A 230686-nucleotide genomic window follows, 5' to 3' on the forward strand; every position below is an offset into this window, starting at 1 on the left:
AACTTTTAGGGGTCACTTCACTCTTTTTCTTTTGGAAAACATCTCCCAGAATGGCTGTATTTACTTGTCTTTAAGTGTAATAGAATATGATACAGTGAAATGGAGGAGTGAGAATATAATGAAAGAATTACAAGAAAAAATAGAAGATTATACTCGTTTCGGACAAGTTCTTCTCGCTGTAAGTACATTGTTAATGGTTGGCTTATTGATTCCGAATGGAGCAAAAGAAGCAATACAACCTTTTGTTATGATGGGGAGCATCGTTATATTTTTAAGTTTATCTTTCTTTTTCTTTCAGCGTGTGAAAGTGATGCGAGACGAGTTAGAGGGAAACGAATGTGAATAATATTGATAAATAGAACGTTACAAAAAGAAGGAATCTTTTTTTGTAACGTTTTTTGTTTTTTCTAGAAAATGTATGCGGTTTATATTGACAATGATAATCCTTATCAATTAAAGTAGAATAGTAGTTAATGATTATCATTATCAATTAGAGGTGGAAGAATGAAAAAATCTATTACGCTATTCACAGCGATTTTATCTATTTTTTTCTTATTAATAGGTTGCAGTGCGAAAGGAGACGAAAAAGCATCTGCAACAAAAACAAAAACAGAAAAAGGAAAAGAGAAAATAGAAGTTACCGACCTGTCAGGAAGAAAGGTCACGTTCGATAAAGTACCAGAGACTTTTGCAACATTAAGTATGGGCGACATGAATATTATCCACGCTTTAGGCGGGAAAATAGTAGGTCGTCCGGATGCAAAAATAACTCTTCCAGAGGATGTAAAGAAAGTACAAGTAATTGGGAATGCACATCAGCCAAATTTTGAGCAGATTGCTAGCTTAAATCCGGATGTACTTATTGCTAACAATGGATTCCAAAAGAACATCCCAACAGTTGAAGGGCAAGGGACGAAAGTAATGATTTCTTCTGCGAATTCCGTACAAGATATTCAAAAGAATATTGAACTGTATGGAACGATAATGAAGAAAGAAGATAAAGCGAAAGAACTTAACCAAAAAATTACGGAACAAATGAAGACATATGAGAAAAAAAGTGATGTGAAAGCATTGCTAGTGTATGGAGCACCGGGTACTTATTTAGCAGCATTACCAACATCTTTATCAGGTGATATTTTAGAAAAAATAGGTGGGAAAAATATCGCAGCTGATTTTCCAGAAATGAAGGAATATCCGCAATATGCACAGCTAAGTGTGGAACGTATTATTGAGGCGAATCCAGATGTGATTTATTTAATTACACATGGAGATCCAAATAGCGTTAAAAAAGCATTTGAAGGCGAAATGATGAAAAATGAAGCGTGGAAAAATTTAGATGCAGTAAAACAAAATCGTGTCGTTATTTTGCCACCAGACTTATTTGGATCAAATCCTGGAACAAAAGTTACAGAAGCGATGGACTTTATGTATAAAAGTATACAAGATGTAAGGAAATGATAAGTATGGAAAGTAGCGAAGTAGTAAGGGAAAAGGAACACCCTTTTGCGAAAAAAAGATGGATAATAGCAGTTACTTTAGTTATATTAACGGTTTTAGGTCTTTGTTACGGTCTTTTCGCAGGAAGCCTATCCTTTTCTTTACGAGATATTCTAACGGGGATACAAGATGAAGATTCGACAGTTCATCGAATTGTATGGGACCTTCGTATACCGAGAGTGCTCGTTGGATTTATAGTAGGAACATGTTTAGCTGCATCTGGCGCACTGCTGCAAGGGGTTATGAGAAATCCTCTTGCAGACCCTGGTATTATCGGCGTTTCATCTGGAGCAGGCCTTGTAGCAATTGTAATTATGATATTATTCCCTCAACATATGGCATTTTTACCGCTCGGGGCATTTTTAGGAGCTTTCATAACGGCAATGGTCATTTATGCTTTATCGTGGCAAAAAGGGGCACCGCCTTCAAGAATTGTCTTAGTAGGTGTATCAATCAATGCTTTAATTGGTGCAGCAACGTCAGCGCTAATGTTATTACATAGTGACAAAGTACAATCCGTGTTACCGTGGTTAGCGGGCGGCATTGGTGGCGTAAGTTGGGCACATTTAAACATGATTATTTATTATGCAATATTTGCTATTATATTAGCTTTCTTCGGAATTAAGCATATTCGAGTGTTAATGCTAGGAGATGAAATGGCGAAGTTATTAGGCCATAACGTGGAGAGAAGCCGGTTTTATTTAATAGTAGTAAGTACGTTACTAGCTGGAATTGCAGTTAGTGTCTCTGGTCTTATTGGATTTGTCGGTCTTGTCGTACCACATATGTTACGTTTATTAGTTGGAAATGAGTATAAATATTTACTGCCATTATCATGTCTTGGCGGAGGGATATTACTTGTTTTCGCGGATGCGATAGCTCGAAGTTGGTTCGATCCAATTGAATTGCCTGTTGGTATTCTATTATCCTTCTTAGGCGGTCCATTCTTCTTATATTTAATTCATAGAGGAGGGAAACAGAGTGATTTCCGTTAACAAAGTGTTTTATGCACATTCTGAAAGGTTTCAAATGCAAAATATGAATGTACATATTAAAGCTGGAGAGGTCGTTAGTTTAATTGGGCCAAATGGATCGGGGAAATCTACTTTGCTTCGTTTAATGGCAAGACTACTTAAACAAAGCGAAGGGGATATCATTTTAGATGGAAAAAGTATTCATACGATGAAAAGTGGTGATGTAGCGAAGCAATTAGCGATGTTACCACAAATGCATGATCATCAATTAGATTTAACAGTGAAAGAATTAATTGAATTTGGAAGAGGCCCTCATAAATCATGGAGAGGTCACTTAAATAAAGAAGATGAAGAAATTGTTGATTGGGCATTGTCTGTTACAAATCTTGAAGGGTATGAATATCGTCTTTTACAATCTTTATCAGGAGGAGAAAGACAACGTGCCTGGATTGCAATGACGTTAGCACAACGTACAAATGTCTTATTATTGGATGAGCCAACAACCTTTTTAGATATCGTGCATCAGTTGGAAGTAATGGAACTTGTGAAACGGTTAAACGAGGAGTTTGGTATGACAATTATAATGGTTTTACATGATATTAACCAAGCGGCTCAATATAGTGATCGTTTACTCGTATTAAAGCGAGGGAAGCTTCAGTATGACGGTGTACCAGAAAAAGTGTTATGTCATGCAATGTTTCAACGTGTGTTCGGCATAGAGGTAGATATTTTTCAAGGAAGCGACAAGCCATTTTTCACACCGAAACGAATTTCTAAAAAAGGAGGAGCAGGATGCGAACAGAAGAACGTATTACCACTGAATTAGTAAGAGAATTTGTTATGGCAGCTCACGGAGATTTAGAAAAAGTACAAGAACTGTTGGCGGAATCGCCAAGCTTACTTCAAGCCTCTTACAATTGGGGCGGATTAGATTGGGAAAGTGCATTAGGAGCAGCAGCACATGTAGGTCGTAAAGATATTGCTCTTTATTTACTAGAAAAAGGTGCTCGAATGGATATTTTCGTGGCTGCTATGCTTGGAGAATTAGAAGTTGTACAAGCTATTTTAGTAGCGCAACCAGAAGCATTACGTGCATCGGGGCCACATGGTATTTCCCTTCTTCAGCATGCACGAATGGGTGGAGAGAAAGCACAGCGTGTATTTGAGTATTTAACAGTGCTCTCTTAATGACCGCAAAAGTTCTTATGTGCGGTAAACTTTTCACTTTTACATAATTGAAAAGTTTACCGCCCGTTAGAACGGGATAAGTATCTAGTATATTTGAAAATCCTACACCCCCCTCAATTGTAGTTTTCTTTATGCTAGTTATGATATGGATGCAGTAGACAACATTTGTCTACTGTCTTTTTTTAATTCTTTTGAGATTGAATATTCTGTATTTAGTCTTTGGTTCCTTTATAATAGATAGTAACATTTAGTATATATCCAAAACATGATCGTGTAGGTAAGTACAAATTCTTGGGAAGGAGTGTAGAGATGTTTCATACAGATCGTTTACAAGTTCGCAAATATAAGATGGATGATTTACAGTTCTACGCCTCACTATGGGGAAATGAGAAGGTAATGCGATATATTGGAAATGGGACGTTAAAAACATATATGCAATGTAAAAAAAGTTTGGAGGAATGGGTGATTCCTAGCTATAAAAACGGTCTCGGTTTATTTGTATTGATTGAAAAGGAAACGGGGATACGAATTGGTCATGCAGGATTAGTAAAGCAGCAAATAGATGGAAAAGAGGAAATTGAAATTGGTTATTGGTTATTACCTCGGTATTGGGGAAAAGGGTATGCGAAAGAAGCAGCGGCAGCATTTCGAGATTATGGATTTCAAGCGTTACGAATGAATAAATTAATTTCTCTAATTAATCCAGACCACCCAGCATCAATATTTGTTGCTAGAAAAACAGGACTTAGTTATGAGAAAACAACTTCATTTCATGGGATGGACGTTCTCGTTTATTCCATTAAGCGTGTTGGATGAAAAAAGGTAAATTACATCTTTTGAAGAATGGTATATAAAAATAAAGGGGGGATTACATGTATATTTATCATAATGGACTTATTATTCGCGAGGGAACGAATGGTGTACCTGCATATGCAATTAAAACCTTATTCGAAGATGCCGGTTGGAGCAATGATAATATCCCTTCTTGGCAAATTGAAAAATTTACGATAGCATTTGAAAATTCAACATGGGCATTCACAATTTGGGATGAAGAAGAGATGGTTGCGATGGTTAGAGTCATTTCTGATGGAATCATGGTCGCGAACATAGTAAATTTAGTTGTGAAATATGAATATAGAGGAAGGGGACTAGGTAAGAAACTTGTCGCTCTTTGTTTGCAAAAGCTACCACATGGCGACTGGTTTGCACATACATCTGCGAGTAATTTTGATTTTTATAGAAGTTGTGGTTTTGAGGTGAGAGAGCTATCAAGAAATGGAACATGTGCGTATTATGGATATCAAATAGCAAAAAAAGATGGGCATCGATAAAGAGAAAAAGTAGCATGGAAAAAGCTCGATATTTTAATAAAATAAACTGAACTAAGCCTCACTTTATGATAAAATGAAAGAAAATTCTGTTTATTATTAGGGGGATAAAAATGAGTATAAAAATTGGGGATGTATTTAAATACGAAAGAAGGTTTACTGAAGAAGAAGTTTTTGAATTTGCAAATATTACAGGAGATAAAGGTAGACATCATATGGAATATGATGAAAATGGACGTTTAATGGTTCATGGTTTATTGACTGCTAGCATTGGAACGAAATTAGGAGAAGAATTACATTACATAGCAAGAGAATTAGTAAGTGAGTTTATTAGACCAGTTTTTACAGGAGATACGATCACTTGTGAATTAACGTTAACAAATATTGAACAGATGGAAGGATACAAAAAGGTTTCAATCGAGTCAGTTTATTGCAATCAAGACGAAAAGACTGTATTAGTTGGGACAAGTTATGGAGTTATAAGGGGATAAAAAAAGAAGCCTGATTTGCAGGCTTCTTTTTTATTTAATAAACACGTTTTCGATTTTCTGCATGACTAGAGATGAGTAATAATGCAGTTTCTTCCCCTATATTACGAACGATATGAGGAACACATGCATTCCAGGAGAAAGAATCACCTTCTTCTACAATTGCAATATCTTCTCCATGTTGAACTTCTAGTTTTCCGCGTAATACAAGATGACACTCTTCTCCTTCATGGGCATTTGGTGTGTTTTCTTTCGGGAACCCAGCAGGAATTTCTACGAGATTCAGGCGAAGGCCACCTTGCTCTGCAACATGCTCAATTCTTTGTTCATCTTTTCCATATACACTGTATTTACGCTCTACCTTTTTAACAACTTTCAACCGATCTTTTTGTTCTAATAATAAATAGGGAAGGGGAACGTTTAAGAAATTGGAGATTGTTTCTAAGGTTGAGATAGATGGTGATGTTTTATTATTTTCAACTTGACTCATAAATCCTTTAGAAAGACCTGTTCCCTCACAAATTTGTGCGATTGTTATGCCTCTACGTTGACGAATTTCACGTATTGCAGAACCAATATTCATAAAATCAAGCTCCTTTTTGTAAACAACTATTTGTATCATAGCAAAAAAAATATATTTTTTCCCAGTGAAAATGAATTGACGAATAAAAAAAATTAGTGTATGTTTTGTAATGTAAATAAAAGTTTTGTATAAGAAAACTATAAAGGAGAGAAAGAAATGAATCAACATATCGGTAACTTAATTATTCGTATCGTGTTAGGGGTAACGTTCTTTATGCACGGTTTAACAAAATTCCAATCGGGGATTGACAATATTGCAGGGTGGTTCACAAGCATTGGTTTACCAGGAGGACTTGCATACGGTGTAGCAACAGCAGAAGTCGTTGGTGGTATATTGTTAATTCTAGGTTTAGGTGTAAGATATATTGGATTATTATTTGCACTTGTTATGGTTGGAGCAATTATAAAAGTAAAATGGTCAGCTGGTTTATTAGGGGATGGAAAAAATCCTGGCTTCGAATTAGAGCTTGCATTGTTAGCAATGGGTGCGTACTTATTTGTTGCGAAAGCAGACGGTTTTGTAGATAATTTCTTAAAAGAGAAAATGTCAAAGAAGAACTAAATGAAATGGGGGCTAACAAGATGAGTTTTCAACTTCATCCCGAGACAACACTTGATGTTGTTCATTTATATGTATCAAATGTAAAGAAATCACTAGAGTTTTATACAGAAGTACTAAGCATGAAAGTACTAAAAAAAGATGAAATGGTCATCACATTTGGGAATGAAAATAACGAACCACTCCTTATTATTGAAGAAAAGAAAGAAGCCTTACCAAAGCAAAGAGGGAGAACGGGGTTATATCATTACGCAATTTTATTACCGAGCAGACAAGATTTAGCGAATATTCTTCGTCATCTTGTAGAAATGGTATATCCACTGCACGGCGGAGCCGACCATTACTTTAGTGAAGCCCTTTATTTAGCTGATCCAGATGGAAACGGGATTGAAATTTATCATGATCGTCAAAAAGAAGTTTGGCGTGATGAGAATGGAGAACTACCATTTGTTAGTAACCCTCTAGCTGGTGAAGAATTATTACAGCAAGGAAGTGCGTGGAATGGTTTTCCAACGGGCACTGTGATGGGGCATGTTCATTTCCATGTTGCTGATTTAGAAGAAGCGAAACGTTTCTATGTAAATGGTCTTGGTTTTGAAGTAACAATCCCAGCTCGTAACGGTGCGTTGTTCGTATCGGCAGGCGGCTATCATCACCATATCGGTTTAAATACGTGGCAAGGTGAAGGAATACCACCTCAAATGCCAAATTCCGTTGGGTTGAAATATTTCACAATTGTACTAGCAGATGAAAAACAAAAAGAGCAAGTATGTGAAAGCTTAAAAAGTATTGGCAAGATTGCTACGTACAAAGATGGAATATTACAGGTCGAGGATCCATTTGGACATTGTATTCATTTCAAAATAAAAGGAGAAGCCTAATAAAGGCTTCTCCTTTTTACTTTCTTATAATAGCTTTTTCATTTTGGACAAATAGTTTATCAAATTGCTTCGCAAGCTCAAAATCGAGTTTCGTTAAACCTTTTGCATTCCAAGAGGACAAAGTAATAATGACTGCTTTATACTGGATAAGGATAAATGGATGGTGATTATGTTCTTCTGATAGTTTGGCGACTTCAGAAACAAATTCGACTCCTTTTAAGTAGTCGGAAAACATATATTTTCGTTCAATCCATTTTTCATCTTTTATCATCCATTTATCTACTGTCAATAACTCCTCTTGAACTTCTTCCTCAGTTAATCGTAGCATCATTTTTCACATCCTTTACAGGTAATAGTGCAAGACCATTGTTAATAAGACGTGTTACAGCTTCATCGGTTGTAAAAGTAGAAAGTTGTTGTAATAATGCTGCGGATGTTTTATGCCCTTTGTTATGATCTAAAAGCAATTCTAATATTTCAAGGCGAAGCAGCCATTCTTTCGCATAAAATTTATTTAATACTTCTTGAATTGCCACTAGCTGTTCGATATGAGCTTCGTGTAAAATACCTTCATTTCGAATATCACGAACTGTTTGATACATACGATCTAGCTCAGTTAATGTAAGAGGTGTTGGAGTTGCTTCTATTTCTTCATTAGCAGGGAAAAATGATGCAGCATCTGCAGCTCCTGGGAATACAGAAGTGATTTTTGAGCCAACAGCCATATCAAAAACACCCCATGAAGCATCAAATAATAAACGTTCTTTATAAGTAACGGTACAATCGATAAAGGAGATAAGAGCAATCTTTTTATCATTTTTTTGAATTGCTGTTACCGTTCCATTTACATGGATGCCACTTGCAAAAGTAAATGATGTTTTATTTCCAATTGTAATTCCTAATGATTGTAATTGTTCATCTGTACAATTTTCTAATGCAATATTTTCAGTAAGTAACCCAATCGGTGTTCCAAAACCATCACTGTGTACAGAGGTAGAATGATCCGCTAGTTGTTTATTATGAATGGCTAATGCAGTTGGCGAATTTGTACGCATGTAAATCACTTCACCTGCATCGTTTTCAATTGTCTCATTGAATATACCAGTAATTTGTAGCCCACTACTTAGCTCAGCAGTTGCATAGTTTTCAGAACGAATTGCTTTTTCTAATCCTTCTTTACCACCTGTTTTAAAGGCCATCGTTTCAGAGAATTTCTCAAGTGCTTCTGTTAACTCTTCAAAGGACTCACAAACAAATAGTTGAGGTTGCATTTTTGTTACATCATAAGTTGTTCCAGTACATGCTTCTATAGAAAATGGAACCTTTTCTACAGCGTCAGTTAAGCAATGTTTGCTTTCGCCTACAGAGGAAAGGAGACCAGCGCCATATATCTTTGGATCGTCTATACTTCCGATTAAGCCATATTCTACTGTCCACCAGAAAAGCCTTGAAATCTTTTCCGCTTCTGATAAGCCAGAAACTAAGTTTTGTTTTTCAATTACAGCATTTTCAGCAGCTGCAACTTCTTCAGGTGTAGAAGTTGGACTTTCTTTTACGATTGTTAATGTACGAACAGCTTCAAACGCATCATGTTCTTCTTTTGTAGAGAAAGCTTTTGCTCCAATTTGTCCAAAGCGTTTTACATACTTTGCATATGTAGGATCAAGTAAAATTGGTGCGTGTCCTGCAGCCTCATGAACGATATCAGGAGCCGGTGTATACTCGATATTTTCTATTTTACGAATATCTGTTGCAATTGGTAATAATCCATGCCCCTGAAAATCAAAGAACGCTACGCCTGGAATAAGTCCGTCAATCGTTACAGCTCCCCACCCACTCGGTGCTAAACATTCATTCATTTCTTCTACCTTAGGAATTGCATCTATATTTATACCAGATGATTGTAAGCCATTCACGTAGGCTGGATGAGCAACGTCTTTTAAGAAACTATGATTTTGTCTCATAATGTAACGCCATACAGCGTGGTTCACCGGTGTATATTGATCATAATGTTGTGTAGATACGAATGGTTTTAAATGCGATGGAATTTCTGTTTTCTTTGTCATTTAAACATCCTCCTTTTTCTCTATAAAGCTGAATATCAATTCTGTATAGCTTGTATCACCTCTCTTTAATATTGAAAGCGCTTATAAAAATTGTATCATAACATTCAGAATTATTTAACATTTGTTTCTGTGAGAAATAGAAAAAGCCCCTACTGAAACATTTGATAGGGGCGAAAAATTGTAGTGTGATTTTATTTTACTTCTAAATCAACGTTTGAATTAGTTGTATTTCCAGCTGCATCTGTTGCAACAATATGAATTGTATTCTTTCCTTGTTGTAATTGATTGCGGTCGAAATAAATTTCGTAGTTTTTCTCCCACGTGTTTAAGAATGCACTCTCCCATACACCATTCCCGTTAATCTCATATTGCATTCTCACTGGAATACCAGGTGCAATCCAACCAGATTCAGTCATCCAATCTAGTAGAATATCATCAACATTTCCTCTAATAATAAGATTTTCTTGATCAATTTCGTGAGTTAATTTAGGTGCTGTTCGATCGATAAATACAGCTCCTGTTTGCTTTGTTTCTCCACCAGAGTTAGAAGCAACGGCTTCGATTTGGTATAAGCCATCAGGCAACTGAGATCCGTCTGCTCTTATACCATTCCATTTGAAAGATTTATAACCTGGTGTTTCGTTTTTACCTTGATATACCGCACCTTGATATGTTACCCGGTCTTTCGTAATTAAATTGGCATGAAACGCGATGTCCTCAACTGGTGTAACTAAATAGTAATGGATTAGGTTATCATCAAGTGTTTTGTCATTATTTGGACTGAAAGTAGAATTAACGATTTCAAGGCCGTCAATACGCTTGTATTCTTTTGGATCGATGCTAAATGTAAAGGGAATACGCATTTCTTCCGTTTTCCCTTGTTCTTTTACATACAGATTTCCTGTATATACGCCTTGTGGTAAGGAGCTATCTACAGTAATAGTAAAAGGTTTTTCGATGTTACTATTTGCTTTTAAACTAATTGAAGAAGGGAAAGAAGTCTGGATTTTTGTTTTTGTATCTAGTAATTCAATACGGGTTGAAAAGTTTTTCTTTTTGCTAGAAAGATTTTGTAACGTAATATTATGTGTTAGTTTTACTTTGCCACTATTCAGTTTAATAAGACCGAAACTTACGTTGTTCGGTTTCACTAACGCATCCGTTTGAGCGGCTTTCGGAATGTTAATTAAACCAGATCCTTGTGCCATAACAGGATATGTATTTTCATTGACATCCTTTAATGTTTTTGCAGTGTTGGCAAGAGCAGATTTCAATTGTTCTGTCGTCTAATCAGGATGCATCTGACGTAGCAATGCAACGGCTCCCGCTACTTGTGGCGCAGCCATACTTGTTCCATTATGAGATTCATACCCGCCTCTTGGTACAGTACTAGTAATTTGTACGCCAGGTGCAATAACATCAGGTTTTATGAGCCAACTACCTTGTGATGGTCCTCTGGAACTGAAGTTACCAATAAGTTCGGTTTTATTTGGTTGTCCAATCTTTATATTTTTCTTTCGTTTTGTAATTAAATTTTTCAACTCTTCACCGTTTATATTTGATAGTTGCATAACTGGAAGAGCTATATCTTCACGTCCAAAGTATTCGGGCATAATATTAATTTCTTTTTCGTTAGAAATTAGTAGTACGCCGAGAGCTCCAGCTTGTTTTGCTTGTTCTGCTTTTACTAATGTGCTTGAAGTTCCTTGTAAAACAAGGGCGAATTTACCTTTCACATCTTGTTTAGCGTAATCGCTTGAATTACCGTAGCCAACATAGACAAGCTGAGCATCGTTCCCTACTTGGAAATCTGATTTTGATAACGGTAATCCTTGGTAAGATTTATTAGAACCAGCTACTTGGAATGTTGGGAATGGAATAGAAACAGTAGATGCACCAACAGAGATGACGCTACTTGCATTACCAGGAGCATCAACAGACCAAGGTTTTGGTCCATCATTTCCATTTGAAACGACTGCAGTAACACCAAGTTTTGCTGCACGTTCTAACGTCATTGTCACAGGTTGATCAGGGACATTTAAATCTTGACCGAGTGATAGATTTAAAACATCTGCACCATCTTGAATAGCGCGCTCAATACCTTGAATAATATCATCAGTCGTTCCAGTGCCACCATCATTCATTACACGATAGGCTATAATAGATGCATTTGGAGCAACGCCTTTAATTTTTCCGTTACCAGCAATTATGCCAGCTACATGAGTGCCGTGTACATTGCCGTCCATCGGATCGTTATCCTCATCGACTGTATCATATCCGCCGATATAGTTTGCTTGTAAGTCAGGGTGTGTATAGTCTACGCCAGAATCAATAATAGCGACTTTCATACCTTTTCCATCAAGAGGTTTGCCAGATGGATCTTTTAAATTCCAAGCTTCATGTGCACCGATTGTCGGTCCACCGACATTTGGCACTTCTTCATTAGCAGTGCTTTTTGCTGTTTCATGCAATTTATATGTTAAGTTCGGATAAATAGTTTTTACTTCAGGTAAAGAAGCTAAAGCGGCAACTTGATCTCCGGGGATAGAAATAGAGAATCCAGAAAATAACGTGCTATACGTTTCTTTAATTTTTGCTTTCGGTGCTTTTTCTTTCATTTTCTTTTTTGTATCCTCTTGTGCTTTTTTTAGTTGTGCATGGTATGATTGCACACTGCCATTTTTTAAATCTGGAGCATGCTGAATGTTACTTTGTGAAGTGAGCGGAGCATGTTGCAATTCTACAATGACTGAAATTTCTTTTGATGTTTTTGTTTCAACATTTTGCGCAATTTTACTTTCTCCCCATTGTTCAATATTTGCTTTTAACTGTGGGCTAAATTGCTTTTCCTTTTGTAGCGATTCAGCATGTGCGCTTAAAGCTCCAAAACTAGAAAAGACGAGCGCCATACTTAGTAGTGCAGATGCAGTTTTTTTCATTGAAACTCCCCCTAATAAAAAGTGCCAATATTCCGAAGAGTTATCTTACATTTTTATCACAAAATATAAAAATGAATGTTGACTAAACTATATTTTCGACATAATTCATACTAATCCTCTTTGAATTGAAAGTTTCTTGGGAAATTTTTTGGGATTATGTCGAATGATTAATATTCAGCGAGGAAGGCCCATTCTTATTGGGGATAAATCCATAACAATTCTGCAATTAATAAGGAGTGAAATTCGCATATAGTAAGCGGAATATGAGGAATGCTATAAGGAGAATGGAGGAACGTATGAAAAAAATTATCGTGAGTAGTAGTGTGGGTTTATTCATTTTTATATCTTCAATTTTTAGTGCTAGTGCGGAACATAATGGGGCAAAAGTTGCTTTTATTTGTCATCATGACCTTTGGATTAAAGTTGATGAAAAAGAAAAACAAATAACAAAAGGTGAGTACATAACAGGACCGAAGTGGTCTCATGATGGGAAATGGATTGCCTATGCTAAAGGAAAGAAGCAAAACACTTTGGAATTGTACCGACTGGAAGATGGAAAGAAAGTTAGACCATTTCAATCTGAAGTATCAAATTATCAATGGTCACCGACAGAGAATACTATTGCATTTATATTTATGAACACATTAAATACGTTTGATGTCCAAAAAAAGAATGCAGATTTTGAAAATGTATCAGCTGGTGTAGGTGATTATGCATGGTACCCTGATGGAAAGAAGTTTCTTGTATCCTCTGAAGCACACTTACTTCCAACAGGATGGACAGGAGCCCAGCTATATGAAGTGCAAAAAGATGCACATATGAACCCTCATAAAATGAAACATTTATATGCATTACCAAATGAACATGATGATTTTCTAGCTTTAGTTGCAAGTGGGTTTAAGTGGTCACCAGATCAAAAATGGATTTCATTTTTAGCAGTACCGACAGCTTCATGGTCAGCTGATAGTAATACGCTTTGTTTAGTTCGAGCAGATGGTAGTCGGTTTGAAAAAGTAGATCAAATGTTACTAAACACACAATGGTTCAAATGGGCGCCATCTAGCAACATATTAGCCTACATTGAAGGAAGCGGGAGAGTTGCGTTAGAGAATAAACATTTAAAAGTAAAAGAATTGCCAGTACTTCAGCAGAACACATTTACGCCGAAAGGATATGTCGATTGGGATTTTGCATGGAAGAACGATAGAGTAATGATCGTTTCAAGGGCAAAAGAGGCAGGGATAGAAACTCCGCCGGAAAAAAGGCCACTGCCATCTTTATATGAAATCGATCGTACAAGCGATAAACAACATCAAATCACAAAGCCACCTCATAAGAAAGGTGATTATCATCCGATCTTTATGAAGAAGAGCAATCAATTAATATGGATACGTTCAGACCGTGAGAAAGCCAATGTATGGATTGCCAATAGTGATGGAAAGCAAGAAAAGAAGTGGATTGAAAATATAGATGTACCAGAGTGGTATTATGAGAAATGGAATTGGGAAAATGTTATCTCGGTGAAAGAAGAATAAAAAACGTGCCTAAAAGATAATTTTAGGCACGTTTTATTATTATTTATGTGTTTTATTTGGCTTTTTTTTCGCTGGGTTTCCGTTTCCCTGACGCTTTCTGTTTTGTTCATCTTTTGCTTGTTTTTCATGCAGTGTATCTAAAAACTCATTTGAATTACTCATTTTTCTATCGCTCCTTTCATCTTGTCCTAATTACTATAACCATTTAGGAGGATAATCATGAATAAAAAGTTAAGCACTTAGTTTTCTTCGATAGTATACGTAAAATATGCCATACGTAATAAATAGCATAAATAAAATTTGTAACTCTACATTTTCTTTTAAAATAGTTGCGACAGAAGATGGTAAGTAAGGCGATGTATCGTTTGTTCCTACACCTAACCATTTGTTTAAGAGATTAATGGTACAAAACATAAAAACACCAGACCAGCTTGCAATAATTGCTTTCTGCTTAATTTTTGTTTCCCGTTCATCATCTGTAATCCAAGGGTTAGCAGTTTTATCACTACTAAAAAATCCGTTTATATATCCCCATATAATCATTCCAATTAAGATGGTTATCCATTTCATATTGGTGATTCCCCTCTCTATTGTAAAAAACATTTGACATATAAAATTGTAATGTTTTCCAACATGTTGTGTCAAATATTTTTTACACATTAGTTTTTTTATAGCAGGAATAATGGATGAAATAGGGAAGGAATTATGTTGAAGGATTTCATAGGGAGAGGAGGATTGATATGAAACTCGTTTTCGTTCGGCATGGAGAAGGTGAACATACAAAAGATTTGCCGTCAACTTTACAAGTATTGCATCCATCATTAACGGATGAAGGAAGGAATCAGGCTAAATTACTTCAATGCAATGTGCCATTGCAAGAGACGGATATATTAGTCGCCAGTCCTACAATTAGAACTTTACAAACGGCGACAATATGGAGTGCGAAAGTAGCTTGTCAAAAAATTGTTCATCCATCTGTATCCCCACGTATTTTTCCTTATCGATTAGGAGCGAAAACATTACCATGTGATTACATAGTAGATCAGGGAATGATAGCAGATTTATTGCCACATTTTTCAATAGAGAAAAGTACAAATAAGCAGTTATGGACGGCAGGCATAAATACTATTTCAGAGAAAAGCTTTCAGCAAGTAGTAGATGAATTTCTTCTTTGGTGTTATGAACTGGGAGCTGAAAGGATTTGCATTGTATCTCACGACGGGACAATTACAGCATATAGGCAATATTTACAGAAAGTCGTTTTAACTAGAACTGATTTTTTGAAAGAAACGGGTATATATGAAATGGATGTATCGCTTGAAAGTTTGATGGATGAGATCTAATACTAGGATGGAGGGTGTATGTTGAATGTTGCACTAGTAGTTGGTTTTAATTCTGATTTAGAGGCGCAATCAATCCGTGCATCGCTTGAATATTTTGGGGCAAAAGTTGTCACATATTGGATTGGTAGACCGAAAGAGTTCATCGATATTCTTTCTGGAAAGGGTTTATATAATGATATCGATTATGTTGTCTTTTGCTTTCATGGTGAGGAAGGAAAGTTTGTCATGGAAGAGTTAGGTGAAGATATATATGAACAAGATGAACCGAGGGGATACTTTGGTACAGCAGAAATTTATCCCGCGTTAACGGACAGTAAAACGCCCACCTCAAAATTCAGTTGGAGCAAAGAAGTTAGGTGGGAGATCAATTGTCCGTAAACGTCCGATTGGTTCAACTAATAATCAGTGGGGGATGAACAAAACCCCCACTGATTAAAGTTTCACTTTATAAATATGCAAAATTGCATAATACACATATTGTAAATAGCGGGTGTACGTTAGGGGAGCGAAAACTAGCAGAATCTTTCTTACGTAGTGGCGCGAAATCGTATATTGGATCGATAGATTATGTAGATGGGAATGCAGCACTTATGTTTACAATACGCTTATTTTACGGGCTTATTAACCATGAAAAAACGTTAGGAGGGGCTTTTGAAGAAGCACGGTTAATTGATAAAGAGACATATACATTTCGATTATATAAGTAGTGTGAAACACGTTTATTCTATATTCGAATAAACGTGTTTCACATTTAACTCACATTTTTTTTACATTTTCTTCAATGAAAACCATTATCACTTATGGTATGATATGTTCAAGTTTTTACAGGTAATAAAAGTTACTATATAAACGTTAGTTTTTGATGTTTCATACACATGTCACGAATTATTCATAATTAACGTTTGAAAAATAAGTAACTAATGTTATTATATTATCTGTAACTAACTTAATTACAACTTTAGGAGGAAGATATGGTTATTCAATTTTTAAGAGAAAACAAAGCAGTTTCTTTTGTGTTAGCAGTAATTCGAGTGTATCTTGGTTACACATGGTTAATGGCTGGAATCGGTAAACTACAAGGAAAAGGATTCGATGCAACTGGTTATTTACAAGGTGCAATTGAAAAATCTAAAGGAGCACAACCGGCTGTTCAATCTTGGTGGGCATCATTTTTACAAGATTTCGCAATTCCAAACGTTGATCTATTTAATACGCTTGTAACGTGGGGAGAAATTTTAGTTGGAATTGGTTTAATTGTAGGTTGTTTAACAAAAACAGCGGTCTTTTTCGGTCTTGTAATGAACTTTTCCTATATGTTTAGTGGGTCAATTGGTGTGAATCCTGAAATGGTTATTCTATCAATGTTCGTTCTAGTTTCTGGTATGAATGCTGGTAAATTTGGAATAGATGGTTTCGTTATTCCGAAAGTATTAGGTTCAAAAACTCAAAAACGCCAAAAGCAAGCTGCTTAATATATGAAAGCGGGTATCTCAAAATGAGATACCCGCTTATGTTATTTTTCAACTTTTATCCCGCATTTAACGGGCAGTAAGCCCCCCACCNNTAATCAGTGGGGGATGAACAAAACCCCCACTGATTAAAGTTTCACTTTATTGGATTGTCCTTAAAGAATTCTTTTACATACCCTACAAATTCTTGTGGTTCTTGACGAAATGGTGCATGATAACCTTTTTCGATAATATGGAAAGTACTATTTTTTAAGAATTGATGATACGTTTCTCCTTCTTTCCAAGAAACGCTACTATCGTTTCTTCCCCATATAATTAAGGTTGGTTGTTGTATTTCATTTGCATTGATTTGAAGACGTCTCGGCCATAATTTCATTTTATTGTAATGCTCTTCATCGTTACGTTTAAATTTCACTTTGCTCTCATCATAATCTGTAATAGCAGAAACGGTATTTAAATCGGTCGACAATTGTGGTTTTGGTGACCCTTGTTTATTAACGAGTGTATGAGGACCACCTGTAGCATCAGTTAAAATAAGGTGGGTAACGGCTTCAGGATATAAATATGTTAAATTAAGGGAGATTTCTCCGCCCATTGAGTGTCCTAGTATCGCAAACGAATCATAACCTAGTTTTTTCATTAATTTATAATACAAATTTGCATGGGTTGGGAAAGAATAATAAAAATCCATCGGTTTAGATGAGCGCCCGAATCCTAAAGCATCTACAGAAATAATTGTATGATCTTTTGCTAAGTCTGAGTAAATCTTTTGAAAACCATCTGATGATCCTCCAAATCCATGGATCATAAGTAAAGGTGGCTTTTCGTTACCGATCTGCTTAAAGTAAATGGTTTGACCATCTATTTCCACCATCTTTTCCTCGGTAGCTAGTTTCGCTGTAAGTGTATTTTTAACTTGTTTTACTTGTTCTACTGGCTTTTCTGCTGCACTACATCCTACTAATAGTGTAAGAGTAAGACAACCTACCATAAAATAGCTAAATCGCTTCAATGAGGTGTCCCCTTTCTAACATAACGCTGTATCTATCATAGCAAATAGCATATTACGATTTCCAGGAAGTTGGCTACCATTTTTTATCATAAGAGGTGAAAGGAGCGTTTCTTGGAAATTTTCTGTTTGAAGAAATTTACGAAATGAAAATTGTGAATGTGGGACATCAATCCTTACTGTGCCACTCCAGCTTTCACAGATTTGCTTGAATAATTGAATGGCATCCATCTCTTGCTTTGCAATAAGTGGATTGACGCATAATATATTTCCTTTTTGTATACATAAGGAAAAAGCTTCTATACAGTTATTTCTCTCAATTTTAAAAGAGTGGCTCGTTCTTGGTAATAGCGATGAGTAAAGTAAGGAACGATTAGCACCAGTTGTAATTTGATCGAGAGAAATAAGTGAGACAAGATCTTGTTCTTTCACTTGTTGCGTATGAGTAATATGTGTTTTAGTAGTTTGTTTCTCAAAACGATGAATCCTTGTTACTGTTTTAAATTCGCATGATGTATAAAGAGGCTCGCCAGCTTTTGTTGCAATAAGTGCAATTGGTTGTTTTGGGTGAGTGTGTGCTAAGCAATGATTTAGCAAAGTTCGTCCGATGCCCTGGCCTTGAAAATCAGGATGGACGATTAACATGCCAATAGTAGAAAAACTATCTTTAAAAGGAAATACTCCTCCAGTTGCAATCAGTTTATTGTCATGCATATAACCGATAAGTGTGCCAAGAGAAAGGTACATTTCGAATTGTTTTCTCATAAATGCTTTATTTTGTAACCATCCAATAGATTTGCAAAGGTCGAGTAAATCAAAAATAAAAGTTTCATCTAGCTTTATTATTTTCATAAATGTTCACCACATTTCTATTAATTTTCATAAAAGTAGATTGAAAATGTTAAATAAGAGATTTACGTTAAATGAAATCCAACTTGTTTATATTTTGATTGTAAAGGAGAAGATGGTTGATACGAAAAGACAAAGTTATACAAATTATAACTGATATTTACATAAGTTAACAAAAAATTTACATATAACTAATTTTCTCTTAACAGTATTCTATTAAATTTGATAGTGGGAAATGAATAACCTAATTAGGGGGACAAGACAGTGAAAAAGTTTGTGAAAAAAGCATGGCCATTTGCAGTTGTGGCGTCGTTAGCAGTTACTTCGGTGGCAACATGGAATTTTACACGTTCTAGTGAAGTGAGTGCAGATGAGAGCGGAAGCAATGCAAAGATTAAAAATGTCATTGTATTAATTGGGGATGGTATGGGCCCTTCATATATGACGGCTCACCGTTATATGAAAGATAATCCAAAAACTTTTGAGATGGAATCTACAGAGTTTGATAAACATCTTGTAGGAACACAAAAGACATATCCGGAAGATGAACATGAAAATATCACAGACTCTGCATCAGCAGCAACAGCTATGTCAGCAGGAATTAAAACATATAATGCGGCAATTGCAGTTGATAACGATAAAGCAGAAGTGAAAACTGTTCTTGAACAAGCGAAAGAAAAGGGGAAATCAACGGGACTCGTTGCTACTTCTGAAATTACACATGCAACACCAGCTGCTTTCGGTGCACATGACATTAGTCGTAAAAATATGGACGCAATTGCAAATGATTATTTTGATGAGAAAGTAAAAGGGAAGCATAAAGTAGACGTTATGCTTGGCGGCGGCGTAAAAAACTTTGTTAGAAAAGATCGCAATCTTACAGAAGAATTTAAGAAATCTGGTTATAGCTACGTAACAGATCGAGATCAATTGTTAAATGATAAAAATGATCAAATCCTTGGTTTATTTGCACCAGGCGGTTTAGATAAAATGATTGATCGCACTGATAAAACACCTTCATTAGAAGAAATGACAAATGCAGCAATTGAGCGTTTGAACAAAAATAAAAAAGGTTTCTTCTTAATGGTTGAAGGAAGTCAAATTGACTGGGCAGGACATGATAATGATATCGTTGGTGCAATGAGTGAAATGGAAGACTTTGAAAAAGCATTTAAAGCTGCGATTGAATTTGCGAAAAAAGATAAAAATACGTTAGTTATTGCAACGGCAGACCATGCTACTGGCGGATTATCTTTAGGTGCAAATGGCGAGTATAACTTTAAAGTAGATCCAATTAAAGCTGCAAAACGCACACCAGACTTTATGGCAAATGAGATTGCAAACGGTGCAAATGTAGAAGAAACATTGAAAAAATATATTGATTTACAATTAACACCGGAAGAAATTAAAGCGGTAAATGATATTGCTCCTTCAAAAGATGTAACAAAGATTGATAATGCGATTGAAGATATTTTCAATAAGCGTTCGGTTACAGGATGGACAACAGGTGGACATACAGGAGAAGATGTAAACGTATATGCATTTGGCCCTGGTAAATACTTGTTCTCTGGCGTTCAAGAGAATACAAATATCGCTAAACGTGTCTTTGATATCGTTGGCGGTGGCGACCCGAATAAAGGAAGACGCTAATTATAAATGAAAGTGAGGCGAAATGCCTCACTTTTCTTTTTAGGAGATGGGAAAATGAGGGCTTTTTTCAGAGGGATAGGATCCCTTCTAATAGGTGTATTATTGCTAGTTGGATGTCAATCCAAAGAGAATAAGATAGAACAAAAAGCTACTACTACAAAAGCTGAAGAAAAGATACAAATAACGAAAGAAGAAGAGAAAGCGATTCAAGGTGTGATAGAGAAATTTGTACGGACCACAAATGAAAAAAATCTTACTGAACATATGGAGTTATTTTCAAAGAACATGCCTAGTGCTGAAGACTTAAAAACGCAAAAAGAAGCAGCTTTTCAAAAGGGAAATAAAAAAATTGAATTGGAACATATAGACATGAAAGCTAGTAAAGCAGGGTATGTTGTTGTTGAAGCAAAGGAAAAGGAAATAGAGGGAGAAGTCAATCTTCAGAAGAAAGTACGGTATGCACTTGGAAAAGAAGAGGATGGATGGAAAATTGAAGAGGTTCGCACGATAGAGAAGAAATAAAGTGAAACTTTCCGTAAATAGCACAAAAAAGGTTCTCATTGGCGAGAACCTTTTTTTATCCCGCGTTAACGGACAGTAAAACTCCCACCTCAAAATTCAGTTGGAGCAAAGAAGTTGGGTGGGAGTCGGGCTGTCCGTTAACGTCCGATTGGTGAGGGCTGATAATCAGTGGGGAATAAACAAAACCCCCACTGATTAAAGTTTCACTTTATAGTGGTAACATAATTTGATTTGAGCATGCTTCGATATCATCAATATCCTGGCGAATGGTTGCCATTTTATTATCAAGATCTTCAGCTTTCATTGCGGCATCATGTAGTTCATCTTTTAAATACTCAGGTATTTTCCCTTCATATTTATAATAAAGTTTATGTTCTAAACTTGCCCAGAAGTCCATTGCTAGCGTGCGTAATTGAATCTCGGCAAAGACTTCTTTTGTACCAGAGTTTAGCGATAAAGGATATTTAATAATCATGTGTAAACTTTTATATCCATTTTGTTTTGGATTAGCGATATAATCTTTTACTTCTATGATTTCCATATCTTCACGTTTTTGAATGACATTTTTCAAATGATAGATATCTTCTACGAAGCAACATGTAATACGAATGCCGATGATGTCTTGTAAATGCGTTTGTGCATTTTCAACTGTCGGTAATAAATTTTTACGCTCAAGCTTTTTAATAATACTTTCGGGCTGTTTTAATCTTGTTTTTATATGTTCAAACGGGTTGTAATCCTCTAAAAATTGAGCTTCCCGGTTCATAATTTCAAATTTAGTTTTTAACTCTTCTAAAGCAAATGTATATGGTAGTACAAAAGCTTTCCAGTAGTTAACTGTTGATTGATTATATTCCATTTATATACACACCTTTTCCTATTTACAAGTGAGGTTGTTATTACACTAAATACCAAAGCATATAAGCGCAAGCAGCAAATGATGAGATCATAAAACGATATTTAGTTTTCATAATTTCAGCTCCTTTCGATTAAAATTCTATATAAATAAACGTGATTGTTAATAAGTTCACTATGTACAATTCCTATAGTAATAGATTCGTGTGAATTTCGTATGAACTAATTGTTTCAGCTTTTTGTCTTTTTTTGCAATTGACAAATAGAATGAAGTTATATAATATTTAAATCGTAATCATTACGTTTTAGTTTGCGATCTTTAAAAGAAAGGAGAATTATATATGCGTGTAAATATTACATTAGCTTGTACAGAGTGCGGTGATCGTAATTATATTTCTAAAAAAATAAACGAAATAATCCAGAGCGCATCGAACTAAAAAAATATTGTCCACGATTAAAGCGAGTAACGCTACATCGTGAGACGAAGTAGAAGACTAGAGATATCTCTAGTCTTTTTTGTTTGTTATAATCACCTTAAATTGTAATAAAGGGAGCGGTATGATGAATCAAAAAGATAAAGAAAGAAAAGAGCAAGTGGCTCATATGATTGACATTTCAGATGATTATAGGCTTGTAGTAGACGATCAAGAAGGCGTAGACGACCCGTATCATCTATTATGGTGGGAGCATAAAGAGGATGAGGAGAGAACGATACAAATTACGTTGAATAGACATACTGGTAATTTAATAGAGTTTAGGATAGATGATAAAAATTATTTTTCGAGTGATAAGGAAGCGATAGAGGAAAAGAAAGCAAGAGAGATTGCAAATGTATTTTTAAAAAAATATACAAAAGAAGGTTATGAATGTTATACATACGTAACGGTTAAGGACGACAGAAGTGGTTGGAAAGAAGTAAATTATATGCAAGAAGTGAATAGCTATCCACTGCCGAATACAGGATGTGTCGTGCAAGTTTGTCCTTCAGGTAATGTTGTGCATTTTCGTTATAATGGACAAAAAGCTATTGAGAAAAAAACGGTATGGCCAAGTGAAATTGTTGAGGAGAACGTCGTCTTAGAAAATTTGAAAGCTAGACAAGAATAAAAAGAGTTATTTTTCAAAGAAAATAACTCTTTTTATTTTTATAATTTGCCTGTTCGTTTTTCAAATGTAAATGTGATAGGAAGGTTGCAAGGAGAACTATCACTTTTAAATGTTACTTTCCATTCTTTAGAATGAGCTTTAATTTCGAAATCAAGAAGGTTCATTGCTCTACGTTTATCTATTTCTAAAAACATATTATGAATTTCTGGTTCTTGCTGTAAATTAAGAGCCTTTAGTGTGACTGTTAATGTGAAAAAATTTCGCCCTTCATATACTATTTTTGATATTTTTGTTTTTTGTGTATTTAACAGTATATAAAAACGGTCTGATGGAGTTAATTGTACAGAGTCATCAGTAATTTCATCCTCCATATTATGAAGTTCAACTAAGAAAGATGTACTATGGGAAGAATCTTTTTTGCTTGTAATCTGTAATTCAGTGGGAATCATCGGTATTTCATAAAAATCATTCCTTATTATATTGTTGTAATCCTCGGAAAATTTACGGACTTCTTTTGGGAAAGAGTCTTCTTCTTTTGTACTTAAAAAAGTTTTATGTTGCTTTGGAATTTTTTCACTAAACTTTAATGTTTCTTTAAAGTAATAATTGGATCCAGTTAAAAATAAAAAACTACAAATTAATAAAAAAATTCGATAGTGATTTTGAAAGTGAAAGAACAATAGTATACATGTAATAAATCCAATTACATAGAAAATAAAGATAAGTAGTTCTAGTTTTGAGTGAAAGGAGAAACCATAGTTATGAAGAAATTTCATTCCAATTATAATTTGAGCTCCAAAAAACAAAGAAATTCCAAATTGAAAAAATAATAAATCAGGCCCTCTCTTAATAACAAAAGTAATGAACGAAATGAAAAGTAAAAATACCCCTAAATAAATTGTTACATTTAATAATCGATCTAATGTAAGCATGAATAGTGTCCCCTTTAATAGCATATTCATATATAACTAATAATTTATATAATTATAATATAATGATAAATTATTTTAAATATTGGAAGTGTTGAGTTTTATAAAAAAACTGTACAGACACAAACAACCTCATGCCCACATACACTTAGTAAAGACCACTATTTTGGCGGGGGTGAAAGGTTTGAGTCTATTCGCCGCAATTGGATATATGGTTCGAGAAGTGTTTGTCTTTGTTTCTTATGTGAAGAATAATGCGTTTCCGCAGCCGTTATCATCAGATGATGAGAGGAAGTACTTAGAGTTAATGGAGCAAGGTGATGCTCAAGCGAGGAATTTGTTAATTGAACATAATTTACGGCTTGTAGCTCATATCGTTAAGAAATTTGAAAATACAGGGGAAGATGCAGAAGATTTAATTTCAATTGGTACAATCGGGCTTATTAAAGCGATCGAGAGCTATTCGGCAGGGAAAGGCACAAAACTTGCGACGTATGCAGCACGTTGTATTGAAAATGAAATTTTGATGCATTTACGTGTACTAAAGAAGACGAAAAAGGACGTTTCACTTCATGACCCGATTGGGCAAGATAAAGAGGGGAATGAGATATCGCTTATTGATATATTAAAATCAGAGTCTGAAGATGTAATTGATATGATCCAGCTTAGTATGGAGTTAGAAAAGATTAAAGAGTATATCGATATTTTAGACGAACGAGAGAAAGAAGTGATCGTGAAGCGTTTTGGACTAGGACTTGATAAGGAGAAAACGCAACGAGAGATTGCAAAGGCACTCGGTATTTCCAGAAGCTACGTATCAAGAATTGAAAAGCGTGCTTTAATGAAAATGTTCCATGAATTTGTAAGAGCAGAGAAAGAGAAAAAAGCGAAAGAATAATGTACATTGCAAGCAGCCGTATTTTAAAATGGGCTGCTTTTCTTTTTGGAAATAAGGAAAGAAAAAGAGTTCTGTTCAGAAGAAATACATGTTCACTGTTGAAAATGACGGATTCTATCTGTAATATTAGAGGGTGCTAAACAATTTAAGAATAATACCATACTTAGTTTTCCGCATGTATAATATGGTGGTTCTATATGATATGTGGGAATAAGAACCAATTTTACATATGATATAGAAGGAAAAGAAGGGGAAGCTAAAGTTATAGACTGATTAGGAGGTTTCGCAATTTGCGACGTACATTATATCGACTTATGATCGAACTTACAAATGGTCGTTTTACTTCTTATATATTACGTAAATTTGCACAATCTCGTTTGAGCTCTATCATTATTCCATCGTATGCGAAAGTTTTTCAAATTAATCAAGATGAGATGGAAAAGGGCTTGAAGGAATATAGAACATTGCATGAATTATTTACGCGTAAGCTAAAAGAAGGAAAGCGTAGTATCGATACAGATGCATCGAGTATCGTTAGTCCTGTTGATGGTGTTTTTGCTGATCACGGTCCTATTGAGGACACAAAAACATTTGATATTAAAGGAAAGCGTTATTCAATTGTGGATATGCTAGGTAATGAAGAGCGTGCACAGCGATATGCAGGTGGTACATACATGGTTATTTATTTAAGCCCAAGTCATTATCATCGTATTCATAGTCCGCTTTCTGGTTCTGTGACTGAAAGATTTGTACTCGGTAGAAAATCATATCCGGTAAATGCAGCTGGTATGGAATATGGGAAAGAACCGTTGTCAAAAAATTATCGCTCTGTTACAGAAGTGAATAGTGACGGTGAACATATGGCGCTTGTAAAAGTAGGAGCTATGTTTGTTAATAGTATTGAGCTGCTACATGAAAGAGACGTTGTTCAAAAAGGTGAAGAAATGGCATACTTTACATTCGGTTCAACAGTTGTGTTATTGTTTGAAAAAGATATGATAAGAGTAGTGCAGGAGTTGAAGAGTGGACAAGAGCTTCGCCTTGGTGAAACAATTGCTACTCGATTGGCTCATAAGTAAAAAAGATTTTATAACTGTAAGCAAGAGTTATGGACAAAGATGCTTAATGATGAAATTCCCTAGATGGGAGTACTTGTTTATTCGAGAGCCATCGCAGGATGGCTCTTTTTACAAGTTAGCTAATTAAAGTTTCACTTTATATGTAATCAAGACGATTTGACAAGCTTGTCCTCTAATGAGCGTCTAATAATTTCTTGTTTTATAAGTAAAATGAAGTCGGGATTTAATTTTAGTTCTTTTGCTTTATAATAAGACTCAGTGAGTAACTCAGTAGATAACTGTTCCATATGTTTTGTTTTCAAGGTGAGTCACCTCCTAATAATATAAGGATTGATTCGTTGTTGCATTTAATGTACCAAAAAAATATGACAGTCACAAACGAGTGGTTATCCACATACCTAGGTGGATAAAATGTGTATAGATTGTTAGTAAATTCCAAATTAGCTGAAAAATTAATGTGGAAAATGTGTACAATTTTATCCACAGGTCATATATCGAAATATGTTGTCGAAAAATTTTTATGAAAACTCCTCAAAGAGGTGAAAGAAATTGAAACTATTTTTACCAAATGAATACGTGAAAAATGTATATCATGTTCAACCAGAAGATTTGAAAAAGCGTGGTATTAAAGGCGTTATTACTGATTTAGATAACACTTTAATTGAATGGGATCGTCCAAATGCAACGCCACAACTTGAAGAATGGTTTTTGAAAATGAAAGAGCAAGGCATTCAAGTAACGGTCGTTTCAAATAATAATGAGCAACGAGTGAAAGACTTTGCTGATCCATTAGGTATTCCATTTATTCATAGTGCGCGTAAGCCATTTGTTCGTGCGTTTAAGCGTGCGATACAAGAGATGCAGTTGCAGCCAGATGAAGTTGTAGTAATTGGGGATCAGTTACTAACGGATGTGCTAGGTGGAAATCGAGTAGGACTTCATACAATTTTAGTTGTACCGGTAGCACAAACGGACGGATTAGTAACGCGCTTTAATCGAAAAATTGAACGAAGAATTATGAGAAACATGAAGAAAAAAGGTTTAATTAACTGGGAGGAATAAAGTTTGACTGAAACAATTAAATGTATTGGTTGCGGTGTAGAAATTCAAACAGAAGATAAAAATGAAGTGGGATATGCTCCTGCCTCATCTTTAGAAAAAGAACAAGTCATTTGCCAACGCTGTTTTCGTTTAAAACATTATAACGAAATTCAGGATGTATCATTAACAGACGATGATTTCCTACGTATTCTAAACGGAATTGGAAAATCGGATGCATTAGTAGTTAAGATTGTAGATATTTTTGACTTTAATGGTAGCTGGTTACCTGGCTTACATCGTTTCGTAGGAAATAATAAAGTATTACTTGTTGGAAATAAAGCGGATTTAATTCCTAAGTCAGTAAAACATGATAAAGTAAAGCATTGGATGCGCTATAGTGCAAAGCAGCTAGGATTAAAGCCAGAGGATGTCTTTTTAATCAGTGCAGCGAAGGGACAAGGAATTGCTGAGCTGGCAGATGCAATTGAGTATTACCGCGGTGGAAAAGATGTTTACGTTGTTGGATGTACAAATGTAGGGAAATCAACATTTATTAATCGTATGATTAAAGAATTTAGTGATGAGACTGAAAATGTAATTACAACATCTCATTTCCCAGGAACAACGCTTGATTTAATTGATATTCCATTAGATGAAGAATCTTCTTTATATGATACACCAGGTATTATTAACCACCATCAAATGGCTCACTATGTTGGAAAACAAAGCTTAAAGCTTATTACACCAACAAAAGAAATTAAGCCGATGGTGTTCCAATTAAATGAAGAACAAACATTGTTCTTTAGTGGACTGGCACGTTTTGATTATGTAAGTGGCGGTCGTCGTGCATTTACTTGTCATTTCTCAAATCGTTTAACAATCCATCGTACAAAGCTTGAGAAAGCAGATGAATTGTATAAAAATCATGCTGGAGATTTACTAAGCCCACCAACACCAGAAGAATTAGAAAATATGCCAGAGCTAGTGAAATACGAGTTTAATATTCGCGAACCAAAAACGGATGTTGTATTCTCTGGATTAGGATGGGTTACTGTAAACGAACCGGGAGCAAAAATTGTTGCACACGTACCAAAAGGAGTAAGTGTTTCATTGCGTAAATCTTTAATTTAATATGGAGAGGGATTTATGAAACAATTATATGGCGTAATCGGAAATCCAATTGGACATTCATTATCACCCGTTATGCATAACAATGCATTTGAACACTTGAATATGGATGCCCATTATCATGCCTTTCTTGTTAAAGAGGAAGAGCTAGGGGAAGCAGTAAGAGGTTTAAAAGCATTAGGTATTTCAGGATTTAATGTAACAACTCCGCACAAAGTTGCGATTATGGATTGTTTGGATGAGATTGATCCGCTAGCAAAACAAATTGGTGCAGTAAATACAGTGGTTCATAAGGATGGAAAGTTGATTGGCTACAATACAGACGGAATTGGTTTTGTCCGAGCACTGCAGTCCATTAGTAGCGAACCACTTCAAGAGAAACGTATTTTATTACTTGGCGCAGGTGGTGCTAGTCGAGCGATTTATTTTTCTCTAGCTGACGTAGGTGTGAAGGAGATTGATGTAGCTAATCGTACAGTAGATAAGGCGAAAGAACTTATTGCTGCATGTACGGCTACTGTTCATTCTGTTGCTTTATCGTTAGAAAAAGCAACAGAAGAACAAGGGAATTATGATATTATCATTCAGACGACAACAATAGGTATGCATCCACGTGTCGAACATACGCCTTTACAAATTTCTTCGTTAAAAAAAGGAACGATTGTATCAGATATAATTTATAATCCATTTGAAACGAAAATTTTATGTGAGGCGAAAGAGCAAGGTGCAATCATTCAAAATGGTATTGATATGTTTGTTTATCAAGGTGCACTTGCGTTTGAAATGTGGACGGGACGCGCGCCAAATATCGAACGAATGAAACAATTAGTTATAAGAAAGCTTGGAGGCTAACATATATGTTAACAGGAAAACAAAAAAGATTTTTACGTGCACAAGCACATCATTTAACACCGATTTTTCAAGTAGGAAAAGGCGGAGTAAATGAAAATATGATTAAACAAATCGCAGATACTTTAGAAGCTCGTGAGCTATTTAAAGTAAGTGTGCTACAAAACTGTGAATTCGATCGCCGTGAAGTTGCAGAAGAACTTGCAAAAGGTGCACGTGCTGAAATCGTTCAAGTAATTGGAAGCACAATCGTTTTATACAAAGAGTCAAGAGAAAATAAACAAATTAAGCTTCCTCGATAAAAAGATTAGCATACGCTATTTTTATTGTTGATGCGTAATGATGTAGAGAGCGAAACCAATTGAACTTTTATTAATAGCAACTCTCTTCATTCCTAACCGAAGAGAGTTGCTGTACGTAAAAGGAAGGGGCGTTTCTTTTGAGAAAAATTGGCATCATTGGCGGTACATTTGATCCGCCACATTATGGACATTTGCTCATTGCAAATGAAGTATATCACGCTTTGAATTTAGAAGAAGTGTGGTTCTTACCAAACCAAATTCCGCCGCATAAACAAGGGCGAAATATTACAAGTGTAGAAAGTCGCTTACAAATGTTAGAGCTTGCGACTGAGGCAGAGGAACATTTTTCCATTTGTTTAGAAGAGCTAAGCAGGAAGGGCCCATCTTATACGTATGACACTATGCTACAATTGACGAAGAAACATCCGGATGTGCAGTTTCACTTTATTATTGGTGGAGATATGGTTGAGTATTTACCGAAGTGGTATAACATTGAGGCGTTACTTAATCTTGTAACGTTTGTTGGGGTTGCAAGACCTGGTTATACATTGCATACACCTTATCCTATCACCACAGTGGAAATTCCGGAGTTTGCAGTTTCTTCATCTTTATTACGTGAGAGATATAAAGAGAAGAAAACATGCAAATATTTACTTCCTGAAAAAGTACAGGTATATATTGAGAGGAATGGGTTGTATGAATCGTGAGAAAGCACTTCATATTGTCAAACAACAAATGCATGAAAAGCGTTATATACACACAATTGGTGTAATGGAAACAGCAATTGAACTTGCTAAGTTATACGGTGTGGATGAAAAAAAGGCTGAAGTTGCAGCTATATTCCATGATTATGCGAAGTGTAGAGCGATTTCAGAGATGGAAGAGATCATTAACAATGAAGATTTGCCGAAAGATTTACTTTGTTACAACAAAGAGTTATGGCATGCACCTGTTGGGGCATACTTAGTAGAAAAAGAAGTAGGCATTACGGATCCTGAAATCCTGCAAGCTATTACATATCATACAAGTGGTCATGAAAAAATGACGATGTTAGATAAAGTAATTTATGTAGCGGATTACATTGAGCCTGGTCGAAAGTTTCCAGGAGTGGAGGAAGCTCGTAAACTCGCATATACGGATATAAATCAAGCTTTATTATTTGCGTTAAAGAGAACAATTCAATTTTTAATGGAAAAAGATCAAACGATTTATCCATTAACATTCCAAACATACAACGCAGTTATCAAGGAGGAAATGAGTAAATGAAAGATAAAGATTTATTAGTATTAGCGGCAAAAGCAGCTGATGATAAGAGAGCAGAAGATATGGTTGTCCTAAATATGCAAGGTATTTCACCAATTGCAGATTATTTCATTATTTGTCACGGTAACTCAGATAAGCAAGTGCAAGCAATTGCACGTGAAATTAAAGCAAAAGCACACGAATTCCAAATCGACGTACAACGTATGGAAGGTTTTGACGAAGCGCGCTGGGTATTAGTTGACCTTGGAGATGTAGTTGCTCATGTATTCCATAAAGATGAGCGTAATCACTATAATTTAGAGCGTCTATGGGGCGATGTGCCGCGTGAAGATATTACAGAAGAGCTAGGCCAATGAATTACGAACAATTTGCATTGCTGTACGACGAACTAATGAATGATGTTCCTTATGATAAATGGGTAGAATTCACAGAGGAAAGCTTGCAGCAAGCGGATATGAAAGAGGCTAAGATTCTTGATGTAGCATGCGGTACTGGTAATGTAACGCTTCCGCTTGTACAAAAAGGTTACGATGTAATCGGTGTCGATCTTTCAGAAGAAATGTTAGCAGTTGCTCAGCAAAAACTAGGCGGAGAAGGATATTTTATTCCTTTTTACCAACAAGACATGCGAGAGCTTGATGTTCCGGGTGAGTTTGACTGTGTAACGATCTTTTGTGATTCATTAAATTATGTATTGCAAGAAGATGGAGTGCAAGAAACATTCCGGAGAGTGTTTCACCATTTACGTCAAGATGGTTTGTTTTTATTTGATGTACATTCTTTATATAAAATACATCATGTATTTCAAAATGAAACATATACAGTGAATGGAGAAGAAATATCTCTTATTTGGAATTGCTTCCCTGGTGAAGAATCAAATAGTGTAGAACATGATCTAACATTCTTTGTTCAAGATCCGGAGGAAGATGTGTACCATCGTTTTGACGAATGTCACGTGCAACGTGCATATCCGGTTGAAGAGTTAACGAAATGGCTTGAAGAAGCTGGTTTTACAGTGCTTCGCGTAACTGGTGACTTTGAACGACTTGAAGTTACAGAGCAAACAGAGCGTATTTTCTTCATGGCGAAGAAAAACGGATAAAGTAAAACTTTAATCAGCGGGCTACTACTGCCCGGCAAATAGAGGGATAAAACAAAAGCAACCGAGAAGGTTGCTTTTGTTTTGTAAAGAAGATGTACTTTTCGTTCTAGCATAATTAGAAGGTGTTATACGTGAATTGTGAAAATGCTAGTTTAAGTGAAGTTGTAATGTGAAAAAATTAAGTATTTATAAAAAGGATTTGGAATGACGATGACGTATTTATTATGTGTGTTTATTGAATTGCTGATCAACGCATTTTAAATCTTCATCAAATTTTTCGTGTGTCCGCTCGATTAATTTGTGAAACATATCCCCAACATGTTCTTCTAAAACACGAATACCTTCTCCTGTAACGCCGCCTTTAACACATACTTTTTCTTGTAAAGTAGGCAATGTGAAAATCTCTTTTTCGAGTAGTTTACCCATTCCGACGACCATTTCACTTACTAAAGTAGTGGCTTCTTCATGTGTAATATTTGTTTTATCTACAGCAGCGTTAATGAAACATTGTAATAAATAACTAAAGAATGCAGGGCCGCAGCTTGCTATATCAGATGAAACGCGCGTTATATCTTCTTCTATTACAAGGGGAGTGGAAATGTTTTTGAATAGGCGAAATAGTTTTTGTTGCCACTCTTCAGAGCATTTACTTCCGAATGTAAATAGTGATGCGCCAGATAGGGCGCGGTTTGTAATGCTCGGAATAATACGGGCAACATGGCAAGGTACAAGTGTCTCTAATTGTGATGGAGATATTGGACTTGTGATAGAAACTAAGCACTTTTCATCAGAAAAATGTTCAGCGTATTTTTGTAGGATCGGGTATATATCTATCGGCTTTACGCAAATAAAAATAAGATGTGATCGTTCAATTACCTCATCAATAGTTTTGGCTATATGAACAGAAGGGTATTTTTCCTTTATATGATATGCTTTGGCGGGTGTTCGATTAATGATTGTAAGGCACGAAGGTTTGACAGCACGGGTTTCTAAAAATGCATCGATTAGTATATTCCCCATGTTTCCTGTCCCTATAATTCCTATGTTCAATGTTTCATCCCTCCTTCGTAACAGCTTTCTCCTAAACAATATGAATGATGTTATAAATTTATGATTAGAGGTGAAAAATGATGTGGGATTTTCCAAAGAAATGGTTAGGATTAGTAGCTATTATGGGAACTTTACTTTTTTTTCTTTTTTGGAAAGCGAACGAGCATACAGAGCGGTCAGTCATTGCAACGGATGTGCAAGTGAAAGAGATAGAGAAAAAAAGTAAACCGAAAATATCGGATACAAAGCAGCAGAAAAAAATAATTGTAATTGATATGAAAGGAGCTGTTGTTAAAGAGGGAGTGTATGAAATGAAAGAAGGAGACCGGGTCAAGGATGCCATTGAAAAGGCAGGTGGTTTTTTGCCCGAGGCAGATAGGATGAAGGTGAATTTAGCACAAATGGTACAAGACCAAATGATTCTTTACGTACCGAATAAAAACGAACCAACGCAAGAAGTAGCTGCTGTTTCAAAGGGAGAGGGCAAAGTTCAAATAAATACAGCTTCTAAAGAACAAATTGAAAAAATTACAGGTATCGGTTCTCGGAAAGCGGAAAGTATTTTGAAATATCGAGAGGAACATGGTCCGTTTCAGAAAATAGAAGATTTGTTAGAGATTGACGGAATTGGTGTGAAGTCTTTGGAAAAAATAAAAGATCAAATTATTATTCCGTAAAAGATTGACGAAGTTTTTCTTCATTCGCTACACTACAAGTAGACAAAAAAGTAGGTGAAGAATATGGAACGAATTTCATGGGATCAATATTTTATGACGCAAAGCCATTTGCTATCTTTACGTAGTACATGTACAAGGCTTGCAGTAGGGGCGACAATCGTTCGTGATAAACGAATTATTGCTGGTGGATATAATGGTTCAATTAAAGGTGGCGTACATTGTATAGATGATGGATGCTATGTTATTGATAATCATTGTGTTCGTACAATTCATGCAGAAATGAATGCTTTATTACAATGTGCAAAGTTTGGTGTGAAAACAGAGGAAGCAGAAATTTATGTTACGCATTTTCCTTGTTTACAATGCTGTAAGGCAATTATTCAAAGTGGGATTACGGCAGTTTATTATGCGCAGGATTATAAAAATCATCCATATGCCATAGAGTTATTTGAAAAAGCGAATGTAACAGTGAAACATGTTCCGCTAGAATATGATATTGCAGCATTAGAGGATCAAAAGCGCCATATGGAGTTAAAAGAACTATTCGCATCTTTAGAAAAAGAGAACTTATCAATGGAAGAATTACAGCATGTATTCACGAAAGCAAAAATGATGCTATAAGGAGTGAGTATGAGTTGCAAGGACAATGGGGCTATGTTGCAATCTCATTTATAATAGGGATTGCAATTGCCTTCTCCTCTTCGGTTTTATTGCTGACTTGTTGTCTCGTTCTATATGTTTTCTTTTGTTTGTATCGTACTTCGCGTAAAACCTTTTTTTATTGTATGGTAGCGTGTTTTAGCGGCGCTATGTACACTACGTATGTTCAAGGGCAAAACAAGCCTCTAGGAGAATCCTACGAAGCTACAAGAGGAGTGATACACAATACACCTCTTATTAACGGGGATCGTCTATCATTTCAAGTTGAAGATCAGAATGAAAATATAGTGCAGTTAAGTTACAAAATTAAATCAGCCTCAGAAAAGAAACAACTACGAAAATTACATGCAGGAGTATCATGTGTATTCGAAGGTGAGAGGAAAGTCCCGCCAATAGCTCGGAATTTTCATGGTTTTAATTATCATGATTATTTGTATAAGCAAAATATTCATTTCATATTGGAAGCTACATATATTTCTGAATGCCATAAAACATCGTTGTCACTCGTGCAATGGATTCTTCTGTTGAGACAGCAAGCAATCTCGGGCGTTACAGAAATGTTTCCAGAACAATCAGGTGCTTTTATGAATGCGTTAGTATTTGGTGATAGACAACAAATGACATTTGAAGTTGAAGAGCAATATCAACAATTTGGTCTTGTGCATTTGTTGGCGATTTCAGGTTCACATATCGTATTGTTAATGGCGATCGTGTATTTCATTTTGCTGAGAAGTGGTGTGACGAGGGAGGTAGCAACAGTATGTCTTATCTTCTGTATTCCTCTATATATGATTTTAGCAGGAGCGTCACCGTCTGTTATAAGAGCTTCTATAACAGGAGTGTTAATGTTAATCGCTTTTATGTACTCTATTCGTTTATCTAGCTTAGATGCTTTAAGTATAACAGCTATATGTATGCTTATATTTGATCCGTATCTTCTGTTTAATATTGGTTTTCAGTTTTCTTTCGTTGGTAGTTTTGCTTTACTGTTATCTGCCCCGCTTTTACTAGAGAGTAGTAATGGATTGATTCGAAATTCTATTTACATTTCTCTTATTTCACAACTTGTTAGTACCCCAATTTTGTTATATCACTTCGGTTATTTTTCTCCATATAGTATTTTTCTTAATATCCTATACGTTCCGTTTCTATCCCTCATTGTATTGCCGTGTAGTATCGTTATTTTAATATGTATACCGATTATCCCGTTTTTTGCAAAAGGACTTGCGAATGTACTATCAATAGGTTTGAATCTTTCTAATGATGTTTTAAGTTATTGTGAAAGTTTACCATTTACCAGTCTTAATTTTGGGCAAACACCTATACTTCTTGTAGCCCTATATTGCGTTAGTATGATTAGTATATTGATAGTTTGGGAAAGGCGAATGCCGAAAGGAATTATGTGTGTAGCTTCGGGGATATTTCTTTTTATTAGTACATGTCATTATATATATCCGTATTTTCGGGAAAGTGGAAGTGTTACATTTCTTGATGTTGGACAGGGAGATGCGATATTAATTCGTCTCCCATACGATAAAGAGATTTACCTCATTGATACTGGTGGAACAATTCGTGTAAACAAGGAAGAGTGGCAACGGAAAAAGCATGAATTTTCTGTCGGAAATGATATTTTGATTCCTTATTTACAAAAGGAAGGTATTAAAAAAATCGATAAATTAATCGTAACGCATGGAGATGCGGATCATATAGGTGCTGCGCAAGAGTTATTATCAAATATAACCGTAAAAGAAGTTGTATTTGGCCGAAAGGAACAAGATGCGGAATTAGAAAAAGTAGTAAAGAAACAGGCGTTAGAAAAGGAAGTGAAAATAAGAGAGGTAGGAGAAGGAGAAAGCTGGAGCATAAATGGAGCAGAATTTTTCGTATTAGCGCCAGTAGGAAAGGAGAGCAGTGAAAATAACGCTTCAATTGTAATGTGGGCAAAAGTAGGAGGACTAACGTGGTTGTTTACAGGTGATTTAGAAGAAGAAGGAGAGAAGTTTTTAGTAGCTACGTATCCAGAGTTACGGGCGGATGTTTTAAAGGTTGCTCATCATGGGAGTAAAACGTCATCTGTAACGCCTTTTCTAAGTGCTGTACAGCCTGATATAGCGATTATTTCTGTCGGTGAGCGTAATAGGTATGGGCACCCCCATAAGGAAGTTATAGAGCGTTTTGAGAAGATGGGGATTGAAATATGGCGCACGGATAAGCAAGGTGCTATTTCCTATGTTTTTAAAGGGGAAAACGGAACCTTTCGTAGCAAAATCACATATGATGAAACACATAATCGATAAAAAAGAAGACTGCCAGTAAGCAGCAGTCTTTAAGAACCAATAAATTTAATAACAGTTGCAATGATGAAAAGTGTTGCGAAAAAACCAAATGAGACGATAAATCCTACCCCTGAATCAATAGCGTCATTGCGTTTGCTTTGAACATTTTGTTCAAAATCATTCATTTAGAATCCCTCCCCAACATTCCACTTTAGTATAAAATATTGTCAGAAAAAAATCTACAATTTCCATATGAAGAGAAATATAGCGTTTTTACTATTTTTAGATTATGAAGTAACGTTAATTTTTTGTTTCCAAGCATGTTAACAGTTGGCACTTATACTCGAATTTTTATTGTGAATAATAAAGGGAAGGTGATTACCGCACACCAATAAGAAACCCGGGGCTTATTGCGTGGCGTTTAATATAAATAAAGGGACGGGTTATACAGCCTGTTCCTTTGTACTTGTAAAACAATAGCTAGGGCATTAGTATAAATATATATTGCCAAGTTAGGGAGTAGGAAAAAGTATGAGTGATATACATAAAAAGATTAAAAAGAAGCAGTTTGCTCCGTTGTATTTACTGTATGGAACGGAAGCGTTTTTTATAAATGAAACGATAAAGCTTATTACAACAGAAGCGCTAGAAGAGGAAGATCGCGAGTTTAATGTCGTGACATATGATTTAGAAGAAGCGTATTTAGAAGATGTGGTTGAGGATGCACGTACACTGCCTTTTTTCGGAGAGCGTAAAGTACTATTAATAAAATCACCACTATTTTTAACTTCACAAAAAGAAAAGTTAGAACAAAATATAAAAATTTTAGAAGAATATATTGGGGAGCCTTCTCCGTTTTCTATTCTTGTTTTTGTTGCATCTTACGAAAAGCTTGATGAACGAAAAAAAATTACAAAACTATTAAAGAAAACAGCGGATGTAATAGAAGCGAATGCAATGCAAGTGCAAGATGTTCAGAAGTGGATTGTTGCTCGTGCAGATGAAGTGCATGTACATATTGATCATGCAGCTGTTAGTTTGTTGTTAGAGCTTGTGGGAAGCAATGTAACGATGTTGGCGAAAGAAATGGACAAGTTAACGTTATATGTCGGTATGGGCGGAGAGATTACACCGAAACTCGTTGCAGAGCTTGTGCCAAAATCAGTTGAACAAAATGTGTTTGCTTTGACAGAAAAAGTGGTGAAAAAGGATATCGCGGGTGCGATGCAAATTTTGGATGGATTATTTACGCAGCAGGAGGAACCTATTAAATTGCTTGCATTATTAGTAAGTCAATTCCGTTTGCTGCATCAAGTGAAAGAGTTACAGCAACGTGGTTATGGGCAGAATCAAATTGCGTCTCATATTGGTGTGCATCCATATCGTGTAAAGTTAGCGATGAATCAAACGAAGTTTTTTTCTTTTGAAGAATTAAAAAAAGTAATTATAGAATTAGCGGAAGCTGATTATAGTATGAAAACTGGAAAAATGGATAAGAAACTTGTACTTGAGTTTTTCTTAATGCGGTTAAATCATATGTGATGGAACAAAAAAGTTCACGTGCTTAGCAAGTGAACTTTTTTGTATATAAAAAAACGATCCAAATGGATCGTTTTTTAAACGCCTTACGCGTTTACTTGTTTCGCTAAGCGAGATTTTTGACGAGCTGCAGCGTTTTGGTGGATAAGACCTTTACGAGCTGCTTTGTCAAGTTTTTTAGAAGCAGTTTTGAAAGCTTCTTTAGCATTTTCAAGATCGTTATTAGTAACTAAAGCTTCAACAGTTTTAACAGCAGAACGCATGTCAGACTTGATAGAAGCGTTATGTGCACGACGCTCTTCGCTAAGTTTAGCGCGTTTGATAGCAGATTTGATGTTTGCCATACTTTTCACCTCCCTGGTGCAATCGAATGACTCGATTCATAACATAGAACAAGTGATATTCTATCAAACGGTGAAGAGAATTGCAATAGTATATCCATGAAATTTCACGTAAAGGAAAGAATGACCTTATATAACTTTGGGAAATCTAACGATATTTACTATGAATTACGGAGGAGATACGATGAAAGAACCATTAGATTTAAGTAAATATAGTGTTAGAACGGACCTTGCTGTAGAGGCACATCAAATGTTGCAAGAGCGTCAAGAAGAGCAACAAGGAATACAAGGAGTTATTGTAAAAGAGAGGGAAGAAGAAGGTATTACCATTACGAAAGTAACGATTGATGAAGTTGCCTCTGAATCGATGGGGAAAAAACCTGGAAATTATTTAACGCTTGAAGTACAAGGGATACGTCAACAAGATACAGAATTGCAACAAAAAGTAGAGCGTATTTTTGCAAAAGAATTTTCGTATTTCTTAGAAGAGGTTGGCGTTACGAAAGAAGCGAGTTGTTTAATTGTTGGTCTGGGAAATTGGAATGTAACGCCCGATGCGCTTGGACCAATAGTTGTAGAAAATGTATTAGTAACGAGACATTTGTTTCAATTGCAGCCTGAAAGCGTAGAAGAAGGGTTTAGGCCTGTTAGTGCGATTCGGCCGGGGGTAATGGGGATTACAGGAATTGAAACGAGCGATGTCATTTATGGAATCATTGAGAAGACAAAGCCAGACTTTGTCATTGCAATTGATGCATTAGCTGCTCGTTCTATTGAAAGGGTAAATAGTACGATACAAATTTCTGATACAGGAATTCATCCTGGGTCGGGTGTTGGGAATAAACGTAAGGAACTCAGTAAAGAAACATTAGGAATTCCTGTTATCGCAATTGGCGTTCCGACTGTGGTGGATGCCGTTTCGATTACAAGCGATACGATTGATTTTATTTTGAAACATTTTGGCAGGGAGATGAAAGAAGGTAACAAACCTTCCCGATCTTTGTTACCGGCTGGTTTTACATTTGGAGAAAAGAAAAAATTAACAGAAGAAGATATGCCGGATGAAAAGAGCCGAAATATGTTTTTAGGTGCTGTAGGTACACTGGAAGATGAAGAGAAGAGGAAATTAATTTATGAAGTGTTATCTCCTCTAGGTCATAATTTAATGGTGACTCCGAAAGAAGTGGATGCTTTTATAGAGGATATGGCAAATGTAATAGCAAGTGGTTTAAATGCAGCACTGCATCATCAAATTGACCAAGATAATACAGGAGCATACACACATTGAGGGGGAGAGAGGATAATCATTTAAGCCGCTTTTCGCTTTTATGTATATGTAGTGCGGCCATATGCTTACTTATGGTGATAGCGGGGGTGGCACTTGCTAATCATGGTTTGAAAAGTATGAAAGGTTATCAGCAAATGTCGTATGAACAAATTGCACATATGACAGGAACAAAAGGCGAGGCTACTGAGTCAGAGATTTTGGAGGGTTCGTTTTCCGCTACTGAAAAACAAAAACAATTAGAAAGCTTAAGAAGTTTTAATGTTGTAGAAGGAATGGGTATGGCGATAGCAAGTGTTGCCTATGAAATAACAAAGTTTGGAACAGACATAGTTGTCGGGAAAGTAAAAGAAATTTTTAGTTAAGAGTCAAACGGGGATGGCTGTTTTACAGATTTGTAAGACAGCCGTTTTTTAATTTGAAAAAGGTTTGTCTCTTATGGTTTGTTCGCATAAGATATAGATAGAATGATTTGTATTGTAAGCAGCACGAGTTTTCATTGAATCTTTGCTGCTCTATTGATATAATCAGTGCTAGTGTATATTGGCGAGACTATTAGGAGTTGAGAACATAGATGAACAAAGAAGAAAGAGCAAAAAGACAGTCCAAAATTCGTAACTTCTCTATCATTGCTCATATTGACCACGGAAAGTCAACGTTAGCAGACCGTATTTTAGAGAAAACAAACGCGTTAACACAACGTGAAATGAAAGCTCAGTTGCTTGACTCTATGGATTTAGAGCGTGAGCGTGGTATTACAATTAAATTAAACGCAGTACAGTTAAACTATAAAGCGAAAGACGGTGAAGAATATATTCTTCACTTAATTGATACACCAGGACACGTCGACTTTACGTACGAAGTATCTCGCAGTTTAGCGGCTTGTGAAGGTGCGATTCTTGTAGTAGATGCAGCGCAAGGTATTGAAGCGCAAACGTTAGCGAACGTATACTTAGCGCTTGATAACAATTTAGAGATTTTACCAGTTATTAATAAAATCGATTTACCAAGTGCAGACCCAGAGCGTGTACGCCAAGAGGTAGAAGATGTAATCGGTTTAGATGCATCAGAAGCTGTACTTGCTTCTGCAAAAGCTGGGATTGGTATTGAAGAGATTTTAGAACAAATCGTTGAAAAAGTACCAGCACCAACAGGAGATTCAGAAGAGCCGTTACAATGTATGATTTTTGACTCTTTATATGATCCATACCGCGGTGTAATTGCATATATTCGTGTTGTTAACGGAACGGTAAAAGTTGGCGATAAAGTACGTATGATGGCAACTGGAAAAGAGTTTGAAGTAACAGAAGTAGGTGTATTCACACCGAAAACTACGCAACGTGATGAGTTAACAGTAGGTGATGTAGGTTTCTTAGCAGCATCGATTAAAAATGTTGGTGACACACGCGTTGGTGATACGATTACACATGCGAAACGTCCAGCTGCAGAGCCGTTAGCAGGTTACCGTAAATTAAATCCAATGGTATTCTGTGGTTTATATCCGATTGATTCTGCACGTTACAATGATTTACGTGATGCGTTAGAAAAATTAGAGTTAAATGATTCTGCTCTTGAGTTTGAACCAGAAACATCTCAAGCGCTAGGATTTGGTTTCCGTTGTGGTTTCTTAGGACTTCTTCACATGGAAATCATTCAAGAGCGTATTGAACGTGAATTTAAAATTGACTTAATTACAACGGCGCCAAGCGTTATTTATAAAGTTTATTTAACAAATGGTGAAGATGTTATTGTTGATAACCCATCTAATATGCCAGATCCACAGTCTATCGATCGTGTAGAAGAGCCGTTTGTGAAGGCTTCAATTATGGTTCCAAATGACTACGTTGGAGCTGTAATGGAAATTTGCCAAGGTAAACGTGGAACGTTTATTGATATGCAATATTTAGATGAAACACGTGTTACATTAACATATGAAATCCCGTTATCAGAAATCGTATATGATTTCTTCGATCAATTGAAATCAAACACAAAAGGATATGCATCATTTGATTACGAGTTAATTGGCTACAAACCATCTAAACTTGTGAAAATGGATATTCTTTTAAATAATGAACAAGTCGATGCCCTATCATTTATCGTACACCGTGATTCAGCGTATGACCGTGGTAAAGTGATTGTAGAAAAGTTAAAAGATTTAATTCCAAGACAGCAGTTCGAAGTACCAATTCAAGCGACGATCGGAAACAAAGTTGTAGCGCGTTCTACAATTAAAGCGATGCGTAAAAACGTACTTGCGAAATGTTACGGTGGTGACATTTCTCGTAAACGTAAACTTCTTGATAAGCAAAAAGAAGGTAAAAAACGTATGAAGTCTGTTGGTTCTGTAGAAGTACCACAAGAAGCATTCATGGCTGTATTGAAAATGGATGACAACTAATAATTGATTGTTATTTCATGTGAATTGATATAAAAAAAAGAAGTCGTTTTATACGGCTTCTTTTTTATATCATTACTTTTTAGACAACGTAGCTTCTCTCAATTACAATAGTGAGAGAGCTTTTTAGTTCATATAGAGTTAGGAGTTTGTTAATGTCCGAAAATATTCGAAAAGATATTCAAGAAAAAATACAAAATGGCAATTTTAATTGTGAAAAGGAATTGACGCTTTCTATTATTAGTGGAAAGTGGAAAGTTGTAATATTGTGGCATCTTGGTGTGGAAGGGCCTCATCGTTTTAGTGAATTACAACGATTATTTCCAAGTATTTCTCATAAAGTTTTGTCAAACCAATTAAAAGAGTTAATGGAAGATGGGATTGTTGATCGAACGGTATACCCAGAAATTCCTCCGCGAGTGGAATATTATATGACGGAATTAGGCATGTCGCTTTTACCAATCGTTGAAATGATGTATGATTGGGGAAAAATGCGAATGGAACAAATTCGTAATACGTTAGAGAAGTAAAGGAAGCCTCCCGAGCGCGAAGGTTTTCTTTTTAGAAAGGTAGGAGTTATTTTTGGTACAAGCTGCATATATTCATATTCCGTTTTGTCAGCATATTTGTCACTATTGTGATTTTAATAAAGTGTTTATTGAACGCCAGCCAGTCGATCAATATTTAGAGTATTTAGAGAAAGAAATTATAAATACAGTTCAAAAGGTACCGTTTGATAGTATAAAAACGATTTTTGTTGGTGGAGGAACTCCGACAGCATTAAATATGGAGCAGACAAAGAAATTATTAGATATTATAAATCGTCGTTTACGTCCGTTTGCCCCGAATTGTGAATTAACATTTGAAGCGAATCCGGGTGATTTGCCGAAAGAGAAGTTAAATCTGTTACTAGAAGGTGGAGTGAACCGAATTAGTTTTGGTGTGCAAACATTTCGAGATGAATTGCTTGAGAAAATTGGACGTAAGCATACGAGGGAAGATGCATTTGTAGCAATTAGAGAAGCGCAGGAAGTAGGCTTTAAAAATATAAATGTAGATATTATTTACGCTCTGCCAGGGCAGACGATAGAAGACGTAAAAGAAACATTAGACATTGCTTTTACGCTTGGTGTACAACATTTCTCGGCATATTCATTAATCGTGGAACCAAAAACGGTATTTTATAACTTAATGAATAAAGGGAAATTAAGACTTCCAGGTGAAGACCATGAAGCGAAAATGTACGAAATGGTAATGGATGAAATGGAGAAACATGGCTATAGCCAGTATGAAATTAGTAATTTCTCAAAAGGTGATAATGAAAGTAGACATAATCTCACATACTGGAATAATGAAGAGTATTATGGATTTGGAGCTGGGGCACATAGTTATGTAAATGGGGAACGTATTCAAAATGTAGGACCGCTCAAGCAATACTTCAATAAAATTGATGAAACTGGATTTCCGTATTTAGATGTTCACATGGTGACGGAGAAAGAAAAAATGGAAGAAGAGTTATTCTTAGGGCTTCGAAAAACAAAAGGTGTATCTAAAATAGCGTTTCAAAAGAAATTTAGTATGGAGATGGATCAAGTTTTCGCGAAGCAGTTACAAAACAACCAAGAACAAGGATTGCTTGAAGAGAGCGATGGATATGTTCGTTTAACGCGAAAGGGAAAATTATTGGGGAATGAAGTATTCCAATCATTTTTGATTGACTAATTAAATGTTTCATTAACGTGAAAAAGTTTCATTATTTCGTGACGTTTCCGTTGACAATTGAATGTCAATTTTGGTAAGTTATTAATAGATTTAGCACTCGAAGACAAAGAGTGCTAACAGAGGTGATGATGAGATGCTTACGGAACGTCAGCTCTTAATTTTACAAACAATTATTGATGACTTTATTGGATCAGCGCAACCTGTTGGGTCAAGGACGCTGGCTAAGAAAGATGAAATTACATTTAGTTCAGCTACTATTCGAAATGAAATGGCTGATTTAGAGGAACTAGGATTTATTGAAAAAACGCACAGTTCTTCTGGACGTGTTCCTTCTGAAAAAGGATACCGATTTTATGTAGATCATCTTTTAGCGCCGCAAAACTTACCGAACGATGAAATTGTACAAATTAAAGATTTATTTGCTGAAAGAATTTTTGAAGCAGAAAAGATTGCGCAGCAATCGGCTCAAATTTTATCAGAGCTTACGAATTATACAGCCATTGTTCTTGGACCGAAGTTAAGCACAAATAAACTTAAAAACGTACAAATTGTACCGCTTGATCGTCAAACTGCAGTCGCTATTATTGTAACGGATACAGGGCATGTACAAAGCAAAACGATTACCGTTCCGGAATCTGTTGATTTATCAGATTTAGAAAAAATGGTTAATATTTTAAATGAAAAGCTATCAGGCGTACCAATGTCGGAACTCCATAATAAAATCTTTAAAGAGATTGTTACGGTATTGCGCGGGTATGTTCATAACTACGATAGTGCAATAAAAATGCTAGATGGTACATTTCAAGTTCCTTTATCGGAAAAGATATACTTTGGGGGAAAAGCAAATATGCTTTCGCAACCAGAGTTCCATGACATTCACAAAGTAAGATCCTTGCTGACGATGATTGATAACGAAGCTGAGTTTTATGACATTTTGCGTCATAAACAAGTAGGTATTCAAGTGAAAATTGGTAGGGAAAACTCTGCGACAGCCATGGAAGATTGTAGTTTGATTTCTGCAACATATTCGATTGGAGAAGAACAGCTTGGAACAATTGCAATTTTAGGTCCAACGAGAATGCAATACTCTCGTGTAATTAGTTTGTTGCAGTTATTTACAAGGCAAATTACAGATGGACTAAAAAAATAAAGAAGAATACATGCGCTCAAGTGATGAACAATACATCGCTGTGTGTAATATATAACTATGCTTAGGTAATCATGCTATGCATGATACCTAATACCTTTTAAGGAGGTGAAAATTGTGGAAGAGCGTAACGAACAAGTTGTAGAAGAAATGAAAGAAGAAGTAAAAGAAGCAAAAGTTGAAGAAGCCGTAACATCTGAAAACAGCGAAGAAACTGTTGAAGAAAAAAGTGAGGCTGCTCTTTTACAAGAAAAGGTAGATGAATTGCAAGCGAAACTCACGGAAACGGAAGGCCGTATGCTACGTCTACAAGCAGATTTTGAAAATTATAAGCGCCGTGTTCAAATGGATAAACAGGCTGCTGAAAAATATAGAGCACAAAGTCTTGTTTCAGATATTTTGCCAGCTCTTGATAATTTTGAAAGAGCGATGCAAGTGGAAGCAACTGATGAGCAAATGAAGTCCTTATTACAAGGGATGGAAATGGTATATCGTCAATTGTTAGAAGCGATGACAAAAGAAGGTGTAGAAGCGATTGAAGCTGTTGGTAAACAGTTTGATCCTCATGAACACCAAGCTGTTATGCAAGTAGAAGACAGCGAATTTGAATCAAACGCGGTTGTGGAAGAATTCCAAAAAGGTTATAAATTAAAAGACCGTGTAATTCGCCCATCGATGGTAAAAGTAAATCAATAATTTACATAAAAGTAGGAGGATTCGCCATGAGTAAAATTATCGGTATTGACTTAGGTACAACAAACTCTTGTGTAGCTGTTATGGAAGGTGGAGAACCAAAGGTTATCCCAAATCCAGAAGGAAACCGTACAACACCTTCTGTTGTAGCTTTCAAAAATGAAGAACGTCAAGTTGGGGAAGTAGCAAAGCGTCAAGCAATTACAAACCCAAATACAATCATGTCTGTTAAACGTCATATGGGTACAGACTACAAAGTAGAAATCGAAGGTAAAGAATATACACCTCAAGAAATTTCTGCAATCATTTTACAAAACTTAAAAGCTTCTGCTGAAGCATACTTAGGTGAAACAGTAACGAAAGCTGTTATTACAGTACCTGCATACTTCAACGATGCAGAACGTCAAGCAACAAAAGATGCTGGTCGTATCGCTGGTTTAGAAGTTGAGCGTATCATTAACGAACCAACAGCAGCAGCCCTTGCTTACGGTTTAGAAAAACAAGATGAAGAGCAAAAAATCTTAGTATATGACTTAGGTGGCGGTACATTTGACGTATCTATCCTTGAGTTAGCAGATGGAACGTTCGAAGTTATTTCAACTGCTGGTGACAACCGTCTTGGTGGAGATGACTTTGACCAAGTTATCATCGATCACTTAGTGGCTGAGTTCAAAAAAGAAAATAACATTGATTTAAGCCAAGATAAAATGGCACTTCAACGTTTGAAAGATGCAGCTGAAAAAGCGAAAAAAGATCTTTCAGGTGTAACACAAACACAAATTTCATTACCATTCATTAGTGCTGGAGCTGCTGGTCCATTACATTTAGAATTAACATTAACAAGAGCGAAATTCGAAGAGCTTTCAGCAAACCTTGTTGAAAGAACATTAGAGCCAACTCGTCGTGCTTTAAAAGATGCTGGTCTATCTGCAAGTGAATTAGATCGCGTTATCCTTGTTGGTGGTTCTACTCGTATCCCAGCTGTACAAGAAGCTATTAAACGTGAAACTGGTAAAGAACCATATAAAGGTGTAAACCCTGATGAAGTTGTAGCATTAGGTGCTGCAGTTCAAGGTGGCGTACTTACTGGTGATGTAGAAGGCGTACTATTATTAGACGTAACTCCACTTTCTTTAGGTATTGAAACTATGGGTGGCGTGTTCACGAAATTAATCGAGCGTAACACTACAATTCCAACAAGTAAGTCACAAGTATTCTCAACAGCTGCTGATAACCAACCAGCAGTAGATATTCATGTATTACAAGGTGAGCGTCCAATGTCAGCTGACAACAAAACGTTAGGACGTTTCCAATTAACAGATATCCCACCAGCACCACGTGGTATTCCACAAATCGAAGTAACATTCGATATTGATGCGAACGGTATCGTTAACGTACGTGCGAAAGATCTAGGAACAAGCAAAGAACAAGCTATTACAATCCAATCTTCTTCAGGTCTTTCTGATGAAGAAGTAGATCGTATGGTAAAAGAAGCAGAAGCAAACGCTGACGCTGATCAAAAACGTAAGGAAGAAGTTGAACTTCGTAACGAAGCTGACCAACTTGTATTCCAAACAGATAAAGTTGTAAAAGACTTAGAAGGTAAAGTGGATGCTGCTGAAGTTGCGAAAGCAACAGAAGCGAAAGAAGCATTACAAGCTGCGATCGAAAAGAACGAGCTTGAGGAAATCCGTGCGAAAAAAGACGCTTTACAAGAAATCGTACAACAATTAACTGTTAAATTATACGAGCAAGCTCAAGCTGCTGCAGGGCAAGCAGAAGGTGCGCAAGGAGCACAAGATGCTGGCGCTAAGAAAGACAATGTAGTTGACGCTGAGTTTGAAGAAGTAAAAGAAGACAAGTAATTCAACTGTAAACATAATAAGTAAGATGACAAAAAGTCAAAGTCAAGCGTGCCTTGACTTTGGCTTTTTTCACGAATGAGAAGAAAAGTGTGAGGTTCTTAAGTTTTTTGCTTTGCATACTGTAAGTGAGGAAACTTTGTTGCAAAGCACTTTCTTTCGATGTTAAAATTACGTTTATGTGAAAGATTCGGGGGTTGTAAATTTATGAGTAAACGAGACTATTATGAGGTCCTTGGACTTAGCAAGGGTGCTTCAAAAGATGAAATAAAAAAAGCGTATCGTCGTTTGGCTAAAAAATACCATCCAGACGTAAGTAAAGAAGAAAATGCAATTGAAAAGTTTAAAGAAGTACAAGAAGCATACGAAGTGTTAAGCGACGATCAAAAGCGCGCGCAATATGATCAGTTTGGTCATGCTGGTGCTAATCAAGGCTTCGGTGGCTTTGGCGGCGGAGGAGACTTCGGCGGTGGTTTCGGTTTTGAAGATATCTTTAGTTCATTCTTTGGCGGCGGTGGCGGCAGACGTCGTGATCCAAATGCTCCGCGCCAAGGTGCTGACTTACAATATCAAGTCACTTTAGATTTTGAAGAAGCTATTTTTGGTAAAGAATTAAATGTCGAGATTCCAGTAGAAGATCCATGTGATACTTGTAAAGGTAGCGGGGCAAAACCAGGAACTTCAAAAGAAACATGTAAACATTGCTCAGGATCAGGGCAAGTAAGTGTAGAACAAAATACACCATTTGGTCGTATCGTAAACCGTCAAGCTTGTGGTCATTGTTCAGGAACTGGTCAAATGATTAAAGAAAAATGTACGACATGCCACGGTTCTGGTAAAGTACGTAAACGTAAAAAAATCAACGTTAAAATTCCAGCAGGTATCGATAATGGTCAGCAAATCCGTGTATCTGGAAAAGGTGAAGCGGGCGTAAATGGCGGACCGGCAGGAGATTTATATGTTGTTGTTCATGTAAGAGATCATGAATTCTTTGAACGTGAAGGAGATCACATTATTTGCGAAATGCCATTAACATTCGCGCAAATGGCACTTGGTGCTGAAGTGGAAGTTCCTACTGTTCATGGGAAAGTGAAGCTGAAAATTCCAGCAGGTACACAAACAGGAACAGAATTCCGCTTAAAAGGGAAAGGTGCTCCGAACGTACGTGGATATGGTCAAGGAGATCAATATGTAGTCGTTCGTGTTGTTGTACCGACGAAATTAACTTCACATCAAAAAGATTTATTGCGTGAATTCGCGGGACAAGAAGAGCAGGATGATAGTTTATTTGGAAAGCTTAAACGTGCTTTCAAAGGGGAATAATGGAAATAAAAAATGGAGTTGGTAAATTGTGAAATGGTCAGAAATTAGTATTCATACAACAGAAGAAGCAGTAGAAGCTGTCTCTCATATTTTACATGAAGCTGGTGCTAGTGGAGTTGCGATTGAGGATCCAGCGGAGTTGACGAAAGAGCGCGAGCAACAATACGGTGAAATTTATGCATTGAACCCAGATGAATATCCGGCGGAAGGTGTATTAATAAAAGCATATTTCCCGCAAACGGATTCTTTACATGAAACGATTGCAGGTGTAAAATCATCTATTGATGTGCTTCCATCTTACGACATCGAAATTGGTACTGGAAATATTACCGTTAACGAAGTCAATGAAGAGGATTGGGCTACTGCTTGGAAAAAATATTACCATCCAGTACAAATTTCTGATACATTCACAATTGTGCCGACGTGGGAAGAATATACAACGTCTTCTCCGGAAGAAAAAATTATTGAATTAGATCCAGGTATGGCGTTTGGAACAGGAACTCATCCAACAACAACGATGTGTATTCGTGCTTTAGAGAAAACAGTTCAGCCGGGTGACACTGTCATTGATGTAGGAACAGGTTCTGGTGTACTTAGTATTGCAGCAGCAAAATTAGGTGCGTCTTCTGTTCAAGCGTATGATTTAGATCCGGTTGCAGTTGAAAGTGCAGAAATGAATGTACGTTTAAATAAAACAGATGATATCGTGTCTGTTGGACAAAATAGTCTTTTAGAAGGCATTGAAGGTCCTGTTGATTTAATCGTAGCTAACTTATTAGCAGAAATTATTCTATTATTCCCTGAAGATGCAGCGAGAGTTGTGAAGTCAGGTGGATTATTTATTACATCGGGCATTATTGCTGCGAAAGAAAAAGTAATTTCTGAAGCGTTAGAAAAGGCCGGATTTACAATTGAAGAAGTGTTACGAATGGAAGATTGGGTAGCAATTATTGCACGAAATGCGTAATATAGATTTTAGTCTATAATGAAAAGGGGAGTCTCTCACTATAAGGTGAGGGACTTGCCGTTTGTTATATGAAAAATGATAACGTTTCGTTCTTTTCGTAAGTGTTGACTTACGAAAGGAACGAAACTCTACTAAGGTGATTATATGCAACGTTATTTTGTAGAAGAGAAATATGTAAATGAGACAAGTATTCGCATTGTAGGTGATGACGTACATCATATCGCAAGAGTGATGCGTATGTCAGCTGGTGATCACATTTATTGCTGTGTAAACGGAAAAACAGCAATATGTTCAATTGATGAAATTACCAGTGAATTTATTAATACGGCTATTGTAGAATGGGTAGAGACGTCAAGTGAACTTCCTGTTTTCGTGACGATTGCAAGTGGACTGCCGAAAGGAGACAAGCTCGAGTTAATTTTCCAAAAAGGAACTGAGCTTGGGGCGGCTGCATTCCTACCATTTCAAGCATCTCGCTCTATCGTAAAATGGGATGCGAAAAAAGCTGATAAAAAAGTTGAGCGTTTAAGAAAAATTGTGAAAGAAGCTGCGGAACAATCACATAGAAGTGAAGTTCCAGAAGTACATGCTCCAGCATCATTTAAACAATTGCTTTCGATGAGTGGTGAGTATGATGTTTGTCTTGTTGCTTACGAAGAGGAAGCAAAACAAGGCGAGAAATCTAACTTTGCGAAAGCTTTAACGACGATGAAACCAGGTCAAAAGCTATTGATTGTATTTGGCCCAGAAGGCGGTTTAGCTGAGGAAGAGATTACAGCACTTCGTGAACATAAATTTGTACCATGTAGTTTAGGACCAAGAATTTTAAGAACAGAAACGGCGCCGTTATACGCGTTAAGTGCTGCTTCGTATCATTTTGAATTGATGGGGTGATGATCAATGTCAACTGTTGCGTTCCATACGTTAGGTTGTAAAGTAAACCACTATGAAACAGAAGCCATTTGGCAATTGTTTAAACAAGGTGGATATGAAAGAACTGAATATGAAAAGAAAGCTGATGTATACGTTATCAATACGTGTACAGTAACGAATACGGGAGATAAGAAAAGTCGTCAAGTTATTAGACGTGCTGTTCGTCAAAACCCGGATGCGGTTATTTGTGTAACTGGATGTTATGCGCAAACATCTCCAGCGGAAATTATGGCGATTCCAGGCGTAGATATTGTAGTTGGTACACAAGATCGTGAAAAGATGTTAGGATACATCGAAGAATTCCGCAAAGAGCGTCAGCCAATTAATGCTGTCCGCAACATTATGAAAACACGTGTATACGAAGAACTAGATGTACCTTACTTCACGGATCGTACACGTGCATCTTTAAAAATACAAGAAGGTTGTAATAACTTCTGTACATTCTGTATTATTCCTTGGGCGCGTGGTTTAATGCGTTCTCGTGATGGGAAAGAAGTTATTAAACAAGCACAGCAACTAGTAGATGCAGGCTATAAAGAAATCGTATTAACAGGTATTCATACAGGTGGGTACGGTGAAGATATTAAAGATTATAACTTAGCTGGATTACTTCGTGATATGGAAGCGGAAGTCAGCGGATTAAAACGTCTTCGTATTTCTTCTATTGAAGCGAGTCAGATTTCAGATGAAGTAATTGAAGTGTTAGATAAGTCTGAAGTAGTTGTACGTCACTTACACATTCCGTTGCAATCTGGATCTAATACAGTATTAAAACGTATGCGTCGTAAGTATACGATGGAATTTTTCCAAGAGCGTTTAGATCGTTTGAAAGAAGCGTTACCAGGTCTTGCGATTACATCGGACGTAATCGTTGGTTTCCCAGGTGAAACAGAAGAAGAATTCATGGAAACATACAATTTCATTAAAGACAATCGCTTCTCTGAGTTACATGTATTCCCTTACTCAAAACGCACAGGAACACCTGCAGCGCGCATGGAAGATCAAGTTCCTGAAGATGTAAAGAACGATCGTGTTCACCGTTTAATTGAACTATCTAATCAATTAGCGAAAGAGTATGCGTCACAGTTTGAAGGCGAAGTACTTGAAATCATTCCGGAAGAGCAATTTAAAGAGGGCGACCGCGAAGGGTTATATGTAGGTTATACAGATAACTACTTGAAAATTGTATTTGAAGGATCAGAAGAATTAATTGGTAAACTAGTGAAAGTAAAAATTACGAAAGCTGGTTATCCATATAATGAAGCGCAATTTGTTCGTGTTCTTGAAGATGATGTAAAAAAAGAATCAGCAAGCGCATAAAGTGAAACTTTAATCAGTGGGGTATCCCTCGCTGATTATCAGTCCTCACCAATCGGGTGGCAGGGCAAATAGCGTGATAAAAAAGCATGCAAATGGAAACGATTTGCATGCTTTCTTTTTTAGTGGAGAAGTTAAGTACTGAAAATGTACGAAAAGAATAGTTGTTTCGTACGTTCCTGCATGAAAAAAGGTGTAATGACAAAAATATAGTTGTCTTCAGGGAAAAGGATAACAGCTATCTACATAGTTTTTAAAAAAGGAAGAGCATCTATTCTTCTTTTATTCTGCCAAATAGTTGACCTGAAGTGATAAAATGTATTATAATCGTAAAAGACATGCTGAAGAAATGTTTCTTTTTGCATGCTGGAGTTAGTATGTAAGTGTGATGTTTCGGAGGGAGGGAAAGAGAATGTCAAAAACAGTCGTTCGTAAAAACGAGTCTTTGGAGGATGCACTTCGCCGTTTTAAAAGATCGGTTTCTAAAACTGGTACACTTGCTGAAGCAAGAAAGCGCGAGTTTTATGAAAAACCAAGTGTAAAACGTAAGAAGAAATCTGAAGCGGCAAGAAAGCGTAAATTCTAAGAGAGGGTGTAAGTTATGAGTCTTCTCGGTCGTTTAAACGATGATATGAAACAAGCGATGAAGAATAAACAAAAAGAAAAATTAACCGTCATTCGTATGGTTAAGGCTGCTTTACAAAATGAAGGTATTAAACTACAGCATACTCTTACTGAAGAAGAGGAACTAACAGTTTTAGCTCGTGAAGTAAAACAGCATAAGGACTCCCTCCTTGAATTTAAAAAAGCTGGTCGTGAAGACCTTGTTAATAAACTGCAAAGTGAAATTCAGATTTTAAGCGCATATTTGCCGGAGCAATTAACTGAAGAAGAACTAGTTGATGTAATCAAGCAAGTTATTTCTGAAGTTGGTGCGACTTCTAAAGCAGATATGGGTAAGGTGATGACTGCTGTTATGCCGAAAGTAAAAGGTAAAACAGACGGATCGCTTGTGAATAAGCTGGTTATCCAGCTATTAGCATAAAAAAACGTCTCATTTCTTATGAGACGTTTTTTTATGCTTTTTTTCAGTTTGGACGTGATATTACAAGCTCTTTTTTCATACATATGGGATGAGAGGGGGTCTTTTGGGATGAAAAAATTAGAACAAATGAAGAATTGGTTAACGAAGCAAATAGACCTGCCAGTGGATGTGCTAATGGATCTACCTCGGATCACGCTTGTTGGGCAAGTGCATATCTATATAGAAAATCATCGAGGTTTATTAGTGTTTTCAGATAAAGAAGTAAGATTATTGCTAAAGCATGGTCAGTTATTAATTAAGGGGCAGTCCTTTGTTATTAAAACAATCCTTCCAGAAGAACTTTTGCTTGAAGGGATAATTGAGCAAGTGACATTTTTAGAAGACGAAAAGAAAGAGAAGTAAGGGAAACTTCCGTATGTGAAGTTTTTCTTCTTTATTCTAATGATTTGACCCTACTAGTTAGTTTATCCCGCTATTTATGGAAAATAAAACTCTTTATTTCATTTTCGTACGAGCTATTTTGCTAATTAAAGTGAAAAGTAGAGTGTCTACTTTTGGAAAGGTAGTGAAGGTGGTAGATGAAAAATAAATGGTTTATAAAGTGGCTTGGATATGTAAAGGTACGAATTGAAGGTAGAGGAGCGGAACGATTTGTTAATGAATGTGTGCGTAGGAAATTATTAGTTTGGGACGTTAAGAAAATTGCTGAAGAAACGTTAGTTTTTTGTATGCTATTGCGAGATGTGAAAAAAATAAAGCCAATTTATAGAAAAAATGAATGTAAACTATATTTTATTGGGCGTTACGGTTTCCCTTTTTGGAATAAGCGTCTAATTAAGAATAGTGGATTCTTAATTGGTTTTTTAATTTTCTTTTTTGGTATGATCGCATTATCGAATATGGTTTGGAAGATTGAAATTTCAGGAGCGAAACCTGAAACAGAATATATATTAATGAAAGAATTGGACAAAATGGGTATTAAAAAAGGAAAATTGCAATTTCAAATGCCTAGTGTAGAAGATGTACAACGTCATTTGACAGACAATATTAATGCGATTACTTGGGCAGGATTAGAAATAAGAGGAACGACGTACCATTTTAAAATTGTTGAAAAAAACGAGCCGAAAAAAGAAAAAGAACAAAAACCACAAAATTTAGTGGCAAAAAAAGAAGCGATTGTTACAAAAACATTTGTTGAAGTAGGAAAACCAGTCGTTCTAAAAAATGATCATGTAGAAAAAGGGCAGCTTCTCGTATCAGGGATATACGGTAATGAGGAGAGTCCGACGATTGTTTCGGCGAAAGGTATTGTATATGGAGAAACTTGGTATACATCTAATGTGAATGTGCCGCTAAAGACACAATTCCAAGTATATACTGGCAATGCATATAATGAGCATTACCTTACGTTTGGGAGTGCAAAAATAAAAATATGGGGATTTCAACATGATAAGTATAAACGCTCTCGTACGGAAAGTGTAAAGCATGATGTGAAATTATTTGGTTTTACACTACCGATTGCATACGAAAAAGATATAGTGCGGGAAGAGGAAGAGGCAAATCGAGAATATACAGAAAAACAGGCAATGAAAGTAGCAAAAGAAATGGCTGAAAAAGAACTAAAGAAAAAATTGGATGAACATGCTATGATTGTAAGTGATAAGATTTTGAGTAAAAAGGTTGAGGCGGATCAACTAAAAGTCACATTGCATTATACTGTGATTGAAAATATTGCAGAGCCACAACCAATATCCGAATCCGATATTCAAGGAGACTGAGTAATGGCAGAACAATTAGTAGAAATGAACCAACAATTGGAAAATACTAACGAAGCAATCGCTCTTTTTGGAGTCAATGATGCTCATTTGAAAGTAATTGAACGGGAACTGAATGTATCGATTGTAACTAGAGGTGAAACTGTTCATGCATCTGGAGCAGTTGAAACTGTGACACTTGTAGAAAAAATCTTACAGCAATTACTTGTTGTTATTCGAAAAGGTGTATCAATTACAGAAAGAGATGTTGCGTATGCAATTCAGCTCGCACAACAAGGGAAAATTGCTCAATTTGAAGAGTTATATGAAGAAGAAATCTTTAAAACGGCAAAAGGTAAATCCATTCGTGTAAAAACAATGGGGCAAAGAAGATATATTCATGCAATGAAGAAAAATGATATTGTATTTGGAATAGGACCTGCTGGGACTGGGAAAACATACTTAGCTGTAGTAATGGCTGTAAGAGCTTTAAAACAAGGATATGTAAAGAAAATTATTTTAACGAGACCAGCTGTAGAAGCTGGAGAAAGTTTAGGGTTTTTACCAGGTGATTTGAAAGAGAAGGTAGATCCATACTTACGTCCGTTGTATGATGCTCTGCATGATATTCTTGGACAAGAATATACACAGCGTATGATGGAGCGAGGGGTAATTGAAATCGCGCCTCTTGCTTATATGAGAGGGCGTACACTCGATGATTCATTTGTTATTTTAGATGAAGCGCAAAATACAACGGGTGCACAAATAAAAATGTTTTTAACAAGATTGGGTTTTAGTTCTAAAATGGTTATTACGGGGGATCCTTCACAAGTAGATTTACCAAAAGGGGTAAAATCAGGGCTTACGCTAGCTTCTAACATTTTATCTGGTGTATCAGGTCTTTCATTCATTACATTAGAACAAACGGACGTTGTAAGGCATCCACTGGTGCAACGTATTATTGAGGCATATGATAAAATGGAATGATCCTATTTGTCAGGATCATTTCTTTTTGTATTAAGGTTGGCGAACAGCATATTTTTTACTATCATAAAAGATAAGAGAAATAAACTATAGGTACTGGTGTATAAAATGTTACCTAAAAGAAATGAAAGCTATAAATAGTTTCACTTTATTTCTGGAGAGGAGAAGGTATTGAAATCATGTTAAGATCTCAAGAAATTTCTAAGTGGTTTCGTAATTTACAACATTCGAAAAAACTAAGTTGGATTTCTTACGTTTTATTAGGAGCAGTGCTGTTTTTTGCACTTTTGAATAATGTGAAACCAGAGCAATTAGATGTTGATATGTATTCTATTGCGAAAAAAACAATTCACTCTCCTATTAAAATTGAAGATAAGGTTATAACGGACAGAAAAAAACAAGAGGCCGCTCAAAAAGTCGGGGATCAATATACATATAGAAGTGAATATAAACAAAATAGAGTAGATATTGTAAATGATGTTTTTGCTAAGGTGAATGAAGTAATTCAGGAGATGAAAGCTGCTGGACCTGAAGAGCAAAAAAAGATGACCGATGCTAATAAATTAGAAAAATTGAAGAAGAAGTTGCCATCTAATTTAACGAAGGAATTATCGGATGAGAATTTATTATACTTTATTAATGCAGAACCAGATCAATTAGAATTAGCAAAGAATGCGGCTTTAACGTCTGTTAGCGTTATCATGGGTGGAAATATTAAAATGTCCGAAGAAATGGCAGCGAAAGAGCGATTTGTTAATGAAATGAAAAGCCTGAATGTGAATAGCGGATTGAAAGAAGCTGTGAATGCGCTAGGATCATATGCGATTACAGCAAATTATTTCTATGATCCGGCTGTAACGAAAGAGAAGAAGAAAGCAGAAGAAGATTTAGTTCCACCTGTTTATATTCTTCAAGGACAAGTTATTGTTAGAGAAGGTGAAACAATTTCAAGTGATATGTATAATCAGTTGAAATTAGTCGGTTTATTAGAGAAAGGTAATAGTTTTCAGCCTTATGTTGGATTAGCGGTGCTCATTGGTGTGTTACTATACTTTATGCATAAACAGTTTGAAGTATTTTTACAGCGGAAAAGAGAGGACAAACCGTACATTTTAGCGTATATTACAATTTTGTCTATCACGATTGTATTAATGAAAATTATTAGTTTGTTTCAAAAGCTTGAATATGCAGGAATTGCGTATGTCGTCCCTGTTGCGATGGGAACCATACTTGTAAAACTAATGATTGGTGATCGCTTTGTATTTTTAACAAGTATGATTTTTTCTGTGTGCGGAAGTATTATGTTTAATGAAGGAGTAACAAGTACACTGAATTATAGTGTAGGTATTTATGTGTTATTAAGTTCATTATCAGTGAGTATTTTCTTACGAGAAAAAAATCGCCGTACGATGATTTTGCAAGCTGGTATACTCGTATCTATCTTAAATGTAGTCGTCTTGGCGGCGTTATTATTATTACGTAATGGGAATTTTTCACCTCTTGAAATTGGTACGCAATTATTAATGGCTTCCCTTTCAGGAATTATCTCATCCGTTCTGGCTATGGGAATATTACCATATTTAGAAAGTGGACTTGGAATTGTATCAAGCATGAAACTTATGGAGCTATCAAGTCCGAATCATCCACTTTTGCGCAGAATTTTGTTAGAAGCGCCAGGAACATATCATCATAGTGTAATGGTAGCGAATCTCTCTGAGGCGGCTTGTGAAGCTGTTGGAGCAAATGGTGTATTAGCACGTGTAGGGGCATATTATCATGACGTAGGAAAAACAGTACAACCGCAATTCTTTATTGAAAACCAGATGGGAATTGAAAATCCGCATGATAAATTAGATCCTGTGACGAGTAAAGATATTATCATTGCTCATGTAACAGATGGAGTGAAAATGCTCGAAGAATACCATATACCGCAAGAAATTATTGATATTGCTGGACAACACCATGGTACAACGCTCCTTAAATATTTTTATTATAAAGCGATTAAAGAAGATAAAGAAAAATATACAGAAGAGATGTTCCGATATCCGGGATCAAAAGCAACTTCTAAAGAATCGGCAATCGTTGGTATTGCTGATAGTGTTGAAGCGGCGGTACGTTCTATGAATCACCCAACGCCAGACCAAATTAATAATTTAGTACAAAGTATTATTAAAGATCGCCTGCAAGATGGGCAATTTAGTGAATGTGATTTGACATTTAAGGAACTACAAATCGTTGGAAAAACGTTATGTGAAACGTTAAATGGTATTTTCCATTCGCGTATTACATATCCGGAACCACCGGAAGAAAAGGAGAAAGAATGAGTTTATTAATTGATTTCATTGATGAAACAGAAGAAGTGAAAGAAGAATATGTGAATTTAATTCGTGAGATATTAGGAAAAGCAGCTCAAATGGAAAAAATAGAGGATGGTGCGGAGGTATCAGTGACATTTGTAGATAATGAACGGATTCGCGAGATTAATCGTGATTACCGAGATAAAGATCAGCCTACTGATGTCATTTCCTTTGCTATGGAAGAAATGGGAGAAGGGGAAATGGAAATTGTGGGCGCAGAAATGCCGCGTATGTTAGGTGACCTTATTATTTCTATTCCGAGAGCGAAAGAACAAGCTGAAGAGTATGGACATTCTTTTGATCGTGAACTTGGCTTTTTAGCGTTACATGGCTTTTTACATTTGCTTGGTTATGACCACATGACAGAAGAGGATGAAAAAGAAATGTTTGGAAGACAAAAAGAAATTTTAGAAGCATTTGGATTAGGACGATGAAAAAAGGAAAACTTATAGATAGTTTTGGATATGCTATAGCAGGTGTATTCTTTTGTCTTCGTCATGAACGAAATATGAAAATTCATTATGTAGCCGCAGTCATTGTTATATGCTGCGGCTTTTATTTCCATATTACGAAGGTAGAGTGGATGGTACTACTTATTGTAATAGGAATTGTAATGAGTTTAGAGATGGTAAATACGGCTGTGGAAAAAACAGTAGATTTAGCGACTACCGATATACATCCGTTTGCGGAAATTGCAAAGGATGTCGCAGCGGGAGCGGTTTTATTGTTTGCGATAATAGCTGTTATAATTGGTGCTATTATCTTTTTACCGTATGTGGTATAGTTGCATTCCAAAGCTTTTATTAAGCTTTGGAAGTGCCGTAAAGGCCTTTTATGAGAGAGTGTATCTATTCACAGTTGTGAACAGGAAGGATGCGGGAATATGAATAGTAAACAATTAATTCAAGAAGCAATCGAAGCGCGTAAACAAGCGTACGTACCATATTCTAAATTTCAAGTAGGTGCAGCATTATTAACGCAGGATGGAAAAGTATATCGTGGATGTAATGTTGAGAATGCATCATATGGTTTATGTAACTGTGCAGAAAGAACAGCTTTATTTAAGGCGGTTTCTGAAGGAGATAAAGAGTTTGTAGCTATCGCAATTGTGGCGGATACAAAGCGTCCAGTACCTCCTTGTGGAGCATGTCGACAAGTTATGGTAGAATTATGTAAACAGGATACGAAAGTATACCTATCAAATTTACATGGTGACGTTCAAGAGACAACAGTCGGAGAATTGTTACCAGGAGCATTTTTAGCGGAGGATTTACATGAATAGAAAAGGTTATAAATCAGGTTTTGTCTCTATTATTGGCAGACCGAATGTTGGGAAATCTACATTTTTAAATCGTATTATCGGCCAAAAGATTGCTATTATGAGTGATAAGCCACAAACAACTCGTAATAAAATTCAAGGCGTATATACAGAAAATGATTCACAAGTAATTTTCATTGATACACCAGGAATACATAAACCGAAACATAAACTAGGCGACTTTATGGTGAAGATGGCGCAAACGACATTAAAAGAAGTTGATATCGTTCTGTTTATGGTGAATGCGGTCGAAGGATTTGGTCGTGGTGAGGAATTCATCATTGAGAAGTTAAAAGAAACGAAACAACCAGTATTTTTAGTTATTAATAAAATTGACCAAGTTCACCCAGAACAATTATTAGAGTTAATCGATCAATATCGCAAATTACATGATTTTGCAGAGATTGTACCAATTTCTGCATTAGACGGTAATAACGTGGAAGCTCTAATTGGAACAATTAAAAAGTATTTACCAGAAGGACCACAATACTACCCAGATAATCAAGTAACGGATCATCCGGAGAGATTTATTATTGCAGAGCTTATTCGTGAGAAAGTACTACATTTAACACGTGAAGAAGTGCCGCATTCTGTGGCTGTTGTTATCGATGCAATTCAAAAACGCGAAGGCGGGGCAGTTTATATCAATGCAACGATTGTTGTGGAACGTCCGTCGCAAAAAGGGATTATTATCGGAAAACAAGGGAAGATGTTAAAAGAAGTCGGTAAGCGAGCGCGTTTTGATATTGAAGCATTACTTGGTTCTAAAGTATTTTTAGAAGTATGGGTAAAAGTGCAAAAAGATTGGCGTAATAAAATGTCTCAGCTTCGTGACCTTGGTTTCCGCGAAGACGAGTATTAAAATAGAGTAAAGCTGTAATCAGCGGATGTTTTGTTCATCCGCTGATTATTGGTTTTTATGAGTTTTGATAAATTAGGAAAAATTTTTCTCACATGAAAATGGACAAAATGGGTCAATTTAATAACAACAAAGGAAATTGGTTTATAGGCTACGCTTATTGAGAAAGGTGGATTCTTATGCTAGATTTTACCTGGAAGTTTTTCTCCAAAACAGGAAGCATTGAGACGTACTTGCTTTTAAAAGAAATGGAAAAAGACGTAAACGATGAGATGGATCAACATGACGAGGAGCTAGCGCATCTAGACTCTCCAATTTCTTGACCCGTTTTGTTCAAACCTTGGATGGTGACGAACATGTTTCAAAAAGTTGAGGGCATCGTTATCCGTACGACAGATTACGGAGAAACGAACAAGATTGTTACAATATTCTCAAGAGAATTGGGTAAGGTAAGTGCGATGGCAAGAGGGGCGAAAAAACCGAAAAGCCGGTTAGCATCTGTTTCGCAACTTATGACACATGGGCATTTTCTTATTCAAATGGGATCTGGACTTGGAACTTTGCAACAAGGCGAGATTATTTCAACTATGAAAGAAATTCGCGAGGATATATTTTTAACTGCTTATGCATCATTTATTGTTGAGTTAACTGATAAAGCAACAGAAGATAAAAAACATAATCCATATTTATTTGAAATGTTATATCAAACGTTGCATTATATGTGTGAGGGTGTTGATCCAGAAGTATTATCATTAATTTATCAAACGAAAATGCTTCCAGTATTAGGGATGCGCCCGTACTTTGATACATGTGCGATTTGTCATCAAGAAACAGATTTTGTCGCCTTCTCTGTCAGAGAAGGCGGTTTTCTGTGCTCGCGTCATGCTGAGCAAGACCAGTATCGTATACCAGTGGGGGAAGCCGTTCATAAATTATTACGTCTTTTCTACCACTTCGATTTACATAGACTTGGCAATGTATCAGTGAAGGATAGTACAAAAAAACAAATGCGTTTAGTATTGAATACATATTATGATGAATATTGCGGAATTTATTTGAAATCAAGACGTTTCTTAGAACAACTTGATAAGTTTCAAATATAATTTGGGACCGTATACGGTCCTTTTTACATCCTTTCTTTTTCGAATAGCATATTTAGTATATAATATTTAAGAGATAGTATAACTTTTTTCGTTGTGCATTAAAGGTGGTGATTATCATAGAGCTGAATAAACGACAAGAACATATCATTCAGATTGTAAAAGATCACGGTCCTATTACAGGGGAGTCAATTGCTGCGCAATTGGGATTAACACGTGCCACGCTAAGACCGGACTTAGCAATTTTAACGATGGCTGGTTATTTAGAAGCACGTCCACGCGTAGGTTATTTTTATACGGGTAAAACTGGGGGACAGCTATTATCTGAAGCTGTTAAGAAAATTAAAGTACAAGATTATCAATCTAGACCAGTTGTAATTGATAAAAATGTATCAGTATACGATGCGATTTGTACTATGTTTTTAGAGGATGTAGGTACATTATTCGTTGTAGATCAATCGACTCTATTAGTTGGCGTTGTATCTCGTAAAGATTTATTACGAGCTAGCTTAGGAAAGCAGGATTTAACCTCTCTTCCGGTTAATATTATCATGACAAGGATGCCAAACATTGCAATGTGTCGTAGAGAAGATTCTTTATATGATATTGCGATGGAATTAATAGAAAGACAGATTGATGCGATGCCAGTTGTAAAAGATACGAAACAAGGTTTAGAAGTGGTTGGACGAATTACAAAAACAAATATTACACGTGCGTTTGTAAACTTAGTAAATAACGAATAAGTGTAATTTGTTTAAAGTGAGGTAATGTAATGGATAATAAAATCGTATATGTCGTATCTGACTCTGTAGGAGAAACGGCTGATTTGGTTGTTCGAGCAGCAATGGGTCAATTCCCATTTGCTCCTGATATTAGACGTGTACCATATGTAGAAGATACAGGGACGTTAAAAGAAGTGATTTCGATTGCTAAGAGCAATCAAGCGCTTATTTGTTTTACGTTAGTAAAACCTGACATGCGCCAGTATTTAGTGACAGAGGCTGCAAAAGAAGGTGTAGAGGCATATGATATTATCGGGCCTCTGATCGATCAAATTGAAGAAATTACAGGGCAAGTGCCAAGATATGAGCCAGGTGTTGTTCGTAGATTAGATGAAGAATACTTTAAAAAGATTGAAGCGATTGAGTTTGCGGTAAAATATGATGATGGTAGAGATGCACGTGGTATTTTGAAAGCAGATATCGTGCTGATTGGGATTTCGCGCACATCAAAAACGCCACTTTCTCAATATTTAGCTCATAACAAACGTTTGAAAGTTGCCAATGTACCACTCGTACCAGAAGTAGATCCGCCTGAAGAATTATATCAAGTGGCTAAAGAAAAATGCTTCGGTTTGAAAATTACACCAGAAAAGTTGAATCATATTCGAAAAGAGCGATTGAAATCACTTGGACTAAGTGACGGTGCAACATATGCCAATATTAATCGTATTAAAGAAGAAATTGATCACTTTGAGAATGTAGTTAGTAAAATAAATTGTCAAGTAATTGATGTATCGAACAAAGCGATTGAAGAAACAGCTAACATTATTGTGAATGCAGTGCAAAACCAAAAAATGTTTTAGCACATTTACCAAAGGTGAATGTGCTTTTTTCGCTCGTGAGAAAAGCGGTGCCTGCTGATTTCGTAATAGATGATAGCGGAGTGGTTATACTTATATTCTTCCCTCTTTTTATTATGTTACAGGCAGGGTTTCATTATCCTAAAATAGAAGATGAAAAAATAAAGGGATATGTAGCGTAGTTGAAGAAAATATATTATAATAAAAAATTGTGATAAAAACCTATATTTTACGTTTAGACTTTAATTTTTCAGAATAAACTAGGGATAGGATTTACGAAAAGACATGTAATTACGTTAAATCGACAAAATCTATACAAGAAAACGCACATTATGGAAGGATTCGCAGAAGGGATGTAGAATACAGAAATATGCAAAACATCAATATGGTATTAGTTGATGCAAATGCACATACTGTGAATGCTGAAAATTGTGCAAGTTGGGACGAAATTTCATGTCGAAATTTTGTTTGTCACATCGTATGCTCATCGTTTAAGGAAGCGGCAAGGGAATTTGGATCTATGTAGATGCTGAAAAAGTGCAAGATGACATTTATAAATGTATCAACTTGTAAAAGGAACAGATCTCGTGATCACATAGGATAAGGCGCTTGCTAGTCTTCTTGTGAAAAAGTGCATATGTATTGTCTCAAAGAAGATGCATTTGTAACAGATGAGTAAATGGATACAATTTTATATAGTAGGTACGTATCTGCGAAGTTACGCAGAAAAGGTCTGCAAAATCGCTTGATAACGTGATCGACAATACTTTCTAATAAGTTTAGAAAAAATATTGTCGAATTATAAAGGAATTTTTTAATTTATATCGAATACAAAATACGACACGGAGATGGAGTTATGGGGAACAGAATTCCCGAAGAAGTTGTTGAACAGATTCGGACGTCATCCGATATTGTCGAAGTGATTGGTGAATACGTTCAACTTAGAAAACAGGGGCGTAACTATTTCGGCCTTTGTCCGTTTCATGGTGAGAATTCTCCTTCATTTTCTGTTTCATCTGATAAGCAAATTTTTCATTGCTTTGGATGTGGAGAAGGTGGAAATATATTTTCCTTTCTAATGAAAATGGAAGGACTGGCTTTTACCGAGGCTGTTCAAAAGCTAGGTGAAAGAAATGGAATTGCGGTTGCAGAGTATACATCAGGGCAAGGACAACAAGAAGACATATCTGATGACACTGTCATCATGCAACAGGCTCATGAACTTTTGAAAAAGTATTATCACCATTTATTAGTAAATACAGAAGAAGGAAATGAAGCACTTTCGTATTTGTTAAAACGTGGTATTACAAAAGAGATGATTGAGAAGTTTGAAATTGGTTATGCATCACCTGCTTGGGATGCAGCGACGAAAATTTTACAAAAAAGAGGTTTATCGCTGTCTAGTATGGAACAAGCTGGTCTTCTCATAAGAAGCGAGAAAGATGGTAGTCATTATGATCGCTTCCGTGGAAGAGTTATGTTTCCAATCTATACGTTACAAGGTAAAGTGATAGCGTTTAGTGGAAGGGCATTAGGAGACGATACTCCGAAATATTTAAATAGCCCAGAAACACCAATTTTTCACAAAAGTAAATTGTTGTATAACTTCCACCAAGCAAGGCCGTTTATTAGAAAACGTGGACAAGTGGTTCTTTTTGAAGGATATGCTGACGTACTAGCTGCGGTGAAAAGTGGTGTGGAAGAAGCTGTTGCGACAATGGGGACAGCTTTAACTGAAGAACAAGCAAAACTTCTGCGACGTAACGTTGAAACTGTTGTTCTTTGCTATGATGGTGATAAAGCAGGGCGAGAAGCAACGATGAAAGCCGGGCAATTATTGTTGCAAGTTGGTTGCCAAGTGAAAGTTACATCCTTGCCAGATAAGCTTGATCCTGATGAATATGTGCAACAATATGGGACAACTGCTTTTGAAAATCTTGTGAAATCAAGTATAAGTTTTGTTGGTTTTAAAATAAATTATTTGCGTTTAGGGAAAAATTTGCAAGATGAGTCTGGCAAAGAAGAGTATGTGAAAAGTGTTTTAAAAGAGTTATCGTTGTTACAAGATGCGATGCAGGCAGAATCATATTTGAAGTCATTATCGCAAGAATTTTCGTATTCAATGGAAACACTTTTGAATCAATTGCACCAATATCGCAAAGAACAAAAGGTACAGCAAAAACAAGTAAAGCAGGTTTCTAAGCCGTCTCAAATTGTTCAAACAAAACCGAAGTTAACAGGTTTTGAAAGGGCAGAAAGAGAAATTATTTACCATATGTTGCAAAGTCCAGAAGTGGCCGTTCGTATGGAATCACACATAGAAGATTTTCATACAGAAGAACATAAAGGGATTTTATATGAACTATACGCATATTATGAAAAGGGAAATGAACCTTCAGTCGGAACATTTTTAAGTTGGCTCTCTGATGAAAAGTTGAAAAATATTATTACTGATATTTCGACGGATGAATTTATTAATCCAGAATACACAGAAGAAGTGTTACAAGGCCATTTGGAGACGCTTAGACGTCATCAAGAAAAACTTGAAAAGATGGAAATCATCTTCAAGATAAAACAAATGGAAAAAACAGATCCTGTAGAGGCTGCTAAATATTATGTAGCATATTTACAAAATCAAAAAGCGAGAAAATAGCTTTTTTGATAAATTTTTAGTATAATGAATGTTTGTATCTCGCGTAAGGAGGGGAACAGATGGCTGACAAACCAGCTCGTTCTAAACAAATTGAAACTGAAATGACCCTTGAGCAAGTGAAAGAACAACTCACTGAGCTCGGAAAAAAACGTGGCGTTCTTACATATGAAGAGATTGCAGAACGCATGAATGGATTTGAAATTGAATCCGATCAAATGGATGAATACTATGAATATTTAGGTGAACAAGGGATTGACTTAGTTGGCGACAATGACAACGACGAAGGCCCTAATAATCGCCAAATAGCAAAATCGGAAGAAGAATTCGACCTCAATGATTTAAGTGTACCACCAGGGGTTAAAATCAACGATCCTGTTCGTATGTATTTAAAAGAAATTGGTCGTGTAGATTTACTATCTGCAGAAGAAGAAATTCGACTTGCAACGCGTATTGAAGAAGGCGATGAAGAAGCGAAACGTCGTCTTGCAGAAGCAAACTTACGTCTTGTAGTAAGTATTGCAAAGCGCTACGTGGGCCGTGGTATGCTTTTCTTAGACTTAATTCAAGAAGGGAATATGGGTCTAATTAAAGCGGTTGAAAAGTTCGACTATCGTAAAGGTTTCAAATTTAGTACGTATGCAACTTGGTGGATTCGCCAAGCAATTACACGTGCGATTGCAGACCAAGCAAGAACAATTCGTATCCCAGTTCATATGGTTGAAACGATTAATAAGTTAATTCGTGTACAACGTCAATTATTACAAGATTTAGGACGCGAACCATCTCCTGAAGAGATTGGTGAAGAAATGGATCTTGCTCCAGAAAAAGTACGCGAAATCTTAAAAATTGCACAGGAGCCAGTTTCTCTTGAAACACCAATTGGTGAAGAAGATGACTCCCATTTAGGTGATTTCATTGAAGACCAAGAAGCAACATCGCCTGCGGACCATGCAGCGTATGAATTGCTAAAAGAACAGTTAGAAGATGTGTTAGATACACTAACAGATCGTGAAGAAAATGTTCTACGTCTTCGTTTTGGTTTAGATGATGGACGAACTCGTACGCTTGAAGAAGTTGGGAAAGTATTCGGCGTAACGAGAGAACGTATCCGTCAAATTGAAGCAAAAGCACTTCGTAAATTAAGACATCCAAGCCGTAGTAAGCGTCTTAAGGATTTCTTAGAATAGGCTACCTTTAAGTTTACTTCACCTTTGTGAAGTAAACTTTTTTATTTTGTTAATTTTTATTAAACTTTAGCTGTCGGCAACGATTACAATTTCTTGTAATTTATTTTACAGAATTGTCTTTTGATTTGCAAATGCTCATTTTTCGATTTTTCGATTAATTTTGTTTATTCTATACAAAAATATATGTAGAAAAGTGAAAAATATGATGAGAAACGTTAATAATTATCGAAATAATAAGCGATATGACAATAAAAAACAATAAACTGAATTTATGGAATATTTTTAACGATTAGTAGTTTACTCTTTTCTGATAGAGCGTTTTCAAGTACAATGGAAATAACTGAATCATCTAACTATTTAGGGGTATAGAGGGGGGAGAAGAGATATGAAACGTAATCCGCTGATTCCGTTCGCTCTTATTGCAGCATTAGGTATTATCGTTATGTTTGTATTTTCATTTCAGGGGCTAAATAAATCTAAAGAGTTAGCTGATGCAAAAAATGGCGGGAAGCCAGCACAAACAGCATCCAAGCCAGAGGATATTGTGAAGCAAAGCTGTACGAGCTGCCACGGTGATCAATTACAAGGGGCAGTAGGACCTAATTTGCAAAAAATTGGTGGGAAACTTTCAAAAGATGAAATTAAAGAAATTCTTTCGAAAGGTAAAGGCAATATGCCTGCCAACATTGTTCCAGCTGATCAAGCTGCTAAAGTAGCTGATTGGTTATCGAAGAAAAAATAAAGTTCCGTATGACAAGCCTTTTGCTTAAGCAAAAGGCTTGTTTTTCTATATTTTCTAAAATACGATAAATGATAGAGAAGTGAATTGTTGTTATGGGCTTGCAACAACTACTATAAATTCATTATCATGGAGACAGACTGACAAGAGAAGGAGTAATGGAAATACATGAATGAAGTAAAGCTTTCAAAACGATTAGAAGAAGTTGTGCGTGAAATACCAGTAGGATCTACAGTTGCTGATATTGGATCAGATCATGCGTATTTACCGTGTTATACAATTATAAATAATATTGCTACAAAAGCAGTTGCAGGAGAGGTTGTAGAGGGGCCGTTTCGCTCTGCACAAGCAACTGTAGCTGAAAGTGGCTTACAAGATAAAGTAGATGTGCGTAAAGGGAATGGATTAGCTGTTATCACGCCAGGAGAAGTAGATGTAATTACGGTTGCCGGAATGGGCGGAGCGTTAATTCGTGACATTTTAGAAAGTGGTAAAGAAAAGTTAGAAGGTGTAACGCGTTTAATTTTACAGCCGAATATTGCAGCACATCACATTCGTGAATGGTTTATTGAGAATGGATGGGAGCTTATCCATGAAAAAATCGTAAAAGAAGATGGGAAAATTTACGAGATTTTAGTAGGAGAGCGAGGAAACATCGCGTCGCCTTATTCTGAAAATAAACAAGCTGAATTGTTTATGGGACCATTTTTAATAAAAGAAAAAAGTGAAGCTTTCGTTGAAAAATGGGAAGGAGAATTGAAAAACTTCCAAAATATTTTAAAGCAGTTAGAACGTGCGACTGATTCTGAAGAAACAAAAGCGAAGCGTGCAGAAGTAGAAGCGAAAATGAAAATGATAGGGGAGGTTTTATCATGAGTAAAATTCCAAATGGCCATGAAATTATTTCTTTATTTGAAAGTATGTATCCAAAGCATTTGGCGATGGAAGGAGATAAGATTGGCCTGCAGATTGGGGCGCTTAATAAACCCGTGCAGCACGTATTAATTGCGTTGGATGTAACGGAAGAAGTGGTAGAGGAAGCAATTCAATTAGGAGCGAATGTCATTATTGCACATCACCCTTTAATTTTTAATCCGTTAAAAGCGATTCATACAGACAAGGCGTATGGAAAAATTATTGAAAAGTGTATTAAAAATGATATTGCAATTTATGCAGCGCATACAAATGTGGATGTTGCTAAGGGCGGGGTAAATGATTTACTTGCTGAGGCGCTAGGATTGCAAAATACAGAAGTTTTGGCACCAACATATGCAGAAGAAATGAAAAAGGTTGTTGTGTTTGTGCCAAAAACGCATGCAGAAGAAGTACGAAAAGCATTAGGAGACGCAGGTGCTGGTCATATCGGCAATTATAGCCACTGTACGTTTAGTAGCGAGGGTACAGGTACGTTTGTACCTCAAGAGGGGACAAATCCTTATATCGGGGAAACTGGACAGTTAGAGCGCGTAGAAGAAGTGCGAATCGAAACGATTATTCCAGCTTCACTACAACGAAAAGTGATTAAAGCAATGGTAACAGCACATCCATATGAAGAAGTAGCCTATGATGTGTATCCACTTGATAACAAAGGTGAAACGTTAGGGCTTGGAAAAATAGGGTATTTACAAGAAGAAATGACACTTGGACAGTTTGCAGAACATGTAAAGCAATCATTAGATGTAAAGGGTGCGCGAGTTGTTGGGAAATTAGATGATAAAGTGCGCAAAGTAGCTGTACTTGGTGGCGATGGTAACAAATACATCAATCAAGCTAAATTTAAAGGTGCGGATGTATATGTAACAGGTGACATGTATTATCATGTTGCCCATGATGCGATGATGCTCGGTTTAAATATAGTTGACCCAGGACATAACGTTGAAAAGGTAATGAAGCAAGGTGTACAAAAGCAATTACAAGAAAAAGCAGATGCAAAGAAACTGAATGTACATATTCATGCTTCGCAATTACATACAGATCCATTTACATTTGTATAAGAAAAATAAAAACCGTTGCTCATGAAGGCAACGGTTTTTATTATTGTTCTTTTTTCACTTTTACACGAGGTAATATTTTTTGTAACGGTACTTTTCGAACTCTTTCCCATGTAGCAGGATTCATTGGGTCATATTGCTCTAAGAAAGCGATAACCTCTTTTGTAATTGGAGTTGGAGTAGAAGCACCTGCTGTAACAGCTACGTTTTCTACACCTTGTAGCCATTCTAATTTGATTTCACTTACGTCTGCAACGCGGTATGCTTTCGTACCAGCGATTTCTTGTGATACTTGTGCTAAACGGTTTGAGTTGTTACTTTTCGGATCACCGACAACAATTGTTAAGTCTGCAACATCAGCTTGCTTAGCAACGGCTTCTTGGCGAACTTGAGTTGCTAAACAAATTTCCTTATGGAATTCTGCTGTTGGGAATTTTTTCTGAATGTCCTCCATTAAATGTTGAACATCCCATTGGCTCATCGTTGTTTGATTTGTAACTAAAATTTTATCCGTTGGAATTTCTAATGTTTTTAAATCATCAGCTCTTTCAATTAGATGAACGATATCAGGTGCAATACCAACTGCGCCTTCTGGTTCTGGATGATTTTTTTTGCCGATATAAATGACATGGTAACCTTCAGCTTTCTTTGCCTCAATAAGGTCATGTGTTTTTGTGACATCTGGGCAAGTGGCATCGATTGTTGTTAAACCTTTTTCTTTTGCACGTTGTTTAACTTCTGGAGAAACACCGTGTGCAGTGAAAATAACAGTACCAGAATCGATTTTATCTAAAATGTCTAATCGACTTGGGCCGTCTAATGTGATGATACCATCTTCTTCGAATGCATCTGTTACATGTTTGTTGTGAACAATCATACCTAAAATATAAATAGGTCTTGGTAATGATGTATCTAATGCGGCGTTACGTGCAATAACCATCGCGTCCACAACACCGTAGCAATAACCACGAGGGGAAATTTTAACAATTTTCATATGAGTAATCCTCTCCTTCTAAACAAGGGATACTTTTGTGCATAGTCTTTTACATTATAAAGGAGGAGTGAATAGAAAACAAAGGATTGTTACACATATAGTTTTGGTTTTGTTGCTATTTTTTGAACGGGCCCCTCTTGCACCTCTTTTTCTATGACCGGCTCAATCATTATTTTTTTTCTTTTTCTTTTTTTCGGAGAAGGAGGTGGAGTTGCTACCTCAACCTTCTCTGTTACGTCTTCAGTTTGATCTTCGGTTTGATCTTCTTCCGTGCTTTTTCCAGAGGTGAGGATTTTAACAATGCTTGGTAGGTTACGCATAATGGGACCGTATTGTTCGACGACAGGGCTTACAGATTGAACGACTTGGGATACTTTTTCGATATTGTTTATCATATTAGTTGGATTCGAAATTAAATTTGAAATAAAGCTACCGATGCCGCTGCTTGATGCGGCTGTAGTTTCTGCACCACCTCGTGTTTCATTTGATTCATACATTTGAAGGGGGAACATTCGCTCTGGATGCTGCTGCATATAAGGTTGATATTGTAGTGAGTATTGTGGTGAGTATTGTGGTGAGTATTGTGGTGAGTATTGCTGTGAGTATTGTTGTTGGTATTGTGGTTGATATTGCTGTCGATATTGGGGCGGCGGTTGCTGGTGCATCATTGGCGGTCCTTCCATTTGTCGATAAGGTGGAACCATTTGCATGTAAGGTTCGGTTGGATCGTGTTTTTTAAAGAGTTTAGCAAGGAATCCTTTCTTTTTTTGTGCCATCGGTGGTAGTTGTGGAATTGGATATGGTGTATAAGGTTGCTGCCCTGGATTCGGATACATTTGCCTTGTAGGGGATTTTGGAAACATGTGACAAATCCTCCTTTCTTCAATTAGGTATATACACATACACTATGCAATAAGAGGCAAGAAGGTTAGTTTTTGAAGTAAAAACCTAAACTAAAGATGGATTTTACTTGTAGATTTCGATATAATGTAGACTTGACTGATTTGTGCGCGCAGTAGAAATTTAGAAAGAAGGTGTAACTTATGACACAACAAACTTTTACACAGTATGATTTTAAACCATTTTTAATAGATGCAGTTCGTGAACTACGCTTTACAGAGCCGACAGGAATTCAACAGAAAATTTTCCCGGTCGTGAAAAAAGGTGTAAGTGTAATTGGACAATCCCAAACAGGTTCTGGGAAAACACATGCATACTTACTTCCTACATTGAACAGAATTAATGCAAGTCGTGAAGAAGTACAACTTGTTATTACAGCGCCTACTCGTGAGTTAGCACAACAAATTTACGAAGAAATCGTGAAATTAACAAAGTTCTGTGCGGAAGATCAAATGATCACAGCACGTTGTTTAATTGGTGGAACTGATAAACAACGATCAATTGAAAAGTTGAAAAAACAACCTCATATTGTAGTTGGAACACCAGGACGTATTAAAGATTTAGTGGAAGAGCAAGCACTATTTGTTCATAAAGCAAATACTATTATTGTCGATGAAGCAGACTTAATGCTTGATATGGGATTCATTCATGATGTAGACAAAATTGCAGCACGCATGCCTAAAAACTTGCAAATGTTAGTTTTCTCTGCAACAATTCCTCAAAAACTAAAGCCGTTTCTGAAGAAATATATGGAGAATCCAGAGCATATTCATATCAATCCAAAACAAGTTGCGGCTGGAAATATTGAGCATTATTTAGTGCCTTCTAAACACCGTAACAAAATCGATTTAGTGAACAAAATGTTGCTACAATTTAAACCGTATTTAGCAGTTGTTTTCACGAATACGAAGAAGATGGCGGATCAGGTTGCTGACGGATTAATGGAACGTGGCTTAAAAGTTGGACGAATTCATGGAGATTTATCACCGCGTGACCGTAAAAAAATGATGAAACAAATTCGTGACCTTGAATTCCAATATATTGTTGCAACTGATTTAGCAGCACGTGGTATTGATATTGAAGGGATTAGTCATGTTATTAACTACGAACTTCCATCAGATTTAGATTTCTTCGTTCACCGCGTTGGAAGAACAGCACGTGCAGGGCATTCAGGTATTGCAGTGACGATTTATGATCCAGCGAACGAAGAAGCGTTAGATAGTTTAGAAAAACAACGTCATATTGAGTTCAAGCATGTAGATTTACGCGGAGATGAGTGGGCGGATTTAGGTGAACGCCGTCGTCGTAAGAGTCGTAAAAAACCAAATGATGAAATGGATGTTATGGCAACAAAAGTTGTTAAAAAGCCGAAAAAGGTAAAACCAAATTATAAACGTAAACTTGCAACAGAACGTGACAAAGTGAAAAGAAAATATAGCAATAAAAAAAGATAAGGGATTTCCCTTATCTTTTTTTATCCCGCTATTTATGGAGATAATAATCAGTGGAGAATGGAAAAAAACAATGCACTACATATTTCTACAAATTATGCTATCATTATATCTATTGTATATTGAAGAGGTGATTGTATGTTAAAGATTGGATCTCATGTTTCTATGAGTGGTAAGAAAATGTTATTAGCAGCAAGTGAAGAGGCTGTTTCATACGGTGCAACAACGTTTATGATTTATACAGGTGCACCGCAAAATACAAGAAGAAAACCAATTGAAGAATTGAACATAGAAGCAGGAAGAAAACATATGGAACTAAACGGTATTGAGGAAATTATTGTACATGCGCCATATATTATTAATGTCGGAAATACGACGAAACCAGAAACATTCCAATTAGGTGTAGACTTCCTTCGCATGGAAATCGAAAGGACATCGGCATTAGGTGTAGCGAAACAAATCGTTCTTCACCCAGGTGCGCACGTTGGTGCAGGAGCGGATGCTGGTATTCAACAAATTATTAAAGGGCTGAATGAAGTATTAACGCCAGACCAGACGGTTAACATCGCGTTAGAAACGATGGCAGGTAAAGGGACAGAATGCGGCCGTAGCTTTGAAGAAATTGCAAAGATAATTGACGGTGTAACATATAATGAAAAACTATCCGTATGCTTTGACACGTGTCATACGCACGATGCAGGATACGATATCGTAAATGACTTTGACGGTGTATTAAATGAGTTTGATAAGACTGTTGGTATTGATCGCTTACAAGTACTTCATATTAATGATAGTAAAAATGTACGCGGCGCAGGAAAGGACCGTCATGAAAATATCGGTTTCGGTCATATTGGTTATAAAGCGTTGCATTATATTGTGCATCATCCGCAATTAATGCACGTACCAAAAATTCTGGAAACGCCATATGTAGGTGAAGATAAAAAGGACAAGAAGCCGCCATATAAATTAGAAATCGAAATGCTGAAAAATGGTACTTTTGATGAAGGACTTCTTGAGAAAATTAAAGCGCAATAAGCAATAAGGAGGGGGAAATCCCCTCCTTATTTTAGTAGTTGCTGAAATAAAGTATTTACTTGTTGAGCAGTAGCGGGCGAGGTTACCTGGGCTATTTGTTTTAAGAGCGCTAGTCGTTCGTCATTATCGTAAATGTTAATATTCTTTCCTTTCATAAGTCCAACAATTTGATCAGCTTGTGCAGTCGTAATTGGAACGTCATATTCTTTACTATATTTCAATAATTCCTTTGTAGAAATATGATTTAACTTTTTATTTACAAGTTGTTTAATGAGGTTCATCGAGTTATCCTCCTTCACACGTTCTTCTATCGAAATATATGAGTACGTAGCTTGTACATATTCGTATAGAGCTTCTTTTTTCATGAGAAAAAGAAGCGTATGTTATAATATAAGGACAAAACTATAGAAAAAGAGTATAAGGGAGGACTTATGGAGCAGAAGCAACATCGAAAAGAAAGTGTTATCCATCTTATTTATCGTTTAGTTATGATTATTTTTGGGGCAGCATGCGCAGCGGTAGCAATTGAACTATTCTTAATGCCAAATAAAATTATTGATGGTGGAATTATTGGTATTTCTCTTATATTAGATTATCTTACTCCTAATATTTGGTGGTTAAGTTTTTCTACTTTAGTCGTTATCCTCAATATCCCATTTATGTATTCGGGTTATAAGCAAATCGGAAAAACATTCATGTTATCTTCGGCATTCGGTATTGTAGCTTTAGCGTTTATTGAATCAACGTTACATGCTGTTCCGCCATTTACAACAGAGCCGATTTTAGCGACAGTGTTTGGTGGTCTTATTTTAGGTCTTGGTGTAGGGCTCGTTATTCGTCACGGTGGATCAATGGACGGAACAGAAATTATGGGTATTTTATTAACGAAGAAATTACCTTTCTCCGTTGGCGAATTTGTAATGTTTGTGAACTTATTTATTTTTGCATGGGCAGCATTTGTATTTGGTGTGGAACAAGCTATGTATTCTGTCATGACGTACTATATCGCATTCAAAACCATTGATACAGTCATTCAAGGTTTAGATGAAACGAAAGCAGTTTTAATTGTATCAGATCAATATGAAGAAGTATCAAATGCGATTTTGCATCGTCTTGGTCGTGGAACTACAAAACTTGTAGCGAAAGGCGGTTACACGGATAAGGAAAAAGAAGTGATTTATGCAGTTGTAACGCGTCTGGAAGTGACAAAGTTAAAATCAATTGTGTATGAAATTGATGCGAATGCGTTTGTTACAATTATGAGTACACAAGAGACAAATGGTGGTAAGTTTAAATCGGCTATTCACTAAAAATATATCGAGTAATAGCTCTAGCCAATTGGAAATGGGATGGACTCATTTAATTAAACTTCCACTTTATAGAGATATTTTTTGAAAGCAGAGAATTTTTCTCTGCTTTTTGTTATAATAATAAGGTTTCTTGAAAAAGTAGATATATTTTAGGCAGATTGGTTTACAACTATAATAAGCTATACTATAATTCAAATAGATATAAATCGGAATCATTCTGAATTAAAATAGGTGAGATGCTATGAATAATATATTAGAAATAGAAGGACTGTCATTTCGATATGAAGATCGAAATGTGTTAGAAGATATTAATTTGCAAGTTCCGAAGGGAGCTTTTTTAGGTTTAGTTGGACCAAATGGTTCTGGGAAATCAACGTTGCTAAAATGTTTATTAGGCGTTTTAAAGCCAAAACAGGGAAGTATTCGTTTGTTTGGTGTTGATAGTAAGAAGTTTAAAGAATGGAACAAAGTTGGTTATGTGTCGCAAAAGGCAAATAGCTTTAATTCTGGTTTTCCGGCAACTGTGTTTGAAGTTGTGTCAATGGGACTCGTTTCGAAAAAAGGGCTATTTCGCTTTTTCACGAAAAGCGATAAGGAAAAGGTAGAAAAAGCGATTGCTGATGTAGGAATGAGTGAGTTTCAAGGGCGCAATATCGGAGAACTTTCTGGTGGACAACAACAGCGTGTATTTATTGCTCGTGCGCTCGTTAGTGATCCTGAATTACTTATTTTGGACGAGCCTACTGTTGGAATCGATGTGAAGAATGTAGAAAGTTTTTATGAGATATTAGAGGATTTAAACAAGAGGTTAGGAATCACATTAATTCTCGTTACGCATGATATGGGAGCTGTTACCGAGAAAGTAACACATGTTGCATGCCTAAACCAACATTTACATTTCCATGGAAATGTAGAGAAGTTCCGAGAGTTAGAAGATGCGGAAATGTCCGTCTTATATGGACATCATGTTCATCGTTTAGAACACGAGCATGAGCATCACGGGAGGATATAATGATACAAGATTTTTTACAATATGACTTTTTACGTAACTCTTTATATGCAGGGATTTTAATAGGACTTGTTGCGCCACTTATCGGTGTATTTGTTGTCATTCGCCGTATGTCGCTTATTGCAGATGCATTAAGCCACGTAACATTATCGGGTATTGCTGCAAGTTTACTACTAGAAAAAACAATTTTCACAGGGGGATTTTTAAATCCGTTATATATGGGAATGATTTTTTCTATTGGTGGAGCGTTACTTATTGAAAAATTACGTACTGTATATAAACATTATCAAGAATTAGCAATTCCGATTATTCTTTCAGCAGGAATGGGGATTGGCGTTATTTTTATTTCACTTGCAAATGGATTTAACACAGATTTATTTAGTTACTTATTTGGTAGTGTAAGTGCTGTAACAAGTACGGATTTAATAATCATTGGTATTGTAGCAATTGCTGTTATTGTAACGATTACTTTATTATACAAAGAGTTATTTTTACTATCGTTTGATGAGGAGTACGCTGTATCAACTGGTTTGAGTGCAAAGTGGATTCACTTTATTTTCATTATATTGGTTGCGCTTGTCATTGCGGTATCAATGCGTGTGGTAGGGGTTCTTCTCGTATCATCATTAATGACGTTACCAGTTGCAGCAAGTATTCGTATTGCGAATGGATTTAAACAAACAATTTTCTTTTCCATTTTATTTGGTGAAATTGCAGTAATTGGTGGAATGTTTGCTTCGTATCAACTTGATTTAGCACCAGGTGGTACAATTGTTATGATAGCGGTTCTTATTTTAATTGGTGCGATTTTATGGAAAAAGAAAAAAACTGCATAAAGTAGGGATAGATATGAATCTAACAGAAGCTTTACGCCTAATGAAAGATAAAGGATACAAACATACTGGGAAAAGAGAAGAGATGCTTAGGTTATTTGCAGCTCACAATCGTTATTTAACGGCGAAAGACGTTTTAGAGCATATGAAGGATGATTATCCAGGTCTTAGCTTTGACACGATTTATCGTAACTTAACGGTGTTTGCTGAAATCGGTGTTTTAGAACAGACGGAATTAAACGGTGAAAAACATTTTCGTTTTACATGTTCTATTATGGAACATCATCATCATTTTATTTGTTTAGATTGCGGAGGGACGAAAGAGATTACTTCTTGCCCGATGGATTTTATGAATAAAGATTTTAACGGTTATGAAGTAACTGGTCATAAGTTTGAAATATACGGCCGTTGTCCAAAATGTGCAAAGTAAAAGCTCGTCAGTTATGTAACTGACGAGCTTTTTTACGTAGAAAAGAAGGTTGCTCACAAATATTGTGGCAACCTTCTTTTTATTGTTCTTGTGTTTCTTTTTCTTTTTCTTTTTCTCGTTCAGCAGCCATTTCAGCAGCAATTACGTCGATTTCTTTTTTTAGTTCTTCTACCATTATTTCTTCTGGGACTTTACGAACGACTTGCCCTTTACGGAATAATAGTCCTTCTCCACGTGCGCCGGCAATGCCGATATCAGCTTCACGAGCTTCACCAGGACCATTTACAGCGCAGCCAAGTACTGCAACTTTAATTGGTACTTGTAGTGTAGAGATATATTCTTCCACTTCATTAGCGATACTAATTAAATCAATTTCAATACGACCGCAAGTTGGACAAGAAATAAGTGTTGCTGCATTAGATGCAAGACCGAATGACTTTAATAGTTCACGCGCAACTTTTACTTCTTCAACTGGATCAGCACTTAATGAAATACGTAGTGTATTTCCGATGCCTTTACTTAAGATTGCTCCAAGACCAGCGGCACTTTTTACAGTTCCAGCAAATAACGTTCCAGATTCTGTAATACCTAAATGTAATGGGTAATCAAAAGCACGTGCAGCTTTTTCGTATGCTTCAATTGCTAAGTTAACATCAGAGGCTTTCATAGATACGATAATATCATGGAAATCTAAGTCCTCTAAAATTTTAATGTGATGTAGGGCGCTCTCAACCATACCATCTGCAGTTGGGTATCCGTACTTTTCTAAAATGTGACGCTCTAATGAACCTGCGTTTACACCGATACGGATTGGAATACCGCGTTCTTTTGCTGCATTTACAACAGCTTCTACTTTATGGCGACGACCAATGTTACCTGGATTGATACGTACTTTATCAATGCCACCTTCAATTGCTTTTAAAGCAAGGCGATAATCAAAATGAATATCAGCAACAAGTGGAATGTTGATTTGTTTTTTAATATCAGCAATAGCATTTGCTGCGCGTTCGTCTGGAACAGCAACACGCACGACTTGACAGCCAGCTTCTTCTAAACGTTTAATTTCAGCAACTGTTGCCTCAACATCATGTGTTTTTGTTGTTGTCATACTTTGTATAATTAATTCATTATTACCGCCAATTGTTAAATTACCGACTTTAACTGGACGTGTTTTTGTACGATGAGTCATTTCGTTCACGAATAGATCGCTCTCCTTATAAAAGAAGTTTCTTATTTAGTCCCTTATATCAATGAAAGTATACGTGATACAGGGCTATAGAAACCGAAGTGCTCGGTTTCACTTTTACTATTGTATCAGCGCCTTTATGTAATTGACAAGGATTAAGTGATTGCTTATTGATATAACGGGAATTTATAAGACTTTCCAAGTTGTATTTTTGTAGCAGATGTATTTTTATTTAATTGTTTAAAATCATCAATTACTTTTTCGATAGAAGGAATTTTCTTCTTATTAATCGCTTCTGTAATGGAAAGAACCGTATCACCTGTTTTGACTTCGATTGTTTTATAAGTGACATCTGTTTCTTTTTCCGCTTTGTTCTCTTTCTTTTGTTTCGTATCTGTACTTTCTTTTTTTATCGTTTCGGCCGCATTTGTCTTTTTATATGAACTTAACATCGGTAAAGTGCCGATTTTTATATCGTAATAAAATATATAACCAAGAACAAGCACGAATAAGAATATACCTAATCTTTTCATATTCTTCACTCCTTTGCTAGGAATATATGCTTGTCCAAAAAAAAAATGCCTATTTAGGCATTTTTTTCGTTCGGTTTTGGAACTTCTTTAATAGTTAAGTATAGGACAATTAAAACAACTGCGATATAAATGAATGTTGAACCAGGTACAACGATTTTGAATAAATCCATAATCATAAAGAAGATTGTTGGAATTGTGTAGCTGTAAGCAGTTAACGTCCATACTTGCTTATAAGATAATTTACGTTGACCACTCATAGCAGAACCGATAAACGCAAGTAAAGTAATTCCTAAGAAAGTAATAAACAGTTGGAATAGGTATACTAACACGCCAATAACTGCTAATAAAATTGGATAAATACTATCGAATACAGAAATAAAATCTTGCAAATCTTTCTTCTCAAGAGATGTCCCTAATAAATCATTGTAGGAGTATGTTTGTGTTTGACCATTTCCCATAGAAACTACTTTATCTTTTAAAATAAATAAACCAGTTTTATTCTGATATTTTTCTATATCTGTTGTGTTTGGGTCAAATACGAAAAGGGCATCTCCCTCTTCTTTTTGAACAGGTTGCTCAATATCAGCTTTTAGTTCACCATTTTCGATTTTAAAATCAGGTAAATCTTTTTCAATTGCTTGATTTACCATAGTAACACTATCTTGGATAAAGCTACCGTAAAAGAATGTTCTTGGAATAGTAGTGATTAGACAAAGTAGCATAATATACAAAATGGTTTTTCCGATTTTTTGAAAACGGAATAACGCCATATCTTTAGGCGAATATACGCTTTTGGCTAATTGGGTAAATATGGACATAGATTCACTTCCTTTATGTATGTATAAAATCATTGTAACGTAGGAATCTAAGGAATCTCAAGATATATTATATTTACATATAGTGGAGATAACTAAATTTCTTTTTATTAATTTTCTTCTTTTAAACGAGAAAAATACAATTGACACTTTTCTTTTTTATATGGTAAATTTATCTTACATTTCTTAAAGAATATATCCGATAGGAATTCCTTTATTTGATGTATTGTTACATACATAATTGTGGACCCTTAGCTCAGCTGGTTAGAGCAGACGGCTCATAACCGTCCGGTCGTAGGTTCGAGTCCTACAGGGTCCATATCCATTTCACATGTTTATTATGTCAGCAGGAAGCTTCCTTGTAGAAGGGAGCTTTTTTTACGGAATATATGAGCATTTTAATTGAAAAGAAGTGGGAATTTTGCTACTTTAATGATAGCAAGACAATGTGATTTATTTGTTTGCACCCTATGGCAATTAGGGTAGAATGAAGTTGTATGTCACTTAAGTGGCAATACATAAACTGGGAGGAATATAACAATGGCAAAACACGAATTACCAAATTTATCTTATGCGTATGATGCTTTAGAGCCTCACTTTGACAAAGAAACAATGAACATCCATCATACAAAACATCATAACACGTACATCACAAACTTAAACGCTGCTTTAGAAGGTCATGCAGAATTAGCTGACAAAAGCGTAGAAGAATTAGTTGCAAACTTAAACGAAGTACCAGAAGCAATCCGTACAGCAGTACGTAACAATGGTGGCGGACATGCTAACCATACATTCTTCTGGACAATCTTATCTCCAAACGGCGGCGGACAACCAGTAGGCGAACTTGCAACTGCAATTGAAGCGAAATTCGGTAGCTTCGATGCATTCAAAGAAGAATTCGCAAAAGCTGGCGCAACTCGTTTCGGTTCTGGTTGGGCTTGGTTAGTAGTAAATAATGGTGAGTTAGAAGTAACAAGCACACCAAACCAAGATTCTCCTCTAACTGAAGGTAAAACTCCAGTTATCGGTTTAGATGTTTGGGAGCATGCTTACTACTTAAATTACCAAAACCGACGTCCAGACTACATCGGTGCATTCTGGAACGTTGTAGATTGGAACGCTGCTGAAAAACGTTACCAAGAAGCAAAATAATTGTAATAACGATAGAAAAAGCTAGGAGAATGCTCCTAGCTTTTTTCTGTACTTTCCTTTTACATAATTGGGCTTGTCTTTGGAAGACTAGAACATGAAGTAAAGGAGAGTTGTGTATGAAGTGGAAACATGTAATTGGTGACGTTGAAGTGAATCGGGATTTAGTGTTATTACTCCTTATCGGAGGTTTATACACGCTCGCAATTTCTTTATCGAATACGTTTGTTAACATTTATTTATGGAAACAAACACAAAATTATGTGAATCTTGGCTTGTATAATTTGGCCAGCGTTGTATTGCAGCCCCTCACATTTCTTGTAGGTGGGAAATTAGCGAAGCGTATTGATCGCTCAATCTTGTTACGAATAGGTGTAGGCACGCTCGCGATTTTTTTTATCGTTGTTTTAGTAGCGGGGAAAAGCGCTTCTCACTATATTTTATTGATGGGGGCTCTTTTAGGAGTCGGATATGGTTTTTACTGGCTCGCGTTTAACTTATTAACATTTGAGATTACAGAACCAGAAACAAGAGATTTCTTTAACGGATTTCTTGGGCTTCTTACATCCTTCTCTGGCATGATTGGACCGATAGCAGCTGGATACACAATTTCACGTATGGAAAAGTGGAGTGGTTATACGGTCATATTCTTTCTTTCGTTACTGTTATTTGCAATTGCTGTCATTTTAAGCTTTTTTGTATCTAAGAGAGAATGTGAAGGACGATATGAAATTGTACAAGTATTGAAAGAGCGGCAAATTGATAAAAATTGGGGAAGAATTACACGTGCTCATTTTTTCCAAGGGTTGCGAGAGGGAACGTTTATTTTTGTTATTTCAGTGTACGTGTATTTAGCAACTGATAGCGAGCTTGCATTAGGTAAATATAGCTTAGTAAATTCTGCAGTATCATTTGTATGTTACTACTTAGTCACTCGTATGTTAAAGAAGGAATGGCGGAAAAAAGCAATTTTGCTTGGAGGCATTATTTTATATGCTGTCGTATTTTTAGTCATATTCAACGTTACATACACAAAATTACTTATTTATGCAGCGTGTATCGCGATTGCATACCCCATTTTACTCGTTCCGTACGGATCCATGACATATGATGTAATTGGTAGAGCGAAAAATGCGAGAGAGTGGCGAGTTGAGTATGTAGTTGTTCGGGAATTATGGTTAAATGCAGGAAGAATTTGCTCGATTTTAAGTTTTTTATGTGCTGTACTATTCTTCCCGCCTGAAAAAAGTTTGCCTTACTTATTATGTATTTTAGGTGCAGGACATTTTCTTATTTATTTTGCAGTTAAAAATGTCAAATATAATGAGGGAAATGCGAGTAATACAACCATTGTAACGCAAGGGACCACGCAGAATCAAACAGAACCAGAAGGTTAACTTCTCGGTTGTTTTATGCTAGAATAGAAAAAGATGTAAGACAGCAGTGAGGACACCTGTATGAAGGTGTCCCTTTCACATTACATAGCTGTTGGTAGAGGGGGTTTGTATGGGCAAGAAGCAGAAACAACAAAAGAAAAAGACTCACGTTCCTTTTCGGTTAAACGTGCTGTTTTTCTGCGTGTTTTTAATGTTCTCCGCGGTTATTGTAAGGCTTGGTTATGTACAAATTGTTCGCGGTGAGGAATATAAGAATGAAGTGGAGAGGAAAGAAAACTCGACGATAAGTAATCCTGTACCACGTGGGAAAATATTTGACCGTTTTGGGCGACCTGTAGTAGATAATGCAGCTGTACGTACGATTACATTTACAAAAATGAAAGGATCAACTGCAGAGGCTCGCTTAGAAACAGCGAAAAGGCTAGCAGATTTGATTGAAGTACCGACAGATAAATTAACAGATCGCGATAAAAAAGATTATTGGCTTGCTATTCATAAAGAGGAAGCGAAAGAAAAAATTACGAATAAAGATCGTCAAGATTTTAAAGATAAAAAAATTGACGATAAAGAATTAGATGAGCGTCAACGAAATCGCGTGACAGAAGAAGAAGTGAGTCAATTATCCGCAAAAGATTTAGAAGTACTAGCGATTAAAAGCAAAATGGACGGCGGATATGCAATGACACCACAAGTCATTAAGAAGGATGCTACAGAACAGGAATATGCGATTATTAGTGAAAATCTAGCAACATTACCGGGTGTAGATACGAATGTTGATTGGGATCGAAAATACGTTTATGATGATTTGTTCCGAAGTGTACTTGGCGGGGTGTCAACGTCTGATGAAGGTTTACCGAGAGAAAGACTAGATTACTATCTTGTTCGTGATTATAATCGAAATGACCGCGTAGGGAAAAGTTATCTTGAGCAGCAATATGAAGATAGTTTGCACGGTAATAAAGCGGAAGTGAGAAATATTACAGATAAAAACGGTAATATTTTAGAAACGATTAATGTATCAAAAGGGCAAAGTGGTAACGATCTAAATTTAACAATTGATATGGAATTACAAAAGCGTGTAGAAGAAATTATCACGAAAAATTTATTGAGATATAAAGGGGGACAACCTCTTTTAGATCGTGCATTCGTTGTAATGATGAATCCAAAAAATGGTGAAGTTTTATCTATGGCAGGGAAACAGTTAGTGGAAGAAAATGGCGAAACGAAAGTGCAAGATTTCGCATTAGGAACGATGACAAGCTCTTATCCGATGGGATCAACTGTAAAAGGTGCGACAGTACTTACAGGATATCAAACAGGTGCAATTCAACCGGGTTCAGTGCAACTTGATGAACCAATCAGATTAAAGGGAACGCCACAAAAATCTTCGTGGAAGACGATGGGATATATTAATGATTTAACAGCATTAAAAATGTCTTCTAACGTATATATGTTTAAAACAGCGATGAATCTCGCAGGTGTTCAATACGTAAGAGGTGGTACGTTAGATATACCACAAAAAGCATTTGATACGATGCGTTATTATTTCGGACAGTTTGGACTTGGCGTAAAAACAGGTATTGATTTACCAAATGAATCTGCGGGTCAAACAGGTAGAGGGAATCAGCCAGGTTTCCTATTAGATTTATCAATTGGACAGTATGACACGTATACACCACTTCAATTAGCACAGTATGTTTCAACAATTGCAAATGGTGGTTACCGTATGCAGCCGCAAGTTGTAAAGGAAATTCGTCAACCGTCAGTGAAACCAGAAGAAACTGGAAAAGTTGTTCATTCAATGGAACCGAAAGTACTAAACCGTATCGATATGCCTGAATCACAAATTAAACGTGTTCAGGAAGGGTTTAGACAAGTATTTAATGAGTCTGGTGGTACAGCTGCGAAATACTTTACAGGCGCACAATATAAAGCTGCTGGTAAGACAGGTACAGCTCAAACTGTGTATGGCGGAGATAAAGAGATTGGTAGAAAAGCAAACGGTGAGCGTAAAGAAACATATAACTTAACATTAGTAGGTTATGCGCCACTTGAAGACCCTGAAGTAGCATTTTCTGTTGTTGTACCTTGGGTAGATGATAAATCAGGTATTAACGGATATATTAGCCGTGACATTATGGACGCGTACTTTGATTTGAAAAAAATAGAAAATGGTGAAGCTACAAAAGAAGAAATAGATAATAAAAAGAAAAATAAAGAGCAAGATGATGAATAAAAAAGTTGTAAAAAAAGCACACTATCTGAAAAGATAGTGTGCTTTTTTTTATGGTTCATGCATACGTTTTAATAAAGTGGACAAGCATATTATATCGGGAAATTAAGGGGCCTCGTAAGTGATACGTATGCATTTCTCTATGGGAGATAACGATTTTATGGACCAATTATTAGTGAAGATGAATGGTGGTTACGGATTAGAATTTTACCTAATGTTGATTCTTGTGGAACTTTACAAAACTTTTACAAACAATTAAAACCGAATTAATAGTTTAGCAGTATTCTTATATCTGTAATCCTGTTATTTCCGGTTACTTCTAGGAGGAAGAACACGTGAAATGGATAAGTGCATCAATTAAAGTTTTCATACTGTCGACATGTTTCCTTTATGTTGGCACGTCTACTGCATTTGCTGTGAATGAAATGGGAGAAGTGAGAGTTGATGGATCCTCAACGGTTTTTCCTATTATAGAAGCGGTAGCGGAGGAATATACAAAGGTGCATCCAAACGTGAAAATTTCCATCAGTGTTTCTGGAACAGGAGGAGGATTTAATCGTTTCAGTAAAGGAGAAGTGGATATAAATAATGCTTCGAGAGTAATGAAACAAGTGGAAGAAAATGAAATGAAGAAAAACTCCATTCAGTTTACACCGTTTGAAGTTGCTTACGATGGTCTTACGATCGTTGTGAATCGCCAAAATACTTGGGTAGACAATATGACAGTAGACGAGTTACGTCTATTATGGAGTGAAGATGGAAACGAAAAGCGATGGTCACAAATTCATTCTTCATGGCCACGTAAACAGGTGAAGTTTTATGCGCCAGGTGTAGACTCTGGCACGTATGATTATTTTCAAAACGTCATCTTACAAAATAATCGCATTGTAAAAAAAGTCTCTTTGTCTGAAGATGATCAAGTTATTATGCAAGGGGTAATGAATGATAAAAATGCTATTGCTTTTGTAGGATATGCTTATTATATGGCCAATCAAGATAAGGTGAGAGCAATAAAAGTGAATGATGTACTTCCAACGAAAGATACGATTCAATCAGGTAAATATAAGCCATTATCTAGGTCGCTATTTGCTTATGTAAATAATGCATCTATCCGAAATAAAATGACTGTAGCAAATTATGTTGAGTTTATGATTCAACATGTTGGTAATCTTGCTGAAGAAGTTGGGTATGTAAAATTACCAAAAGAAAAATACAATGAACAGCTGCGGATGTTAACAGAAATAAAAAGGTAATGTCAGGGTGGAAAGGGGTTTTCATCTTTGGCTCATAATGACAAAAGTCAAATTACATTTTCTGTACAACATTTGATTGAAAGAAATACAAAACAAAGAAAAAAAACGCAGCGAATCAATCGAATCGTTCCATTTTTACTAAAAATAATTGCTAGCGTGTCTATTGTGACGACACTTGGAATTATTTTCACATTGGCAAATGAAACAATGATGTTTTTCCGAAAAATACCATTGCTCTCCTTTTTGACAGAGAAAGAATGGTTACCTTTTTTTGAAGATCCTAAATTCGGTATATTACCACTTATATGTGGAACGTTCCTTGTAACAACAATTGCTATGTTTGTAGCAATTCCTATCGGTTTAGCGTGTGCCGTATTTTTAAGCGAATATGCTTCAAACGGTACAAGAAAAGTATTAAAACCGATGTTAGAACTATTAGCAGGTATCCCGACGATTGTATATGGTTTTTTTGCATTAACAGTTGTCACACCGCTTTTACAGCGGATTATACCAGATTTACAGTTTTTTAATGCGATTAGTCCAGGTATTGTTATTGGCTTTATGATGATACCTATAATTGCATCTTTGTCTGAAGATGCAATGAGAGCTGTAGCGAAAGGGACGAAAGAAGCTTCGTTAGCACTTGGAGCAACTCGGTTTGAAATGGTAAAACAAGTCGTGTTTCCTTCGGCTTTTACAGGGATTATGGCAGCGATTATACTAGCGGCTTCTAGGGCAATTGGTGAAACGATGATTGTTGTAATTGCAGCGGGATCCACGCCGAACGTATCGCTTGATCCGACACACTCTATTCAAACGCTAACAGCTTATATTGTGCAAGTGAGTTTAGGTGATGCTCCGCATGGAACAATTACGTATTACAGCATGTACGCCGTAGGCGCAACGTTATTCTTGTTTACTTTTATAATGAATATCATTTCGCAGTTTATTATGCGCCGCTTTAGGAGGGTGACATAATATGCGAATGTTGAATCATAAAAAAATACAAGAAAATATGGCATCGCGGTTTTTAAAAGATCGAGTTTACAAAATGTTATTTTATATAGCCATCTTGTTTTCAATAGTAATACTGCTTGTTTTGCTTTTTCAAATTTTTGAAAAAGGTATAAGTTATCTTTCATTAGATTTCTTTACAAGCTTTGCTTCGCGGAATCCGAAAGAAGCTGGAATTGCTGCAGCATTGTCAGGAACAATATTATTTATGAGTATTGTTATACCAGTTTCCTTTATATTTGGAGTTGGAACTGCTCTTTATTTAGAGCAATATGCGAAGGAATCTATATTTAAAAAGATGATAGAAATTAATAATCAAACGTTAGCAGGAGTACCTTCCGTCGTATTTGGATTACTCGGCTTAACTATTTTTGTATATGCTCTTCATTTAGGGGAGAGTATCATTGCGGCGGCACTGACGATGAGTTTACTCGTCTTACCTACAGTTGTTGTGGCAAGTCAAGAAGCGATACGATCTGTACCAAGTTCGTTATTAGAAGCTTCTTACGGGTTAGGTGCTACGAAGTGGCAAACGATGTATCAGATTGTCTTGCCATATGCTTTCCCGGGAATTATAACGGGTTGCACGTTAGCGATATCAAGAGCGATTGGAGAAGCGGCACCGTTATTAGTTATTGGAGCACTTGCATTTGCAAATTATGTTCCATTTAGCATGTTTGATAGATTTACAGTTTTACCAATTCAAATTTTTAATTGGATGAGTAGACCGCAAGAAGAATTTCAGTATGTGGCAGCTGCTGGAATGATTGTTTTGTTAGGTTTGTTGCTCTTTATTAATATATTTGTCCTATGGTTACGAAATCGAAAATAAGTTGGAAATGGATGAAAGGGGAATTCAAATGGTAGCAACAGTAGTAAATGTACAGGTGAAAAACGAGGAGAAAATTGAGACTGCGCCAAAGAAAGTAGTATTTGATACGAAAAACTTAAATTTATGGTACGGTGAAGATCACGCTTTAAAAGATATTAACTTAAGCATTCATGAGAATGAAGTTACAGCAATTATCGGGCCAAGTGGTTGTGGTAAATCAACGTACTTAAAAACATTAAATCGTATGGTAGAGTTAGTACCAATCGTGAGAACTACAGGTGTAATTGAATATAGAGAGCGCAATATATTTGATAAATCATATCCAGTTGAAGAATTGCGAACACATGTAGGAATGGTGTTCCAAAAGCCAAATCCATTTCCAAAATCTATTTATGAAAATGTAGCATACGGTCCGAAAATTCATGGTATTAAGGACAAGAAAACGTTGGATGAAATTGTTGAAAAAAGTTTACGTGGAGCAGCAATTTGGGATGAGTTAAAAGATCGTTTGCACGATAATGCATACGGTTTATCCGGTGGGCAGCAACAGCGTCTATGTATCGCGCGTTGTTTAGCGATTGAACCAGACGTCATTTTAATGGATGAGCCAACATCGGCACTAGATCCAATTTCAACATTAAAAGTAGAAGAATTAATTCAAGAGTTAAAGAAAGACTTTAGTATTGTTATCGTAACGCATAATATGCAACAAGCAGCGCGTATTTCAGACAAAACAGCTTTCTTCTTAAGTGGAGAAGTTGTGGAATATACAGATACAAATAAATTATTTACGACACCTTCAGATAAGCGTACAGAAGATTATATTACAGGCCGATTCGGTTGATGTCGCTAGCAAGGCTAAGAGAAAATACCCTCTTAACAGAGGGTATTTCTTGTTTTACTGAGAAGGAATATTTCTCCTATTTAAGACGGATTACAGAGATAAGAGGCCTTACATAAGAGATTTATATATAATGGCATGGAATATTGAGGGGGAAGAAACAATGGTAAGAGAACAATTTCAATGTGATTTAAAAACGTTACAGCAAAAGGTGATTGAGCTTGGTGAACTAGCGAGAGAAGCTTTATTGCTTGCTATGGAAGGTCTTCATAAAAGGGATGTAGAGAAAGCGTTAGAGGTAATAGATGGTGATTATCGTATGGATAATTTAGAAGAGGAAATAAATGATCTTGCGCTTATGCTTATTACGAAGCAGCAACCTGTAGCAAGTGATTTAAGAAGGATTTTCATTTCAATTAAGACAGCGACAGATTTAGAACGTATTGCAGATCATGCTGTTAATATTGCGAAATCAACAATTCGTCTTGGGGAAAAAGAAGCGTCTGTTAGTTTGCACAATCTTGATGAAATGTTTGCGATTGCAAATAAGATGTTACAGTTAGCGTTAGATGCATATGAGCAAGAAAATTTAACTTTTGCGAAACAAATTGCTGAAATGGATGATTCAGTTGATGAAATATATGGGAAAGCGATTCGTGAATTTATATCTTCAGTCCCAGAACAACCAGAAGCAATTACACAAATTACACAATTATCGTTTGTAGCAAGATATATTGAGCGTGTAGCAGACCATATTACAAATATTGCTGAAAATGTTTTTTATTTAGTAAAAGGAAAGCATTACTTATTAAATGAATAAAGAAAAAAAGCAGGTGAAACATCACCTGCTTTTTTTAGTCAAAACATGACAAAAAAAGCTCGTTGTTTCCTTTAGTTTATGATGATAAGATGTATCATAATATAATGGAAAAAATAGGGCATATATGTTGTTCACTTATTAAGTAATATTTTACTAAGTTAATAGTAAGCGCTTACTTTATACCTTTAAAAGGTGCATGTATATAGGGAGTTTTACCATTTGTCAGCCATCAGCGGGAGATGAAAAAAATCCCTACTAAGTTAAAGTTTCATTTTATACTGCTAGTTACTGCGGGTTAGATAATATACATATCGTATATGAAGTTACTGAACATTATATAAGTGGAGGCTGAAGTATATGAAGGGGGTTATTTTAGCTGGAGGAAAAGGACGACGCCTTAGACCATTAACATGTAATACTCCAAAGCCGATGTTGCCATTATTAGAAAAGCCAGTTTTGGAATACAATATTGAATTATTACGTCAGCATGGTATTCGTGAGATTGCAATTACTGTTCAGTATATGAGTACGGCCATTAAACAATATTTTGGTGACGGTAGCAAATGGGACGTTAACTTGTATTACTTTGAAGACTCTCCTCCGCTTGGTACTGCAGGAAGTATTAAACAAGCGGAAAAATTTTTAGATGAAACGTTTGTTGTCATAAGTGGGGATGCTTTAACTGATTTTCAATTATCAGAAGGAATTACGTTTCATGAACAAAAGAAAAGAATGGTAACTATGTTTGTAAAGGAAGTAGAAAATCCACTCTCATTTGGTTTAGTTGTAATGAACAAAGAACAAGAGGTTACACGATATATTGAAAAACCGAGTTGGAATGAAGTGGTCTCTAATATTGTGAATACAGGTATATATATTATGGAGCCAGAAATTTTTTCATACATACCGCCCCGAGAATTTTTTGATTTCAGTCAAGATGTGTTTCCCTTATTAGCAAATAAGAATGCATTATTTGCGTATTTGTCAGAAGGCTATTGGTTAGATATCGGTACATTTGATCAATATCGACAAGCACAATTTGATTTGTTAACGAAAAAATTGCAAGTACCTATTCCGTATACGGAAGTATTACCGATGGTATGGATGGGAGAAGGGGTAACGATTGGAAAAGGAACGAAAATTCACGGCCCTTCTTTTATTGGTGAAGGAGCAAAAATTGGTGCTGGATCTGTAATTGAGCCGTACTCTATTATCGGGAAAAATAGTGTTGTTTCAAGTTATTCTCATCTTCAAAAGAGTATTATTTTTGCAAATGCGCAGATTGGGAAATATTGCGAGTTATTAGAAACGACAATAGGAGAACATACAATGGTGGAAGACGACGTTACATTGTTTCAAAAAAGTATTGTAGCGGACCATTGTCATATAGGGAAAAGTACGGTAATTAAGCAAAAGGGAAAGCTATGGCCATATAAGGCGATTGACAGTCATTCGGTAGTCGGATCGGCTGGTGTTCAAGAAAGTGAAAAGAGTGCAGGCTGGTTGCAAAAAAGCCGCATTGTAGGAAGAGGTAATGTGGAGATTACGCCTCAATTTATTGTAAAGGTTGCGATGGCGTACGGATCTCTTTTTGCCAAAGGGGAAAGTATATTAATTGGAAGTCAAGAACATATAGAAACGACCTCTTATAAAAATCTTTTTCTTCATGCAATTCATGGTATCGGAATTCATACGATGGAATGCAAAGAAATGAACGAATCACTTTTTCAGTACAGTATTCAAGATTTGCGATGTGCGGGCGGGGTTTTCATCCAAGTGGAAAAGGAAAAAGAGGTTGTTATAAAGTTGTATGGCAAGGATGGGGTACAATTAACGTATAAGCAGCAAAAAGCGATAGAACAAGTGTATATGTCTGAGTCGTTTTATTACGTATGTGAGAAGGAAATGGGGCGGAATAAGCTAGTACACGTTTCTTTACATGATTATATAGAGGCTGTATTAGAGCGCATTGATATTGAGAAAATACAAAAACAGAAGTTCCATCTTCTTATTAATAAGAGAAATGATATGTTACAACATTTGCTTATGCTCTTTTTGCAAAGGCTCGGATGCACAGTTACGTGGATTTATGCGGGCGAACAAAAGGATCATGTGAAAGCTTTGATGAAATCAAGTAAAGCAAATATGGCGCTTATGTTTTCAGAGCAAGGAAATTACTTCGAGTTATATGATAACCATAGTAATATTTACCAAGGGACAGATTTTGAAGAGATTGATATTCCAGATTTATTACTTGAATCGACAGGTAATATTTACCCAATGTCTTTGAAATTAGGAGAATGTTATCTTCTATTTTATACGCAGGATGAAAAAAAGTCGTTTCAAGCGAGATGGAAGCGAGATATTTTGTATCGAATTGGAAAATTATTCGAGTTAATAGCATTGCAGGGAAAAACCTTTCTCAGCATAGTAGAGCAATCGCCGCCGCTTTATTTACTTTGTGATGAAGTTGTATGTTCGTGGAATGAAAAAGGGAAAGTAATGAGGAAATTACTGGCTGATATGGAAAGAAAGGAAGAAGGCATATTTGAAGGAGTACAGTTCAAATATACCGAAAAAGAGTGGTCTTATATCGTTTCTGACACAAAACAACCTAAATTTTTAGTGTATTCACATGCTAGAAACCCAGTAATAGCAAGGGAAAACATGAAAAATCTTATAGAAAAAATTAGACAATATCAAAAGGTGTAGAATTTTTATTTTAAAAGTGGTATTATAGTATAGTCTGATTTAAGTTATTAGTACTGGAGGGAAATAAGAATGCGTGTGAATATTACTCTAGCATGTACAGAATGCGGAGATCGTAACTATATCTCAAAGAAAAACAAACGTAACAACGCTGAGCGTATCGAGCTTAAAAAGTATTGCAAGCGTGACAAGAAGTCTACGTTACACCGTGAAACAAAGTAAGCAGTAGGAATATTTTCCTACTGTTTCTTTTTTTATTCGATTCCTCTGTTAAAAATGATACACTATCATCGTAGAGCAAAGTATCACTGTGAGGGGGAAAATGTGTGAGAGAAGAGAAAGTACGTTTACGTAAACAAATAATAGAGCACATGAATTCTTTATCGGAAGAACGGTATACAACTTTATCAGAACAAATTGCATTTTCGTTGTATGCACAAAAAGAGTGGGCTGAAGCTAAAACAATTGGAATCACCCTTTCAATGGAAAATGAAGTAAATACATATCCTATTATCGAAAAAGCTTGGGAAGAAGGAAAGAAAGTTGTTGTTCCGAAGTGTAATAAAGAAACACGAACAATGTCCTTTAGGAAAATAAGTAATTTTGATCAATTAGAAACAGTGTATATGAACTTACGTGAACCAATTCCAGCGCTTACGGAAGAAGTGAATGCAGATGAAATTAATCTTCAAATCGTGCCAGGCGTAGCTTATACAGAGCGAGGAGAACGGATTGGATATGGCGGTGGCTATTATGATCGTTATCTCGTACATTACAAAGGGAAAACGCTATCATTAGCCTATAGTTTTCAAATGGTAGACCATATTCCAGTAGAGCCGTTTGATAAAAATATAGAAAAAATTATTACAGAAAAAGGAACAATGGTTAAAAATGGGCTTGTATAGACAAATAAAAATTGACGAGACTTTTTCTTCTTGATTATAATAAAATATGTGAACGTTTTCTTATTATAATTTTTTATAGTAAGTGAGCATAGAGGGTGATGAAATGGTATCTATTTATGATATTCAGCAGTTACTAAAGAAATTTGGTACGATTATTTATACGGGTGATCGAATTGCAGATTTACAATTAATGCAAGATGAATTGCGTGAATTAAATCAATCACAGCTAATCGATCCACAAGACTATCAAACAGCTTTATTTTTATTGAAGCAAGAAATTCAAAAAGAGCTAAATAAGAATTAGATAAAGGTAGGTAAGCAACATGGAAGAGAAATGGTTAGTTGGTGTTGACCTTGGTGGTACAACTATTAAATTAGCATTTATTAATGTGTACGGTGAAATTTTACATAAGTGGGAAATCCCTACGAATACAAATGAGCAGGGAAAGCATATTACACTTGATGTAGCAAAAGCTATTGATAAAAAGTTAGAAGAGTTAGGCGAATTAAAAAGTAAGTTAATCGGTATTGGTATGGGAGCTCCTGGTCCTGTACACGTGGCGTCTGGAATGATTTATGAAGCGGTTAACTTAGGATGGAAAAACTATCCGTTAAAAGATTTATTAGAAGTAGAAACAGGATTACCTGTTGTTATTGATAATGATGCGAACTTAGCAGCGCTTGGTGAAATGTGGAAAGGTGCTGGTGAAGGAGCAAAAGATTTAATTTGTATGACGCTTGGCACTGGTGTTGGTGGCGGTGTAATTGCCAATGGAGAGATTGTACACGGCGTAAGCGGTGCTGCTGGTGAAATCGGACACATTACAGTCGTTACAGAGAATGCTTTCCCATGTAATTGCGGGAAGTCTGGTTGCCTAGAAACTGTAGCATCTGCAACAGGTATTGTGCGTGTTGCTATGCAAAAAATACAAGAAACTGATAAAGAAAGTATTCTACGTTCTATGTTAGCAGAAGAAGGACGTATCACATCAAAAGACGTATTTGAAGCACATGGACAAGGTGATGAACTAGCAGGCGAAGTAGTAGAAAAGGTAGCTTCTTATTTAGGATTAGCTGTAGCGAACCTTTCTAGCACGTTGAACCCAGAGAAAATCGTTATTGGCGGAGGCGTTTCTAAAGCTGGAGATGCACTATTAGAACCAATTCAACGCTATTTTGAGCAATATGCTTTCTCACGTGCTGTAAAGAGCACGAAGTTAGCGATTGCAACACTTGGTAATGATGCAGGTGTTATCGGAGGAGCTTGGCTTGTAAAAAAGCACAAATACGAAGCGAAGATGATATAAGTTGTGAAGTATGAAAAGAGGAAGGGGAAACCCTTCCTCTTTTTGTGCGAAATCTTGATGAAGAATAGCATGTAAATGAATTAAGCTGCTGGTGGGTACCCGTTATATAGAACAGTCATGATTGTAAACCATCCGAAAACGAGTACAGTTGCAATTGCAAAGCCGCCCGCGAGAAAATTCTTTTCGCGAATTGTTCTAAGCGTAGCAAATACAGCTAACAGAGTGACAAGCGTAAAAATAATAACAAGGCCCATACAATATCCTCCTCTGTCTACCCATTTCTTAATATGAGTTTTTGGAATATTTACTCTTTTATATTGTACATGTTTTAAAAATGATTGTCGAGATAGCATCCTTTCTTTTCCTAAGAGAAAAAAATGTTGTATCATTGAAAGTAAGTTTAATAATTGGAGGAGATTTTCATATGAAATGGATACAAATGCCGTTAGGCCCATTACAAACAAATGCTTACATTTTAACGAATGAGCAAAATGAGTGTATTATCTTTGATCCTGGTCACGAAGGAGAGAAGCTCGTTACATATTTACAAGAAGAAAAATTAAAGCCACTGGCTGTTTTATTAACACATGCTCACTTTGATCATATTGGTGCTGTTGATGCGGTAAGAGACGCTTTTCATATTCCTGTGTACGTACATAAAGAAGAAGCAGAGTGGTTAGGCGATGCAACTGTAAACGGTTCTCAAATTTTTATGATGAATCGCAGCATTACAGCAAAACCAGCAGATCATATTATTGATGCAGAAGGTGCATTAGCAATTGGTTCATTTAACTTTGAAATTTTTGAGACACCAGGACATTCTCCAGGCAGTATTTCTTATTACTGTAAAGAGGCGAATGCTGTATTTTCTGGAGATGTATTGTTCCAAATGAGTATTGGAAGAACAGATTTACCTGGTGGAAGTTTTGCAGAATTGATTGGAAGTATTGAAGAGAAATTATTTGTATTACCTGATGAAACAGCGGTGTTATGTGGACATGGTCCAGAAACAAGCATTGGTTTTGAAAAAGAAAATAATCCATTTTTACAGTAAGGAGCTAGTATGGAGATGGAGCTCATTTTAAAAGAATGGATGAAAAAAGAAAAGGATTATTCAATTTCATACAGTACATATATGAACCTCGCATTATATGCAGAGGAACATGGATATTATATGAAAGAACGTGAAAAAATCGGAAGACAAGGGGATTTTTTTACAAGTAGTAATGTATCCTCTGTGTTTGCAAAAACTTTTGCTAAGTTTTTTATTCGTCTTGTTGAAAATGGTGAAGTTGCTCCACATATTTGTGAGATTGGTGGGGGAACTGGGAAGTTTGCCTATGATGTTTTACAAGAATGGAAGCAATTATCACCGAAAACCTTTATTGATTTAAACTATTCAATGATTGAAATGAGCCCTTTTCATAGAAAATTACAGCAGAAAAATCTTTGTTCATTTTCTAATGTGTCATATTATACATCGCATAATGAAATGGGGGAATCGTTCGAAGGAATTCTTTTTTCGAATGAGTTATTTGATGCATTTCCTGTTGAAGTAATTGAGAAGAGAAATGGAATATTGTATGAAGTACGTGTTACGTACACAGAGGAAGGGAAGCTTGCGGAAGTATGTAGGCCGTTACATAAACGAATTGGTCGATACTTATTGAAATATAATATTCATCTTGCTGAAGGCCAACGTTTTGAAGTGCCGATTGCAATGGAAGAATATATAAAAGGAATTGCGAAATGGTTTCAACGAGGTGTATGTATTACAGTTGATTATGGATATACAAAAGAAGAATGGATGCATCCTGCACATCAAGAAGGAAGTTTACGAGGCTATTACGAGCATAAGTTAATTCGTAATCCTTTAGCGTATCCAGGTGAAATGGACCTTACTACTCATATTCATTGGGACGAACTGAAAGAGATGTTTAGCCTGCAAGGTATGCATACAGTATGGCATAAGAAGCAATCTGAGTTTTTGTTAGCAGCAGGAATATTAGGGCAACTTACGAATCATCAAGACCGGGATCCTTTTTCTGAAACTCAAAAACAAAATCGCGCAGTGCGTTCAATGATTTTGGGCGGAGGATTAGGGAGTACATTTGAAGTTGCTATACATACGAAACATATGCAACAGCTACACTTAGATCGGTATTTGAAAATATAAAAAAACAAGACACAGCATATTTCTGTGTCTTGTTTTTTAATACGACTTTTTAATTATGTAGCATCATATATTTCCTCTCATGATATATATTTATATTAAAGATATGAGATGAAAAATATAAAATACGTCCTTTTTCTCTGTTTATGAATCCCTAACCTAATAATACGCGAACGAGTTGAATAATTGTCTCGTTTTCTACTTTGTAATAAATTTCCAATCCTTTTCTTTCACTTGAAACAATTTTAGCGCTTTTTAACTTTGCTAAATGCTGTGAAATTGTAGATTGTGGCATGTTTAAGCCAGTGTACATTGTAGAAACGTTGCTTGGACCACGTTCAATTAATCCTTTTACAATACATAAGCGAACAGGATGAGCAAGTACTTTCAATAATTCTGCATTGCTTTCATATAGTTCAATTTCTTTTTGAAAGGTTTCTAACATGTTCTTTTCCACCTCCGTGTGAGCTGTTATACCATATTATACATACCAAAAAATTAAAGAAAAGGAAACAGTTGTTGCAGAAAAAAAGTCCTAAAGTAAAGAAATTGTAAGAAAAGAGACCCTGATGTAAATAAAGTAGATGAATTAGCACGGTTTTGTAAAATGACATTTTTGGGTGAAAATTTCGATGCGTTTTAAAAATTGAAAGATATAGATATATTTGTAACACAATTTTATCACGATTTTCTTATTCTTTCAAATGAATATACAAAATTTTTAAAATAATATGACAAAGGAATTGTAATGTTATATATAGAATATAAAACAGGTTAAAAGAAAAGAAGCTGAATGTAATCAGCTTCTTTATGGTGAAAATGAAATGTTCGAATATAGCTGATAAATCTTAGAATTACCAAGACATTAGTTATGTATTCTAGATTTCATCATTTATCAATTTTAAAAATCTGTTGTTCCATATATTCTCATAAAAGTTAATTGTCTCTTTTGCGGACATAAATGGATTATTTAGCGTAGAGGTTGCTTTCTGGACCATGAAGTTTTCGTATCCTAGTCCATGAGCGAATTTAATCGTAGCATCCATACAATACTCTGTTTGGGCACCACAAAATTCAATACGATGGACAGATAATTGATCTAAAACCTCTTTTAAGTTTGTCTTATAAAATGAATTGGCATGTGTTTTTCTTACAAAAAAATCTCGTTCTTGAACATCTAAATCACCATGAATAGCCCAAAGTTCTTTTTCAGGTACTAAATCATCATCACAATGTTGAACGAAAAGAATTGGTTTATTTGATTCTCTGTATGAAGAAATTCTTGTATTTACTTTTGTAAGTAAGTTTTGTAAGTCAAATAAATGTTCTTCGCTATAACATACTCCATTTTGTAAGTCGATAACGATTAAGACATCTGCACAAGTATCCATTATTTTTGCCCCTTTTTATTTTTTAATATATCAATTAATTTATTACTTGAAAATAGATGGTGCTCTTTTGTTTTTTTATGAACTATACGAAACAACATAAAAAAAGATATGAAAGCTTCATTTCATATCTTCTTTTCTCTCTATGCATTTACAGGTTCTTCTACATAAGAAAGGGCATTTTCAAAATCGGATATTAAATCGTCAACATTTTCAAGGCCGACGGATAACCGAAGTAATGAATTCGAAATCCCTCTTTCATCACGAGCTTCTTGCGATAGTGCTGCATGTGACATTTTAGCTGGGTAGGAAAGGATTGATTCGACAGCTCCTAAACTAACCGCAAAGACAGGTAATTTAACTCTTGATAAAAATTGGCGGAGTGCGTCTTCTGATTGTAAAGTGAAAGATAGGACAGCTCCGGCTGATGTAGCTTGAGATTGTTGAATATTAAATCCCAGATGTGTTTGTAAGCCAGGATAATAGACGTTTTGAACTTTATTGTGCTCTTGTAAATAGTGTGCAATTTTATTGGCGTTAGCAGCTGAGTGCTCAAGACGTACATGCAATGTTTTTAGACCGCGAAGTACGAGAGAACAATCTTGCGGACCTAAAATAGCGCCGAATGCATTTTGTAAAAACCCAAGTTTTTGAGCGAGTTTGGGATCTTTTACAACCGCTAATCCTGCAGTAACATCACTATGTCCGGCAATAAATTTTGTGGCACTATGAAGAACGACATCGGCGCCAAGGTCAAGTGGCTTCTGGAATAGTGGTGTCAAAAATGTATTATCAACAAAAGTAAGGGCGTCAATAGATTTTGCAAGTTTAGAAACAGCACGAATATCTGTCACTTTTAAAAGTGGGTTAGAGGGTGTTTCCACATAAAAAAGCTTTGTATTTGGCTTAATGTTTTGTTTTATTTCTTCTAAATTGGTCATATCAACAAATGTATGTGACACACCGTAACGAGAGAGAACTTCAGTTATCATTCGATAAGTCCCTCCGTATACGTCTTCTGAAATGAGTACGTGATCACCTTGTGAAAGGAGGAGGAATGCAGTAGAAATCGCTGCAATTCCTGATGCGAATGCAAGCCCTTTTGTTCCGCCTTCTAATAAAGCGATAATATCTTCAAGCGCTTCGCGAGTTGGATTACCAGAGCGGCTATAGTCATATTTCCCGAACGTATCTACATCAAATTGGTGGAATGTTGATGTATTATAAATGGGAACGTTAACAGCTCCTGTTTGTGAGTCATGTTTATATTGGTTGTGTAGTAAAAGTGTATCTATAGAATAACTCATATTCTTACACCTTCTTTTACAAGTTTAATGGCTTGTTGTAAGTCTTGAATTAAATCGTTACTATTTTCAATACCAACAGAAAATCGAAGAAGACGATTACATACACCGTTTGCTGTTCTAATTTCTTCAGGAATATCAGCGTGTGTTTGTGTTGCCGGATATGTCATTAAACTTTCAACACCACCGAGACTTTCAGCAAATGTAATTAAGGATAAAGATTGTAGGAATGGATTAATCCACGTTTCATCTTTTAGACGAAATGAGATCATACCGCCTCTTCCAGGGTAAAATACATCTGTCACACCGTCTTCATCATTTAAATAAGCGACAACTGCTTTTGCATTTTCTTCATGTTGTCTCATGCGAAGCGCTAACGTTTTCATACCACGAATTAATAGCCATGAATCAAATGGGCTTAATACCGCGCCTGATGCATTATGATAATGAGCGATTTCCTCACAAAGTTCCTTTCCTTTTGCAACGACAAGTCCGCTTAGTACATCGTTATGTCCTCCTAAATATTTTGTTGCGCTATGAATTACAATGTCCGCGCCTTCTGTTAATGGCTGCTGTATATAAGGCGTGTAGAATGTGTTGTCTACGATAAGAAGTAGTCTGTGTCTTTTCGCTACAGTTGCGACAGCAGCAATATCAGTAACTTGCATTAATGGATTAGTTGGAGTTTCTATGAAAATAGCTTTCGTTTCAGTTGTGATAGCTTGCTCAATTTGTTTAATAGACTGTGTATTTACGTATCTACATCGAACGTTCCACTTTTTTTCGTGCTCAGAAAATAATCGATAAGTGCCCCCGTATAAATCTTCGGATACAATAAGTTCATCTCCAGAACGGAATAGGGACAGGACGAGGAGAACAGCTGCCATCCCTGAACTACAGGCATATCCTTGTTCACCGTGTTCTAAGTCTGCAATTGCCTGCTCTAACAGGCCGCGAGTTGGATTGCCAGTTCGTGAATAGTCAAAGCCAGTCGATTTACCAATTCCTTCGTGACGATAAGCAGTTGAAAAATAAACAGGTGGATTAACAGTCCCTGTTGTAGTTTCGCTTCGGTTTCCGATTTGTGCTAGTTTTGTTTCAATAGTTGACATGTGAAAATTCCTCCTTTTTAAATTAACAATTAAGTGAATGTAAAATAAAAAAAGCCTTCTAAGAAGAAGGCTTTCGGTTTGAATAGAGTCTTCTTCTCATCTGTCAAATCTTTCACAATTTGCTGGAATTAGCACCTTATTAACAAATGTTAATGGTTGCTGAGGCGTCATAGGGCCAGTCCCTCTACCTCTCTAGATAAGAATGTTTGTATGAAATTTTATTATGTTTTTAACTTTACAACAAAAGATAATTGAATTGCAACTTTATTTTAAATAATTTTTATTTTTCCGCAAGTGTCATTGACTTTTGCATTTGTGCGTGCTAAATTTATTAAAAAATTAACAAACATTGTTAAAAGGGGAACGCATTTCCTTTTAGCTACATAAATAAAATAATAAAGACAAACTCTTATTGAGAGCGGTGGAGGGAAAGGCCCTGTGAAACCCGGCAACCTTCAAACGAAATGTTTGAAACGGTGCTAATACCTGCAAAACGAGTGTTTTGCATAATAAGAGGAGGATCGATTATGTCCCCCTCTTCAAAGTGAAGAGGGGGTTTTTATATTGATAGAAATGAGGGAGATTGGTGAAATTACTAGATTTATTATCAAAAGGAATTGTAATAGGTGATGGTGCGGTTGGAACGTTATTACATTCACATGGCTTGCAAAGTAGTTTTGAAGAATTGAATATATCTGATCCAGATTTAATTATATCGATTCATAAGCAATATGTAGCTGCTGGGGCAGATGTAATTCAAACAAATACGTACGGAGCAAATGAAGCGAAATTACGTATGTATGGTTTAGAAAATCAAGTTACTGAAATTAATAGAGCGGCAGTCAAACTGGCGAAAGCATCTGTTACAGACAGAAATGCCATTTTAGGAACAATCGGTGGTATGAAACATATCGGAGCTGTTACGACAACTGATATGGAAAGAGAATTTATGCTACTTGAGCAGGCAAGTGCTTTACTAGAAGAACAGGTTGATGGATTACTATTAGAGACTTTCTATGATGAGTTTGAATTACTTCATGCTGTTCAGGTGTTACGAAAACAAACGAATATTCCAATTGTAGCTCAATTAGCGTTACATGAGGCAGGTACGACTCAAAATGGAAATGATGTAAATGAAATATTAAAACAGCTTTTAGACTATGGTGCAAATGTTGTTGGATTGAACTGCCAACTAGGGCCACTTCATATGACGGAAGCTTTTAAAATGATATCGATCCCGCAAAATGGTTATTTGTCAGCATATCCAAATGCAGGTCTCCCGAATTATGTGGAGGGACGTTACGTATATGAGGGAAGTCCAGCTTATTTCGAAGCGATGGCACCGAAATTTATTGAGCAAGGTATTCGGTTATTAGGTGGTTGTTGTGGCACAACACCAGAACATATTGAAAGTATGAAACGTGCTACTTTACACGTTACGCCTGTAATAGAGAAGGATACGATTCAAAGACCGAAAGTAATTCATACACATGAGAAACGTTCAAAAGCGCATGTTACTTTAGCAGAGAAAGCGAAAAAACAAACGACAGTAGTAGTGGAATTAGATCCACCGAAAACGTTAGATACACAGCGTTTTTTTGAAGGCGCAAGGGCATTGAAAAGAGCTGGAGCAGATGCTATTACTCTAGCAGATAATTCATTAGCATCGCCTCGCGTCTCGAATATGGCAATGGGTGCATTATTAATGAAACACGATATTCCGGTATTGACGCACTTAACGTGTAGAGACCATAACGTCATCGGATTACAATCTCATTTACTAGGATTATCAGCGTTAGGCATGGAAGAAGTGTTAGCTTTAACTGGTGATCCAGCACGCGTTGGTGATTTTCCAGGTGCCACTTCTGTATATGATTTGTCCTCTATTGAGCTCATTAAAATGATTAAAGAAATGAACGATGGGCGCTCCATTTTAGGGAAATCAATAGGTCCAGCAACAAGGTTTTCAGTAGGAGGTGCGTTTAATCCGCATGTAAGGCATTTAAAAGCAGCGGTTAAGCGAATGGAACGGAAAATAGATGCTGGAGCAGAATATTTCTTAACGCAGCCAATTTATGATATCGCGTTAATTGAAGAAGTGTATGAAGCGACAAAGCATTTAGAACAACCTATTTTTATTGGGATTATGCCATTAATAAGTAAACGGAATGCAGATTTTCTTCATTTTGAGGTGCCAGGTATTACTTTACCTGAAGCAGTAAGAGAGAGAATGGATGGACATGAAATGAAAGAGGCAGCAATTGAGGAAGGGATTCGTATTTCTCAAGAGTTGATTGATGCGGCGATGAAATATTTTAACGGCATTTATCTTATTACACCATTTCTAAAATATGAAATTACAGAACACCTCGTTAAATATGTGAGAGAAAAGCAAGAAGTGAAAGAAGGTATTAATTGATGAAAAGTATAGAGGGAAAATTACAAAATAACATCTTAATATTAGATGGTGCAATGGGAACAATGATCCAGCAAGAGGACTTAACTGCGGAAGATTTCGGAGGGGAAGAGTACGAAGGCTGTAATGAATATTTAGTAGAAACAAGACCTGATGTCATTTTGAAGATTCATAAAGCTTATATTGAAGCTGGGGCGGATATTATTGAAACAAATACATTTGGGGCGACAAATATTGTATTGAGTGATTATGATCTGTCCCATTTAGATGAAGAACTAAATGAGAAGGCAGCACGTTTAGCGAAGCAAGCGGTCCAAGAAAGCGGGAAGGAAGTATACGTTGCGGGAGCGATGGGGCCGACAACGAAAGCGATTAGTGTTACTGGTGGTGTAACATTTGAAGAATTAATTGAAGCTTATACGCGGCAGGCAAGAGGATTGTTGAAGGGAGAAGTTGATGTATTGCTCGTTGAGACGAGTCAAGATATGCGTAACGTGAAGGCTGCTTATATTGGAATTCAAGCAGCTTTTGACGAACTAAATACAATTGTACCTATCATGATTTCGGGAACGATTGAACCGATGGGAACGACTCTAGCTGGGCAAACAATTGAGGCTTTTTACCTATCGGTAGAACATATGAAGCCATTATCTGTTGGATTAAACTGTGCGACTGGTCCGGAGTTTATGAGAGACCATATTCGTTCCCTATCAGATTTGTCGGAGTGTTACATTTCTTGTTATCCCAATGCAGGTCTTCCTGATGAAGATGGACATTATCATGAATCTCCATCTTCTCTCGCTGAAAAGGTGAAGCGATTTGCTGAAGAAGGATGGGTTAATATTATCGGTGGTTGTTGTGGCACAACACCAGAACATATAAAAGCAATGAAGGCTGCGTTAGCGTCTCTTAATCCGCGTGAACATCACGAAAGAGCTGGGCACGGTGTTAGTGGATTAGAGGCACTGCAATATGATGACTCTATGAGACCGTTATTTGTTGGTGAAAGAACAAACGTTATTGGATCACGTAAATTTAAACGATTAGTAGCAGAAGGGAAATTTGAAGAGGCTGCGGAAGTTGCAAGAGCGCAAGTGAAGAAAAATGCTCATATTATTGATATTTGTATGGCAGACCCGGACCGGGATGAAATAGAAGATATGGAAAACTTCTTGGCAGAAGTTACGAAAGTGTTAAAAGTACCGATTATGATTGACTCAACAGATGAAAATGTGATGGAGCGAGCTCTTACTTATATTCAAGGAAAAGCTGTTATTAATTCAATTAATTTAGAAGATGGAGAAGAACGATTTAAAAAAGTGACACCGCTTCTTCAGAAATATGGTGCCGCTATTGTTGTAGGAACAATTGATGAAGAAGGTATGGCGGTTAATGCAGAACGAAAACTCGAAATTGCGAAAAGAAGTTATGAGTTATTGACGACGAAATATGGTATACGCCCGTCGGATATTATTTTTGACGCACTTGTATTTCCTGTAGGTACAGGTGATGAAGAATATATTGGCTCGGCGGCAGCGACGATAGAAGGTATTCGTCTTATTAAAGAAGCGTTACCAGAGTGTTTAACGATTTTAGGTGTAAGTAACATATCATTTGGTTTACCACCAGCTGGGCGTGAAGTGTTAAATTCCGTCTTTTTATATCATGCAACAAAAGCAGGATTAGATTACGCGATTGTAAATACGGAAAAATTAGAGCGCTATGCGTCAATTCCTGATGAAGAAAAACGCCTTGCAGATGCATTACTTTTTGAAACGACGCAAGAGACATTAGAAGAATTTACAAACTTTTATCGCGTGGCAAAAAAGAAAGATGTTGTTGTCCAAGAAACATTAACTCTTGATGAAAGGCTCGCAAATTACATTGTAGAAGGTACGAAACAGGGATTACATGAAGATTTAAGCCTCGCACTTACAGAAGGAAGAAAACCTTTGGATATTATTAATGGTCCACTTATGACAGGGATGGATGAGGTAGGACGATTATTTAATAATAATGAGCTTATCGTTGCTGAAGTATTGCAAAGTGCTGAAAGTATGAAAGCTGCCGTAAGCTATTTAGAGCCACATATGGAATCTAGCGATAGTGCTAAAAAAGGGAAAGTATTATTAGCAACCGTTAAAGGTGACGTACATGATATCGGGAAAAATCTCGTTGAAATTATTTTAGCGAATAACGGCTATGAGATTATTAATTTAGGAATCAATGTTCGCTCGGATCGAATTGTGCAAGAAGTACAAGAAAAGAAGCCTGATATTATTGGGCTTTCTGGTTTATTAGTAAAATCAGCGCAACAAATGGTAATGACTGCTGAAGATTTAAAAGCGGCGGATATTGATATTCCAATTGTTGTAGGCGGGGCAGCGTTAACGAGAAAGTTTACAGATAATCGTATTTCGCCATCCTATAAAGGGCTCGTATGTTATGCAAGTGATGCGATGACGGGGCTTGATATTATTAATAAGCTTCAAAAAGAAGAAGAGAGAGAGAAGATGAAACAGGATAAAAAAGAACGTCATCTTCATATCGTAACAAAAGAAGAGAAGAAAGTAGAAATTCCAGCAGTAATTGAACCATTACCGAAGGCCGAGATTATAGTGCCTGATTCAACAAAACGAGTCGTATTACGCGATATCCCAGCCCTTCATCTCGCTCCATTTTTAAATAGACAAATGCTACTTGGACATCACCTTGGATTAAAAGGAAGTGTGAAGAAGCTTTTGCGAGAGGGAGATAAAAGAGCACATGAATTAAATGATTTAATAGACGAATTATTGCAGGAAGGACAATCTTGGTTAAAGCCGAAAGCGGTGTATCAATTTTTCCCAGCGCAAAGTGACGGACAAAATATTGTAATATATGATCCAGAAGATCATACGCGTGTTATAGAACGTTTCACATTCCCAAGACAAGGAAAAGCACCATATCGTACTTTAGGTGATTATTTACGCCCAGTTGGAGATGAAATGGACTATGTTGCTTTCCTATCTGTTACGGTTGGGGAAGGCGTTCGGGACATTGCTGAAGAGTGGAAGGCGAAGGGTGATTATTTACGCAGTCATGCTATTCAATCGTTAGCGCTTGAACTAGCAGAGGGACTTGCTGAAAAAACACATATGCTTATTCGGGATCGCTGGGGTATTCCAGATTCACCAGAACTGACAATGGAAGAACGTTTTCGCACGAAATATAGAGGAATACGCGTATCCTTCGGTTATCCAGCATGTCCAGAACTCGCGGATCAAGAAAAATTATTTCGACTTATTCATCCAGAAGAGATAGGTATTTCATTAACGGAAGGATTTATGATGGAGCCAGAAGCATCTGTAACGGCTATGGTATTTTCTCACCCTGAGGCAAGATATTTTAGTGTATTATAGTGTAGAAGGGGGAGACGTATGAAAAAAATAGTCTTTACAGGTGGCGGTTCGGCAGGGCATGTAACACCTAATTTAGCCATCATTCCGCATTTACAAGAACAGAATTGGGATATTTCTTATATTGGTTCTCATCAAGGAATTGAGAAAACAATTATAGAAAAGGAAGGCATTCCGTACTATAGTATTGCAAGCGGAAAGCTACGCCGTTATTTTGATTTGAAAAATATAAAAGATCCTTTTCTTGTAATGAAGGGTGTTATGGATGCGTATGTAAGGATTCGAAAACTAAAGCCGGATGTGATTTTTTCAAAAGGTGGTTTCGTATCTGTACCAGTCGTAATTGGAGGATGGTTAAATAGAGTGCCAGTCTTATTACATGAATCTGATATGACGCCAGGACTAGCAAATAAAATTGCGCTCCGTTTTGCTTCGAAAATATTTGTTACATTTGAAGAAGCTGCGAAACATTTACCGAAAGAAAAAGTAATCTATACAGGATCGCCTGTACGTGAAGACGTGCTAAAGGGAAATCGTGAAAAAGGTTTAGCGTTTTTAGGTTTTTCACGTAAAAAGCCAGTTATTACAATTATGGGAGGAAGCTTGGGCGCAAAGAAAATTAATGAAACGGTTCGAGAAGCGTTACCAGAACTTCTGAAAAAGTATCAAGTTGTTCATCTTTGCGGAAAAGGTAATCTTGATAAAAGCTTACAAAATAAAGAAGGATATAGACAATTTGAATATATACATGGAGAACTGCCAGACATATTAGCGATAACAGATTTTGTTATTTCACGTGCGGGCTCTAATGCCATTTTTGAGTTTTTAACATTGCAAAAGCCGATGCTTTTAATTCCGCTATCCAAATTTGCAAGTCGTGGAGATCAAATACTAAATGCAGAGTCTTTTGAGAGACAAGGATATGCTTCCGTATTGTATGAAGAAGATGTGAATGTCAATTCTCTTATAAAGCATGTTGAAGAGTTATCTTATAATAATGAGGCATATAAAACCGCATTAAAAAAATATAATGGAAAAGAAGCAATTCAAACAATCATTCACCATATTTCAGAGGCATGATGAAACAATCATGCCTTTTTTAGTAGGATGAAAGATTCCAAGAAACGGTGTTTTTATGTTACAATAAAGTGAAACTTTAATCAGTGGGGAAGGGGTTAATCCCCCACTGATTATTAGNNTCGGGCTTTTACGGGCAGTTAATCCCACACCTAACTTCTTTATTTTGCTGAATTTTGAGGTGTGGGTTTTACTGCCCGTTAATGCGGGGTAGCAAATGGATTAGTAGGGAAATTCCAATTAATGAAGCGTGAAAATACGAATGGATTAGGAGTGACTGTGTTGGAGCTAAGTCTCTATGAAAATACTGCACTTATTATATGCTTTGTGTTGTACGTTGGTAGTGTTATTGTTTATATTTCAAGGAAGTTTTCGCAAGAAAGAGAGCTTGAAAAATCAGAAATAACAGCTGAACTAGAAATGTTAGCTGATGAAAGTTATAAAAAACAAAAAATAAAAGAAGACCATGAGGCATCCCATCATTTAAACGCAAATAAGTTTTAAAGATGGGGATTTTTTTTGAAGTTGTTCTTTATTATGTTTATAGCAAATAACGCTAAAATGGAGTTTCCCCCTTATATAATGAAGGAGTGTATATAAATGAATTTTTATATTGCCTCAGGATTTCAAAATAAACACCTTGTACGTTCTATAGCAAATGAATTGGAACATGCAGGATGGAACCATACATATGATTGGACTAAAAACGAAAGAGCAGTGAATCAAGAACAATTAAGAGAAATTGGTCAGGCAGAAAAGAATGCTATTAAAGAAGCGGATGTATTTTTACTTATATTAGATGGTGGGAACGGGAGCCATACAGAGTTTGGAATGGCGATTGCGCTAGAGAAAAAGATATATGTATATCATGAAAGAAATCCGCTCCAAACAACGTTCTATCATTTGCCAGAAATAAATATTTTTGAAGGAGATGCAACTGAATTTGCATCTTATGTTATGAATCATGTGAAATAATAGTAACTACTTAAAAGGTTATAAAAGGGATCTTTTGGGTACAGTGATGATAAGAAACATATATAAAGGAGTACATAATATGAAATTAGAAAATGGATGGGAAACGAGCTTTTTAGAAGTCGTGCAAAATAGTGGATTTAAGAAAGATGCACAGCTTAGTCAATTGCTTTGTGAGGATAGTGAAGAGGTTGAGGAGCTTGTTGATGATTATGGTTATGAAGAAATCATTGACCGCGAACATGATGATGAATTAGCTGATATTTTAGGAGAAGAGCTTTTTAGTGAAATGGAACGACACGTATTCTTATCTGCACAGCCAGAAGAAAAACTTATTTCATTCGTAAATGGATTAGGTTTTCATGTGTTAGATTGGATCGTTCTTCTTGAAACAGAATTTGGCATTGATAGTGCAAACTTTACGTCAGACGCCGTGAAAACGTTAGAAAAGCGTTTTAGACAATTTCCATACATAGAGGACAAGACAATTTTTGATATGACATTTGGAGAAGCAATGGATGTATTAGAGTCTATTACGGAATTACAACTGAAGGAAAAGATGAACGTATAATGTAAAAAAAGAACGTGAGGTAATCACGTTCTTTTTTACATTATAATAATTTTATCATCTAGTTTTGTTTGCCCGCTAAGAAGTGCGTTTAAATATTCTACTTTTCTTATACAAGCCTGTATATGTCTTTCAACCTCTTGCAACTCTGCTTGGTGATGTGTTTCAATCGGATGAATTTGTACGTTGAATTTTTCAAATTGACTACTATATGTTATTTCTGCATAGCCGCTCATAATATCCATTTCGTTATGAAATAAAAATTGTTTCGTTTTGTCACAGAATGATACATTCTGAAAGCCATATACTTTTAATGCTTCAATTACTTTTTTAATCATTTTTGTATTCATTTTTTTAACCCTCTTTACGAAGTTCTACTTATACATTATACCATAAAAAATTACAGAGAAAGCGCTTCCAAGTGTATTTTATTATAAACTTTACGTTTCAATCACAAAAATGAAACAAAGAAAAAATAATTGTAAAGAAGGGAGGACTCTTTTATTGTTTCGTCATATATATAGAGAAATAGTGCAATGAAAGGAAATTTTCCGAGGTGGAGATCGTATTTCCAATTTGAGCGCAGTAAAAGAGGTGAAAATCTTGAACTTTGATATTGTAGGACAAAAAGCATATATAAAAGATGGACCGCATCGGAACCGAATTGGAATTGTAAAGAAAAATGAGACAAAATTAGAATCGCAGTTTGCTATTGTAATTGGAGAACAAATCATTGATGTAGAGCTAAAAGATATCGTGTTAGTTGGGGTAGACGTAGGACAATTTCATAAATGGTGCGAACGAAATGGTTATTTGTGAAAAGGACGGGCTGTGAGATAATGAAATATATTTGAGAAAAGAGAATATGTCATTGTATTCTCTTTTTCTATGTGTAAGGAGACGGAGATGAAGTATACAGAAAGAGATTTTACATTGGAGTTAAAAGAGAAGATTCAATGCATGGAGAAGGAAATAGAGAGAATATCATTTAAACTTTTTAAAGATTATTCACATTTGTACATAGAAAAAAACATGGAATTATTTATAGAACTCATTAGAGATAAAGAAAATCCTTTTGAAACAGGATATTCTTCATCAATTTCGATAGCTGTATTAGATGAAGAAGGAAAGATGATTGAATTTTATACAGTTCCTATCTGGGAATGTTGTAGTTATTTTTTAGGAGTACCGCTTCAAATAAGGTTTTGGGGAAGTAAGTTAAGTGGTGAACTTGTTGATGAATCTTATTGTGAGATAGAGGAGGAGTTAAAGGAGCGGTTGGAAGAGTTTTTACAGTTTGCAGATGAGGAATAATAGTTAGTCTTTAGTTTATAATTAATAGTTATTAAAAAAATGAAAAATGGTATATTTCCTTTATATCAATACATGATAATATGTAGGTGTTGTTCTACACGGCTGAAGTAATTGATAGAGCTTTATACATAGTGTTTGAAACAATATGCTATGCCTTATATATAAAAGATAAAGAGGAAGATGAAAAGAACTAAAAAAGGGCGCTAACAGTTTCTGTTAGCGTCCTTTTCATTATGAAGCAATTTCACCAGTTTTTGTATCATCTTGATTGTACGTATCTTGATCTAATTCACCAAGCCATTTACTAGAAATAAGACCTGCTGTCATAGAACCACTTACGTTAAGAGCTGTACGCCCCATATCGATTAATGGTTCAACTGAGATAACAAGAGCGACAATACCAATTGGTAAGTTCATTGTAGATAGTACGATTAACGCTGCAAATGTTGCGCCGCCACCAACACCGGCAACGCCGAATGAGCTAATTGCAACGACAGCGATTAAAGTTAAAATAAATTGTGGTTGTAATGGATCAATTCCTACAGTTGGAGCGACCATCATTGCAAGCATTGCTGGATAAATACCTGCGCAACCGTTTTGTCCGATAGATACTCCAAATGATGCTGCGAAGTTTGCAATCCCTTCAGAAATACCAAGCTTTTCTTTTTGCGCTTCAATATTTAATGGCATTGCACCAGCACTAGAGCGAGATGTGAATGCAAATGTTAATACAGGGAATACCTTTTTCAAATATTGAATTGGATTTAAACCAGATAGAGCAATTAATAATAAGTGGATAACGAACATTACGATAAGTGCTACGTAAGACGCTAACACGAAGTTACCAAGTTTTAAAATAGCGTTTATATCGCTACCAGCAACTGTTTTTGCCATAAGAGCTAATACGCCGTATGGAGTAAGACGTAAAATTAATGTTACCATACGCATTACGATTGCATATACAGCATCAAGCATTTTCTTAAATAGTTCTGCTTGTTCTGGATATTTTCGTTTTACACCGATAAAGGCGATACCGATAAAGGCTGCAAATATTACAACCGAAATTGTTGACGTTGGACGAGCACCTGTTAAATCAAGAAACGGATTTGTAGGCAATAGTTCTAATAATTTATCTGGAATTGTTGTTTTTTCAATAGAAGTAAACCTTTCTTCAACTAGCTTCAGACGAGCAGATTCTGCATCACCTTGTTGCAGACCTGTTGCAGATACATCGAATCCTGCACTTGCAGCGATACCGACAGCTGCAGCGATTCCTGTAGTAAGAATTAAAATTCCGATAATAAGACCACTAATTTTACCAAGGTTTTTCGTTAACTGTAATTTTGTAAATGCTGAAATAATAGATACTAAAATAAGTGGCATAACGATCATTTGAAGTAATTTTACATAACCGTTACCGATTAAGCCAAACCAAGTATTTGATTCAATAATTACTTTAGAAGTTGGTTCATAAATAAATTGTAATATAAGACCGAATATAATTCCGACTCCTAATGCAGTAAATACACGTTTATTAAAAGATACATGCTTACGTTGCATATAATATAATACGCCAACTAAGATGAGCATGACTGCAACGTTAATTCCGACAAGCAGTGTATTCATGTTGATTCCCCCTAATTCCAATCTGTTATATAGAATATAAGGTAATAAAACCTATAAGTCAACTAGGAAATTGCGGATTTAAAAAAAAGATGGCAAAATGCCATCTTTTAATGTCCAGCCCCAGGGACAAGTAAAAACGTCGTGTAGTATGTAAATCCTATGAAGAAAACAGTTAAATATGCCCCAAATACGTATATATACATACGCTCTGTTAAATTTAAATAGCTTAAAAGTACGAAAAATCCTGTTTGTCCTAAAAATAGTAGTGCGGTCGAGTGCATATCCCCTACGTAAAACATAACCGAGAAAATTCCAGTCCAAAAGCCGAGAACGCGAAACATGCGCTCCATGCCATCTCCCTCCTTTTCTAAAAAAAGTAAACCTCACCTCATTATAGTTTATTTTTCTTACTATTGTAAATATTCGTTCATATAAAAAGAAGCCAATTATGATTGGCTTCTTTTTATATGAGAAATTAAATTGTTAGTTTATAGTTACAAGATTTACATCCATCTAGTAAACTATCGTTTCGTGTTAATTCCATGTTAGGGAATAGGATTTCAAAAATCCCTTTCATCATATCTCCGTGCATATTACAAATTTCAGTTGGATGATGAACGGCAACTTCTTTAAATGGACAATTGTGTACATCATAGAAAATTTTCGTTCCATCTGTACTTAATTCAAATGCAGGTGATAAGCCAGCTGTTGAGAAAGCTTCTTTTGCAATTTGAACTTTTTGTTCCACTGTTAAAGCATCTTCACTCACATTTAAACGCAGCATATGTTGTTGCATTAATTCGGTCCCGAATTGTTTTCCAGTTTCGTATAGCGCTTTTTCACCAGCAGCGCCAAGGCTAAGTAAAGAATTAAATGCGATTCTTGCTAACAATTGATAATCACGGAATGGAAATTGTAATTGGATAACATCTTCAGATAATACATACAATCTGCTTGGTCTTCCGCCTTTTCCAGTTTTCTTCGTTTCCGATTTCAGCATATGAACATCTTCTAATTTAGATAAATGTAAACGCGCTACGTTTGGATGAATGTCAAACTCATCTGCAATTTCTTGTACCGTTACGTAACTATGTTTTTGAGAAATATATTTATAAATGTAATAACGAGTTGGATCAGATAATACACCTGTAATTTTTAAAGCTTGTTCCATGAGGATCTCCACCTTTATCACTTTATCCAAGATAATAACATTATAATACAGATAAACATAAGTATAGGTAATTTCAGACAATAATTCGGAAATTGTTCATAATTTCACAAACATATTTTTCCTTTTCGCTCTAGTGAAAATACAAAAGTAGTAATTTTTCTTATGAACTTTTTCATGCTATATACATAGTGGGGAGGGAAAAATGATGAATGGAATTGAAAGCTTTGCGAATACGATTTTGAAAGAAGCGTGCAGGGTACAAGCTTCGGATTTACACATTGTGCCCCGGAAGAAGGATGTGGCGGTTCAACTACGTATAGGAAAAGATTTAATGACGAAACAATACATTGAAAAGGAATTTGGAGAAAAACTTGTTTCACATTTTAAATTTTTAGCATCCATGGATATAGGGGAGAGGCGGAAGCCACAAAATGGTTCCCTGTATTTACAAATGGATGGACAAGAAGTATATTTACGCCTTTCCACGCTACCAACTGTATATCAAGAAAGTCTCGTTATCCGTCTTCATTTACAGGCATCTATTCAGCCGTTATCTCATCTTTCGTTATTTCCAAGTACAGCGAAGAAACTACTTTCTTTTTTACATTATTCCCATGGGTTACTCGTATTTACTGGACCGACTGGTTCGGGAAAGACAACAACAATGTATGCGTTATTAGAGGTAATTAGAAAAAAGAAAACACGTCGCATCGTTACACTAGAAGATCCAGTTGAAAAAAGAAATGACGATGTATTACAAATTCAAATAAATGAAAAAGCAGGTATCACATATGAGGCGGGACTAAAGGCTATTTTACGTCATGATCCAGATGTTATTTTAGTCGGTGAAATTCGTGATGAAGAAACAGCAAAAATTGCTATAAGAGCAAGTTTGACTGGCCACTTAGTAATGACAACACTGCATACGAATGATGCGAAAGGGGCAATACTTAGATTTATGGATTTTGGCATAACGAGGCAAGAGATTGAACAATCTTTATTGGCTATAGCTGCACAGCGACTTGTCGAATTGAAGTGTCCGTTTTGCAAAAGAAAGTGCTCAACTTTATGTAAATCAATGAGGAAAGTAAGACAAGCGAGTATTTATGAGTTGTTATATGGATATGAGTTAAAACAAGCGGTTAAAGAAGCAAATGGGGAATGTGTCACTTATAAGCACGAAACATTACAATCTTCGATACGAAAAGGGTACGCTTTAGGTTTCTTAGAAGAGGATGTGTATGTTTAAGAAAATATGGAGTTTAAGTGATCAAGTAATATTACTGAAACGATTAGGAGAACTATTAGAAAAAGGATACTCCCTTTTGCAGGCTTTAGAATTTTTACGGTTTCAATTACCTGTAGAAAAGAAAGTGCAATTGCAGCACATGATCGATGGATTAAAAGATGGAAAAAGTCTACACGATTCTTTTTATCAATTAAAGTTTCATCAGGAGATGTTAAGCTATTTATTTTATGCTGAGCAACATGGTGATATTTCTTTTGCATTGCAACAAGGGAGCGCACTTCTTTATAAAAAGGATAAGTATAGAAAAGATATGATAAAAATAATGCAGTATCCTATGTTTTTGGCGTTCTTTTTAATAATCATGATTTTAATTTTTAATCGCATTTTATTACCGCAGGTTGACATGGTATATAGTTCGTTTGGTTCTACAGTACCGTTATTTACAGAACAAATATTAAGTGTAATTAAGCTACTACCCTATCTTATTTTTAGCACTATTTGTCTAGTCATAATTGGCTGTAGTATATATTTTTTTTACTTTCGGAAACTCCCTCATATGAAGCAGGTAAACATTATACTTCGTATCCCCCTCGTAAAAACATTTCTTATTTTAAAGCATTCACATTATTTTGCTAATCAATTGAGCAGTTTATTACACGGCGGACTATCCGTACTTGAGGCTCTAACAATAATGATGGAGCAAAAATATCATCCGTTCTTTCAGTATGAAGCGGGCCGAATTGAACGCCAATTAATTGCAGGAGAGCCGTTGCAATCTATTATTGCTAAAAGCGGATATTATGAGGAAGAACTTTCTTATATTATTACGCATGGACAAGCAAACGGTAATTTGGCGATTGAATTAGGTGACTATAGTGATCTTATTATAGAAAAGATTGAGAAAAAAGTTAGACGAATGTTAGTAATCATTCAACCAATTTTATTTGTGTGTATTGGAGGAATAGTCGTTCTTATGTATTTAGCAATGATTATGCCAATGTTTCAAATGATGAATTCTATATAGGAGGTATTTACATGCAGAATGAGGAAGGGTTTACCCTTTTGGAAATGTTATTAGTTATGGTCGTCATCACTGTATTATTACTATTAATTATTCCGAATGTAGTTACACAGCGTTCATCCGTCGAAGGAAAAGGATGTAAAGCCTATGTGAAATCTATAGAAGCGCAAATACAAGTATACCAATTGCAACATAATAAAATTCCCTCTCTAAAAGAGCTAGTTGATGGGAAATATATTACGAAGGATGAGTGTCCGAATGGTGAGTCTATTCACATTTCAAATGATGGCACAGTAACAAGTGGGAAACTGTGAAACAAAAAGGTTTTACTCTTTTAGAAATGCTACTCGTTTTATTTGCAATTTCTGTACTAAGTATGTTCACGTATTTTAACGTACGTTCATTATATGAAAAACAAAAAATTGAACAATTTTTAAGACAGTTTTCAAATGATATTTTGTATATGCAACAATTAGCGATAAACCGTCAAAAACACTATACATTACGATGGTATAAAGATAGACATACGTACTATATAGGAGAGCTAAGTACGAATCTGACTATTATTAAAAGAGAATATGATAGCGATATACAAATTGATTTAAATACTTTTCCGAATCCGATGACATATAATCCGAGTGGAAATATTAATAGAGGTGGTACGATTTTACTTTCGTATCGGAGTTATAAATATGAAATTGTATTTCAGCTTGGAAGAGGGAGATTTACGTATCGTGAAATGTCAAAAGGGGTCAGTGATGGTTGAGATGCTTATAGCATTAGGTATAGTAATGATGGCAGTATCTATAATACTCCCGCAATCAGTATTGATTATGCAAGAACGAAAGAACATACAAATTCGTTATAAGGCATTTGTATTATTAAAAAAGGAAGCAGCTTTATATATGTATGAGAATGAGGCAAAACAACAGAAAGAAACAGTCGTGAACGGAAATGTATATTACACATATTGGGGAGGAAATGAAGTTTGTGCTATGTGGAAAGATGTGAAAGGAAGAATGACGGAACAATGCTTTTATGCAGGAGAAAAAATAAATTAGAAGTTGGATTTACATTACTTGAAATGATCGTATGTTTTTTTCTGTTATCACTGTTCTTTTTACTCTTTCCACGTTTAAACTTTATTGCAATAGAAAACAAACAATCGAAAGGGTTAAATAATTGGGAATGGGATGTGTTTATAGGGCAAGTACAATTAGAATTTCGTGAAGTATCATTTGTAGAGAAAATAGTCCCTGAAAATAAGGGGAATCTTTTGCGCTTCCGCCTTCGAACTGGAGATGAAGTGACGTATGAAAAATTGAATAATCGTCTAATAAGAAAAGTGAATACGCGAGGAAGAGAAGTTATATTACAAAATGTTGAAATGGTTTCGTATGAAGTAACACCTCATTTGCTCTTTATAAATGTGGAAGATATGAGCGGGAAAATATATGAAGGTGTAGCTATTAGGTATAGTGAAATGGAAATAAATACATGAGAAAACAAGAAGGGTTTACGTTGCCAGGAACAATTATTTTTCTTGTATTATTAACTTCGTTCTTTGTATACGAAACGAATATGTTGCTTATAGATAAAAATTTTTATATTGAAATAGAGCAAAAGTTTGTATTAGAGGAACTACTAAATCGATCTATTACAAATATAAAACAGGATTTACAGCAAAAAGAACAGGAAGGTATTTTTTTCTTTCCATATGAAAAGGGAGAAGCAAGTGGAAATTATGTCTTTGAAAATGATGTCATTTTTGTTTCGTTACAGTGCAAAATCAAACAAGAAGTTTTCTATAAAGTAAGCTTTCGGTATAGAAAAAAGGATGAAAAAATATTCGATTGGATAGAAGGATAGTATGTAACATATACGGATGAAAAACCATAATTTTTCCTTTAAAAATAGGCTGTTTTTTCAAAGGAAATGGATAAATAAAACAATCAAAAGTTTAAATTTTCTTAAAAAAGAGAAAGGTAGAAAGAATATGATATATTCATGCTATCCAATCATTATTTTTAGGGAGAATAGGGAAATGACAAACAACAATCAAATAGGTGAAAACAGGGAACAAACTATTTTTGATCATAAAGGAAATGCAATTATGACGGAAGATAGGGAAATACACATTATTTCAAAATTCGAAGAACCTCTTATTGTCGTGTTAGGAAATGTATTAAGCGATGAAGAATGTGATAAATTGATCGAATTGTCTAAAAATAAGTTAGCACGTTCTAAAGTTGGTTCATCACGTGATGTAAATGATATCCGAACGAGTAAGGGTGCATTTTTAGACGATAATGAACTTACTGCGAAGATTGAAAAACGAATTTCATCTATCATGAATGTTCCTGTGTCGCATGGAGAAGGATTGCACATTTTAAAATATGAAGTGGATCAACAATATAAAGCGCATTATGATTATTTTGCAGAGCACAGTAGATCAGCTGCGAATAATCGTATTAGTACGCTTGTCATGTATTTAAATGATGTAGAAGAAGGCGGAGAAACGTTCTTTCCGAAATTAAATCTTTCTGTGCACCCTAGAAAGGGAATGGCAGTATACTTTGAGTATTTTTATCAAGACCAATCATTAAATGAGCTTACGTTACATGGAGGGGCACCTGTAACGAAAGGTGAGAAATGGATTGCGACGCAGTGGGTAAGAAGAGGCGCTTATAAGTAAAATCGTGTATGAAACGTTTTGTTCTTCATTGTATAAGAAGAACAAAACGTTTTTTTATTAAATAATGGAATCATTCGTTATAATAACAAATAATAACGAATGATTGAGAGGAACGAACATGAAATCTATATACATAACCGGTTATATGGGAGCTGGGAAAACAACAATTGGAAAAGCGTTAAGTAAAGAACTTCATATGGATGTTGTTGATACAGACCAAAAAATTGAAGAGAAGCAGGAGAAGGCAATTCGTGATATTTTTGCCGAAGAAGGTGAAATGGCTTTTCGCGAATATGAAAGTGAAATGTTACGTTCATTACCGAGTCGTAATGTAATTATTACAACTGGTGGCGGCATCATTGAACGAGAGGAAAACCGAAAGTGGATGAAGGAAAATGGCACCATCGTGTATTTATATTGTGATCCACATGTAATTGCAGAAAGACTTCGTGAAGATACGACACGTCCACTATTTCAGGAGAAAGATATAGAGGCATTTGTGGCAAAATTTGAATCGCGCCGAGCTTATTATGAAGAGGCTCATATTCATATTGATACGACGAATAAGTCTGTAAAGGAAATTATGAATGAATTAAAAGAAAAGATTAATGAATAAAAAAGTGGACATACTAATCAAGTAGAGGTGATGATAATATGTCTACTAATGATTATGTTCGCTTTGTGACGCAGCAGTTTGTGTCGTATATGGATGCTCCAAAAGAAGATCGTAAACAAAAGAAAGAACAACGTCGTGCTGAAAAAGAGCCATTTATGAATAAATGGTTTGGTGTTATGCCGCTAAGTGCTGCTTTGTTTTATCGAAATGTAAAAAATAAAAGAAAAAAATCAAGTTAACGATTTCATAATATGTGTAGCAAAGTGAAAATCCCCTAGTAGCATCATACTACTAGGGGATTTTTTATTTACTGCGCAGATTCCTTTTCTTCTGTAACGGCATGTATTTTATTGTTCACCCATACGAATCCTATTCCGATACAAATGGAAATGCCCCATCCAACAGCGGTCATAATCGCTCTCATTTCACCATAGCCATCTACACCGAAAACAGAGATGAAATAAATTTTTAAGAAGCTTTTTAATATGAATTGTAGACCGAAAAATAGCGTTAAATATTGTAGTGCTGGATAAATACGACTATCACGATACAGTTCACGACTTTTATCACGGTCATGGCCTTGCAGTGCGGCAATATCTGCTGCGAAATATAACATAAGTGGTTTCTTTATAAAAATTGTACATATTACGATAATACCGAGTACGATGTGATAATACGCATCGTTCCACAGCATTCGTTCAGCTGATCCAGATAATAGATCTACTGTTGTATTAGAAATGAGTGTAATTAAAATAAAGAACCCTGTCACGTTAAATTGTTTTTCTTTTTTAAAGGTATACAGTGTATAAATAATTCCCGGAACAGAGGAAAGTAACATCGCGTAATAAGGGTCAATATAAGGTTTTGCAAATTTCCAAATGAGGAATGGGATTACGAGATAAAAGACAAGATCTAATATAGCTTTTTTATTTTGATTCATACAAATCCTCCTTAAGTCATACATATATTTTATAATATAATTTCTGAAAATTGTATAAGGTTTAATAGGAAAAGGAAAAATATATCACTTTTTGAGGGATTAGTAGATTGAAAAAAATTGCCCCTAGCGTAGTAAGTTTTTTTAGTATATAATAAAGGAAACGCTTTCATTTTTATTTTGTTCACAAAATGGACGGAAAATCACATATTTACTATCGATATGTTGCTTTATAATGAAACTAATTAAATATACATGCATACAATATTGTGAAATAAATAACATAAATAATTTATATAAATGTAAACGTTATCAAAAGAGAGAGGTGGAGACAATGAGTAAATTTTTCTTCAATCATAATCCAGCAACAGTAGAGGATGGAAGGCTTGTTAAATATGCTGAAATTATTTATGGAGAAGGTGGCCGTTCTGTATTAGAAAATTTAATGGTGAAGGCATCTATCAGATTGCGTGATCGTTATCCGAATAAATCTGACGAGCAGATCTCGAACCTAGCAAATAAAGGCATCCATGATATGTTTCAAAAATACGTGAGCGAGTAAGAGTAGCCAATGGCTGCTCTTATTTTTTTGTATAAGGATTGTATCTCTAGCTGAAAATAAGGGTGTACTTTGAAAGACATAAGAAGGAGTGGAAAAGATGAGTAATGGAATTGGCCGTTCAAAAGAAAACCTTCCTACTGATGCAAATCATGTGAGTGCAAAAGATCGCGCGTATCAAAAACGCATGGCAAAGCAAAAACAACAAGAACGTAATGGCGATAAAGGATAACTCAAAAAAGCTCCTTCTAAAACAGAAGGGGCTTTTTAAGATAGAAAATGATTCGCGGTAACATAAAAGAGTCCGCCATTAATAATTTGTACTGTAATGCGTGGTTCATATTGTTCTTGCAAAGCTTGTTTTTCAATTTCATAACTTTCGGGAAGTTCATCGCTTTCTTCATAAAAGCGATTTAAAAGATCTAAATCGTGATTCCAGCGCACTCTTGCTTCTTTCGCCCACGTATGGTCATCTTCTGCAATAATATTCTTTAAAGCGTCCTCTATACGTTGTAAACCGCTTTGCGGTTTAATGATAGGTGAGAGCGTAAAACAAAAATCAGGTATTTTCGGTGTAAGTTTAATTTTAGTTAATGTTTCATGAAAGTTTGCAATCATTGTGCCAGAAATGAGATGAATCCCAATCGAGTGAAGGATATCTTTTTTTCGATCACATTGATAGGAAACTTTTATATTTACACCGAGCCACGGATGGAGCGGTGTATGCGTTGCTCCGCTATGCCGTACTTCTTCATATAAACGTATGTAAGAACCTAATTCTTTTGTCGTTTGAAAAATTTGATGAAGGCGTGGGGAACCGTAGTGAATAAGCTCGCCATCGTTTTCTTCATTTTCTGGATTTGTAATAAGAGTAAGGCGCATCGGATTCGGTACGCCTCCTGTTTTCTCAAGATAGTGCCAATAAAAAGGGCGATTCATTAATAATTTATCCATTTCAATTGTTAACTGCACATCTAATAAATGAGGAGAACGTTCTAAAATTTCACAGTTATTCGCCTCAAAGAAATTGTATAAGTAATTATGAATTTCATGTTGCTGCATAGCCTTGCACCTCAGCTTCATTTCGTTTTGCGAAGTCAATAATAGATGTTAAGTTTTCCATCTTAATTCGGATTTCTCCTTCGCTTTTTGACTGCGCAAATATTTCTTGAATGTGCGCGTCGATGTTTTTCATATTAATTCTTGTTAAAATTTCATCAAGTTCCCCGATAACACGCTCGAATAAATTGATTTTTTCATATAACAGTTTCAAAATATGTTCTTCAACAGTGTGCTTTGTAGCTAAGTTATAAATATGAACATCATTTTTTTGACCAAGACGGTGAATGCGTCCGATTCTTTGCTCAAGACGCATTGGATTCCATGGCAAATCATAGTTAATCATATGGCTACAAAACTGTAAGTTAATCCCTTCACCACCAGCTTCGGTTGCAATTAATACTTGTGCATGGTTTTGGAAAAGCTCTTTCATCCAATCTTTCTTCCCTCGTTTAAATCCGCCGCGGAATGGAACGGAAGAAATACCGTGTTGTTGTAAAAACCATTGTAAGTACATTTGTGACGCTCGATATTCTGTGAAGATGACGACTTTATCGTCAATTTCTTTAATAAGCTCAAGAGTTTTATTCGCTTTTGAGTTGAAAGGAATATGATTAATTTTGTCCATTAGCACATCAATATGCGGGTCTTTTATATAATTCTCATTTTCCTTCTGTCGTTTTTCTACATGTTTTTTTAATGAATAGTAAACAGCCTCGCGACTACTACACGCTTCCCGTTTTAAAGTTAATGATGAGAAAGCAGATGTGAAGGCGTCTTGTCCTCGCCAATTTTCGATATCATTATATAGAGCTTGTTCTTGTTCATTAAACTCAACAAAAATTGTACGTACATGTCTCTTTGGCCAATCAATTCCGGTATTATGCCGTCGATTTCGGACCATCACTTTATTAATAAGAGCTTTTAAATCTTCATCAGATTCGGCAGAACGATTTTTTGAAGCGTAATATTCTTCAAAGTTGGATTGATTGCCTAAATGTCCCGGCTTTAATAAAGAAACAAGGTTGAAAATTTCATCAATCTTATTTTGAACAGGAGTAGCGGTTAATAATAAACAAAATTTCTTTTTTAATCGCTGTGCAAATTCATAGTTTTTTGTTTTATTATTTTTAAGTTTATGTGCTTCATCAATAATAATAAGGTCATATTCTAAATTCAAAACGATATCGCGATGCGGTGAACGTTTTGCAGTATCAATTGATGATACAATCACATCAGCTTGTTCCCATGAGTAGCTTTTCTTCTGGGCTACAGCAGGAATGAAGAACTTTGTATTTAGTTCGTATGCCCATTGTGAAACGAGGGAGGCAGGGACGAGTATAAGTACTTTTTTCACAAGGCCGCGGACCATATATTCTTTTAAAATAAGCCCAGCTTCAATCGTTTTCCCAAGTCCTACTTCATCTGCTAGTATCGCTTTACCATTCATTTGTTCAATAACATTTTGAGCGACTTCTAATTGATGAGGAAGTGGTGTGAAATGGGATAAATGCTTCGGTGCTTGTAATCCATCGAAAGTAGGAACAAGTAACGATTTTTCTGTTTCATAAGCTAAATGATATAAATCCCAGTTTGTCCAAGGGCCATCTTCGTCAATTCTATTTAAAAAATTGTTTTGCCACGTTCGATCTATGGAAATATCGACATTCATTACGACTCTCCCACCTTTTATAAACTAAAGTAATTATTAAAAAATCCGTATTTATAAGCCTTGTAATAAGGCTCTATTACACTTGTTGAAAGGTAAAGAATAAACAAAGATAAAGAGCTAAATCTAAAAAACTGTATGTAATAAGATTAAGCATAAAAAATTCTAAATTATTTTTTATGCTAGAATATTGATGAAATATAGCGAATAATGTTAGGATAATGGTGTGAAATGTGTGGAATCTTTCGTATTTTATCCAAGAAAGTGATTTTTTATTTACGCTTTCATAAAAAAATATAATGAGATTCCGTATATCCTATCTTTTCAGAGTGAAAATGTTTAGATAAGGGAAACAACTTTTATTGATTTGTCAGAGCATAAGGGGGAGAGAGCATGATTACATTACAACGTACACCGTTATTTGATGTATACGCGAAGTATGGTGGAAAAACAATCGACTTCGGTGGTTGGGAGTTACCAGTTCAATTTTCAAGCATTAAAGAAGAACATGAAGCTGTACGTACAGCGGCAGGTTTGTTCGATGTGTCTCATATGGGAGAAGTTGAGGTAAAAGGTGTAGATAGTTTAGCATTTTTACAACGTGTTGTTACAAATGACGTATCTACCTTAAAGGTAGGGGGCGCACAATATACAGCTATGTGCTACGAAAATGGTGGTACAGTAGATGATTTATTAATCTACAAACGTGGTGAAGAAGACTATTTATTAGTTATCAACGCATCAAATATCGAGAAAGATTACGAATGGTTAGCTAGCCATGTAATTGGCGATGCGACAGTAGTCAATGTTTCTAGTGAAGTTGCACAGCTTGCAATTCAAGGACCAAAAGCAGAAGGCATTTTACAAAAAGTTGTGTCAGAAGATTTGAAAGAAATTAAGTTCTTTAAATTTAAAAACGATATTCTTGTAGATGGAATTCCAGCACTTGTATCTCGTACAGGTTACACAGGTGAAGATGGATTTGAAATTTATTGTAAGAGTGAAGATGCTGCAAAACTTTGGGAGAAACTTCTTGAAGTTGGTGAAGCAGAAGGCTTAAAACCATGTGGTTTAGGTGCTCGTGATACACTTCGCTTTGAAGCAACATTACCACTTTACGGTCAAGAATTATCAAAAGATATTACACCGATTGAAGCTGGAATTGGCTTTGCGGTAAAACCAAATAAAGAAGCAGACTTCTTTGGAAAAGCGACTTTAAAAGAGCAAAAAGAAAACGGTGCGCCTCGTAAGTTAGTCGGCATCGAAGTAATTGAACGTGGAATTCCTCGTACGCATTACCCTGTATTTATTGGAGAAGAAAAAATCGGGGAAGTAACGAGTGGTACACAATCTCCAACGTTAAAGAAAAGCATTGGTTTAGCACTAATTGATGTAAAATACGCAGCAGTTGATACAGAAGTAGAAATTGAAATTCGTAATAAACGCGTCAAAGCAGTAGTTGTTCCAACACCATTTTATAAACGTTCAAAGTAACGGGGAGAGGGGTAGATTTCATGTTGCATCGTTATCTTCCAATGACAGAAGAAGACAAAAAAGAAATGTTACAAACGATCGGCGTTCAAACGATTGATGAGTTATTCTCTGATATTCCAGAGAGTGTTCGTTTTAAAGGGGATTTAAAAATTAAAGAAGCAAAATCAGAGCCAGAGCTGTTAAAAGAGTTAACTCAAATGGCTAGTAAAAATGCTAACTTAAAAGAGTACGCTTCTTTCTTAGGAGCAGGCGTATACGATCATTACGCTCCAGTAATCGTAGATCATGTTATCTCTCGCTCAGAATTTTATACAGCTTACACGCCATACCAACCGGAAATTTCACAAGGGGAATTACAAGCAATTTTTGAATTCCAAACAATGATTTGTGAATTAACAGGAATGGATGTAGCAAACTCTTCTATGTACGACGGAGGTACAGCTTTAGCTGAAGCGGCAATGCTAGCAGCTGGCCATACTCGTAAAAAGAAAATTCTTGTATCTAGCGCAGTTCATCCAGAATCAAGAGCTGTACTTGAAACATATGCAAAAGGTCAACATCTTGAAGTTGTTGAAATTAATCATAAAGATGGTGTAACAGATTTAGACGTATTACAAGGTGAAGTAGATGATACAGTTGCTTGTGTAATCGTTCAATATCCAAACTTCTTCGGACAAGTTGAAAAATTAGCTGATATTGAAAAAATCGTTCATCAACAAAAATCATTATTTATCGTTTCTTCAAATCCATTATCATTAGGCGCATTAACACCACCAGGAAAATTTGGTGCTGATATTGTCATCGGTGATGCACAACCATTTGGTATCCCAACGCAGTTTGGTGGACCACACTGTGGTTACTTTGCAACGACGAAAGCATTTATGCGTAAAATTCCAGGACGTCTTGTCGGACAAACTGTAGATTCAGATGGTAAACGTGGATTTGTATTAACGTTACAAGCACGTGAACAGCATATTCGCCGTGACAAAGCGACATCTAACATTTGTTCAAACCAAGCGTTAAATGCATTAGCAGCATCAGTTGCAATGACGGCACTTGGTAAACAAGGTGTGAAAGAAATGGCACGTCAAAACATTTCTAAAGCACAATATGCAAAACGTCAATTTGAAGCAAAAGGCTTCACAGTTACATTTGCTGGACCATTCTTCAATGAGTTCGTTGTAGATTGCAAGCGCCCAGTGAAAGAAGTAAACGATGCATTATTACAAAAGAATATTATCGGCGGTTACGACCTAGGCCGTGATTATAAAGAGCATGAGAACCATATGCTTGTAGCAGTAACAGAGCTTCGTACAAAAGAGGAAATTGACACACTTGTAAACGAAATGGGGGCTATCCAATGAAGAACCAAGACCAAGCACTTATCTTTGAAGTGAGTAAAGAAGGACGCATAGGATATAGCCTACCAAAATTAGATGTAGAAGAAGTGAAACTAGAAGATGTATTTGAGAGCGATTATATTCGAGTAGAAGATGCAGAGCTACCAGAAGTATCTGAACTTGATATTATGCGCCACTATACAGCACTTTCAAACCGTAACCACGGTGTAGATTCTGGATTCTATCCACTTGGATCTTGTACGATGAAATATAATCCGAAAATTAATGAAAGTGTAGCTCGTTTCGCAGGATTTGCAAATATTCATCCGTTGCAAGATGAAAAGACAGTACAAGGTGCAATGGAATTAATGTACGACTTACAAGAGCATTTAATTGAAATTACAGGTATGGATACTGTTACATTACAACCAGCTGCTGGTGCACACGGAGAATGGACAGGCTTAATGTTAATTCGTGCATACCATGAAGCAAATGGTGACTTTAACCGTACGAAAGTAATTGTTCCTGACTCTGCTCACGGAACAAATCCAGCATCTGCAACTGTAGCTGGTTTTGAAACAATTACAGTAAAATCAAATGAACATGGTCTTGTTGACCTAGAAGATTTAAAACGTGTTGTAAATGAAGAAACAGCAGCACTTATGTTAACAAACCCTAATACATTAGGTCTATTCGAAGAAAATATTTTAGAAATGGCAGAAATCGTCCATAACGCAGGCGGTAAATTATACTATGATGGTGCAAACTTAAATGCGGTATTAAGCCAAGCGCGCCCAGGAGATATGGGATTTGACGTTGTGCATTTAAACCTTCATAAAACATTTACAGGTCCTCACGGCGGCGGTGGCCCAGGTTCTGGTCCAGTAGGTGTGAAAGCTGATTTAATTCCGTACTTACCAAAACCAATTTTAGAGAAAACGGAAGATGGCTATCGCTTTAACTATGACCGTCCAGAAGCAATTGGGCGCGTAAAACCATTCTACGGTAACTTCGGAATTAACGTTCGTGCATACACATACATTCGTTCTATGGGGCCAGATGGATTACGTGCAGTAACGGAGTATGCGGTATTAAATGCGAACTATATGATGAGAAGATTAGCACCATTCTATGATCTTCCGTTCGATAGACATTGTAAGCATGAGTTTGTATTATCAGGTCGTCGTCAAAAGAAACTTGGTGTCCGTACATTAGATATTGCAAAACGCCTGCTTGATTTCGGTTACCATCCACCAACAATTTACTTCCCATTAAATGTGGAAGAATGTATTATGATTGAGCCGACAGAAACAGAATCAAAAGAAACATTAGACGGTTTCATTGATAAGATGATTCAGATCGCTAAAGAAGTAGAAGAAAATCCAGAAGTTGTACAAGAAGCACCTCATACAACAGTCATTAAACGTTTAGACGAAACGATGGCTGCACGTAAACCAGTTTTACGTTATGAAAAGCCAGCTCCTGTACAAGTTTGATTAGAATAACAAAGGAAGAACTCGCTATATGCGAGTTCTTTTTTTGTATGGAGAATTTGTTCCGCAATTTGTGGTCTGATAATCAGTAGAGATGAAAAAAACACCCACTGATTAAAGTTTCACTTTATGCAGAAGTGGTGAAGAAAATGTTAAAAATTTATATTTTTTGTTTCATAATGGTGTAAAGAAGCAGTTTTATAGGTGATTTTGTTGAAAAAGTCAGTTTGATAAAAGTATTTATTTTTGTTAGAATTTTATTGAAATTAAGAAGATGTAATGAGATAGGAATGACTCATTTTTATGTATATGTGAAAAAACGAGCAAGTTGGGGGTGAAAATGTGGGATATCGGTGTTATAGAATGATATACCATTTAGAAAACGGAAAAACGATTAAAGATGTAAAAGAATTTTGTTATCGAGACCAAGGAAAAGTGCTAGAAAGAGTAGCGCATCGTGTAATGGATAATAGAGAAGTAACGGCAATTGATAAGCAAGGAACGATCATTTCAATAGCATGTGAGGACATTGTAAAGGTGGAACTTGATTACATAACAGAAAGTTAACCTTGAGTCATATCGAATTATTCGATAAAATATACTGTTGAATGGTGAAGTGAGAAGAGAGGAGTTTATCATGGGTAGTACAAGACACTTTTATATGTTTATCTTAGCGTTTGTTCTAGTTGTGGCATTAACGATTTATTTAATTGTTGATAGCACTTGGTACAACACAGTTCATCCGGCGTTCCTTCTGTTTATGTATGTAGGAATTGCGGTAGTGAGTTTCGGAATGAGAGATGAGATGTTAGATCGCTTTGAAAAGTGATACATATACGAAAGACCAACAGGAAAATGTTGGTCTTTTTTTCTTGCCAAAAATAGGATGGTGTGTATATACTGTATATATAAGGTATATACAGTATGTACACACTGGAGGAAAACATGAATATTATTATTTCGAATTCTTCCCAAGACCCTATTTATGTACAAATAAGAAAACAATTAAGCCAGCTTATTTTAAATGGTGGTTTAAAGGGTGGAGACCAATTACCGTCTATTCGTAGCTTAGCGAAAGAATTACAAATTAGTGTAATTACTACGAAGCGTGCGTACGAGGAGCTTGAAAAAGAAGGATATATAGAAACTGTTGCTGGGAAGGGGACTTATGTTTCACGTAAAAATAATGAACTACTAAAAGAACAGCGAATTCGTCTATTGGAAAGTAAAGCGGAAGAGATTGTAAATGAAAGTAAAGCGTTGCAGCTTTCACTTGAAGATTTACAGCAGATGATTGCGTGTTTATATGAGGGGGAATAAGGGATGTTAGAGCTAAAAAATGTTTGTAAAAGTTATCAAGATTTTGCAGTGAAAAATATAAGTTTTACACTACCACGCGGATATATTATGGGATTTGTCGGACCGAATGGAGCCGGAAAAAGTACGACGATCAAAATGATTATGAACTTAATTCGAAAAGATAGCGGCGATATAAAAATTTTTGGCAAGGACAATAAGAAAGCCGAAAAGGAAATAAAACAAAATATTGGTTTTGTATATGATGAAAATCATTATTATGAAGATTTAACGTGTGAACAAATGAAACGTATTATTGCACCGTTATATAAAAGGTGGGACGAAGAGCAGTATCAATCGTATATGCATAGATTACAAGTTCCAAAGTATAAAAAAATTAAAGAACTATCAAAAGGGATGAAAATGAAATTTGCGATTGCCATCGCACTTTCACATCACGCAGAGTTTATCATCATGGATGAACCGACAGCAGGATTAGATCCAGTTGTTCGAAGTGAATTGCTTGATATGTTGCAAGAGATTGTAATGGAAGATGAAGTATCTGTATTATTCTCAACTCATATTACAACAGACTTAGAGCGTATCGCAGATTATATTACGTTCATCAATGATGGAGAAATTATATTTACTGGTGAGAAAGATGAACTAATGGAGAACTACGTAATTGTAAAGGGAAGTAATGATTTATTAGACCGAGAAGGAAAAGAGCTATTTGTTGGATTACGAAAAAATAAATTTGGTTTCGAAGGTTTAGCGAAGGATAAACAAGCAATTGTCGATTGGTTTGGAAATGAGGTTGTACTAGAAAAGCCTACATTAGATGATATTATCGTTTACACTGCGAAAGGGAGAGGTGCCTATGCGTCAGCTCATCTATAAAGATTTGTTCTTTTTTAGGGTAACGTGGTTAGTGAATCTAATTATGCCTCTTGTATTATTTATGTTAGACCCAAGTGTTGAATTGTTATTTTCGATGAGTTGTCTATTTATAACCCTTTCTTCCGTTATGACGTTAACCTTTATGGATGAAAGGAATAAAAGTGACATTATTATAAATAGTTTGCCGGTAAGTCGAAAGGATATCATAATTGCTAGATATATTTCCTGTGCAATATTTATTGTTGGTGGCATGCTCTCTACGATGTTAGTTGTTTTTCTTATAAGGGGCATTGCGGTTATTGGTGATATCGGTGTATATCATCCTAATTTATACATTGAAATTCCGTGGTATGAAGTAATAAATGGAGCTGTTTACGCCATGTTTTTTGTTGTAATATTTTTTCCTAGTTATTATGTTACAAGGTCAAAGATAGCACGGAGTATAGTGTCAGGAGCATCAATGGCAGTTGGTGGAATTGCTTGGATATTCATAGGAGATGGATTGAATGCAACAACACCTTCATTCATTGAGTGGATTATGAATCCAATGCATATTGCTTTATTTATAGTTGGAGGAATCATAGTAGCTAGTGTCTATATCATTTCTATGTTTCTTACAATTAAAATTTATGAAGCACGTGATTTATAGAGAGGAGAATTCATATGCAACAGTTGATTTTGAAGGAGTTTTTCTTACAGAAGAAGATATTTCCTTTCTATTTTTTAATACCTATTTTATCTGTTTTTAGGGATTCCGTTCAACCAATGGGGATTGCAATAGGGTTATTTATAACATGTAGTACAATTCTTTATATTTCTTTTTATCATGAGGAGAAAAGTAAAACAGAAAAAGTATTAGTGAGTTTGCCTATAACGAGAAAAGAGATAGTTATAGCTAAATATATTTCGAGCTCATTATTTATTATAGCTGGTTTGAGTATCACTTTTATAGTCATAACATTAGGAAATGTTTTATTGGACAGAGATATAGTTATTCCTGGATATGCGATATTTTCAGCAATAGTAGCAACTTTGATTTATTGTGTAGTAACGATACCTGCTAATTACATTGGAGGATATAAAGCTACTTCTGTCTTGAATATTATTATGGTTTTGCCTTTAACCGGTATGATTGGCCTTATGTGCAATGTTTTTGGTGATAAAACAATTATGTTAAAAGTACTTCACTCTCAAGAGGCTACACAAGCAATGGGTGTTCTTGGTATCGGAGTATTAGTGAGTATATTCGTATCAATGTTCCTCTCAATGAAAATGTTTCAGGAGGCAGAGTTATAGAAGGGACATTTTCATACTAGGAGGTGTAATACATGATCAAGCAATTAGTTTTAAAAGATATGATGATGCAAAGAAAGTTAGGATTTGTTTATCTTATATGTTTCTTGTTCCTGCTCATTGTTGATTTTTGTAGTGATAGTTTTTGGATGACATTTAGTATGTTTGTACCTATTCTTGGCATGATACTGTCAATGAGCTATGAGGGGAAAAATAAAAGTGAACTAATAGTAAATAGTTTACCGTTTGACCGTAAAGATATTGTCATAGGGAAGTACATATTTGTAAGTATTTTAGTTGCTCTAGGTGGATGTTTCTCACTAGTGGTTGGTTTAATACAGTTACAAAATGAACAGATGACTGGATTTATGCTGTGGGGAGAAATGCTCGGAGGTATAACAGGTGGGTTTGTTTGTAGCATAATTGTACTCCCAATTGAATTTTCAGTAGGATATAGTAGTGTAAAACAAATCGCTCCCTTTATCGGAATTGCATTTGGTTATTTAAGTGGACTGATTGTAAGTAAAGTATGGTTAGATGTAGAAAATGTTTGGAGCATGAGTCTAGTCGTAAATAGTTGCTTTATAGCAGGATTGCTTCTTTTATATGTTATGTCTATGTTACTCTCAATTAACTTATATAATGAGCGTGATTTATGAGGGGAGGATAATAGTTTTGAAACAACTAATTTTAAAAGATTTCATCATTCAATGGAAATTTTTAATTTGGTATATACTGTATCCTGTTTTCTTTTATATGGCCTTAACAGATACGGAAAATTTGTTCATAATTATGTCAGTAATTTTTACAATTGGGGCAACAGTAAAAACGTTTGAAGCAGATAGTAAAAATGAGAGTGAAGTTATAGTAAGTAGTTTACCAATATGGAGAAAACAAATTGTGTATGCGAAATATATAGTAGCAATTATTATTCTTTTTATAAGCGTAACGGTCAGTTGTTTCACGATGGGAATGAAGAGTGGGGTTAACCTATTTGAATTTATTGAAACGACAATGGTTGCTAGTATTAGCTTGATTTTAATGTATTTAAGTTTTGTTTTACCAATATCGTTTTGGTTAGCATATAAAAAAACTATTTTTATTGCGATTTTTATATTGATAGTGCCTATGGCTGTTTCTTCTATTTTCTTTGGAATCAACCTAGAACAAATTCAACTATATAACAGCATGTTATTCATTAGTTCGATATGCATGTTCATAATATCTATCTTCGTTTCAGTGAAATTGTATGAGAAGAGAGAATTTTAAAAGGTGCCTTATATAAGGCACCTTCTTCAATAACGACAATAGGAAAGTAAAAGTTTATAAACAGAGAGATTACTTGGTACAACATCTTTTGGAGTATGTAATATAAAGCTGAAAACGATAACGAGAATGAGAAAGAGGAAAAATAAAAATAGAATTTGCTTATGTACGGAATTTTGCATATTATCCACTCCTTTTTTAGGTAGTATGTCCAACAGAAAGGAATGTATGAAAAATGTTAGGGGGAGAAGGATGAACAAAAGAAAATGGTTATATAGGATAGGAATATTTCTATCTTCAATCGGTCTCATATTAGCAAATTTTTACTCAGATATACCATCACCACTTCCTAGTTTGCATAAAGGGATTGGTATGAGTATTGCCATAGTTGGTCTACTTTGTCTTATTACATCAAATTTCTATAAAAAATCTAAATAGACATAAAAAGGACAGTTATTCTTTTTCAGATTAACTGTCCTTTTTAAATAACTTATTCCATAGCTTGGCGATACTCCATATAATGACGATTGCAATGGAGGCAATGATGGACCAAACAATTGATATCATTTCAAGTGTCATGTTAGGAAGGAATGTGAGAATGGATACTATTTTATGAAACAACCATTCTATTATATGAAAACTGATTTGCAGTAGAATGACAGTCCCAAGCGTAATCCATGCTAACAGTTGCTTCCCTTTTTCTTTCCACATGACATTCACCTCACGTTAGCTTAATAGTTTTAAGCCAACAGCGCCGCATAGAATGCAGCTTAAGAAGGCAAGACGACGCCAATCCGCTGATTCACGGAAAATAAAAATACCTAGAAGTGCACTTCCGGCAGTTCCGATTCCAGTCCAAATCGCATAAGCAGTTCCCATCGGTAATGTATTCATCGCAAGTGATAAGAAGAAGAAGCTTACGCCGAAGTTAGCGATCAAAATAACTTTTGGTGCCCAGCCTTTCTTTTCAGTGGCTACTTTCATAAAGAGTACACCAATAATTTCACAAATACCAGCTAGAATTAAAAATACCCAAGCCATTTTATGCGGCCTCCTTCGCTTCTTTTTCTTCTGTTACTCGTTTTAAACCAATTACGCCGAAGAAGATTAAGCCGATTAATAAAACTTTTACAATAGAGAAAGGTTCTCCGAAGATGAAAATTTCTGTAAGAACAATCCCACCAGCTCCAATTCCTGTAAAGACGGCGTATACAGTGCCGACAGGTAAATCTTTATAAGCTCTAAATAATAAAACGAAACTAATTGTAATTAATAATGCAACGCCAGCCCATTCAAGTGGTGCCTCCGCGTGTTTTAGTCCAATAACCCAAAAGATTTCAATAATACCAGCTAAGATTACATAAATCCATGCCATATGTCATTTCTCCTTCCTACCAGTCGTTAGGTAAAGGGCTTAAAAACGACGCATTGCAAAGGAGCAATCCGTCAGTTTGAAAGGCCTCGCCAAAATACTTGCCAAGAGGCGCTTAAACGAGTCTCAAAGCGATTTAAACCTGCGAATAGTAGTTCAACCATAAGTCCGTCCAGTAAGCATAGGAAAGCTTCTAGAGCGTCTTTCACTTCAATGTTATGCAGTTCACTTTGCTCGTTTGCCTGTTTAAATATAGGGAATAAAAGTTTTCCGACGTTTTCGATGTGTGCATTCGCTTTTTCGATAATTTGTTCGCGAAATGCATCAGGCGGAAAATAAGAAGTTCGTAACCAAAACATTGATTCTTCACTTTCACCAAATCGTTTTGCATAGCCCTTTAGTAACTGTAAGAGCAATTCTTCAGTAGACGAATTTGAAAATTTTTCGATATCGTCAGTGAAGCTCTGTAAATCTTTTTGAAGAGCGGATTCTAAGCATATAAAATATAGCTCTTCTTTTCCTTTAAAGTGTGCGTAAATCGATGGCTTTTTAATCCCAACTTCTTGAGCAATATTTGCTAATGAAGTTCCTTCGTAGCCGTAGCGTGCGAAATGAGAAAGTGCTACAGCTTTAATGCGGTTTGCTGTCATTTTCATCCCCTACCTACCGTTCGTTAGGTTCATTATATGAGATGGGAAATATAAAGTCAATAGGGGAAGAGCTGAAAAAAGAGCGCTATAGGTAACGCTCTTTTTAGACAGTATCTCGTTCAATTAAATGGAATGAAAGCTCTTTTGCGCTGCCGATAATTTGCTCGCTCTGGATCTGCTTATGGAATAAAGAAAAAGCATGTGAGCCCATTGCGAGACCGGGATGTTCAATTGTGGAAATTTCTAACGCCTTTGAAATTTCATGGTTATCAAATCCAAGGATAGCAAGGTCTTCGGGTACTCGAATGCCATGTTTTCGAGCCTCTGTTAATAAACCAGCTGCAACTTGATCGTTCGCTGTAAAAATAGCGGTTGGACGATTTTTCATGTTTAAAATACGGTGGAGTATTCTTGCACCGTCCTGCATTGTATAGCATTGATGAAAAATCCATTCGGGATGTAACGTTTTGCATTCATTACGAAGTGTATCAGCAAATGCTTTTTCACGTTCCATAGAATTTACACTTGTTTTTCTTGCTAAACAAATCCCGATTTTTTCATGGCCTTTACTGAGTAAATAGGCGGTGCCGAGACGGAAGCCTTCATAATGATCTACGTAGACAGATGAAATGAGGGGGTGGTTCATTTTTTCACATGAAATAATAGGAGCAAATTTTGCGAAAGGTTCAATTTGTTCCCATGAACTCGTTCGAGAGCAAATAATCATCCCGTCGAATTGCTTCATTTTCATCATTTCAAGAACACGAATTTCTTCAATGCTATCGTAATTTGTTTGACATAAATTAATGTGATATCCAGCAGCTAACGCTTCGTTTCCGATTCCTTCAATAATGGTACTAAAGTATGGAAGATTAATGAAAGGGAGCATCACACCGATCGTATATGTTTTTCCCTTTATTAAATGAATAGCATTTATATTTTTTGCATAGTTCAATTCTTCAACAGCATCGAGAACCCGCTTACGCTTTTCTTCTTTTACGTAAGGGTGATTATTAAGGACGCGAGAAACAGTTGATATGGATACACCAGCGGTTTTTGCAATTTGTTTTATATTGGCCATATGTATCACCTCTTCCCCTTATTATAAAGGGAAAATAATAAGAATGAAAAAATCTTGACCTGAAAAGCTTTTCACAAACTATGGTATGAATAAGGCTTCTTTTTATTCGCGTAACCTTTTCACTTGGGCGTAAGAATGATAGAGGTCTTTTTGTTTGCAAAATAGTTTTGTCAAAATGTGTGAGAATAACGTGGAAAGTTTTCAAAGGTGGAGTTTGGTGGCGAAGCGAATATGAAGAGCATATAAACGCTTCGTTCGTTAAGAGGGCGGTATGAAAGGGCGGAAACAAATTGAAAAAAAGGATCATTTGTTTCGTGTTTTCTAGTTTCGTACTAAGTTCATGTTCGTTTCAGCAAACGATACAAGAAGAAAAACAATTTGTAGGAACAACAGGAGGAACTATAGATCGTGTTACGGATCCAATTCCGCTGAAGGAGCTTCCAAAATATTTTCCAGTGAAATTTAAAGTGCCAGCGTTTTTACCGTATGACATTACGAGTGATGTGAAGGGGGAAGTCAGAACGATTGGAAAAAAGAAGGCTGTTGTCATGATTAAATATAAACAGCAGGAGCCAGGTAGAAATGAATATATTGAGTTAAATGTTGCGAACTTTCCTTATAGTTTTCCAGATCTCGTGGAAGAGAAGCGATTTCAAGAACAAATGAAATTGAATAATGGAGCATTCGCTTATTTTAAAAATAAGGATGACTCTGGGCAAGGAGATGAATTTGCTACGCTTATATGGAAAGAGAAAGGACTTGAATATCAGCTCTTGTATCGGAATGCACAAGAAAATGATCAAGATGTGATTAAGAAAAATTTATTATACATTGCAAATAATATGAAATGAAAAAACTAGCTGAATCATTCAGCTAGTTTTTGTATGTTATTATTTCTTTTTAATTTTTCCAGTCCACGTTTTGAATCCACCTTGTAATTGGTAGAAATCTTTGTAGCCTTGTTTCTTTAAGTATTGAGCCGCGCGACCAGTACGGAATCCGCTTTGGCAGTATAAGTAAACTGGTTGATCTTTACGAAGTTCTTTATGACGAAGGCGAATTTGTGATAACGGGATGTTACGTGCGCCTAAAATATGTCCTGCAGTATATTCGTCTGCTTCGCGAATATCGATAAGCTGTGCTTTACGGTAGCCAGCGCGAAACTCTTCTTCTGAAAGTGTTGTAATTAATTTCTTCTGATAGAAATACATCCATACAGTGTAACCGATGAACGCTACGATTACGGCTAATAAAATAATCCAAGTTGTTGACACGATTCTATCGCTCCCTTTTTTCTTATCCTACTTTCAATATTATAATGCCCATATGTATTTATGCAACAGATTCATTTGTATATAAGAAGAAATTTCGTATTCTTTCACAAATTTTGTCGAATTTGGTAGACTAGAGAATGTGAAAAATAATTGGTTATATGAGGTGCAGGATGGGAAAAGAAAAATGGTGTTATATTAACTCTGGTCAATGTTCACCGGCATTTAATATGGCGTTAGATGAATGTTTATTAAACTGGCAAAGTGAAAAGAAAATGCCACCAACTATTCGCTTTTATGAATGGGAAGTACCAACATTAACAGTCGGGTATTTCCAGCGTGTTGAAAAAGATATTAATATGGATGTAGTTAACGAAAAGAAATATGGATTCGTTCGTCGTCAAACAGGCGGCAGGGGTGTACTACATGATAAAGAATTAACGTACAGTGTTATTGTGTCTGAAGATCATCCAAATATGCCAAAAACAGTTACAGAAGCGTATCGTGTTATTTCGCAAGGTTTATTAGACGGTTTTAAAGCATTAGGGTTAGAAGCGTATTATGCAGTTCCAAAAACAGAAGCAGACCGTGAAAATTTGAAAAATCCACGCTCAGGCGTATGCTTTGATGCACCATCTTGGTATGAAATTGTAGTAGAAGGAAGAAAAATCGCAGGTAGTGCTCAAACACGTCAAAAAGGTGTTATTTTACAGCACGGATCGATTCCATTAGAAATAGATTTAGATGAATTATACGATCTGTTTTTATTCCCAAATGAACGTGTAAAAGAACGTATGAAGAGTATGTTCTCTTCTAAAGCGGTAGCAATTAATGAATTAACAGACCGTACGTTTACAATCGAGCAGTTAATTAAAGCGTTTGAGGTTGGGTTTGAAAAAGGATTAGATGTAGAGCTTGTTCCGTATGAATTAACAGAAGAACAATTACATGAAGTGCAAACATTAGCAAAAGAGAAGTATGAAAGTAAAGAATGGAATTATAAAAAATAAGAGGTGGCAATTGCCACCTCTTACTTTTTTATAGTAAATTAAGTACTTTTTCTACTTTGATTCCTTTATCTTGTAAAGAACGAAGGCGATTTACAACGTCCATAATTTCTTTGTCAAATGTAACGCTAATACCTTGGCTTTGTAGCTCTTCTTTTAATCCTTCAATAGAATCATCTATGTCGATGCCAAGCTCGTAATCTTGACAAACTTCAATTGTCTTTTTCACGAGTTTCACATAATTTTCTTGTAGTTTTGAATTTGTTTCAGTCAAAGCAGGTTGCTTCGGTTTTGTAGGCGCGACCGGTGCTGTCTCTTGCTTTGTAACTGGAGTTGGTACTTCTTTTTTCACAGGTGCTGGAGTAGATAATTCCACAGCAGCTTCTACACTTACTGGCTTCGGCGCTAGTACTGGAGTAGGTTTTGGTGCTACAGGTGTTTCTACTCGCGTAACAGGTTTTGGAGCAGCTGTAACTGCTTTTGGAGCTTCTACAACTACTTCTTTTTTCGGAGGAGCTTCTACAACTGTTTCTTCTTGCTCAGCAGCCTCTTTATTTTCTTTACTCCACATAACGCGTTCTATTTCTAGAGAAACATTATTTTTGTTCATCGCTGTTAATGTAACTTTACCAACTTCAGCGTTTCCAGTGAAATCAACAATTTTATAAATAACACTCTTGTTCCAATCCACGTTTCCGCTCAAAAATAATTCTTCGTTACATTTCGGCGTTAAGCCCTCGATTTTAATTTCTGCGTTTACACCGTTTTCACTATATACCATAATTAGCGAAGCATTTACATCTTCGTCTGCTAACATTAGTTCACGTACCATTTTGCCGGTGCGTACTTGCGTTTTCTTCTTAACTGACATCTAATTTCTCCTCTCAAAAATTCAGTAATAATAAAAAAATCGTATAACGAAAAATAATTGCTCACGAAGATTTATGATACCGATAATAAAAGCATCACGTCAACAATTAACTTTAATTATTTTGCATTTTTCTTATTTTCTTTATGAAATTTTTCAATTTGTAAAATTAGACAGAAGAAAAACAGCCTTTTGAAGGGCTGTTAAAAATTTGATTTTTTGTATAGTAATTTATATAAAACAAAAAATAGTATAGCGATTAAGGCGTTTTGCCAAAAGGTTAGATGATAAAGGAGATAAGGTTGTTTTCTAAAATAAATATTTACGAATATAGCTGAACAAAATGGAGTAGCAAAAGCGAGCCCGAATAGAATTCGTCTTTTCCAATTTATCTTTTTATTAAAAGAATAACGCTTTAATAAATATAAAATAAGTAGTACTCCTAGTACATTTAGTGAAATAGACAAAGTAGTTCCAGGGACGCTAAAAACTGGAGTGAATTGTTCCGCATTATTTCCAAAGGTTAAAATGAAGAATGAAACAATTGCATCGATTCCAAACTGTATAGCAAGAAGTAAACTAATAGCAAAACCGATTAGAGAAGTTTTTTCTAACTTTGTTTGGTTTGGTAAAGCTGATATAAGTTCATTGCAATAAGATTGTAAATCGTTACCGAAAATGTCGTAAGCACTTTTATTTTCCGCTTGTGCCTCAATAAGATGATCCAATATTTCTAGTAACAGTTCCTCCATTTGTTGCTGAGGTACGTTGGATATTCGAAGATATACTAACATATCCCCATAAGCAGCTTCGTTTTCAGGTGTTAAGAGTTCTCGTTTTTTATTGTTTAATTCAACTATGTCTTTCGCCTTCATCCCTATCACTCCCCTTGTAATAAGTTGTTTACGGTCGTTGAAACCATTCCCCAGCTTTGTTTAAATTCTTCAAGCTGTTCTAATCCTTTATCGGTTACGTGATAATATTTCCGTTTTGGACCGAGTGAGGAAGCTTTTAATGTTCCTTCAATCAATTTTTCTTTTTGCATACGTAACAATAACGGATATATGCTTCCTTCGCTTACGAATGTAAATCCGTGTTTATTTAATTTTGTACTCAGTTCATATCCGTACACTTCTTCTTGTGAAATGATGTATAGGATGCATCCTTCGAGTACACCTTTTAACATTTGGCTGTGCATGATTTCACCACCTTTTACTCAGGTAACTTGCGGTGCAAGGTAGCTGTTATCTAAATTATAACATTCAGTAACTTGCGTTGCAAGTTACTGAAGTGGAAAACTTTAATACGTGTTAATTTTTCATCGTTCCCCATACTAACGAGAGGAGGGAAGTATATGAAACCGTTTATGCCAAAACTTGTTTACTTTGAACCGAAGGCACTTGAATATCCACTTGGAAAAGAGCTGTATGAGAAGTTTACGAAGATGGGATTAGAAATTCGTGAAACGACATCCCATAATCAAATTAGAAATTTGCCAGGTGAAAATGATTTGCAAAAATATCGCAATGCAAAGGCAACGCTTGTCGTTGGGGTGAGGAAGACATTAAAATTTGATACGTCAAAGCCGTCAGCTGAATATGCGATTCCGCTCGCAACAGGATGTATGGGACATTGTCATTATTGTTATTTGCAAACGACACTTGGGAGTAAGCCTTACGTTCGCGTATACGTTAATCTTGATGAAATATTTGAGAAGGCACAGCAATATATGGATGAAAGAGCACCTGAAATAACAAGATTTGAAGCGGCTTGTACATCAGATATTGTTGGGATTGACCATTTAACACATGCATTAAAGCGGGCGATAGAGTTTATCGGAGAAAGTGAATATGGGCGTTTGCGTTTCGTTACGAAATATTCGCACGTTGATCATTTGTTAGATGCAAAACATAACAGGAAAACTCGTTTCAGGTTCAGTATTAATTCACGGTATGTGATTAAAAATTTTGAGCCGGGGACGTCACCGTTTGAAGAACGAATTGAAGCGGCTCGTAAAGTAGCAGGCGCGGGTTATCCGCTTGGTTTTATAGTTGCGCCACTTTATATGCATGAAGGATGGGAAGAAGGATATCGTGAACTATTTGAGCGACTGTATAATGCACTAAAAGATTTGTCCATACCGAATTTAACATTTGAATTAATTCAACATCGCTTTACAAAACCTGCAAAAAAGGTCATACAAGAGCGTTATCCGAGTACGAAGCTTGAAATGGATGAAGAGAAGCGAAAATATAAATGGGGACGGTACGGCATTGGGAAATACGTATATAAAAAAGATGACGCAGCAGTATTAGAAGAAACAATAAGAGGTTATATACATGAGTTTTTCCCTGATGCAGAAATACAATACTTTACTTAAGAGGAGTCTGTATACAAATACAGATTCTTTTTTGTTTTATATATTTAGGCTTGTTTTCAACTTGTCACGTTATTCTTTCTGGTGTATCATTTTATTGATTGCTTCGTACGGAATGAGCAAAATGAAATTGGATGGAGGAAACCGATGCCTACCCCTAGTATGGAAGATTATATTGAACAAATTTATTTGTTGATTGATGAAAAGGGTTATGCCCGCGTATCTGATATTGCTGAAGCGCTTAGTGTACATCCATCCTCTGTAACAAAAATGGTGCAAAAATTAGACAAAGATGAATATCTAATTTATGAAAAATATAGAGGGCTTGTATTAACATCAAAAGGTAAAAAAATCGGAGAACGTCTCGTATATCGTCATGACTTGCTAGAGCAATTTATGCGTATTATCGGTGTGGATGAAAGTAAGATTTACAATGATGTAGAAGGAATTGAGCATCATTTAAGTTGGGAAGCAATTGACCGCATTGGTGATTTAGTGCAATACTTTGAACAAGATGAGGTTCGAGTGGAAACCCTTCGTGGTGTTCAAAAGGCAAATGAAGAGAAAAGCAATTAAGGGGAACGTATGTCGTTTCCTTTTTTATTTCAATCGAAAAGGATGGGAGAATTATGAAAGCAATTATTTTTGATTTTGATGGATTAATTGTGGACACAGAAACAATATGGTTTCACTCTTTCAGAGACGCCGTTCGTGAGTACGGTGGAGATTTACCTTTAGAGGAATTTGCAAAGTGTATTGGAACGACAGATGATGTACTGTATGCATATTTAAATGAGCAATTAAAAGAGAAGTTTAACAAGCATGCATTAAAAGAAAAAGTGAAAATTTTACATAAAGAAAAAATGAAAACACCAGAAGCTCGTGACGGGGTAAAAGAATACCTAGAAGAAGCGAAAGAAATGGGATTAAAAATTGCGTTAGCTTCTAGTTCATCTAGAGAATGGGTGGTTCCTTTTTTGGAAGAGCTACAAATTCGAGATTATTTTGAAGTTATCAAAACGAGAGAAGATGTTGAAAAGGTAAAACCAGATCCAGAACTTTATCAAATTGCGATAGAAGATTTAGGGATTGATCCGTCTGAGGCTGTTGTATTTGAAGACTCGTTAAACGGATTGAAAGCAGCGATTGCGGCAGGGTTAAAGTGCGTCGTTGTGCCTAATGATGTGACACGGAAATTACCGTTTGAAAATCATCATCTTAGAATTGAAAGTATGAAAGATAAAAGTTTGAAAGAAGTACTGCAAAATATAAAGAAAGACCGTATTTCCTAAAAGGAAGCACGGTCTTTCTTTTTGTTTTTTTTACCTTCAATGACAGTTAAATGAGATTGTTTTCTTTTTCGTTTCAAAGTGGAAGGAGTGCCTTTTTTCCCTTTGTCATTAGAAGCGTTTGATTTAAAGAAAGAATTGCTTAGGGGTGCTACATTTTGTTTCCCATGTTTGCGGCTCGATTGTTTTGCAGCACGCTTATATGAGCTTTGCGAATTTGCTGAACCACTAGAGTTTGTAAACATTTTGTAGAGTAGATAAAAGATACCAACGACAGCCAACATGATACCAATATTTCTTAACACTCCCATTGGGTTTGTAATGACAGATGAAACAAGGCCGAATATTGCTAATCCGATAATAAGCACAAATATAGCGAAAGTAAACGAACGACCGTTCATAAGGAACACCTCCTAAAAACATATATTAAAATTAGTATATTAACGATGAGGAAAGGAGTTGAACACCATTTTTAAATAATTATTATTTGTTTTCTAAACGTAATAATTCTTCAAACGATGCAATAGCTACTTCCACTTGATCATCTGTTGGTTCTTTCGTTGTTAATAGTTGTAGCCATAATCCGGGATATCCAAGTATGCGTAATACTGGAATATCGCGTAAGCGATTCGTAAATTGTAACACTTCAAAAGAAATGCCGAGAACGACAGGAATTAATAAAATTCGGTTTACGACTCTGGCCCACAGTGGATCTGTAGGGACAAGGAAATAAACAAACATTCCGATAATGACTGTAAATATAATAAAGCTACTGCCACAGCGATAATGAAGGCGAGTTTGTTTTTGCACATTTTCTACAGTCAGTGAAAGATTATTCTCATAGGCATTAATTACTTTATGCTCCGCACCGTGGTACTGAAAGACCCGCTTAATAAGTGGGGTTAAAGAAATAAAGTATATATAGCTCAATAATAGCATGAGCTTAATGACACTTTCGACAATGATTTGCCCTGTATGAGATGGGAAAATCGGTCTCGTTAATTCAGCTAGTAGTGCAGGGACTGCTGTGAAAATGACTTTACCGAATATGAAAGATAAAACGCCAACTGCTGCAACTCCTAATACCATCGTTAACTTCGATTGTTCTTCTTTTTTATTTGCAATTTGTTCATCTTCTTCTGGGTGGACATCAAATCGTTCTGAAGCAAAGTTCAAATGTTTTGCTCCGTTTGCGCTTGCATCCACAATAGCGGCAATCCCTCGTAAAAATGGAATTTTTTTTAGGATAGATAATGCTTTATTACGAACGCGTGGTAATCGATAAAATTCAATCGATTTATCTTTACGACGAACCGCTGTAACAGTATATTCTCTACCGCCAAACATAACTCCTTCTATGACTGCTTGCCCGCCATATATTTGTTTTGACTCTTCTGCCATGTTAACACCAACCTGTATTTGTTTCTCTCTTATGTAGAAAAAGAGGCAATTGTCATACTGGGTTCTGTCGTTTTGAAATAAGACAATCACCGAGTTTCCTTTATTTTATCGACAAATACAAGTATATGACAAGGAAAAATGTTACGAGAGTCGGACATTTCTTATTCTTTTTATAGACAAATTTCGCAGTATTTAAACATGGTTCAAAATAGTTTCGGGCATACTATTGAGCGGAGGTGTCGATGTGAGTCAAGAACAATTAGGAACAAGGAATTTTGTACAAATTGGTTTATTTGGTGGACTCTTTTGGGGAGGGATATGGTATTTCCTTCATATATTTTCATTTACGGAAGCGGGACCGAACTATTTATTATTACCATTTGCCTTTGGAAGCTGGAAAGAAGGGGTATGGGGCAATGTGTCAGGAATTGTTTGTATGGCACTACTCTCAATTTTAATTGCCTTTTTGTATAAAGCGTTTTTGGCAAAGTTTGAAGGAATTCTTCCGGGGATGATTTATGGTCTATTTTGGTGGGCGTTACTATTTTTCGGAATGGGGTTAATAGCGCCTGCTATTAAAAGCGCACTCCATTTACCGAAAGAAACAATTGTGACGACGATATGCATTTTTATATTGTATGGTGTGTTTATAGCCTACTCTGTTTCTTACGCAGTAAATACCAATAAGGCCGAGCGAGAAGGGGAAGAGAAGACAAACTATTCAAATAAGTAACTCCTATGTTAAAATGTTGTATAGACATTTAATATTAAGGAGTTTTAAGCATATGAAAAAGGTACTCCTCGTAAACGGTCCTAACCTAAATCGCCTTGGGGTCAGAGAGGTAAATGTATATGGAAAGGGCACGCTAGCGACACTTGAAGCAGATATGAAGCAAGAAGCAGAAACAATGGGAGTGGAATTAGAATGTTTCCAATCGAATCATGAAGGTGCGATTATCGATCGTATTCATGAGGCGGAAGATATATATGAAGGGATCATTTTAAATCCTGGAGCATTTACACATTATAGCTATGCGATTCGAGATGCAATTGCGAGCATTTCGATTCCTGTTATTGAAGTACATATTTCTAACATTCACCAGCGTGAGTCATTCCGCCATGAATCTGTGACGGCAGCTGTTTGTGCAGGACAAATTGTTGGATTTGGTTTTTATGGCTATAAGTTAGCGTTATTTGCATTAATGGAGAAATTGAGGGAGGCATAAAGTAATGGAGAAAATCGAAAGATTAAGAAGTGCATTTGATGAGGCTGGTATTGACGGTATTTTGTTAACAAATGAACATAGTCGTAGATATATGGCTAACTTCACCGGAACAGCTGGTGTTGTACTGATTTCGAAAAAACGTGCTCAATTTATTACAGATTTCCGTTATGTAGAGCAGGCTACTAAACAAGCGGTTGGATACGAGATTGTACAACATGCAGGACTAATCATTGATGAAGTTGCAAAGCAAGTGAAGGAACTAGGAATTCAAAAGCTTGGCTTTGAGCAAGATACTCTTACATATAGTTCTTATTCAGCGCATAAAGAAGCAATCGATGCTAAATTTATCCCAACTTCTGGGCTTGTAGAAAAGTTACGCTTGATAAAGACTGATTCAGAGATTAAGATATTAAAGGAAGCTGCACAGATTGCAGATGCTGCCTTTGAACATATTCTATCATTCATTCGCCCGGGAGTATCTGAAATTGAAGTGTCAAATGAACTTGAATTTTTCATGAGAAAACAAGGAGCAACATCTTCTTCGTTTGATATTATCGTTGCTTCAGGTCTTCGTTCGGCATTACCGCACGGCGTGGCATCTGAAAAAGTGATAGAAACAGGAGATTTCGTTACATTAGACTTCGGCGCTTATTACAAAGGATATTGCTCTGATATTACTCGTACGATAGCAGTTGGTGAACCATCTGATAAATTGAAAGAAATTTATAATATCGTTTTAGAAGCACAACTACGTGGTGTGAACGGTATTAAAGCTGGTTTAACAGGCCGTGAAGCGGATGCGTTAACGCGCGATTACATAACGGAAAAAGGATACGGTGAATACTTCGGACACTCTACTGGTCATGGAATCGGTCTTGAAATCCATGAAGCACCAGGCTTAGCGTTCCGTTCTGATACAGTTCTTGAACCAGGTATGGCTGTAACAGTAGAACCAGGTATTTATATTCCAGGTATTGGTGGCGTACGTATTGAAGATGATATCATTGTAACAAGTGAAGGTAATGAAGTAATTACGAAATCACCAAAAGAACTTATTATTTTGTAACATACAGGAGGATTTTTTTACATGATTTCAGTAAACGATTTTCGTACAGGTTTAACAATTGCAGTGGATAATGGCCTTTGGCAAGTACTTGATTTCCAACACGTAAAGCCAGGTAAAGGGGCTGCATTCGTTCGTTCTAAACTACGTAACCTTCGCACAGGTTCTGTTCAAGAGAAAACATTCCGTGCAGGTGAGAAAGTAGAAAAAGCACACATCGAAAACCGTCGTATGCAATATTTATACGCAAGCGGTGAGGCTCACGTATTTATGGATAACGGAACTTATGAGCAAATCGAACTTGGTGAAAAACAAATCGAGCGCGAGCTTAAATTCCTAAAAGAAAACATGGAAGTATCTATTATGACTTACCAAGGCGAAGTACTTGGTGTTGAACTTCCAAACACAGTTGAATTACAAGTTACAGAAACAGAGCCAGGTATTAAAGGTGATACTGCTTCTAACGTAACAAAACCAGCTACATTAGAAACTGGCCTTGTTGTACAAGTACCAATCTTCATTAACGAAGGCGAAACACTTATCATCAACACTGGTGAAGGTAAATACGTTTCTCGTGCATAGTAGAAAAGCACTCGTGATTATCACGAGTGCTTTTTTTATAGAAAATAGGGCAGATAATGAATAGTGGTTATTATAAAACTGAAAGCCGTAAGACTAGCAGCGCCTATTGTGTAAGGACTCCACGTCATTTGAAAAGGTTTTACCGTACCTGTTTTATATATAGTGTGATCAATGTTGGCGTTACGGTTTATATTTAAAGCAATGAGCCAAATTGCACCGAATATCGCTAAACTACCAAGGAAAAAGGCCTCCATAAATGACCAATCGACCAATAATGAAAAAAGATAAATAAGAGCTAATTCTACTACGACAGTTAAACTAATTTTTAATATCTTCATATTTTTCCTCCTCCTTTTGTAGGTCTAGCCAATTTAGAAAGTTCTCACGTGATACGACATGTAGTACACAAGGAGATTTTACTTCATTCTCTAAGGCAGAATGTTCATCAGGGAACGTATCTTCCACATGCAATGAAATATAAGGGAGTTTTTCTTGTGCTTTTAACGAGCGGATATTATTCGTTTTAGCGCCAGTGAATACGTAGGAAAGTTGTAAATCTAAAAAAGCAATTTTAAAGATTTCTTTTTTAGCAGCCTCATTATATCCTTTTCCCCAGTATGGATAGCCAAGCCAACTGCCAATGTGACATTGCTTCTTTTCGTAATTAATATGTTTAAGCGTGGTGAGGCCGATTATTTCCTTATCTTCATTTACAACCATTCTTGATAAAGACTTCTTTTGGCGTTCTTCTTCTATGGCGAAAAGAAGAAATGCTTTCGTGTCTTCAATTCTTTCTACTTGTATTCCTAATGCGTTTTTTACATGTGGATCACTTGATAGTTTGAAAATCGCATTTGCATACCGGAAATCAAGTGGTAATAAAGTAACTCGTCGCATCGTTTTTCCTCCTTTTCAATAAATATACCATAAAATACCATGAAGAATGAGAATATTCAAATTATTCGCGGGTGATAGATAAAAATTATGTTTTTAATTCTGAAATAGACAACCTCTGCATATGGTTGTACAAATATATTCTTTTTTAGCATACGCACTAGTAACCGTTATGGGAGAAGGTGGGAGAATGAAACAGTGGCTAGCGGCAATGGAAACATCTGTGCTTGTAATGGGTTTGCTTCGGTTGTTTTCAGGTAGCGCGGAAATATTCGCCGCTTTGCTTATGCTCTATGTGAATGATGCGAAGAAGGCATTGTTTATAAATGGTATGTTGGCGTTTGTTGGACCGACCGTATTAATTTTAACAATGACAATAGGCATAGCGAGTGTGGCAAGTGAGATTTCTTTCTTGAAACTCTTTTTTCTAGCTCTTGGAATTGGCTGCATTTTTATCGCGTTGTTGAAATAAGTAAGTCGAGTATAGTGGGGCGAAGCTGATGAAAGAAGTATTAGAAGTTTTACCGAAAACGATGAAGCAGTTAGTAGAAAGTTGTAAGCAGTACGATGCTCTAGAGGAAATCCGTGTTCGAATTGGAAGACCGCTAGAGTGTATTGCTCATGGTGAAGTATTTTTTTATGACTATGTCGTTACAGCAGATGATGCTATTTACTTATTGAATAAGTTAAGTCAATTCTCAATTTATACGATGGAAGAAGAATTAAAGCGTGGGTATGTAACACTTCGAGGTGGGCATAGAATTGGCTTAGCAGGAAAAGTCATTACAGAAAAAAGCACAGTGAAAATGATTCGAGATGTCTCTTCTTTTAATATTCGTATTGCTCGTCAAAAAATAGGAATTGCTGAACCACTTTTACCGTATTTGTATGAATCACGATGGTTAAACACGATGGTAATTGGCCCGCCGCAAACGGGGAAAACAACACTTTTAAGAGATGTAGCACGTTGTATGAGTCAAGGTGTAAGTGCATCAACAATCCCTTCTTGTAAAGTGGGTATTGTTGATGAACGGTCAGAAATTGCTGGCTGTGTGAAAGGCATCCCGCAATATGACTTTGGCACACGAGTAGATGTGTTAGATGCATGTCCAAAAGCTGAAGGAATGATGATGATGATCCGTTCTATGAGTCCAGATATTTTGATTGTAGATGAAATCGGACGTAAAGAAGATAGTGAAGCAATTATGGAAGCGGTGCATGCAGGGGTGCAGCTTTTTATAAGTGCACATGGATTTTCTTATGATGATGTTGTGAAACGCCCATCATTAAAGGCGGTGCTGGAGCTCGGTATATTTGATAGGTTTGTGGAACTATCAAAAGCAAGAGGGCCAGGAACAGTTATGCAAGTGAAAGATAAATATGGAAAACCGGTATTACCTCATAGAAAGGCTGAGGGCGTATGGTGAAAATATTTGGTGCAGTGTTAATCGTTGCGGTCAGCACCTTTTTCGGGTTTTCATACGCCAAAAGATACAGTGAGAGACCGAGGCAACTTAGATTATTAAAAGCGGCACTGCAATCATTAGAGGCAGAAATTATGTATGGGCATACACCATTGTCTGAAGCTGCTGAGCGATTAGTGAAACAAATGCCGAAGCCGTTAAATTGGATATTTCAAAGTTTCGCTAGAAGGCTAGAAAGCGGGGACCAAACAGTAAGAGAAGCTTGGATAGATAGTTTGAAAGAAAATTGGAAGCTAACAGCATTTCAACAAACTGAGTATGAAATTTTGCAACAATTTGGTGAAACGCTTGGACAACATGATCGTGAATCACAGCAAAAACATATTCGCTTATGTATTACACATTTAGAGAGAGAAGAAGAAGAAGCGAAAGCGTTACAACTACAATATGAAAAAATGATTAAGAGCTTAGGGGTACTAGCGGGGCTACTTATCGTAATTTTACTGCTATAGGAGGGAGAAAGGCGATGTCCATTGATGTTGGATTAATATTTCAAATCGCCGGAATCGGCATAGTTTTAGCTTTCATTCATACCGTACTAAAAGAATTAAAGCGTGAGGATATTGCGAATTGGGTTATCCTCGTCGGTTTTGTCGTTATTTTATTTCACGTCGCGTTTTTAATTAATACGTTATTCGACAAGATTAAAAGTGTCTTTCTCTTCCAGTAAAAGGGGGCGGTTCGAATCGAAATTATACAAATTGTCGGATTAGGCCTCGTTGCTACGTTTTTAGCAGCTGTATTAAATCAGCATAAATCTAGTATTACGTCATTATTTATTGTGTTCGTAGGTAGTGTGATGTTTCTTATTTTAATTGATCAAATTCACGCTATTTTACAAATGATTGAGAGAGTAGCGAGTGAAGCGAAAGTTAGCAACGTATATGTAGAAACATTGCTAAAAATTATTGGAATTGCTTATATTGCTGAGTTTGGAGCACAAATTACAAAGGATGCCGGACAAGGTGCAATTGCTTCGAAAATTGAATTAGCTGGAAAGATTTTAATTCTCGTTATGGCGATTCCTATTTTGACGGTTGTAATTGAAACTATTCTCGGATTTTTACCGACGGGATAAGGGGGAGTGAATGTTGAGGGGCTTTGGAGCTAAGCTGCTATTTGCTTGCTTCCTTTTCTTTTCTTTACCGGTTGTTGTACAAGCTTCTCCTGTAGAAACAAACGTCGTTGATCAACAATTGGATAAGCTCGGAATTGAAGATGTGAAGCAATTTTGGGACGGGCTTGTTACAAAATATGGAGGTTACTTACCAGAGAGTCAAAAAGGTAGCTTTATGGAGTTTGTAAAGGGAGAAAAAGAAATTTCTGTAAAAGAGTGGATGTTAGGTTTATTAAAGTATTTATTTCATGAACTTGTTGCAAATGGGAAGCTACTTGGAACACTCATTATGCTCACAATTTTTAGTGCATTGTTGCAATCACTGCAATCTGCATTTTCAAAGAGTAGCGTAAGCAAAATTGCCGATGCAGTTGTATATATGGTACTGATTATTTTCGCTTTAAATAGCTTTTATGTCGTCATGACATATGCAAGAGAAACGATTCAAACAATGGTAGATTTCATATTAGCGTTATTGCCTATCTTGCTTGCACTCATAGCGACAGGCGGTGGTGTTGTATCTGTATCGTTTTTTCATCCGATTATCATCTTCTTAATGAATACGAGTGGGCTTTTGATGAATTATATCGTTCTACCACTTTTATTACTTGCAACGATATTAAGCATTGTAAGTACGATGAGCGATCAATATAAAGTTACGAAATTGTCCAAGCTTTTGCAAAATGTTAGTGTCGGGATTATCGGTATCTTTTTAACGATTTTTTTAGGGGTATTATCTGTACAAGGAACAGCGACAGCTGTTGCTGATGGGATCGCTGTAAAAACAGCTAAATTTGTAACAGGGAACTTTATTCCCGTAGTAGGAAGGATGTTTACTGAGGCAGCGGATACTGTCATAAGTGCGTCGGGATTATTAAAAAACACAGTCGGAATTATCGGGCTCGTCATTCTATGCTTAATTGTCGCTTTTCCAGCGATTCAAATTTTTTGTATCGCATTTATTTATAAGTTCGCAGCAGCAGTATTGCAACCAGTTGGCGGCGGAGCAATTATTCAATGTTTAGATATCATTGGACGGAGCATCATTTATGTATTTGCTTGCTTAGCTATTGTATCGTTTATGTTCTTTTTAAGTATCACAATTATTATTGCTGCGGGGAACATTACACTTATGATGCGGTAGGAGGTGAAGGGTATGCAATTTGTTACAGAGTGGATTCGAAATATTATCGTTTTTTTACTCTTAGCGACAATGCTTCATCTTATTCTTCCAAATTCTAATTTGCAAAAGTACGTTAAATTCGTTGTAAGTCTATTATTAGTTGTTTTAATTTTAACGCCTCTTTTTAAACTATTGCAAACAGATGTAAATGAAGTAATTGCAAATTTTAATGAAGAGAAGTACGTAGCAGAAGGATCTGTAAAAAATTCAATAGATTCGAAGAAAAAAGAAATACAAGCTCTAACACGTGCATATAGTTTAGAAGAGATGGCTACCAAAATGAAAAAAGAAGTAGGAAAAGAGTTTGAGAAACAGTATGGTATGTCAGTCTCTGAAATACAAATAGTCGCAGCGGAAAGCACAGCGGAAGTAAAGTCAGCGAAAGATATTCAATCTGTTGTTGTGACGTTGAAAGAAAAAGAGCGTAGTAAAAATGATGCAATCGAAACAGTAAAACCAGTTGAAATTAACGCGAAAGAACCACCGAAAAAAGTAGAGGAAACGAATGTAGAAATGAAAGACTTCTTTTCAAGCAGGTGGCAACTAGAGAATAAACAAATCCAAGTTCAAATGGAAGGGAGGACAGGTAGAGTAAATGGACAATAAAGATAAAAATTCGAAGTTCTCATTTTTTCGAAACTTATTGAATGGGGATGAAAAAGAGAGTAATGAGAAAGGGAAAAAGGTAACACCTAAGTTTTTACTTGTCCTACTCATACTTGGAATGTTGCTTATGTTTTCTAGTAGTTTATTTTCAAGTAAAAAAGAAGAAGTGCCTGTATTTAAAGAACAAAAAACTCAAAATCAAGAAAAAGACGTACCAACTTTTGGACAAAAAAATAATGATAATATGTCAAATGTAGAAAAATATGAAAAAGCGTATGAACAAGAATTAAAAGCAGCCTTAGAAGAAATAGCAGGAGTAAAAGATGTAACGATTAATGTGAATTTAGATTCATCAGAGGAAAAAATATTAGAAAAAAATACAGTGAAACGTTCACAAACAACAGGTGAAACAGATAAAACAGGCGGCAAAAGGGAAGTAGAAGACGAGTCTCTTGATGAAAAGACAGTCATTATACGTGAAGGGGATAAAGAAACTCCCGTTGTTTTACGAACAGAGAAACCGAAAGTGCGAGGTGTTCTTGTCGTAGCAAAGGGAGTGGATAATATACAAGTTAAAGCGATGGTAAAAGAAGCTGTCATACGGCTGCTAGATGTACCAGCCCATCGCGTTTCAGTATCACCGAAAAATTGATAGGGAGGAAATAAAGTGTTAAAAAAACAAACGGTTTGGTTATTAACGATGTTAAGTTTAGTTGTTGTACTATCTGTTTATTACGTAACAACTCCTGATAAGATGAATACAGCATCGCCGACAACAGGTGAAAAGATTGGACAAGAAAAACAAGGTACTGATAAAGCTGTAACAAATGAAGCACCTAAAGAAACGCCGAAAAAAGAGAATACAAACAAGGAAACATCAAATAAAGAAACAAACAAAGAAACAAACAAAAAAGAGAGTGCAAACAAAGAAACAAGCAAAAAAGAAGCGAATGTAACAGTTCAATCAAGTGATGAAAATTTCACAGCGTTACGTATGCAAATGGAAGATCAGCGAAGTGAACAAAAAGCAAGATTACAAGAAGTGATGAATTCAGCAAAATCTTCAGCGACAGAAAAGAGTAAAGCGAAAGATAATTTTGATGCCATTACGACAATGGAAACGAAGCAAGAACTACTTGAGACAGTAATTAAATCTCAAGGTGGATATCAAGATGCCCTTGTAAGAGCTGATGGAACTGATATTAAAGTAACTGTAAAAGCAGCAAAACATTCACAAAAAGAAGCGAATAAAATTATCCAACTTGTAAGAAGTGAAGGTGGATCAAAAGATGTAGGTGTAAAATTTGATCCACCAACAAAATAAAAACTAATAATCCGCGGGGAAACCTCCGCGGATTATTAGTTTTTACGCATCGAATTGTTTGAAAATAGTTAGATAAAGCGAAACTTTAATCAGCCCTCACTAATGGGGTTTTAATGGGCAGCCCGCCCCAACCTAACTTCTTTGCTTTCTCTGAGTTTTGCTCGGCAAATAGAGGGATGAAAATAATAGTAGAAAAAGCTATCATTTTCGATAGCTTTTTTCTGTTTCGTCTTTGTAGTTGTTTTTACTATGTTCAACTCGGAACGGAGAAATACGCTGTGAGTAAAAGATTAGCGGTTCATGGTAACGATGATTACTTTTTCCTGATTTGAAGTGGATGAAGAGAACGAATGCCCAGACTATCACGGCAGGTAAGAAGAGAATGAGCCATATCATATGTCCACACCTCGATACGATATATTTTCTACACTTTGAACATACTATTCTTATATGAAGGAATGATGAACGACGTGTAAACTAAAAAATAATATTTGGTAAAAATATGTTATTGACTATAGATAAGGTGAAGAGTAGAGCGGTAATAATATATTTGTTTTGTAGCATTTTGAAAAAGTAAGGAATGTTTTTTAGGAAGTGGTCTTGCCAATTTTGTGTGAAACTTGGTATTATTACTAGGTAATAATTTTTTTATTGGAATAATATTTTTACAGGAGTTTCGATTTATTATAAAGAAATATAAATTGGAATCTTTAAAAAATTTATCGTAAGATGGAAATAGTAACTATTTCTATTAGTAAATGAAATATCTAATAGAGTACATCGTATTTTTACAGTCAATCTAGTTTCAGTGACGAGAATCTGTAAAAACGGGACAAACAAGAGTATGGGAGTGGATTTTACATGTTTAAAATTCAAGAAGTTCGTGAATTAATTAAATTAATTGATAGCTCTAATATTGATGAATTTGAATACAAAAAAGATGGTACGACAATCAAAATGAAAAAGCGTGGTAATGAAGTTGTTGCGGTGCAAGCACCTGTAGCAAAACAAGTGGCACAATCAGTAGCACCTGTTGAAGTTGAAACAACAGTAGCGGCAGCACAAGTGGAAGTACCAAAACAAGAAGAGAAACAAGCTGTTCAAAATGAAAACCTACATAAAATTACATCACCGATGGTAGGTACATTCTATTCTTCTTCTTCGCCTGACACACCTGCATATGTAAGTGTTGGCGATAGAGTATCGAAAGATTCTATCGTATGTATCGTTGAGGCTATGAAGTTATTTAACGAAATTGACGCTGATGTAGAGGGCGAAATTGTTGAGATTCTTGTTAATAACGGACAGCTTGTTGAGTATGGACAACCGCTATTTCTTGTAAAAGCGTAATAAGGGAGTCTTTGTGATGATAAAAAAAGTATTAATAGCCAATCGTGGGGAAATTGCTGTACGAATTATTCGTGCTTGTAAAGAAATGGATATTGAAACAGTCGCAATTTATTCAGAAGCAGATAAAGAGTCACTTCACGTACAAATTGCAGATGAGGCGTATTGTGTAGGGCCAACGATTTCGAAAGAAAGCTATTTAAATTTGACGAATATTATTAGCGTTGCGAAGTTAACAGGTTGCGATGCTATTCATCCGGGATACGGATTCTTAGCAGAGAATGCAGATTTCGCAGAGTTATGTCGTGAATGTAACTTGATTTTTATCGGTCCAAGTCCAGAAGCTATTTCAAAGATGGGCACAAAAGACGTTGCTCGTGATACAATGAAAGAAGCAGGGGTTCCGATTGTACCAGGTTCACAAGGGATTATTAAAAATACCGAAGAAGCGATCGAACTTGCTAATCAAATTGGATATCCAGTTATTATTAAAGCGACTGCAGGTGGCGGCGGAAAAGGTATTCGTGTTGCGCGCCATGAGGAAGAGCTTGTAAAGGGAATTCAAATCACACAGCAAGAAGCTAGTACCGCTTTTGGGAACCCTGGTGTATACTTAGAGAAGTACGTTGAAGATTTCCGCCATGTTGAGATTCAAATAATGGCAGATACACACGGAAATGCCATTCATTTAGGAGAGCGTGATTGTACAATTCAGCGCCGTTTGCAAAAACTACTGGAAGAAAGCCCATCACCTGCACTTGATGAAAATGTTCGCAAGCAGATGGGTGAGGCAGCAGTAAAAGCGGCGGTTGCGGTTGATTATACAGGTGCTGGTACGGTTGAGTTTATTTATGAATATAAAACGAAAAGCTTTTATTTCATGGAGATGAATACGAGAATTCAAGTGGAACATCCAGTTACTGAAATGGTAACAGGGGTGGACTTAATTAAAGAACAAATTCTTGTTGCTTCTGGAGAAAAGTTATCGTTACAGCAAGAAGAAGTACAATTTAGTGGTTGGGCAATTGAATGCCGAATTAATGCGGAAAACCCTGCCAAAAAATTTATGCCATCTCCAGGTAAAGTAGAAATGTACTTGCCACCAGGCGGATTTGGTATTCGCGTCGATTCAGCTGTATATCCGGGATATTCAATCCCACCTTTCTATGATTCGATGGTTGCTAAATTAATTGTTCACGGAAAAACACGTGAAGAGGCAATTGCAAAAATGAAGCGTGCACTCAGTGAGTTTGTCGTTGAAGGCGTACATACAACAATCCCGTTCCATTTGCAATTGTTAGATCATCCTGATTTTGTAAAAGGTGAGTTTAATACGAAGTTTTTGGAAGAGCATGAACTTGTGACGCAGTGATACATTAAAGGAGGTTTTTTTTCATGGCTGAACATATGTTAGATATGGGTCAAGATACAACTCTTGGTAAAGTAGAAATTGCACCAGAAGTAATTGAAGTAATCGCAGGTATTGCGGCTGCTGAGGTAGAAGGCGTAGCGGCAATGCGTGGTAATTTTGCTACAGATGTTGTTGAGAAGTTAGGTAAGAAAAATCATGGTAAAGGTGTAAAGGTTGAATTAGCAAACGAAGATATTATCGTTGACCTTTATGTGGTAATGTATTTTGGCGTAGCAATTCCAGTTGTTGCACAAAAGATTCAAGACAACATTCGCCAAGCACTCTTTACAATGACAGGGCTTGAGCCAAAAGAAGTGAATGTTCACATCGTTGGCGTAACATTCGAAACACAAAAAACAGAAATCGAACCAGTGTAAGAATGAAAAAGGTGCCTAGTAACATAGGCATCTTTTTTATCGTTTCATTTCTTCACAAATTAAAACCCTCTAATTATTATACTATTTCAAAAAATAAGAAATTAAAAAGAAAATGTTTCGTTTTACCAAAAAACGTACATTGTGATAAGATATGGAACTTGAAGTTAATCTTTTTATTATTTTTCAGCCTTGTAACCCGTGTGTGAAACGATAAATTGTGTTATTATCATTGTATTATAAGGTTGGAAAATCAATGAAAACTGTAAGAGTAAGTGAATTGACGGCTTATAAATTATAATAATATAACAAAGTATAAGGAAAGACTTGAAGCATAAAGGAGAGTTACAATGAAACGTAGGACGGCTAGAGAAAGAGCTATGCAAGCATTATATCAAATGGATATTACAGGTGAATTAGAACCGAAAGTAGCGGTGGAAAACACGCTAGATGAAGGTGAAGAAACAAATGAGTTTCTAGAATCACTTGTAGTAGGTTTTGTAGAAAATAAAGAAGTAATTGACGAAGCAATTCGTCAAAACTTAAAAAAATGGAAGCTTGAGCGTATTAGTATTGTTGATCGCAGTATTTTACGTTTAGCTGTGTATGAAATGAAATACATGGAAGAAATTCCACACAACGTAACAATTAATGAAGCAATTGAAATTGCCAAAACATTTGGGGATGAGGAATCTCGTCGTTTTATTAACGGCGTTTTATCTAATATAAAAGATACACTGTAATTTCTTTAAGGGGGAATCTTAAAATGGTAGCAGTAATCATCAAAGGAAATGAAGTTGCGGAGAAAAAACGAGCACAATTAACAGAAGAAGTTGTGAAGTTAAAAGAGCAAGGGATTGTACCAGGATTAGCAGTTATTTTAGTTGGAGAAGATCCAGCATCTCGTTCTTATGTAAAAGGGAAAGAGAAGGGCTGTGAACAAGTAGGAATCTATTCAGAGTTAATTGAACTTCCTGAAACAATTACGGAGGAGCGTTTGCTTGCTGAAATCGATCGCTTAAATGGCGATGACCGTATAAATGGCATATTAGTGCAATTACCTTTACCAAAACATATTGAAGAAAAAGCTATCATTGAAAGAATTTCACCAGAAAAAGATGTAGATGGATTTCACCCAATCAGCGTGGGACGTATGATGACGGGACAAGATACATTCCTTCCATGTACACCGCACGGTATTGTAGAATTAGTAAAAGAAACAAATCTTGATATCTCGGGAAAACATGTTGTAGTAATTGGAAGAAGTAACATTGTCGGCAAGCCAGTGGGACAATTGTTCTTAAATGAAAATGCAACTGTCACATATTGTCATTCTAAGACGCAAAATATGAAAGAGTTAACGAAGTTAGCTGATATTTTAATCGTCGCTGTTGGACGACCTAAGATGATAACAGCTGGTTATATGAAAGAAGGAGCGGTTGTAATCGACGTTGGTGTAAACCGTTTAGAAACAGGCAAACTTTGTGGTGATGTTGACTTTGACAATGTGTTAGATGTTGCGGGTTACATTACACCTGTGCCAAAGGGTGTTGGTCCAATGACGATCACAATGCTTCTTCATAATACTGTTGAATCGGCTAAACGTGCAGGTGTCGTTTGTAAATAATTTGAGTCGGCTATGAGGAGAGAGAAATGGAGAAACAATATTTAACCGTTACAGCGTTAACACGCTATATAAAAACAAAAATAGAATATGATCCGCATTTACAGTCTGTTTGGTTAAAAGGTGAAATTTCCAACTTTAAAAATCATAGCCGTGGCCACATGTATTTTACATTGAAAGATGAAAATGCAAGAATCGCAGCGGTTATGTTTGCGGGTCATAATCGTAATATTAAATTCAGACCTGAAAATGGGATGAAGGTGCTTGTGAAAGGGAAAATCTCTGTTTACGAGGCGAGTGGTTCTTATCAAATTTATATTCAAGACATGCAGCCTGACGGAATCGGAAACCTGCATTTAGCTTACGAACAATTAAAGGTTCGTCTAGAGGAAGAAGGATTATTTTCTCGAGTTTATAAAAAAACAATCCCTCCTTATGCAAAAACAATAGGTGTGATTACGTCACCAACAGGCGCAGCGATTCGTGATATTATAACAACGATTAAACGTCGTTATCCAATTGGAAATGTTATTGTGTTTCCAGTACTTGTACAGGGGGAGTCAGCAGCTCCCTCGATTGTACAAGCAATTCGTACAGCCAATGAAATGGAAGAGATAGATGTTCTAATCGTTGGGCGTGGTGGAGGCTCGATTGAGGAATTATGGGCGTTTAATGAAGAAATGGTTGCAAGGGCCATTTTCAAGAGTGAAATCCCTATTATTTCAGCAGTAGGCCATGAAACGGACTTTACAATTGCGGATTTTGTTGCCGATTTAAGAGCACCAACACCAACTGCAGCGGCTGAGCTGGCAGCGCCTAATATTATTGAATTACAAGAAAAGGTATTACAAAGAACTCTAAGATTGCAAAGGGCAATGAGAGAGTTAGTACATAAAAAAGAAGAAAAACTACAAGTATTGCAAAAATCTTATGCGTTCCGTTATCCAAGACAAGTATATGAGCAAAAAGAAGAGCAGTTGGATAGAGCGTTAGAACAGCTTGTTTTAGCGAAAGAGCGTTATATTGATAAAAAGGTAAATCAGTTAAAACAACTTTCATTTTATCTAGAGAAGCACCACCCATCTCAAAAAATTATGCAAACGAAGGTAGCAGTTGAAACGTTGCAAAAGCAATTGCAACGTGAAATGCAAACGTTACTTCAAACGAAAGAATTTGCCTTTGTAAGAGCTGCTCAAAAACTGGAAGCGTTAAGCCCGCTTAAAGTAATGATGAGAGGGTACGGGCTTGTATATGATGAAGAGAAGCAAGTGTTAAAAAGTGTGAAAGATGTCAGCCTTGGAGATGCTGTTTCAGTTCAATTACAAGATGGAATACTAGATTGTAGCGTATCAGGAATAGAGGAGCGTGAATTGAATAATGGAAAATAAATTAAGCTTTGAAGAGGCAATTTCGCAACTTGAGCATCTCGTTTCTAAGCTAGAGCAAGGTGACGTACCTTTAGAAGAAGCAATCTCTTATTTTAAAGAGGGTATGGAATTATCTAAGCTTTGTGACGAGAAGTTGAAGAACGTACAAGAACAAATGGCAGTTATTCTTGGGGAAGATGGAGAGCTTGAACCGTTTACTGCTTTAGGAGATGAAGCATAGTGACAATTGCTTTTGATACTTTTTTGAAAGAGAGTAAAACTTTCGTAGAAGAGAAGCTTGTAAGCTATGCAAATGAATTACAATGTCCAAATGTACTTCGTGAAGCGATGGCATATTCTTTGGAAGCGGGTGGAAAGCGTCTCCGCCCGTTACTTTTATTTGCAACATTACAAGCGTTTGGGAAAGAAAGAAATGTTGGAGTAGGTGCAGCTTGTGCTCTTGAAATGATACATACATACTCGTTAGTTCATGATGATTTACCTTGTATGGATGATGATGATTTAAGAAGAGGAAAGCCCACAAATCATAAAGTATTTGGTGAAGCGATGGCGGTTTTAGCGGGTGATGGTTTGTTGACATATGCTTTTCAAGTTATTATGGCATATGAGCAAAAGGAAATCTCTGCTGAGAAAAAAGTAAGACTTGTACTTGAGCTTGCAAAAGCAGCAGGACCAGAAGGAATGGTTGGCGGACAAGTGGCAGATATGGAAGCGGAAGGGAAACAGCTTACGATTGATGAGTTGGAGTATATTCATAAGCATAAGACTGGAAAACTACTTGAATTCGCTGTACTTGCCGGATCGATACTTTCTGATGCCACAGAAGAACAGGAAGAAAAGTTGCTTGCGTTTGCAAAATATATCGGCCTAGCTTTCCAAATTCGAGATGATATTTTAGATGTGGAAGGAACCGAAGAAGAGATTGGAAAACCGATTGGTAGTGATGTTTCCAACGAAAAGAGCACCTATACGACGTTATTTACTGTAGATAGAGCAAAGGATATTTTAGAAGAGACGATTGCAAAAGCAAAAGATGCTATCGGTTCCTTGCAATTACAAGACGAATATTTACTATCTATTTGCGATTTGATTGCAAAACGTAATAACTAATATAACAGCGTTTTCATTTGTTGAGTCATTCATCATTTTATGATATAAATGTAGGAAAAGGTTTTTCTTTTCTTGTTATTGGCAAAAATATATGTAGATTACATTGCCGTTATCACTTCGTGTTAGCGGCTATTTTTTTCATCGCCTAACGAAATATGGTTTATAATAGGATTAGAGCGCAATAGACTGGTTAATAGCAGGACAAGCTGAAAAATAAAAAAAGAGAATTTCTTGTTTTGTGTAAATGTTTTTTATTATATTTGACATGTTGACAGATTATGAAATGAAAGTGAGTGATCCATGTGGATCTAACGCAAATTCAAAACCCTAGTTTTTTGAAAGATATGTCTATCAGTGAACTAGAGGGATTGAGTGAGGATATTCGTAAGTTTTTAATTGAAGAGCTCTCTCAAACAGGTGGACATATTGCACCAAATTTAGGTGTAGTAGAACTCACAATTGCTCTGCATAAATTATTTGATAGCCCAAAAGATAAATTTTTATGGGACGTAGGACATCAATCCTATGTACATAAAATTTTAACTGGACGTGCAAAAGAATTCGGTACATTAAGGCAATATCAAGGTCTATGTGGTTTCCCAAAACGTTGCGAGAGTGAGCACGATGTATGGGAGACTGGCCATAGCTCGACATCATTATCTGCTGCGATGGGAATGGCTCTAGCACGTGATTTAAAGAAAACGAAAGAATATGTTATACCAATCATTGGTGATGGTGCTTTAACAGGCGGAATGGCTTTAGAGGCATTAAACCATATTGGACATGAAAAAACAGACATGATTGTTATTTTGAATGATAATGAAATGTCGATTGCACCAAACGTTGGTGCACTTCATAATGTACTTGGACGTCTACGTACCGCAGGAAAATATCAGTGGGTAAAAGATGAATTAGAGTATATATTGAAGAAAATTCCAGCAGTTGGTGGGAAAGTTGCTGCGACAGCAGAGAAAATAAAAGATAGTCTTAAATATTTACTAGTATCCGGTGTCTTTTTCGAGGAGTTAGGCTTTACGTATTTAGGTCCAGTCGATGGACATGATTATGAAAAGTTATTCGAAACGTTGCAATATGCAAAGAAAACAAAAGGTCCAGTGCTTGTTCATGTTATTACGAAAAAAGGAAAAGGTTACAAACCAGCTGAGAGTGATGTTATTGGCACTTGGCATGGAACAGGACCTTATAAAATTGAATCAGGTGACTTCGTTAAACCGAAAGAAGTTGCACCAGCATGGAGTGCGGTTGTTAGTGAAACGGTACTTAAATTAGCGAGAACGGATGAGCGTATCGTTGCAATTACACCTGCGATGCCTGTCGGATCGAAACTTGAGAAATTCCAAAAAGAATTCCCAGATCGTATGATTGATGTAGGTATTGCAGAACAGCATGCTACAACAATGGCAGCAGGTATGGCAACGCAAGGTATGAAGCCATTCTTAGCGATTTATTCAACATTCTTACAAAGAGCATATGACCAAGTTGTTCATGATATATGCCGCCAAAATTTAAATGTTTTCATCGGAATTGATCGCTCTGGTTTAGTAGGAGCAGATGGTGAGACGCATCAAGGTGTATTTGATATCTCATTCTTACGCCACTTGCCGAATATGGTACTTATGATGCCGAAAGACGAAAATGAAGGGCAGCATTTAGTATATACGGCGATGCAATATGAAGATGGACCGATCGCATTACGTTATGCGCGTGGTAATGGGCTTGGTGTTCATATGGATGAAGAATTAAAGACGATTCCAATCGGTTCATGGGAAACGTTAAAAGAAGGTACACAAGCTGCTATTTTAACATTTGGTACGACAATACCAATGGCAATGGAAGCGGCTGAGCGTCTTGAAAAGGCTGGAGTTTCAGTGAAGGTAGTGAACGCTCGCTTTATTAAACCAATGGATGAAGCATATTTACATGACCTCTTAGGAAAAAATATACCGATTTTAACGATTGAAGAAGCTTGTTTAATCGGTGGTTTTGGAACGGGAGTAGTTGAATTTGCGTCTGAGAACGGGTACCATAGTGCGTTAATTGAACGAATGGGTATTCCAGACCGTTTCATAGAACACGGTAGTGTAACAAAATTATTAGAAGAAATTGGTTTAACGACAGATGCTGTTGTAGACCGTATTCATACAATGATTCCATCAAAACAAAAAAGGGCGTAACAAATGAGTGCAAAAAAAGAAAGAGTAGATGTACTATTAGTAGAGCGAGGACTTATAGAAACACGTGAGAAAGCAAAACGCGCCATTATGGCCGGACTTGTATATGCGAATGAGATGAGGCTGGATAAGCCAGGAGAGAAAATCCCACAAGATACAGAAATTACGGTGAAGGGACAAGTTATGCCGTATGTAAGCCGTGGTGGTTATAAACTTGAAAAGGCGTTAGAGACATTTCAACTTGATTTACAAGATAAAGTTATGATAGATATTGGTTCATCAACTGGTGGCTTTACCGATTGTGCGCTTCAAAATGGAGCAAAATTATCTTACGCATTAGATGTAGGGTATAATCAACTTGCATGGAAATTGCGTCAAGATGAGCGTGTTGTCGTAATGGAACGAACAAACTTCCGTTACGTAACGCCAGCAGACTTAGAACGTGGTTTACCGCAATTTGCTAGTATCGATGTTTCATTTATATCATTAAAGCTTATATTGCCAGTTTTAAAAACAATGCTTATGCCAAATGGAGATGTAGCAGCGTTAATTAAACCGCAGTTTGAAGCTGGAAGAGAGCAAGTTGGTAAAAAAGGTATCGTTCGTGATCGAAAAGTACATGAGGCTGTTGTAGAAATGATTGTCGACTTTGCTATAAAAGAAGGATACGACGTAGCAGGTTTAACGTTCTCACCGATTACGGGCGGGGATGGTAACATTGAATTTTTAATTCATCTGAAATGGCATGGTGAACGTGAGAATGGCGAAAATCATTCTCCGGTTTCTGTTGAGCAAGTAGTTGCAGAGGCGCATGATGTCCTAAAACAAAAAGGGAAAGGGGAATAACATATGTTGTTCCTCTTTTTGTTGTAATTGTATAATGATTGTAAAAACAATTGTGTACAAGTAACGAATTATAAGTTAACATAAATAAGTGAAGTATACCAATGTTTAAACTATGGTAAGAGATAGTGTGAGGTGCAAATGTATGAATAAAGGTCAGCGCCATATTAAAATCAGGGAAATTATTGCGAACAAAGAAATTGAAACACAAGATGAATTAGTTGATATTTTACGTAATGAGGGATTTAATGTAACGCAAGCAACAGTATCGCGCGATATTAAAGAACTGCACTTAGTGAAAGTACCATTACATGATGGTCGCTATAAATATAGCTTGCCAGCAGATCAACGATTTAACCCGTTACAAAAATTAAAACGTAATCTAGTGGATTCATTTGTAAAATTAGACACGGCAGGACATATGCTTGTGCTAAAAACATTGCCTGGTAACGCTCATTCACTTGGGGCACTTATTGATCATTTAGAGTGGGATGAGATCATCGGAACCATTTGTGGTGATGATACTTGCTTAATTATTTGCCGTACACCTGAAGATACAGGTGTTGTCTCTGATCGTTTCTTAAATATGCTGTAACAAAAAAATCTTGTTTGCTTTCCTCTGTAAAGTGGAAAGTGAACAGGATATTTTTATTGGTTAAAAACGTGAATTCTTAATTGTAATATAATATTTTCTTTGAATAAAATTAGAAAATAGGTGGATTGACCCGTAAAACAAATGTTTGGTACAATGGAGCGGTTAGAAGAGTAATTTATACATACAAACATATAGTATGACTATTTGAATAAAGAACTGAGAAAAGCCCTGAATAGGGGATTAGTTTATAACGAGGTGAATGGGGCATTGTTATCGGAATTATCGATTAGAAACTTTGCTATTATTGAGGCATTAAATATTTCTTTTCAAAAAGGATTAACGGTTTTAAGTGGTGAAACAGGAGCCGGAAAATCGATTATTATTGATGCGATTAGTTTACTTGTAGGTGGTCGTGGTTCAGCCGAATTCGTTCGATACGGGACGGAAAAAGCTGAGATAGAGGGGCTATTTTATGTAGAAGATGATAAGCATCCATGTATTGAAAAGGCAGAAGAGTTGGACATAGAAATAGAAGACGGCATGATTATTTTGAAGCGTGATATCGCTGCAAACGGAAAAAGTGTATGTCGTGTAAATGGGAAATTAGTTACTCTTAGTGTATTAAAAGAAATTGGAAAAACACTTGTTGATATTCATGGACAGCACGAAACGCAAGATTTAATGAATGAAGAGCGTCATTTATTTATGCTCGATCATTTTGATGGAGAGCGTATTGTTAAACAATTGGATATATATCAAAACGTATACGCTGATTATGAGAAGTTAAAAAAACAGTTAAAATCGTTAAGTGAAAATGAACAACAAATGGCGCATCGCTTAGATTTAATTCAATTCCAGCATGAAGAAATCCGTAAGGCGGATTTAAAGATGGATGAAGAAAATGAATTGACTGAAGAACGCTTGCAAATTTCTAATTTCGAAAAAATTTATAAAGCATTAGGCGATGCATATCGCTCGTTAAGCGCGGACGGACAAGGATTAGATAATGTAAGAAGCGCAATGGGACAAATGGAGAGTATTACACATTTAGATGAAGTGTATCAAGAAAATCATGACTCAATTGCAAATAGCTATTACTTATTAGAAGAAGTTGCGTATCAACTGAGAGAAAAGCTCGATATGATGGAATATGATCCGAATCGTTTAGACGAAATTGAAACGCGTTTAAATGAAATTCGTATGCTAAAGAGAAAATATGGAAATACTGTAGAAGAGATTTTAGCGTATGCTGATAAAATTGAACAAGAAATTTTTACGATTGAAAATAAAGACGTTCATATTGAAACGACGAAGAAGCAGTTAAAGGAATTAGAAAGTGTTATTCTGAAAGAAGCAACGTTGTTAAGTAATATGCGTCATGAGCTGGCAGAGCATCTTACAAATGCCATTCATCAGGAATTAAAAGAATTATATATGGAAAAAACAAAATTTGAAGTGAGAATTATGAAGAGAGAAGGAAATGCTGAAGAGCCTCTTGTGGAGGGAGCACCAGTAAGACTTACGGCGGATGGCTATGACCATGTGGAATTTTATATTTCAACAAATCCAGGTGAGCCGTTAAAGCCACTTTCAAAGGTCGCTTCCGGCGGAGAGTTATCTCGTATTATTTTAGCTTTAAAAAGTATTTTTTCTAAGCATCAAGGTGTTGCATCTGTAATTTTTGATGAGGTGGATACTGGTGTAAGTGGTCGAGTTGCACAGGCTATTGCGGAAAAAATTTATCGAGTATCAGTAAACTCACAAGTACTTTGTATTACGCACTTACCTCAAGTAGCTTCAATGGCGGATTCGCATTTATTTATTCGAAAACAAGTAGCGAATGATCGAACAATTACGTCAGTTACCGTTTTAACTATGGAGGATAAAGTAACAGAAATAGCTCGAATGATTTCTGGTGTGGAAATTACAGATTTAACGACAGAACATGCGAAAGAATTACTCACGCAAGCGCATCATTTTAAACAGACAGCAGAGGCTATCCAGTAATGGATAGCTTTTTTTCTCAAAAAATGATTTCTTAATTCTTCCGGTTATAAATAAAGCACTGCAAGGAGAGATTAAAAAGTGAAGCCAAGAGGCTGAATGTGGGGTAGGAGCGAGGAGAGTGAACAAATTGAAATTAGAAAGATTTCGCAAAATAATAGGTATTTTTCTCCTTGTTTCTTTAGTTTTTATAGGGTGTTTTAAACCGCTTCGAACGTTTATTTCATCCCCGAAGCAACTTGTTGTTTTTGAAGGACAACAATCAGAAATAGCTTCATTACCAGTGTTTCAAGCTTCATCTACAGATCGTCATGTGTTTACAGTAAGTTCAAATGAACAAAAACAAGGACTTATGGTAAATTCTCATCAAAATGGTGAAGCAGATATGGTGTTTCAACTTGCTGGTTTTCCAGTGAAAAAAGTGAATGTGAAAGTATTGAAAGATTTCAAAGTTATTCCAGGTGGACAATCAATTGGTGTGAAGTTAAACACAAAAGGGGTACTTGTTGTAGGCCATCATTTAATTCAAACTGAAAAAGGAAAAGTATCTCCTGGTGAAACAGCTGGTGTGCAAATTGGAGATATGATTACTGAAATTAACGGTAAAACAATTGAAAGAATGAGTGATGTAGCGCCATTTATTCATAGTAGTGGTGAAACTGGCGAACCGCTTAATCTTGTTCTATTAAGAGATGGAAAACAAATTCGTACTAAGTTAAAACCACAAAAAGACAGTGGAGAATCGTCATATCGCATTGGTTTATATATTCGTGATTCAGCAGCTGGAATTGGAACAATGACATTTGTTCATCCTGATTCTATGAAATATGGAGCACTTGGTCATGTTATTTCTGATAACGATACAAAAAAGCCGATTCAAGTCGAAGATGGACAAATTATGCGTTCGACAGTTACATCGATTGAAAGAGGTAGTCATGGGAATCCAGGAGAGAAATTAGCAAGATTCTCACCGGATCGTGAAGTGATTGGCAATATTACAATAAACAGTCCGTTTGGTATTTTTGGCAAATTGAATACAAATATGACAAATGGCGTAATGGATAAAGCAATGCCTATTGCGCTATCTCATCAAGTAAAAGAAGGACCGGCAAAAATATTAACAGTTATTGATCAAGATAAAGTGGAAGCGTTTGATATTGAAGTTGTTAGTACAGTACCGCAAAAGTTTCCAGCAACGAAAGGCATGGTAATAAAAGTAACAGACAAACGTTTGTTAGCGAAAACGGGTGGTATCGTACAAGGGATGAGCGGAAGTCCAATTGTACAAAACGGGAAAGTAATTGGTGCTGTTACACATGTATTTGTAAATGATCCAACATCAGGATATGGTGTTCATATTGAATGGATGTTACATGAGGCTGGAATTAACATTTATGATCAAGAAAGAAAAGCGAGCTAATTAATAATTAGCTCGCTTTTCTATTGAAAAATTCGTTGAAATTTTGTAAAAGCTCCGCAAGAGGTGTTTTTTGTTGTAAAATAAAAGGAAAGGGTTGAACGTTTCGTTGTATTTCTATGATGGAATGTGTTGCGAAAGGGAATAAATGAACGATAAACATATTTTTTTGTGATTTTATCGGAAAGTAACAAACTTTAAAAGGGAATTTTCACACAATTGTCGAACAATTCATGTAGCCTAGAAGGATACACATGTCGGAGAATCGATTCGGTAAGGGAGGAAAAGCTGTGGAGAAAATTAAAGTATGTCTTGTGGATGATAATAAAGAATTAGTATCAATGCTAGAGAGTTATGTAGCTGCTCAAGATGATATGGAAGTAATCGGTACTGCTTATAATGGTCAAGAGTGTTTAAATTTATTAAAAGATAAACAGCCGGATGTACTCGTATTAGATATTATTATGCCACATTTAGATGGTTTAGCTGTACTAGAGAAAATGCGACATATTGAAAGGTTAAGACAGCCTAGCGTAATTATGTTGACAGCATTTGGACAAGAAGATGTGACGAAAAAAGCAGTTGACTTAGGTGCTTCATATTTTATATTAAAACCATTTGATATGGAGAATTTAACGAGTCATATTCGTCAAGTGAGCGGTAAAGCGAACGCTACTATTAAACGTCCACTGCCATCTTTCCGATCAGCAACAACAGTAGATGGAAAACCGAAAAACTTAGACGCGAGCATTACGAGTATCATTCATGAAATTGGTGTGCCAGCTCATATTAAAGGGTACATGTACTTAAGGGAAGCAATTTCTATGGTGTATAATGACATCGAATTACTTGGATCTATTACGAAAGTATTGTATCCAGATATCGCGAAGAAATATAATACAACAGCAAGCCGCGTTGAACGCGCAATCCGTCATGCAATTGAAGTAGCATGGAGTCGTGGGAATATCGATTCTATTTCGTCCTTATTCGGTTATACAGTATCTATGTCAAAAGCAAAACCTACGAATTCCGAGTTCATTGCAATGGTTGCGGATAAGTTGAGACTTGAACATAAGGCTAGCTGAGAGTAAAAATAGTAAGAGATATAAGTTTTAGTAAAGCTTAATCATTCTTTAAATTGATACTTGATATTAAATGGAAAACCAATGAACTTTTTATTTCATGACCAATGAATGTTAGAATTCGTTGGTCTTTTTATTTACTTTAATTTAAGGATTTTGAAGGAATACATATTTATATAGAAAAATGCAGTGGAAATAAGGATATGTACAGGAAACACATGGGTTTGACGTCATAATCTCTATAACGTATCATTGATTTGGAAAAAAAGAGAAATAGGAGAATGGAAGAATGACTGTAAAAAAATAGTGAATCGAGTTTACCTAATCATTGTTATGGCAGTGTGTTTATCTATATTTTCAAGGGATATTCTGTAAAGGTGTTAAGTAGTGTTTGATAAAAAGAAAGATGAAAATGAATCGGAGGTTATACGAATTACGATAATTAGTACATTAGGGGTATTTGCTTTCTTGTTACTATGGGAAACAGCTCCTCATTATATGTATGAGTCATTTGCATTTATGAATATTCCAGCTTCTTTAGGCTTGTATAAATTGTTTATGATTTTTAACAAAGAAAAGCAAAATGTATAATTTGAGTAACTAAAAATGAGTAATGAGAACCCCCTCTTTTGTTAAAAGAGGGGGTAAATGTTTAAAGAAAAGATTAAATGGAATTATAGTACATCCGTTAAAGGATTTTAGTGAGGAAGTCATCCATGTTATAATAGAAAATAATAAAAAGTCCTGCAAAACAGGACTGTATTATTCTTCGTCTTTATTTTGTTTTTCTAATTCAACTAACTTTTGAATTAAAATGTGCTGCGGCATATGCATAAGTTGTTCAAGTGGAACACCTAATGCTTTTGATAGGCGGACAGCAGTATCTGGAGAAATTTGTAATGGTCTCATAGAAGTACCTCCTTTTTCGTATAGTATAGCATAAGATTGGGGGAGTGAGGATGACTCTTATATTTGCACATCGTGGTGCAGCGGGAACATACCCAGAAAATACGATGATTTCATTTGAAGCAGCGGAATCTTTTAGAGCGGATGGAATTGAACTTGATGTTCAATTAACGAAAGACGGAAAGGTTGTCGTCATTCATGATGAAACAGTGAACCGGACAACAAACGGAAAAGGTGCGGTTCGAAATTATGTATATGAGGATTTATGTAAATTAGATGCAAGCTATAAATTTGGTGATAAAGTAGGGTTTTGTAAAATACCTCTTTTAGAAGAGGTGTTAGAATGGATTGAACAAACAGAGTTGCTGCTTAATATTGAACTTAAAAATAATAAAATTCCATACAGAGGCTTAGAAGAAGAAGTTATAACGCTTGTACGTAAATTTAATTTAGAAGATCGTGTTATATTTTCCTCATTTAATCACTACAGTATGAAAAGGTGTCATATGATGGCTCCTGATATCCAAACAGCGATTTTATATCGCGAAGGTTTGCATAGTCCATGGGCATATGCGAAAAAAATGGGCGCTACAGCAGTACACCCCAATTATCGTTATCTTCAAGATGCTATTGCTGAACTAACGATGGAAAGTGATGTAGAGGTTCGCCCCTATACAATTAATGAAGAAACACTTATGCGGAAATATTTTGATATGAAAATTTCCGCAATTATTACTGATTATCCTGAAACGGCAAGAACGTTATTGCCAATAAAAAAATGAGGCCGCGTGTAACGGTCTCATTTTTTTATTGGTAAATAGTGAGGATTTCCTATCTTCTAAAGCGAGCTTGTACTTTATTTCGTTTACGGTCTCGGTGTAAGACGAAGCCACCAAAAATATAAAAACCGAGTCCGAAGCAAAGAGCGCCAATTAAAAATTGTAACCAAAGTATAGAGAGTGGAGGAAATAGAATCCCGAATACTGTATCTCTCATTAACTTAATGCCAAGCACAGCTAATGAAATAGGGATGAGTGCTAATAATAGAGCAAGGTAACGCTGCATATAAACGCTCCTTTTCAGATTATTTTGTTTATTTTAATGATGTTATATGAAAAGGGGGTTTGTCAAGAGGGGGCTGAACGAGTAAGATAAGGGTGTGAAAAATTTTGCAGAGATACTTCGAGAGGAAGTGGAATATATGAAACAAAAAGTTTTAATTGTTGGTGCAGGTGAAGGTGGTAGTACACTGCTGCGTCTGTTACAGAGTTCGAATATATTTCAAATTATAGGGATTATTGATATAAATCCGATAGCAAAAGGGTTACAAATGGCAAAGGAATACGGGATTGCAATTGGAGAGAGTGTGACTCCGTTTCTTTCTATGCACATTGATGTAATGTTTGATATGACAGGTGACGATGATTTACATAAAGATTTATTAAAGAAAAAGCATAAAGATACTCTTCTTATACCAGGTGATATTGCAAAGATTGTTACGAGATTAGCACATGAGAAGGAAGATTTAATTGGAAAGTTAGAAGAGCAAACACAGCAAGGTGATTTAATTTTAAACTCTACGCATGACGGTATGATAGTGATTGATCAAGAAGGGCAAGTTCGCCTATTTAATAAAAGTGCAGAGCGTATTATTGGGTATAAAAAAGAAGATGCGGTAGGCAAATATATTTTAGAAGTTATTCCGACTAGTAAGTTGCTTCGTATTATACGTACGAAACAAATAGAAGTAAATTATGAACTGACGCTTGAGAATGGAAAGAAAATTATTACAACCCGTATTCCAATATTAAAAGAGGGAGGAGAAGTGCAAGGGGCATTTGCGATTTTTAAAGATATAACAGAGGTTGTAGATCTTGCGGAAGAAGTTACAGATTTAAAGGAGATTCAAACGTTACTTGAGGCGATTATTAACTCGTCTGAGGAAGCCATTTCGGTCGTGGATGAAAAAGGACGAGGGTTAGTAATTAACCCTGCATATACGAAATTAACAGGTTTAACAGAAGAGGACATTATTGGGAAGCCAGCTACAACTGATATTGTAGAAGGTGAAAGTATGCATATGAAAGTACTTCGAACGCGTAGGGCGGTACGAGGAATACATATGAAGATTGGACAAAAAAAGCGAGACGTAATTGTAAACGTAGCACCGGTCATTGTGGATGGAATATTAAAAGGAAGCGTTGGTGTAATTCGTGACGTATCAGAAATTCAAAAGTTAACAAATGAATTGAATCGAGCAAGGCAAATTATTCGAACGTTAGAAGCGAAATATTCATTTGATGACATTGTCGGAAATTCAGATGAAACAACGGCTGCTATTGAGCAGGCGAAACTGGGGGCGAATACACCAGCAACAGTATTGCTACGCGGGGAGTCAGGGACAGGTAAAGAATTGTTTGCACATGCTATCCATAATGGAAGTAATCGAAAATATAATAAGTTCGTTCGTGTAAACTGTGCAGCTATTTCGGAGACGTTGTTAGAAAGTGAATTATTTGGTTATGAGGAAGGGGCGTTTTCTGGCGCGAAAAGAGGGGGGAAACGTGGATTCTTTGAGGAAGCGAATAACGGTAGTATCTTTTTAGATGAAATAGGGGAACTATCTGCAAATACACAAGCAAAACTCCTTCGCGTTTTGCAAGAAAAAGAGATTGTAAAAGTTGGTGGAACGAAAGCGATCCCTATTAATGTGCGGGTAATTGCAGCAACACACGTGAACTTAGAAAAGGCCATTCTAGAAGGAGAGTTTAGGGAGGATTTATATTATCGATTAAATAAAATTCCAATCCAAATTCCATCTCTTCGTCAGCGGAAAGGTGATATACCAGCGATTGCAGAAAGATTAATTCAAAAAATTAATCAGGATTATGGCCGGAATATAGAGGGGCTCACCGATTCGGCTATTTCGTATTTACAATCATATGAATGGCCAGGGAATGTGAGGGAACTTGAAAATATTTTGGGGAGAGCTATTATCTTTATGAATTATAACGAGACTTATATTGATGTAAACCATTTACCTCCATTACATAACGAAGAGCAAGTGGAGTCAAAGCAAGCTCATTTATTACCTGAGTTAGAAGAAAAGCCACTTGAACATTTAGTGACGGAGTTTGAAGGGAATATCATTCATGAATATTTAGAGAGATTTGGTGGAAATAAAACACAAACGGCAAGAGCGTTAGGAATTTCAGTTCGAAATTTATATTACAAGCTAGAAAAGTATGAGTGTGCAAAAAATAGCATGCAATAAATTGCGTACCGTGCAATTTATTGCATGGTATACAAAAAGTGACAAAATAAGACAGAATCTTTTGTTATTTTCCGAAGTATTGATTTTACTGCATTTTGAATGCGTTTTCATTATTGGTAAGACCACTTTGAAAAGTTGGCACGGTATTTGCTTTATAAAAAGACGAGGGACGACGGAAAGGGTTGATTACAAAATATGAAGTTAGAACACTTAATTGATCAAGCGGCAGGCCAGCCTAAAAAAACTGTGGCTGTAGCAGTAGCTGAAGATCATGAAGTAATTGAAGCTGTAGCAAAAGCAATTACATTACAGCTAGCTCAATTTCGTCTATATGGAAACCAAGAAAAAATAATGGGGATGTTACAAGAACATAGTTTACAAACTTCAGAACATATCGAAGTAATTGCAGTACAGTCAAGTGCTGAGGCTGCAGAACTTTCTGTGAAAGCTGTAAGAAATGGCGAAGCAGATGTGCTCATGAAGGGAAACATCCCAACAGCAAATATTTTGAAAGCTGTATTAAATAAAGAGTGGGGACTTCGTAAAGGTAGCGTACTTTCACACGTTGCAGCATTTGAAGTTCCAAATTACGATCGTCTCATTTTTGTTACAGATGCAGCGATGAACATTGCACCTGATGTAACACAGAAAGCTGCTATTATACAGAATACTGTAGAAGTTGCCCGGGCAATAGGAATTGATTTGCCAAAGGTAGCACCAATTGCAGCAGTAGAGGTTGTGAATCCTGCGATGCAAGCGACAATTGATGCAGCGATGTTAACTCAAATGAATCGCCGCGGACAAATTAAAAATTGTGTCGTTGATGGACCACTTGCTTTAGATAATGCAGTATCACAAATTGCAGCAGAACATAAAGGCATAGTAAGTGATGTAGCAGGTAAGGCAGACATTTTACTCGTCCCAACGATTGAAGCTGGAAATGTGCTATATAAATCACTCGTATACTTTGCGGATGCAAAAGTAGGAGCAATGATTGCTGGCGCAAAAGCACCGATTGTTTTAACATCTCGTGCTGATTCAGCAGAAACAAAAGTATATTCATTAGCATTGGCAGTTGCGACTGCTTCAAAATAAACCAAATAGGGTAAAACAATTAGGGGGAAACGACAATGACATTAGAAATCTTCGAATACTTAGAAAAATATGATTATGAGCAAGTAGTATTTTGTCAAGATAAAGAATCTGGTTTAAAAGCAATCATTGCAATTCATGATACAACACTTGGACCAGCTCTTGGTGGAACAAGAATGTGGACATATGATTCTGAAGAAGCGGCGATTGAAGATGCATTGCGTCTTGCAAAAGGGATGACATACAAAAACGCAGCAGCTGGTTTAAACTTAGGTGGTGCGAAAACAGTAATTATCGGTGATCCACGTAAAGATAAGAGCGAAGCGATGTTCCGTGCATTAGGACGTTACATTCAAGGACTAAACGGACGTTACATTACAGCTGAAGATGTTGGTACAACAGTAGATGATATGGATATTATCCACGAAGAAACTGACTTTGTAACAGGTATTTCACCATCATTCGGTTCTTCTGGTAACCCATCTCCAGTAACTGCATACGGTGTGTATCGTGGTATGAAAGCTGCTGCGAAAGAGGCTTTCGGTACTGATAATTTAGAAGGAAAAGTAATTGCTGTTCAAGGTGTTGGTAACGTAGCATATCACCTATGCAAACATTTACACGCTGAAGGAGCAAAACTAATCGTTACAGATATTAATAAAGAAGCTGTACAACGTGCAGTAGAAGAATTCGGTGCAACAGCAGTTGAGCCAAATGAAATTTACGGTGTTGAATGTGATATTTACGCACCATGTGCATTAGGCGCAACAGTTAATGACGAAACTATCCCACAACTTAAAGCAAAAGTAATCGCTGGTTCTGCAAATAACCAATTAAAAGAAGATCGTCACGGCGACATCATTCATGAAATGGGTATCGTATACGCACCAGATTATGTAATTAATGCAGGTGGCGTAATTAACGTAGCAGACGAGTTATATGGATACAATAGAGAACGTGCATTAAAACGCGTTGAGTCAATTTATGACACAATTGCAAAAGTAATCGAAATTTCAAAACGCGATGGCATTGCAACTTATGTAGCAGCTGATCGTCTAGCTGAAGAGCGCATTGCAAGCTTGAAAAACTCTCGTAGCACATACTTACGCAACGGTCACGACATTATTAGCCGTCGCTAATCATTCATATATTACTTTTACAAAAGGTGTGGTTACCTCTTATGAGGTTTCCACCTCCTTTTGAATTTATTAGTGGAGGTAGCAACAGTGTCTTTAAATCGAATTCTTGTTATTAATCCGGGTAGTACATCCACAAAAATCGGTGTTTTTGATAATGAAAGACCCGTTTTAGAAGAAACTATTCGTCATGACGAAGAACAGATTGGAAAATATAAGCGAATTATTGACCAATATGAGTTCCGTAAAGAAACGATCTTAGAAGTTCTACATTCTCACGGTATTAACATTTCAAAGTTAAACGCAGTTTGTGGACGCGGGGGATTACTTCGTCCAATCGAAGGCGGAACATACACAGTAAACGATGCAATGTTAGAAGATTTAAAAAATGGGTTTAGCGGTCATCACGCTTCAAACCTTGGGGGCATTTTAGCATATGAAATTGCTTCTGGATTAAATATTCCGGCATTTATTGTAGACCCTGTCGTTGTAGATGAAATGGAGCCAATTGCTCGTATAAGTGGTATCGCTGGCATGGAACGGAAAAGTATTTTCCATGCATTAAATCAAAAAGCAGTTGCTCGTAAAGTAGCTGAAGAATTAAACCACAAATATGAGGATTTAAATTTATTAGTTACACATATGGGCGGCGGTATTACAGTTGGTGCTCATAAAAAAGGAAAAGTTATCGATGTAAATAATGGTTTAAATGGAGAAGGACCATTTAGCCCAGAACGTGCGGGTACAGTACCAGTAGGACAATTAGTTGAAATGTGCTTCTCTGGTGAGTATTACCGAGACGAAATGGTCAAAAAACTTGTTGGACAAGGTGGACTTGTAAGTCTTATCGGTACAAATGATGCGATTAAAGTAGAACAAATGGTTGAAAAAGGTGATCCTGAAGCAACCCTAATTTATAAGGCAATGGCGTATCAAGTTGCAAAAGAGATTGGCGGAGCTAGCGCTGTACTTCACGGGAAAATCGATGCAATCGTATTAACTGGTGGACTTGCTTACAGTAAAATTCTTGTTGATGAAATAAAAGAACGAGTAGACTGGATTGCAGATGTTATCGTACATCCAGGAGAAGATGAATTACAAGCATTAGCAGAAGGAGCACTTCGTGTACTGCGTGAAGAAGAAGCTCCAAAAGAATATATTGTACGTGAAAAAGAAACGGTAGCTAGGGGTTGAGATAATGGCAAAAGAATATGATTTAGTCATCGTTGGCGGCGGTACTGGTGGATATGTTGCTGCAATTCGTGCATCACAACTAGGTTTAAAAACTGCACTTGTTGAAAAAGAAAATCTTGGCGGTACTTGTTTACACAAAGGATGTATTCCTAGTAAAGCCCTTTTACGTAGTGCGGAAGTATACGCAACTGCTAAAAAAAGCGAAGAGTTCGGGGTTATTGCAAGTAATGTAGAACTAAACTTTGCGAAAGTACAAGAGCGTAAAGAGAAGATTGTAACGCAACTTCATAAAGGTGTTCAACACTTAATGAAACAAGGTAAAATTGATGTGTTTGAAGGTATTGGCCGTATTCTTGGCCCATCTATTTTCTCTCCGATGCCAGGGACAATTTCAGTTGAACTTGCAAGTGGAGAAGAGAATGAAATGTTAATTCCGAAAAATGTACTTATTGCAACAGGTTCTCGTCCAAATTCATTACCAGGTTTAGAATTAGACGGAGAGTATGTAATGTCTTCGGATCATGCTCTAAAAATGGAAACGCTTCCTAGTTCGATTATTATCGTTGGTGGCGGTGTAATCGGTATTGAGTGGGCATCTATGCTTGCTGACTTTGGTGTAGAAGTTACAGTCTTAGAGTATGCGAAAACAATACTACCACTAGAAGATCAAGACGTTTCAAAAGAGATGCAACGTCTATTCAAGAAAAAAGGTATTAAAGTGGTAACTGGTGCAAAAGTATTACCAGAAACATTGGTAAAAGATAATGGAGTAACAATCCAAGCTGAACATAACGGTGAAAATAAAGAATTTAAAGCAGAAAAAATGCTTGTATCTGTAGGACGACAAGCCAATACGCAAAATATTGGTTTAGAGAATACGGATATCGTTGTGGAAAAAGGATACATTCAAACAAATGAGTTTTATCAAACGAAAGAATCTCATATTTACGCAATCGGTGATGTAATCGGCGGTTTACAGCTTGCTCACGTTGCTTCTCATGAAGGAATTGTTGCAGTAGAGCATATTGCTGGTAAAGAAGTTACACCAATTGATTATTCTATGGTATCAAAATGCGTATATAGCAGTCCGGAAGTTGCTTCTGTCGGTTTAACAGAACAAGAAGCGAAAGAAAAAGGCTATAAGTTAAAAGTAGGTAAGTTCTCATTCCGTGCAATCGGAAAAGCGCTTGTATACGGCGAATCAGATGGTTTCGTAAAACTTGTAGTTGATGAAGAAACAAATGACATTCTTGGTGTTCATATGATTGGACCACATGTAACAGATATGATTTCTGAAGCTGGTCTTGCAAGAGTACTTGATGCAACACCTTGGGAAGTAGCACATACAATTCATCCGCATCCATCATTATCTGAGGCGATTGGTGAAGCAGCGTTAGCTGTAGATGGAAAAGCGTTACATGCATAAAAATGTGGATTTAGGAGGTTATGAAAAATGGCAGAAGTAAAAGAAAAGCGCCATGAAGAGCTTGGCTTAAGTGATGAGCAAGTATTAGAAATGTTCCGTACGATGTTACTTGCACGTAAAATCGACGAACGTATGTGGTTATTAAACCGTGCTGGTAAAATTCCATTCGTAATTTCTTGTCAAGGACAAGAGGCAGCACAAGTTGGAGCAGCATTCGCTCTTGATAGAGAGAAAGATTATGCATTACCATACTACCGTGATATGGGTGTTGTACTAGCGTTTGGTATGACAGCGAAAGAACTTATGCTATCTGGTTTCGCGAAAGCTGGAGATCCAAACTCTGGTGGTCGTCAAATGCCTGGTCACTTTGGTCAAAAGAAAAATCGTATTGTGACAGGTTCATCTCCAGTAACAACGCAAGTACCACATGCAGTTGGTATTGCATTAGCTGGAAAAATGGAAAAGAAAGATTTAGTAACGTTTGTTACATTTGGAGAAGGCTCTTCTAACCAAGGGGATTTCCATGAAGGTGCAAACTTTGCTGGCGTACACAAGTTACCTGTTATTTTCATGTGTGAAAATAATAAATACGCAATCTCTATTCCAGTTGAAAAACAATTAGCATGTAAAAATGTATCAGACCGTGCAATTGGATACGGTATGCCTGGATATACAGTAGACGGAAATGATCCGCTTGCAGTATATAAAGCTGTAAAAGAAGCGGCAGACCGTGGCCGCCGTGGTGAAGGTCCAACATTAATTGAAACAGTATCATATCGTTTAACAGCACATTCAAGTGACGATGATGATCGTGTTTATCGTGATAAAGAAGAAGTAGAAGAAGCGAAGAAAAATGATTCGATCATAACATTTGCTGCTTATTTAAAAGAGGTTGGCGTGTTAACTGAGGAATCTGAAAAACAAATGTTAGACGAAATTATGCATATCGTAAACGAAGCAACAGAATATGCAGAAAATGCTCCGTATGCAGCACCTGAAGATGCATTGAAGCACGTATACGCAGAATAGGGGGGAACGTTTCATGGCTGTAATGTCTTATATTGATGCTATTACATTAGCAATGCGCGAGGAAATGGAACGCGATGAGAAAGTATTCGTTTTAGGTGAAGATGTTGGTAAAAAAGGTGGCGTATTTAAAGCGACACACGGATTATATGATCAATTTGGTGAAGATCGTGCGCTAGATACACCACTTGCAGAATCTGCAATCGCTGGGGTAGCAATTGGTGCAGCAATGTATGGAATGCGTCCAATCGCTGAAATGCAGTTTGCTGATTTCATCATGCCAGCAGTAAACCAAATTGTTTCTGAGGCAGCAAAAATTCGTTACCGTTCTAATAATGATTGGACTTGTCCAATTACAGTTCGTGCGCCATTTGGTGGCGGTGTTCACGGTGCATTGTATCATTCACAATCTGTAGAAGCGATGTTTGCAAACCAACCTGGTTTAAAAATTGTTATCCCTTCTACACCATATGATGCAAAAGGCTTACTAAAAGCTGCAATTCGTGATGAAGATCCAGTATTATTCTTTGAGCATAAACGTGCATATCGCTTAATTAAAGGTGAAGTGCCAGAAGATGATTACGTATTACCAATCGGAAAAGCAGATGTAAAACGTGAAGGTGATGATATTACTGTTATCACATACGGATTATGTGTTCACTTTGCTCTTCAAGCGGCTGAAAAGTTAGCACAGGACGGCATCTCTGCACACATTCTTGATTTACGTACTGTATATCCATTAGATAAAGAAGCAATCATTGAAGCAGCTTCTAAAACAGGTAAAGTTCTTCTTGTAACAGAAGACAATAAAGAAGGAAGTATTATGAGTGAAGTGGCAGCAATTATTGCTGAAAACTGTCTGTTTGATTTAGATGCGCCAATCGCACGTCTTGCAGGGCCAGACGTACCAGCAATGCCATATGCACCAACAATGGAAAAATTCTTTATGGTAAATCCAGATAAAGTTGAAAAAGCAATGCGTGAGCTTGCGGAATTTTAATCGGGGGGACTATACATGGCTGTAGAAAATATTACAATGCCTCAGCTCGGGGAGAGCGTTACAGAGGGTACAATTAGTAAATGGCTCGTGAATGTTGGCGATCACGTAAACAAGTATGATCCGCTTGCAGAAGTAATGACTGATAAAGTAAATGCTGAAGTACCATCTTCTTTCACTGGTATTGTGAAAGAGTTAATCGCTGATGAAGGTGATACGTTAGCTGTAGGTGAAGTAGTTTGTGTGATTCAAGTAGAAGGCGCAGATGAAGTAGCAGCAACAGCTGTTGAGGAAAAAACAAAAGAAGAACCAAAGGCAGAAGTAGCTACGCCTGAAAAAGCACCGAAAGCAAAACAACCAACTGATGGAAAACCTCGTTTTTCACCAGCTGTGTTAAAACTTGCGGGTGAGCATAACGTTGATTTAGATCTAGTGGAAGGTACGGGAGCAAATGGCCGTATCACTCGTAAAGATATTTTAAAGCTAGTGGAATCTGGAAACATTCCGCAAGCAGGTGCGAAAAAAGAGGAAGCGGTAGCGGCAGTAGTAGAAGCGAGTCCAGAAGCACCAAAAGCAGCGCCAGTAGCACAAAAGGTAGAAGCTGCGAAACCAGTTTCTGTACCAACAATGCCTGGCGATATCGAAATTCCAGTAACAGGTGTGCGTAAAGCAATCGCAGCGAACATGTTACGTAGCAAACACGAAGCACCGCACGCTTGGATGATGATTGAAGTAGATGTGACAAACCTTGTGTCATACCGTAATTCAATTAAAGGTGATTTCAAAAAGCGTGAAGGCTTTAACTTAACGTTCTTTGCTTTCTTCGTAAAAGCAGTAGCACAAGCGTTAAAAGAGTATCCTCAAATTAATTCAATGTGGGCTGGCGATAAAATCGTTCAGAAGAAAGATATTAACCTTTCTATCGCTGTTGCAACAGAGGACGAACTGTTTGTACCAGTAATTAAACACGCAGACGAGAAGACAATTAAAGGCATCGCTCGTGAAATTACAGAACTTGCAGGAAAAGTACGTACGAAATCGTTAAAAGCGGACGAAATGCAAGGCGGAACATTTACAATTAATAACACAGGATCATTCGGTTCTGTTCAATCTATGGGTATTATTAATTACCCACAAGCGGCTATTTTACAAGTTGAATCAATTGTAAAACGTCCAGTAATTATGGATAATGGCATGTTTGGTGCTCGTGACATGGTTAACTTATGTTTATCACTTGATCACCGTGTACTAGATGGCTTAATTTGTGGTAAGTTCTTAGGACGTGTAAAAGAAATTTTAGAAAATACGTCAGAAAATAATACATCTGTATATTAATAAAAAGCTCGCTTATGCGAGCTTTTTATCGTCCTATTTCTTCATCTACATCCTACTATATGTATAATACCTTTCCCAGTAATCTTACAATGAACGATTATGTATTAGGAATTTATGAAAATACATTGCTGATATATGGTATATGGATATAAAATAAGAAAAGAATAATTTTTTTGGCAAATCTTACTGATGAAACTGTAGTATAATATATTGTATTGTATGAAAAAGAGAGTTATTCTATATAAGTGTTTTATAGATAATGTGTAATCAGTCGTCAAAACATGAAGAATGTTGACTCCTGGTTTTTTATTTTGCTGTAACAATGTTTCAGGAGGATGTCATGAAAAGAAGTACCGAGTTTCTAAAAAGTTTAGATGTAAAATTAATATTAATTTTGTTAGCATTATGTGTTACGAGTATAGCTGCTATATATAGCAGTCAGCAAACTGGTCAATATGGAGAGGCAAACTTTGCGATGAAACAAGGTTTGAACTACATAATTGGGGTTGTATTGTTATTGCTTGTTGCAAGCATTGACTTAGATCAACTACAAAAATTGTCTTGGCCGCTTTATATCGTTGGATTTGCTTCACTTATTCTTTTGAAAATACTACCGGTTTCCACTTTCACACCTGAAAAATTAGGTGCAAAAAGATGGTTTGTATTTCCGTTACTTGGACAAATTCAACCATCTGAGTTTTTCAAAATTTCATTGCTTCTCGTGGTAGCAAGTATAGCAGTGAAACATAATGCACAGTATATGGCAAGGACATTCCAAACGGACTTAAAATTAGTAGGTAAAATTGTACTAGTATCCCTCCCGCCTATTGCTGTTGTATATAGCCAACCGGATACAGGGATGGTGTTCTTATATGCTGCTGCAATTGCATGTATTTTATTTATGTCAGGTATTCAGAAGAAATTGATAGCGTTATGTACAGTTATTCCAGTCACCATATTATCTGCGTTAATATTTATTTACGTAAGGTATGAGGATTTCTTCTTTAATAAGTTAGTTACGCTACTAAAACCGCACCAACAATCACGTATTTTAGGTTGGTTAGATCCATTTGAACATACAGATCAAGGTTATCAAACACAGCAATCGATTTTAGCTGTAGGTAGTGGCGGTATGGAAGGGAAAGGGTTTGGCGAAGGGAACGTCTATATCCCTGAGAAACATACTGACTTTATTTTCGCTACAATTGCCGAAGAAGGTGGATTTATCGTAGCAGCGTTAGTTGTATTCTTGTTCCTATTACTACTATATAGAACAATTATTATCGGTTATTCTGCTGATAATTTATTCGGTACATTATTATGTGCTGGATCGATTGGGATATTAACGGTTCAAATATTCCAAAACATCGGTATGATCGTTGGATTAATGCCTGTAAAAGGGATTGCATTACCGTTCTTATCATATGGGGGAAGTTCGTTGTTCTCGAATATGATTATGATGGGTCTCATATTATCCGTACGAAAAACGTATAAAAAGTATATGTTTTCTGTTAAGTAAGAAAAGCTGATTCGTTAAAAAACGAATCAGCTTTTTTACATATATGCTCTTAAACGTTGCAAACTAAAACAAAGTAGCAGTTTGAGACGGGTAAGGGGTGCAAGGTGATGCATATGCATATTTTTGAAGGGGCAAGGCATCTTTCTAATAGTGAATGGGTTATTCGGGCTATTATAGCATACATATTTTTAATATTAGTTGCGAAAGCAATGGGACAAAGGTCCATCGCACAACTTCGTTTTTTAGATGTTGTATTAGTATTATTGCTTGGCGGGAATATTTCTAACGCATTATCTGATGAAAAAGTAGGATTACTCGGCTCAATGATTACAACGCTCATACTCGTTGTACTTCACATTATAAGCTCAGTCTTAATGTTGAAATGGGATAGATGGAGGCGCTTTTTAGAGCCAGCACCTATTATTCTTATACACAATGGTTCCATTGATTTTAGCAATTTGAAAAAAGCAAGAATTACGGTGGAATATTTATTTTCGGAACTTCGTATGCGAAATGTGAGCGACATTCAAAAGATTAAATTAGCATTATGGGAAGCGAACGGTGTCGTTTCTATATTTCAGTATCCAGAACATGAAGCAGTTTCGCGGCTTGATCTGAAAGTGGCGGGAAAAAAATCTCCAGTTTCTTTTGTATTAGTAAAGGATGGGAGCATTCAGAAAGATGTTCTTGCTTTATTAGGGAAAACAGAAGAATGGGCGAGAGAATTTCTAGAGAAAAACGCAGAAGTTGAATCCATTCTGTTAGCTACAGTAGATGAAGCACATAAAATAAATATTTTGTTAAAAAAATGAAAAATATACGCATTTTGTCGTTTCATACATATGATACAATAGTGTGGACAACGAAAAAGGAGGGATACGATGGGATATGTAGAAGAATTACGAAAAATAGTTGGTCATCGCCCTTTAATTTTAGTTGGTGCTGTTGTACTCGTTATAAATGAAAATGGATATGTATTATTACAACAAAGAACAGAGCCTTACGGAAAATGGGGGCTGCCTGGCGGATTAATGGAGCTTAGTGAATCACCAGAAGAAACAGCTTGCCGTGAAGTATACGAAGAAACAGGGATAAAAGTGAAGAACCTACAATTAATCAACGTATTTTCTGGAGCGAATTATTTTACAAAATTAGCAAACGGCGATGAATTTCAATCTGTAACGACCGCTTATTATACGGATGAATACGATGGAGATTTTGTTATGAATAAAGAAGAAGCGGTTCAGCTTAAATTCTTCCCGCTAACAGAACTACCTGACTATATTGTGGGATCGCATAAAAAAATGATTGTTGAATATATGAAAATTATGGAAAAAAAGATATAATAATAGTGAAAGAACTACAAAAACACAGTTCTGGTTGGTAGTCCAGACGCATGATTTCATGTTAGTAACCTTCCCCTCCGGGATGTCCCGTATTTCTAATTTTATAAAGGAGGGGCTGTCAATGGAGTTGACAGTATATCATGATGGCCAATTTTTTGTTGGGATCATTACATGTAAAGAAAAAGGAAAATTGTATGGAGCCAGGTATATTTTTGGAACAGAGCCGTCAGACGAAGAAATACTTATATTTGTAAATGGTCCAATGTTAGCGTATTTTCAGCACTTTGCAAAATGTGGCGTGGAAGTGAAAGAAAAAACGCGTCCCAAAAATATAAAGCGTATCATACGACAAGTAGCAAAAGAAGTAAATGTAAACCGTTTTACTAAGGCACAAGAGGCAATTAGCTTATCCTATGAACTGCATAAACAAGAAAAGAAAGTGCAATCTAAAGAGAAGCGTGAAGCTGAAAAACAAAGAAGACGTTTAATCAAAGTAAAAAAAGCAAAGCAAAAACATCGTGGTCATTAAGAAAAGGTGTTAGAGCCCTGCTCTAACACCTTTTCTATGCTGAAATACAAGTAAACTTACTTGTATTTCATAAACATTAACTGGTAAGATACAAATAGGTAGTTTTAGAGGAGGGAAAAGATTGATTAATTTTAACTTTTTTATGAATGATGTTGTCCGCCAAGCGCGTGAAGAGATTGTCTCTGCTGGATATACAGAATTAACGACGCCAGAAGCAGTAGAAGAAGCGTTTAAAAGAAATGGAACAACACTTGTAATGGTAAACTCTGTATGTGGTTGTGCAGGCGGTATTGCTCGTCCTGCTGCTGCGCATTCCGTACATTATGATAAACGACCTAACCATCTTGTAACGGTGTTTGCAGGTCAAGATAAAGAAGCGACAGCAAGAGCTCGTGAATATTTCGAAGGGTACCCACCATCTTCTCCATCATTTGCTTTATTAAAAGATGGAAAAATTGTAACGATGGTTGAGCGTCATGAAATTGAAGGTCATGAACCGATGCAAGTTATTGCAAAACTACAATCTTATTTCGAAGAGAATTGTGAAGAACTATAAATATAAGCGAAAAGGCGGTACGTCCACTTAATTGTGGACATACCGCCTTTTTTTATTTAGCGTCAAGTTTTATGGAGTATGCATATCCTTTTTATTTTATGCAATGTTTTATACATTAATAATGTTGTTTTTGTTGTTATTTTATTTATTTTTATTTTATATATTGCATAAAAATAAAAGTGCTGATACAATACAAACATCGAATAAATATTCTATTAAACTTTTAAATATACATTATTAGGGGGAAGAAAGATGAAGAAGTTATTATCAATATCGTTTGCACTTATTTTAATTGTAAGTATATTCAGCGCTTGTAGTAATGGGGAATCGAAAGAAACAAAAGGAAATAAAAAAGTACTCGTAATGGGAACTTCAGCAGATTATAAACCTTATGAATATGTAGATGCGTCAAAGAGCGATGAAATTATTGGCTTTGATGTTGATGTTGCTAAATATATCGGAAAAGAACTTGGGTATGAAGTGAAAGTGAAAGATATGGATTTTGGTGGTTTATTAGCATCTCTTAGTTCAGAAAAAGTTGATTTCGTAATGGCAGGTATGACGCCAACTGCAGAGCGTAAAAATAATGTTGATTTTACAGATATTTATTTTGTTGCGAAAAATATGGTCGTTTCTAAAAAGGATTCTAACATTAAATCTGTAGAGGATTTAAAAGGGAAAAAAGTAGGGGTACAAACAGGGTCCATTCAAGAAGAGAAAGCTGCAGAATTTAAAAAACAAGTAGATTTCCAAGTTGAGGGACGTGACCGTATACCAGAAATCGTACAAGAAATTAAAGCTGGTCGTTTTGACGCTGCAATTATAGAAGATACAGTTGCTAAAAATTATTTAGAGAAAATGAAAGATTTACAAGGAATTGAAATTAAAGAAGCACCAGAAGAAGTTGGAGCAGCAATTGCCCTTCCGAAAAACAGTGATAAAACAGCTGAATTTAATAAAGTAATTAAAAAAATGCAAGAAAATGGAGAAATGGATAAATTAGTGAAGAAATGGTTTGGCGGCGGAAAATAAGCTGCCTTTCAAATTTCTGTGAGGGGAATGAAAAGAATGAACTTAGATTTTTCGGCGATTACGCCTTCGATACCATATATACTAAAAGGTTTAGAAGTTACTTTGAAAATTGTAGCAGTATCAGCTTTAGCAGGATTTATTTTAGGAACGCTATTAGCACTTTGTAAAATTGCTAGAATACGAGCATTAAATATAGCAGCAGATTTTTATACATCAATTTTTCGTGGTACACCCCTTGTATTGCAATTAATGATTATTTATTTCGGCGTCCCACAAATAATTGGTTATGAAATACCAGCATTCTTAGCTGCTGTACTTGCATTTAGCTTGAATTCAGGTGCATACATGTCAGAAGTAATTCGTGCTGGTATTCAAGCGGTTGATAAAGGACAAACAGAAGCAGCAATGGCTTTAGGGATACCGTACGGAAAAATGATGAGAAATATTATTTTCCCTCAAGCATTAAAAAATATATTACCAGCGCTTGTGAACGAATTTGCGACACTTACGAAAGAATCGGCTGTAGTAACAGTAATAGGCGCGACTGATTTAATGCGTCGTGCTTACATTGTAGGCGGTGAGACATTTAAATATCTTGAACCATTACTTTTTGTTGGACTGATTTATTATATGTTAGTCATTATTCTTACATTAGTCGGGAAGGCAATTGAAGGGAGAATGAAGAAAAGTGATTAAAATTGAAAACCTTCATAAATCATTTGGTAAAAACGAAGTATTAAAAGGAATTACAACAACGATTGAAAAAGGGGAAGTAGTCGCAATTATAGGGCCTTCTGGATCAGGAAAATCAACATTTTTACGTTGTATGAATATGTTAGAAGCACCAACGGATGGTCACATTTGGATTGGAACGGAAGAAGTAACGAATCCGAAAACGAATGTTATGCATGTTCGTGAAAATGTCGGTATGGTCTTTCAACATTTCCACTTATTTCCTCATATGACTGTATTAGAAAATATTACGTATGCTCCTATCAATGTAAAAGGGGTAATGAAGCAAGAAGCTGAAAAGAAAGCTGAGAAACTTTTAGAAAAGGTTGGATTAGTAGATAAAAAAGATACGTATCCAAATCGTCTTTCGGGAGGACAAAAGCAACGTGTAGCAATTGCAAGAGCGTTAGCAATGGAACCGGAAGTTATGTTATTTGATGAACCGACATCGGCGCTAGATCCAGAGATGGTGAAAGAAGTGTTAGAAGTTATGAAATCGTTAGTTACGACAGGAATGACGATGGCTATCGTTACACATGAAATGGGCTTTGCAAAAGAAGTGGCAGATCGTGTTCTTTTCTTGGACGGAGGAAAGCTTGTAGAAGATAGTGCGCCAGAAGAATTTTTTGCAGCGCCGAAAAGTGAACGTGCGCAACAATTTTTACAAAAAATATTGTAATATGAAAAGGTTATGTGAATAATAAGTAGAAAAGGATGACATTGTGTCATCCTTTTTTTATACTAGCTGTAAATACGTTTATACATATAGGAGTAATGATATGTTTAAAATTGGATATCGTACAGTAAAAACAGCAATAGGGACAGGTGCGGCAGTTTTTATTGCTCAGTTATTAGGGTTAGAATTTTATAGTTCAGCAGGCATTTTAGTTATTTTATGTGTACAAAATACGAAGCGCAAATCACTTCAAGTGTCGTTACATCGTTTTCTAGCGTGTGTATTATCAATGGCATTCGCGTTTTGTATTTTTGAAACGATTGGCTATACACCACTTGCAATTAGCATATTGTTACTTACATTTATTCCGACTGCAGTAATGCTTAAAATTCAAGAAGGTATTGTCACGAGTTCAGTTATTGTTATGCATCTATATTCATTGAAGCAAATTACATGGCTTATAGTTGGAAATGAAATTGCTATATTAACGATAGGGATTAGCGTGGCGTTATTAGTAAATATGTATATGCCGAGTAGTGAAAATAAGCTAAAAGAGTATCAGGATAAAATAGAGAATAATTTTAAAACGATTTTGTTTGAAATGGTTGTGTATTTACGAAATCGAGAAAGTAGTTGGAGTGGAGCAGAACTCATTGAAACCGAGAATATGTTAAATGAAGCAAGAGATTTATCGTTTAAAAAACTTGAGAATGCATTTATGCGAGAAGATGATTATTACTATCGTTATTTTAATATGCGTATGCAACAATTCGAAATTTTAGAGCGAATGATACCACTAGCAGCTTCTTTATCGTGGACATATGAACAAGCTGACATGATTGCAGATGTTGTTGAAAACATTGGTAATGCTATTAGCCCTGAGAGTACTGGCGTTATTTCCTTAAGGCAGCTTCAAGAAATGAGGGAATTATTTAGAGACATGCCATTGCCAGCTACACGCGAAGAATTTGAGATACGTGCGAAACTTGTTCAACTTGTGTATGAAATGGAACAATATTTACTCATTAAAAGTCGCTTTAAGGGAAAGGATAATATAAAAGAACTTATATAGAAGGTAGGAATTATCTATGCCGTATCTTCTCTCTATCATATTATGTCTTTCTTTATCGCCTATTTGGCCTCTTGGTGATAATCCACGTGCCGGGGATCCTTTTATTATTGTAAATAAAGCGCCGAATAAATTAGCTTATATTGACGATGGAAAGATTCAAAAGGTTTTTCCAGTCGCTACAGGGAAAACAAATGAATTAACTCCAGAGGGAACTTTTGATATGGTCATGAAAGCAAAGGACCCATATTATATTGCGAAGAATATTCCAGGGGGATCACCGAAAAATCCACTTGGATCTAGGTGGATGGGATTTAATGCAAGAGGAACTGATGGGAGTAAGTATGGAATACATGGAACAAACCAACCAAGTTCAATTGGAAAGTATATTTCACAAGGATGTATAAGAATGAAGAAAAATGATGTGGAATATTTATTTGATCGCATTCCAATTGGAACGAAAGTATGGATTGTAAAATCGAAAAAGTCATTTCAGCAATTGGCAAAAGAAAAAGGAGCCATTGCATATGAAAAAGTCAACAAAAAGGTTGGCTTTTTCTATTGTAATAAGTTGTCTTGACATGTGTACATAACCATGAGTTAATGAGAGTATAGAAAGATAAAATTAGATAAAGGGGTTGCTCATATGTATTTGAATCCAAAAATTTCGTATATGCAATTTTTAATGGGATTTCTATTTGTTATTACATTCATATTGGCAACTTTTAATATATGTTCTTATCTTGTAGCAATTGTATGTATGGCATTACTCAATCTTACTTTTGTTATTGGAGCATTTCAGCAAAAACAATATACAAGTTTTGTAATAGCACTTGTAATGTCATTTTCCTTTAGTATTGTAGCGATTGTGCTTTATATAAAATAAACCATCTCGATATCGAGATGGTTTATTTTGTTATATGTAAAAAGTAAAAAAAGGACGAACACATCGTCCTTTTTACCAAAACATACTCGCGCCAGCAAGTAATGTTGTTACAAGCATAGAAATTAGCATTACATAAATCATAACTTTTTGAGCTTTTTTATGCATCGTTATACCTCCTTGCAAATCAGTACAATATCATTGTAACGAGAAATGATATTGTGGACAAGGGGAGAGAAATGACAAAATTCGAGAAGTACGTGTAAAGTATAACAGGAAATTTGTATGTATGTAGAGAATATATAAAATGATGGAGTGTAAGTTTTTTGTTATGCAAGCTGAAGAATGGAGATACGATGATGAAAATATATGAAACAAATCGTTTACATTTAAGGGAAATTGATGAGTCGTATGCTGAAAAAGTTCTTCAATATTACGACAGAAATCGTGAATTTTTAAAAGCTTGGGAAGAGTATAGACCGGATGATTTTTTTACGTTAGATTATCAAAAGAAAAAGTTGCAAAAGGATAGAAAAGAGATCGCAGAAGGTAAAATCATCAGGCTTTGGATTTTTAAAAAGGGTGATGATACGAAAATAATTGGATGTATTTCATTTAATTTAATTGTTCGCGGAATTTATCAATCTTGTGTACTCGGCTATAAATTAGATAAGGCAGAGTTAAACAAAGGTTATACGACGGAAGCGCTTAGAAAAGCGATTCAAGTTGCTTTTGAGGAATTTCAATTACATCGTATAGAAGCACCGATTATGCCACGAAATTTAGCATCTATACAAGTCGTGACGAAGATAGGTTTTCAATATGAAGGTGTGTCTAGGAAGATGTTAATGGTTAACGGAGTGTGGGAAGATCATATGCGCTGGGTATTGTTAAATGAGTAATGGAAAGCAGATGGTTATCTAGACATATAAACCGTCTGTTTTTTGTCTTGTATTTCGAAACTTTTGCGAAATTCTGTTATAATTAATAGTGTTACATACATAATGGTAGTGCAGGAGGCGCAGTCTTATGATTAATCAAGAACGTTTAGTAAATGAATTTATGGAATTAGTACAAGTAGATTCTGAAACGAAATTTGAAGCAGAAATTTGCAAAGTATTAACAAAGAAATTCACAGATTTAGGTGTAGAAGTATTTGAAGATGACACAATGGCTGTTACTGGGCATGGTGCAGGTAACTTAATTTGTACATTACCAGCAACAAAAGATGGTGTTGATACAATTTACTTTACTTCTCATATGGATACAGTAGTTCCTGGTAATGGAATTAAGCCTTCTATTAAAGATGGATATATCGTATCAGATGGTACTACGATTTTAGGTGCGGATGATAAAGCAGGATTAGCATCCATGTTCGAAGCAATCCGTGTTTTAAAAGAGAAAAATATCCCTCACGGTAAAATTGAATTTATTATTACAGTTGGAGAAGAATCTGGTCTTGTTGGTGCAAAAGCATTAGATCGTGAGCGCATTACAGCGAAATACGGTTATGCATTAGATAGCGATGGAAAAGTTGGTGAAATCGTTGTTGCAGCTCCAACACAAGCGAAAGTGAATGCGATTATTCGAGGGAAAACAGCTCACGCTGGTGTAGCACCAGAAAAAGGTGTATCTGCAATTACGATCGCAGCGAAAGCAATTGCGAAGATGCCACTTGGACGTATTGATTCTGAAACAACTGCAAATATTGGACGTTTTGAAGGTGGTACACAAACGAATATCGTTTGCGATCACGTGCAAATCTTTGCAGAAGCGCGTTCTTTAATCAATGAAAAAATGGAAGCACAAGTTGCAAAAATGAAAGAAGCATTTGAAACAACTGCAAAAGAAATGGGCGGTCACGCAGACGTTGAAGTAAACGTTATGTACCCAGGATTTAAATTTGCTGATGGCGATCACGTTGTAGAAGTTGCAAAACGTGCAGCTGAAAAAATTGGTCGTACACCTTCTCTTCACCAAAGTGGTGGCGGAAGTGATGCAAACGTAATTGCAGGACACGGGATTCCAACAGTTAACTTAGCGGTTGGTTATGAAGAAATTCATACAACAAACGAAAAGATTCCTGTTGAAGAATTAGCGAAAACAGCAGAATTAGTTGTTGCAATTATTGAAGAAGTAGCGAAGTAATGTAATAGAAAAAGCGTGTAAATCACAATGGATTTACACGCTTTTTATTTTGATTCGATGGCTTTTACAAGACGGATAAGCCAATACAAGAAAATCCATGGCAGTATGTCCTTTGTTATAATGCCTAGTAGACTTGGAAGAATCCCTGCTACGTTAATATCAAAAATAGGAAGTAATAAATAATTAATTAAGATGATTAATATAATAACGAGAAATGTATAATTGAGGTTACTGTTTGATTTCATAATAGATCACTCCTTTTACAAAAATATCCATATTTATATTAAGTATAGCAAAAATAAGGATAAAAAGAATAAGTAATTATTATATTGTGCATGAATTTGGTATAATAAAGGAACAAATGTTCTTTGGAGGGGTGAGTACTATGCGAGAAATGTATCCGAAAAAGGGTCGTGTTATTTTACATGTAGATATGAATTGTTTTTTCGCATCTGTTGAAATTGCTCATGACCCATCATTACAAGGAAAGCCGTTAGCGGTTGCTGGAAATGAAAAAGAAAGAAAAGGAATTATTATAACATGTAGTTATGAGGCGAGAGAATATGGAATACGTACAACGATGCCTCTTTGGGAAGCAAAAAGGTTATGCCCGCAATTAGTTGTAAGGCGTCCGAATTTTACATTATATCGTGAAGCTTCATTTCAAATGTTTCAAATCCTTTCTCGTTTTACGGAAAAAATACAACCAGTCTCTATAGATGAGGGATATTTAGATATTACAGATTGCTACGCACTCGGTTCGCCTCTTGAAATAGCAAAGATGATTCAACAAGCATTATTAACAGAGTTACAGCTACCCTGTAGCATTGGAATTGCTCCGAACCTTTTCCTAGCAAAAACAGCTTCTGATATGAAAAAGCCTCTCGGTATTACTGTGCTTCGAAAACGAGATATTCCAGAAATGATTTGGCCACTTCCGGTTGGAGCGATGCATGGAATTGGAGAAAAAACAGCTGAGAAATTAAACGATATTCATATACAAACAATTGAGCAGTTAGCAAAAGGAAACGAGCATATCATTCGCGCTAAAATTGGAAAGCAAGGTGTTGATTTAATGCGGCGGGCAAAAGGTATGGATGATAGGGAAGTTGATCCGAGTCAAATGGGACAACATAAAAGCGTTGGTAACTCGATGACTTTTTCAAAGGATATGGATGAAGAGAAAGAATTACTTGATATGTTAGAACGACTATCAAAATCAGTGAGTAAAAGATTACAAAAGCGAACTCTTGTCAGCTATAATATTCAAATTATGATTAAATATCATGATAGGCGGACAGTAACGCGGAGTAAGCAATTGAAAAATGCCATTTGGGAAGAACGAGATATTTTCCAGGCAGCATCTCGTTTATGGAAGCAACATTGGGATGGTGATTCCGTTCGCTTACTAGGTGTTACAGCTACTGAAATAGAGTGGAAGACAGAATCGGTGAAACAATTAGATTTATTTTCATTTGAAGAAGATGCAAAAGAAGAGCCGCTACTAGCTGTCATCGATCAAATTAATGATAAATATGGAATGCCGATTTTACAACGAGGTAGTCAACTATTACGTAAGCAAGAAAAGTCTTTTCAACAAAAATTAGAAAATAAATTTATGTAAAAGGTGTCATGGAGTAGTGAATATCATGACACCTTTCATATTTAACTCGCTTCTAAATCTAAAGAAGTCTTCCAGCCAGCTCCAGTAACGCCAGATTCTAATAGCATTCTACTCACTATTTTTTCAATTAAGATAGCAGCATTTGTCTTGCAATGTAATGTAGCCTGTATACACACCTTTTGATTAGAATCTACGTCTTCACTATACAACTCTTTTAAACCGAGTCCTTCTGTACTTACCATATGCATAAGTAAAAAACGAATATGTGCTTCATTTTCTTCTGAACAAGTAAGAGAAAGTAAGTAGTTCGTTTGTTCTGGTGATTCTTCTTTTGATTTTTTATTCATAAAAAGAGCTATTGGGCGAAGGAGTATATTTGCAAGTAACACGCCGGTTGCACCTAATATAGCTGCAACGAGGAAACCGGCGCCTGTAAGAGTACCGACAGCAGCTGCACACCATAAAGTAGCTGCCGTATTTAGCCCTCTAATACTAAAACCATCGCGAATAATAACGCCGCCCCCTAAAAAGCCAATGCCACTAACGACTTGAGCAGCAATGCGGGATGGGCTGGCATCATGGTCAAGCATGACAGATAATAAAACAAATATACAGGCACCAAGTGATACGAGAGCATTTGTCCGTAACCCAGCCATTCGGTGTCTCCATTGTCTTTCCATTCCAATGCAAGCTCCTACAATAATTGCTATAACTAATCTGAATACAATGTCGTACCATACCATCATGGTCACCTCCATATATAAATATGTGTTATGTTTTTTAGAATGAGCGGGGAATACCCACTCATTCTTATTTTTACAACCAACTATGAAACTTTTTAATATAAAACTTTTTCAGGAATTGTGTTAAAAAAGCATAGCCTAATAGTATTGTTACTAACCAAGGGAAATAGCTAAGTGGTAATGCTTGTAATCCAACGGCTGCTCCGAGTGGTGAGAATGGAATATAAATTCCGATTGCCATAATACAAGCGGTTAATAAAAGAACCGGTATTGATGCAGTACTTTGAATGAACGGAATCTTCTGTGTTCTTATCATGTGAACAATTAAAGTTTGTGTTAGCAATCCAACGACAAACCAACCAGATTGGAATAATGATTGTTCGCTAGCTGTATTCGCACCGAAGACGTTCCACATAACTACATATGTGATGATATCAAATATGGAACTAATAGGACCGATGCAAATAATGAAGTTCCGTAAGTTTGCAGTATCCCATTTTCTTGGTTTTTCTAAAAACTCTTTATCCATTTTGTCCCATGGAATAGACAATTGTGAAATATCATAAAGTAAGTTTTGAATTAAAAGGTGAATGGCAAGCATAGGCAAGAAGGGGATGAAAGCACTTGCTACTAACACACTAAATACATTTCCAAAGTTAGAACTAGCTGTCATTTTAATATATTTTAAAATATTTCCGAATGTAGTGCGTCCTTCTAGAATACCAGCTTCTAATATTGTTAAACTTTTCTCAAGTAAAATAATGTCGGAAGACTCTTTTGCAATATCGGTAGCAGTATCAACAGAAATGCCAACGTCAGCTTCACGTAACGCTACGGCATCGTTAATGCCATCTCCCATATAACCTACAGTGTGTCCGTTTTCTTGTAATACTCGTATAATGCGTGATTTTTGCATTGGATTTAGTTTAGCAAATACAGTTGTTTCTTCGGCTAATTTCGCTAATGCTTTATCAGGTAAAGAATCGATTTCGTAACCAAGGACAGGTTCACCGATATTCAATCCAACTTCTTTGCAAACTTTTCTTGTCACAATTTCGTTATCACCAGTTAAAATTTTCACTTGTACACCATGTTTTTGTAATGCTTGAATGGCAGTAGCCGCAGATGGTTTCGGTGGATCTAAAAAGCTAATATATCCAGCGAGAATCATATCGTTTTCATCTTGTACCGCGTACTCTTTATCATTTATTGGTCTATCTTTTTTATAAGCTACAGCAATGACACGCATACCTTCACTATTGAATGTCTCACTTAGTTGTTTTACATTTGAGCGCATGTCATCGGTAAGAGAAACAACTTTGCCATCTACTTCAGTGTAGTTACAAATAGATAAAATTTCTTCTACTGCTCCTTTACAAACCATTGTATGTTCACCTGAAATATCTTTCACGATGACAGACATACGCCGGCGAGCAAAATCAAATGGAATTTCATCTAGTTTTTGAAAAATGGATGGATTAAACTTTTGGTTTTCTTCTGTATGCTCCATAACAGCTTTATCTATTAAATTTTTCAATCCTGTTTGATAGAAACTATTTAAATAGGCAAAGTGTAATACACGATTACATGTATTACCGTTAGGATCTGAATGGTGAACAAGTACAACTTTATCTTCTGTTAAAGTTCCCGTTTTATCGGTACAAAGAATGTTCATAGCACCTAAGTTTTGAATAGAATTTAGTTGTTTTACAATTACTTTCTGTTTAGACATGTTAACGGCACCTTTTGCTAAATTAGCAGTTACAATCATTGGTAACATTTCAGGTGTGAGACCAACAGCAATAGCGATAGCGAAGAAGAAAGCCTCTTGCCAATCACCTTTTGTAAAGCCGTTAATGAGAAGTACGATAGGTGCCATAATCAGCATGAATGTAATTAAGAGCCAGCTTACTTTATTTACCCCTTTATCAAAGCTTGTTTCTATGCGCTTACCGATTACCTGTTTTGCTAACGAGCCAAAATACGTATTCGTACTTGTAGAGATGACAACAGCTTTTGCGCTACCACTTACAATAGTTGTACCCATAAAACAAAGATTTTCCATATCGAGTGGATTGTAATTTTTTTTTATGTTTTTCGGTAAGATATGTTGATTCTCTGTATGATAGCAGTTTTCGTACTTTTCTACAGGAAGTGCTTCCCCAGTTAAAGAGGATTGATTCACAAATAAATCTTTAGCTGATAAAATACGCACATCAGCCGGAACGATATCACCGGCTGAAAGTGAAATAATATCGCCAGGTACAAGTTCTTCAATTGGAATTTCCGTTGTATCATTTCGCTTTAGATACATTACGTTTTTTGTTTCGTGTACAAATCTATCTATTCTAAAGACACTTGCCGTTGTTCGAACCATAGCTTTTAACTGATCCGCAGCTTTTTGAGAACGAAATTCTTGTAAAAAGCGAATCGTTGCACTTAGCACTACCATTACAGATACAACAAGGGTTCCTTGTATGTCATCTGTGAAAAAAGAGAGTGCGCCGAGAGCTAATAAAACAAAAATAAATGGATTTTTAAATGCTAATAGAAATTGAACGTACCACGGCGATGTTTTATTATGAGCGATTTCATTCGGGCCATATAAAGAAAGTCTATGAGACGCTTCTTCTTTAGAGAGTCCATTTTCTGTTGTTTCTAAAAGTCGTAACGCTTTGTTTGCATCCTGCGTTGGGACTTCCACTAATAATTTGTTATTTGTTTTCATACAATCTTGATCGTATGAATGTTTTGTTTCTTGTCTTTGTAAATTTAACATTGATAGTTCCTCCTTTTTCATGAAGGAGGAAACAAGCTGTTACTCGACTATTTAAAATGAGGAGGAACAGTTTCTTTCCTACCTACATGATGAAATATTAACGTAAAACATATGGGTATCTGGGCCGAATCATCAATTGCCAACTGTTCCTCACCTCCGTACAATTTAGTAGTTTCTGAATATGCTATGTTTGTTTCATAGTAAGGTGCATATATACGTAAAAAGACCTTTACTCAAAACGAGTAAAGGTCTGAATTCGCAGTTAAAAGAGTCCGTAACAAATACTGTTAGTAAACATAGATAAAAACAGTTTTTGTGTATGTCAAAATATGTGCACCTCTCCCTCGTTGAGTTTTAGCACTGTATAGCATAGGTACTGAAACCAGCTACGTTAAAAAAGGCCTTCATTCCGACCTTTCCTGTTGACCCATTGGCGTCTCTCGACATTTTTGGGCAGCAGCGTTTCTCTATACAGGAGCCTCACCTAACAGAGACCATATTCAATTACATGTTGAATGTTAGCACTGTAAAATTGTAGTGTCAATATCTTTTTTTGAAAAATCAAATAGGTTTGTGATGGCTATATAGTAAGAAAAAAGAGGGGAAATAAATACTTTAATGACATAAAAAAAGCACTGATTGCAGTGCTTTTTTTATAGATTATGAGATTGTAGCATTTTCAAAAATAACAATTTCTGAACTGTTTGTTGTTGAAACGCGTTGTGCGTAATATGTTAAAGCTGAAGAAATATATGTTGGTAACGAATCATTTGTGTGTGTTGTTGTATATTCATGGATTAATTCTTTCAAAGTCGTCCATTCTAATTGTGCTGGGTGATCAGACACGAAAGAACTTACCCAGCGATCAAATGAAGATGAAAAATCAGTTTGTAAACGAAATGCTTCTTTCATAATAAAACGCTCCCTTAAAATGTAGTATAATCATTTTAACACAAAACACGAACGATTGCTAAGTTTTTTGAGTATAACGTTCGTGATATATAGTTGTCTAGATGATTGGTTATGTAAATTCGATTTGCCATTTGAAATAACATTCCGTAAGATGAAAGGTAGATTATATAAAGAGCTGGAGGAAAGAAAGTGGAATTTGTATTTTTAGGAACTGGTGCAGGTGTTCCTTCGAAAGGAAGGAATGTTTCAGCAATTGCTTTGCAATTGTTAGAAGAACGAGGACAGACTTGGTTATTTGATTGTGGTGAGGCGACGCAACATCAAATATTACATACATCAGTACGTCCACGCCGCATTGAAAAAATATTTATTACGCATTTACATGGTGATCATATTTTTGGATTGCCCGGTTTATTAGGAAGCCGTTCGTTTCAAGGAGGGAATACACCTTTAACCGTGTATGGACCAAAGGGAATTAAACAATTTATTGAAGTGGCATTATCAGTAAGTACGACACATGTAAAATACCCACTTGAAATTATTGAGATAACAGAAGAAGGTACTGTGTTTGAGGATAATGAATTTCATGTGGAAACGAAAAGGTTGTCACATGGTATTGAATGCTTTGGATATCGTATTATAGAGAAAGATATACAAGGCGCCCTTTTAGTCGATAAATTGCTGGAGATGGGTGTGAAACCTGGTCCACTCTTTAAACGTTTAAAAGATGGAGAAGTAGTTGAATTAGAAAATGGTACGATACTAAATGGAAAAGATTTTATCGGCCCACCTCAAAAGGGAAGAATTATTACCATTTTAGGTGATACAAGATATTGTGAAGCGAGTAGAGAGCTGGCGCAAGACGCTGATGTACTTGTTCATGAAGCAACTTTCGCAGCAGAAGATGAACAACAAGCGTATGATTATTTTCACTCCACCTCTAAACAAGCTGCGAGTATTGCACTTCAGGCAAATGCAAAACGATTAATATTGACTCATATTAGTTCTCGTTACCAAGGTGATACGTATAAGGAATTATTGAAAGAGGCAAGGGAACTATTTTCTAATACAGAAATAGCTACGGATTTAAAATCATTTCCAGTAGAAAGATAATAATGGTATAAAAAAATGGTGATGAGAGGTTGCCATTTTTTTATTTCTAAAAAAAATTAAAATAAAACTGTTATCATTTTATGCTTATATTAGATGAAACAGAAAGTTTTAATGATGGGAAGATATAGGATAAAAATACATAGTATCGATTATTTAGAAAAACTGTTATATAAGTCAGACGACATACGAGTGATACAAATAGCAAAAATGGATTTTTATTCAGAACTTTTAAAATTCATTAAAAGTAAGCGTTTTATTAAAAACAAGTTATAATGAGGGCAGATTATAATTTATCCCACTTTAATGGACAGTGAGACTCTACCTCAAAATTCGCGAATGCGAGGAATGTAGGCGAGAGATAACTGCCCGTAAAAGCACGATTGTTGTGGGTTAATAATCAGTGGGAATGGACAAAACTCCCAGTGATTATAGTTTCACTTGTTTATGCTATCCTTGTAAGTGGTTCTGTGTTAAACTTTGGATTGCTACCAGACTTTATTGTGGATTAGCTTATATTATTTTTAAATGAAGGTAATGCTAAGTTTCTTATTTATTATTACAACTAGTATTATTTCAGGATAGATTGTTTCACTGTTATTCAAAAACGATCCAATTCGTATAGCGAAACAAATTCGTAGTACAACTGGAAAAGCAACCGATTTGGTAGCTTAATAGAATAGTAAAAAATTTTTTCATAGAGGTTTAGGGGGAGTTATGATGAAGTATCGCTCAGTATTTGATATTATTGGTCCAGTTATGATTGGTCCATCAAGTTCACATACAGCAGGCGCAGCAAGAATGGGGCAAGTTACTCGCCAGCTGTTTCGTCATGAACCAGAAAGAGTAAGCATTTCATTATATGGATCATTTGCAAAGACGTATCGTGGGCATGGTACAGATGTAGCGCTAATAGGTGGGATATTAGGGTTTGAAACAGATGACTTACGTATTCCAGAGGCGCTAGACATAGCAAAAGAGCGCGAAATTGAAGTGGAATTCATTGAAGAAGATGCAAATGCACCTCACCCAAATACAGCGAGAATTCGTTTGTATAAAGGTGAAGAAGAAATTGAAGTTGTTGCTTGCTCAATTGGTGGCGGTAAAATTGAAGTTGTAGAATTAAACGGATTCGATCTTCAATTATCAGGCACGAGTCCAGCACTACTTATTGTAAATAACGATCGCTTCGGTGCTATTGCAGCAGTAGCTTCAATCCTTGCGAAACACGAGATTAACATTAGTACAATGAGTGTTTCTCGTAAAGAAAAAGGAAGAAGAGCGCTTATGGTCATCGAAACAGATGAAATATTAGCAGATGAAGTGATTGAAGAAATAAAAGCGCAACAAAATATTTGTCAAGTAACTATTATGGAATAATTGCAGGGGGGACACACCATGTTTCGGAACGCAGCGGAACTAGTGGCGCAAGCTAAAGAACAAAATGTAAAAATCGCAGAAATTATGATTCAATGTGAAATGGAAACAAGAAGTATTTCACGTGAAGAAGTAATTGCTGGTATGGAAAAGAACTTAGTCGTAATGGAGCAAGCAGTAGAACGTGGTATTCGCGGTGTGAAATCACCAACTGGTTTAACTGGTGGAGATGCTGTAAAAGTCCAGGCGTATATGAATAGCGGAAAAGGCTTATCTGGAGATACAATTTTGGACGCAGTGAGTAAAGCCGTTGCAACAAATGAAGTAAACGCAGCGATGGGAATTATTTGTGCAACGCCAACAGCAGGATCTGCTGGAACAGTGCCAGGTGTACTATTTGCACTAAGAGAAAAATTGCAGCCTACACGTGAAGAAATGATTGAATTCTTATTTACAGCGGGAGCTTTCGGTATGGTTGTTGCCAATAACGCTTGTATTTCTGGTGCAGCGGGAGGATGCCAAGCTGAAGTTGGTTCAGCAAGTGGAATGGCAGCTGCAGCTGCAGTTGAAATGGCTGGTGGAACACAAGAGCAAGCAGCTACAGCGATGGCAATTTCATTAAAGAACATGCTTGGTTTAGTATGTGATCCTGTTGCAGGACTTGTAGAAGTACCTTGCGTAAAACGTAATGCAGCAGGAGCTGCAAATGCGATGATTTCAGCTGATTTAGCATTAGCTGGTGTAACGAGTACCATCCCATGTGATGAAGTAATTGAGGCAATGTTTAGAATCGGACAAACGATGCCAGTAGCACTTCGTGAAACAGCTGAAGGTGGACTTGCAGCAACACCGACTGGTCGCCGTCTGCAAGAAGAGATTTTTGGGAAGACTAATAACTAAACAATATATATTTATAAAAAATGGAGCTCAAGTAAGATTGAGCTCCATTTTTTATTTTTCTTTTGCTAGTTGTTCTAATGTTTTCCCAAGATTATGCGATCGTTGTGTAGCCTGTGTAATACAAGAAATAAGCGCTTGTTGAAATTGGTGTTCTTGTAATACTTCAATACCTGCTTCGGTCGTTCCACCAGGAGAGGTAATTTCCTTTCGCAAAATAGACGGGTGTTTTTCACTTGCTTTTAGCATTTCAGCAGCACCAATCATTGTTTGAAGAATAAGTGACTTTGCAACATCTTCTTTTAAACCGATTTTTTTTGCAGCTTCTTCCATCGCTTCTACTACGTAATAAATATAAGCAGGCCCACTTCCAGATAATGCAGTGACAGCATGCATATCTTCTTCCTCTACAACAGAGACGAGACCGATCGTTTCAAATAAAGCGATGGCAGTTTGAATATGTTCCGCTGTTGCATGTTTTGAAGGTGAGATAGCAGTAGCTGATTTTAAAATAGCTGCAGATGTATTTGGCATGGCACGAATAATCGGAACGTCCTTTTGCAGTAGATTTCTAATTGAATGAGTAGAAACACCTGCTAATAACGAAATAATGAGCAGGTTATTATGTATGTCTTCTTTAAAAGGGGTAAGGGCTTCTGCAACATCTTTTGGCTTCATTGCTAGAAAAAGAATATTTGTATTAGTAAGTAGTTCTTTTTTATTATGTGTACCTTTGACACCGTATTTGTTATGTAGTTCCTGTAATCTTGTCTCGTTAGAACGATTACTTACAGTAATTTGTTCGCCTTTCACAACATTTGCATGTAACAAGCCACCAATAATCGCTTCAGCAATAGAGCCCGCACCGAGAAAGGAAATGTTTTGAATAGACATGATGTTCCTCCTTTAATTTTGGTTAGAAATTCTTATAAATGTACATACATTCGTTTTTTTATAGGAAACACCTCTTTTTATCTGAAAATAATGACAAATATATATAGAAGTTGTAAACTGAAGAAGTATTCATTTTTGAACCGGAAAGAGACAGGGGGGCTAAGCATGACGGCGATTCACCGAATGGAGATTCCTGTGCCATTTGCAGTTGAAACTGTGAATGTGTTTTTAGTTGAGGGGGAGACATTAACATTAATTGATACAGGGACCAATACAGAAGAGGCAAGAAATGCGTTAGAAAGTCAATTAAGTACATTAGGATATACGATAGAAGATATTGAAACAGTAGTCATTACGCACCATCATGCGGATCATTGTGGGCTTTTAAATATATTTTCTGAGAAGACGAACATTATTGGACACCCTTGGAATGAGCCTTGGATCACACAAAATCCAGAATTTTTAAAGCGATATCATGAGTTTTTTAGAGAGACGGCTTTACAATTTGGTGTTCCAGCAGCATTTTTGAAAGACGAGGCGTTGTTGACGACAAGGACGCTGAAATATTCTTGTAATAGATCGTTAACGCATACTGTGAGAGAGGGAGATCGTATTGATTCAATGCCTGGTTTTACAGTGATTGAAACACCAGGTCATGCTTCCACTCATATTTCATTATATAGAGAATCTGATGGAATACTAATTGGCGGGGATGCTCTCATTAGTCATATTTCTTCGAATCCAATATTAGAACCACCATATGAGGGACAAACAGAAAGGGCACGCCCGTTATTACAATATAATCAAACGTTAAAGCGTTTAAGTGAAATGAATATTTCACGCATTTTATCGGGACATGGAGAAGATGTTCTAAATGTGAAACAACTTATTGAAACGAGATTACAAAAGCAAGAAACACGTGCGTTTAAAGTGCTTGAGTTATTAAAGGAAAAACCAATGACAGCCTTTGAAGTATGTGTAAAACTATTTCCAGTATTATATAAGGAGCAATTGCCACTTACTATTTCAGAAACGGTTGGACAATTAGACTTTTTAGCATATAATCAACAAGTGATGATTGATGAATCTTCGCAACAATTGATTTATTATGCAAAGTAGGTGACAGCAATGACGGGACGTTTACAAAATAAAGTAATCGTCATTACAGGTGCTTCTAGTGGAATTGGGGAGCAAGTTGCAATGCAAGTTGCAGAACAAGGGGCAACGCCAGTATTAATGGCTAGAACAGAAGAGAAATTAAAAGCATTAGCAGAAAAAATTAAAGAAACTTATAATACGCCTTGCTATTATTATGTATTAGATGTAAGTGAAGAGACGGAAGTACAATCTGTTTTTTCAAAGGTATTACAGGAAGTGGGACGTATTGATATATTAGTAAACAATGCGGGATTTGGTATTTTTAAAACGTTTGAAGATGCGTCAATGGATGAAGTGAAAGATATGTTCCAAGTAAATGTATTTGGGTTAGTAGCTTGTACGAAAGCAGTACTACCTTATATGGTGAAAAGAAACGAAGGTCATATTATTAATATTGCTTCACTTGCTGGGAAAATTGCAACTCCGAAATCGAGTGCGTATGCAGCGACGAAACACGCAGTATTAGGATTTACGAATAGTTTACGCATGGAGTTATCTAGTACAAATATTTTCGTAACAGCAATTAATCCAGGTCCAATCGATACGAACTTTTTTGAAATAGCTGATCAATCCGGTACATATGTGAAAAATATGGGACGATACATGTTAAAACCAACATATGTAGCAGGGCAAATCGTAAAATCGATGCAAACGAAAAAGCGTGAAGTAAACTTACCGAAGTGGATGGGCATTGGTCCGAAGCTGTATGCTCTATTCCCAGGTTTATTTGAGCGTATTGCAGGCAAATCATTAAGTAAAAAATAGGAGATTTCCATTTGGAAATCTCCTATTTTTTATTTTCCCGTCACATAATCGTAAACGATATCCTCAACTGCCTCGTATACATCAATTTCAGTATTTGAATGAATGATCGTTTGAATATGTTTAATAAGCATTTCCTGATCCTCATTTGACATAGGATTACATTGATATTGCTGAAAACTTTTTATAATCATTTTCTCAATTAATTTCTCATTCATGTTTTTCCCCGCCTGTATGTATACATGTATTGTTTTATTGTACTTGAAGTGAAATGAAAAAACTACTATACACTATTTATGTATAAAAATTCTGCTCTGTATATTGTTTTTCTAGTAAAATTAAGTTTTTAAAGTTTATTAAATTTATAAATATTTAATTGACTCTATAAATATACAATATTATAATCATACTTAATTTAAAGAATTGATATGAGGAGGAGCATATGAAAGTCGCGATTATTGGAGCAACTGGGTATGGAGGTATTGAGTTAATTCGGTTATTAGAGCAACATCCATATTTTTCGATAGCATCTCTTCATTCTTTTTCGCAAGTTGGTGAGTGTATAACAAATGTATATCCGCATTTTCAAAATGTTCTTGTTCATACGTTACAAGAAATTGATGCAGAGGAAATAGTGAAAGAAGCAGAAATTGTATTTTTGGCAACCCCGGCAGGAGTATCAGCAGAGCTAACTCCAAAATTATTAGCAGTAGGTTTAAAAGTAATTGACCTATCTGGAGACTTTCGTATGAAAGACCCTTTTATATATGAACAGTGGTACAAAAGGTCAGCTGCAAAAGAAGAAGTTCTTAGTAAAGCTGTATATGGGTTAAGTGAATGGAAAAGGTCTGAGATTCAAAATGCAGATTTAATTGCAAACCCAGGATGCTTTGCTACAGCTGCATTATTAGCGGTATTACCGTTAGTTCGTAGCGGCATAATTGAAGAAGATTCCATTATCATTGATGCGAAATCAGGAGTATCTGGAGCAGGCAAAACGCCAACGACAATGACTCATTTTCCTGAGTTATACGATAACCTGCGTATTTATAAAGTAAATGAGCATCAACACGTTCCTGAGATCGAGCAAATGCTCGCGGAGTGGAATAGGGAAACGAAGCCAATCACGTTTAGTACACATTTAATACCGATATCACGGGGGATTATGGTTACACTTTATGCGAAAGTAAAACGAGAAATGGAAATAGAACAACTTCAAAAATTATATGAAGAAACGTATGCGCAATCGCCTTTCATTCGAATTCGTACGCAAGGAGAGTTTCCAAGTCCGAAAGAAGTAAGGGGCTCAAATTATTGTGATATGGGGATAGCTTATGATGAAAGAACCGGAAGAGTGACAGTCGTTTCTGTTATAGACAATATGATGAAAGGTGCGGCTGGGCAAGCGATTCAAAATGCAAATATAGTAGCGGGACTAGAAGAAACAACAGGTTTACAACATATGCCGCTTTATTTATAAGGGGGACATGATGATTAAAGTAGCGTCTATTACAAAATTAGATAATGGTTCAATTGTAACGCCAAAAGGCTTTTCGGCAATCGGTACTGCAAATGGTTTGAAAAAAGACAAAAAGGATTTAGGTGTAATCATTTGTGAAGTGCCAGCATCATGTGCTGCCGTTTATACAACGAATCAAATACAAGCAGCTCCCCTGCAAGTAACGAAAGATAGTATAACAGCTGAGGGGAAATTGCAGGCAATTATCGTCAATAGTGGAAATGCAAATGCTTGTACAGGAATGAAAGGGTTACAAGATGCTTACGAGATGCGTGCATTAGGAGCGGAACATTTTGGAGTGAAAGAAAATTACGTTGCAGTTGCTTCAACAGGTGTAATTGGTGTTCCTTTACCGATGGATATCATCCGAAAGGGAATTGCAACTCTTATCCCGACGAAGGAAGAAAGTGAAGCTCATTCTTTTTCTGAAGCAATCTTAACGACGGATCTTATAACGAAAGAAACTTGCTATGAGATGATGATTGATGGGAAGAAAGTGACGATTGCTGGTGTTGCGAAAGGTTCAGGGATGATTCATCCAAATATGGCAACGATGCTAAGTTTTATTACGACAGACGCTCATATAGAGCATGACGTATTACAAACAGCATTATCACAAATCACGAATTATACATTCAATCAAATTACGGTAGATGGAGATACTTCTACGAATGATATGGTCATCGTTATGGCAAGTGGATTATCAGAAACGAAACCAATCAATATGGAACATGCAGATTGGGAAACTTTCATATTTGCTTTACAGAAGGTATGTGAAGATTTAGCGAAAAAAATCGCACAAGATGGTGAGGGCGCTACGAAGTTAATAGAAGTAAATGTGTTAGGAGCTCGAACGAATGAAGAAGCAAAGAAAATTGCAAAGCAAATAGTTGGTTCGAGTCTTGTGAAAACAGCAGTACATGGTGAAGATCCAAACTGGGGGCGAATTATTAGCAGTATTGGACAAAGTGAAGTCGCGATTAACCCAAATACAATTGATATTACACTTCAATCTATTGCGGTGCTGAAAAATAGCGAACCTCAAATGTTTTCTGAAGAGGAAATGAAAATGAAATTAAAAGAACATGAAATTATGATTAATGTGTATTTACATTTAGGAGAAGAGACAGGATCAGCTTGGGGCTGTGACCTAAGCTATGAATATGTGAAAATAAACGCTTGTTATCGTACATAAGGAGAGAGAAGATGAGCGATTATATTGTAGTGAAATGCGGCGGTAGTATGTTGGATCAACTAAATGATGTGTTTTTTGATTGCATAAAGAAATTGCAACAGAAGTATAAAGTAGTGATTGTCCATGGCGGTGGCCCAGAAATTGATGCTCAATTAAAAGATTGTAACATCAAAGTAGAAAAAAGAGATGGATTACGAGTAACACCAAAAGAAGTTATGGATATTGTTCAAATGGTGCTATGCGGAAGTACGAATAAAAAGTTTGTAATGAAGTTGCAAAGGCATAATTTACTTGCGGTAGGTTGCTCAGGGTGTGATGGCAAGTTACTTCAAGTTCAACCTGTCAGTGAGGAGATAGGATATGTGGGAGAAGTAAGGTATGTCGAAACGGCCTTACTAAAAGGATTAATAAATATGAATTATATTCCTGTTATTGCTCCGGTCGGCATAAATGATAATGAGATTTATAACATAAATGCAGATACCGCAGCAGCTGGAATTGCGGCCGCATTATCTGCAAAAGAACTCATTTTTATTACAGATGTAGATGGGGTATTACATGAAGGGAAGTTAGTAAAGAAAGCCAACGAATTTGAGATTGTTAATTTTATAGAAAACGGTGTTATTACTGGTGGGATGATTCCGAAAGTACAGGCGGCACTAGCATCATTAAAAATGGGAGTGCAAAAGGTTAGTATCGTAAATGGGACGAAGGATTTTACCGAGGTTACAGGTGAGTGTATCGGAACGACGGTAACGAGGGGCGTGAGTATTGCATGACAAGTCATCTTTTTCAAACGTATGGGAGAAGAAAGGTTGAGTTTGTAAAGGGAAAAGGAACGAAAGTCATTGATAATAACAGTAAGCAATATTTAGATTTTACATCAGGAATCGGTGTATGTAATTTAGGACATTGTCATCCTACGGTTATGAAAGCTGTACAAGAGCAACTGCATGAAATATGGCATATATCTAACCTATTTACAAACAGCTTACAAGAAGAAGTCGCGTCATTATTAACAGAAAATATAGCATTAGATTATGTGTTTTTCTGTAATAGCGGGGCAGAGGCGAATGAAGCAGCTTTGAAGTTAGCCCGTAAGCATACTGAAAAATCTCTCGTCGTAACATGCGAGCAGTCTTTTCACGGTAGAACATTCGGAACGATGAGTGCGACGGGGCAAAATAAAGTGAAAGAGGGATTTGGTCCATTACTTCCATCTTTTTTACATATTCCTTTTAACGATATTAAGGCGTTGAAAGAGGTAATGAATGAAGAAGTTGCGGCAGTAATGGTAGAAGTTGTTCAAGGTGAGGGAGGAGTAGTACCTGCTAATCTAGCCTTTTTGAAAGAGATTGAAACATTATGTAAGAAGTCCGGTTCCCTATTTATTATAGATGAAGTACAAACTGGAATTGGAAGAACTGGGACATTATTTGCTTACGAACAAATGGGAATACATCCTCATATCGTTACTACCGCTAAGGCGCTTGGAAATGGCATTCCAGTTGGAGCGATGATTGGCCGGAAGGAACTTGGAACATCGTTTCCTGCAGGATCACATGGTTCAACGTTTGGTGGGAATTATATTGCAATGGCTGCAGCGAAAGAAGTATTGCAAATAACTAAGAAGCCATCGTTTTTAAAAGAAGTAAAGGAAAAGGGCAAGTACGTATTACAGAAATTGCAAGAGGAATTACGACATGTCGAATGTATTCAAAATATACGTGGTAAGGGGCTTATGATTGGAATTGAGTGTACGCATGAGGTTTCAAGTTTTATAGAACAACTAGAGAAAGAAGGGCTTCTCGTATTACAAGCAGGACCTACTGTTATAAGACTATTACCACCACTTATTGTGACGAATGAAGAATTAGAACAGGCAGTATATATGATAAAAAAAGTAGTTTGTACAAAAAACGTATCAATTATATAAGGGGGAAGTTTCATGTCAACTGTACAAGTACCGAAATTAAATACGAAGGATCTTTTAACATTAGAAGAACTGACGCAAGAAGAAATTATTTCTTTAATTGAGTTCGCTATATATTTAAAAAAGAATAAGCAGGAGCCTTTATTACAGGGCAAAATATTAGGGCTTATCTTTGATAAACATTCAACTCGTACTCGCGTATCTTTTGAAGCGGGAATGGTACAACTCGGAGGACATGGTATGTTTTTAAGTGGGAAAGAGATGCAAATTGGAAGAGGAGAGAGCGTTTCAGATACTGCGAAAGTATTATCTCATTATATTGACGGGATCATGATACGTACATTCTCACATGCGGATGTAGAAGAGCTTGCGAAAGAATCGAGCATACCTGTAATTAACGGTTTAACGGACGATCATCATCCTTGTCAAGCATTGGCAGACTTAATGACAATATATGAAGAAAAAAATACATTTAAAGGAATAAAATTGGCTTACGTAGGTGACGGAAATAATGTATGTCATTCATTGTTGTTAGCAAGTGCGAAAGTCGGAATGCATATGACTGTTGCAACGCCTGTAGGATATGAACCGAATGAAGAGATTGTAAAAAAAGCGTTAGCGATTGCCGAGCAAACAGGAGCTGAAATTGAAATTTTGCATAACCCTGAACTAGCGGTGAATGAAGCAGATTTCATTTATACTGACGTTTGGATGAGCATGGGGCAAGAGGGCGAAGAAGAGAAATATACGTTGTTTCAACCATACCAAATCAATAAAGAACTTGTTAAGCATGCGAAACAAACATATCGTTTCTTACACTGTTTACCTGCTCATCGCGAAGAGGAAGTAACAGGAGAAATTATAGATGGACCAGAGTCTATCGTTTTTGAGCAAGCTGGTAATCGATTGCATGCGCAAAAAGCATTATTAGTAAGTTTATTTAAAAATGTAGAAGAGCTTTCTTAAATGATGTGCACCTCAAATTGTTAGACACGAATAACAATTTGAGGTGCACTTTTTATATTGAAATGTCATATGTATATTTAGTTAACCATTTCGATATCATTTATAATAAAAGAGAAATTGAAATTTGTTTTTCAGAGTATGTAAGGGCATACTACATATAAAAATATAGTTAAAGAGATGATGAGAGTGAAAACACCTAAGAAAACATATTCGTTTTTTCAGCGGATGTGGAGAATATTAAAGTTTCAATATTATAAGTTACTTCGATCACCAGAAGGTGCAAAGAAAGTATCATTAGGTTTTGCGATTGGTTTTGGCTTAGAGATGTTAGTTATATATACGGCATCGCTCGTATATATAATATTTTATCCAATCGTTCGATTAGCGAAGGGATCCTTTCCTGCTGCGGTTATTGGTAATATTATTGGGAAAATATCATTTTTACCGGTATTGTTATTTCCATTTGCTTATGCGTTAGGAAAAATGATTTATCCATTTCATGTGAAAAAAATACATCATGAACCATTTACAATGTCTGACTTGTTCTCAAGCCACATTTTTACGATGTTAAAGAGCTTGTTACAGAGTGAAGTGTATGTATTAATTGGAATGACGATTTTAGGAGTTGTGTTTGGTGTAGTTTCATATTTCGTGGTGCATTATTTATATGAAAAGAACCGTAAGTTACGTTTGAAGAACAGAAAGAAACGAGTGAGAGAACCACTTGTGCAAATATAAAGAGAGTCACACTCATTTTCTCCTTTGAATATGTTTAAGAAAAAGGGGGAGAGAATGAATGTATTATTACGTACCGCAAGTATATCCATATGTAAATTACTATCCGGTTTATGATATGAATAGACAATACGAATTATATCGGCAACAACAAGTACAGCAATTATCACAAATACCACAACAACAGCCTAAGCAAGAACAAAAACCATATTTAACGACATGGCCATATTCAAATGTATACTACGGTAATTATTACGAATCATAAAGCTGCTTCGATTTAGAAGCAGCTTTATGCGTTCGTTTTCAAAATTAAATTTTGAATGGTTTGAAGAGAGTGAATGAGTTTTTCACGTTCTTCCTCAGATAACGTTTGGAAATTTTCCTTTAATTTGTCTAAAATGAATTGTTGATATTGATTTACTAACAATTTCCCTTCAGTTGTTAGGGAAATTAAAATGACCCGTCGATCTTTTTCGCTATAATGACGCTCTATTAATTCTTCTTGAATCAGTTTGTTTAATAGAGGTGTCATGTTGGGCCTTGAAATCGCTAGCCGCTTGCCGATTTCGGAAACTGCTAATGTGCCATTTTCATGCAGAAGTAGTAATACTTGTGTATGTGATGGCGGCATATGTCTTTGGGAAGAAAATTCTCCAGGAAGCATAAATTTGCGATAAAAAAGAGGCACTAGCGAAAGAAGATGATCAACAATACGTTCCCACTCGCGTGATTCCATATAAAGGCCCCCTTCCACTCTCATTGTAACAAAAAAGACATGTTATAAAAATAGAATTGTTTCATGGAAATTTTAATATTTGTAGGCCAACACTTTTTTTGTAAATGAATCGGCAATAATCGTATAGCCTTTGTCATTCGGGTGTACTTGGTCAAAGAGTAATTCTTTCTTATCATTAGATATTAATTTGCGAATTGGTAAAACGATAGACGGCTGATTTGCTTTAGCAATGGAATAAACAGATTCATTCCAGCCATCTAAAAACATATCTGCATAACTCGCGATGGAATCATCGAGTTGTAACGGGTTATAGAGTTCAGAAAGAATGAGTAAAGCATCCGGATTTTGATCTCGAACTGTCTTTACAATATTTTTTACATCCGCTTCAAAATGAGCTTTTTCTTTATTTAACATTTTAATACCGTCTATAACACCAACATCACGATTTAAGCGAAATAAATTATTTCCGCCAATATTAATTGTAATGATATTTGCTGATCTAATTTTTTGCTTTACATCTTCTGATTGAACTTTTTTAGCGAGACGATCTGTTGTAAGGCCGTTTATCCCAAGGTTTTCTACTGTAATGGGTTTATGAATTTGTGCTTCTATTTGTTTAGAGGCTAATTCAGCAAATCCACCTTGTGTTGAACCATATCCTTTGGCGAGCGAATCACCTAGTACGAGATGATAAAAAGAATCGTTTGTTTGCTTATCAATCCAACTTGGAGTAGATGTTTTTTCTGTTTTTTCTTCGGGTTCATTTTGTTTTGTCTCATCGTTCTTTTCGAAATAAGAATAAGAAATGATTAGAAGGAGGAGACAAACAATTGTTAAGATGACTTTTTTCATAAATTCATCCTCCTTGTAATTGGTAATTGTATCATATTCAGCAGTATTAACAATGTAAGGGCATATTATATGTTTATGAAAAGTTTACAACAACTTTACAGAAAATTTGTAGAAGTATGTCAAAAAATATTGACGATATGAAAGTACATTATATATGATAATGTCAGATAAGGTGAAATTTTAATTAGTAGGGCTTTATTTCCCGATGAGTAAAATCTCACCAATCGAGCGTTTAAGAGGACTACTCATTAGCGCAGGATGAAATGAAAATCTTATCTCCAATAGAAGAAAAAAGGTATGTGATTAGAGACAGATTCATTTCATTATTTTTGGTAATTGTATAAGGGGGATTTTTTGTGAAAAAGTCAAAAAAAATGCTAGCTGGAGCAACTCTTGCTATTGGTGTTATAGCGCCGCAAGTATTGCCAGCAACAGCTCATGCGGATGAGCAAACTGGGGAGAGTACGGTTAACTTACGAATTCTAGAAACATCAGATATTCACGTTAATTTAATGAATTACGATTATTATCAAACGAAAACCGATAATAAAGTAGGTCTCGTACAAACAGCAACACTTGTTAATAAAGCACGTGAAGAAGCGAAGAACTCTGTCCTATTTGATGATGGGGATGCATTACAAGGGACACCGCTTGGAGATTATGTAGCCAATAAAATAAATGATCCGAAGAAGCCTGTGGATCCTAGTTATACACATCCATTGTATCGTTTAATGAATTTAATGAAGTATGACGTCATCTCTCTTGGGAATCATGAATTTAACTACGGTTTAGACTATTTAAACAAAGTAATTAGTAAAACGGAATTCCCGGTTATTAACTCGAACGTCTATAAAGATGATAAAGATAATAATGAAGAGAACGATCAAAATTACTTTAAACCATATCATGTTTTTGAAAAAGAAGTAGAAGATGAATCAGGTCAAAAGCAAAAAGTGAAAATTGGCGTAATGGGATTTGTTCCACCTCAAGTTATGAACTGGGATAAAGCAAATTTAGAAGGAAAAGTGAAAGCAAAAGATATAGTTGAAACAGCGAAAAAAATGGTGCCAAAAATGAAAGCAGAAGGTGCAGATGTTATCGTTGCACTAGCACATTCCGGTGTTGATAAGAGTGGATACAACGTTGGCATGGAAAATGCGTCGTATTATTTAACAGAAGTTCCTGGTGTAGATGCAGTATTAATGGGACATTCACATACGGAAGTGAAGGATGTATTTAATGGTGTTCCAGTTGTAATGCCTGGTGTCTTTGGAAGTAACTTAGGCATTATTGATATGCAATTGAAAAAAGTAAATGGAAAATGGGAAATACAAAAAGAGCAATCGAAGCCGCAACTTCGTCCGATTGCTGATAGTAAAGGAAACCCACTCGTACAATCTGATCAAAATTTAGTTGATGAAATTAAAGATGATCATCAAGCGACAATTGATTATGTGAATACAGCTGTAGGAAAAACGACAGCGCCAATTAATAGTTATTTCTCATTAGTACAAGATGATCCTTCTGTACAACTTGTGACAAATGCACAAAAATGGTATGTAGAAAAGTTATTTGCTGAAAATGGACAGTACAGCAAATATAAAGGAATTCCAGTTTTATCTGCAGGAGCACCATTTAAAGCAGGTGGCCGAAACGGTGCTACATATTATACGGATATTCCAGCTGGAACGTTAGCAATTAAAAACGTAGCAGATTTATATGTATATCCAAATACGTTATATGCTGTAAAAGTAAATGGGGCACAAGTGAAAGAATGGCTTGAAATGTCTGCAGGTCAGTTTAATCAAATCGATCCAAAGAAAACAGAAGAACAGCCGTTAGTAAATATAGGCTATCCTACATATAACTTCGATATTTTAGATGGCTTAAAATACGAAATTGATGTAACACAACCAGCGAAATACGATAAAGATGGAAAAGTTGTAAATGCAAATACGAATCGTATTGTAAATATGACATATGAAGGGAAGCCAGTAGCTGAAAATCAAGAGTTCATCGTCGCTACAAATAACTATCGCGGAAGCAGCCAAACGTTCCCGGGTGTAAGCAAAGGGGAAGTTGTATACCAATCACAAGATGAAACGCGTCAAATCATTGTGAAGTATATGCAAGAAACACCAGTTATTAATCCAGCAGCAGATAAAAATTGGCTGTTCAAACCGATTGTTGCCGATAAATTACATACAACATTCGATTCTTCACCAAATGCACAAAAGTATATAAAGAAAGATGGAAAAATATCATATGTTGGACCATCTGAAAATGAATTTGCTAAATATGCAATTGATATAACGAAGAAGAACGATGATGATAAGGAAACTGGTGGGGAGAACCCAACAACACCACCAACAGGTGAAGGAAATAATGGAGGAAATCCGACGACACCACCAACAGGTGAAGGGAATAACGGAGAGAACCCAACGACACCACCAAAAGATGAAGGTAATAATGCAGGATCTGGACAAACTACAACGGATAATCAAAACGCAAAAGAAACAACAACTGTAAGCGAAAAGAAAGAAGAACGTGATTTACCGAAAACAGGTACAAGTGTTGTTTCTACAATTGGAGCAGGTTTGGCGTTTGTTGGAGCAGGATTACTTCTGTTATTTAGAAGAAAGAAAGCAAATAGATAGTCAAGAAATATAAAAAGGATTACCGATTCAGGTAATCCTTTTTAGTATATTATGAAAGTGTTACAGCTTTTTCTTTCTTCCATGAAAGGCCAAATCCAGTGAAACCAACAATAATTGTTAAGACTGGGCAAGCTAAACAGAAAATTGCGAATGGAAGGTAATCAAATGTCGGAACGCCAAGGACGTTCGATAAGAATACACCACTTACTCCCCATGGTACGAGCGGATTAATAACTGTACCTGCATCTTCTAGTACTCGTGATAAATTCCGACGTTCTAAACCGACTTCATCGTATTTATTAGCAAATGCTTGTCCTGTTAAAACGATGGATAAGTATTGCTCACCAAGTAAGAAGTTTACACCAATTGCAGTTGAAGCAGTAGAAATAATTAAGCGTGTACTATTTTTTACGAAGCTAGAGATGATATTCATCAGCTGCGCGATAATACCCATTCCTTGTAATAATCCTCCCATACAAAGAGCTAGGAAAATAAGCGCAATCGACATCATCATACTTTGTAGACCACCGCGAGATAGTAAGCTATCAATGTCTTTAATACCAGTTTTAGAAACATAGCCGTCTTGCATAATTTTCATTAAATCAGCTAAAGAAGTGCTAGGTTTAAAAATAAAGAGAATAATAATTCCTACCACGATTCCTGCAAGCAATGTTGGAACTGCTGGAACTTTTTTAAATGCGAATAGGAACAGTAATAAAATTGGGATTAGTGTAACGATAGAAATCGTTGTATTTTTCTCTAATGTACTAATAAAGTTTGTGAAGTCAACGTCTCCGCTAGTGCCGCCTCCTAAAATGAAAAATGCGATAAAAGCAATAATGAAGGCTGGAACTGTTGTCCAAAGCATGTTACGAATGTGCTCAAATAAATCTACACCCGTTACAGCAGGAGCTAAGTTTGTTGTATCAGATAAAGGAGACATTTTATCTCCAAAGAACGCACCAGAAATAATTGCACCAGCAATTAGAGCCGGATCGTATCCGAGAGCACTACCCATGCCCATAAAGGCAAGTCCTACAGTTGCAGCAGTTGTAAAGGCACTACCGATACTCGTTCCAACAATTGCACAAACAACGAAAACAGTTGGAATGAAAATTTTAGGAGATACAAGTTGGAAGCCGTATACCATTAAAGTTGGGATTGTTCCAGCGGCGATCCAAACACTAATTAATACGCCTACAAGTAAGAAAATAAAAATAGATGGAATACCAGCTGAAATACTACTAATCATCCCTTTTTCCATCGTAGACCAATCAATTTTTTTCATAAATCCAAATGCTAATAAAAGAACGATGCCAAATAAAATTGGGATGTGTGGTGAAACTTCTAGTTGAATAACACTAAAGCCAATACAGAAAAAGATAAATACTGTTAAAAGAACAGATTCAATTTTTGAAACCATTGTTTTCCCCTCCTAAGTAATCTAAAATAGCTCTTTTTTATATAAAATTCGCCAATATTGTTTATTTCCTTCTAAAATTTAGAATTTTGTGACAAATTACCGGTAATTATTGGTTTTTCAATATGATACGGAAATGATTGGATAAAAAAACGTCCCTGCATATAATTATGCAGGGACGAAGAAATCGCGGTACCACCCTAGCTTGTGAAATGAATGTATCACAAAATAAAGGGTCGTATGATATGCGCTAATAAAATAAAAACGCCCCTGCAATATATGCAGGGACGAAAAATTCGCGGTACCACCCTAAATTGTGAAACAGTATCGTTTCACCACTCTTTAGATATAACGGTCTATAACCGTCTTTCACTACTCCTTACGTTTCGCAAAAGAAGCTCCAGGGGGTAATTCATAATTCGCTCTGTACTGGTTCGCACCGACCACCAGCTCTCTGAAATCAGAAATCGAAATACTACTAAATCCTATCAATGCCGATTCATATGATGTTAGTTAAATTTTTATCATATATTCGTCTTACATGTCAATAAAAATATTCAATAATTTTTTAGGGGAATAAAGGAGAACAATTTTAATCCTGTGAAAATGTGCGTTATAATGAATTTGAAAGGGGAGGAAAGAGTGAAGAAAAAAATAATTCTTTTTACCACTTTACTAGTCATTGGCGGAAGTGCTGGAATTTACACGGCTTTTGCAGCTGAATCAGAGCAGGCGAAGCAAAAGCAAGTACAGCAGTCAGAAGTGAAGAAATCGAAAGAAGCTAAAGAGAAGAAGTCGATGGAAAAAGCAGCTGAGAAACTAGGGGTTTCTACGAAAGGGAAAACAAAAGAAGAGGTTGCGAAAGAAGTAAATACCGCAAGATTTGAGAAGCGCCATGATCTGTTGATTGAACATGCAAAACAACTTGGAATTGAAACAGAAGGAAAAAAGATGAAGAGATTATTTTAGAAATCGGAAAGATACAACATGGAAAGTAGAACAACTTATCTTATGATAAGTTGTTCTTTTTTAAGAACTACTTGATTTAAAAATAATTGACAATCATTTATTTTTAATGTTAACTATATTTATAAACTAGTTAACATTAGGGGTGACAATTGTGACTTTTAGTAAGAGTACGACTGACAAACCATCATATACATATGAAGAGTTATCGGAGAAAAATAAAACCTATGTATGGCATCCGTTTACACAAATGAAGGATTATTTAGAAGAAGATCCTGTCATTATTGAACGGGGAGAGGGAAGAAAGCTATACGATGTAAATGGAAATGAATATTGGGATGGTGTTTCGTCTATTTGGTTAAATGTTCATGGACATCAAGTACCGGAACTAGATGAGGCAATTCGTAAACAATTAAATAAAATTGCCCATTCTACTATGCTAGGACTTGCTAACGTTCCATCTATTTTATTAGCGGAAAAAATAATTGAAGTTGTACCAGAAGGTTTGAAGAAAGTATTTTATTCAGACTCTGGTTCTAGCGCCGTTGAAATTGCAATTAAGATAGCTTTTCAATATTGGCAGCATAAAGGGAAAGCGAAGAAACAAAGATTTGTTACATTAAAAGAAGCGTATCATGGCGACACAATTGGAGCTGTTTCAGTAGGAGCAATAGACTTGTTTCACCAAGTGTATAGTTCACTTTTATTTGAGGCAATTAAAATGCCTTATCCATATACATATCGTTCTCCTTATGGAAATGATAAGGAGGAAATTGTAAAAAAACATTTAGAAGAAATGGAAGAGATGCTAAAAGATAAACATGAAGAAATTGCGGCGCTTATTGTAGAACCTTTAATGCAAGGTGCTGGCGGTATGATTACAATGCCAAAAGGATACTTAAAAGGGCTACGTAATTTATGTACGAAATATAATGTTTTATTTATTACAGATGAGGTAGCGACTGGATTCGGGCGTACTGGAAAAATGTTTGCATGTGAACATGAAAATGTAACGCCGGATATTTTAACAGCGGGAAAAGGTTTAACGGGCGGATATTTACCAGTTGCAATTACTGTAACGACAGATGAAATTTATAATGCCTTTTTAGGAGGCTATGAAGAACAAAAAACGTTTTTCCACGGACATAGTTATACAGGGAATCCGTTAGGGTGTGCGGTAGCAATTGCGAATCTAGAACTATATGAGAAAACAAATTTAATAGAAGAAGTAGCACGTAAAACAAAATATGTGGCGACGCAATTAGAAGAACTTTTTGCATATAAACATGTAGGGGATATTCGTCAATGCGGATTAATGATTGGAATTGAACTTGTGAAGAATAAGGAAACGAAAGAAGCGTTTGAATGGACAGAGAGGATCGGTGTTCAAGTATGTAAACGCTCAAGAGAGCTAGGTATGATCTTGCGACCGCTCGGTAATACGATTGTATTTATGCCTCCTCTTGCTTCTACAATTGAGGAGATTGATGATATGTTACGCATTTTGTATAAAGCAATCTCGGATGTTACGGAGGGAGAATAATGAGCGGTTTTTTTATAACAGCAACGGATACTGAAGTAGGGAAAACTATAGTTGCCGGTGCATTAGCAGGTGTATTTAGAGAATTGGGATATAACATCGGGGTATATAAACCGTTGCAAAGTGGACATGTTGCATCAAATCCAGAGGGAGATGCAGCAAGGCTAAAAGCATTAGCAGGTGTACCGACAAAAGAAGATGAAATTTGCCCTTATTCTATTGAAGAGCCGCTTGCCCCGAGACTTGCCATGAAAAGAGCTGGAAGAGTAGTACATGTAAAGGACATTATTCATCACTATAATGAACGATTGAAAGAGTTTAATAGTTTACTTGTAGAAGGAGCAGGTGGATTAGCTGTTCCGTATACAGAGGACGCTTTAGTAATTGATTTCGCAAAAGAATTACAGCTTCCACTTATTGTAGTGGCACGCCCTACATTAGGGACAGTAAATCATACAGTTTTAACGATTGCTTATGCAAAGGCACATGGTTTAACAGTAGCAGGTGTAATTTTATCTGGCTGCAAAGAATGTGAAATGGAAAGAGTGCAAGAAAATAAAGAAATGATTGAAGAGCTAAGTGGGGTACCGGTTTTAGGTTTATTACCATTCTTTGAAGGTGAGTTTACAAAAGAAGAAGTCTTGGAATCTGCTAAAGAATATATAATGATTTCAAAATTAGAGGAGCTTATCAGAAATGAATCAAACGTGGCGCACACATCTTCAATCTAAATTGCAACAATTAAATGAGCGAGGGCAGTATCGCAGTTTGCATGTAACAGAACAAGCAGAAGAGACATGGCTTATTCGAGATGAGAAAAGGATGCTAAATTTAGCATCAAATAATTATTTAGGATTAGCTGGTGATGAAAGGTTAAAAGAAGCTGCTATTGCATGCACAAGAAAATATGGAGCTGGGGCGACGGCATCAAGGCTTGTTGTAGGAAATTATTCACTGTATGAAGAGGTTGAGAGAAGTATATGCGATTGGAAAGGCACTGAAAAAGCCTTAGTTGTAAGTAGTGGATATACCGCAAATGTTGGAGTGATTTCTTCATTAGCGAGTCGTCACGATATTGTGTTTAGTGACAAATTAAATCATGCAAGTATCGTTGATGGAATTATATTGAGCGGGGCAGAGCATAAAAGGTATCGTCATAACAATTTAAATCATCTGGAGACGTTGTTAAAAACAGCATCTTCTGAAAAGCGGAAATTAATCGTAACAGATACTGTTTTTAGTATGGATGGTGATACTGCGTATTTGAGGGAGTTAGTGGAGTTGAAAGAGAAATACGGGGCAATCATTATAGTTGATGAAGCACATGCGAGTGGAATATATGGAATCGGCGGAGCTGGATTATCTCATATAGAAGAAGATCTTGCTCAAAAAATAGATATACATATGGGGACGTTTAGTAAGGCTTTAGGGTGTTATGGTGCGTATTTGACAGGCGATGCAATTTATATAGAGTATTTACACAATATGATGAGAAGTTTTATTTTTACTACTGCATTACCGCCAGGAACATTAGGAGCGGTACAAAAAGCAATTGAAATTGTAAAAGAAGATAATGAAAGAAGAGAGAGGCTTATAGAGAATGGAGCATATTTCAGAAACCATTTACGAGAAGCTGGTTTTGATATAGGAAATAGCTCAACTCATATTGTACCGATCGTAGTAGGTTCAAATGAAACAGCTTTACGGTTTAGTAAAAGGTTGCAACAGATAGGAATTGCTGCAATTGCAATTCGTCCACCAACGGTTCCAGTTAATAGTTCACGGGTCCGTTTTGCAGTTACGTCCCAACATACAATAGCTGATTTGAACTGGGCTATTCAGCATATTATACGCATTGGTAAAGAAGAGGGGTTTTTAGTATGAAAGAGCTAAAGATTATTTTTATTCCTGGGTGGGGAATGGAAGAAAATATTTGGACTTTAGTTCTGCCGTATTTTAAAGGATATTCTGTTCAATGTATCAATTGGCGTAATGTGAAAGAACAAAGTGAATTTTCAGGGCGAATAATAGATGTAGCAAAGGATGAAAATGTAATTTTAGTGGGATGGTCACTAGGGGCGTTAGCGGCAGTTCAAGCTTATAAAAAGGTTAATGCAAAAGGTATCGTATTAATTGGTGGTACTGCCAAATTTACAAATACGTGCAACTATACGAGTGGATGGAATGCTTTGCATGTAGAACGGCTGAAAAAGAATTTGGCGAGAAAGAAAGAAGACACGCTCAAGCGGTTTTATGAAAATATGTTTACGAAAGATGAGCTGAAAGAGAATAAAAGGTTTGAAGATATGATAAAACACTTTAAAGGTGATTCTATTCAGTCTTTACAATTAGGTTTAGATTATTTAATAGAAACAGATATGAGAGAAGAATTGAAAGAAATAAAAGTACCTCTACTGCTTATTCATGGAGAGCAGGATGTAATATGTCCATTGTCTGCAGCGCGTAGTATGGCTGAGAATGAGACTGCTACGCTCAAGGTAGTAAACGAGGCTGGGCACGCATTATGTGTAATGAATTTTGAATATTGTGTAAATGAGATAATTCAATTTGTAGAGGGGATACGACATGATCAACAAAACGTTACTACAAAAACGGTTTAATGTGGCAGCTGTATCCTACGATCAATATGCAAATGTACAAAAAAAGATGGCACATTCATTACTTTCTACATTGAATCAGCGATATAGTGTAAATGCATCGATACGTATTTTAGAACTTGGATGCGGGACAGGATATGTTACAGAGCAATTATCAAACTTATTTCCGAAAGCACATATTACAGCTATTGATTTTGCTGAAAGTATGATTGCAGTTGCGAAAACTAGACAAAATGTAAACAATGTAACATTTTACTGTCAGGATATCGAAAGATTACGACTAGAAGAAACGTATGATGTCATTATTTCAAATGCCACATTTCAATGGCTAAATGATTTAAAACAAGTGATAGGAAATTTATTTCATCATTTGTCTATAGATGGAATATTACTTTTTTCAACGTTTGGACAGGAAACATTTCAAGAATTGCATGCTTCGTTCCAGCGAGCGAAAGAAGAAAAAAATATACAAAATGAAACATCGATTGGGCAACGTTTTTATTCGAAAAATCAGTTGCGCCATATATGTGAGATAGAAACAGGGGATGTACATGTTTCTGAAACATGTTACATAGAGAGATTTACAGAAGTTAGGGAGTTTCTACATTCTATTCGTAAAGTAGGAGCGACCAATAGTAATGAAGAATCATATTGTCAAAGTCCCTCACTCTTTCGTACGATGCTTCGTATATACGAAAGGGACTTCACGGAAAATGAAGGGATAATGGCAACGTATCATGCTTTATTTGTGCATATAACAAAAGAGGGGAAGAGATGAAATGAAACAAGTACAAACAAAAAGGGATTGGAAAAAACTTGCATACGACGTAGTAGAAGAGAAAATGATTACAAAAGAAGATGCAATAGCGATATTAGAGGCTGACGATACAGAGATTTTAGAAATTATGAATGCAGCTTACATCATTCGCCATCATCACTTTGGTAAGAAAGTAAAATTAAATATGATTATCAATACAAAGTCTGGATTATGCCCTGAAGATTGCGGATATTGTTCACAGTCTATTATTTCAAAAGCGCCGATTGATAAATATGCATGGCTAACGCAGGAAAAGATTGTAGAAGGAGCACACGAAGCGATTCGCCGCAAAGCGGGTACATATTGTATTGTAGCATCTGGTCGTCGTCCGACGGATAAAGAGGTGAATCACGTAATTGGAGCAGTTAAGGAGATTCGTGAAACGACAGATTTAAAGATTTGTTGTTGTTTAGGTTTCTTAAACGAAGATCAAGCAGGACGTTTAGCGGAGGCGGGTGTACATCGTTATAATCACAACTTAAATACACATGCGAATAATTACGAAAGCATTTGCTCCACTCATACGTATGATGATCGTGTTGATACAGTTCAAAAAGCGAAACAAGCGGGGATTTCACCATGCTCAGGAGCGATTTTTGGAATGGGAGAGACAATAGAAGAGCGTGCTGAAATTGCATTCGAATTACAACGTATAGATGCAGATTCAATTCCATGTAATTTCCTTGTTGCTGTAAAGGGTACGCCGCTTGAAGGGCAAAAGGAGTTAACACCAGTAGAATGTTTAAAAGTGCTGGCGATGATGCGCTTTGTAAACCCAACGAAAGAAATTCGCATTTCAGGAGGGCGTGAAATTAATTTACGTTCTGTACAGCCAATCGGTTTATTTGCAGCGAACTCTATTTTTGTTGGAGACTACTTAACGACAGCTGGACAAGAACCGACTGCAGACTGGGGTATGATTGAAGATTTAGGGTTTGAGATTGAGGAATGTGCATTATAAGATAGAAAAAAGCAAACTTGTAAAAGAGTTTGCTTTTTTTGTAAATAAAATGTAATAAATAATTGTGAACGCTTGGTACTATTGGCTTTTGAGCGAAAAAAAGAATTTTGGTGGACGAATTTTCCAAGCCTCAATTGTACATAGTAAATATGTAATTTATATTGGGTTGGAGGATTTTACATGCACAAATATATATTAGCGATTATGACTTGTCTAATTTTACTAAAAGCGATAAGTACTGATCCAGTTAAGGCCGCCGAAAATCCTGAGCAAAAAGAGATGCAACAACGAATTGAACAACATTTTCGAACGAAAGCTGAACATTTTGGATTGAAAACAGAAGGGAAAGATTTAAAGGAAGTACGAAAAGAAATTACTATTATAGAAGAAGCGAAGAAAAGAGAGAATGTATGGAAAACAGCACAAACGCTTCGTATACAAACAGAAGGAAAAACAATGGATGAATTAATAAAAGATGTACGGAAAAAAGTAAAGAAATAAAAAAGAGGCCGCAGCCTCTTTTTTTATGCCCATTGTTTTGATAAGTGAGCCATTTCAATTGCAGCAACGGCGGATTCATAGCCTTTATTACCAGCTTTCGTGCCTGCGCGTTCAATCGCTTGCTCGATTGTTTCAGTCGTTAATACACCGAAAATAACGGGAATGTCTGTTTGTAATGATAAAGATGCAACACCTTTTGCCACTTCATTACAAACGTAATCGTAATGTGTTGTAGCACCACGAATGACAGTGCCTAACGTAATAACAGCATCATACTTCCCGCTATTAGCCATCTTTTTAGCGATTAAAGGAATTTCAAATGCACCAGGAACCCAAGCAACATCGATATCAGCTTCTTCTACACCGTGACGCTTTAATCCATCTAAAGCTCCGCCAAGTAACTTACTTGTAATAAACTCATTAAAACGTCCAACAACAACCCCAACTTTTAATCCTGTACCAACTAAATGACCTTCAAATACCATAATAAATCTCTCCTTTAATTATAAGTTTAGTAAATGTCCTAATTTGTTTACTTTCGTTTGTAAATACGTTTTATTCTCTTCTTTTGTTGGCATTTGTAACGGGACACGCTCGATTACTTCTAAATCGTACCCTTGTAAGCCAGCAATTTTTCGAGGGTTATTCGTTAATAATCGTAAATGTTGTAAACCTAAATCTTTTAAAATTTGAGCGCCAATACCGTAATCACGCAAATCAGCTGGGAAGCCAAGCTTTTCATTTGCTTCTACAGTATCGAAGCCTTCTTCTTGTAACTTATAGGCGCGAAGCTTATTCAGAAGTCCAATGCCTCGTCCTTCTTGTCTCATATATAGAAGAACACCTTTTCCTTCACGCTCAATTTGAGCAAGCGCAGCATGGAGTTGTGGTCCGCAATCACATCGACACGAGCCAAATACATCTCCTGTTAAGCACTCTGAATGAACGCGTACAAGTACAGGCTCTCCTGTTGAAATATCACCTTTTACGAGTGCGATATGCTCTTTCGCATCTAATGAATTGGAATAGCCAATCGCATGGAAAGTACCGAAATCTGTAGGTAATGTAATTTCCACTTCTCGCGTCACTAATGTTTCATGGTGGCGGCGATAAGCAATTAAATCTTCTATTGTAATCATTTTTATATCAAATTGTTTTGCGCACTGTAGTAAATCAGGTACGCGTGCCATCGTACCGTCCTCATTAATAATTTCGCAAATGACGCCAGCTGGTTCTGCTCCGCAAAGCTGTGCTAAATCGACAGCAGCTTCTGTATGACCAGCACGGCGTAGGACACCGCCTTCTTTCGCAATTAATGGAAAGATATGTCCCGGACGATTGAAATCAGCACCTTTTGATGCAGGATTTAACAATTCTTTTATTGTAGTTGCACGTTCGTGGGCACTAATCCCAGTTGTTGTAGAAACATGATCAATGCTCACTGTAAATGCAGTGTGATGCGAATCTGTATTATGAGCTACCATTGGTTCTAATTGTAGACGTTCTGCGTATCCTTCCGTAATCGGTACACAAACGAGGCCGCGCCCATGTGTAATCATAAAGTTAATTGTTTCTGGCGTAATATACTCTGCTAAAGCGATAAAGTCGCCTTCGTTTTCGCGGTTTTCATCATCACATACGATAACGACTTTTCCTTGTTTTAAATCTTCTAGAGCTTCTTCAATACGATGAAACATCATGCTTCCCCCTTATAGAAATCCGTTTTCTTGTAAAAAGCTTTCGGTCATTGAATTTGTTCGTTTTACAGGTTTAGAAATAAAGCGTTCGATATATTTACCAATCATGTCGCACTCAATGTTTACGATGTCACCGGCGTTCTTTTCCCCAATAACAGATTCGCTTACTGTGTGCGGGATGAGTGAAATGGTAATGGAAGATTCGTCTATATCAAATATTGTTAAACTCGTTCCATCAACAGCAACGGATCCTTTATGCAAACAATAGCGTAGTAATTCATCAGCAATAGTTATTTTGTAATAGACGGCATTATAGTGTTGTTTTTTGCTTAAAATCGTCCCGATGCCATCAATATGCCCTGAAACGAAATGTCCACCAAATCGTCCATTTGCCGCCATTGCACGTTCTAAATTTACTTTACATTGCGGTTTAAGCATGCGAAGTGATGTTGATTGCATCGTTTCAGGCATTGCGTCTACTGTGAATGAAGTTGTTGTGAAACTCGTTACAGTTAAGCAAATACCGTTCACCGCGATACTATCACCTAAGTGAACATCTGATAAAATTTTATTTGCATGGATCGTTAACTTCATCGCTTCTCCGCTTTGTTGCATGTTTGCAATCGTTCCTAATTCTTCTACAATTCCTGTAAACATTCCGTCACCTCACTTCGGGCATGCGCAACAATTTTTATATCGTCGCCAATTTGTTTCATCTCTTGAATTTTCAAGGAAAGTGCACCTTGTAATGTTGAAAAACCATTGCCGCCAAATAAAGTAGGGGCATCTTTCCCACCAATTAATTTTGGGCTTATATAAGTTACAATTTCATTGAAATTGTTTGTTTGTAAGAAGCTCGCATGGACGGTTTGCCCACCCTCAACGAAAAGAGATAGGATTTGTTTTTCGCCGAGTAAATCTAAAATATCTTGTATTTCAATTTGCTTCGTTTTCATTTGGAATATCACTATATTTTCAGATTCATAAGAAGCTATTTTCTCTTTATTTACATCCTTACCAACCAAAATCCATGTCGGTGCTAAACCATCTGTTATGACATGAGAAGATGGTGGCGTTCGTAAATGAGTATCTAAAATAACGCGTATAGGATGTTTACCTCCGTTAGGAATTCTTGTTGTTAAATGCGGATTATCAGCTATAACTGTATTCACTCCAACGAGAATCGCATCATGTGTATGGCGGTATTGGTGAACATCAGCTCGTGCTTCTTCACCTGTAATCCACTTACTTTCACCAGTAACAGTTGCTGTTTTTCCGTCTAAGCTCATCGCTGTTTTTATTGTTACAAATGGACGTTTCGTTTTCATGTAGTGAAAAAAGTAGCGATTTAATAAAACTGCTTCTGCTTCCAGAACACCGGTAGTTACTTCGATGCCAGCTTCCTCTAATTTTCTTTTTCCATTACCAGAAACGAGAGGATTGCAATCAAGAGTGGCAATTACAACCCGTTTGACTCCTTTTTTGATGAGCAATTCACAGCAGGGTGGTGTTTTTCCAAAATGGCTACACGGTTCAAGTGTTACATAAACGGTAGCTCCTTTTGCTTTTTCACCAGCCATATGAAGAGCATAAACTTCTGCGTGTTCTTCACCAGCACGCAAATGAGCTCCCATACCGACAATGTTTCCATCTTTTACAATAACAGCACCAACCATAGGATTTGGACTTGTTTGTCCGGATGTTCCTTCTGCTAACTGCAGGGCAACCCTCATATATTCTTGATCTGTCATTCTCTTCACCTCTCCTGAAAAAATCAAAAAACCCCAAGGATTTTATATCCTTGGGGTTTGGGAGACGTGATTTCTAGAAATATAGTTCGAATACGAAAGTATAGGAAAGAAACCTAACGATGATTGATATTTTGGCATAAGGAAAAAACCTAGCAAAATATCGAATTTTTCAAACGCTAGTCGTATCTTTTTATTCCAGTATAGAAACATAAGTATACAAAATAAAACATATATAAAGATTCAAAATGAAACTTTAAAAATATGCATACTGAAATAAAAGTGTATTCGCTATATAAAATTACTAGAAAACATATCCTTCTCCCATCCAGACTATACTGTCGGCCCTAGAGTTTCACTAGATCCACCGTTTTCGAGTTGAAAACGGGTCACGGACTTAGAAGTTTGCACTTCATCACCGCCGGTTGGGAATTTCACCCGACCCCGAAGGATGTTGTTTGCTCAAATTATAGCACAAAAAAGAAAAAAGGCTAGTAAAAAATATTCGAATGTGAAGAATTGTGTGAAAATATATGTATGCTGGCATGAAGACAGAAGTATTAGAAATGTTGTAAGGAGAAGGGATGTAATGGAGTTGATCAAAAGAAAAAAACATGCACAAAAAAATGTGCATGTCACATGTGAAATTATTCTGCCTCTGGTGCTCTAACAACAGATTCGAATTTTCCTTTATGCGAAGCATCGCAATAAGGCATATTTTTTGATAAACCACAACGGCATAAAGAAAATGCCGGTTTTGCTGGGAATACATTCCCTTGTGAATCAACTAATTCCACGTCCCCTGTAACGCGAAAAGAGCCATTATCATTTACTTTAATTTGTACTTTAGCCAACGCTATCCCTCCTTCCCAAACGCTTAATTTCATCATATAATCAAGAGAAGTACTTGACAATATGAAAAGAGCACTTTCTTTGGGAGAGAAGAGAGTGTTATAATGTTTTTTATAACTGACTAGAGTAAGGTGACGAAAGATGGATAAACAATTACGTACATTACGAAATATTGCAAATGAGCGCACGTGGGCATCATTTTTGAATGATAATCATCCATATAGTTTGTTACACTGGTCCATTGCCGGTGTAGGACAAGAGCCAAAGGATGTTTGGTTACTTCAAGATGAGGTAACATTTCAAACGACAGAATTTCCAACACTCGATGAAGCAGTGCAATGGATTTCTGAAAATATGGAACAAGTTACAGACGTTTTAGCGCAATAAAAAACAGGCTTATGCAAGCCTGTTTTTTGTTTCTTTTACATAGGAGTTTAAAAATTGATCAACGGCTGCTTCATACTCTTCTTTATTTTCGTTATAAGAGCAAGCGTGTGCACCGTGTTCTGCAATATAAAGTTGTTTATTATTTTCCTTCGCTTCATATAGTGCTTTCGTCATATCAGCTAAAATATAATTATCATCTTTACTATGAATAAAGAGGACGGGATTGTTAATGTTTTTTATACAATCGATTGGTGAAACTTCACGAATTGTATAACCGTCACGCACTTTTAAAAAAGCATTTGCTAAAGGTAATAAAGGCCATTTAGGTAAATGGAATTCAACCTTTAAACGGTGCTGTAATTGCCCGTAGAAATCAGAAAAAGGACAATCTGCAATATAGAAATCAGCGCCATCTTCTACAAGTCCTGCATACTGAAGAAGTGTTGCAGCTCCCATCGATTCACCATGAATACCGAGTGTTATATTTGTTCCAAAACGATTTTTTAGCCAGTCAACTACAGATTTTAAATCATGTTTTTCATAGTATCCATAGCTTGTTGTTTTTCCACCAGTTTTACCATGACGACGATGATCGTAAATAATGACATTATATCCTCTGTTTAAAAATAAGTTTGCATATTTTACAGAGTTCATTTTATTTACAGTTACGCCGTGACAGAAAATCATAAATTTGTTGGAATGACCAGCAGGAATGTAATATCCGTGAAGATCATATCCGAATTGTGAAGGGATATGAATTTCTTCTTTATGAAGAGCATCAAAATCCTCTATACGAAAATGTTTTTTCGTTTCTCTTTCGAGTACTTCTTCCTCTGTTTTTTTCTTTAAGTACATCACTTTATTTGTAAAGAAAATCCCAAGGGCAGTTATCGCACCTAGTATAGTAAACAATGCTGCAAAAAAACGTTTCATACTTTACCTCATCCTCCAAATACCGTTACATGTGATACACTTATATTGTATCACAATGATAGAAAAGGGGAGAAATAGGAAATGGTGCATATACAAAAAATTACGCCAGAGATGAAAGAAACAATCCGAATGTTCATGTGTGAGAACTGGGGGAGCTCATTAATGGTTTCACGTGGAAAGGGGCATCAATTAGAAGAGTTGCCAGGATTTGTTGCGCTCTCTAATGACAGAATAATCGGAATTATAACGTATGAAGTGATTGGAAATATGTGCGAAATTGTATCGTTAGATAGCTTTGAAGAAAGAAAAGGAATAGGGACGAAACTTGTAGATTGTGTATTACAAATTGCAGAAGAAGAGCGGTGCGGTCGGGTTTGGCTCATTACAACAAATGATAATATGAATGCGTTACGTTTTTACCAAAAACGTAATTTTTTGATGACGAATTTATATGTGAATGCGGTTGATGAGGCGCGAAAAATAAAGAAAGAGATTCCACTTAATGGGTATGATAATATCCCAATTTTACATGAAATTCAATTAGAATATCGTTTAGTGTAATGATGTAACAATTTTCAGAAATATAAGTTATTAACCTTGACGAATATTGTAATTTAGGTTACCGTAAAATTGTAATCTATTACCATATTAAGGGGTGACGATGTGGCAACTATACGTGATGTTGCAAAATTGGCAGGTGTTTCAGTCGCAACCGTTTCACGAGTTATGAATGAAAAAGGATACGTTCATGAGGACACAGTAAAACAAGTAAAGGAAGCAATTGAGGAATTACGTTATAGGCCAAATAGTACAACAAAGCCATTATTTAAAGAGAATTCAACGATAATTGCATTACTTGTAGATAATCTATATGACCCATCAAACATCACTTTGCTACATTGTATGGAGGAAATAGCATATAAAGAAGGATATCAAACCATTGTTTGTAATATAGAAAATAAAGATAGATACATACATATGTTGAAGGAAAATAACGTTGCAGGTGTTATTTTGACAAAATCTGTTTTTAAAAGTATAGGAGAAATACCACTTCCGTTTGTTGTGATTAATGAAAAAAAATCCTATGCAAATTATTATGAAAGTGGCCAAAGAGCGGTGTCTATATTAAAAGAAAAAGGTTGTCACTTTCTTGCTTATTTCGGTGAGGGCGAAGATAGTGAAGAAATGGAAGAGTACATATCAGGATTTTTAGACGTTGTTTGGGAGGAAGGAATCTCTTATCGAGAAGTATGTGTACAAGGGTATACGAATAAACAGTTTATTACATTATTGCAAACTTATCCGTATATAGATGGAATTGTAACTTCAAGTGATAAGATTACTTTTGAGTTAATTCGAGCAGCAAAAAAATTAAATATCCGTATACCGGATAAATTGAGAATGATTGGACTGAACGGGAGTATAGATAGTGAATGGACAGGTCCGTCATTTATACAAATGGAAAGTTGTATCGAAGAAAATGGGAAAATAGCGATGCAACAATTAAAAGGAAAAATAAAAAAGTAAAAGGTGCGTATAAAACGCACCTTTTTATAATGTAATGGCGGCAATAAAGCCGAATATAAGTAACGGTATATTATAATGCAGAAAAGTTGGTACACATGTATCCCATATATGATGGTGTTGACCATCAGCATTTAAACCGGATGTTGGTCCAAGTGTACTATCTGATGCTGGAGATCCTGCATCGCCTAGCGCTCCGGCTGTACCGATAATTGCAATGGTGGCCATTGGACTAAATCCAAGCTGTATGCAAAGAGGTACAAAAATTGTTGTTAAAATAGGGATGGTTGAAAAAGATGAACCAATTCCCATCGTAACAAGAAGTCCAATCACAAGCATAAGAAAGGCTGCGAGTGGTTTATTATTTCCAATTATATGTGCACTTGTTTGTACAAGAGATTCAACATGTCCTGTTTTTCGAAGAACAGCGCCAAATCCAGCGGCTGCAATCATAACAAAACCGATAAAGGACATCATGCGCATTCCACTTGTTAATATCGCATCTGCTTCTTTAAGAGGTAGACTACCACTTACTGATAAGACGATAATCCCCGCTAAAGCACCGAAAATCATGGATTCTGTTGCTAATTGAACAGTTAATGTGGCAATGATAGATAATAATCCGAAAGTAATGCTACGCTTTGTATAGGGAACGATTTCATTTACGGTAGTATGAATTTGTTCTGTTTCATACGTACGAGGCTTTCGGTATGTAATGAAAACCGCTACACATAACCCGATAATCATACCGATTGCTGGAATAGTCATTGCTTTTGGAATAAGCGCGACATCAAATGTAAGACCGCTTTGCGCAGCATTTGTTTGCAATACGTCATGATAAATTTTTCCGAACCCTGCTGGAATCCACATATAAGGAGTAATCAATCCGAATGTAATAATACATGTAACAAGTCTGCGATCCACTTTCAATTCATTTAATACTTTTAAAAGTGCTGGAATTAAGATAGGGATGAAAGCGATATGAACAGGAATCACATTTTGTGAGAAACAAGCCATCGTTAAAATGATGAATAGAATAAGTATTTTAGAATAAACTTGTTTTTTCGTGTCTTGTTCATTGCCAATCCATTTTAATGCAGTTTGAATCATTGCATCAGGAAGTCCTGTTTTGGAAAGCGAAATAGCGAAACCGCCGAGCATCGCATAACTTAAAGCGATTGGAGCGCTGTTTCCAAGACCAGTTGTAAAAGTGTTAATCGTTTCTGAAATACCGAGTCCGCCGATAATTCCGCCTGTTAAAGCTC

General features: G+C 36.1%; 258 protein-coding genes, 1 tRNA gene, 7 pseudogenes, 4 riboswitches and 1 other annotated feature (1 of these 271 cut by a window edge). Of the genes and pseudogenes, 200 read left to right on the plus strand and 66 right to left on the minus strand.

The features are described from left to right. The first annotated feature begins 118 nt into the window (after window positions 1-118). The 8 genes from COL05_RS00730 to COL05_RS00765 all read left to right on the plus strand — a co-directional run bounded on the left by COL05_RS00730 (window position 119) and on the right by COL05_RS00765 (window position 5478). Entirely contained in the window at window positions 119-346 is a 228-nt protein-coding gene (locus COL05_RS00730) for a YrhC family protein (RefSeq protein ID WP_078417890.1), read from the plus strand. Between the two features lie 158 nt (window positions 347-504). Then, window positions 505-1458 (plus strand): ABC transporter substrate-binding protein, encoded by a 954-nt coding sequence (locus COL05_RS00735; protein WP_098667237.1) that lies wholly within the window; start codon window positions 505-507, stop codon window positions 1456-1458. A 5-nt stretch (window positions 1459-1463) separates the two neighbouring features. Continuing rightward, window positions 1464-2492 (plus strand): FecCD family ABC transporter permease, encoded by a 1029-nt coding sequence (locus tag COL05_RS00740; RefSeq protein WP_142337301.1) that lies wholly within the window; start codon window positions 1464-1466, stop codon window positions 2490-2492. Continuing rightward, window positions 2479-3297 carry an ABC transporter ATP-binding protein gene (locus COL05_RS00745; protein WP_098667239.1) on the plus strand — a complete coding sequence of 273 codons (819 nt, stop codon included), beginning with the start codon at window positions 2479-2481 and terminating at the stop codon, window positions 3295-3297. Before COL05_RS00740 ends, COL05_RS00745 begins: the two co-directional genes overlap by 14 nt. Then, complete coding sequence (locus COL05_RS00750) at window positions 3264-3659, plus strand: ankyrin repeat domain-containing protein (RefSeq protein WP_098667240.1); 396 nt, start codon at window positions 3264-3266, stop codon at window positions 3657-3659. Before COL05_RS00745 ends, COL05_RS00750 begins: the two co-directional genes overlap by 34 nt. Before the next feature lie 309 nt (window positions 3660-3968). Beyond that, window positions 3969-4475: a GNAT family N-acetyltransferase gene (locus COL05_RS00755; protein WP_098667241.1), complete on the plus strand. Its 507-nt coding sequence runs from the start codon at window positions 3969-3971 to the stop codon at window positions 4473-4475. 56 nt (window positions 4476-4531) lie between these two features. Beyond that, entirely contained in the window at window positions 4532-4990 is a 459-nt protein-coding gene (locus COL05_RS00760) for a GNAT family N-acetyltransferase (RefSeq protein ID WP_098667242.1), read from the plus strand. 110 nt (window positions 4991-5100) lie between these two features. Continuing rightward, on the plus strand, window positions 5101-5478 hold the full coding sequence (locus COL05_RS00765; RefSeq protein WP_098667243.1) for a hotdog family protein: 378 nt from the start codon (window positions 5101-5103) through the stop codon (window positions 5476-5478). 34 nt (window positions 5479-5512) lie between these two features. On the opposite strand, the gene COL05_RS00770 is transcribed toward COL05_RS00765, so the two are convergent. Next, a complete protein-coding gene (locus COL05_RS00770) occupies window positions 5513-6058 on the minus strand; it encodes a helix-turn-helix domain-containing protein (RefSeq protein ID WP_001020700.1) in 546 nt (181 codons plus the stop codon). A gap of 156 nt (window positions 6059-6214) precedes the next feature. On the opposite strand from COL05_RS00770, the gene COL05_RS00775 reads away from it, so the two are divergent. Beyond that, complete coding sequence (locus COL05_RS00775) at window positions 6215-6619, plus strand: DoxX family protein (RefSeq protein ID WP_098667244.1); 405 nt, start codon at window positions 6215-6217, stop codon at window positions 6617-6619. A 20-nt stretch (window positions 6620-6639) separates the two neighbouring features. Then, on the plus strand, window positions 6640-7497 hold the full coding sequence (locus COL05_RS00780; RefSeq protein ID WP_098667245.1) for a VOC family protein: 858 nt from the start codon (window positions 6640-6642) through the stop codon (window positions 7495-7497). A gap of 16 nt (window positions 7498-7513) precedes the next feature. On the opposite strand, the gene COL05_RS00785 is transcribed toward COL05_RS00780, so the two are convergent. From COL05_RS00785 to COL05_RS00795, 3 genes and pseudogenes are all read right to left on the minus strand, one after another. After that, window positions 7514-7828: a 4a-hydroxytetrahydrobiopterin dehydratase gene (locus tag COL05_RS00785; protein ID WP_098667246.1), complete on the minus strand. Its 315-nt coding sequence runs from the start codon at window positions 7826-7828 to the stop codon at window positions 7514-7516. Next, window positions 7809-9563 (minus strand): aromatic amino acid hydroxylase, encoded by a 1755-nt coding sequence (locus COL05_RS00790; RefSeq protein ID WP_098667247.1) that lies wholly within the window; start codon window positions 9561-9563, stop codon window positions 7809-7811. The genes COL05_RS00785 and COL05_RS00790 overlap by 20 nt, the downstream gene beginning before the upstream one ends. Before the next feature lie 191 nt (window positions 9564-9754). Next, window positions 9755-12502: pseudogene (locus COL05_RS00795) on the minus strand (S8 family serine peptidase). Between the two features lie 296 nt (window positions 12503-12798). Here COL05_RS00795 and COL05_RS00800 point away from each other — a divergent pair. Beyond that, a complete protein-coding gene (locus COL05_RS00800) occupies window positions 12799-14037 on the plus strand; it encodes an eIF2A-related protein (RefSeq protein ID WP_098667525.1) in 1239 nt (412 codons plus the stop codon). Window positions 14038-14076: 39 nt separating this feature from the next. On the opposite strand, the gene COL05_RS00805 is transcribed toward COL05_RS00800, so the two are convergent. Both COL05_RS00805 and COL05_RS00810 read right to left on the minus strand, forming a co-directional pair. After that, on the minus strand, window positions 14077-14199 hold the full coding sequence (locus tag COL05_RS00805; protein ID WP_000071866.1) for a DUF4023 domain-containing protein: 123 nt from the start codon (window positions 14197-14199) through the stop codon (window positions 14077-14079). A gap of 69 nt (window positions 14200-14268) precedes the next feature. Then, window positions 14269-14607 (minus strand): phosphoglycerate mutase, encoded by a 339-nt coding sequence (locus tag COL05_RS00810; RefSeq protein WP_098667248.1) that lies wholly within the window; start codon window positions 14605-14607, stop codon window positions 14269-14271. 170 nt (window positions 14608-14777) lie between these two features. Here COL05_RS00810 and COL05_RS00815 point away from each other — a divergent pair, with 170 nt between their 5' ends. The 3 genes and pseudogenes from COL05_RS00815 to COL05_RS00830 all read left to right on the plus strand — a co-directional run bounded on the left by COL05_RS00815 (window position 14778) and on the right by COL05_RS00830 (window position 16852). After that, window positions 14778-15380: a histidine phosphatase family protein gene (locus COL05_RS00815; protein WP_098667249.1), complete on the plus strand. Its 603-nt coding sequence runs from the start codon at window positions 14778-14780 to the stop codon at window positions 15378-15380. A gap of 18 nt (window positions 15381-15398) precedes the next feature. Beyond that, a pseudogene (locus COL05_RS32245) lies at window positions 15399-16087 on the plus strand (delta-aminolevulinic acid dehydratase). Window positions 16088-16351: 264 nt separating this feature from the next. Further along, entirely contained in the window at window positions 16352-16852 is a 501-nt protein-coding gene (locus tag COL05_RS00830) for a DoxX family protein (protein ID WP_000236600.1), read from the plus strand. Window positions 16853-16985: 133 nt separating this feature from the next. Here the strand turns inward: COL05_RS00830 and COL05_RS00835 are convergent, their stop codons facing one another. Continuing rightward, window positions 16986-17861: an alpha/beta fold hydrolase gene (locus tag COL05_RS00835; protein WP_098667250.1), complete on the minus strand. Its 876-nt coding sequence runs from the start codon at window positions 17859-17861 to the stop codon at window positions 16986-16988. 15 nt (window positions 17862-17876) lie between these two features. Then, complete coding sequence (locus COL05_RS00840) at window positions 17877-18710, minus strand: GNAT family N-acetyltransferase (protein ID WP_098667251.1); 834 nt, start codon at window positions 18708-18710, stop codon at window positions 17877-17879. A 261-nt stretch (window positions 18711-18971) separates the two neighbouring features. On the opposite strand from COL05_RS00840, the gene COL05_RS00845 reads away from it, so the two are divergent. Together COL05_RS00845 and COL05_RS00850 are read left to right on the plus strand one after the other, a co-directional pair. Further along, window positions 18972-20357: an alkaline phosphatase gene (locus COL05_RS00845; protein ID WP_098667252.1), complete on the plus strand. Its 1386-nt coding sequence runs from the start codon at window positions 18972-18974 to the stop codon at window positions 20355-20357. Between the two features lie 54 nt (window positions 20358-20411). After that, entirely contained in the window at window positions 20412-20879 is a 468-nt protein-coding gene (locus COL05_RS00850; RefSeq protein WP_098667253.1) for a hypothetical protein, read from the plus strand. Window positions 20880-21087: 208 nt separating this feature from the next. Here COL05_RS00850 and COL05_RS00855 read toward each other — a convergent pair whose 3' ends face one another. After that, window positions 21088-21738 carry a GTP pyrophosphokinase gene (locus COL05_RS00855; RefSeq protein ID WP_000456225.1) on the minus strand — a complete coding sequence of 217 codons (651 nt, stop codon included), beginning with the start codon at window positions 21736-21738 and terminating at the stop codon, window positions 21088-21090. 337 nt (window positions 21739-22075) lie between these two features. Between COL05_RS00855 and rpmG (COL05_RS00860) the strand changes: the two are divergent. Together rpmG (COL05_RS00860) and COL05_RS00865 are read left to right on the plus strand one after the other, a co-directional pair. Continuing rightward, window positions 22076-22224 (plus strand): annotated as a pseudogene (gene rpmG / locus COL05_RS00860) (50S ribosomal protein L33). Between the two features lie 68 nt (window positions 22225-22292). Continuing rightward, window positions 22293-22838, plus strand: a pseudogene (locus COL05_RS00865) (YcdB/YcdC domain-containing protein); the annotation flags it as partial. 41 nt (window positions 22839-22879) lie between these two features. On the opposite strand, the gene COL05_RS00870 reads toward COL05_RS00865, so the two are convergent. Beyond that, a complete protein-coding gene (locus COL05_RS00870; RefSeq protein WP_142337303.1) occupies window positions 22880-23773 on the minus strand; it encodes a hypothetical protein in 894 nt (297 codons plus the stop codon). A gap of 181 nt (window positions 23774-23954) precedes the next feature. On the opposite strand from COL05_RS00870, the gene sigK reads away from it, so the two are divergent. Both sigK and COL05_RS00880 read left to right on the plus strand, forming a co-directional pair. Further along, window positions 23955-24668 carry an RNA polymerase sporulation sigma factor SigK gene (gene sigK, locus COL05_RS00875; RefSeq protein WP_000051382.1) on the plus strand — a complete coding sequence of 238 codons (714 nt, stop codon included), beginning with the start codon at window positions 23955-23957 and terminating at the stop codon, window positions 24666-24668. 290 nt (window positions 24669-24958) lie between these two features. Then, window positions 24959-25747 (plus strand): phosphatidylserine decarboxylase, encoded by a 789-nt coding sequence (locus COL05_RS00880; RefSeq protein ID WP_098667255.1) that lies wholly within the window; start codon window positions 24959-24961, stop codon window positions 25745-25747. A 146-nt stretch (window positions 25748-25893) separates the two neighbouring features. On the opposite strand, the gene sda is transcribed toward COL05_RS00880, so the two are convergent. After that, window positions 25894-26049, minus strand: a complete 156-nt coding sequence (gene sda, locus COL05_RS00885; protein ID WP_000850094.1) for a sporulation histidine kinase inhibitor Sda — start codon at window positions 26047-26049, stop codon at window positions 25894-25896. Between the two features lie 247 nt (window positions 26050-26296). Between sda and COL05_RS00890 the strand changes: the two genes are divergently transcribed. The 8 genes from COL05_RS00890 (at window position 26297) to COL05_RS00925 (ending at window position 31432) form a co-directional block, all read left to right on the plus strand. Next, window positions 26297-26809, plus strand: coding sequence for a YqeG family HAD IIIA-type phosphatase (locus tag COL05_RS00890; RefSeq protein ID WP_000765309.1), 513 nt, complete (start codon window positions 26297-26299; stop codon window positions 26807-26809). 3 nt (window positions 26810-26812) lie between these two features. Next, window positions 26813-27919, plus strand: a complete 1107-nt coding sequence (gene yqeH / locus COL05_RS00895; RefSeq protein ID WP_000140795.1) for a ribosome biogenesis GTPase YqeH — start codon at window positions 26813-26815, stop codon at window positions 27917-27919. Window positions 27920-27934: 15 nt separating this feature from the next. Beyond that, window positions 27935-28768, plus strand: coding sequence for a shikimate dehydrogenase (gene aroE, locus COL05_RS00900; RefSeq protein ID WP_098667256.1), 834 nt, complete (start codon window positions 27935-27937; stop codon window positions 28766-28768). 5 nt (window positions 28769-28773) lie between these two features. After that, on the plus strand, window positions 28774-29067 hold the full coding sequence (gene yhbY / locus COL05_RS00905; RefSeq protein WP_000955224.1) for a ribosome assembly RNA-binding protein YhbY: 294 nt from the start codon (window positions 28774-28776) through the stop codon (window positions 29065-29067). 137 nt (window positions 29068-29204) lie between these two features. Next, window positions 29205-29774: a nicotinate-nucleotide adenylyltransferase gene (gene nadD / locus COL05_RS00910; RefSeq protein WP_098667257.1), complete on the plus strand. Its 570-nt coding sequence runs from the start codon at window positions 29205-29207 to the stop codon at window positions 29772-29774. Beyond that, entirely contained in the window at window positions 29764-30333 is a 570-nt protein-coding gene (gene yqeK / locus COL05_RS00915; protein WP_098667258.1) for a bis(5'-nucleosyl)-tetraphosphatase (symmetrical) YqeK, read from the plus strand. The genes nadD and yqeK overlap by 11 nt, the downstream gene beginning before the upstream one ends. Beyond that, window positions 30330-30686 carry a ribosome silencing factor gene (rsfS, locus tag COL05_RS00920; protein ID WP_000653200.1) on the plus strand — a complete coding sequence of 119 codons (357 nt, stop codon included), beginning with the start codon at window positions 30330-30332 and terminating at the stop codon, window positions 30684-30686. The genes yqeK and rsfS overlap by 4 nt, the downstream gene beginning before the upstream one ends. Further along, on the plus strand, window positions 30683-31432 hold the full coding sequence (locus COL05_RS00925) for a class I SAM-dependent DNA methyltransferase (protein ID WP_062923560.1): 750 nt from the start codon (window positions 30683-30685) through the stop codon (window positions 31430-31432). The genes rsfS and COL05_RS00925 overlap by 4 nt, the downstream gene beginning before the upstream one ends. Before the next feature lie 222 nt (window positions 31433-31654). Here COL05_RS00925 and comER read toward each other — a convergent pair whose 3' ends face one another. After that, the gene (comER, locus tag COL05_RS00930) at window positions 31655-32482 is read right to left on the minus strand and encodes a late competence protein ComER (protein ID WP_060632322.1); all 828 of its coding nucleotides are present in this window, start codon (window positions 32480-32482) and stop codon (window positions 31655-31657) included. A 77-nt stretch (window positions 32483-32559) separates the two neighbouring features. On the opposite strand from comER, the gene COL05_RS00935 reads away from it, so the two are divergent. The 3 genes from COL05_RS00935 (at window position 32560) to COL05_RS00945 (ending at window position 36116) form a co-directional block, all read left to right on the plus strand. After that, window positions 32560-33159, plus strand: a complete 600-nt coding sequence (locus COL05_RS00935) for a helix-hairpin-helix domain-containing protein (RefSeq protein ID WP_098667259.1) — start codon at window positions 32560-32562, stop codon at window positions 33157-33159. Window positions 33160-33222: 63 nt separating this feature from the next. Next, a complete protein-coding gene (locus tag COL05_RS00940; protein ID WP_048531258.1) occupies window positions 33223-33780 on the plus strand; it encodes a ComE operon protein 2 in 558 nt (185 codons plus the stop codon). Window positions 33781-33794: 14 nt separating this feature from the next. Next, the gene (locus COL05_RS00945) at window positions 33795-36116 is read left to right on the plus strand and encodes a DNA internalization-related competence protein ComEC/Rec2 (protein ID WP_098667260.1); all 2322 of its coding nucleotides are present in this window, start codon (window positions 33795-33797) and stop codon (window positions 36114-36116) included. A 29-nt stretch (window positions 36117-36145) separates the two neighbouring features. On the opposite strand, the gene COL05_RS00950 is transcribed toward COL05_RS00945, so the two are convergent. Next, on the minus strand, window positions 36146-36280 hold the full coding sequence (locus COL05_RS00950) for a YqzM family protein (protein WP_000997609.1): 135 nt from the start codon (window positions 36278-36280) through the stop codon (window positions 36146-36148). A 346-nt stretch (window positions 36281-36626) separates the two neighbouring features. On the opposite strand from COL05_RS00950, the gene holA reads away from it, so the two are divergent. Continuing rightward, window positions 36627-37637, plus strand: a complete 1011-nt coding sequence (holA, locus tag COL05_RS00955; protein ID WP_098667261.1) for a DNA polymerase III subunit delta — start codon at window positions 36627-36629, stop codon at window positions 37635-37637. Between the two features lie 83 nt (window positions 37638-37720). On the opposite strand, the gene rpsT is transcribed toward holA, so the two are convergent. Next, window positions 37721-37978, minus strand: a complete 258-nt coding sequence (gene rpsT / locus COL05_RS00960) for a 30S ribosomal protein S20 (RefSeq protein ID WP_001274011.1) — start codon at window positions 37976-37978, stop codon at window positions 37721-37723. A gap of 181 nt (window positions 37979-38159) precedes the next feature. On the opposite strand from rpsT, the gene gpr reads away from it, so the two are divergent. The 32 genes from gpr (at window position 38160) to COL05_RS01125 (ending at window position 69191) form a co-directional block, all read left to right on the plus strand. Beyond that, entirely contained in the window at window positions 38160-39263 is a 1104-nt protein-coding gene (gene gpr / locus COL05_RS00965) for a GPR endopeptidase (RefSeq protein WP_029439956.1), read from the plus strand. After that, the gene (locus tag COL05_RS00970) at window positions 39260-39625 is read left to right on the plus strand and encodes a YqxA family protein (protein ID WP_098667262.1); all 366 of its coding nucleotides are present in this window, start codon (window positions 39260-39262) and stop codon (window positions 39623-39625) included. Before gpr ends, COL05_RS00970 begins: the two co-directional genes overlap by 4 nt. A 209-nt stretch (window positions 39626-39834) precedes the next feature. Next, complete coding sequence (gene lepA, locus COL05_RS00975) at window positions 39835-41658, plus strand: elongation factor 4 (RefSeq protein WP_001030955.1); 1824 nt, start codon at window positions 39835-39837, stop codon at window positions 41656-41658. A gap of 152 nt (window positions 41659-41810) precedes the next feature. Beyond that, window positions 41811-42185, plus strand: coding sequence for a winged helix-turn-helix transcriptional regulator (locus COL05_RS00980; protein WP_001293546.1), 375 nt, complete (start codon window positions 41811-41813; stop codon window positions 42183-42185). Between the two features lie 52 nt (window positions 42186-42237). Then, window positions 42238-43377, plus strand: coding sequence for a radical SAM family heme chaperone HemW (hemW, locus tag COL05_RS00985; RefSeq protein WP_098667263.1), 1140 nt, complete (start codon window positions 42238-42240; stop codon window positions 43375-43377). A gap of 133 nt (window positions 43378-43510) precedes the next feature. Next, on the plus strand, window positions 43511-44527 hold the full coding sequence (gene hrcA / locus COL05_RS00990) for a heat-inducible transcriptional repressor HrcA (protein WP_098667264.1): 1017 nt from the start codon (window positions 43511-43513) through the stop codon (window positions 44525-44527). A gap of 114 nt (window positions 44528-44641) precedes the next feature. Further along, window positions 44642-45220 carry a nucleotide exchange factor GrpE gene (gene grpE, locus COL05_RS00995; protein ID WP_098667265.1) on the plus strand — a complete coding sequence of 193 codons (579 nt, stop codon included), beginning with the start codon at window positions 44642-44644 and terminating at the stop codon, window positions 45218-45220. A 26-nt stretch (window positions 45221-45246) separates the two neighbouring features. Continuing rightward, on the plus strand, window positions 45247-47082 hold the full coding sequence (dnaK, locus tag COL05_RS01000; protein WP_000034690.1) for a chaperone protein DnaK: 1836 nt from the start codon (window positions 45247-45249) through the stop codon (window positions 47080-47082). Between the two features lie 204 nt (window positions 47083-47286). Continuing rightward, on the plus strand, window positions 47287-48402 hold the full coding sequence (dnaJ, locus tag COL05_RS01005; RefSeq protein WP_071757255.1) for a chaperone protein DnaJ: 1116 nt from the start codon (window positions 47287-47289) through the stop codon (window positions 48400-48402). A gap of 28 nt (window positions 48403-48430) precedes the next feature. Further along, complete coding sequence (gene prmA / locus COL05_RS01010; protein WP_098667266.1) at window positions 48431-49369, plus strand: 50S ribosomal protein L11 methyltransferase; 939 nt, start codon at window positions 48431-48433, stop codon at window positions 49367-49369. Between the two features lie 144 nt (window positions 49370-49513). Continuing rightward, a complete protein-coding gene (locus COL05_RS01015) occupies window positions 49514-50263 on the plus strand; it encodes a 16S rRNA (uracil(1498)-N(3))-methyltransferase (RefSeq protein WP_098667267.1) in 750 nt (249 codons plus the stop codon). Between the two features lie 6 nt (window positions 50264-50269). Continuing rightward, window positions 50270-51622, plus strand: a complete 1353-nt coding sequence (mtaB, locus tag COL05_RS01020) for a tRNA (N(6)-L-threonylcarbamoyladenosine(37)-C(2))-methylthiotransferase MtaB (protein WP_098667268.1) — start codon at window positions 50270-50272, stop codon at window positions 51620-51622. A 409-nt stretch (window positions 51623-52031) separates the two neighbouring features. Continuing rightward, the gene (gene rpsU, locus COL05_RS01025) at window positions 52032-52205 is read left to right on the plus strand and encodes a 30S ribosomal protein S21 (protein ID WP_000048061.1); all 174 of its coding nucleotides are present in this window, start codon (window positions 52032-52034) and stop codon (window positions 52203-52205) included. 15 nt (window positions 52206-52220) lie between these two features. After that, window positions 52221-52664, plus strand: a complete 444-nt coding sequence (locus tag COL05_RS01030; protein ID WP_000054573.1) for a GatB/YqeY domain-containing protein — start codon at window positions 52221-52223, stop codon at window positions 52662-52664. 108 nt (window positions 52665-52772) lie between these two features. Next, window positions 52773-53066: a sporulation protein YqfC gene (gene yqfC, locus COL05_RS01035; protein ID WP_000732265.1), complete on the plus strand. Its 294-nt coding sequence runs from the start codon at window positions 52773-52775 to the stop codon at window positions 53064-53066. 176 nt (window positions 53067-53242) lie between these two features. Next, entirely contained in the window at window positions 53243-54442 is a 1200-nt protein-coding gene (gene yqfD / locus COL05_RS01045) for a sporulation protein YqfD (protein ID WP_098667270.1), read from the plus strand. 3 nt (window positions 54443-54445) lie between these two features. Further along, on the plus strand, window positions 54446-55405 hold the full coding sequence (locus COL05_RS01050) for a PhoH family protein (RefSeq protein WP_002194561.1): 960 nt from the start codon (window positions 54446-54448) through the stop codon (window positions 55403-55405). Window positions 55406-55581: 176 nt separating this feature from the next. After that, window positions 55582-57726: an HD family phosphohydrolase gene (locus COL05_RS01055; RefSeq protein WP_098667271.1), complete on the plus strand. Its 2145-nt coding sequence runs from the start codon at window positions 55582-55584 to the stop codon at window positions 57724-57726. Continuing rightward, window positions 57723-58193: an rRNA maturation RNase YbeY gene (gene ybeY, locus COL05_RS01060; protein ID WP_098667272.1), complete on the plus strand. Its 471-nt coding sequence runs from the start codon at window positions 57723-57725 to the stop codon at window positions 58191-58193. Before COL05_RS01055 ends, ybeY begins: the two co-directional genes overlap by 4 nt. Beyond that, window positions 58190-58543, plus strand: coding sequence for a diacylglycerol kinase family protein (locus tag COL05_RS01065; protein WP_098667273.1), 354 nt, complete (start codon window positions 58190-58192; stop codon window positions 58541-58543). The genes ybeY and COL05_RS01065 overlap by 4 nt, the downstream gene beginning before the upstream one ends. A gap of 99 nt (window positions 58544-58642) precedes the next feature. After that, on the plus strand, window positions 58643-59041 hold the full coding sequence (locus COL05_RS01070; RefSeq protein ID WP_001086294.1) for a cytidine deaminase: 399 nt from the start codon (window positions 58643-58645) through the stop codon (window positions 59039-59041). Beyond that, complete coding sequence (gene era, locus COL05_RS01075; protein ID WP_001080241.1) at window positions 59034-59939, plus strand: GTPase Era; 906 nt, start codon at window positions 59034-59036, stop codon at window positions 59937-59939. Before COL05_RS01070 ends, era begins: the two co-directional genes overlap by 8 nt. A gap of 176 nt (window positions 59940-60115) precedes the next feature. Beyond that, a complete protein-coding gene (locus COL05_RS01080; protein WP_000883923.1) occupies window positions 60116-60259 on the plus strand; it encodes a YqzL family protein in 144 nt (47 codons plus the stop codon). A gap of 33 nt (window positions 60260-60292) precedes the next feature. Continuing rightward, complete coding sequence (gene recO, locus COL05_RS01085) at window positions 60293-61039, plus strand: DNA repair protein RecO (RefSeq protein ID WP_000487010.1); 747 nt, start codon at window positions 60293-60295, stop codon at window positions 61037-61039. A 107-nt stretch (window positions 61040-61146) separates the two neighbouring features. Continuing rightward, window positions 61147-61779 carry a transcriptional regulator CcpN gene (gene ccpN / locus COL05_RS01090; RefSeq protein WP_000583759.1) on the plus strand — a complete coding sequence of 211 codons (633 nt, stop codon included), beginning with the start codon at window positions 61147-61149 and terminating at the stop codon, window positions 61777-61779. A gap of 29 nt (window positions 61780-61808) precedes the next feature. Further along, entirely contained in the window at window positions 61809-62621 is an 813-nt protein-coding gene (locus COL05_RS01095) for a pyruvate, water dikinase regulatory protein (RefSeq protein ID WP_000368943.1), read from the plus strand. 382 nt (window positions 62622-63003) lie between these two features. Beyond that, window positions 63004-63144, plus strand: coding sequence for a hypothetical protein (locus COL05_RS31145; protein WP_218937595.1), 141 nt, complete (start codon window positions 63004-63006; stop codon window positions 63142-63144). A gap of 330 nt (window positions 63145-63474) precedes the next feature. Next, complete coding sequence (dnaG, locus tag COL05_RS01105; RefSeq protein WP_046940925.1) at window positions 63475-65271, plus strand: DNA primase; 1797 nt, start codon at window positions 63475-63477, stop codon at window positions 65269-65271. A 59-nt stretch (window positions 65272-65330) separates the two neighbouring features. Further along, entirely contained in the window at window positions 65331-66458 is a 1128-nt protein-coding gene (gene rpoD, locus COL05_RS01110) for an RNA polymerase sigma factor RpoD (RefSeq protein ID WP_000764060.1), read from the plus strand. 385 nt (window positions 66459-66843) lie between these two features. Continuing rightward, window positions 66844-67200 (plus strand): cytochrome c550, encoded by a 357-nt coding sequence (cccA, locus tag COL05_RS01115; protein ID WP_000828141.1) that lies wholly within the window; start codon window positions 66844-66846, stop codon window positions 67198-67200. A gap of 165 nt (window positions 67201-67365) precedes the next feature. Continuing rightward, window positions 67366-68073, plus strand: coding sequence for a tRNA (adenine(22)-N(1))-methyltransferase (locus tag COL05_RS01120; protein ID WP_098667275.1), 708 nt, complete (start codon window positions 67366-67368; stop codon window positions 68071-68073). Beyond that, entirely contained in the window at window positions 68070-69191 is a 1122-nt protein-coding gene (locus COL05_RS01125) for a Nif3-like dinuclear metal center hexameric protein (RefSeq protein WP_098667276.1), read from the plus strand. The genes COL05_RS01120 and COL05_RS01125 overlap by 4 nt, the downstream gene beginning before the upstream one ends. Before the next feature lie 40 nt (window positions 69192-69231). Here the strand turns inward: COL05_RS01125 and COL05_RS01130 are convergent, their stop codons facing one another. Both COL05_RS01130 and vrrA read right to left on the minus strand, forming a co-directional pair. Continuing rightward, window positions 69232-70182 (minus strand): 4-hydroxy-3-methylbut-2-enyl diphosphate reductase, encoded by a 951-nt coding sequence (locus COL05_RS01130; protein ID WP_000706669.1) that lies wholly within the window; start codon window positions 70180-70182, stop codon window positions 69232-69234. Between the two features lie 89 nt (window positions 70183-70271). Further along, entirely contained in the window at window positions 70272-71045 is a 774-nt protein-coding gene (gene vrrA, locus COL05_RS01135; protein ID WP_098667277.1) for a VrrA/YqfQ family protein, read from the minus strand. A gap of 180 nt (window positions 71046-71225) precedes the next feature. Between vrrA and COL05_RS01140 the strand changes: the two genes are divergently transcribed. Together COL05_RS01140 and COL05_RS01145 are read left to right on the plus strand one after the other, a co-directional pair. After that, window positions 71226-72536, plus strand: coding sequence for a DEAD/DEAH box helicase (locus COL05_RS01140; RefSeq protein WP_098667278.1), 1311 nt, complete (start codon window positions 71226-71228; stop codon window positions 72534-72536). A gap of 135 nt (window positions 72537-72671) precedes the next feature. Continuing rightward, window positions 72672-73568 carry a deoxyribonuclease IV gene (locus COL05_RS01145; RefSeq protein ID WP_098667279.1) on the plus strand — a complete coding sequence of 299 codons (897 nt, stop codon included), beginning with the start codon at window positions 72672-72674 and terminating at the stop codon, window positions 73566-73568. 26 nt (window positions 73569-73594) lie between these two features. Here the strand turns inward: COL05_RS01145 and COL05_RS01150 are convergent, their stop codons facing one another. Continuing rightward, the gene (locus COL05_RS01150) at window positions 73595-73849 is read right to left on the minus strand and encodes a DUF2624 domain-containing protein (RefSeq protein ID WP_001048963.1); all 255 of its coding nucleotides are present in this window, start codon (window positions 73847-73849) and stop codon (window positions 73595-73597) included. A 150-nt stretch (window positions 73850-73999) separates the two neighbouring features. Here COL05_RS01150 and COL05_RS01155 point away from each other — a divergent pair, with 150 nt between their 5' ends. The 4 genes from COL05_RS01155 to COL05_RS01170 all read left to right on the plus strand — a co-directional run bounded on the left by COL05_RS01155 (window position 74000) and on the right by COL05_RS01170 (window position 77150). Then, complete coding sequence (locus COL05_RS01155; protein WP_000435958.1) at window positions 74000-74878, plus strand: YitT family protein; 879 nt, start codon at window positions 74000-74002, stop codon at window positions 74876-74878. Window positions 74879-75119: 241 nt separating this feature from the next. Next, window positions 75120-75890 carry a metal ABC transporter ATP-binding protein gene (locus COL05_RS01160; protein WP_001059655.1) on the plus strand — a complete coding sequence of 257 codons (771 nt, stop codon included), beginning with the start codon at window positions 75120-75122 and terminating at the stop codon, window positions 75888-75890. After that, window positions 75890-76723, plus strand: coding sequence for a metal ABC transporter permease (locus COL05_RS01165; RefSeq protein WP_098667280.1), 834 nt, complete (start codon window positions 75890-75892; stop codon window positions 76721-76723). The genes COL05_RS01160 and COL05_RS01165 overlap by 1 nt, the downstream gene beginning before the upstream one ends. 13 nt (window positions 76724-76736) lie before the next feature. Further along, window positions 76737-77150, plus strand: coding sequence for a Fur family transcriptional regulator (locus tag COL05_RS01170; protein ID WP_001054512.1), 414 nt, complete (start codon window positions 76737-76739; stop codon window positions 77148-77150). Between the two features lie 79 nt (window positions 77151-77229). On the opposite strand, the gene ispG is transcribed toward COL05_RS01170, so the two are convergent. The 3 genes from ispG to COL05_RS01185 all read right to left on the minus strand — a co-directional run bounded on the left by ispG (window position 77230) and on the right by COL05_RS01185 (window position 79687). After that, a complete protein-coding gene (gene ispG / locus COL05_RS01175; RefSeq protein ID WP_130777227.1) occupies window positions 77230-78339 on the minus strand; it encodes a flavodoxin-dependent (E)-4-hydroxy-3-methylbut-2-enyl-diphosphate synthase in 1110 nt (369 codons plus the stop codon). Window positions 78340-78503: 164 nt separating this feature from the next. Continuing rightward, window positions 78504-78869, minus strand: a complete 366-nt coding sequence (locus tag COL05_RS01180; protein WP_098667281.1) for a hypothetical protein — start codon at window positions 78867-78869, stop codon at window positions 78504-78506. A gap of 53 nt (window positions 78870-78922) precedes the next feature. Then, window positions 78923-79687, minus strand: a complete 765-nt coding sequence (locus COL05_RS01185; RefSeq protein ID WP_098667282.1) for a DUF1189 domain-containing protein — start codon at window positions 79685-79687, stop codon at window positions 78923-78925. Window positions 79688-79929: 242 nt separating this feature from the next. Here COL05_RS01185 and COL05_RS01190 point away from each other — a divergent pair. From COL05_RS01190 to glcK, 15 genes are all read left to right on the plus strand, one after another. Continuing rightward, window positions 79930-80003 (plus strand) — tRNA-Ile (locus COL05_RS01190). 221 nt (window positions 80004-80224) lie between these two features. Then, a complete protein-coding gene (gene sodA / locus COL05_RS01195; RefSeq protein ID WP_098667283.1) occupies window positions 80225-80836 on the plus strand; it encodes a superoxide dismutase [Mn] in 612 nt (203 codons plus the stop codon). Between the two features lie 116 nt (window positions 80837-80952). Next, window positions 80953-82230, plus strand: coding sequence for an MFS transporter (locus COL05_RS01200; protein WP_098667284.1), 1278 nt, complete (start codon window positions 80953-80955; stop codon window positions 82228-82230). Between the two features lie 109 nt (window positions 82231-82339). Beyond that, window positions 82340-84466 (plus strand): peptidoglycan D,D-transpeptidase FtsI family protein, encoded by a 2127-nt coding sequence (locus tag COL05_RS01205; protein ID WP_098667285.1) that lies wholly within the window; start codon window positions 82340-82342, stop codon window positions 84464-84466. A 118-nt stretch (window positions 84467-84584) separates the two neighbouring features. Further along, a complete protein-coding gene (locus tag COL05_RS31150) occupies window positions 84585-84722 on the plus strand; it encodes a hypothetical protein (protein WP_180233417.1) in 138 nt (45 codons plus the stop codon). Between the two features lie 76 nt (window positions 84723-84798). Further along, window positions 84799-85716, plus strand: coding sequence for a phosphate ABC transporter substrate-binding protein PhoX (phoX, locus tag COL05_RS01210; protein ID WP_098667286.1), 918 nt, complete (start codon window positions 84799-84801; stop codon window positions 85714-85716). Between the two features lie 27 nt (window positions 85717-85743). Further along, the gene (gene pstC, locus COL05_RS01215; protein ID WP_098667287.1) at window positions 85744-86694 is read left to right on the plus strand and encodes a phosphate ABC transporter permease subunit PstC; all 951 of its coding nucleotides are present in this window, start codon (window positions 85744-85746) and stop codon (window positions 86692-86694) included. 1 nt (window position 86695) lies between these two features. Further along, complete coding sequence (pstA, locus tag COL05_RS01220; protein WP_098298818.1) at window positions 86696-87562, plus strand: phosphate ABC transporter permease PstA; 867 nt, start codon at window positions 86696-86698, stop codon at window positions 87560-87562. A gap of 28 nt (window positions 87563-87590) precedes the next feature. Continuing rightward, entirely contained in the window at window positions 87591-88406 is an 816-nt protein-coding gene (gene pstB / locus COL05_RS01225) for a phosphate ABC transporter ATP-binding protein (RefSeq protein WP_098667288.1), read from the plus strand. Between the two features lie 160 nt (window positions 88407-88566). Continuing rightward, window positions 88567-89223 (plus strand): phosphate signaling complex protein PhoU, encoded by a 657-nt coding sequence (phoU, locus tag COL05_RS01230; protein WP_098667526.1) that lies wholly within the window; start codon window positions 88567-88569, stop codon window positions 89221-89223. Window positions 89224-89580: 357 nt separating this feature from the next. After that, window positions 89581-91935, plus strand: coding sequence for a sugar phosphate nucleotidyltransferase (locus COL05_RS01235; protein ID WP_098667289.1), 2355 nt, complete (start codon window positions 89581-89583; stop codon window positions 91933-91935). Between the two features lie 69 nt (window positions 91936-92004). Further along, window positions 92005-92154 carry a 50S ribosomal protein L33 gene (rpmG, locus tag COL05_RS01240; protein ID WP_001265616.1) on the plus strand — a complete coding sequence of 50 codons (150 nt, stop codon included), beginning with the start codon at window positions 92005-92007 and terminating at the stop codon, window positions 92152-92154. A gap of 104 nt (window positions 92155-92258) precedes the next feature. Then, window positions 92259-92837: a 5-formyltetrahydrofolate cyclo-ligase gene (locus COL05_RS01245; RefSeq protein ID WP_098667290.1), complete on the plus strand. Its 579-nt coding sequence runs from the start codon at window positions 92259-92261 to the stop codon at window positions 92835-92837. A gap of 103 nt (window positions 92838-92940) precedes the next feature. Continuing rightward, the gene (locus COL05_RS01250; protein WP_000253699.1) at window positions 92941-93141 is read left to right on the plus strand and encodes a YqgQ family protein; all 201 of its coding nucleotides are present in this window, start codon (window positions 92941-92943) and stop codon (window positions 93139-93141) included. Window positions 93142-93160: 19 nt separating this feature from the next. Continuing rightward, window positions 93161-94144 carry a glucokinase gene (gene glcK, locus COL05_RS01255; protein ID WP_000391706.1) on the plus strand — a complete coding sequence of 328 codons (984 nt, stop codon included), beginning with the start codon at window positions 93161-93163 and terminating at the stop codon, window positions 94142-94144. Window positions 94145-94224: 80 nt separating this feature from the next. On the opposite strand, the gene COL05_RS01260 is transcribed toward glcK, so the two are convergent. Beyond that, window positions 94225-94398, minus strand: a complete 174-nt coding sequence (locus COL05_RS01260; RefSeq protein WP_098667291.1) for a DUF2759 domain-containing protein — start codon at window positions 94396-94398, stop codon at window positions 94225-94227. Window positions 94399-94568: 170 nt separating this feature from the next. Between COL05_RS01260 and COL05_RS01265 the strand changes: the two genes are divergently transcribed. Continuing rightward, a complete protein-coding gene (locus COL05_RS01265) occupies window positions 94569-95198 on the plus strand; it encodes an MBL fold metallo-hydrolase (protein ID WP_098667292.1) in 630 nt (209 codons plus the stop codon). A gap of 9 nt (window positions 95199-95207) precedes the next feature. Continuing rightward, window positions 95208-96320, plus strand: coding sequence for a class I SAM-dependent methyltransferase (locus tag COL05_RS01270; RefSeq protein WP_098667293.1), 1113 nt, complete (start codon window positions 95208-95210; stop codon window positions 96318-96320). A 151-nt stretch (window positions 96321-96471) separates the two neighbouring features. On the opposite strand, the gene COL05_RS01275 is transcribed toward COL05_RS01270, so the two are convergent. The 4 genes from COL05_RS01275 to metI form a co-directional block, all read right to left on the minus strand. Further along, window positions 96472-96762 carry an ArsR/SmtB family transcription factor gene (locus tag COL05_RS01275; protein ID WP_000894375.1) on the minus strand — a complete coding sequence of 97 codons (291 nt, stop codon included), beginning with the start codon at window positions 96760-96762 and terminating at the stop codon, window positions 96472-96474. Between the two features lie 433 nt (window positions 96763-97195). Then, a complete protein-coding gene (locus COL05_RS01280; RefSeq protein ID WP_098667294.1) occupies window positions 97196-97708 on the minus strand; it encodes a cysteine hydrolase family protein in 513 nt (170 codons plus the stop codon). Between the two features lie 140 nt (window positions 97709-97848). Next, window positions 97849-99012: a cystathionine beta-lyase gene (gene metC, locus COL05_RS01285; protein WP_098667295.1), complete on the minus strand. Its 1164-nt coding sequence runs from the start codon at window positions 99010-99012 to the stop codon at window positions 97849-97851. After that, entirely contained in the window at window positions 99009-100121 is a 1113-nt protein-coding gene (gene metI / locus COL05_RS01290) for a cystathionine gamma-synthase/O-acetylhomoserine thiolyase (protein WP_098667296.1), read from the minus strand. The genes metC and metI overlap by 4 nt, the downstream gene beginning before the upstream one ends. A 93-nt stretch (window positions 100122-100214) precedes the next feature. Further along, window positions 100215-100324, minus strand: a riboswitch (SAM riboswitch). A gap of 203 nt (window positions 100325-100527) precedes the next feature. Further along, window positions 100528-100637: riboswitch (SAM riboswitch) on the plus strand. Window positions 100638-100707: 70 nt separating this feature from the next. On the opposite strand from metI, the gene COL05_RS01295 reads away from it, so the two are divergent. From COL05_RS01295 to COL05_RS01320, 6 genes are all read left to right on the plus strand, one after another. Then, on the plus strand, window positions 100708-102540 hold the full coding sequence (locus tag COL05_RS01295) for a bifunctional homocysteine S-methyltransferase/methylenetetrahydrofolate reductase (protein ID WP_098667297.1): 1833 nt from the start codon (window positions 100708-100710) through the stop codon (window positions 102538-102540). After that, window positions 102540-105938 (plus strand): methionine synthase, encoded by a 3399-nt coding sequence (gene metH, locus COL05_RS01300; RefSeq protein ID WP_098667298.1) that lies wholly within the window; start codon window positions 102540-102542, stop codon window positions 105936-105938. Before COL05_RS01295 ends, metH begins: the two co-directional genes overlap by 1 nt. A gap of 18 nt (window positions 105939-105956) precedes the next feature. After that, on the plus strand, window positions 105957-107015 hold the full coding sequence (gene murG / locus COL05_RS01305; RefSeq protein WP_098667299.1) for an undecaprenyldiphospho-muramoylpentapeptide beta-N-acetylglucosaminyltransferase: 1059 nt from the start codon (window positions 105957-105959) through the stop codon (window positions 107013-107015). 240 nt (window positions 107016-107255) lie between these two features. Further along, window positions 107256-107516, plus strand: coding sequence for a DUF3966 domain-containing protein (locus COL05_RS01310; protein ID WP_000817964.1), 261 nt, complete (start codon window positions 107256-107258; stop codon window positions 107514-107516). A 96-nt stretch (window positions 107517-107612) separates the two neighbouring features. Then, window positions 107613-107987, plus strand: a complete 375-nt coding sequence (locus tag COL05_RS01315) for a nucleoside 2-deoxyribosyltransferase (protein WP_098667300.1) — start codon at window positions 107613-107615, stop codon at window positions 107985-107987. A gap of 79 nt (window positions 107988-108066) precedes the next feature. After that, window positions 108067-108555, plus strand: coding sequence for a hypothetical protein (locus COL05_RS01320; protein ID WP_142337304.1), 489 nt, complete (start codon window positions 108067-108069; stop codon window positions 108553-108555). Window positions 108556-108590: 35 nt separating this feature from the next. On the opposite strand, the gene COL05_RS01325 is transcribed toward COL05_RS01320, so the two are convergent. Continuing rightward, a complete protein-coding gene (locus COL05_RS01325) occupies window positions 108591-108902 on the minus strand; it encodes a hypothetical protein (protein WP_001093241.1) in 312 nt (103 codons plus the stop codon). Window positions 108903-109155: 253 nt separating this feature from the next. Between COL05_RS01325 and COL05_RS01330 the strand changes: the two genes are divergently transcribed. Both COL05_RS01330 and COL05_RS01335 read left to right on the plus strand, forming a co-directional pair. Further along, on the plus strand, window positions 109156-109371 hold the full coding sequence (locus COL05_RS01330; protein WP_142337305.1) for a DUF3912 family protein: 216 nt from the start codon (window positions 109156-109158) through the stop codon (window positions 109369-109371). A gap of 87 nt (window positions 109372-109458) precedes the next feature. Continuing rightward, a complete protein-coding gene (locus tag COL05_RS01335; protein WP_098667303.1) occupies window positions 109459-109866 on the plus strand; it encodes a hypothetical protein in 408 nt (135 codons plus the stop codon). Between the two features lie 231 nt (window positions 109867-110097). Here the strand turns inward: COL05_RS01335 and COL05_RS01340 are convergent, their stop codons facing one another. The 3 genes from COL05_RS01340 to COL05_RS01350 all read right to left on the minus strand — a co-directional run bounded on the left by COL05_RS01340 (window position 110098) and on the right by COL05_RS01350 (window position 112663). Further along, window positions 110098-111492, minus strand: coding sequence for an L-cystine transporter (locus COL05_RS01340; protein ID WP_001094339.1), 1395 nt, complete (start codon window positions 111490-111492; stop codon window positions 110098-110100). A gap of 107 nt (window positions 111493-111599) precedes the next feature. Then, on the minus strand, window positions 111600-111842 hold the full coding sequence (locus COL05_RS01345; protein ID WP_000440714.1) for a DUF2626 domain-containing protein: 243 nt from the start codon (window positions 111840-111842) through the stop codon (window positions 111600-111602). Window positions 111843-111967: 125 nt separating this feature from the next. Beyond that, window positions 111968-112663 carry a helix-turn-helix transcriptional regulator gene (locus COL05_RS01350; protein WP_098667304.1) on the minus strand — a complete coding sequence of 232 codons (696 nt, stop codon included), beginning with the start codon at window positions 112661-112663 and terminating at the stop codon, window positions 111968-111970. A 205-nt stretch (window positions 112664-112868) separates the two neighbouring features. Here COL05_RS01350 and comGA point away from each other — a divergent pair, with 205 nt between their 5' ends. The 10 genes from comGA (at window position 112869) to COL05_RS01400 (ending at window position 118483) form a co-directional block, all read left to right on the plus strand. Then, complete coding sequence (comGA, locus tag COL05_RS01355) at window positions 112869-113912, plus strand: competence protein ComGA (protein WP_098667305.1); 1044 nt, start codon at window positions 112869-112871, stop codon at window positions 113910-113912. Then, window positions 113905-114936 carry a competence type IV pilus assembly protein ComGB gene (gene comGB / locus COL05_RS01360; RefSeq protein WP_098667306.1) on the plus strand — a complete coding sequence of 344 codons (1032 nt, stop codon included), beginning with the start codon at window positions 113905-113907 and terminating at the stop codon, window positions 114934-114936. The genes comGA and comGB overlap by 8 nt, the downstream gene beginning before the upstream one ends. Window positions 114937-114947: 11 nt before the next feature. Further along, entirely contained in the window at window positions 114948-115247 is a 300-nt protein-coding gene (gene comGC / locus COL05_RS01365; protein WP_098667307.1) for a competence type IV pilus major pilin ComGC, read from the plus strand. After that, window positions 115244-115699: a comG operon protein ComGD gene (gene comGD / locus COL05_RS01370; RefSeq protein WP_098667308.1), complete on the plus strand. Its 456-nt coding sequence runs from the start codon at window positions 115244-115246 to the stop codon at window positions 115697-115699. Before comGC ends, comGD begins: the two co-directional genes overlap by 4 nt. Next, complete coding sequence (comGE, locus tag COL05_RS01375) at window positions 115692-115994, plus strand: competence type IV pilus minor pilin ComGE (RefSeq protein ID WP_142337306.1); 303 nt, start codon at window positions 115692-115694, stop codon at window positions 115992-115994. Before comGD ends, comGE begins: the two co-directional genes overlap by 8 nt. Further along, entirely contained in the window at window positions 115964-116434 is a 471-nt protein-coding gene (gene comGF / locus COL05_RS01380; protein WP_142337307.1) for a competence type IV pilus minor pilin ComGF, read from the plus strand. The genes comGE and comGF overlap by 31 nt, the downstream gene beginning before the upstream one ends. Then, window positions 116431-116802, plus strand: coding sequence for a competence type IV pilus minor pilin ComGG (gene comGG / locus COL05_RS01385; protein ID WP_098667309.1), 372 nt, complete (start codon window positions 116431-116433; stop codon window positions 116800-116802). The genes comGF and comGG overlap by 4 nt, the downstream gene beginning before the upstream one ends. Before the next feature lie 175 nt (window positions 116803-116977). Beyond that, a complete protein-coding gene (locus COL05_RS01390) occupies window positions 116978-117628 on the plus strand; it encodes a 2OG-Fe(II) oxygenase (protein ID WP_142337308.1) in 651 nt (216 codons plus the stop codon). Window positions 117629-117746: 118 nt separating this feature from the next. After that, the gene (locus COL05_RS01395; protein WP_098667311.1) at window positions 117747-118244 is read left to right on the plus strand and encodes a shikimate kinase; all 498 of its coding nucleotides are present in this window, start codon (window positions 117747-117749) and stop codon (window positions 118242-118244) included. Between the two features lie 38 nt (window positions 118245-118282). Beyond that, window positions 118283-118483 (plus strand): YqzE family protein, encoded by a 201-nt coding sequence (locus tag COL05_RS01400; RefSeq protein ID WP_000106081.1) that lies wholly within the window; start codon window positions 118283-118285, stop codon window positions 118481-118483. A gap of 68 nt (window positions 118484-118551) precedes the next feature. Here the strand turns inward: COL05_RS01400 and COL05_RS01405 are convergent, their stop codons facing one another. Further along, on the minus strand, window positions 118552-119184 hold the full coding sequence (locus tag COL05_RS01405; RefSeq protein WP_098667312.1) for a VC0807 family protein: 633 nt from the start codon (window positions 119182-119184) through the stop codon (window positions 118552-118554). Between the two features lie 141 nt (window positions 119185-119325). Then, window positions 119326-119442, minus strand: coding sequence for a GTP pyrophosphokinase (locus COL05_RS01410; RefSeq protein ID WP_071721462.1), 117 nt, complete (start codon window positions 119440-119442; stop codon window positions 119326-119328). Between the two features lie 73 nt (window positions 119443-119515). On the opposite strand from COL05_RS01410, the gene COL05_RS01415 reads away from it, so the two are divergent. Both COL05_RS01415 and COL05_RS31660 read left to right on the plus strand, forming a co-directional pair. Then, a complete protein-coding gene (locus tag COL05_RS01415; protein WP_098667313.1) occupies window positions 119516-119743 on the plus strand; it encodes a hypothetical protein in 228 nt (75 codons plus the stop codon). Window positions 119744-119840: 97 nt separating this feature from the next. Next, on the plus strand, window positions 119841-119972 hold the full coding sequence (locus COL05_RS31660; protein WP_048531130.1) for a hypothetical protein: 132 nt from the start codon (window positions 119841-119843) through the stop codon (window positions 119970-119972). Window positions 119973-120007: 35 nt separating this feature from the next. Here COL05_RS31660 and COL05_RS01425 read toward each other — a convergent pair whose 3' ends face one another. Together COL05_RS01425 and COL05_RS01430 are read right to left on the minus strand one after the other, a co-directional pair. Next, window positions 120008-120802, minus strand: a complete 795-nt coding sequence (locus tag COL05_RS01425) for a YqhG family protein (RefSeq protein WP_098667314.1) — start codon at window positions 120800-120802, stop codon at window positions 120008-120010. After that, window positions 120789-122471, minus strand: coding sequence for a DEAD/DEAH box helicase (locus tag COL05_RS01430; protein WP_098667315.1), 1683 nt, complete (start codon window positions 122469-122471; stop codon window positions 120789-120791). The genes COL05_RS01425 and COL05_RS01430 overlap by 14 nt, the downstream gene beginning before the upstream one ends. Before the next feature lie 390 nt (window positions 122472-122861). Here COL05_RS01430 and gcvT point away from each other — a divergent pair, with 390 nt between their 5' ends. The 12 genes from gcvT to COL05_RS01495 all read left to right on the plus strand — a co-directional run bounded on the left by gcvT (window position 122862) and on the right by COL05_RS01495 (window position 131988). After that, window positions 122862-123962 (plus strand): glycine cleavage system aminomethyltransferase GcvT, encoded by a 1101-nt coding sequence (gene gcvT, locus COL05_RS01435; protein WP_098667316.1) that lies wholly within the window; start codon window positions 122862-122864, stop codon window positions 123960-123962. Between the two features lie 20 nt (window positions 123963-123982). Beyond that, window positions 123983-125326: an aminomethyl-transferring glycine dehydrogenase subunit 1 gene (gene gcvPA / locus COL05_RS01440; protein ID WP_098667317.1), complete on the plus strand. Its 1344-nt coding sequence runs from the start codon at window positions 123983-123985 to the stop codon at window positions 125324-125326. Next, window positions 125323-126798 carry an aminomethyl-transferring glycine dehydrogenase subunit 2 gene (gcvPB, locus tag COL05_RS01445; protein WP_000795696.1) on the plus strand — a complete coding sequence of 492 codons (1476 nt, stop codon included), beginning with the start codon at window positions 125323-125325 and terminating at the stop codon, window positions 126796-126798. Before gcvPA ends, gcvPB begins: the two co-directional genes overlap by 4 nt. Before the next feature lie 360 nt (window positions 126799-127158). Beyond that, window positions 127159-127362, plus strand: coding sequence for a DUF3929 family protein (locus tag COL05_RS01450; RefSeq protein ID WP_000639160.1), 204 nt, complete (start codon window positions 127159-127161; stop codon window positions 127360-127362). Between the two features lie 70 nt (window positions 127363-127432). After that, on the plus strand, window positions 127433-127624 hold the full coding sequence (locus COL05_RS01455) for a hypothetical protein (protein ID WP_000535935.1): 192 nt from the start codon (window positions 127433-127435) through the stop codon (window positions 127622-127624). A 116-nt stretch (window positions 127625-127740) separates the two neighbouring features. Beyond that, complete coding sequence (locus COL05_RS01460; RefSeq protein ID WP_048531120.1) at window positions 127741-128115, plus strand: GntR family transcriptional regulator; 375 nt, start codon at window positions 127741-127743, stop codon at window positions 128113-128115. 3 nt (window positions 128116-128118) lie between these two features. Continuing rightward, window positions 128119-128991 (plus strand): ABC transporter ATP-binding protein, encoded by an 873-nt coding sequence (locus COL05_RS01465; protein WP_098667318.1) that lies wholly within the window; start codon window positions 128119-128121, stop codon window positions 128989-128991. Continuing rightward, window positions 128972-129640, plus strand: coding sequence for an ABC-2 transporter permease (locus tag COL05_RS01470; protein ID WP_098667319.1), 669 nt, complete (start codon window positions 128972-128974; stop codon window positions 129638-129640). The genes COL05_RS01465 and COL05_RS01470 overlap by 20 nt, the downstream gene beginning before the upstream one ends. A gap of 14 nt (window positions 129641-129654) precedes the next feature. After that, window positions 129655-130287 (plus strand): ABC-2 transporter permease, encoded by a 633-nt coding sequence (locus COL05_RS01475; protein WP_098667320.1) that lies wholly within the window; start codon window positions 129655-129657, stop codon window positions 130285-130287. 32 nt (window positions 130288-130319) lie between these two features. Continuing rightward, window positions 130320-130943 carry an ABC-2 transporter permease gene (locus COL05_RS01480; protein ID WP_098667321.1) on the plus strand — a complete coding sequence of 208 codons (624 nt, stop codon included), beginning with the start codon at window positions 130320-130322 and terminating at the stop codon, window positions 130941-130943. Next, window positions 130927-131553: an ABC-2 transporter permease gene (locus COL05_RS01485; RefSeq protein ID WP_142337309.1), complete on the plus strand. Its 627-nt coding sequence runs from the start codon at window positions 130927-130929 to the stop codon at window positions 131551-131553. Before COL05_RS01480 ends, COL05_RS01485 begins: the two co-directional genes overlap by 17 nt. Before the next feature lie 249 nt (window positions 131554-131802). Beyond that, entirely contained in the window at window positions 131803-131988 is a 186-nt protein-coding gene (locus tag COL05_RS01495; protein WP_098667323.1) for a hypothetical protein, read from the plus strand. Window positions 131989-132018: 30 nt separating this feature from the next. On the opposite strand, the gene COL05_RS01500 is transcribed toward COL05_RS01495, so the two are convergent. The 5 genes from COL05_RS01500 to COL05_RS01520 form a co-directional block, all read right to left on the minus strand. Beyond that, window positions 132019-132261, minus strand: a complete 243-nt coding sequence (locus COL05_RS01500; protein WP_098667324.1) for a DUF3975 family protein — start codon at window positions 132259-132261, stop codon at window positions 132019-132021. 15 nt (window positions 132262-132276) lie between these two features. Then, window positions 132277-132591 (minus strand): DMT family transporter, encoded by a 315-nt coding sequence (locus COL05_RS01505; RefSeq protein ID WP_098667325.1) that lies wholly within the window; start codon window positions 132589-132591, stop codon window positions 132277-132279. Window position 132592: 1 nt separating this feature from the next. Continuing rightward, window positions 132593-132925, minus strand: a complete 333-nt coding sequence (locus COL05_RS01510) for a DMT family transporter (protein ID WP_000312348.1) — start codon at window positions 132923-132925, stop codon at window positions 132593-132595. A gap of 71 nt (window positions 132926-132996) precedes the next feature. After that, on the minus strand, window positions 132997-133578 hold the full coding sequence (locus COL05_RS01515; RefSeq protein ID WP_142337310.1) for a TetR/AcrR family transcriptional regulator: 582 nt from the start codon (window positions 133576-133578) through the stop codon (window positions 132997-132999). A 97-nt stretch (window positions 133579-133675) separates the two neighbouring features. Then, entirely contained in the window at window positions 133676-134653 is a 978-nt protein-coding gene (locus COL05_RS01520; RefSeq protein WP_087985175.1) for a LacI family DNA-binding transcriptional regulator, read from the minus strand. 314 nt (window positions 134654-134967) lie between these two features. Here COL05_RS01520 and COL05_RS01525 point away from each other — a divergent pair, with 314 nt between their 5' ends. Next, entirely contained in the window at window positions 134968-135504 is a 537-nt protein-coding gene (locus COL05_RS01525) for a DNA polymerase III subunit delta (RefSeq protein ID WP_142287577.1), read from the plus strand. Between the two features lie 39 nt (window positions 135505-135543). Here the strand turns inward: COL05_RS01525 and COL05_RS01530 are convergent, their stop codons facing one another. Next, window positions 135544-135927, minus strand: coding sequence for a rhodanese-like domain-containing protein (locus COL05_RS01530; RefSeq protein ID WP_000108655.1), 384 nt, complete (start codon window positions 135925-135927; stop codon window positions 135544-135546). Between the two features lie 170 nt (window positions 135928-136097). Between COL05_RS01530 and COL05_RS01535 the strand changes: the two genes are divergently transcribed. Further along, window positions 136098-136934 (plus strand): lipoate--protein ligase family protein, encoded by an 837-nt coding sequence (locus COL05_RS01535; protein ID WP_000514079.1) that lies wholly within the window; start codon window positions 136098-136100, stop codon window positions 136932-136934. A 28-nt stretch (window positions 136935-136962) separates the two neighbouring features. Here the strand turns inward: COL05_RS01535 and COL05_RS01540 are convergent, their stop codons facing one another. From COL05_RS01540 to COL05_RS01550, 3 genes are all read right to left on the minus strand, one after another. Continuing rightward, a complete protein-coding gene (locus COL05_RS01540; protein WP_098667327.1) occupies window positions 136963-137802 on the minus strand; it encodes a hypothetical protein in 840 nt (279 codons plus the stop codon). A 200-nt stretch (window positions 137803-138002) separates the two neighbouring features. Further along, complete coding sequence (locus COL05_RS01545) at window positions 138003-138674, minus strand: DUF1129 domain-containing protein (protein WP_142337311.1); 672 nt, start codon at window positions 138672-138674, stop codon at window positions 138003-138005. 5 nt (window positions 138675-138679) lie between these two features. Further along, entirely contained in the window at window positions 138680-138997 is a 318-nt protein-coding gene (locus COL05_RS01550) for a PadR family transcriptional regulator (protein ID WP_000556083.1), read from the minus strand. 156 nt (window positions 138998-139153) lie between these two features. On the opposite strand from COL05_RS01550, the gene splB reads away from it, so the two are divergent. From splB to COL05_RS01565, 3 genes are all read left to right on the plus strand, one after another. After that, window positions 139154-140179, plus strand: a complete 1026-nt coding sequence (gene splB / locus COL05_RS01555) for a spore photoproduct lyase (protein ID WP_098667329.1) — start codon at window positions 139154-139156, stop codon at window positions 140177-140179. 144 nt (window positions 140180-140323) lie between these two features. Continuing rightward, window positions 140324-140752, plus strand: coding sequence for a transcriptional regulator MntR (gene mntR, locus COL05_RS01560; protein WP_001143073.1), 429 nt, complete (start codon window positions 140324-140326; stop codon window positions 140750-140752). A gap of 53 nt (window positions 140753-140805) precedes the next feature. Next, window positions 140806-141468, plus strand: a complete 663-nt coding sequence (locus COL05_RS01565) for an HAD family hydrolase (RefSeq protein ID WP_142337312.1) — start codon at window positions 140806-140808, stop codon at window positions 141466-141468. Here the strand turns inward: COL05_RS01565 and COL05_RS01570 are convergent. Next, entirely contained in the window at window positions 141465-141866 is a 402-nt protein-coding gene (locus tag COL05_RS01570) for an SA1362 family protein (protein ID WP_001014455.1), read from the minus strand. The genes COL05_RS01565 and COL05_RS01570 overlap by 4 nt on opposite strands. 82 nt (window positions 141867-141948) lie before the next feature. Further along, window positions 141949-142866 (minus strand): DUF1385 domain-containing protein, encoded by a 918-nt coding sequence (locus COL05_RS01575; RefSeq protein WP_000797111.1) that lies wholly within the window; start codon window positions 142864-142866, stop codon window positions 141949-141951. A gap of 244 nt (window positions 142867-143110) precedes the next feature. Between COL05_RS01575 and COL05_RS01580 the strand changes: the two genes are divergently transcribed. The 4 genes from COL05_RS01580 to efp are packed head-to-tail and all read left to right on the plus strand — an operon-like array spanning window position 143111 to window position 145737. Then, on the plus strand, window positions 143111-143599 hold the full coding sequence (locus COL05_RS01580; RefSeq protein ID WP_048531086.1) for a YqhR family membrane protein: 489 nt from the start codon (window positions 143111-143113) through the stop codon (window positions 143597-143599). A gap of 52 nt (window positions 143600-143651) precedes the next feature. Continuing rightward, on the plus strand, window positions 143652-144092 hold the full coding sequence (gene aroQ, locus COL05_RS01585) for a type II 3-dehydroquinate dehydratase (protein ID WP_000757087.1): 441 nt from the start codon (window positions 143652-143654) through the stop codon (window positions 144090-144092). Window positions 144093-144096: 4 nt separating this feature from the next. Beyond that, window positions 144097-145158, plus strand: a complete 1062-nt coding sequence (gene pepQ, locus COL05_RS01590; RefSeq protein ID WP_098667331.1) for a Xaa-Pro dipeptidase — start codon at window positions 144097-144099, stop codon at window positions 145156-145158. A 21-nt stretch (window positions 145159-145179) separates the two neighbouring features. Next, the gene (gene efp / locus COL05_RS01595) at window positions 145180-145737 is read left to right on the plus strand and encodes an elongation factor P (protein WP_000626508.1); all 558 of its coding nucleotides are present in this window, start codon (window positions 145180-145182) and stop codon (window positions 145735-145737) included. Window positions 145738-145772: 35 nt separating this feature from the next. Here efp and COL05_RS01600 read toward each other — a convergent pair whose 3' ends face one another. Both COL05_RS01600 and COL05_RS01605 read right to left on the minus strand, forming a co-directional pair. Continuing rightward, entirely contained in the window at window positions 145773-146075 is a 303-nt protein-coding gene (locus tag COL05_RS01600) for a hypothetical protein (RefSeq protein ID WP_098667332.1), read from the minus strand. Then, window positions 146056-146634: a GNAT family N-acetyltransferase gene (locus tag COL05_RS01605; protein WP_098667333.1), complete on the minus strand. Its 579-nt coding sequence runs from the start codon at window positions 146632-146634 to the stop codon at window positions 146056-146058. Before COL05_RS01605 ends, COL05_RS01600 begins: the two co-directional genes overlap by 20 nt. Before the next feature lie 187 nt (window positions 146635-146821). Here COL05_RS01605 and COL05_RS01610 point away from each other — a divergent pair, with 187 nt between their 5' ends. Genes COL05_RS01610 through COL05_RS01650 form a run of 9 tightly spaced genes read left to right on the plus strand, consistent with a single transcriptional unit; the run spans window position 146822 to window position 152345 of the window. Next, entirely contained in the window at window positions 146822-147103 is a 282-nt protein-coding gene (locus COL05_RS01610; RefSeq protein ID WP_000816054.1) for a YqhV family protein, read from the plus strand. Between the two features lie 28 nt (window positions 147104-147131). Then, window positions 147132-148058 (plus strand): stage III sporulation protein AA, encoded by a 927-nt coding sequence (gene spoIIIAA, locus COL05_RS01615; protein ID WP_098667334.1) that lies wholly within the window; start codon window positions 147132-147134, stop codon window positions 148056-148058. Continuing rightward, a complete protein-coding gene (gene spoIIIAB, locus COL05_RS01620) occupies window positions 148052-148567 on the plus strand; it encodes a stage III sporulation protein SpoIIIAB (RefSeq protein ID WP_000238694.1) in 516 nt (171 codons plus the stop codon). Before spoIIIAA ends, spoIIIAB begins: the two co-directional genes overlap by 7 nt. A gap of 14 nt (window positions 148568-148581) precedes the next feature. Next, complete coding sequence (gene spoIIIAC, locus COL05_RS01625; protein ID WP_000020914.1) at window positions 148582-148785, plus strand: stage III sporulation protein AC; 204 nt, start codon at window positions 148582-148584, stop codon at window positions 148783-148785. Between the two features lie 24 nt (window positions 148786-148809). Further along, on the plus strand, window positions 148810-149193 hold the full coding sequence (gene spoIIIAD / locus COL05_RS01630) for a stage III sporulation protein AD (RefSeq protein WP_079245909.1): 384 nt from the start codon (window positions 148810-148812) through the stop codon (window positions 149191-149193). A gap of 10 nt (window positions 149194-149203) precedes the next feature. After that, window positions 149204-150376, plus strand: coding sequence for a stage III sporulation protein AE (spoIIIAE, locus tag COL05_RS01635; RefSeq protein WP_098667335.1), 1173 nt, complete (start codon window positions 149204-149206; stop codon window positions 150374-150376). Window positions 150377-150388: 12 nt separating this feature from the next. Then, window positions 150389-151021, plus strand: a complete 633-nt coding sequence (spoIIIAF, locus tag COL05_RS01640; RefSeq protein ID WP_098667336.1) for a stage III sporulation protein AF — start codon at window positions 150389-150391, stop codon at window positions 151019-151021. Further along, window positions 151011-151673, plus strand: a complete 663-nt coding sequence (spoIIIAG, locus tag COL05_RS01645) for a stage III sporulation protein AG (protein ID WP_016718461.1) — start codon at window positions 151011-151013, stop codon at window positions 151671-151673. The genes spoIIIAF and spoIIIAG overlap by 11 nt, the downstream gene beginning before the upstream one ends. A 15-nt stretch (window positions 151674-151688) precedes the next feature. Then, a complete protein-coding gene (locus COL05_RS01650) occupies window positions 151689-152345 on the plus strand; it encodes a SpoIIIAH-like family protein (RefSeq protein ID WP_098667337.1) in 657 nt (218 codons plus the stop codon). A 201-nt stretch (window positions 152346-152546) separates the two neighbouring features. Here COL05_RS01650 and COL05_RS01655 read toward each other — a convergent pair whose 3' ends face one another. Next, on the minus strand, window positions 152547-152741 hold the full coding sequence (locus COL05_RS01655; protein WP_098667338.1) for a DNA recombination protein RecO: 195 nt from the start codon (window positions 152739-152741) through the stop codon (window positions 152547-152549). A 465-nt stretch (window positions 152742-153206) separates the two neighbouring features. On the opposite strand from COL05_RS01655, the gene accB reads away from it, so the two are divergent. From accB to COL05_RS01735, 15 genes and pseudogenes are all read left to right on the plus strand, one after another. Next, window positions 153207-153695 (plus strand): acetyl-CoA carboxylase biotin carboxyl carrier protein, encoded by a 489-nt coding sequence (accB, locus tag COL05_RS01660; protein WP_098667339.1) that lies wholly within the window; start codon window positions 153207-153209, stop codon window positions 153693-153695. A gap of 16 nt (window positions 153696-153711) precedes the next feature. Then, complete coding sequence (gene accC, locus COL05_RS01665; RefSeq protein ID WP_098667340.1) at window positions 153712-155064, plus strand: acetyl-CoA carboxylase biotin carboxylase subunit; 1353 nt, start codon at window positions 153712-153714, stop codon at window positions 155062-155064. A 23-nt stretch (window positions 155065-155087) separates the two neighbouring features. After that, on the plus strand, window positions 155088-155480 hold the full coding sequence (locus tag COL05_RS01670; protein ID WP_000807630.1) for an Asp23/Gls24 family envelope stress response protein: 393 nt from the start codon (window positions 155088-155090) through the stop codon (window positions 155478-155480). 347 nt (window positions 155481-155827) lie between these two features. Continuing rightward, complete coding sequence (gene nusB, locus COL05_RS01675) at window positions 155828-156220, plus strand: N utilization substance protein NusB (RefSeq protein WP_098667341.1); 393 nt, start codon at window positions 155828-155830, stop codon at window positions 156218-156220. Window positions 156221-156243: 23 nt separating this feature from the next. After that, entirely contained in the window at window positions 156244-157104 is an 861-nt protein-coding gene (gene folD / locus COL05_RS01680) for a bifunctional methylenetetrahydrofolate dehydrogenase/methenyltetrahydrofolate cyclohydrolase FolD (protein ID WP_098667342.1), read from the plus strand. A gap of 26 nt (window positions 157105-157130) precedes the next feature. Next, on the plus strand, window positions 157131-158489 hold the full coding sequence (gene xseA, locus COL05_RS01685) for an exodeoxyribonuclease VII large subunit (protein ID WP_098667343.1): 1359 nt from the start codon (window positions 157131-157133) through the stop codon (window positions 158487-158489). Further along, window positions 158479-158709: an exodeoxyribonuclease VII small subunit gene (gene xseB / locus COL05_RS01690; RefSeq protein ID WP_000428423.1), complete on the plus strand. Its 231-nt coding sequence runs from the start codon at window positions 158479-158481 to the stop codon at window positions 158707-158709. Before xseA ends, xseB begins: the two co-directional genes overlap by 11 nt. Then, window positions 158709-159599: a (2E,6E)-farnesyl diphosphate synthase gene (ispA, locus tag COL05_RS01695; RefSeq protein ID WP_098667344.1), complete on the plus strand. Its 891-nt coding sequence runs from the start codon at window positions 158709-158711 to the stop codon at window positions 159597-159599. The genes xseB and ispA overlap by 1 nt, the downstream gene beginning before the upstream one ends. A 302-nt stretch (window positions 159600-159901) precedes the next feature. Beyond that, complete coding sequence (dxs, locus tag COL05_RS01700) at window positions 159902-161794, plus strand: 1-deoxy-D-xylulose-5-phosphate synthase (protein ID WP_098667345.1); 1893 nt, start codon at window positions 159902-159904, stop codon at window positions 161792-161794. A 3-nt stretch (window positions 161795-161797) separates the two neighbouring features. Beyond that, window positions 161798-162637: a TlyA family RNA methyltransferase gene (locus tag COL05_RS01705; protein ID WP_098667346.1), complete on the plus strand. Its 840-nt coding sequence runs from the start codon at window positions 161798-161800 to the stop codon at window positions 162635-162637. Between the two features lie 142 nt (window positions 162638-162779). Beyond that, window positions 162780-163229, plus strand: a complete 450-nt coding sequence (gene argR / locus COL05_RS01710; protein WP_001032581.1) for an arginine repressor ArgR — start codon at window positions 162780-162782, stop codon at window positions 163227-163229. Between the two features lie 267 nt (window positions 163230-163496). Further along, the gene (gene recN, locus COL05_RS01715; protein ID WP_098667347.1) at window positions 163497-165236 is read left to right on the plus strand and encodes a DNA repair protein RecN; all 1740 of its coding nucleotides are present in this window, start codon (window positions 163497-163499) and stop codon (window positions 165234-165236) included. Window positions 165237-165354: 118 nt separating this feature from the next. Continuing rightward, window positions 165355-166653, plus strand: a complete 1299-nt coding sequence (gene spoIVB / locus COL05_RS01720) for a SpoIVB peptidase (protein WP_098667348.1) — start codon at window positions 165355-165357, stop codon at window positions 166651-166653. Between the two features lie 287 nt (window positions 166654-166940). Next, complete coding sequence (gene spo0A / locus COL05_RS01730; RefSeq protein ID WP_003161566.1) at window positions 166941-167735, plus strand: sporulation transcription factor Spo0A; 795 nt, start codon at window positions 166941-166943, stop codon at window positions 167733-167735. 381 nt (window positions 167736-168116) lie between these two features. Continuing rightward, window positions 168117-168323: pseudogene (locus COL05_RS01735) on the plus strand (glycosyltransferase family protein); the annotation flags it as partial. Between the two features lie 171 nt (window positions 168324-168494). On the opposite strand, the gene COL05_RS01740 reads toward COL05_RS01735, so the two are convergent. After that, window positions 168495-168641, minus strand: a complete 147-nt coding sequence (locus COL05_RS01740; protein ID WP_001247671.1) for a YycC family protein — start codon at window positions 168639-168641, stop codon at window positions 168495-168497. A gap of 50 nt (window positions 168642-168691) precedes the next feature. Here COL05_RS01740 and COL05_RS01745 point away from each other — a divergent pair, with 50 nt between their 5' ends. Next, window positions 168692-169420, plus strand: a complete 729-nt coding sequence (locus COL05_RS01745; protein ID WP_098667349.1) for a glycerophosphodiester phosphodiesterase — start codon at window positions 168692-168694, stop codon at window positions 169418-169420. A 49-nt stretch (window positions 169421-169469) separates the two neighbouring features. Here the strand turns inward: COL05_RS01745 and COL05_RS01750 are convergent, their stop codons facing one another. Then, a complete protein-coding gene (locus COL05_RS01750) occupies window positions 169470-169703 on the minus strand; it encodes a DUF2627 domain-containing protein (protein WP_098667350.1) in 234 nt (77 codons plus the stop codon). Between the two features lie 136 nt (window positions 169704-169839). On the opposite strand from COL05_RS01750, the gene COL05_RS01755 reads away from it, so the two are divergent. The 19 genes from COL05_RS01755 (at window position 169840) to COL05_RS01860 (ending at window position 188463) form a co-directional block, all read left to right on the plus strand. Continuing rightward, complete coding sequence (locus COL05_RS01755; protein ID WP_098667529.1) at window positions 169840-171912, plus strand: sigma-54 interaction domain-containing protein; 2073 nt, start codon at window positions 169840-169842, stop codon at window positions 171910-171912. A 195-nt stretch (window positions 171913-172107) separates the two neighbouring features. Then, on the plus strand, window positions 172108-173007 hold the full coding sequence (gene yqiS, locus COL05_RS01765; RefSeq protein WP_098667352.1) for a phosphate butyryltransferase: 900 nt from the start codon (window positions 172108-172110) through the stop codon (window positions 173005-173007). 35 nt (window positions 173008-173042) lie between these two features. Next, entirely contained in the window at window positions 173043-174143 is a 1101-nt protein-coding gene (locus tag COL05_RS01770; RefSeq protein WP_000171362.1) for a leucine dehydrogenase, read from the plus strand. Window positions 174144-174230: 87 nt separating this feature from the next. Further along, the gene (gene buk / locus COL05_RS01775; protein WP_098667353.1) at window positions 174231-175334 is read left to right on the plus strand and encodes a butyrate kinase; all 1104 of its coding nucleotides are present in this window, start codon (window positions 174231-174233) and stop codon (window positions 175332-175334) included. A gap of 4 nt (window positions 175335-175338) precedes the next feature. Then, window positions 175339-176760, plus strand: coding sequence for a dihydrolipoyl dehydrogenase (gene lpdA / locus COL05_RS01780; protein ID WP_001051291.1), 1422 nt, complete (start codon window positions 175339-175341; stop codon window positions 176758-176760). Window positions 176761-176787: 27 nt separating this feature from the next. Then, on the plus strand, window positions 176788-177789 hold the full coding sequence (gene bfmBAA / locus COL05_RS01785) for a 3-methyl-2-oxobutanoate dehydrogenase subunit alpha (RefSeq protein WP_000852554.1): 1002 nt from the start codon (window positions 176788-176790) through the stop codon (window positions 177787-177789). Window positions 177790-177802: 13 nt separating this feature from the next. Next, the gene (gene bfmBAB / locus COL05_RS01790) at window positions 177803-178786 is read left to right on the plus strand and encodes a 3-methyl-2-oxobutanoate dehydrogenase subunit beta (protein ID WP_000290076.1); all 984 of its coding nucleotides are present in this window, start codon (window positions 177803-177805) and stop codon (window positions 178784-178786) included. A gap of 15 nt (window positions 178787-178801) precedes the next feature. Continuing rightward, entirely contained in the window at window positions 178802-180118 is a 1317-nt protein-coding gene (locus COL05_RS01795) for a dihydrolipoamide acetyltransferase family protein (RefSeq protein WP_098667354.1), read from the plus strand. Window positions 180119-180458: 340 nt separating this feature from the next. Continuing rightward, window positions 180459-181637: an FtsW/RodA/SpoVE family cell cycle protein gene (locus COL05_RS01805; protein ID WP_098667355.1), complete on the plus strand. Its 1179-nt coding sequence runs from the start codon at window positions 180459-180461 to the stop codon at window positions 181635-181637. A gap of 107 nt (window positions 181638-181744) precedes the next feature. Continuing rightward, window positions 181745-182449, plus strand: a complete 705-nt coding sequence (locus COL05_RS01810; protein WP_098667356.1) for a DUF421 domain-containing protein — start codon at window positions 181745-181747, stop codon at window positions 182447-182449. A 69-nt stretch (window positions 182450-182518) separates the two neighbouring features. Further along, entirely contained in the window at window positions 182519-182983 is a 465-nt protein-coding gene (locus COL05_RS01815; protein WP_098667357.1) for an NUDIX hydrolase, read from the plus strand. A 121-nt stretch (window positions 182984-183104) separates the two neighbouring features. Further along, window positions 183105-183512 carry a YjdF family protein gene (locus COL05_RS01820; RefSeq protein ID WP_098667358.1) on the plus strand — a complete coding sequence of 136 codons (408 nt, stop codon included), beginning with the start codon at window positions 183105-183107 and terminating at the stop codon, window positions 183510-183512. Window positions 183513-183654: 142 nt separating this feature from the next. Continuing rightward, window positions 183655-184068, plus strand: coding sequence for a BrxA/BrxB family bacilliredoxin (locus tag COL05_RS01825; RefSeq protein ID WP_001979317.1), 414 nt, complete (start codon window positions 183655-183657; stop codon window positions 184066-184068). A 252-nt stretch (window positions 184069-184320) separates the two neighbouring features. Further along, complete coding sequence (locus COL05_RS01835) at window positions 184321-185100, plus strand: transporter substrate-binding domain-containing protein (RefSeq protein WP_098667360.1); 780 nt, start codon at window positions 184321-184323, stop codon at window positions 185098-185100. Between the two features lie 36 nt (window positions 185101-185136). Next, window positions 185137-185796: an amino acid ABC transporter permease gene (locus COL05_RS01840; protein ID WP_001046915.1), complete on the plus strand. Its 660-nt coding sequence runs from the start codon at window positions 185137-185139 to the stop codon at window positions 185794-185796. Beyond that, the gene (locus COL05_RS01845) at window positions 185789-186511 is read left to right on the plus strand and encodes an amino acid ABC transporter ATP-binding protein (RefSeq protein ID WP_098667361.1); all 723 of its coding nucleotides are present in this window, start codon (window positions 185789-185791) and stop codon (window positions 186509-186511) included. The genes COL05_RS01840 and COL05_RS01845 overlap by 8 nt, the downstream gene beginning before the upstream one ends. A 100-nt stretch (window positions 186512-186611) precedes the next feature. Then, entirely contained in the window at window positions 186612-187580 is a 969-nt protein-coding gene (locus COL05_RS01850) for an aromatic acid exporter family protein (RefSeq protein ID WP_000472665.1), read from the plus strand. Between the two features lie 16 nt (window positions 187581-187596). Further along, on the plus strand, window positions 187597-188157 hold the full coding sequence (locus COL05_RS01855) for a L,D-transpeptidase (RefSeq protein WP_098667362.1): 561 nt from the start codon (window positions 187597-187599) through the stop codon (window positions 188155-188157). 66 nt (window positions 188158-188223) lie between these two features. Continuing rightward, window positions 188224-188463 (plus strand): DUF3894 domain-containing protein, encoded by a 240-nt coding sequence (locus COL05_RS01860; protein ID WP_098667363.1) that lies wholly within the window; start codon window positions 188224-188226, stop codon window positions 188461-188463. 72 nt (window positions 188464-188535) lie between these two features. On the opposite strand, the gene prli42 is transcribed toward COL05_RS01860, so the two are convergent. Then, window positions 188536-188628, minus strand: a complete 93-nt coding sequence (gene prli42, locus COL05_RS31155) for a stressosome-associated protein Prli42 (protein WP_000549038.1) — start codon at window positions 188626-188628, stop codon at window positions 188536-188538. Between the two features lie 188 nt (window positions 188629-188816). Here prli42 and COL05_RS01870 point away from each other — a divergent pair, with 188 nt between their 5' ends. Together COL05_RS01870 and COL05_RS01875 are read left to right on the plus strand one after the other, a co-directional pair. Then, window positions 188817-189362 (plus strand): GNAT family N-acetyltransferase, encoded by a 546-nt coding sequence (locus COL05_RS01870; protein WP_142337313.1) that lies wholly within the window; start codon window positions 188817-188819, stop codon window positions 189360-189362. Window positions 189363-189489: 127 nt separating this feature from the next. Further along, window positions 189490-190608 carry a tripeptidase T gene (locus tag COL05_RS01875; RefSeq protein ID WP_000609803.1) on the plus strand — a complete coding sequence of 373 codons (1119 nt, stop codon included), beginning with the start codon at window positions 189490-189492 and terminating at the stop codon, window positions 190606-190608. 44 nt (window positions 190609-190652) lie between these two features. On the opposite strand, the gene COL05_RS01880 is transcribed toward COL05_RS01875, so the two are convergent. Then, entirely contained in the window at window positions 190653-190853 is a 201-nt protein-coding gene (locus tag COL05_RS01880; RefSeq protein ID WP_048550730.1) for a hypothetical protein, read from the minus strand. 140 nt (window positions 190854-190993) lie between these two features. Between COL05_RS01880 and COL05_RS01885 the strand changes: the two genes are divergently transcribed. After that, window positions 190994-192232 (plus strand): DNA polymerase IV, encoded by a 1239-nt coding sequence (locus tag COL05_RS01885; RefSeq protein ID WP_098667365.1) that lies wholly within the window; start codon window positions 190994-190996, stop codon window positions 192230-192232. Window positions 192233-192273: 41 nt separating this feature from the next. Here the strand turns inward: COL05_RS01885 and COL05_RS01890 are convergent, their stop codons facing one another. The 3 genes from COL05_RS01890 to COL05_RS01900 all read right to left on the minus strand — a co-directional run bounded on the left by COL05_RS01890 (window position 192274) and on the right by COL05_RS01900 (window position 196666). Continuing rightward, window positions 192274-192975 (minus strand): MgtC/SapB family protein, encoded by a 702-nt coding sequence (locus tag COL05_RS01890; protein WP_142337314.1) that lies wholly within the window; start codon window positions 192973-192975, stop codon window positions 192274-192276. Between the two features lie 73 nt (window positions 192976-193048). Next, entirely contained in the window at window positions 193049-195754 is a 2706-nt protein-coding gene (gene mgtA, locus COL05_RS01895) for a magnesium-translocating P-type ATPase (protein ID WP_142337315.1), read from the minus strand. Window positions 195755-196087: 333 nt separating this feature from the next. After that, a riboswitch (M-box (ykoK) riboswitch) is annotated at window positions 196088-196253 on the minus strand. 161 nt (window positions 196254-196414) lie between these two features. Next, on the minus strand, window positions 196415-196666 hold the full coding sequence (locus tag COL05_RS01900) for a DUF3932 family protein (RefSeq protein WP_000656495.1): 252 nt from the start codon (window positions 196664-196666) through the stop codon (window positions 196415-196417). Between the two features lie 189 nt (window positions 196667-196855). Here COL05_RS01900 and rnz point away from each other — a divergent pair, with 189 nt between their 5' ends. The 4 genes and pseudogenes from rnz (at window position 196856) to sdaAA (ending at window position 200053) form a co-directional block, all read left to right on the plus strand. Then, a complete protein-coding gene (gene rnz, locus COL05_RS01905) occupies window positions 196856-197779 on the plus strand; it encodes a ribonuclease Z (RefSeq protein WP_098667368.1) in 924 nt (307 codons plus the stop codon). Window positions 197780-198159: 380 nt separating this feature from the next. Then, a pseudogene (locus tag COL05_RS32250) lies at window positions 198160-198417 on the plus strand (hypothetical protein). Between the two features lie 79 nt (window positions 198418-198496). Then, entirely contained in the window at window positions 198497-199156 is a 660-nt protein-coding gene (gene sdaAB / locus COL05_RS01910; protein ID WP_098667369.1) for an L-serine ammonia-lyase, iron-sulfur-dependent subunit beta, read from the plus strand. An 18-nt stretch (window positions 199157-199174) separates the two neighbouring features. Next, complete coding sequence (gene sdaAA / locus COL05_RS01915) at window positions 199175-200053, plus strand: L-serine ammonia-lyase, iron-sulfur-dependent, subunit alpha (protein ID WP_098667370.1); 879 nt, start codon at window positions 199175-199177, stop codon at window positions 200051-200053. A gap of 51 nt (window positions 200054-200104) precedes the next feature. On the opposite strand, the gene proI is transcribed toward sdaAA, so the two are convergent. Beyond that, window positions 200105-200944 (minus strand): pyrroline-5-carboxylate reductase ProI, encoded by an 840-nt coding sequence (gene proI / locus COL05_RS01920; protein ID WP_098667371.1) that lies wholly within the window; start codon window positions 200942-200944, stop codon window positions 200105-200107. Between the two features lie 165 nt (window positions 200945-201109). Between proI and COL05_RS01925 the strand changes: the two genes are divergently transcribed. Both COL05_RS01925 and COL05_RS01930 read left to right on the plus strand, forming a co-directional pair. Continuing rightward, the gene (locus COL05_RS01925; protein ID WP_098667372.1) at window positions 201110-202063 is read left to right on the plus strand and encodes an MBL fold metallo-hydrolase; all 954 of its coding nucleotides are present in this window, start codon (window positions 201110-201112) and stop codon (window positions 202061-202063) included. 9 nt (window positions 202064-202072) lie between these two features. Continuing rightward, complete coding sequence (locus COL05_RS01930) at window positions 202073-202867, plus strand: SDR family oxidoreductase (RefSeq protein ID WP_098667373.1); 795 nt, start codon at window positions 202073-202075, stop codon at window positions 202865-202867. Between the two features lie 29 nt (window positions 202868-202896). Here the strand turns inward: COL05_RS01930 and COL05_RS01935 are convergent, their stop codons facing one another. Beyond that, window positions 202897-203082 carry a YqzH family protein gene (locus COL05_RS01935; RefSeq protein ID WP_001003210.1) on the minus strand — a complete coding sequence of 62 codons (186 nt, stop codon included), beginning with the start codon at window positions 203080-203082 and terminating at the stop codon, window positions 202897-202899. 224 nt (window positions 203083-203306) lie between these two features. Here COL05_RS01935 and argC point away from each other — a divergent pair, with 224 nt between their 5' ends. The 7 genes from argC (at window position 203307) to COL05_RS01970 (ending at window position 209477) form a co-directional block, all read left to right on the plus strand. Further along, window positions 203307-204344, plus strand: coding sequence for an N-acetyl-gamma-glutamyl-phosphate reductase (gene argC, locus COL05_RS01940; protein ID WP_098667374.1), 1038 nt, complete (start codon window positions 203307-203309; stop codon window positions 204342-204344). 10 nt (window positions 204345-204354) lie between these two features. Next, a complete protein-coding gene (argJ, locus tag COL05_RS01945) occupies window positions 204355-205578 on the plus strand; it encodes a bifunctional glutamate N-acetyltransferase/amino-acid acetyltransferase ArgJ (protein WP_142337317.1) in 1224 nt (407 codons plus the stop codon). A gap of 11 nt (window positions 205579-205589) precedes the next feature. Beyond that, on the plus strand, window positions 205590-206357 hold the full coding sequence (argB, locus tag COL05_RS01950; RefSeq protein ID WP_098667376.1) for an acetylglutamate kinase: 768 nt from the start codon (window positions 205590-205592) through the stop codon (window positions 206355-206357). Then, window positions 206354-207514: an acetylornithine transaminase gene (locus COL05_RS01955; protein WP_098667377.1), complete on the plus strand. Its 1161-nt coding sequence runs from the start codon at window positions 206354-206356 to the stop codon at window positions 207512-207514. Before argB ends, COL05_RS01955 begins: the two co-directional genes overlap by 4 nt. 12 nt (window positions 207515-207526) lie before the next feature. Then, a complete protein-coding gene (argF, locus tag COL05_RS01960) occupies window positions 207527-208477 on the plus strand; it encodes an ornithine carbamoyltransferase (RefSeq protein ID WP_098667378.1) in 951 nt (316 codons plus the stop codon). A 177-nt stretch (window positions 208478-208654) separates the two neighbouring features. Then, window positions 208655-209215, plus strand: coding sequence for a DUF2062 domain-containing protein (locus COL05_RS01965; RefSeq protein ID WP_098667379.1), 561 nt, complete (start codon window positions 208655-208657; stop codon window positions 209213-209215). Between the two features lie 58 nt (window positions 209216-209273). Beyond that, the gene (locus tag COL05_RS01970) at window positions 209274-209477 is read left to right on the plus strand and encodes a hypothetical protein (RefSeq protein ID WP_098667380.1); all 204 of its coding nucleotides are present in this window, start codon (window positions 209274-209276) and stop codon (window positions 209475-209477) included. Between the two features lie 24 nt (window positions 209478-209501). Here the strand turns inward: COL05_RS01970 and COL05_RS01975 are convergent, their stop codons facing one another. Both COL05_RS01975 and COL05_RS01980 read right to left on the minus strand, forming a co-directional pair. Then, window positions 209502-209948: a MarR family winged helix-turn-helix transcriptional regulator gene (locus COL05_RS01975; RefSeq protein ID WP_000445823.1), complete on the minus strand. Its 447-nt coding sequence runs from the start codon at window positions 209946-209948 to the stop codon at window positions 209502-209504. A gap of 72 nt (window positions 209949-210020) precedes the next feature. Next, window positions 210021-210800: a GDSL-type esterase/lipase family protein gene (locus COL05_RS01980; RefSeq protein WP_098667381.1), complete on the minus strand. Its 780-nt coding sequence runs from the start codon at window positions 210798-210800 to the stop codon at window positions 210021-210023. Between the two features lie 356 nt (window positions 210801-211156). Here COL05_RS01980 and cpdB point away from each other — a divergent pair, with 356 nt between their 5' ends. Beyond that, entirely contained in the window at window positions 211157-213457 is a 2301-nt protein-coding gene (gene cpdB / locus COL05_RS01985) for a bifunctional 2',3'-cyclic-nucleotide 2'-phosphodiesterase/3'-nucleotidase (RefSeq protein WP_098667382.1), read from the plus strand. Window positions 213458-213506: 49 nt separating this feature from the next. Here cpdB and nhaC read toward each other — a convergent pair whose 3' ends face one another. Continuing rightward, a complete protein-coding gene (gene nhaC / locus COL05_RS01990; protein WP_098667383.1) occupies window positions 213507-214880 on the minus strand; it encodes a Na+/H+ antiporter NhaC in 1374 nt (457 codons plus the stop codon). A gap of 277 nt (window positions 214881-215157) precedes the next feature. Next, window positions 215158-215378: a binding site (T-box leader), on the minus strand. A 141-nt stretch (window positions 215379-215519) separates the two neighbouring features. Between nhaC and COL05_RS02000 the strand changes: the two are divergent. The 8 genes and pseudogenes from COL05_RS02000 to COL05_RS02035 all read left to right on the plus strand — a co-directional run bounded on the left by COL05_RS02000 (window position 215520) and on the right by COL05_RS02035 (window position 222280). Continuing rightward, window positions 215520-215875 (plus strand): annotated as a pseudogene (locus COL05_RS02000) (hypothetical protein). A gap of 122 nt (window positions 215876-215997) precedes the next feature. Beyond that, window positions 215998-217386: an adenosylmethionine--8-amino-7-oxononanoate transaminase gene (bioA, locus tag COL05_RS02005; protein ID WP_098667385.1), complete on the plus strand. Its 1389-nt coding sequence runs from the start codon at window positions 215998-216000 to the stop codon at window positions 217384-217386. After that, window positions 217386-218114 carry an ATP-dependent dethiobiotin synthetase BioD gene (gene bioD / locus COL05_RS02010; protein ID WP_098667386.1) on the plus strand — a complete coding sequence of 243 codons (729 nt, stop codon included), beginning with the start codon at window positions 217386-217388 and terminating at the stop codon, window positions 218112-218114. Before bioA ends, bioD begins: the two co-directional genes overlap by 1 nt. Next, entirely contained in the window at window positions 218080-219267 is a 1188-nt protein-coding gene (gene bioF / locus COL05_RS02015) for an 8-amino-7-oxononanoate synthase (protein WP_098667387.1), read from the plus strand. Before bioD ends, bioF begins: the two co-directional genes overlap by 35 nt. After that, window positions 219264-220004 (plus strand): alpha/beta fold hydrolase, encoded by a 741-nt coding sequence (locus tag COL05_RS02020; protein ID WP_098667388.1) that lies wholly within the window; start codon window positions 219264-219266, stop codon window positions 220002-220004. The genes bioF and COL05_RS02020 overlap by 4 nt, the downstream gene beginning before the upstream one ends. Then, window positions 219970-220779: a malonyl-ACP O-methyltransferase BioC gene (gene bioC / locus COL05_RS02025; protein WP_098667389.1), complete on the plus strand. Its 810-nt coding sequence runs from the start codon at window positions 219970-219972 to the stop codon at window positions 220777-220779. The genes COL05_RS02020 and bioC overlap by 35 nt, the downstream gene beginning before the upstream one ends. A gap of 1 nt (window position 220780) precedes the next feature. Continuing rightward, the gene (gene bioB, locus COL05_RS02030) at window positions 220781-221779 is read left to right on the plus strand and encodes a biotin synthase (RefSeq protein ID WP_098667390.1); all 999 of its coding nucleotides are present in this window, start codon (window positions 220781-220783) and stop codon (window positions 221777-221779) included. A gap of 180 nt (window positions 221780-221959) precedes the next feature. Next, a complete protein-coding gene (locus COL05_RS02035) occupies window positions 221960-222280 on the plus strand; it encodes a hypothetical protein (protein WP_098667391.1) in 321 nt (106 codons plus the stop codon). Between the two features lie 23 nt (window positions 222281-222303). On the opposite strand, the gene ribH is transcribed toward COL05_RS02035, so the two are convergent. The 5 genes from ribH to COL05_RS30830 form a co-directional block, all read right to left on the minus strand. Continuing rightward, window positions 222304-222765 carry a 6,7-dimethyl-8-ribityllumazine synthase gene (ribH, locus tag COL05_RS02040; protein ID WP_000230889.1) on the minus strand — a complete coding sequence of 154 codons (462 nt, stop codon included), beginning with the start codon at window positions 222763-222765 and terminating at the stop codon, window positions 222304-222306. An 18-nt stretch (window positions 222766-222783) separates the two neighbouring features. Then, on the minus strand, window positions 222784-223977 hold the full coding sequence (ribBA, locus tag COL05_RS02045) for a bifunctional 3,4-dihydroxy-2-butanone 4-phosphate synthase/GTP cyclohydrolase II (protein WP_098667392.1): 1194 nt from the start codon (window positions 223975-223977) through the stop codon (window positions 222784-222786). A gap of 12 nt (window positions 223978-223989) precedes the next feature. Beyond that, window positions 223990-224634 carry a riboflavin synthase gene (ribE, locus tag COL05_RS02050; protein ID WP_098667393.1) on the minus strand — a complete coding sequence of 215 codons (645 nt, stop codon included), beginning with the start codon at window positions 224632-224634 and terminating at the stop codon, window positions 223990-223992. Then, the gene (gene ribD, locus COL05_RS02055) at window positions 224616-225728 is read right to left on the minus strand and encodes a bifunctional diaminohydroxyphosphoribosylaminopyrimidine deaminase/5-amino-6-(5-phosphoribosylamino)uracil reductase RibD (RefSeq protein ID WP_098667394.1); all 1113 of its coding nucleotides are present in this window, start codon (window positions 225726-225728) and stop codon (window positions 224616-224618) included. Before ribD ends, ribE begins: the two co-directional genes overlap by 19 nt. Before the next feature lie 309 nt (window positions 225729-226037). Further along, window positions 226038-226181, minus strand: a riboswitch (FMN riboswitch). Window positions 226182-226372: 191 nt separating this feature from the next. Beyond that, the gene (locus tag COL05_RS30830) at window positions 226373-226579 is read right to left on the minus strand and encodes a CDGSH iron-sulfur domain-containing protein (protein ID WP_001151582.1); all 207 of its coding nucleotides are present in this window, start codon (window positions 226577-226579) and stop codon (window positions 226373-226375) included. Between the two features lie 139 nt (window positions 226580-226718). On the opposite strand from COL05_RS30830, the gene COL05_RS02070 reads away from it, so the two are divergent. Further along, complete coding sequence (locus COL05_RS02070) at window positions 226719-226964, plus strand: YqkC family protein (protein ID WP_098667396.1); 246 nt, start codon at window positions 226719-226721, stop codon at window positions 226962-226964. 9 nt (window positions 226965-226973) lie between these two features. Here COL05_RS02070 and COL05_RS02075 read toward each other — a convergent pair whose 3' ends face one another. Beyond that, entirely contained in the window at window positions 226974-227897 is a 924-nt protein-coding gene (locus COL05_RS02075; RefSeq protein ID WP_098667397.1) for an alpha/beta hydrolase, read from the minus strand. Window positions 227898-227978: 81 nt separating this feature from the next. Here COL05_RS02075 and COL05_RS02080 point away from each other — a divergent pair, with 81 nt between their 5' ends. Both COL05_RS02080 and COL05_RS02085 read left to right on the plus strand, forming a co-directional pair. Beyond that, window positions 227979-228458 (plus strand): GNAT family N-acetyltransferase, encoded by a 480-nt coding sequence (locus tag COL05_RS02080; RefSeq protein ID WP_098076597.1) that lies wholly within the window; start codon window positions 227979-227981, stop codon window positions 228456-228458. Window positions 228459-228560: 102 nt separating this feature from the next. Next, on the plus strand, window positions 228561-229424 hold the full coding sequence (locus tag COL05_RS02085) for a LacI family DNA-binding transcriptional regulator (protein ID WP_098667398.1): 864 nt from the start codon (window positions 228561-228563) through the stop codon (window positions 229422-229424). Window positions 229425-229448: 24 nt separating this feature from the next. On the opposite strand, the gene COL05_RS02090 is transcribed toward COL05_RS02085, so the two are convergent. Then, on the minus strand, window positions 229449-230686 hold the 3' portion of the coding sequence (locus COL05_RS02090; RefSeq protein ID WP_098667399.1) for a Na+/H+ antiporter family protein. 82 nt of this gene lie beyond the right edge of the window; 1238 of the gene's 1320 nt are visible here — the last part of the coding sequence; the start codon falls outside the window, past its right edge; it ends in the stop codon at window positions 229449-229451.

This window comes from Bacillus sp. AFS059628, from assembly GCF_002571225.1.
In the GTDB taxonomy this organism is placed as follows: Bacteria; Bacillota; Bacilli; order Bacillales; family Bacillaceae_G; genus Bacillus_A.

Excerpts from the sequence above, each read along its gene's own strand:
- COL05_RS01130 (WP_000706669.1), bottom strand. The coding sequence starts at position 70,182 with ATGAAAATTGTTAAAATTTCCCCTCGTGGTTATTGCTACGGTGTTGTG.
- COL05_RS01875 (WP_000609803.1), top strand. The coding sequence starts at position 189,490 with ATGATTAATCAAGAACGTTTAGTAAATGAATTTATGGAATTAGTACAA.
- yqeK (WP_098667258.1), top strand. The coding sequence starts at position 29,764 with ATGAATCGTGAGAAAGCACTTCATATTGTCAAACAACAAATGCATGAA.
- recO (WP_000487010.1), top strand. The coding sequence starts at position 60,293 with ATGTTTCAAAAAGTTGAGGGCATCGTTATCCGTACGACAGATTACGGA.
- COL05_RS01795 (WP_098667354.1), top strand. The coding sequence starts at position 178,802 with ATGGCTGTAGAAAATATTACAATGCCTCAGCTCGGGGAGAGCGTTACA.
- COL05_RS01425 (WP_098667314.1), bottom strand. The coding sequence starts at position 120,802 with ATGCAGCAACATGAAATTCATAATTACTTATACAATTTCTTTGAGGCG.
- COL05_RS01815 (WP_098667357.1), top strand. The coding sequence starts at position 182,519 with ATGGGATATGTAGAAGAATTACGAAAAATAGTTGGTCATCGCCCTTTA.
- spoIIIAA (WP_098667334.1), top strand. The coding sequence starts at position 147,132 with ATGAAAGAAGTATTAGAAGTTTTACCGAAAACGATGAAGCAGTTAGTA.
- COL05_RS01860 (WP_098667363.1), top strand. The coding sequence starts at position 188,224 with ATGTATTTGAATCCAAAAATTTCGTATATGCAATTTTTAATGGGATTT.
- yhbY (WP_000955224.1), top strand. The coding sequence starts at position 28,774 with ATGTTAACAGGAAAACAAAAAAGATTTTTACGTGCACAAGCACATCAT.
- COL05_RS01270 (WP_098667293.1), top strand. The coding sequence starts at position 95,208 with ATGGAGATGGAGCTCATTTTAAAAGAATGGATGAAAAAAGAAAAGGAT.
- COL05_RS01260 (WP_098667291.1), bottom strand. The coding sequence starts at position 94,398 with ATGGGCCTTGTTATTATTTTTACGCTTGTCACTCTGTTAGCTGTATTT.
- pepQ (WP_098667331.1), top strand. The coding sequence starts at position 144,097 with ATGGAGAAAATCGAAAGATTAAGAAGTGCATTTGATGAGGCTGGTATT.
- COL05_RS01825 (WP_001979317.1), top strand. The coding sequence starts at position 183,655 with ATGAATGATGTTGTCCGCCAAGCGCGTGAAGAGATTGTCTCTGCTGGA.
- cccA (WP_000828141.1), top strand. The coding sequence starts at position 66,844 with ATGAAACGTAATCCGCTGATTCCGTTCGCTCTTATTGCAGCATTAGGT.
- vrrA (WP_098667277.1), bottom strand. The coding sequence starts at position 71,045 with ATGTTTCCAAAATCCCCTACAAGGCAAATGTATCCGAATCCAGGGCAG.
- COL05_RS01750 (WP_098667350.1), bottom strand. The coding sequence starts at position 169,703 with ATGCAGCGTTACCTTGCTCTATTATTAGCACTCATCCCTATTTCATTA.
- COL05_RS01170 (WP_001054512.1), top strand. The coding sequence starts at position 76,737 with ATGAATCTAACAGAAGCTTTACGCCTAATGAAAGATAAAGGATACAAA.
- COL05_RS01520 (WP_087985175.1), bottom strand. The coding sequence starts at position 134,653 with ATGGCCAATATAAAACAAATTGCAAAAACCGCTGGTGTATCCATATCA.
- COL05_RS00780 (WP_098667245.1), top strand. The coding sequence starts at position 6,640 with ATGAGTTTTCAACTTCATCCCGAGACAACACTTGATGTTGTTCATTTA.
- spoIIIAF (WP_098667336.1), top strand. The coding sequence starts at position 150,389 with ATGCAATTTGTTACAGAGTGGATTCGAAATATTATCGTTTTTTTACTC.
- argB (WP_098667376.1), top strand. The coding sequence starts at position 205,590 with ATGAGCGATTATATTGTAGTGAAATGCGGCGGTAGTATGTTGGATCAA.
- lpdA (WP_001051291.1), top strand. The coding sequence starts at position 175,339 with ATGGCAAAAGAATATGATTTAGTCATCGTTGGCGGCGGTACTGGTGGA.
- COL05_RS01405 (WP_098667312.1), bottom strand. The coding sequence starts at position 119,184 with ATGAATCAAAATAAAAAAGCTATATTAGATCTTGTCTTTTATCTCGTA.
- COL05_RS01880 (WP_048550730.1), bottom strand. The coding sequence starts at position 190,853 with ATGAAATCAAACAGTAACCTCAATTATACATTTCTCGTTATTATATTA.
- COL05_RS01320 (WP_142337304.1), top strand. The coding sequence starts at position 108,067 with ATGAAATTAGAAAATGGATGGGAAACGAGCTTTTTAGAAGTCGTGCAA.
- COL05_RS01180 (WP_098667281.1), bottom strand. The coding sequence starts at position 78,869 with ATGAAAAGATTAGGTATATTCTTATTCGTGCTTGTTCTTGGTTATATA.
- COL05_RS01565 (WP_142337312.1), top strand. The coding sequence starts at position 140,806 with ATGAAAGCAATTATTTTTGATTTTGATGGATTAATTGTGGACACAGAA.
- bfmBAA (WP_000852554.1), top strand. The coding sequence starts at position 176,788 with ATGGCAGAAGTAAAAGAAAAGCGCCATGAAGAGCTTGGCTTAAGTGAT.
- COL05_RS01820 (WP_098667358.1), top strand. The coding sequence starts at position 183,105 with ATGGAGTTGACAGTATATCATGATGGCCAATTTTTTGTTGGGATCATT.
- COL05_RS01120 (WP_098667275.1), top strand. The coding sequence starts at position 67,366 with ATGAATGAAGTAAAGCTTTCAAAACGATTAGAAGAAGTTGTGCGTGAA.
- COL05_RS01870 (WP_142337313.1), top strand. The coding sequence starts at position 188,817 with ATGATGAAAATATATGAAACAAATCGTTTACATTTAAGGGAAATTGAT.
- comGE (WP_142337306.1), top strand. The coding sequence starts at position 115,692 with ATGGTTGAGATGCTTATAGCATTAGGTATAGTAATGATGGCAGTATCT.
- bioC (WP_098667389.1), top strand. The coding sequence starts at position 219,970 with ATGATCAACAAAACGTTACTACAAAAACGGTTTAATGTGGCAGCTGTA.
- argJ (WP_142337317.1), top strand. The coding sequence starts at position 204,355 with ATGATTAAAGTAGCGTCTATTACAAAATTAGATAATGGTTCAATTGTA.
- COL05_RS00950 (WP_000997609.1), bottom strand. The coding sequence starts at position 36,280 with ATGAATGATTTTGAACAAAATGTTCAAAGCAAACGCAATGACGCTATT.
- COL05_RS00730 (WP_078417890.1), top strand. The coding sequence starts at position 119 with ATGAAAGAATTACAAGAAAAAATAGAAGATTATACTCGTTTCGGACAA.
- COL05_RS01070 (WP_001086294.1), top strand. The coding sequence starts at position 58,643 with ATGAATAGTAAACAATTAATTCAAGAAGCAATCGAAGCGCGTAAACAA.
- COL05_RS01500 (WP_098667324.1), bottom strand. The coding sequence starts at position 132,261 with ATGTGGAAAGAAAAAGGGAAGCAACTGTTAGCATGGATTACGCTTGGG.
- COL05_RS01200 (WP_098667284.1), top strand. The coding sequence starts at position 80,953 with ATGAAGTGGAAACATGTAATTGGTGACGTTGAAGTGAATCGGGATTTA.
- COL05_RS00830 (WP_000236600.1), top strand. The coding sequence starts at position 16,352 with ATGGTTATTCAATTTTTAAGAGAAAACAAAGCAGTTTCTTTTGTGTTA.
- COL05_RS01855 (WP_098667362.1), top strand. The coding sequence starts at position 187,597 with ATGCCGTATCTTCTCTCTATCATATTATGTCTTTCTTTATCGCCTATT.
- COL05_RS00790 (WP_098667247.1), bottom strand. The coding sequence starts at position 9,563 with ATGACAAAGAAAACAGAAATTCCATCGCATTTAAAACCATTCGTATCT.
- comGC (WP_098667307.1), top strand. The coding sequence starts at position 114,948 with ATGCAGAATGAGGAAGGGTTTACCCTTTTGGAAATGTTATTAGTTATG.
- COL05_RS01670 (WP_000807630.1), top strand. The coding sequence starts at position 155,088 with ATGGCTGAACATATGTTAGATATGGGTCAAGATACAACTCTTGGTAAA.
- COL05_RS01140 (WP_098667278.1), top strand. The coding sequence starts at position 71,226 with ATGACACAACAAACTTTTACACAGTATGATTTTAAACCATTTTTAATA.
- metI (WP_098667296.1), bottom strand. The coding sequence starts at position 100,121 with ATGTCAACTATTGAAACAAAACTAGCACAAATCGGAAACCGAAGCGAA.
- COL05_RS01345 (WP_000440714.1), bottom strand. The coding sequence starts at position 111,842 with ATGGAGCGCATGTTTCGCGTTCTCGGCTTTTGGACTGGAATTTTCTCG.
- prli42 (WP_000549038.1), bottom strand. The coding sequence starts at position 188,628 with ATGCATAAAAAAGCTCAAAAAGTTATGATTTATGTAATGCTAATTTCT.
- COL05_RS01395 (WP_098667311.1), top strand. The coding sequence starts at position 117,747 with ATGAAATCTATATACATAACCGGTTATATGGGAGCTGGGAAAACAACA.
- spoIIIAG (WP_016718461.1), top strand. The coding sequence starts at position 151,011 with ATGGACAATAAAGATAAAAATTCGAAGTTCTCATTTTTTCGAAACTTA.
- COL05_RS01050 (WP_002194561.1), top strand. The coding sequence starts at position 54,446 with ATGGCAGAACAATTAGTAGAAATGAACCAACAATTGGAAAATACTAAC.
- COL05_RS01485 (WP_142337309.1), top strand. The coding sequence starts at position 130,927 with ATGAGCGTGATTTATGAGGGGAGGATAATAGTTTTGAAACAACTAATT.
- COL05_RS31660 (WP_048531130.1), top strand. The coding sequence starts at position 119,841 with ATGAGTAATGGAATTGGCCGTTCAAAAGAAAACCTTCCTACTGATGCA.
- COL05_RS01065 (WP_098667273.1), top strand. The coding sequence starts at position 58,190 with ATGAAAAAAGGAAAACTTATAGATAGTTTTGGATATGCTATAGCAGGT.
- accB (WP_098667339.1), top strand. The coding sequence starts at position 153,207 with ATGTTTAAAATTCAAGAAGTTCGTGAATTAATTAAATTAATTGATAGC.
- COL05_RS01550 (WP_000556083.1), bottom strand. The coding sequence starts at position 138,997 with ATGCACAGCCAAATGTTAAAAGGTGTACTCGAAGGATGCATCCTATAC.
- bfmBAB (WP_000290076.1), top strand. The coding sequence starts at position 177,803 with ATGGCTGTAATGTCTTATATTGATGCTATTACATTAGCAATGCGCGAG.
- phoU (WP_098667526.1), top strand. The coding sequence starts at position 88,567 with ATGGTAAGAGAACAATTTCAATGTGATTTAAAAACGTTACAGCAAAAG.
- metH (WP_098667298.1), top strand. The coding sequence starts at position 102,540 with ATGAAAAGTATAGAGGGAAAATTACAAAATAACATCTTAATATTAGAT.
- COL05_RS01095 (WP_000368943.1), top strand. The coding sequence starts at position 61,809 with ATGGATAATAAAATCGTATATGTCGTATCTGACTCTGTAGGAGAAACG.
- mgtA (WP_142337315.1), bottom strand. The coding sequence starts at position 195,754 with ATGTTAAATTTACAAAGACAAGAAACAAAACATTCATACGATCAAGAT.
- era (WP_001080241.1), top strand. The coding sequence starts at position 59,034 with ATGAATAGAAAAGGTTATAAATCAGGTTTTGTCTCTATTATTGGCAGA.
- dnaK (WP_000034690.1), top strand. The coding sequence starts at position 45,247 with ATGAGTAAAATTATCGGTATTGACTTAGGTACAACAAACTCTTGTGTA.
- COL05_RS00755 (WP_098667241.1), top strand. The coding sequence starts at position 3,969 with ATGTTTCATACAGATCGTTTACAAGTTCGCAAATATAAGATGGATGAT.
- COL05_RS01390 (WP_142337308.1), top strand. The coding sequence starts at position 116,978 with ATGACAAACAACAATCAAATAGGTGAAAACAGGGAACAAACTATTTTT.
- COL05_RS01885 (WP_098667365.1), top strand. The coding sequence starts at position 190,994 with ATGCGAGAAATGTATCCGAAAAAGGGTCGTGTTATTTTACATGTAGAT.
- sodA (WP_098667283.1), top strand. The coding sequence starts at position 80,225 with ATGGCAAAACACGAATTACCAAATTTATCTTATGCGTATGATGCTTTA.
- rpmG (WP_001265616.1), top strand. The coding sequence starts at position 92,005 with ATGCGTGTGAATATTACTCTAGCATGTACAGAATGCGGAGATCGTAAC.
- COL05_RS00840 (WP_098667251.1), bottom strand. The coding sequence starts at position 18,710 with ATGAAAATAATAAAGCTAGATGAAACTTTTATTTTTGATTTACTCGAC.
- comGB (WP_098667306.1), top strand. The coding sequence starts at position 113,905 with ATGTTTAAGAAAATATGGAGTTTAAGTGATCAAGTAATATTACTGAAA.
- COL05_RS01415 (WP_098667313.1), top strand. The coding sequence starts at position 119,516 with ATGAGTAAATTTTTCTTCAATCATAATCCAGCAACAGTAGAGGATGGA.
- COL05_RS00935 (WP_098667259.1), top strand. The coding sequence starts at position 32,560 with ATGATGTGGGATTTTCCAAAGAAATGGTTAGGATTAGTAGCTATTATG.
- lepA (WP_001030955.1), top strand. The coding sequence starts at position 39,835 with ATGAACAAAGAAGAAAGAGCAAAAAGACAGTCCAAAATTCGTAACTTC.
- COL05_RS00850 (WP_098667253.1), top strand. The coding sequence starts at position 20,412 with ATGAGGGCTTTTTTCAGAGGGATAGGATCCCTTCTAATAGGTGTATTA.
- COL05_RS01510 (WP_000312348.1), bottom strand. The coding sequence starts at position 132,925 with ATGGCATGGATTTATGTAATCTTAGCTGGTATTATTGAAATCTTTTGG.
- COL05_RS02020 (WP_098667388.1), top strand. The coding sequence starts at position 219,264 with ATGAAAGAGCTAAAGATTATTTTTATTCCTGGGTGGGGAATGGAAGAA.
- COL05_RS01430 (WP_098667315.1), bottom strand. The coding sequence starts at position 122,471 with ATGAATGTCGATATTTCCATAGATCGAACGTGGCAAAACAATTTTTTA.
- COL05_RS01925 (WP_098667372.1), top strand. The coding sequence starts at position 201,110 with ATGACGGCGATTCACCGAATGGAGATTCCTGTGCCATTTGCAGTTGAA.
- proI (WP_098667371.1), bottom strand. The coding sequence starts at position 200,944 with ATGTCTATTCAAAACATTTCCTTTCTCGGTGCGGGCTCTATTGCTGAA.
- COL05_RS00805 (WP_000071866.1), bottom strand. The coding sequence starts at position 14,199 with ATGAGTAATTCAAATGAGTTTTTAGATACACTGCATGAAAAACAAGCA.
- COL05_RS01165 (WP_098667280.1), top strand. The coding sequence starts at position 75,890 with ATGATACAAGATTTTTTACAATATGACTTTTTACGTAACTCTTTATAT.
- COL05_RS01125 (WP_098667276.1), top strand. The coding sequence starts at position 68,070 with ATGAGTAAAATTCCAAATGGCCATGAAATTATTTCTTTATTTGAAAGT.
- folD (WP_098667342.1), top strand. The coding sequence starts at position 156,244 with ATGGTAGCAGTAATCATCAAAGGAAATGAAGTTGCGGAGAAAAAACGA.
- COL05_RS00770 (WP_001020700.1), bottom strand. The coding sequence starts at position 6,058 with ATGAATATTGGTTCTGCAATACGTGAAATTCGTCAACGTAGAGGCATA.
- COL05_RS00925 (WP_062923560.1), top strand. The coding sequence starts at position 30,683 with ATGAATTACGAACAATTTGCATTGCTGTACGACGAACTAATGAATGAT.
- COL05_RS00940 (WP_048531258.1), top strand. The coding sequence starts at position 33,223 with ATGGAACGAATTTCATGGGATCAATATTTTATGACGCAAAGCCATTTG.
- COL05_RS01030 (WP_000054573.1), top strand. The coding sequence starts at position 52,221 with ATGAGTCTTCTCGGTCGTTTAAACGATGATATGAAACAAGCGATGAAG.
- nhaC (WP_098667383.1), bottom strand. The coding sequence starts at position 214,880 with ATGGTTTCAAAAATTGAATCTGTTCTTTTAACAGTATTTATCTTTTTC.
- COL05_RS00735 (WP_098667237.1), top strand. The coding sequence starts at position 505 with ATGAAAAAATCTATTACGCTATTCACAGCGATTTTATCTATTTTTTTC.
- COL05_RS01810 (WP_098667356.1), top strand. The coding sequence starts at position 181,745 with ATGCATATGCATATTTTTGAAGGGGCAAGGCATCTTTCTAATAGTGAA.
- murG (WP_098667299.1), top strand. The coding sequence starts at position 105,957 with ATGAAAAAAATAGTCTTTACAGGTGGCGGTTCGGCAGGGCATGTAACA.
- COL05_RS01740 (WP_001247671.1), bottom strand. The coding sequence starts at position 168,641 with ATGAGACCATTACAAATTTCTCCAGATACTGCTGTCCGCCTATCAAAA.
- ribD (WP_098667394.1), bottom strand. The coding sequence starts at position 225,728 with ATGACAGATCAAGAATATATGAGGGTTGCCCTGCAGTTAGCAGAAGGA.
- COL05_RS01340 (WP_001094339.1), bottom strand. The coding sequence starts at position 111,492 with ATGAATACACTGCTTGTCGGAATTAACGTTGCAGTCATGCTCATCTTA.
- spoIIIAB (WP_000238694.1), top strand. The coding sequence starts at position 148,052 with ATGGTGAAAATATTTGGTGCAGTGTTAATCGTTGCGGTCAGCACCTTT.
- COL05_RS00775 (WP_098667244.1), top strand. The coding sequence starts at position 6,215 with ATGAATCAACATATCGGTAACTTAATTATTCGTATCGTGTTAGGGGTA.
- COL05_RS01325 (WP_001093241.1), bottom strand. The coding sequence starts at position 108,902 with ATGAATACAAAAATGATTAAAAAAGTAATTGAAGCATTAAAAGTATAT.
- accC (WP_098667340.1), top strand. The coding sequence starts at position 153,712 with ATGATAAAAAAAGTATTAATAGCCAATCGTGGGGAAATTGCTGTACGA.
- COL05_RS00870 (WP_142337303.1), bottom strand. The coding sequence starts at position 23,773 with ATGCTTACATTAGATCGATTATTAAATGTAACAATTTATTTAGGGGTA.
- hrcA (WP_098667264.1), top strand. The coding sequence starts at position 43,511 with ATGCTTACGGAACGTCAGCTCTTAATTTTACAAACAATTATTGATGAC.
- COL05_RS01015 (WP_098667267.1), top strand. The coding sequence starts at position 49,514 with ATGCAACGTTATTTTGTAGAAGAGAAATATGTAAATGAGACAAGTATT.
- bioD (WP_098667386.1), top strand. The coding sequence starts at position 217,386 with ATGAGCGGTTTTTTTATAACAGCAACGGATACTGAAGTAGGGAAAACT.
- COL05_RS01575 (WP_000797111.1), bottom strand. The coding sequence starts at position 142,866 with ATGGCAGAAGAGTCAAAACAAATATATGGCGGGCAAGCAGTCATAGAA.
- COL05_RS01450 (WP_000639160.1), top strand. The coding sequence starts at position 127,159 with ATGATATACCATTTAGAAAACGGAAAAACGATTAAAGATGTAAAAGAA.
- sdaAA (WP_098667370.1), top strand. The coding sequence starts at position 199,175 with ATGTTTCGGAACGCAGCGGAACTAGTGGCGCAAGCTAAAGAACAAAAT.
- COL05_RS01495 (WP_098667323.1), top strand. The coding sequence starts at position 131,803 with ATGAACAAAAGAAAATGGTTATATAGGATAGGAATATTTCTATCTTCA.
- aroE (WP_098667256.1), top strand. The coding sequence starts at position 27,935 with ATGAAACAATTATATGGCGTAATCGGAAATCCAATTGGACATTCATTA.
- holA (WP_098667261.1), top strand. The coding sequence starts at position 36,627 with ATGAGTGATATACATAAAAAGATTAAAAAGAAGCAGTTTGCTCCGTTG.
- argR (WP_001032581.1), top strand. The coding sequence starts at position 162,780 with ATGAATAAAGGTCAGCGCCATATTAAAATCAGGGAAATTATTGCGAAC.
- COL05_RS01150 (WP_001048963.1), bottom strand. The coding sequence starts at position 73,849 with ATGAACCTCATTAAACAACTTGTAAATAAAAAGTTAAATCATATTTCT.
- ribH (WP_000230889.1), bottom strand. The coding sequence starts at position 222,765 with ATGGTATTTGAAGGTCATTTAGTTGGTACAGGATTAAAAGTTGGGGTT.
- COL05_RS01835 (WP_098667360.1), top strand. The coding sequence starts at position 184,321 with ATGAAGAAGTTATTATCAATATCGTTTGCACTTATTTTAATTGTAAGT.
- COL05_RS00785 (WP_098667246.1), bottom strand. The coding sequence starts at position 7,828 with ATGATGCTACGATTAACTGAGGAAGAAGTTCAAGAGGAGTTATTGACA.
- COL05_RS01250 (WP_000253699.1), top strand. The coding sequence starts at position 92,941 with ATGGTATCTATTTATGATATTCAGCAGTTACTAAAGAAATTTGGTACG.
- argF (WP_098667378.1), top strand. The coding sequence starts at position 207,527 with ATGTCAACTGTACAAGTACCGAAATTAAATACGAAGGATCTTTTAACA.
- COL05_RS01335 (WP_098667303.1), top strand. The coding sequence starts at position 109,459 with ATGAAGTATACAGAAAGAGATTTTACATTGGAGTTAAAAGAGAAGATT.
- comGF (WP_142337307.1), top strand. The coding sequence starts at position 115,964 with ATGCTTTTATGCAGGAGAAAAAATAAATTAGAAGTTGGATTTACATTA.
- gpr (WP_029439956.1), top strand. The coding sequence starts at position 38,160 with ATGAAAGAACCATTAGATTTAAGTAAATATAGTGTTAGAACGGACCTT.
- COL05_RS01755 (WP_098667529.1), top strand. The coding sequence starts at position 169,840 with ATGAAACAAAAAGTTTTAATTGTTGGTGCAGGTGAAGGTGGTAGTACA.
- COL05_RS01955 (WP_098667377.1), top strand. The coding sequence starts at position 206,354 with ATGACAAGTCATCTTTTTCAAACGTATGGGAGAAGAAAGGTTGAGTTT.
- bioF (WP_098667387.1), top strand. The coding sequence starts at position 218,080 with ATGAATCAAACGTGGCGCACACATCTTCAATCTAAATTGCAACAATTA.
- ribBA (WP_098667392.1), bottom strand. The coding sequence starts at position 223,977 with ATGTTTCATCGTATTGAAGAAGCTCTAGAAGATTTAAAACAAGGAAAA.
- bioB (WP_098667390.1), top strand. The coding sequence starts at position 220,781 with ATGAAACAAGTACAAACAAAAAGGGATTGGAAAAAACTTGCATACGAC.
- sdaAB (WP_098667369.1), top strand. The coding sequence starts at position 198,497 with ATGAAGTATCGCTCAGTATTTGATATTATTGGTCCAGTTATGATTGGT.
- COL05_RS01545 (WP_142337311.1), bottom strand. The coding sequence starts at position 138,674 with ATGAAGGCGAAAGACATAGTTGAATTAAACAATAAAAAACGAGAACTC.
- yqfC (WP_000732265.1), top strand. The coding sequence starts at position 52,773 with ATGAAAAAATTAGAACAAATGAAGAATTGGTTAACGAAGCAAATAGAC.
- COL05_RS01965 (WP_098667379.1), top strand. The coding sequence starts at position 208,655 with ATGATGAGAGTGAAAACACCTAAGAAAACATATTCGTTTTTTCAGCGG.
- yqfD (WP_098667270.1), top strand. The coding sequence starts at position 53,243 with ATGAAAAATAAATGGTTTATAAAGTGGCTTGGATATGTAAAGGTACGA.
- COL05_RS01890 (WP_142337314.1), bottom strand. The coding sequence starts at position 192,975 with ATGGTATGGTACGACATTGTATTCAGATTAGTTATAGCAATTATTGTA.
- COL05_RS01605 (WP_098667333.1), bottom strand. The coding sequence starts at position 146,634 with ATGCGACGAGTTACTTTATTACCACTTGATTTCCGGTATGCAAATGCG.
- COL05_RS01980 (WP_098667381.1), bottom strand. The coding sequence starts at position 210,800 with ATGAAAAAAGTCATCTTAACAATTGTTTGTCTCCTCCTTCTAATCATT.
- COL05_RS01770 (WP_000171362.1), top strand. The coding sequence starts at position 173,043 with ATGACATTAGAAATCTTCGAATACTTAGAAAAATATGATTATGAGCAA.
- COL05_RS01540 (WP_098667327.1), bottom strand. The coding sequence starts at position 137,802 with ATGTCAGTTAAGAAGAAAACGCAAGTACGCACCGGCAAAATGGTACGT.
- COL05_RS01315 (WP_098667300.1), top strand. The coding sequence starts at position 107,613 with ATGAATTTTTATATTGCCTCAGGATTTCAAAATAAACACCTTGTACGT.
- COL05_RS01970 (WP_098667380.1), top strand. The coding sequence starts at position 209,274 with ATGTATTATTACGTACCGCAAGTATATCCATATGTAAATTACTATCCG.
- comGA (WP_098667305.1), top strand. The coding sequence starts at position 112,869 with ATGAATGGAATTGAAAGCTTTGCGAATACGATTTTGAAAGAAGCGTGC.
- COL05_RS01275 (WP_000894375.1), bottom strand. The coding sequence starts at position 96,762 with ATGTTAGAAACCTTTCAAAAAGAAATTGAACTATATGAAAGCAATGCA.
- COL05_RS01655 (WP_098667338.1), bottom strand. The coding sequence starts at position 152,741 with ATGATATGGCTCATTCTCTTCTTACCTGCCGTGATAGTCTGGGCATTC.
- COL05_RS01930 (WP_098667373.1), top strand. The coding sequence starts at position 202,073 with ATGACGGGACGTTTACAAAATAAAGTAATCGTCATTACAGGTGCTTCT.
- COL05_RS01505 (WP_098667325.1), bottom strand. The coding sequence starts at position 132,591 with ATGGCTTGGGTATTTTTAATTCTAGCTGGTATTTGTGAAATTATTGGT.
- ispG (WP_130777227.1), bottom strand. The coding sequence starts at position 78,339 with ATGACTCATCGTACAAAAACACGTCCAGTTAAAGTCGGTAATTTAACA.
- COL05_RS01705 (WP_098667346.1), top strand. The coding sequence starts at position 161,798 with ATGAGTGCAAAAAAAGAAAGAGTAGATGTACTATTAGTAGAGCGAGGA.
- COL05_RS01600 (WP_098667332.1), bottom strand. The coding sequence starts at position 146,075 with ATGAAGATATTAAAAATTAGTTTAACTGTCGTAGTAGAATTAGCTCTT.
- COL05_RS01455 (WP_000535935.1), top strand. The coding sequence starts at position 127,433 with ATGGGTAGTACAAGACACTTTTATATGTTTATCTTAGCGTTTGTTCTA.
- rpsT (WP_001274011.1), bottom strand. The coding sequence starts at position 37,978 with ATGGCAAACATCAAATCTGCTATCAAACGCGCTAAACTTAGCGAAGAG.
- glcK (WP_000391706.1), top strand. The coding sequence starts at position 93,161 with ATGGAAGAGAAATGGTTAGTTGGTGTTGACCTTGGTGGTACAACTATT.
- ybeY (WP_098667272.1), top strand. The coding sequence starts at position 57,723 with ATGAGTTTATTAATTGATTTCATTGATGAAACAGAAGAAGTGAAAGAA.
- COL05_RS00810 (WP_098667248.1), bottom strand. The coding sequence starts at position 14,607 with ATGAAATGGATAACCATCTTAATTGGAATGATTATATGGGGATATATA.
- gcvPA (WP_098667317.1), top strand. The coding sequence starts at position 123,983 with ATGTTGCATCGTTATCTTCCAATGACAGAAGAAGACAAAAAAGAAATG.
- xseA (WP_098667343.1), top strand. The coding sequence starts at position 157,131 with ATGGAGAAACAATATTTAACCGTTACAGCGTTAACACGCTATATAAAA.
- rsfS (WP_000653200.1), top strand. The coding sequence starts at position 30,330 with ATGAAAGATAAAGATTTATTAGTATTAGCGGCAAAAGCAGCTGATGAT.
- rpoD (WP_000764060.1), top strand. The coding sequence starts at position 65,331 with ATGGCTGACAAACCAGCTCGTTCTAAACAAATTGAAACTGAAATGACC.
- pstB (WP_098667288.1), top strand. The coding sequence starts at position 87,591 with ATGGTAGCAACAGTAGTAAATGTACAGGTGAAAAACGAGGAGAAAATT.
- dnaJ (WP_071757255.1), top strand. The coding sequence starts at position 47,287 with ATGAGTAAACGAGACTATTATGAGGTCCTTGGACTTAGCAAGGGTGCT.
- COL05_RS01850 (WP_000472665.1), top strand. The coding sequence starts at position 186,612 with ATGTTTAAAATTGGATATCGTACAGTAAAAACAGCAATAGGGACAGGT.
- COL05_RS02035 (WP_098667391.1), top strand. The coding sequence starts at position 221,960 with ATGCACAAATATATATTAGCGATTATGACTTGTCTAATTTTACTAAAA.
- COL05_RS02070 (WP_098667396.1), top strand. The coding sequence starts at position 226,719 with ATGGATAAACAATTACGTACATTACGAAATATTGCAAATGAGCGCACG.
- COL05_RS01935 (WP_001003210.1), bottom strand. The coding sequence starts at position 203,082 with ATGAATGAGAAATTAATTGAGAAAATGATTATAAAAAGTTTTCAGCAA.
- COL05_RS01280 (WP_098667294.1), bottom strand. The coding sequence starts at position 97,708 with ATGGATACTTGTGCAGATGTCTTAATCGTTATCGACTTACAAAATGGA.
- COL05_RS01145 (WP_098667279.1), top strand. The coding sequence starts at position 72,672 with ATGTTAAAGATTGGATCTCATGTTTCTATGAGTGGTAAGAAAATGTTA.
- spoIIIAC (WP_000020914.1), top strand. The coding sequence starts at position 148,582 with ATGTCCATTGATGTTGGATTAATATTTCAAATCGCCGGAATCGGCATA.
- COL05_RS01975 (WP_000445823.1), bottom strand. The coding sequence starts at position 209,948 with ATGGAATCACGCGAGTGGGAACGTATTGTTGATCATCTTCTTTCGCTA.
- metC (WP_098667295.1), bottom strand. The coding sequence starts at position 99,012 with ATGAGTTATTCTATAGATACACTTTTACTACACAACCAATATAAACAT.
- COL05_RS01805 (WP_098667355.1), top strand. The coding sequence starts at position 180,459 with ATGAAAAGAAGTACCGAGTTTCTAAAAAGTTTAGATGTAAAATTAATA.
- COL05_RS01570 (WP_001014455.1), bottom strand. The coding sequence starts at position 141,866 with ATGAACGGTCGTTCGTTTACTTTCGCTATATTTGTGCTTATTATCGGA.
- argC (WP_098667374.1), top strand. The coding sequence starts at position 203,307 with ATGAAAGTCGCGATTATTGGAGCAACTGGGTATGGAGGTATTGAGTTA.
- COL05_RS01480 (WP_098667321.1), top strand. The coding sequence starts at position 130,320 with ATGATCAAGCAATTAGTTTTAAAAGATATGATGATGCAAAGAAAGTTA.
- rpsU (WP_000048061.1), top strand. The coding sequence starts at position 52,032 with ATGTCAAAAACAGTCGTTCGTAAAAACGAGTCTTTGGAGGATGCACTT.
- COL05_RS01475 (WP_098667320.1), top strand. The coding sequence starts at position 129,655 with ATGCAACAGTTGATTTTGAAGGAGTTTTTCTTACAGAAGAAGATATTT.
- COL05_RS01310 (WP_000817964.1), top strand. The coding sequence starts at position 107,256 with ATGAAGCGTGAAAATACGAATGGATTAGGAGTGACTGTGTTGGAGCTA.
- spoIIIAE (WP_098667335.1), top strand. The coding sequence starts at position 149,204 with ATGTTGAGGGGCTTTGGAGCTAAGCTGCTATTTGCTTGCTTCCTTTTC.
- COL05_RS01460 (WP_048531120.1), top strand. The coding sequence starts at position 127,741 with ATGAATATTATTATTTCGAATTCTTCCCAAGACCCTATTTATGTACAA.
- COL05_RS01745 (WP_098667349.1), top strand. The coding sequence starts at position 168,692 with ATGACTCTTATATTTGCACATCGTGGTGCAGCGGGAACATACCCAGAA.
- COL05_RS01400 (WP_000106081.1), top strand. The coding sequence starts at position 118,283 with ATGTCTACTAATGATTATGTTCGCTTTGTGACGCAGCAGTTTGTGTCG.
- COL05_RS02075 (WP_098667397.1), bottom strand. The coding sequence starts at position 227,897 with ATGAAACGTTTTTTTGCAGCATTGTTTACTATACTAGGTGCGATAACT.
- COL05_RS01465 (WP_098667318.1), top strand. The coding sequence starts at position 128,119 with ATGTTAGAGCTAAAAAATGTTTGTAAAAGTTATCAAGATTTTGCAGTG.
- yqiS (WP_098667352.1), top strand. The coding sequence starts at position 172,108 with ATGAAGTTAGAACACTTAATTGATCAAGCGGCAGGCCAGCCTAAAAAA.
- COL05_RS00800 (WP_098667525.1), top strand. The coding sequence starts at position 12,799 with ATGAAAAAAATTATCGTGAGTAGTAGTGTGGGTTTATTCATTTTTATA.
- COL05_RS01235 (WP_098667289.1), top strand. The coding sequence starts at position 89,581 with ATGAAGGGGGTTATTTTAGCTGGAGGAAAAGGACGACGCCTTAGACCA.
- mtaB (WP_098667268.1), top strand. The coding sequence starts at position 50,270 with ATGTCAACTGTTGCGTTCCATACGTTAGGTTGTAAAGTAAACCACTAT.
- splB (WP_098667329.1), top strand. The coding sequence starts at position 139,154 with ATGAAACCGTTTATGCCAAAACTTGTTTACTTTGAACCGAAGGCACTT.
- gcvPB (WP_000795696.1), top strand. The coding sequence starts at position 125,323 with ATGAAGAACCAAGACCAAGCACTTATCTTTGAAGTGAGTAAAGAAGGA.
- COL05_RS01350 (WP_098667304.1), bottom strand. The coding sequence starts at position 112,663 with ATGGAACAAGCTTTAAAAATTACAGGTGTATTATCTGATCCAACTCGT.
- COL05_RS00765 (WP_098667243.1), top strand. The coding sequence starts at position 5,101 with ATGAGTATAAAAATTGGGGATGTATTTAAATACGAAAGAAGGTTTACT.
- COL05_RS00815 (WP_098667249.1), top strand. The coding sequence starts at position 14,778 with ATGAAACTCGTTTTCGTTCGGCATGGAGAAGGTGAACATACAAAAGAT.
- COL05_RS01610 (WP_000816054.1), top strand. The coding sequence starts at position 146,822 with ATGAAACAGTGGCTAGCGGCAATGGAAACATCTGTGCTTGTAATGGGT.
- COL05_RS00750 (WP_098667240.1), top strand. The coding sequence starts at position 3,264 with ATGCGAACAGAAGAACGTATTACCACTGAATTAGTAAGAGAATTTGTT.
- aroQ (WP_000757087.1), top strand. The coding sequence starts at position 143,652 with ATGAAAAAGGTACTCCTCGTAAACGGTCCTAACCTAAATCGCCTTGGG.
- dnaG (WP_046940925.1), top strand. The coding sequence starts at position 63,475 with ATGGGGAACAGAATTCCCGAAGAAGTTGTTGAACAGATTCGGACGTCA.
- COL05_RS01185 (WP_098667282.1), bottom strand. The coding sequence starts at position 79,687 with ATGTCCATATTTACCCAATTAGCCAAAAGCGTATATTCGCCTAAAGAT.
- COL05_RS00760 (WP_098667242.1), top strand. The coding sequence starts at position 4,532 with ATGTATATTTATCATAATGGACTTATTATTCGCGAGGGAACGAATGGT.
- COL05_RS31145 (WP_218937595.1), top strand. The coding sequence starts at position 63,004 with ATGGTATTAGTTGATGCAAATGCACATACTGTGAATGCTGAAAATTGT.
- COL05_RS01155 (WP_000435958.1), top strand. The coding sequence starts at position 74,000 with ATGGAGCAGAAGCAACATCGAAAAGAAAGTGTTATCCATCTTATTTAT.
- COL05_RS01840 (WP_001046915.1), top strand. The coding sequence starts at position 185,137 with ATGAACTTAGATTTTTCGGCGATTACGCCTTCGATACCATATATACTA.
- COL05_RS00740 (WP_142337301.1), top strand. The coding sequence starts at position 1,464 with ATGGAAAGTAGCGAAGTAGTAAGGGAAAAGGAACACCCTTTTGCGAAA.
- comGG (WP_098667309.1), top strand. The coding sequence starts at position 116,431 with ATGAGAAAACAAGAAGGGTTTACGTTGCCAGGAACAATTATTTTTCTT.
- COL05_RS00980 (WP_001293546.1), top strand. The coding sequence starts at position 41,811 with ATGTCCGAAAATATTCGAAAAGATATTCAAGAAAAAATACAAAATGGC.
- COL05_RS01160 (WP_001059655.1), top strand. The coding sequence starts at position 75,120 with ATGAATAATATATTAGAAATAGAAGGACTGTCATTTCGATATGAAGAT.
- COL05_RS01055 (WP_098667271.1), top strand. The coding sequence starts at position 55,582 with ATGTTAAGATCTCAAGAAATTTCTAAGTGGTTTCGTAATTTACAACAT.
- COL05_RS01515 (WP_142337310.1), bottom strand. The coding sequence starts at position 133,578 with ATGAAAATGACAGCAAACCGCATTAAAGCTGTAGCACTTTCTCATTTC.
- efp (WP_000626508.1), top strand. The coding sequence starts at position 145,180 with ATGATTTCAGTAAACGATTTTCGTACAGGTTTAACAATTGCAGTGGAT.
- COL05_RS02080 (WP_098076597.1), top strand. The coding sequence starts at position 227,979 with ATGGTGCATATACAAAAAATTACGCCAGAGATGAAAGAAACAATCCGA.
- pstA (WP_098298818.1), top strand. The coding sequence starts at position 86,696 with ATGCGAATGTTGAATCATAAAAAAATACAAGAAAATATGGCATCGCGG.
- nusB (WP_098667341.1), top strand. The coding sequence starts at position 155,828 with ATGAAACGTAGGACGGCTAGAGAAAGAGCTATGCAAGCATTATATCAA.
- COL05_RS01535 (WP_000514079.1), top strand. The coding sequence starts at position 136,098 with ATGGGAAAAGAAAAATGGTGTTATATTAACTCTGGTCAATGTTCACCG.
- COL05_RS01900 (WP_000656495.1), bottom strand. The coding sequence starts at position 196,666 with ATGAAAGAAGCATTTCGTTTACAAACTGATTTTTCATCTTCATTTGAT.
- gcvT (WP_098667316.1), top strand. The coding sequence starts at position 122,862 with ATGATTACATTACAACGTACACCGTTATTTGATGTATACGCGAAGTAT.
- ribE (WP_098667393.1), bottom strand. The coding sequence starts at position 224,634 with ATGTTTACAGGAATTGTAGAAGAATTAGGAACGATTGCAAACATGCAA.
- COL05_RS01470 (WP_098667319.1), top strand. The coding sequence starts at position 128,972 with ATGCGTCAGCTCATCTATAAAGATTTGTTCTTTTTTAGGGTAACGTGG.
- COL05_RS01410 (WP_071721462.1), bottom strand. The coding sequence starts at position 119,442 with ATGCATGTATATTTAATTAGTTTCATTATAAAGCAACATATCGATAGT.
- COL05_RS01265 (WP_098667292.1), top strand. The coding sequence starts at position 94,569 with ATGAAATGGATACAAATGCCGTTAGGCCCATTACAAACAAATGCTTAC.
- xseB (WP_000428423.1), top strand. The coding sequence starts at position 158,479 with ATGGAAAATAAATTAAGCTTTGAAGAGGCAATTTCGCAACTTGAGCAT.
- mntR (WP_001143073.1), top strand. The coding sequence starts at position 140,324 with ATGCCTACCCCTAGTATGGAAGATTATATTGAACAAATTTATTTGTTG.
- COL05_RS01205 (WP_098667285.1), top strand. The coding sequence starts at position 82,340 with ATGGGCAAGAAGCAGAAACAACAAAAGAAAAAGACTCACGTTCCTTTT.
- COL05_RS00855 (WP_000456225.1), bottom strand. The coding sequence starts at position 21,738 with ATGGAATATAATCAATCAACAGTTAACTACTGGAAAGCTTTTGTACTA.
- COL05_RS01080 (WP_000883923.1), top strand. The coding sequence starts at position 60,116 with ATGCTAGATTTTACCTGGAAGTTTTTCTCCAAAACAGGAAGCATTGAG.